This window comes from Gemmatimonas sp. (genome assembly GCF_044344655.1).
Lineage (GTDB): Bacteria > Gemmatimonadota > Gemmatimonadetes > Gemmatimonadales > Gemmatimonadaceae > Gemmatimonas.
In genome coordinates, this window is the sequence record NZ_JBIJCN010000002.1 from 1 (window position 1) to 164,162 (window position 164,162).

At 67.4% G+C, this 164,162-nt stretch carries 144 protein-coding genes, 1 pseudogene and 1 riboswitch; of the genes and pseudogenes, 70 read left to right on the forward strand and 75 right to left on the reverse strand.

Annotated elements, in window-relative coordinates; translation table 11 throughout:
- Positions 1-104: 104 nt before the first annotated feature.
- From ACIQ51_RS01095 to ACIQ51_RS01105, 3 genes are all read right to left on the reverse strand, one after another.
- Complete coding sequence (locus ACIQ51_RS01095; protein WP_396203151.1) at positions 105-398, reverse strand: hypothetical protein; 294 nt, start codon at positions 396-398, stop codon at positions 105-107.
- A gap of 140 nt (positions 399-538) precedes the next feature.
- Positions 539-1,225, reverse strand: a complete 687-nt coding sequence (locus ACIQ51_RS01100) for a DUF4412 domain-containing protein (protein WP_396203152.1) — start codon at positions 1,223-1,225, stop codon at positions 539-541.
- Positions 1,222-2,574 (reverse strand): aminotransferase class V-fold PLP-dependent enzyme, encoded by a 1,353-nt coding sequence (locus ACIQ51_RS01105; RefSeq protein WP_396203153.1) that lies wholly within the window; start codon positions 2,572-2,574, stop codon positions 1,222-1,224. The genes ACIQ51_RS01100 and ACIQ51_RS01105 overlap by 4 nt, the downstream gene beginning before the upstream one ends.
- Before the next feature lie 102 nt (positions 2,575-2,676).
- On the opposite strand from ACIQ51_RS01105, the gene ACIQ51_RS01110 reads away from it, so the two are divergent.
- Complete coding sequence (locus ACIQ51_RS01110; protein WP_396203154.1) at positions 2,677-4,608, forward strand: hypothetical protein; 1,932 nt, start codon at positions 2,677-2,679, stop codon at positions 4,606-4,608.
- Positions 4,609-4,620: 12 nt separating this feature from the next.
- Here ACIQ51_RS01110 and ACIQ51_RS01115 read toward each other — a convergent pair whose 3' ends face one another.
- Both ACIQ51_RS01115 and ACIQ51_RS01120 read right to left on the reverse strand, forming a co-directional pair.
- Positions 4,621-7,164, reverse strand: a complete 2,544-nt coding sequence (locus ACIQ51_RS01115) for a TonB-dependent receptor (protein WP_396203155.1) — start codon at positions 7,162-7,164, stop codon at positions 4,621-4,623.
- A 49-nt stretch (positions 7,165-7,213) separates the two neighbouring features.
- Complete coding sequence (locus tag ACIQ51_RS01120) at positions 7,214-8,332, reverse strand: FecR family protein (RefSeq protein WP_396203156.1); 1,119 nt, start codon at positions 8,330-8,332, stop codon at positions 7,214-7,216.
- A gap of 187 nt (positions 8,333-8,519) precedes the next feature.
- On the opposite strand from ACIQ51_RS01120, the gene ACIQ51_RS01125 reads away from it, so the two are divergent.
- A complete protein-coding gene (locus ACIQ51_RS01125; RefSeq protein WP_396203157.1) occupies positions 8,520-9,071 on the forward strand; it encodes an RNA polymerase sigma-70 factor in 552 nt (183 codons plus the stop codon).
- A gap of 105 nt (positions 9,072-9,176) precedes the next feature.
- Complete coding sequence (locus ACIQ51_RS01130; RefSeq protein ID WP_396203158.1) at positions 9,177-10,088, forward strand: hypothetical protein; 912 nt, start codon at positions 9,177-9,179, stop codon at positions 10,086-10,088.
- A 90-nt stretch (positions 10,089-10,178) separates the two neighbouring features.
- Here the strand turns inward: ACIQ51_RS01130 and ACIQ51_RS01135 are convergent, their stop codons facing one another.
- A complete protein-coding gene (locus ACIQ51_RS01135; protein WP_396203159.1) occupies positions 10,179-11,123 on the reverse strand; it encodes a hypothetical protein in 945 nt (314 codons plus the stop codon).
- Between the two features lie 182 nt (positions 11,124-11,305).
- Between ACIQ51_RS01135 and ACIQ51_RS01140 the strand changes: the two genes are divergently transcribed.
- The 3 genes from ACIQ51_RS01140 to ACIQ51_RS01150 all read left to right on the forward strand — a co-directional run bounded on the left by ACIQ51_RS01140 (position 11,306) and on the right by ACIQ51_RS01150 (position 15,618).
- A complete protein-coding gene (locus tag ACIQ51_RS01140; protein ID WP_396203160.1) occupies positions 11,306-11,965 on the forward strand; it encodes a lysophospholipid acyltransferase family protein in 660 nt (219 codons plus the stop codon).
- A 151-nt stretch (positions 11,966-12,116) separates the two neighbouring features.
- The gene (locus tag ACIQ51_RS01145) at positions 12,117-14,429 is read left to right on the forward strand and encodes a 3-hydroxyacyl-CoA dehydrogenase NAD-binding domain-containing protein (RefSeq protein WP_396203161.1); all 2,313 of its coding nucleotides are present in this window, start codon (positions 12,117-12,119) and stop codon (positions 14,427-14,429) included.
- 22 nt (positions 14,430-14,451) lie between these two features.
- A complete protein-coding gene (locus tag ACIQ51_RS01150) occupies positions 14,452-15,618 on the forward strand; it encodes a thiolase family protein (protein WP_396203162.1) in 1,167 nt (388 codons plus the stop codon).
- 90 nt (positions 15,619-15,708) lie between these two features.
- Here ACIQ51_RS01150 and ACIQ51_RS01155 read toward each other — a convergent pair whose 3' ends face one another.
- The 7 genes from ACIQ51_RS01155 to ACIQ51_RS01185 all read right to left on the reverse strand — a co-directional run bounded on the left by ACIQ51_RS01155 (position 15,709) and on the right by ACIQ51_RS01185 (position 25,573).
- On the reverse strand, positions 15,709-18,882 hold the full coding sequence (locus ACIQ51_RS01155; protein WP_396203163.1) for a WD40/YVTN/BNR-like repeat-containing protein: 3,174 nt from the start codon (positions 18,880-18,882) through the stop codon (positions 15,709-15,711).
- Between the two features lie 90 nt (positions 18,883-18,972).
- A complete protein-coding gene (locus ACIQ51_RS01160; protein WP_396203164.1) occupies positions 18,973-20,094 on the reverse strand; it encodes a phosphotransferase family protein in 1,122 nt (373 codons plus the stop codon).
- 4 nt (positions 20,095-20,098) lie between these two features.
- Positions 20,099-21,283, reverse strand: a complete 1,185-nt coding sequence (locus ACIQ51_RS01165) for an acyl-CoA dehydrogenase family protein (protein ID WP_396203291.1) — start codon at positions 21,281-21,283, stop codon at positions 20,099-20,101.
- Positions 21,284-21,324: 41 nt separating this feature from the next.
- Complete coding sequence (locus ACIQ51_RS01170) at positions 21,325-22,134, reverse strand: SDR family NAD(P)-dependent oxidoreductase (RefSeq protein WP_396203165.1); 810 nt, start codon at positions 22,132-22,134, stop codon at positions 21,325-21,327.
- Between the two features lie 48 nt (positions 22,135-22,182).
- Positions 22,183-23,781, reverse strand: coding sequence for a bifunctional metallophosphatase/5'-nucleotidase (locus ACIQ51_RS01175; protein ID WP_396203166.1), 1,599 nt, complete (start codon positions 23,779-23,781; stop codon positions 22,183-22,185).
- A 33-nt stretch (positions 23,782-23,814) separates the two neighbouring features.
- Entirely contained in the window at positions 23,815-25,071 is a 1,257-nt protein-coding gene (locus ACIQ51_RS01180; RefSeq protein ID WP_396203167.1) for a 4-hydroxy-3-methylbut-2-enyl diphosphate reductase, read from the reverse strand.
- A 49-nt stretch (positions 25,072-25,120) separates the two neighbouring features.
- Positions 25,121-25,573, reverse strand: a complete 453-nt coding sequence (locus ACIQ51_RS01185) for an acyl-CoA thioesterase (protein WP_396203168.1) — start codon at positions 25,571-25,573, stop codon at positions 25,121-25,123.
- 87 nt (positions 25,574-25,660) lie between these two features.
- On the opposite strand from ACIQ51_RS01185, the gene ACIQ51_RS01190 reads away from it, so the two are divergent.
- Positions 25,661-26,578: a universal stress protein gene (locus tag ACIQ51_RS01190; RefSeq protein ID WP_396203169.1), complete on the forward strand. Its 918-nt coding sequence runs from the start codon at positions 25,661-25,663 to the stop codon at positions 26,576-26,578.
- Between the two features lie 75 nt (positions 26,579-26,653).
- Here the strand turns inward: ACIQ51_RS01190 and ACIQ51_RS01195 are convergent, their stop codons facing one another.
- On the reverse strand, positions 26,654-27,247 hold the full coding sequence (locus ACIQ51_RS01195; RefSeq protein WP_396203170.1) for a CGNR zinc finger domain-containing protein: 594 nt from the start codon (positions 27,245-27,247) through the stop codon (positions 26,654-26,656).
- 167 nt (positions 27,248-27,414) lie between these two features.
- Between ACIQ51_RS01195 and ACIQ51_RS01200 the strand changes: the two genes are divergently transcribed.
- Positions 27,415-27,951: a DUF84 family protein gene (locus ACIQ51_RS01200; protein ID WP_396203171.1), complete on the forward strand. Its 537-nt coding sequence runs from the start codon at positions 27,415-27,417 to the stop codon at positions 27,949-27,951.
- An 86-nt stretch (positions 27,952-28,037) separates the two neighbouring features.
- Here the strand turns inward: ACIQ51_RS01200 and ACIQ51_RS01205 are convergent, their stop codons facing one another.
- From ACIQ51_RS01205 to ACIQ51_RS01225, 5 genes are all read right to left on the reverse strand, one after another.
- Positions 28,038-28,730, reverse strand: coding sequence for a sigma-70 family RNA polymerase sigma factor (locus ACIQ51_RS01205; RefSeq protein ID WP_396203172.1), 693 nt, complete (start codon positions 28,728-28,730; stop codon positions 28,038-28,040).
- A 112-nt stretch (positions 28,731-28,842) separates the two neighbouring features.
- Complete coding sequence (locus ACIQ51_RS01210) at positions 28,843-29,460, reverse strand: TetR/AcrR family transcriptional regulator (RefSeq protein WP_396203173.1); 618 nt, start codon at positions 29,458-29,460, stop codon at positions 28,843-28,845.
- Between the two features lie 235 nt (positions 29,461-29,695).
- A complete protein-coding gene (locus ACIQ51_RS01215; protein WP_396203174.1) occupies positions 29,696-32,422 on the reverse strand; it encodes a DEAD/DEAH box helicase in 2,727 nt (908 codons plus the stop codon).
- 71 nt (positions 32,423-32,493) lie between these two features.
- The gene (locus ACIQ51_RS01220; RefSeq protein WP_396203175.1) at positions 32,494-33,477 is read right to left on the reverse strand and encodes a hypothetical protein; all 984 of its coding nucleotides are present in this window, start codon (positions 33,475-33,477) and stop codon (positions 32,494-32,496) included.
- A 194-nt stretch (positions 33,478-33,671) separates the two neighbouring features.
- On the reverse strand, positions 33,672-34,751 hold the full coding sequence (locus ACIQ51_RS01225) for a 6-phosphofructokinase (RefSeq protein ID WP_396203176.1): 1,080 nt from the start codon (positions 34,749-34,751) through the stop codon (positions 33,672-33,674).
- A gap of 238 nt (positions 34,752-34,989) precedes the next feature.
- Between ACIQ51_RS01225 and ACIQ51_RS01230 the strand changes: the two genes are divergently transcribed.
- A complete protein-coding gene (locus tag ACIQ51_RS01230) occupies positions 34,990-35,391 on the forward strand; it encodes a Tfp pilus assembly protein FimT/FimU (protein ID WP_396203177.1) in 402 nt (133 codons plus the stop codon).
- A 27-nt stretch (positions 35,392-35,418) separates the two neighbouring features.
- Here ACIQ51_RS01230 and ACIQ51_RS01235 read toward each other — a convergent pair whose 3' ends face one another.
- Positions 35,419-36,579, reverse strand: coding sequence for a DEAD/DEAH box helicase (locus ACIQ51_RS01235; RefSeq protein ID WP_396203178.1), 1,161 nt, complete (start codon positions 36,577-36,579; stop codon positions 35,419-35,421).
- Between the two features lie 79 nt (positions 36,580-36,658).
- Positions 36,659-37,855 carry a hypothetical protein gene (locus ACIQ51_RS01240; protein ID WP_396203179.1) on the reverse strand — a complete coding sequence of 399 codons (1,197 nt, stop codon included), beginning with the start codon at positions 37,853-37,855 and terminating at the stop codon, positions 36,659-36,661.
- A 234-nt stretch (positions 37,856-38,089) separates the two neighbouring features.
- Between ACIQ51_RS01240 and ACIQ51_RS01245 the strand changes: the two genes are divergently transcribed.
- The 3 genes from ACIQ51_RS01245 to ACIQ51_RS01255 all read left to right on the forward strand — a co-directional run bounded on the left by ACIQ51_RS01245 (position 38,090) and on the right by ACIQ51_RS01255 (position 39,817).
- On the forward strand, positions 38,090-38,464 hold the full coding sequence (locus ACIQ51_RS01245; RefSeq protein WP_396203180.1) for a hypothetical protein: 375 nt from the start codon (positions 38,090-38,092) through the stop codon (positions 38,462-38,464).
- Between the two features lie 143 nt (positions 38,465-38,607).
- Positions 38,608-39,474: an alpha/beta fold hydrolase gene (locus ACIQ51_RS01250; protein ID WP_396203181.1), complete on the forward strand. Its 867-nt coding sequence runs from the start codon at positions 38,608-38,610 to the stop codon at positions 39,472-39,474.
- Positions 39,475-39,514: 40 nt separating this feature from the next.
- Positions 39,515-39,817 carry a hypothetical protein gene (locus ACIQ51_RS01255; protein WP_396203182.1) on the forward strand — a complete coding sequence of 101 codons (303 nt, stop codon included), beginning with the start codon at positions 39,515-39,517 and terminating at the stop codon, positions 39,815-39,817.
- Positions 39,818-39,836: 19 nt separating this feature from the next.
- Here ACIQ51_RS01255 and ACIQ51_RS01260 read toward each other — a convergent pair whose 3' ends face one another.
- Entirely contained in the window at positions 39,837-41,828 is a 1,992-nt protein-coding gene (locus ACIQ51_RS01260; protein WP_396203183.1) for a serine/threonine-protein kinase, read from the reverse strand.
- A gap of 14 nt (positions 41,829-41,842) precedes the next feature.
- Entirely contained in the window at positions 41,843-43,960 is a 2,118-nt protein-coding gene (locus tag ACIQ51_RS01265) for a protein kinase (protein WP_396203184.1), read from the reverse strand.
- Positions 43,961-44,383: 423 nt separating this feature from the next.
- On the opposite strand from ACIQ51_RS01265, the gene lon reads away from it, so the two are divergent.
- Complete coding sequence (gene lon, locus ACIQ51_RS01270) at positions 44,384-46,930, forward strand: endopeptidase La (RefSeq protein WP_396203185.1); 2,547 nt, start codon at positions 44,384-44,386, stop codon at positions 46,928-46,930.
- 155 nt (positions 46,931-47,085) lie between these two features.
- Here the strand turns inward: lon and ACIQ51_RS01275 are convergent, their stop codons facing one another.
- On the reverse strand, positions 47,086-47,997 hold the full coding sequence (locus ACIQ51_RS01275) for a prohibitin family protein (protein ID WP_396203186.1): 912 nt from the start codon (positions 47,995-47,997) through the stop codon (positions 47,086-47,088).
- A 396-nt stretch (positions 47,998-48,393) separates the two neighbouring features.
- Entirely contained in the window at positions 48,394-50,466 is a 2,073-nt protein-coding gene (locus ACIQ51_RS01280) for a penicillin-binding protein 1A (protein ID WP_396203187.1), read from the reverse strand.
- An 89-nt stretch (positions 50,467-50,555) separates the two neighbouring features.
- Here ACIQ51_RS01280 and ACIQ51_RS01285 point away from each other — a divergent pair.
- Positions 50,556-51,392 (forward strand): annotated as a pseudogene (locus ACIQ51_RS01285) (nitrilase-related carbon-nitrogen hydrolase); the annotation flags it as partial.
- Positions 51,393-51,650: 258 nt separating this feature from the next.
- Positions 51,651-52,481 (forward strand): NAD+ synthase, encoded by an 831-nt coding sequence (locus ACIQ51_RS01290; protein WP_396203292.1) that lies wholly within the window; start codon positions 51,651-51,653, stop codon positions 52,479-52,481.
- Positions 52,482-52,514: 33 nt separating this feature from the next.
- On the opposite strand, the gene ACIQ51_RS01295 is transcribed toward ACIQ51_RS01290, so the two are convergent.
- The 3 genes from ACIQ51_RS01295 to ACIQ51_RS01305 all read right to left on the reverse strand — a co-directional run bounded on the left by ACIQ51_RS01295 (position 52,515) and on the right by ACIQ51_RS01305 (position 54,800).
- On the reverse strand, positions 52,515-53,285 hold the full coding sequence (locus ACIQ51_RS01295; RefSeq protein WP_396203188.1) for a creatininase family protein: 771 nt from the start codon (positions 53,283-53,285) through the stop codon (positions 52,515-52,517).
- Between the two features lie 177 nt (positions 53,286-53,462).
- Complete coding sequence (locus ACIQ51_RS01300) at positions 53,463-53,996, reverse strand: HNH endonuclease (protein ID WP_396203189.1); 534 nt, start codon at positions 53,994-53,996, stop codon at positions 53,463-53,465.
- Positions 53,997-54,332: 336 nt separating this feature from the next.
- Complete coding sequence (locus ACIQ51_RS01305; RefSeq protein ID WP_396203190.1) at positions 54,333-54,800, reverse strand: HIT family protein; 468 nt, start codon at positions 54,798-54,800, stop codon at positions 54,333-54,335.
- Between the two features lie 196 nt (positions 54,801-54,996).
- Between ACIQ51_RS01305 and ACIQ51_RS01310 the strand changes: the two genes are divergently transcribed.
- The 3 genes from ACIQ51_RS01310 to ACIQ51_RS01320 all read left to right on the forward strand — a co-directional run bounded on the left by ACIQ51_RS01310 (position 54,997) and on the right by ACIQ51_RS01320 (position 63,243).
- Complete coding sequence (locus tag ACIQ51_RS01310) at positions 54,997-57,138, forward strand: thiamine pyrophosphate-dependent enzyme (protein ID WP_396203191.1); 2,142 nt, start codon at positions 54,997-54,999, stop codon at positions 57,136-57,138.
- 162 nt (positions 57,139-57,300) lie between these two features.
- Positions 57,301-60,237, forward strand: a complete 2,937-nt coding sequence (locus tag ACIQ51_RS01315; protein ID WP_396203192.1) for a S9 family peptidase — start codon at positions 57,301-57,303, stop codon at positions 60,235-60,237.
- A 180-nt stretch (positions 60,238-60,417) separates the two neighbouring features.
- Positions 60,418-60,619, forward strand: a riboswitch (cobalamin riboswitch).
- A 197-nt stretch (positions 60,620-60,816) separates the two neighbouring features.
- Positions 60,817-63,243, forward strand: a complete 2,427-nt coding sequence (locus tag ACIQ51_RS01320) for an ATP cone domain-containing protein (protein ID WP_396203193.1) — start codon at positions 60,817-60,819, stop codon at positions 63,241-63,243.
- A gap of 70 nt (positions 63,244-63,313) precedes the next feature.
- On the opposite strand, the gene ACIQ51_RS01325 is transcribed toward ACIQ51_RS01320, so the two are convergent.
- The gene (locus ACIQ51_RS01325; RefSeq protein WP_396203194.1) at positions 63,314-63,811 is read right to left on the reverse strand and encodes a hypothetical protein; all 498 of its coding nucleotides are present in this window, start codon (positions 63,809-63,811) and stop codon (positions 63,314-63,316) included.
- A gap of 231 nt (positions 63,812-64,042) precedes the next feature.
- Between ACIQ51_RS01325 and ACIQ51_RS01330 the strand changes: the two genes are divergently transcribed.
- From ACIQ51_RS01330 to ACIQ51_RS01350, 5 genes are all read left to right on the forward strand, one after another.
- Entirely contained in the window at positions 64,043-66,817 is a 2,775-nt protein-coding gene (locus ACIQ51_RS01330) for a M14 family zinc carboxypeptidase (RefSeq protein WP_396203195.1), read from the forward strand.
- Between the two features lie 193 nt (positions 66,818-67,010).
- The gene (locus ACIQ51_RS01335) at positions 67,011-67,760 is read left to right on the forward strand and encodes a TVP38/TMEM64 family protein (protein ID WP_396203196.1); all 750 of its coding nucleotides are present in this window, start codon (positions 67,011-67,013) and stop codon (positions 67,758-67,760) included.
- A 108-nt stretch (positions 67,761-67,868) separates the two neighbouring features.
- Positions 67,869-69,308, forward strand: a complete 1,440-nt coding sequence (locus tag ACIQ51_RS01340; protein ID WP_396203197.1) for a cyanophycinase — start codon at positions 67,869-67,871, stop codon at positions 69,306-69,308.
- 25 nt (positions 69,309-69,333) lie between these two features.
- Positions 69,334-70,323 carry a c-type cytochrome gene (locus ACIQ51_RS01345; protein WP_396203198.1) on the forward strand — a complete coding sequence of 330 codons (990 nt, stop codon included), beginning with the start codon at positions 69,334-69,336 and terminating at the stop codon, positions 70,321-70,323.
- A 9-nt stretch (positions 70,324-70,332) separates the two neighbouring features.
- Positions 70,333-71,223 carry a sulfite exporter TauE/SafE family protein gene (locus tag ACIQ51_RS01350; RefSeq protein ID WP_396203199.1) on the forward strand — a complete coding sequence of 297 codons (891 nt, stop codon included), beginning with the start codon at positions 70,333-70,335 and terminating at the stop codon, positions 71,221-71,223.
- 88 nt (positions 71,224-71,311) lie between these two features.
- Here ACIQ51_RS01350 and ACIQ51_RS01355 read toward each other — a convergent pair whose 3' ends face one another.
- Positions 71,312-71,986 (reverse strand): GNAT family N-acetyltransferase, encoded by a 675-nt coding sequence (locus tag ACIQ51_RS01355; RefSeq protein WP_396203200.1) that lies wholly within the window; start codon positions 71,984-71,986, stop codon positions 71,312-71,314.
- Between the two features lie 12 nt (positions 71,987-71,998).
- Positions 71,999-72,331, reverse strand: a complete 333-nt coding sequence (locus tag ACIQ51_RS01360) for a hypothetical protein (RefSeq protein WP_396203201.1) — start codon at positions 72,329-72,331, stop codon at positions 71,999-72,001.
- Between the two features lie 3 nt (positions 72,332-72,334).
- Between ACIQ51_RS01360 and ACIQ51_RS01365 the strand changes: the two genes are divergently transcribed.
- A complete protein-coding gene (locus tag ACIQ51_RS01365) occupies positions 72,335-72,754 on the forward strand; it encodes an HNH endonuclease (protein ID WP_396203202.1) in 420 nt (139 codons plus the stop codon).
- A 20-nt stretch (positions 72,755-72,774) separates the two neighbouring features.
- Positions 72,775-73,620: a zinc metalloprotease HtpX gene (locus ACIQ51_RS01370; RefSeq protein ID WP_396203203.1), complete on the forward strand. Its 846-nt coding sequence runs from the start codon at positions 72,775-72,777 to the stop codon at positions 73,618-73,620.
- 34 nt (positions 73,621-73,654) lie between these two features.
- On the opposite strand, the gene ACIQ51_RS01375 is transcribed toward ACIQ51_RS01370, so the two are convergent.
- Together ACIQ51_RS01375 and ACIQ51_RS01380 are read right to left on the reverse strand one after the other, a co-directional pair.
- Positions 73,655-73,999 carry a (2Fe-2S) ferredoxin domain-containing protein gene (locus ACIQ51_RS01375; RefSeq protein ID WP_396203204.1) on the reverse strand — a complete coding sequence of 115 codons (345 nt, stop codon included), beginning with the start codon at positions 73,997-73,999 and terminating at the stop codon, positions 73,655-73,657.
- A gap of 160 nt (positions 74,000-74,159) precedes the next feature.
- A complete protein-coding gene (locus tag ACIQ51_RS01380) occupies positions 74,160-75,263 on the reverse strand; it encodes a hypothetical protein (RefSeq protein WP_396203205.1) in 1,104 nt (367 codons plus the stop codon).
- Positions 75,264-75,317: 54 nt separating this feature from the next.
- Between ACIQ51_RS01380 and ACIQ51_RS01385 the strand changes: the two genes are divergently transcribed.
- Positions 75,318-76,223 (forward strand): sulfurtransferase, encoded by a 906-nt coding sequence (locus ACIQ51_RS01385; protein ID WP_396203206.1) that lies wholly within the window; start codon positions 75,318-75,320, stop codon positions 76,221-76,223.
- A 10-nt stretch (positions 76,224-76,233) separates the two neighbouring features.
- Positions 76,234-76,695: an OsmC family protein gene (locus ACIQ51_RS01390; RefSeq protein ID WP_396203207.1), complete on the forward strand. Its 462-nt coding sequence runs from the start codon at positions 76,234-76,236 to the stop codon at positions 76,693-76,695.
- 94 nt (positions 76,696-76,789) lie between these two features.
- Here the strand turns inward: ACIQ51_RS01390 and ACIQ51_RS01395 are convergent, their stop codons facing one another.
- From ACIQ51_RS01395 to ACIQ51_RS01405, 3 genes are all read right to left on the reverse strand, one after another.
- Complete coding sequence (locus ACIQ51_RS01395; protein WP_396203208.1) at positions 76,790-78,115, reverse strand: M24 family metallopeptidase; 1,326 nt, start codon at positions 78,113-78,115, stop codon at positions 76,790-76,792.
- 105 nt (positions 78,116-78,220) lie between these two features.
- Positions 78,221-78,901, reverse strand: a complete 681-nt coding sequence (locus tag ACIQ51_RS01400) for a hypothetical protein (RefSeq protein WP_396203209.1) — start codon at positions 78,899-78,901, stop codon at positions 78,221-78,223.
- Between the two features lie 130 nt (positions 78,902-79,031).
- Positions 79,032-79,433, reverse strand: a complete 402-nt coding sequence (locus tag ACIQ51_RS01405; protein ID WP_396203210.1) for a MerC domain-containing protein — start codon at positions 79,431-79,433, stop codon at positions 79,032-79,034.
- A 247-nt stretch (positions 79,434-79,680) separates the two neighbouring features.
- Between ACIQ51_RS01405 and ACIQ51_RS01410 the strand changes: the two genes are divergently transcribed.
- On the forward strand, positions 79,681-79,926 hold the full coding sequence (locus tag ACIQ51_RS01410) for a type B 50S ribosomal protein L31 (protein WP_396203211.1): 246 nt from the start codon (positions 79,681-79,683) through the stop codon (positions 79,924-79,926).
- A gap of 81 nt (positions 79,927-80,007) precedes the next feature.
- On the opposite strand, the gene ACIQ51_RS01415 is transcribed toward ACIQ51_RS01410, so the two are convergent.
- From ACIQ51_RS01415 to rpmG, 6 genes are all read right to left on the reverse strand, one after another.
- Positions 80,008-80,844, reverse strand: a complete 837-nt coding sequence (locus tag ACIQ51_RS01415; RefSeq protein WP_396203212.1) for a copper resistance D family protein — start codon at positions 80,842-80,844, stop codon at positions 80,008-80,010.
- Entirely contained in the window at positions 80,844-81,248 is a 405-nt protein-coding gene (locus tag ACIQ51_RS01420) for a copper resistance protein CopC (protein WP_396203213.1), read from the reverse strand. Before ACIQ51_RS01420 ends, ACIQ51_RS01415 begins: the two co-directional genes overlap by 1 nt.
- A 110-nt stretch (positions 81,249-81,358) precedes the next feature.
- Positions 81,359-82,300, reverse strand: a complete 942-nt coding sequence (locus ACIQ51_RS01425) for a CobW family GTP-binding protein (protein WP_396203214.1) — start codon at positions 82,298-82,300, stop codon at positions 81,359-81,361.
- Positions 82,297-84,138 (reverse strand): permease, encoded by a 1,842-nt coding sequence (locus ACIQ51_RS01430; RefSeq protein WP_396203215.1) that lies wholly within the window; start codon positions 84,136-84,138, stop codon positions 82,297-82,299. Before ACIQ51_RS01430 ends, ACIQ51_RS01425 begins: the two co-directional genes overlap by 4 nt.
- A 103-nt stretch (positions 84,139-84,241) precedes the next feature.
- On the reverse strand, positions 84,242-85,486 hold the full coding sequence (gene zigA, locus ACIQ51_RS01435) for a zinc metallochaperone GTPase ZigA (protein ID WP_396203216.1): 1,245 nt from the start codon (positions 85,484-85,486) through the stop codon (positions 84,242-84,244).
- Positions 85,483-85,641 carry a 50S ribosomal protein L33 gene (rpmG, locus tag ACIQ51_RS01440; protein ID WP_396203217.1) on the reverse strand — a complete coding sequence of 53 codons (159 nt, stop codon included), beginning with the start codon at positions 85,639-85,641 and terminating at the stop codon, positions 85,483-85,485. Before rpmG ends, zigA begins: the two co-directional genes overlap by 4 nt.
- 51 nt (positions 85,642-85,692) lie before the next feature.
- Here rpmG and ACIQ51_RS01445 point away from each other — a divergent pair, with 51 nt between their 5' ends.
- Positions 85,693-86,274: a hypothetical protein gene (locus tag ACIQ51_RS01445; protein ID WP_396203218.1), complete on the forward strand. Its 582-nt coding sequence runs from the start codon at positions 85,693-85,695 to the stop codon at positions 86,272-86,274.
- A gap of 10 nt (positions 86,275-86,284) precedes the next feature.
- Here the strand turns inward: ACIQ51_RS01445 and ACIQ51_RS01450 are convergent, their stop codons facing one another.
- Positions 86,285-86,962, reverse strand: a complete 678-nt coding sequence (locus tag ACIQ51_RS01450; RefSeq protein WP_396203219.1) for a phosphatase PAP2 family protein — start codon at positions 86,960-86,962, stop codon at positions 86,285-86,287.
- A gap of 95 nt (positions 86,963-87,057) precedes the next feature.
- On the opposite strand from ACIQ51_RS01450, the gene ACIQ51_RS01455 reads away from it, so the two are divergent.
- The 10 genes from ACIQ51_RS01455 to ACIQ51_RS01500 all read left to right on the forward strand — a co-directional run bounded on the left by ACIQ51_RS01455 (position 87,058) and on the right by ACIQ51_RS01500 (position 94,837).
- Complete coding sequence (locus tag ACIQ51_RS01455) at positions 87,058-87,429, forward strand: Fur family transcriptional regulator (protein ID WP_396203220.1); 372 nt, start codon at positions 87,058-87,060, stop codon at positions 87,427-87,429.
- On the forward strand, positions 87,417-88,034 hold the full coding sequence (locus ACIQ51_RS01460) for an SCO family protein (protein ID WP_396203221.1): 618 nt from the start codon (positions 87,417-87,419) through the stop codon (positions 88,032-88,034). The genes ACIQ51_RS01455 and ACIQ51_RS01460 overlap by 13 nt, the downstream gene beginning before the upstream one ends.
- Before the next feature lie 26 nt (positions 88,035-88,060).
- Complete coding sequence (locus ACIQ51_RS01465; RefSeq protein WP_396203222.1) at positions 88,061-88,474, forward strand: copper chaperone PCu(A)C; 414 nt, start codon at positions 88,061-88,063, stop codon at positions 88,472-88,474.
- Between the two features lie 3 nt (positions 88,475-88,477).
- Positions 88,478-88,858: a hypothetical protein gene (locus ACIQ51_RS01470; RefSeq protein WP_396203223.1), complete on the forward strand. Its 381-nt coding sequence runs from the start codon at positions 88,478-88,480 to the stop codon at positions 88,856-88,858.
- A 7-nt stretch (positions 88,859-88,865) separates the two neighbouring features.
- Entirely contained in the window at positions 88,866-90,056 is a 1,191-nt protein-coding gene (bioF, locus tag ACIQ51_RS01475; RefSeq protein WP_396203224.1) for an 8-amino-7-oxononanoate synthase, read from the forward strand.
- Between the two features lie 23 nt (positions 90,057-90,079).
- Entirely contained in the window at positions 90,080-91,369 is a 1,290-nt protein-coding gene (locus ACIQ51_RS01480; RefSeq protein ID WP_396203293.1) for an adenosylmethionine--8-amino-7-oxononanoate transaminase, read from the forward strand.
- A complete protein-coding gene (gene bioD, locus ACIQ51_RS01485; protein ID WP_396203225.1) occupies positions 91,362-92,081 on the forward strand; it encodes a dethiobiotin synthase in 720 nt (239 codons plus the stop codon). Before ACIQ51_RS01480 ends, bioD begins: the two co-directional genes overlap by 8 nt.
- 99 nt (positions 92,082-92,180) lie before the next feature.
- Entirely contained in the window at positions 92,181-93,245 is a 1,065-nt protein-coding gene (bioB, locus tag ACIQ51_RS01490) for a biotin synthase BioB (RefSeq protein WP_396203226.1), read from the forward strand.
- A gap of 172 nt (positions 93,246-93,417) precedes the next feature.
- Positions 93,418-94,053 (forward strand): pyridoxamine 5'-phosphate oxidase, encoded by a 636-nt coding sequence (gene pdxH, locus ACIQ51_RS01495; protein ID WP_396203227.1) that lies wholly within the window; start codon positions 93,418-93,420, stop codon positions 94,051-94,053.
- 46 nt (positions 94,054-94,099) lie between these two features.
- The gene (locus ACIQ51_RS01500) at positions 94,100-94,837 is read left to right on the forward strand and encodes an SDR family NAD(P)-dependent oxidoreductase (RefSeq protein ID WP_396203228.1); all 738 of its coding nucleotides are present in this window, start codon (positions 94,100-94,102) and stop codon (positions 94,835-94,837) included.
- A 61-nt stretch (positions 94,838-94,898) separates the two neighbouring features.
- On the opposite strand, the gene rsgA is transcribed toward ACIQ51_RS01500, so the two are convergent.
- From rsgA to ACIQ51_RS01555, 11 genes are all read right to left on the reverse strand, one after another.
- Positions 94,899-95,870, reverse strand: a complete 972-nt coding sequence (rsgA, locus tag ACIQ51_RS01505) for a ribosome small subunit-dependent GTPase A (RefSeq protein WP_396203229.1) — start codon at positions 95,868-95,870, stop codon at positions 94,899-94,901.
- On the reverse strand, positions 95,863-96,246 hold the full coding sequence (locus tag ACIQ51_RS01510) for a hypothetical protein (protein WP_396203230.1): 384 nt from the start codon (positions 96,244-96,246) through the stop codon (positions 95,863-95,865). The genes rsgA and ACIQ51_RS01510 overlap by 8 nt, the downstream gene beginning before the upstream one ends.
- Positions 96,236-97,165: a proline dehydrogenase family protein gene (locus ACIQ51_RS01515; protein ID WP_396203231.1), complete on the reverse strand. Its 930-nt coding sequence runs from the start codon at positions 97,163-97,165 to the stop codon at positions 96,236-96,238. Before ACIQ51_RS01515 ends, ACIQ51_RS01510 begins: the two co-directional genes overlap by 11 nt.
- Before the next feature lie 9 nt (positions 97,166-97,174).
- Positions 97,175-98,833: a M14 family zinc carboxypeptidase gene (locus ACIQ51_RS01520; RefSeq protein WP_396203232.1), complete on the reverse strand. Its 1,659-nt coding sequence runs from the start codon at positions 98,831-98,833 to the stop codon at positions 97,175-97,177.
- On the reverse strand, positions 98,830-99,522 hold the full coding sequence (locus ACIQ51_RS01525; RefSeq protein ID WP_396203233.1) for a metal-dependent hydrolase: 693 nt from the start codon (positions 99,520-99,522) through the stop codon (positions 98,830-98,832). The genes ACIQ51_RS01520 and ACIQ51_RS01525 overlap by 4 nt, the downstream gene beginning before the upstream one ends.
- A gap of 7 nt (positions 99,523-99,529) precedes the next feature.
- Positions 99,530-100,066: a DinB family protein gene (locus ACIQ51_RS01530; RefSeq protein WP_396203234.1), complete on the reverse strand. Its 537-nt coding sequence runs from the start codon at positions 100,064-100,066 to the stop codon at positions 99,530-99,532.
- Between the two features lie 11 nt (positions 100,067-100,077).
- Positions 100,078-102,228, reverse strand: a complete 2,151-nt coding sequence (fadJ, locus tag ACIQ51_RS01535; RefSeq protein ID WP_396203235.1) for a fatty acid oxidation complex subunit alpha FadJ — start codon at positions 102,226-102,228, stop codon at positions 100,078-100,080.
- On the reverse strand, positions 102,225-103,523 hold the full coding sequence (fadI, locus tag ACIQ51_RS01540; protein WP_396203236.1) for an acetyl-CoA C-acyltransferase FadI: 1,299 nt from the start codon (positions 103,521-103,523) through the stop codon (positions 102,225-102,227). Before fadI ends, fadJ begins: the two co-directional genes overlap by 4 nt.
- A 54-nt stretch (positions 103,524-103,577) precedes the next feature.
- A complete protein-coding gene (locus ACIQ51_RS01545) occupies positions 103,578-104,570 on the reverse strand; it encodes a zinc-dependent alcohol dehydrogenase family protein (protein WP_396203237.1) in 993 nt (330 codons plus the stop codon).
- 24 nt (positions 104,571-104,594) lie between these two features.
- Positions 104,595-105,080 (reverse strand): GreA/GreB family elongation factor, encoded by a 486-nt coding sequence (locus ACIQ51_RS01550; protein ID WP_396203238.1) that lies wholly within the window; start codon positions 105,078-105,080, stop codon positions 104,595-104,597.
- Positions 105,081-105,192: 112 nt separating this feature from the next.
- Complete coding sequence (locus ACIQ51_RS01555; protein WP_396203239.1) at positions 105,193-107,301, reverse strand: TonB-dependent receptor; 2,109 nt, start codon at positions 107,299-107,301, stop codon at positions 105,193-105,195.
- A 280-nt stretch (positions 107,302-107,581) separates the two neighbouring features.
- Between ACIQ51_RS01555 and ACIQ51_RS01560 the strand changes: the two genes are divergently transcribed.
- Positions 107,582-109,966 (forward strand): response regulator, encoded by a 2,385-nt coding sequence (locus tag ACIQ51_RS01560; protein ID WP_396203240.1) that lies wholly within the window; start codon positions 107,582-107,584, stop codon positions 109,964-109,966.
- A 20-nt stretch (positions 109,967-109,986) separates the two neighbouring features.
- Here ACIQ51_RS01560 and ACIQ51_RS01565 read toward each other — a convergent pair whose 3' ends face one another.
- Entirely contained in the window at positions 109,987-110,742 is a 756-nt protein-coding gene (locus ACIQ51_RS01565; protein WP_396203241.1) for a TIGR00730 family Rossman fold protein, read from the reverse strand.
- A gap of 230 nt (positions 110,743-110,972) precedes the next feature.
- Between ACIQ51_RS01565 and ACIQ51_RS01570 the strand changes: the two genes are divergently transcribed.
- The gene (locus ACIQ51_RS01570) at positions 110,973-112,412 is read left to right on the forward strand and encodes an alkaline phosphatase family protein (RefSeq protein WP_396203242.1); all 1,440 of its coding nucleotides are present in this window, start codon (positions 110,973-110,975) and stop codon (positions 112,410-112,412) included.
- 11 nt (positions 112,413-112,423) lie between these two features.
- On the opposite strand, the gene ACIQ51_RS01575 is transcribed toward ACIQ51_RS01570, so the two are convergent.
- Positions 112,424-112,750: a nucleoside triphosphate pyrophosphohydrolase family protein gene (locus ACIQ51_RS01575; RefSeq protein WP_396203243.1), complete on the reverse strand. Its 327-nt coding sequence runs from the start codon at positions 112,748-112,750 to the stop codon at positions 112,424-112,426.
- 61 nt (positions 112,751-112,811) lie between these two features.
- On the opposite strand from ACIQ51_RS01575, the gene ACIQ51_RS01580 reads away from it, so the two are divergent.
- Together ACIQ51_RS01580 and queG are read left to right on the forward strand one after the other, a co-directional pair.
- Entirely contained in the window at positions 112,812-113,060 is a 249-nt protein-coding gene (locus ACIQ51_RS01580) for a hypothetical protein (RefSeq protein ID WP_396203244.1), read from the forward strand.
- Positions 113,061-113,082: 22 nt separating this feature from the next.
- On the forward strand, positions 113,083-114,162 hold the full coding sequence (queG, locus tag ACIQ51_RS01585) for a tRNA epoxyqueuosine(34) reductase QueG (RefSeq protein ID WP_396203245.1): 1,080 nt from the start codon (positions 113,083-113,085) through the stop codon (positions 114,160-114,162).
- Between the two features lie 58 nt (positions 114,163-114,220).
- Here queG and ACIQ51_RS01590 read toward each other — a convergent pair whose 3' ends face one another.
- Positions 114,221-114,928: a hypothetical protein gene (locus ACIQ51_RS01590; RefSeq protein ID WP_396203246.1), complete on the reverse strand. Its 708-nt coding sequence runs from the start codon at positions 114,926-114,928 to the stop codon at positions 114,221-114,223.
- Between the two features lie 139 nt (positions 114,929-115,067).
- Positions 115,068-115,802: a hypothetical protein gene (locus ACIQ51_RS01595; protein WP_396203247.1), complete on the reverse strand. Its 735-nt coding sequence runs from the start codon at positions 115,800-115,802 to the stop codon at positions 115,068-115,070.
- Between the two features lie 291 nt (positions 115,803-116,093).
- On the opposite strand from ACIQ51_RS01595, the gene ACIQ51_RS01600 reads away from it, so the two are divergent.
- Together ACIQ51_RS01600 and ACIQ51_RS01605 are read left to right on the forward strand one after the other, a co-directional pair.
- Positions 116,094-116,588 carry a CBS domain-containing protein gene (locus tag ACIQ51_RS01600; protein ID WP_396203248.1) on the forward strand — a complete coding sequence of 165 codons (495 nt, stop codon included), beginning with the start codon at positions 116,094-116,096 and terminating at the stop codon, positions 116,586-116,588.
- A gap of 269 nt (positions 116,589-116,857) precedes the next feature.
- The gene (locus tag ACIQ51_RS01605) at positions 116,858-117,664 is read left to right on the forward strand and encodes a response regulator (protein WP_396203249.1); all 807 of its coding nucleotides are present in this window, start codon (positions 116,858-116,860) and stop codon (positions 117,662-117,664) included.
- 27 nt (positions 117,665-117,691) lie between these two features.
- On the opposite strand, the gene ACIQ51_RS01610 is transcribed toward ACIQ51_RS01605, so the two are convergent.
- The 4 genes from ACIQ51_RS01610 to ACIQ51_RS01625 form a co-directional block, all read right to left on the reverse strand.
- On the reverse strand, positions 117,692-118,825 hold the full coding sequence (locus ACIQ51_RS01610; protein WP_396203250.1) for a hypothetical protein: 1,134 nt from the start codon (positions 118,823-118,825) through the stop codon (positions 117,692-117,694).
- A gap of 255 nt (positions 118,826-119,080) precedes the next feature.
- Positions 119,081-120,166, reverse strand: coding sequence for an aromatic ring-hydroxylating dioxygenase subunit alpha (locus ACIQ51_RS01615; protein WP_396203251.1), 1,086 nt, complete (start codon positions 120,164-120,166; stop codon positions 119,081-119,083).
- A gap of 55 nt (positions 120,167-120,221) precedes the next feature.
- Entirely contained in the window at positions 120,222-121,466 is a 1,245-nt protein-coding gene (locus tag ACIQ51_RS01620) for a cytochrome P450 (RefSeq protein WP_396203252.1), read from the reverse strand.
- Complete coding sequence (locus ACIQ51_RS01625; RefSeq protein ID WP_396203253.1) at positions 121,463-122,908, reverse strand: NAD-dependent succinate-semialdehyde dehydrogenase; 1,446 nt, start codon at positions 122,906-122,908, stop codon at positions 121,463-121,465. Before ACIQ51_RS01625 ends, ACIQ51_RS01620 begins: the two co-directional genes overlap by 4 nt.
- Positions 122,909-123,186: 278 nt before the next feature.
- Between ACIQ51_RS01625 and ACIQ51_RS01630 the strand changes: the two genes are divergently transcribed.
- Positions 123,187-123,801, forward strand: coding sequence for an AAA family ATPase (locus ACIQ51_RS01630; RefSeq protein WP_396203254.1), 615 nt, complete (start codon positions 123,187-123,189; stop codon positions 123,799-123,801).
- 29 nt (positions 123,802-123,830) lie between these two features.
- Here the strand turns inward: ACIQ51_RS01630 and ACIQ51_RS01635 are convergent, their stop codons facing one another.
- From ACIQ51_RS01635 to ACIQ51_RS01650, 4 genes are read right to left on the reverse strand one after another with little or no spacing between them, the layout of a single operon-like run.
- On the reverse strand, positions 123,831-124,769 hold the full coding sequence (locus ACIQ51_RS01635) for a hypothetical protein (RefSeq protein WP_396203255.1): 939 nt from the start codon (positions 124,767-124,769) through the stop codon (positions 123,831-123,833).
- Complete coding sequence (locus ACIQ51_RS01640) at positions 124,766-125,134, reverse strand: metal-sensitive transcriptional regulator (RefSeq protein ID WP_396203256.1); 369 nt, start codon at positions 125,132-125,134, stop codon at positions 124,766-124,768. The genes ACIQ51_RS01635 and ACIQ51_RS01640 overlap by 4 nt, the downstream gene beginning before the upstream one ends.
- A 7-nt stretch (positions 125,135-125,141) precedes the next feature.
- Positions 125,142-127,502 (reverse strand): heavy metal translocating P-type ATPase, encoded by a 2,361-nt coding sequence (locus tag ACIQ51_RS01645; protein ID WP_396203257.1) that lies wholly within the window; start codon positions 127,500-127,502, stop codon positions 125,142-125,144.
- A 57-nt stretch (positions 127,503-127,559) separates the two neighbouring features.
- Positions 127,560-127,769 carry a heavy-metal-associated domain-containing protein gene (locus tag ACIQ51_RS01650; protein WP_396203258.1) on the reverse strand — a complete coding sequence of 70 codons (210 nt, stop codon included), beginning with the start codon at positions 127,767-127,769 and terminating at the stop codon, positions 127,560-127,562.
- 131 nt (positions 127,770-127,900) lie between these two features.
- Between ACIQ51_RS01650 and ACIQ51_RS01655 the strand changes: the two genes are divergently transcribed.
- The 15 genes from ACIQ51_RS01655 to ACIQ51_RS01725 all read left to right on the forward strand — a co-directional run bounded on the left by ACIQ51_RS01655 (position 127,901) and on the right by ACIQ51_RS01725 (position 147,791).
- Complete coding sequence (locus tag ACIQ51_RS01655; protein WP_396203259.1) at positions 127,901-128,326, forward strand: hypothetical protein; 426 nt, start codon at positions 127,901-127,903, stop codon at positions 128,324-128,326.
- Between the two features lie 123 nt (positions 128,327-128,449).
- Positions 128,450-129,277, forward strand: coding sequence for a hypothetical protein (locus ACIQ51_RS01660; RefSeq protein ID WP_396203260.1), 828 nt, complete (start codon positions 128,450-128,452; stop codon positions 129,275-129,277).
- 13 nt (positions 129,278-129,290) lie between these two features.
- A complete protein-coding gene (locus tag ACIQ51_RS01665) occupies positions 129,291-130,874 on the forward strand; it encodes a YybH family protein (RefSeq protein ID WP_396203261.1) in 1,584 nt (527 codons plus the stop codon).
- Between the two features lie 122 nt (positions 130,875-130,996).
- Positions 130,997-131,635 carry a DUF305 domain-containing protein gene (locus ACIQ51_RS01670; RefSeq protein WP_396203262.1) on the forward strand — a complete coding sequence of 213 codons (639 nt, stop codon included), beginning with the start codon at positions 130,997-130,999 and terminating at the stop codon, positions 131,633-131,635.
- Positions 131,636-131,696: 61 nt separating this feature from the next.
- Positions 131,697-133,415, forward strand: coding sequence for an LVIVD repeat-containing protein (locus ACIQ51_RS01675; protein ID WP_396203263.1), 1,719 nt, complete (start codon positions 131,697-131,699; stop codon positions 133,413-133,415).
- Positions 133,416-133,597: 182 nt separating this feature from the next.
- On the forward strand, positions 133,598-135,403 hold the full coding sequence (locus tag ACIQ51_RS01680) for a gamma-glutamyltransferase family protein (RefSeq protein WP_396203294.1): 1,806 nt from the start codon (positions 133,598-133,600) through the stop codon (positions 135,401-135,403).
- Positions 135,404-135,494: 91 nt separating this feature from the next.
- Positions 135,495-136,013: a (2Fe-2S)-binding protein gene (locus tag ACIQ51_RS01685; protein ID WP_396203264.1), complete on the forward strand. Its 519-nt coding sequence runs from the start codon at positions 135,495-135,497 to the stop codon at positions 136,011-136,013.
- Between the two features lie 2 nt (positions 136,014-136,015).
- Positions 136,016-138,292 carry a molybdopterin cofactor-binding domain-containing protein gene (locus ACIQ51_RS01690; protein ID WP_396203265.1) on the forward strand — a complete coding sequence of 759 codons (2,277 nt, stop codon included), beginning with the start codon at positions 136,016-136,018 and terminating at the stop codon, positions 138,290-138,292.
- Between the two features lie 71 nt (positions 138,293-138,363).
- Positions 138,364-139,995: an alpha-D-glucose phosphate-specific phosphoglucomutase gene (locus ACIQ51_RS01695; protein WP_396203266.1), complete on the forward strand. Its 1,632-nt coding sequence runs from the start codon at positions 138,364-138,366 to the stop codon at positions 139,993-139,995.
- Positions 139,996-140,106: 111 nt separating this feature from the next.
- Positions 140,107-141,072 carry a protochlorophyllide reductase gene (locus ACIQ51_RS01700; protein ID WP_396203267.1) on the forward strand — a complete coding sequence of 322 codons (966 nt, stop codon included), beginning with the start codon at positions 140,107-140,109 and terminating at the stop codon, positions 141,070-141,072.
- 37 nt (positions 141,073-141,109) lie between these two features.
- Entirely contained in the window at positions 141,110-142,162 is a 1,053-nt protein-coding gene (locus ACIQ51_RS01705; protein ID WP_396203268.1) for a patatin-like phospholipase family protein, read from the forward strand.
- A gap of 137 nt (positions 142,163-142,299) precedes the next feature.
- Positions 142,300-143,712, forward strand: coding sequence for a Glu/Leu/Phe/Val dehydrogenase (locus tag ACIQ51_RS01710; RefSeq protein WP_396203269.1), 1,413 nt, complete (start codon positions 142,300-142,302; stop codon positions 143,710-143,712).
- A complete protein-coding gene (locus ACIQ51_RS01715; protein WP_396203270.1) occupies positions 143,709-145,907 on the forward strand; it encodes a prolyl oligopeptidase family serine peptidase in 2,199 nt (732 codons plus the stop codon). Before ACIQ51_RS01710 ends, ACIQ51_RS01715 begins: the two co-directional genes overlap by 4 nt.
- Before the next feature lie 87 nt (positions 145,908-145,994).
- Positions 145,995-146,930, forward strand: coding sequence for an alpha/beta fold hydrolase (locus ACIQ51_RS01720; RefSeq protein ID WP_396203271.1), 936 nt, complete (start codon positions 145,995-145,997; stop codon positions 146,928-146,930).
- A 9-nt stretch (positions 146,931-146,939) separates the two neighbouring features.
- Positions 146,940-147,791, forward strand: a complete 852-nt coding sequence (locus tag ACIQ51_RS01725) for a matrixin family metalloprotease (protein WP_396203272.1) — start codon at positions 146,940-146,942, stop codon at positions 147,789-147,791.
- Here ACIQ51_RS01725 and ACIQ51_RS01730 read toward each other — a convergent pair.
- Genes ACIQ51_RS01730 through ACIQ51_RS01740 form a run of 3 tightly spaced genes read right to left on the reverse strand, consistent with a single transcriptional unit; the run spans position 147,743 to position 150,521 of the window.
- Positions 147,743-149,077 carry a PDZ domain-containing protein gene (locus ACIQ51_RS01730; RefSeq protein WP_396203273.1) on the reverse strand — a complete coding sequence of 445 codons (1,335 nt, stop codon included), beginning with the start codon at positions 149,075-149,077 and terminating at the stop codon, positions 147,743-147,745. The genes ACIQ51_RS01725 and ACIQ51_RS01730 overlap by 49 nt on opposite strands.
- A gap of 12 nt (positions 149,078-149,089) precedes the next feature.
- On the reverse strand, positions 149,090-149,902 hold the full coding sequence (locus ACIQ51_RS01735) for a hypothetical protein (protein WP_396203274.1): 813 nt from the start codon (positions 149,900-149,902) through the stop codon (positions 149,090-149,092).
- The gene (locus ACIQ51_RS01740) at positions 149,889-150,521 is read right to left on the reverse strand and encodes an RNA polymerase sigma factor (RefSeq protein ID WP_396203275.1); all 633 of its coding nucleotides are present in this window, start codon (positions 150,519-150,521) and stop codon (positions 149,889-149,891) included. The genes ACIQ51_RS01735 and ACIQ51_RS01740 overlap by 14 nt, the downstream gene beginning before the upstream one ends.
- Before the next feature lie 220 nt (positions 150,522-150,741).
- On the opposite strand from ACIQ51_RS01740, the gene ACIQ51_RS01745 reads away from it, so the two are divergent.
- Both ACIQ51_RS01745 and ACIQ51_RS01750 read left to right on the forward strand, forming a co-directional pair.
- Complete coding sequence (locus ACIQ51_RS01745; RefSeq protein WP_396203276.1) at positions 150,742-152,283, forward strand: serine hydrolase domain-containing protein; 1,542 nt, start codon at positions 150,742-150,744, stop codon at positions 152,281-152,283.
- A 70-nt stretch (positions 152,284-152,353) separates the two neighbouring features.
- On the forward strand, positions 152,354-152,746 hold the full coding sequence (locus ACIQ51_RS01750; RefSeq protein WP_396203277.1) for a metal-sulfur cluster assembly factor: 393 nt from the start codon (positions 152,354-152,356) through the stop codon (positions 152,744-152,746).
- Between the two features lie 114 nt (positions 152,747-152,860).
- On the opposite strand, the gene ACIQ51_RS01755 is transcribed toward ACIQ51_RS01750, so the two are convergent.
- Both ACIQ51_RS01755 and ACIQ51_RS01760 read right to left on the reverse strand, forming a co-directional pair.
- Entirely contained in the window at positions 152,861-153,433 is a 573-nt protein-coding gene (locus tag ACIQ51_RS01755; protein WP_396203278.1) for a signal peptidase II, read from the reverse strand.
- A 275-nt stretch (positions 153,434-153,708) separates the two neighbouring features.
- Positions 153,709-154,872, reverse strand: coding sequence for a ribonuclease D (locus ACIQ51_RS01760; protein WP_396203279.1), 1,164 nt, complete (start codon positions 154,870-154,872; stop codon positions 153,709-153,711).
- A gap of 39 nt (positions 154,873-154,911) precedes the next feature.
- Between ACIQ51_RS01760 and ACIQ51_RS01765 the strand changes: the two genes are divergently transcribed.
- From ACIQ51_RS01765 to ACIQ51_RS01775, 3 genes are read left to right on the forward strand one after another with little or no spacing between them, the layout of a single operon-like run.
- Complete coding sequence (locus tag ACIQ51_RS01765; protein WP_396203280.1) at positions 154,912-156,258, forward strand: AI-2E family transporter; 1,347 nt, start codon at positions 154,912-154,914, stop codon at positions 156,256-156,258.
- Positions 156,255-157,052, forward strand: coding sequence for an alpha/beta fold hydrolase (locus tag ACIQ51_RS01770; protein ID WP_396203281.1), 798 nt, complete (start codon positions 156,255-156,257; stop codon positions 157,050-157,052). The genes ACIQ51_RS01765 and ACIQ51_RS01770 overlap by 4 nt, the downstream gene beginning before the upstream one ends.
- Positions 157,049-157,660: a methyltransferase family protein gene (locus tag ACIQ51_RS01775; RefSeq protein WP_396203282.1), complete on the forward strand. Its 612-nt coding sequence runs from the start codon at positions 157,049-157,051 to the stop codon at positions 157,658-157,660. Before ACIQ51_RS01770 ends, ACIQ51_RS01775 begins: the two co-directional genes overlap by 4 nt.
- 109 nt (positions 157,661-157,769) lie before the next feature.
- Here ACIQ51_RS01775 and ACIQ51_RS01780 read toward each other — a convergent pair whose 3' ends face one another.
- The 4 genes from ACIQ51_RS01780 to ACIQ51_RS01795 all read right to left on the reverse strand — a co-directional run bounded on the left by ACIQ51_RS01780 (position 157,770) and on the right by ACIQ51_RS01795 (position 159,493).
- A complete protein-coding gene (locus ACIQ51_RS01780) occupies positions 157,770-158,033 on the reverse strand; it encodes an indolepyruvate ferredoxin oxidoreductase subunit alpha (RefSeq protein ID WP_396203283.1) in 264 nt (87 codons plus the stop codon).
- A gap of 99 nt (positions 158,034-158,132) precedes the next feature.
- Positions 158,133-158,438 carry a YhbY family RNA-binding protein gene (locus ACIQ51_RS01785; protein ID WP_396203284.1) on the reverse strand — a complete coding sequence of 102 codons (306 nt, stop codon included), beginning with the start codon at positions 158,436-158,438 and terminating at the stop codon, positions 158,133-158,135.
- Positions 158,435-159,076 (reverse strand): M23 family metallopeptidase, encoded by a 642-nt coding sequence (locus tag ACIQ51_RS01790; RefSeq protein ID WP_396203285.1) that lies wholly within the window; start codon positions 159,074-159,076, stop codon positions 158,435-158,437. The genes ACIQ51_RS01785 and ACIQ51_RS01790 overlap by 4 nt, the downstream gene beginning before the upstream one ends.
- The gene (locus ACIQ51_RS01795) at positions 159,077-159,493 is read right to left on the reverse strand and encodes a hypothetical protein (RefSeq protein WP_396203286.1); all 417 of its coding nucleotides are present in this window, start codon (positions 159,491-159,493) and stop codon (positions 159,077-159,079) included. It lies immediately after the preceding gene.
- A 233-nt stretch (positions 159,494-159,726) separates the two neighbouring features.
- On the opposite strand from ACIQ51_RS01795, the gene ACIQ51_RS01800 reads away from it, so the two are divergent.
- From ACIQ51_RS01800 to sufD, 4 genes are all read left to right on the forward strand, one after another.
- Positions 159,727-160,452 carry a helix-turn-helix transcriptional regulator gene (locus tag ACIQ51_RS01800; RefSeq protein WP_396203287.1) on the forward strand — a complete coding sequence of 242 codons (726 nt, stop codon included), beginning with the start codon at positions 159,727-159,729 and terminating at the stop codon, positions 160,450-160,452.
- Entirely contained in the window at positions 160,449-161,882 is a 1,434-nt protein-coding gene (gene sufB / locus ACIQ51_RS01805) for a Fe-S cluster assembly protein SufB (protein ID WP_396203288.1), read from the forward strand. The genes ACIQ51_RS01800 and sufB overlap by 4 nt, the downstream gene beginning before the upstream one ends.
- Positions 161,883-162,010: 128 nt before the next feature.
- On the forward strand, positions 162,011-162,760 hold the full coding sequence (sufC, locus tag ACIQ51_RS01810) for a Fe-S cluster assembly ATPase SufC (RefSeq protein ID WP_396203289.1): 750 nt from the start codon (positions 162,011-162,013) through the stop codon (positions 162,758-162,760).
- Positions 162,757-164,067 carry a Fe-S cluster assembly protein SufD gene (gene sufD, locus ACIQ51_RS01815; protein WP_396203290.1) on the forward strand — a complete coding sequence of 437 codons (1,311 nt, stop codon included), beginning with the start codon at positions 162,757-162,759 and terminating at the stop codon, positions 164,065-164,067. The genes sufC and sufD overlap by 4 nt, the downstream gene beginning before the upstream one ends.
- Positions 164,068-164,162 lie beyond the last annotated feature (95 nt).

The window sequence follows — 164,162 nt, forward strand, 5'->3', positions numbered from 1 at the left end:
AACCCACGGAATGGCCGACGACCGATCCGTGGGTTGCGCAGTCATTTGGGGTGCCATCATGCTCCAATTCTACAGGAAGTACCGCATTAGGTGCGCCCGAGCGCTCACGGTCCGTAGACGATCGGTGCGATGCCCTGACGGATGTCCCGGGCGCCGGCGGCCACGCCGGAACCGACGGCCAGCGCCGCCGTGAGTGCCGTGCCAACGCCCACGAGCGGGAGGATGCCTACCGCCACACTGCCCACGAGAAAGGCGGCGCCACCGGCGAGCCACGGCGCCAGCGACTTCTGCACCACCTCCACATAGCGCAGGCGGTTGCGCACGAACTTGCGCGTGGTGCCGTACAGCACGACGGCCAGTATGCTGGCGATGGCGAACGAAAGCAGCATGGCGATCATGAGTCCTCCGGTGTCGTGTATCAGAACCGCGGGCGGCTGCGGGCATGTCCCGCGGGGCTGTTCACCCTAACGACGAAGCGGCACGGAGGTTTCAGCCTCGTTCCGCCGTGTCGCAATTGCACGTGCTCGCCGGCCGCCGATCAGACGGGGGGACGCCTCTGCGGCATCGCCCTCTTGCGGTAGTGCTCGGGCACGGCGAACAGCTCGTCGGGGAGGCGCTTCCGCTCCACTCTGGTCACCTCGAGGGGCACCGTGCCGTCGGGGAGCGTGACCTTGAGCGGGAACTCGTTGGCGATCTGCTTCTGCCACGGCGCGACGCTCCCCTGCCGCAGCCCCTCCATCGGGTTGACGAAGCGCCCCAGCTCCTTCGAGAGGCACATGTCGGCAGCGCCGGACCGGGACGCCAGCTGCACATGCTCGCACGAGAAGCCCGCCACCGTTTCCATGCGGCCGGTGCGCGTGAGCTTCACGTCGTCGGGCTGGCCAACCGCACTTTTCGCTGCGGCGGCGGCCTCGGGGAGCGGCATCTCCATGTAGGTGTTCTGCGCCGCCACGAGCATGTACATCTTCTTCTCTTGGGGTACGGCGATCATGGCCATTCCCCCCATGGGCCCCGGCACATTCACGCGCAACTTGCCGTTGCGCATCAGGTACTCCATCTGCTGGCGCTGCACACCCTGCGGCGTCTTGGCCGACATGCGCAGCGTGACCGCCCCCTCGAAGGGTGGACCGCCTGCCTGCGCGCCTGCCTGCGCGCCTGCCTGCGGCGCGACACCGCTCCACACCAGCACCGCCAGCGTAGCGGCCCTGCCGCGCCGACTCGTCATGCCATGCCTTTCTGTATGGCGGTAAGGACCAACTCTGCGAACCGGTCGATTTCTTCCACGGTAGTGTACACGTTGGGTGTCACGCGGATCCCCTTGAACTCCGGATGCACGATCGGCGTCTGGACCACGCGGTACTTGCTCATGAGCCACTCACCGAGCTTGACCGGGTCGATGCCGTCCACGTTGAAGAAGCCGATCCCACCGCCCCAAGGGGAGTCGAGCGGCGTCAGCAGCTGCACGCGCCCGTTGCCTTCGGCGAGGAGCCGTTTGGCCCAACGATCCCGCAGATAGACGAGCCGCGCCTGCTTGCGGCCAGCCCCGATCGCCCGGTGAAAGGCCAGCGACACGGAGATGGCGTTGTGATTGGCAGCCGGATGCGTGCCGATCTCCTCGTATTTCCGGATGTCCTTGCCCTGCCCCTCGTTTTCGGCGTACAGCGGCCAGATCGACGGGATCTTGTCGCGGCGCACGTACAGGAACCCCGTACCGATCGGCGCCAGCAGCCACTTGTGCAGGCTGGTGCCGTAGTAGTCGCAGCCAAGGGCATCGCGCGTGAAGGGAAACTGCGCGAAGGCGTGGGCGCCGTCCACGAACACTTCGATGTTGCGCGCGCGCGCCATGTCCACGATCTGCTTCACCGGCATGATCTGGCCGGTAAGGTTGGTGATGTGCGTGATCTCGATGACCCGCGTGCGTGCGGTGATACCGGCGGCGAAGGCATCCACGATCTGCTGGGGTGCCGTGCACGGCACCGGGAAGGAGATTTCCTTGACCACGATCCCCTGCCGTCGCGCACGTTGCTTCCAGCCATTGATCATGCGCCCGTAGTTCTGGTTGCTGAGCAACACCTCGTCACCCGGCTTGAGATCGATGCCGTGAATCAGGGTGAGCAGCGCCTCGGATGCGTTGCGCGTGATCGCCATTTCTTCCGGATCGCATCCGAACTCGGTGGCGAGTTCGCGGCGCACCACTTCGATGCGCGGCTCGAGGTCGCGCCACATGTGAATGACCGGCAGTTCGTTGGAGTAGCGCAGATCGCGCTCGAGCTGCGCCATCACGTGTGAGGGCGCAGGCGAACAGCCACCGTTATTGAGGTTGATCCAGGTCCGATCGAGATCGAAGGCGCGCTGGATCGGCTCCCAGAAATCTTCGTCGCTGGCAAACGCAGCATCGGCCGCCGCATCGCCGCGCCATGCGGGTGCATCGGGCCCGAGCAGCGGCGCACCGCGGCTCTTCGCCACATCGGCGGCGTCGAGCAATCGACGGATGGCCCCGGGCGCGAAGCGGGGCGAGAAGGCCGGAAGCGCAGACGTTCCGGCGAGCGCGGCGACGAACAGGCGGCGGTCCATGCGGGAACATGGCGTGAAGGCGCCGCCTCCGCGAGGGGCCGAGTGGGCCACGGGCCGTTCCACCCGGTGGCGGCGCCTGTGCCCCGGGCATAACGTCCCCGTATGTTCCGATTCCGGTTCTTCCCTGCCCTCGCGCTCGCGGCGCTACTGCCCGCGGCCATGTCGGCCTGCGTGCAGCCGCTGACGCTCGCCCCGAGTGACGCCGCCACGGTCCTGGCGCACCGCACCATCACGGCGCCCAATCCGGGACTTCCCGGGCCATTGGCGGTGAACCGGCTCTACTACGGCAGTGGCAAGGACAAACGCCGCCCCGAGTATCGGGACTCCATCGCCTACCGCACGGCCACGGTGAACGCGGCGCCATTCGCGCGCACGGAGCCGGCGTTGGCCAAGAGCCGCAAGAAGTATTGGGGCTACGACAACACGGCGTTTCCTCTCAACGCCCGGGTGTGGTATCCGGAGGGCAACGGCCCGTTCCCCCTGGTGCTCGTGGTGCACGGCAATCACAGCATGGAGGAGTACTCCGACCCGGGGTATCAGTGGCTGGGCGAATTGCTGGCGTCGCGCGGCTTCATCCTCGCCTCGATCGACGAGAACTTCCTCAACGGTGCGCTCCGCGGCGAGAATGATGCCCGCGGCTGGATGCTACTCAAGCACCTCGAGGTGTTCCGCGCCCTCAACGACTCCGCCGGCAAGCCGCTCTTCGGCAAGGTGGACATGTCGCGCATTGCGCTCATGGGGCACTCGCGCGGCGGCGAAGCGGTGGCGATTGCCGGCGCCTTCAATCGGTTGCCGGCCTACCCCGACGACGCCACGCAGACCTTCAACTTCAATTTCGCCATCAAGTCACTCGTCGCCATCGCGCCGGTGGACGGCCAATACACTCCGGCGGACCGTCCCACACCGGTAAGCGACTACAACTACCTCGTCATACACGGCTCGCATGACGGCGATGTGTCGAGCTTCTCGGGCCTCATCCAGTACAATCGTTTCCGCTACACCCGTCCCGGCCCCGAGTTCAAGAGCGCGATCTGGATGCACCGCGCCAATCATGGCCAGTGGAACACGGTGTGGAACGAGAAGGACAACGGCCGCACCTCGGGACGTCGACTGCGACTTGATGCCCTCATCGATGGTGAGGAGCAGCGCCGCTTCGGCCGCGTGGTGATCGGCGGCTTTCTCGAGGCCACACTGAACGGCCGCGACGAATACCGCCCCCTCTTCCGCGATCATCGCACCGCCGGCGACTGGTTGCCGCCGAGCATGTACCTCACGCGTTACGCCGATGCGCAGACGCAATGGCTGGCGACGTTCGAGGAGGATGTCGACGTCACGACCGGCTCGGTGCCAGGCGTGCGCATTGGCGCGGACTCGCTGAGCACCTGGAAGGAGGGCGACGTGCCGGCGCGGTCACGTACCGCCACCTTCCGCAGTAACGCCGCAACCGTGGGGTGGAACAACACACCGGCCGGCGCCGATACCACGACGCCGCGCTGGCCAGCGCGCCTCACCGTCACGCTCTCCGATGCGGCGCGACAGACCCTTCGCTTGAGCGCGTCGAGTGCGCTGCTGTTCACCGTGGGCAGCACCGACCAGAAGCCCAGCGTGCGGCGTGTGCCGCGCGACAGCACCCAACGCGACTCGACACCCAAATCCGCGTCGACCGCGCGCCGCCCGGCTGCCAAGCCGACCGCCAAGCCGACTGCCAAGCCCACCAAAGATACCGTCCCCCCCGATTTCACCATCGAGGTCGAGGACGCGCGTGGCCGCACGGCGCGACTGCCACTGAGCGCCTTCGGTGCCGTGCGCATGCCCATCGAGAGCTACATCTACCGGCGTCGCGGCCGCGACAAGACGGCGTTCCCGACGCTCGCCGAGCCGGTGATGCAGACCTATCTCGCCCCGCTCTCGGCCTTCGCTGCCCAGACCGCCGAATTCGATCCGGCAGCCATTCGGGCCATTCGCCTGGTGTTCGACCGCAAGCGCGTCGGCGCGATCCTGCTCGACGACATCGGCGTCACCACCATGCGGTGACGACACACCGGTTCAGAACACCGTCCGCACGCCCGCGGTCATCGTCCGGCCGGCCATGACCGCCGTATTGTCCGGCGCCCCGGTCTGCACGTTCAGCAAGTTGTCGCCACTGACCAGCAGCGACAGGTCCCCGCGCAGCCGATACGTCACGCCGGCCCGCCACCGCGTTACCGCGCCGTACGACAACCAGTACCGGCGCAACGCCGGCCCATCGAGCTCGCGGGGCGCCGTCGTCGCGGCGAGCGCGTCGGCAATCGCCGCCCGGTCGTAGCCGACCCAGTCGGCCGCCCGGATGGCGGCGGTGGTGAGCGTCCAGCGCCCTGACCCATACGCCGCCGAGAGGCTCATGGTGCTGGACGGCACATCCAGCATGCGGTCGCCAACGCGCAGTTCCCCGCGATAGCCCTCCGCGAGCTGTGCGACGCGGCTCTCCACCAGCGATAGCGCCCCAGACAGCGACAGCCGCGCCAGTCGCGTGCTCGCATCGACTTCCCAGCCGCGATTCGTGATCGCGCCCACATTCTGCAACGTGTAGGCCATGCGGCGCACCGGGCGCCCGTTGCTCGCCACGGTGGTCGTCAGCGTGGAGACAGGCTGAATGAGCCCCGCGGCCCGCTGGTCGAAACGCGTCAGGTGCAGCGAGAGCCGCGAGCCCACAAGTACATCTCCGCCGAATTCGGTGCCGCTCTGCCGCTCGGCCTCCAGGTTGGCCGCCGAAGCCCACGAGGCCGCCCCCATCCAGGTGGCGTTACGAACGAGTGTGCGGGCGGGACGGATACCGGTGCCGTAGGCCCCACGCAGCTTGACCGCGGCACCACCGAGGTCGCGCACGTAGGTCGCACCGAGCATCGGCAGGACCGACTGCTGCGGAAGCGGCGTCGCCCCGGTCGTGCGTTCCACGCGTGCGCCGGCGGACAGGAACCAACGATCGTGCCACGCCATCACGCCCTGCGCCAACAGGCCGTGGTTGGCGTACGTCGTCTGCTCGCGCGAGGCGCCGAGCAGTGGCCGCGTCAGCGCCCCAGGCCCGGGGGCGCCCGTCCCGCCGCCCCTCGGCGCCGCCAGCACACTCGCCGATGCGCGACCGAGCACTTCGCCGGTGATCGCCTGCTCCGCCCCCAGCGTCAGAGTGAGCAGCGTTGCCGGAGTCAGGTCGAAACGCCCCACTGAGCGGAAGCGCAGGCTGGCCCGATCGGCAGCGCCATCGGAGTCGCCGATCTGCGCCGCGCTGGACGCCTGCAGCGGCCCCGGCAGGGCTGCCGCCGACAGTCCCCGTACGCGGTAGCCATCGACGCCCGCGATGATCGTATGCGTCCATCGCAGCGATGGCATTATCGCCACGTTCCCGCCGACGGTGTAGTGTGCGACATCCTGCCCGCTTCCGGCCACGCCGTAGTCGTCACCGCCATCGGGCACCGGCTCGGTGCTCGCATTCGCCTGCTGAAGCGAGAGGCGCGCGGTTCCGCTCAGCACGGCGTGATCACGCGTGACGCGCGCATTGGCATCGGCTAAGAGGCGACGCTCCGATGCGCCCGGCACGAACGCCCCCACGGTACCAAGGGTGAGCCCCATGCCCAGACTGCGCGACGGCGACCCTCGCCGCAACGACGCGGCGTGCTCCTGCACCAGAGGATCGCGGGGGGCGTAGGCGGTGTTCGACACGCCTGCCGTTGCACTGATCTGCCGCTGCGCGCGCCCGTCGCTGGTACCATCGGAGCGCGTGAGGATGTTCACCACGCCGCTGATGGCGTCCGCACCATACAGCGCCGCTCCCTGCGGCCCGCGAATGACTTCGACCCGGGCAATGCGGGCAGGATCGAGTTGCGTGACGAGCAGGGGATTGGCGACCTCGATGCCATCGAGATACAGCTTGGGGGCGCTCACGCCGAAAGAACTCGCTCCGCGAATACTGCCGTAGCGCGCCGTGATCGAGCCCGCGGCGTTGGCCCAGGTCCAGATGCCGGGTACTGACAGGTCCAGGGCCTCGCCGAGGGTGCCCGCGCCATGCTGCGAGAGCTGGGCGCCATCGATGACGTCGAGCGCGAACGGTGAGCCGCGCTGCGGCGCCCCATCGGGCGAACCGGTCACCACCACGCGATCGAGAACGCTGGCGTGCCGAGATCCCTGCCCCTCGCGAGTCCCCCGAGACACGCGCGATGGCGCGAGCACCACCTGCGTGCTGGCCAACACAATGGGGCGCAGCCCGGTGCCGGCCAACAGCGTTTCCAGTACGGCGCCCACCGGCACACGCGCTGCCACCAGACAGGCGCGTCGCGTAGTCGGCAGCAGCTCGGCGCTGTACGAGAGTTCCACGCGCGCTGCCGTCGCCAGCCGGTCGATGGCGTCGCGCACCGAGCCTTCCTCGAGGCGGATAGTGACGATGCGATCGAGCGGCGGCGCCCACAACGCCGCGCGATCGTCGGAGGCGGCCGGTGTCGTGCACGCCGGTTGGCGTCCTACCACAGAGCCGCCGTGCGGCATCCCCGCCCATGCCGAAGCGGGCGCCAGCAATGACGCCGCCAGCGTCATGACGGCGCCCACGGGAACTCGCGGCATTCGCCTTACGGCCACGGGGAGCATGGACACTCACGCATGCGCGCCTCGATCATGGCGTGGGTATCGGCCCGCTCCCCTGCGGCTGCAGCAGTACGGTATCCCCACGCTGCACCGCGTCGGCTCCCAGCGCGAGGGCGATCAAGCGCACCACCTGCGCCGCCGAGTCGCCCCGGAAACTGGCCGTCAGTGTGCGCGTGGCCAGTACCGGATCCGTGATTCGGAGGTCGAGGCCATACCACCGCCGCAGGTCCGCCTGCACTTCAGCAAGCGAAGCATCGCGATACGCCAGCTGACCGCGTGTCCACGCCACGTCGGCGGCCGTTACGACGCCGCGACTCACGGTGACGGTGCCCGCCGCGAGCACGCCGCGATCACCAGCGTGCAGTGCTGCCGTGCCCACGGTCGCCGCGGCTCCCGTCGTGCGCGGCGCCACCCCCATCTCCACGATGCCGTGTGTCACGTGCACGGCCACCGATCCAGGAGCGGTGGTCTTCACCGTGAACGCGGTACCGATGTCGCGGATGGTCGCTCCCGCGGCGTTCACCACGAACGGATGGGCCGCGTCGTGCCTCACGTCGAAATAGGCGGCCCCGTCGAGCACGAGCGAGCGGGCCCCCACGCCGTAGTCCGCCGCAAGGGTGAGACGACTGCCAGGCGCGAGCACCACGGTGCTGCCGTCCGGGAGGCTGATGGAATCACGCTGCCCGATGGTGGTGCGGTACTCCCGAGGCATCGCGGTCGCCGGTGCGCCATCCCGGAGTTTCGTGAAGGCGATCGCCGCAAGACCGGCGGCGACCGCAAAGCCGATCAGTCGCTGGCTCCAGCGCGGCCCGCGCGAGGCGCCTGCGGCGACCCGACCGACCGCAGGCTGGCCACCGCGCTCCACGCGCAGCGTGGGCATGCGCTCATGACGGGCCAAGCGCGCCAGGACCACCGCCAGCGCCCGCTCGGTATCGACCGAGACATCCGCCCGGGCATTCAGCCGCGCCGACCGGTCCTTAACGAGCTGCACGACGCCGGCGTCTTCCGGATGGGTGGCCAACCAGGCGGTCACGACCGCCGCCTCGGCCGCCGCGCTTTCGCCGGCGAGGAAGCGCGCGAGGGCATCCCACCCGGCGTCGGTCGGCTGGTCGGCGGAGAACAGCGGCTCGTGAGGAAGGTCGGACATGCCCTTGAGACACGGTGATGGTGCAAGACCCTACGTGCCGACCCCAAACCGCAAGGCGGCAGCGCCCCAGATTCTGGCGTGCGACCGTGTAGTATACCTGCAGGATGGGGGCTGCCAGAACCGCTCGCGGGCTGCGCGCCATGCCATGCACGCCGTCTCACCTGCCGCCACCACCCCCTCACTGGCCGTGACCGATTCCGATCTGCTGGCGCGTCTACGTCAGGGCGATCACGCGGCCTTCGACGCCATCTTCCGGCAGTGGTACGAGCCGGTGGTGCGCTCGGCGAACCGGATCCTGCACGAGCCGGGCATTGCCGAGGAGCTCGCGCAGGACGTGTTTCTGGAGCTCTGGAGACGGCGCGAGCAGTTGCCCGACGGCAGCAGCATCCCGGGCTATCTGGTCCAGTCGGCCCGCAACCGGGCACTGAACCACCTGCGGCATCTGCAGGTGCAGAAGAAGTCGCAGGTCTACGTAGAGGCCCTGAGTGAACCGGCCGAGCATGCCGACGCCGACGCGGAAGCGCGGGAGCTCGAGGTGGCCATTCGCGAGGCCATCGCGGCGCTGCCGCCCCGCACCCGCGAAGTGTTTCTCATGAGCCGCGAGCGCAATCTCAAGTACAGTGAGATCGCCGAGCTCCTGGGGGTGACGGTCAAGGCGGTGGAAGCGAACATGACGCGCGCATTGCGACAGCTGCGTGAGACATTGGCGCCGTTCACACGACACAGCCGTCAGCGGTAACGGCACGTAGGGTAAGGAACCGCTCACGTGTCTCCAGATTGAACGTCCGAGCGGTCCCCGACGACGGTCGTCGGCACCGCAGGCCGCACCTCAGGAGTCCTCCCTATGGCTCGCAACGTCTACCGCTTGCTCGTTACGTCGACGGCGCTGATCAGCGCGTCGGCGTGCACGCTCGACAGCTTCGGTGGCCCCAACGACACCATGCAGTTCGAATCGGCCTTCAGCAGTGCACCGGCCGGCATGGAGGCTGCGAGCAGCTCGTACGCGGCTGACGGCGAAGGCGCCTGGGGTGGTCCGCGCCGCGGCCGTGGTCCCGGTGGCCCCGGTATGGGGAGCTTCATGGGCGGGGGCCTCGGCGATGACTTCACCGGCAACGCCGGCTTCGGCCGCGGCGCCCATCGCGGCCCCTTTGCGGCGAAGATCGATGACGGCTGCACCGTGGCCGGCGGTGACGTGACCTGCACGCGCAACGTGAACGGGCTCACGGCCACGACGATCTACACCATCCGCGACGCCAACAACGGCACGCAGACGAGGATCGACACCGCCACCACCAACTCGGTTCGCACGCGTACCACGGTGACCGGTACCACGACCCGCGGCCGCGATGGGGCGAACGTGACGGCCACGGTGAACAACGTCAGCGATCGCACGGTCACGGGGCTGGCGCAGGGCGCCACGCAGCGCACGGTGAACGGCACGTCGGCGGGGAGCGAAAGCACCACCGGCACCAACCGCGATGGCCAACAGTTCACCGCCGTGCGCGTGTCGCACGACACCACCGCGGGGCTGATCGTTCCGGTGTCAACCACCACGCCGACCTACCCCACTGCCGGCAAGGTCGTGCGCCGCATGAAGATCACGACCACAATGACCGGGGGCACGCCCACCGTGCGTGAGCGTCGCGAAGAGATCACGTACACTGGGAGCGCCACGGCCAAGGTGTCGATCACACAGGATGGCACCACGAAAACCTGCACCATGGCGCTTCCGCGCGGCCGCCCAAACTGCGGCTGATTCTCGCGGCACTGCAACGATAAAGCGCGCCGACCGGTTCTGGTCAGCGCGCTTTTCATTTCCGTCAGCACCGGCAACCGCCCACGTGGGCTACCGGATGCGCAACCCCAGCCGGTGTGACACCGGCCGGCCTCCACGCATCGGCTCGACCGCGTAGTCGAGCGACCAGCGGTCCACGGTCACCCCGAGGCCGCCGGTCACGAGGGGTTCGTCGCGCTCACGCGGTAACCGCAGCCCCTGCCGCACGACAACGGCCACGCCCTCGATGGGTACGTATGCCAGCTCCACGCCACCGGCCGGGCGCACGAACCCGTCGCGCTCCACCGCCACCTGGGTCTGTAACCCGATGTCCCAGCTGGCGCTCAGCGGAAACAGGCCGCCACCGTAGCCAATCGTGAGGCGTGTCGGCAGCCGCCCCGGCATATTCGCAACCGTGAGACCAGGGCCGATGTTCTGTACCGCCACGGCGAGCGTAGCAAACCCCAGCGGTCGCGACACGCCCACGTCGAATGCCGCGCCACCATCGCGACCCGCTGCGATGCGATCCTCCACGTATTTCACCGCCGTCCCGACGCGGACCCCGCCCATCGTACCTGCCACGCCGATGGTGAACGCGCTGCTCGAGGCGTGTACTCCGCCCCCGTCTGCCAGCGGGGGGGCCCCATTCCGCACGGCCGCGACGTAGTCCGACGGCATGGTCGTGCGATAGTCGAGAAGCTGCGCACCGACGGCCACGGCAAACGACCCGACGCTCTGTACGCTGGCGTAGGAGCCGGTGGTCGCCTGCGATCCGTACCGTTGCACCGAGACCGTCACGCCGCGCGCCTGCTGCAGCATGCCGGGGTTGTAGAACACGACATCGGCATCCGTGGAGGCGCCCCCCACGTTGGCCATCGCCGCTACGCGGGCTCCCGCCGGTAACCGCAGCACCAGCGGTGCTTCCGGCGTGCCGGGCGTGCCGGGCGTGCGCGCCACTTGCGAAAGCACGCGCCATCCCCGGTCATCCTGCGCCTGCACCACCTGCGAGGGAACCACACCGCAGAGTACGGCGAACAGACCAGCAGTTGGCGCCCATGGCCCCAATGGACGACGACGCGGGGTGTGACGAGGCCTTCCCACTGGGGCCGTGCCCGTGGATGACGTGATGGGCGATCCCGTCGGTGATCCCGTCGGTGATCCCTTGCGCAGCGATTGGCTCATGCGTTCAAATGAACGCCATGTCCTCCCCTGTCGCCAGCGCTTCGGCACCCTCTCCCGCACCGCGCCCGACCGACTCGGCCACGGTCACCCATCCATGGCGGCTCGGCCCGGACGCGCCGCAGTCGCACAAACCGTGGTTGCGCGCACTTGGCTGGTTCCTCATGCAGCGCGCGGGATGGTCGTTTTCGGGACAGATGCCCAACCTCCCCAAGTTCGTGTGCATCGTGGCGCCCCACACCTCCAACTGGGACTTCCCGGTCGGGCTCGCAGCAAAGTGGGCGCTGGGATTCGATGCCCATTGGTGGGGTAAGGACACGCTGTTCACGCCACCCCTCGGCTGGTTCATGCGCGCCAACGGCGGCATTCCGGTGGTGCGCTCCAACAAGAACAACGCGGTAGAACGCACAGTAGAGCTCGCGAGAACCCGCCTGCACTTCGCGCTCGCGCTCGCGCCGGAGGGGACGCGCAAGAAGGTGAGTACATGGCGCAGCGGCTTCTGGCATGTGGCCAAGGGGGCGGGGATACCCATCGTGCTGGTCGCGCTCGATTGGGAGCACAAGCTGGTGCGCCTCGGCCCGACCGTTACCCCCGACGAGGATGATCCCGCAGACGGCATCGCTCGCATTCGGGCCATGTACGAGGGCATTCGCGGGTACGATCCGTCACGGCAGGGGTGAGCGCGACCGCTCTCAATCATCGGTCGTCTGGCCAGGCGACCTGAGGCATTCGGCATAACATGACGGCGGCGTCGCATTTTTTGGGCCTGGCCCCTTCCGCCACGCCGTCTCCCCACGGATGTTTTCTCCATCCCTTTCGGAGAGAGATTGCATGCGCGTGACGACTGTCGGTGTGGTAGGCGCCGGCGCCATGGGGAGCGGCATTGCCGCCCTCGCGGCGTCGGCCGGCTGCCGCGTCGTGCTGCTCGATATCCCCGGCGATAACGACCCAGCGTCCCCCAATCGCAGCGCCCCGGCGCGAATTGGCCTGCAGAAGGCCATCAAGAGCAAGCCGGCCTCGTTCATGGAAGCCGCTGCGGCGGCGCGCGTGCGGACCGGCAACACCGACGACCATCTCGCGTGGCTCGCCGAGTGCGACTGGATCTGCGAAGCGATCATCGAGCTGCCGGAACCCAAGCAGCAGCTGTTCGCGCGCATCGAAGCGCTCATGAAGCCGACCGCCATCGTGTCGTCGAACACGTCGGGCATTCCGATGGCCACGTTGCTCGACGGGCGTGGGGAGACGTTCCGGCGCCGCTTCCTCGGCACGCATTTCTTCAATCCGCCGCGCTACATGCATCTGCTCGAGATCATTCCGTCGGCGGAGACGGATCCCGTGGTGATCGGGACCATGCGTGAGTTTGCGGAGCGCACGCTCGGCAAGGGAATCGTGATCGCGAAGGACGTACCCGGCTTCATCGCCAACCGCCTCGGCGTGTACGGCATGGTGGCCACCATGCGTCGCATGGAGGAGCATGGGCTCACCGTCGACGAAGTGGACGGCCTCACCGGCTCGCTAATCGGCCGGGCCCGTTCGGCCACCTTCCGCACCGGTGATCTCTCGGGGCTCGACGTGCTCGCGCACGTGACGCGAGGTATCGGGTCCGCCACCGGCGAGGATTTTGCCCTCCCTGGCTGGGTGCACGAGGAGCTCGTGGCCAAGGGCAAGCTGGGGGACAAGACCGGCGGGGGTTTCTACAGCAAGACCAAGCAGGGTACGCTCACCTTCGACTGGAAGACGAAGCAGTACGTACCGCAGCAGCGAATCGAGGGAGGCGATATCGGTCAGGCCATCCGGCTGCCGATTCCCCAGCGCCTTCCCGCGGCGAAGAACGTGCCCGGCGCACAGGGTGCGTTCCTGCGCGATCACCTCACCGACGCCGCGCACTACACCCTCACCCTCGCCTCGCAGCTTGCCCACGACATCGTGGCGATCGATCGGGCCATGGAGTGGGGCTATGGCTGGGAGGCCGGACCCTTCCAGGTGATGGATGCCCTGGGCCTCGACTGGTTGCGCGAGCAGTTCCGTGCCGACGGCAAGGACATTCCGGTGCTGCTGGAGCGTGCACAGGGCTCGTTCTATCGCAACGGCGAGTACCTCACCTTCGAGGGTACGTACGAGCCGATCCCGGCGATCCCCGGGCGTATTTCCCTCGCGCACCTCGCTCAAAGCGGTCGCGTGCTGGAAGACAACGGGCTGTCGCGACTCATCGACCTCGGCGACGGCGTGGCGTGCTTCGAATTCCGTTCGAAGATGAACAGCCTTGGCCAGGGCGTTCTCGAGGGACTCGAGAAGTCGCTGCGCAAGATCGAGACGCTCGGCTTCAACGGCATGGTGATCGGCAACGAGGATGCGCGCGCCTTCAGTGTGGGCGCCGATCTGTCGCTCGTGTCGTTTGCCGTGGCCGCCGGTGCGTGGGATGACATCAATGCCTCGATCCGCACGTTCCAGGAGGCCGTGATATCGATCCGCCGCGCGCCCTTCCCGGTGGTCGTGGCACCGGCGGGGATGACGCTGGGTGGTGGCGCGGAATTCACGCTGCACGCCGATGCCGTCCAGGCGCATGCCGAGACCTACATGGGACTCGTCGAAGTCGGCGTGGGGCTCCTGCCCGGTGGCGGCGGCACGAAGGAACTGCTGATGCGCTTTACCGCGGAGCTGCAGAACTACGAAGAGGTCGATCTCTTCGCCGCCGTGAAGCGGGCGTTCAAGCTGATCGCCTTCGCGACCACCAGCACGTCGGCGCACGAAGCGCGCGCGCATGGCTTCCTGCGTGACCGTGACCGCATCAGCATGAACCGTGACCACCAGATCACCGACGCCAAGCAGCGTGTGCTCGATCTGGCGCCGGGCTACCTGCCGCCGCTGCCGCGCACCGTGCGGGCACTCGGCCGTGAGGGGCTTGGCAATCTCGAGTATGCGTTGTGGGCCGCGAAGGAAGCGGGTCAGGCCAGCGCACACGATGTGCGCGTGGGGCGCGCCGTGGCCTACGTGCTCTGCGGTGGCGATGGTACGCCGCGCGATGTGACCGAACAGGATCTCCTCGACCTCGAACGCGAGCAGTTCCTCTCGCTTCTCGGCACCAAGGAAACACAGGAGCGCATCGCGTACACCCTCAAGACCGGCAAGCCGCTGCGCAATTGAGCGCGCCACAGGAGATCAACAGATGACCGATGTCGTGATCGTGAGTTGTGCGCGCAGTGCGGTGGCCCGCGGCAAGGCCGATGGGTCGCTGGCCGGCGTCCACCCGGTGGACCTGTCCTCCGCCGTAATGAAAGCGGCGATCGAACGCGCCGGGGTGGATCCCGCCGTGATCGAGGACGTACAGTGGGGATGTGCGATGCCCGAGGCGTCGCAGGGGCTCAACCATGCGCGTCTCGCCTGGTTGCGTGGTGGCCTGCCGGTGGAAACGTCGGCCGCGACGATCAACCGGTTCTGCTCGTCGGGACTGCAGTCGGTGGCCTATGCCGCACAGGCGATCATCGCGGGCATGGGCGACGCGGTGATGGCGGGTGGCATCGAGATGATGTCGCAGGTACCCATGAGCGGCTACAACGCGCGACTCGCCCCGGAGCTCACCGAGAGCTACATCGGCATGGGCTTCACGGCCGAGCGCGTGGCGAAGCAGTGGGGAATTTCCCGCGAGCAGCAGGATGCCTTTGCACTGGCCAGCCAAGAGAAGGCTGCTGCGGCAATCGCACGCGGTGCGTTTGCGCAGGAGATCGTCCCTATCCACACGCAGCGGTTTTCGTGGACGGGGGCAACGAAAACGGTGACCGACGTGGTGTTTGACACGGACGAAACGCCACGCGCCACCACGGCGGATGCGCTGGCCACGTTGCGTCCCGCTTTCATGCCTGCGGGCACCGTGACGGCAGGTAATGCGAGCCCGTACTCTGATGGCGCCGCGGCCGTGCTGGTGATGCGCGCGGACAAGGCGAAGGAGCTGGGCCTCACCCCGCTCGCGCGGTTCGTGAGCTTCGCCACCGGTGGTGTGGCCCCGGACATCATGGGCGTGGGCCCGATCAAGGCGGTGCCCAAGGCGCTTGCTCGGGCCGGCCTCACGATGCACGACCTCAAGCTGATCGAGTTCAATGAAGCCTTTGCCGCGCAGGCACTCGCGGTGATCAAGGAGCTCGACATGCCCACCGATATCATCAACGTGAACGGCGGCGCGATCGCCCTCGGACACCCGCTCGGCGCCACCGGTGCCAAGCTCACCACGCAGCTGGTGCACGAACTCCGCCGCCGCGGCGGCGGCTACGGCATGGTCACCATGTGTATCGGCGGTGGCATGGGCGCCGCGGGCATCTTCGAGGTGTACGGCGGGTAAACACACCCGTGACCCGAAACACGAAACCCGAAACTCTCCGCGGTCCGCCGGGAGTTTCGGGTTTCGCGTTTCGCGTTGCGGGTTGCTGTCCTACATCGCGATCGGCTTCTTCACCGGCGGCACGAGCTTCGGCAGGTCGAGCTTTTCGAGCAGCGGGTTGAGGCGCTTCGCCGTGGCACCAACCTGCGTATCGACCATCGTGATCACGACGTCGGCGTCACGCCGGACTTCGCCGGTGTACTCCACCTGCCCCGGGATCACGGGGGTGAGGCCGGCATCCACGTTTTGCAGCAGCGCGCTGGCCCGTTGCAGCGGCCGCGGTCCCTCGGAGTAGTACGGCGCCACATCCGTGTTGGGACGGGTGAGCTGTAGGCGGATGGAGTCGAGCTTGCGCAACTCCTCTCGCGTGGCGGTCACGAGCTCACGCGCCGCGTCTGCACGCAGCGCCGTGGCCGTGTTGGCCCGCTCCTGGGCCTGCACCGCAAATGCGGCCAGGCCGCGCTCCGTCTCGATCAACGTATTGACCGTCGCCACCAGTCGGGTGGCCTGCTCGAACTGCGCCTTTACCTCGGCCTCGGCGAACTTCGCCGTGGGGTCGAGACGGACCGAGACCGGCTGCTCCATCGTCTGCCCGCCAGCGGTGATGCGCACGGTGTAGGTGCCCGGAAGCACCTGAGCACCGGGGACGCGCCCACGCGCCCCATCGGCGTCGGCGCTGTCGGCGGGCGTGTCACTCAGCGCAAGCGACGGGGCCATGCGCAGGTCCCAGGCGATGCGATTGAAGCCCGCTGTACCGGGCACCTTGCGCAGGCGGCGAATGACGGCGCCGTCCTTCAGAATCTCGACCTTCACGCCGGTGTCCGCCTTGGCCATCCAATACGTGATGAGTGCCCCGTACTGCGCATTCTGCCCACGATACTGCTTGTGGCCGAAGTTGAGCGACTGATCGCCCATGTTGTAGCGCGTCGCCGTGCGCATCGGGAAGAGGTGTACCGGCTTGGCGGCCACCTCCGCACTCATCTGCTGAATAGGCGTGGCGTCATCGAACACCCAGAGCGCGCGACCATGGGTGGCCACGATGAGATCATTCTCACGCGGATGCACGAGGACCTCGTGCACCGCTACGCCGGGGAGATTGCCGAGCGACAGCTTCGTCCACTGAGTGCCACCGCTCCACGAGGCATACAGGCCATACTCGGAGCCGTAGTAGAGCAGATTCGGATTCTTCGGATCCTCACGGATCACCTGCGCATACGCGTTGGCGGGGAGATTCCCGGTGATGTTCGTCCACGTCTTGCCGAAGTCGGTGGTCCTGAACACATACGGCTTGAAATCGTCGCTCATGTGCCGCTCGAACGTGACGTAGGCCGTGCCGGCGGCGGCACGAGAGGCTTCGAGGCCGCTCACCACGGCATCCGCGCCAACGCCCGGCACATTGGCGGCCACATTCGTCCACGTCTTGCCGTCGTCCTGTGAGACCTGCACGTTGCCGTCGTCGGTGCCCACCCACAACACCCCCTTCTTCACCGGACTCTCGGCGAAGGAATAGATCGTGCCGTAGTACTCGGCCACGGTGTTTTCCTTCAGGATCGGCCCACCGGCGTTCCCCTGCCGCGACTTGTCGTTCTTGCTGAGGTCACCCCCAAGCGGCGTCCACGTGCGCCCCCAATCGTTGCTTCGGAAGAGGACGCTGCCACCGAAGTACACCACGCGCGGATCGTGCGGCGATGCCACGATCGGTGCATTCCAATTGAAGCGCACCTTGTTGGAGTCGGCCGGGTAGCCGTCCATGCGCTTGGGCTGCGGTGAGGCCTCACGCACTTCATAGCGACCGAGGTGCGTGGCCTGAATGCCACCGGCCTGATAGTCACTCAGGAACCAGTCGGGATCATCCGGATGCGCAATGGCGTAGTAGCCGTCGCCATACTGGATGAAGCGCCAGTCCCACAGAAAAATCGCGCTCTTGCGCGTGCGCGTGGGGCCGGTCCACACGCCGTTGTCCTGGAGGCCGCCCGCCACGTGATAGAATGGCTCGCGCATGTCGTACGACAACTGATAGAACTGCCCCACGGGGAGATTGCCGAACCACTCCCAAGCGCCGGCGCCATCATACGAGACCTCAAGGCCACCGTCATCGCCCATGAGCAACCGCTTGGGGTTGAGCGGATCGATCCACAGCGCCTGATGATCGCCGTGAAAGTTGCCCGGCACGTTGGTGAACGTGCGCCCCCCATCGATGCTGTGCATGTACGACATGCCCAGCGTATACACGTGATGCTCATTTTTCGGATCGACGCGCAGGTCGGCGTAGTAGAAGCCACGCCCGATCGTGTTGGCATTACTGCTCACCTTCTGCCAGCTCTCCCCCGCGTCATCGGAGCGGAATACGAAGCCGTCCTTCGTTTCCATGACGGCATAGACGACCCGCGGATTGCTGGGCGCGACCTTCACACCGATCCGCCCCACGAGTGCGGGGATCCCCTTGGTGAGCTTCGTCCAGCTCTTGCCGCCGTCTACCGACTTGTACAGCCCGCCCTTTTCGTCCCCCGAGGTATGCGTCCACTGCTTGCGGTCGAAGTACCACATGCCGGCGTACAGCACATTGGGGTTCTGCGGATCGATATCGATATCGGACGCACCGTGGCGGTCGCTCACATACAGCGTGCGCTTCCAGGTTTCGCCGCCATCTTCCGACATGAAGACACCGCGTTCGGTGTTGGGCCCGTATTCCGAGCCAAGCGCGGCCGCGTAGATCTTCTTCGGGTCGCGCGGATTGATCACCATACGCGTGATGTGACGGGAGTCGGCAAGCCCCAGCCACTTCCAGCTCGTGCCACCGTCGGTGCTCTTGTACACGCCGTTACCGAAGGACACCGAGTTGCGCGGGTTGCCTTCGCCCGTGCCCACATACACCACATCGGGATTCCCCGGCTCCAGCACCACATCGCCGATACTGAGTGTCGTCTGCTTGTCGAAGATCGGCGTCCAGGTGGTGCCGGCATTCACGGACTTGAATACACCACCGGATGCACTGCCCACGTAGATGATCGACGGATCACCGGGCACACCCTCCACGTCGGCGATGCGCCCCGACATGTTGGCAGGTCCGATGTTGCGATACGCAAGGCCGGTGAAGGTGGAGTCGGCGATCGGGGCAACCGGAGCGGCAGCACGGCGCGGCTGCGCCGCGGCCAGTGCCGGCCAGCACGCCGCGAGCAAGGCAATGGGAGCGCCGGTTCGGCGCGCGAAGGAAGATCTGGTCATGACAAAGGGGGACGAAGTGAACTTCGATTTTCCCTCCCGGCGCGCCACGGCGCAACTCCGATCATCCGCGCCGGCCCGGCCTGCGCTGGCCTACCCTTGGGCTGCGGTCGCGGCAGCCTGCCGAGCCAGCGCCTCCACCACCTGACCGAGCGCGCTGAAGCGCGGATCGGCCGTCAGCCCCTGCACAAAGCGCGCATGGATCTGCTGGGCAATGACCGCCACCTTGAACAGCCCGAAGGTGAGGTAGAACGGCGCCGCCGCGATATCACGCCCGCTCGCGGTACCGTATGCCTCCACGAGGCCGCGGCGCGTGTAGGCGCCTGGCAGCACGGTGATGCCGAGCCCCATCGACCGGAAAATCGGGGCATCGCCCGCTTCCACCCAGTAGGCCAGCGACGTGCCGAGATCCATGAGCGGGTCGCCCACGGTGGCCATCTCCCAGTCGAGGATAGCCCGCACGGACGACAGGTCGGGGTCGAGGACGAGATTGTCGAGCTTGAAGTCGTTGTGCACGAGGCAGGCGCCGGCATCAGCAGGGCGGTTGGTGTTCAGCCAAGCTGCCACGACATCCATGTCCGGTACGTCGTGCGTGCGAGCGGCCTGCCAGCGCCGAGTCCAGCCCTGCACTTGCCGCTCCACGTATCCGTCGGGGCGTCCGAAGGCGGCGAGTGGCCCGTGGGACACGTCAACACGATGCAGCGCGACCAGCGTCTCCACAAACGTGCGCGACAACGCCGCCATGCGCCCGGGCAACGCATCGCGATCGGCCACGAGCGAGGCTGGAGGGGGACCTCGGAGGATAGGGCCCTCCACATGCTCCATGAGGTAAAACGGGGCGCCGATCACCGACGGGTCGTCGCAGGAGGCCAGCGGGCGCGGCACCGGAATGCCCAGCGGGTGAAGCGCAGCGAGAATACCGTGCTCGCGCCCCATGTCGTGCGCTACCCCTTTGGCCACACCACGCGGTGGCCGACGTAACACCAGCCGTCGCGCGCTGCGCGCGCTCCGTAGCGTGATCTCATACGTGAGATTGGAGAATCCGGCAGCATACTGCCTGATCTCCACGCGGCTGTCGGCGCTCACCAGCTCCGGCGCAGCGGCCGACAGCCAGGCACGCAGCGCGGCGCCGTTGATCTCCTCGCCAGGGCGTATGGCGATCGTACCGTCACCCATGCCGGTCCCTTCAGGCGTGCGACGCTGAGCGGGTGACACCGGTTCATCCCGCGGCGCCATCGCCCGCGCGCTCGTACCTCTTGAGCGCACGCCGGGCGATGACGGTCTTGTGCACCTCGTCGGCGCCGTCATAGATGCGCGCCGCGCGCTCGTGACGATACCACCAGGCCAGCGGCGTATCGTCGGTCATCCCCAGCGCGCCGTGCACCTGAATGGCCCGATCGAGCACGCGCTGCAGCGTGTTGGCCACGAACACCTTGATGTAGGCGATCTCGTCACGCGCGGCCTCCTGCCCGTCCCGCGCCATGCGTGTGGCCGCGTCCATCACCATGAGCCGAGCGGCATGAATGTCGATGCGCGACTCGGCGATCCAGAATTGCACCTGCTGTTTACCGGCGAGCATATCGCCGGGGCCAAGCTCACGCGTCACGGCGTAACGGCACATGAGATCGAAGGCGCGCTCGCAGATACCGATCCATCGCATGCAATGATGGATGCGCCCCGGTCCGAGGCGCTCCTGCGCGAGGGCAAAGCCATGCCCTTGACGACCGAGCAGATTCTCCGCCGGAACGCGCACATCGTCGAATCGCACTTCGGCGTGACTGGCCCAGCCCCCACCGCGCTCCCCCATCACCGGCAAGTTGCGCAACAGCGCAAAGCCCGGTGTATCGAGAGGCACGATGATCTGACTCGCGCGAAAATGCTTTCGTGATTCGGCCGGGTCGGTTACCGCCATCACCACGGCAAACGCCGCCCCATCGGCGCTGCTGGTGAACCACTTGTGGCCGTTGACGATCCAGGACGCGCCGTCGCGGACTGCGGTGGTGGAGAGATTCACCGGATTGGACCCCGCATGCTCGGGTTCCGTCATGGCGAAGCAACTGCGGATCTCGCCGCGCGTGAGTGGCTCGAGCCACGTGCGCTTCTGCTCGTCGGAGCCGAACTCCAGCAGCAGCTCCATGTTCCCCACGTCGGGCGCCTGACAGTTGCACACAAAATGGCCGAACGGGGTCCAGCCGAGGACTTCGCTGAGTCGGGCGAACGCATCGAGCGGCAGCCCCAGTCCGCCGTACGCCGTGGGCAAGAACGGCGCCCACAGCCCCAAGGCACGGGCGCGTGCACGGAGCGCCAGCAAGGTGGGCTCGATCGCGTGCCAGGCACCGTGCAGGAGCTCGGGTTCCAGCGGGACGAGCTCCTCTCGTACGAAGGCACGGGCCGTTTGTAGCATCGCCTCGAGCTCCGTGTCGCTCACGGTGGTGGCCGGTCGTCTCACGTGAGATAGCCCCCGTCGACCATGTACACCCCGCCGGTGCAGTACGCCGAGGCATCCGATGCGAGAAAGAGCGCGAGCCCCGCGACATCATCGGGCACACCGATCCGACGTAGCGGCTGCTGTCCCAGCACCTTGTCGGCGATCGCGTGGTCCTGCCAGAGGGCGGCGGAAAACTTCGTCTTGATGAGCCCGGGGCAGATCACATTGGCACGAATGCCGTCCGCCCCCCACTCCTGCGCCATAACCTTGGTAAGCGACACCAGCGCCGCCTTGCTCATGCTGTAGAGCCCGAGGCCGGCCTCGGGGGTGACCCCACCGATGCTCGAGATATTCACCACCGCACCGCCGCCGCGCTCCACCATGATGGCGTGCGCCGTCTTGCACAGCTCGAGCGGCCCCTTCACGTTGACCGCGAAGATCTTGTCGAACGCCTCATTCGTGGCGCTCTGCAGCGGCCCGAACATCGGATTGGTCGCGGCGTTGTTGACGATGATGTCGATGCCGTCGAATTGCTCCACCGTGCGCGCGGCCAGTTCGTGCGCGTCGGCCGGTGTGCCCATATTGGACGCGAGTCCCGCCACCTCATGCCCTTCGGCACGCAGCGCCTGCACCACGGCGTCCACATGATCCACCTTACGGCTGGAGACCATCACCCGGGCGCCGGCGCGGGCGAGGGTAGTGGCGATGGACAAGCCAATACCGCGCGTGGCGCCCGTGACAATCGCCACCTTGCCGTCGACACGAAAACGGGAGAGCACGTCGGCACCCGCCGGCGTGAGGGGTTCATGCAAATCGTGCGTGCTCATGGGAGTACCCCCGTCAGAATCGGTGAATGACCACGCTCGCAATGTGCACTACCGACTGGGCAACGTCACGTCGAGCCGCTGCACCCGCCCGAGCGATGGCGCGACGATCCGGCCCTGCATCCGTTCGAAGTGCTGAATGACGAGGTCAACCGTACGCGGTGCGGCGGTGGGCGTCTGCTCGAGCGCGCGACAGGTCGGTGCCGCCTCGGGAATGCGGTAACCATCGCCGCTTCGGCAGGCGGGGTACGTTACGAACGTCAGCCGCACAGTATCGGAGGGCGCGATGACGCGGCCGTCGTCCCGCCGAAGGTCACCCACCACCCGCGACCCACTCGGCAACCGGGCGTCGAAGGCAAAACGCACCCCGCTCACCTGCGGATAGGGGCCACTCCCCAGCCCACCGAGACGGACTCCCGTTTCAAGCAACGCCCGCAGGCGGGCACCGGTGATCGGGAAGGTCACGGCCCGTGTTTCGTCGGCAAAGAGGAAGATCCCCTCCACCTGATGCTTCGAAATGGGCCCTGCCGCCATCACATCGTCGAAGCGCAGCGCGCCCGAATTGATCATTGCCACGTCGGCCTTGGTGCCAACGCGCATCGCATCGGCGATCATGTTGCCGAAGCGGCTCTCGCGCTTGCTGACGGAGTCGACCGCGTTGATCGGCTCCGGCGCAACGCCCAGCACCCGATCCGGACCGATGCGACGTGTGAGCGTATCGCGCCAGCGCTGCACCGACGCCGCGGTCGCCGGGTCCTCGCGCATCCCCTGGCCGATCTCGAAGACCTGATCGCGCGCGCGCCATCGTGTGGCGGCGCCTCGGCCCTCGCGCGTGAAGGTGACGAGCACCGCCGTGCGCGCGTTGGAGACCGCCTTCACCAGCAACCGGCCCTCGTGGGCCATGCGGCGGCCGTCATGCTCATGGCCGCCAAGAATCGCATGAATGCGCGGCTCGCGGTATAGCGTGGCGGAATCCTCGAAGATGAAGCGATGGGTGAGCCCCACCACCAGTTCGGCGCCCTGCGACACGAGCGTATCAACGAGCCGCGTGGTGGCGCTGTCGGCGTCACGGCAGGTCACCCAGGCCGGATAATCACGCACCACGGTCGTCCCGAAGATCCCCACCTTCACGCCGGCCAGCCGCAGCGTGTCCCACCCCTTCACGCCAGGAAAGGGTGCGCCACCGGCCTCGCCACAGTTCGCCGAGAGCCATGGGAAGCGCGATTCGCCAAGCCGGGCCACAAGACTGGCGCGCGAATTGTCGAACTCGTGGTTCCCGAGGGTGGCGAAATCGAGCCGGGCCGCGTTGAAACCGTCGACCATCTGCGCACCCATGTACCACTTGCTCAGCACACTGGGGCTCAGCACGTCACCGGCGAGCACGAACAGCACCCGCGAGCGTGTTGCCTGTTCGATCGAATCCCGCAACGCCGCCACACGCGCCAGCCCACCCTTGCCGTCACGCAGTGTGTCGGTCACGTACACATCGTTCACGAGCAGCAGGCGCACCACGCCATCGCTGCCGGTCGGCCCCGGCGACACGGCGGACGACGTCGTCCCGCCGCACGCCCCCACGAGCGCCGCGCCCCCCACGGCGAGACTCGTCATCGCGACCTGCAGCCACTGCCGCACCTTACCCATGGTCACCATTCGACAGACCTCGCGGGGGGGACTGAGACGCGCTCAGGTCACACGGGCCGGGTCGATACCGCGAATGGCGAACACCCGCGCCACCGACTGCCCGATCTTGTTGTTGGGCGTGCTGGCGCCGGCGGTGATACCCACGCGCAACGGACGGTCCGTGGGCAGCCACGGATGCATCGTGTCCTCGAAGTGCTGCTTGTGGATGCGGCGGTACCGGATGCTGTTGCCGTCCACGTCGATGTCGTCGGGATCGGCAATGTGATACGTGGGCACCTGCTCGGCGCAGAGCGCCGCGAGCGAGATCGTATTGCTGGAGTTGTAGCCACCCACCACGACCATCAGGTCGAGCGGTTCACGCAGCAAATCCACCACGGCATCCTGGCGGTCCTGCGTGGCGCTGCAGATCGTGTCGAAGGTGCGGAAATGCTCGGCGCGGTGCGACTCGCCGTAGGCGCGCGCCATGGCGTCTCCCACCGCGGCACCGATCGCCAGCGACTCGCGCGCCAGCATGGTCGTCTGGTTGGCCACACCGATGCGGTCGAGGTGCACATCAGGATCGAAGTCGTCCGACGCCGAGACGGCGAACTTCTCGAGAAATGCGTGCCGTGAGAGCGGCGCCCGCGGTGTGGGACGCCCCGCCTTCGCCTCGATGTAGTCCATCACCAGTTCGGCTTCGGCCATGTCGCGCACCACGAGATACTGCCCGCCGGAGTACTTCTCGACCTGCGAGGCCGTGGCCCGCGTTTCCTCGTGGTAGTACTTGCCGTGAATGAGTGAGGTGAAGCCGTCGCGCGCGTACACCTCCACGCGCTTCCACACGTTGAGCACCGACCCGCAGGTGGTATCCACGATCACGCAGCCGAGGTCGCGCAGCGTCTGGAAGTCCTGGATGGTGACCCCGAAGGCGGGGAGAATCACCACATCGTCCGGGCGCACGGGCGAGTAGTCGAAACCCTTGCCGCTGGCGGAGAGAAACACCACGCCCATTTCTTTGAGCTTGGCGTTGACATGCGGGTTGTGGATGATCTCGCCCGCCAGGAAGATCCGCTTGTGGGGAAACTTGAGCCGCGTCTGGTAGGCGTAGTCCACCGCGCGCTCCACACCGTAGCAGAAGCCGAACTCGCGGGCGAGCCGGATGGTCGTGTCTCCTGCACTCAGCGTGTATTCGCGAGCGATGAGGAGATCGACCAGGTTCCCGGTGTAGTCGGCAGCCAGGGTGTCCTGCACTTCGGCCTTGAGGCCGAATCCCTTGCGGACGTAGGTCGAGGCGGAGGTGTCGGGGGTGCTGTTGGCCATGTCGGAATCTAGTCGCCGCAGGCCGCCCGGGTGACGGTTCCGGCGGGGGTCAGGCTGGGCCGGGCGCCGGCGCGTCCGTGCAGTGGTACGGCGCCAGCCGATCGCGGATGATGCGCGGCAGCGGGCGCTTGCCGAACGTGTCGGCGGTGACGCAGACGATCACCAGCGTCACTCTGGCCACCGACCGCCCGGTCTCCTGCTGCAGGTCCATGGTCAGGGTGAGGGAGCTCTCCCCCAACCGGGAGACCCAAATCACCATCGTCAGGAGATCGTCGATCCGCGCAGGGGAGAGAAAATCCACGGCGAGGTGCCGCCGTGGCATCCAGATCTCCGGCTTCTCGAAGATGAAGGCATAGGGCAGGCCGGCCGCCCGCAACAGCTCCTGCTCGGCCATCTCGAGGAATCGGGTCACGGCGCTGTAGCGCATGATGCCGACGAGGTCCACATCGGCCCAGCGGACACGATCGGTACAGCGGTACGGGGCGGGCAGCGCGTCAGGCATGTGGCGGCGGACTAGGGGACCAATTGTGACAGGCCGGTAAGGGAAAGCCCTCTGGCCGACAGGCGGATTCCCGGTGAACCTCAAGCTATGTACTCGTCCATCCTGGTGCCTTACGACGGCTCGGCGCACAGCGCGCAGGCCCTTCCGGTCGCGACCGCGCTGGCGCGGCGCACCGGCGCATCCGTGCAGCTCGTGATCGTGCACGATCCGAGCGCCTACATCCCGTTCGTACCCGGGGAAGTGGCCATCCCGGTCTACGATCAAGAGCTGGTGCACGCGCACCGTGAGCGGGACCAGCGCGTACTCGACGCCGCGGTGCACCACCTGCAGAGTCAGGGCGTCGGCGCCTCCGGTATGCTCTTGGAGGGTACGGTCGTCGAGGCGCTGGAGGAGCATGTCGAGCGGACCCACCCCGGACTCGTGGTGATGACCACGCACGGCCGCAGCGGCTTCGAGCGGCTGCGACTGGGGAGCGTAGCCACGGCATTTCTCACGCGAGCCACGGCCCCCGTGCTCCTGGTGCGCGGCGCCGGCAGCGAGCCCGCCGGCGACCACCCGGCGCTCCCGTCCGGCAAGCTGCTCTGCACCCTCGACGGCTCGCCATTCGCCGAGTCCGTCCTGCCGCACGCTCGTGCGCTGGCCGAAGCGCTGGGCATGTCGCTGCACCTGATCGCCGTGACTGTGCCGCACGCCGTATCGATGGCGCCATTCGGCACCGAGGCGCTCCTCGCAGACGACAGCGCGCTGCGGGTCGAGGAGCATGTCCGCGAGGAGTATCTCCATCGGATGGCCGCCACCTGCCCCGTCGGCACGACGGTCCATGCCCTCACCGATATGAGCGCATCCCGCGGCATCCTCGAGTGCGCCAACGACGACGCCGTGGGGGCCATCGCGATGGCGACCCACGGCCGCGGCGGCGTCAAGCGCTTCGTGCTGGGGAGCGTGGCCGACGAAGTGATTCGACACGCGCATGTGCCGATGCTGGTGTATCGGCCGCCCACCTGATCGATCGCGGGCCGCGCGAGGCACCATTGTCGGCGTTACCGCCGCCCGCCCAACGGGATTACCGCCGGAGGGTGGTCATCGACCCTCGCCGTGCCGCGCCCGATGTCGTGCCGCCTTGGCCCGGTTGCCGCAGGTCCCCATGTCGCACCAGCGACGCAGTCCGTTCTTGGTACCGTCGAGAAAGACCCGATGACAGCGTGGGTCGGCGCAGCGGCGCACGCGCGGCAGTTCGTCCTCGATGAGTGAGTCCGCCGCCGACTCGACGATCGGGATCATGAGCCCCGCGAAAGCATCGCCCGTGGGCACGAAGATGCGTACGAACCCGCCGTCGGGGCCGGGATCAAGGCGACGCGTGCCCGCACTGCGTCCCAACACCCGGTTGATCTCCACGATGGCGTCATCGCGCACCCGCTCGTTGTGATCCCCCCGTTCGGCGAGCGCCCGTAGTGCGGCGCGAACGCGTCGGGCATCGACGAGCGTGGCCGCCGCGGCCGCCGGTTGCAGCACGGCGCGACGGCGGATGCCAGAGGCGCGCTCCTCGTCTACCGCGGCCTCGTCCTGCAGCCAGGCGAGCAATGCCTCGAAATCCCGCAGCAAATCGCCCCCGGGCATTTGCGCGGCGGCGTCGGTATTGACGAAGTCGAGCCAGAGTCGTGTGCGAGGTGGCACCGGCCCCGGAGGCCGCTCGCGCGAATCGGCCCGCCGCGGATCGTGAGCGGAGACGGGCATATGGTGGTTGCTGTTCGCAGGAGGTTACTTGTCCACATCCCGGCAAGCAAGCGCTTTACCGGTTACGTCCGCACCGTACCGCTCCGTTCGCTCTTTTGCACTGCCCTATGCCTTTTCGTCAGGTCATCGTCGGGTCCACCAATCCCGTCAAGATCGCCGCCGTGCGCGCGGTGCTGCTCCGACTCGATCCGAACGTGCAGGTGGAGGGGATGGCCGTGGTGAGCGGCGTACCCGATCAGCCGATCGGTGATGAACAGACCCAGGCGGGCGCGCGGCAGCGGGCCGTCGCCGCGCTCGCCGCCCGGCCACACGCGGAGATCGCGGTGGGGTTGGAGGGCGGGGTGATCGTGTTGCCCGACGGGCGCATGCGCACCTGTGCTTGGGCAGTGGTTGTGGACCGCGAGGGGCGCGACGGGGTGGGCGGATCGTTGTCGATGCCGCTCCCCGATCGGGTAGCCGCGCGCATCCGTGCCGGCGAGGAGTTGGGGCACGCCATGGATGCGGAAGCGCGAACCGTTGGCACCAAACACGGACGTGGAGCCGTGGGGATACTCACCGCCGGCCTGGTGGACCGGCAACAGGCCTACGAACCGCTGGTGGCCTACGCGTTGGCGCCATGGTTGGCTGGCGAGTTCTACGCCTAGCCCCTGGGAGCGCGCAAAACGCAAAACCCGGAACCCATCCGTGATGGGTGCCGGGTTTCGGGTTCGGTCGGTGGTGACGTCGAGCGTCAGGCGCTCATGAGGGTGGTCACGGAGGGCGACAACACGGCATGCACGACCGACTGCTTGAGGTAGCCCATCTCCACGGCGTAGTCGGCGAGCTTCCGCTGCAACAGGCGACGACCGCGGAAGAGGCGCGACTTGACCGTACCTTCCGGTACGCCGAGCACGTTCGCGATCTCCGCGTAGCGCAACCCCTGCAGGTCGCTCAGCACGACCGCTGACCGGTATTCCTCGGGGAGCGACCGGATGGCGCGCGTGATTTCCTCGTCGAGGAAGGAGTCGTAGAACTTACCTTCTGGATCGGCTTCCCCGACGGCCTCGAACAGCGCCCATCCCTCGGTATCCTCCGGCTGCTGCACCTCGCGCGCATCGATGCGGCGCTTGCGGCTCACGAACACGTGATAGAGGATCGTGAAGAGCCACGCGCGGATGTTGGTGCCGAGGTGATACTGCTCCCAGCGCTCGAGGGCGCGGAGCAGCGTGTCGGAGACCAGATCCTCGGCGTCATCGCGTGAGCGCGCGAGTTTGAGCGCGAACGAATACAACGCATCCAAGTGAACGAGCGCCTCGCGCTCGAACTGGGCACGACGCGCCGCACGCTCCTCGAGGGAGAGCGCGGGGGCGGGCTGGGACTCACTGGTGGCGCCTGCGCGCTCCACCACTGCCTGCGTCATCACGTCGTCGTTCATGCTCACCATGGTCCGTCTCCAAAGCCGCGCCCTGCGCGACCGTCGCCGTCAGCTACCTCTGCGCAAACCGACATGCTCACGCCAGAGTCTTCGTCATGCATCTGCACCGGCCGTCTCGTGCCTACTCGAGAGCCCGGCCGTGCTGCATGGCCGCACCGTCGCGGACATGCATGGCGATGAAGCGTTTGAGATCCGCCGCGATCCCTTCGAGCACTGACAAGTCGCGTTTGACTCGGGTCATGAGCACGGCGCCCTCGAGCGCCGCGATGATGAAGCGCGACAGCCGCACGGCATCGACGTCATCGTGCAACTGCGGACGTGCTTCCCAGAGCAGGGAGCGGATCTGACTCGCCCACCGCTCGAAGACGGCCTCGATGCGCACCCGGAACCCCTCGTGCGCATCGGCCAGTTCTGCCGCAAGGTTGCCGAACGGCGACCCGCGGCGACCACCACTCTCCGACTGCAGCGCCACTACGGCATCGATGAAGAGATTCAGTCGCTCGAGCGGATCGATCATGGGCTCGCGCAGAATCGCCAAACCACGCTCGGCAAATCGCTCGAACTGGCGGTTCAGCACTTCGTAGCCCAGCTCTTCCTTGGACTTGAAGTAGTGGTAGAAGTGACTCTTCCCACTGAGTTTCGCGCCCTTGATGACGTCGTCCACCGACGTGGAGGTGAATCCACGCTCGGAGATAAGCGTTGCGGCGGCGTCGAGGATCTGCGTGCGTCTGTCTGACATCGTGCGCATACGTTAGGACCAAGTAGTCCAATGCGCAAGGGGGCGGTTTGCTGGCACGCAAACCTTTTCATTGTCGTGACTTAGGGTTTTTCGATCAATTCAGACCGGTCGACGAACAACCTCCGGAACCCACAAAGATTGGACCGATCGGTCCTATCGAGGGCCGGGAGCGGTCGGGGGCGCCTCGTGCCGCTGCCTCCGTAGAAGGACTGGGCCGTCGGCCCGACCCTGACGCTCAGCGGTGACCGCGACCCTTGCCGGGATGGCGATGCCCGCCGCCCTTGCCGCCCCCTCGCCCGCCATGGCTCCCAGGACGGCCGCCTCCAGGACGGCCGCCGCCAGAACGGCCGCCACCTGGACGGCCACCGCTGCGCTCATGGCGGCCGTGACCGCGCACCTCGCTTCGTTGGGCGCTACGATCGTGAGCGGCACGCTCCTCGTCGGTGAACGGCAGGTCCAGCTTGTCCTGCAGCGCCAGCAGGTCGTCGGCGCGGACCGCACCGCGCTGTCCGCGAGGGACGATGAAACGCAGTGCACGGTCGAGCGTGGGGAGCTCCTCATGCACCAGGGTGCGCGCCAGCTTCTCCGGCAACCGCAGCCGCGCGACGGGAATGCGCCCGCCGTCGTGCTCCTCTACGTCATAGTCGATCGACACCGTCCGATCGCGGATCTCCACGGCCCCAGGCAACGCCCGCGCCGTGGCGAGCTGCGCCTCGGTCACGAAGTCGCGACGGTCGATCAGCATGGCGAGCGCCCGGATCTCCTCCCAGCTCGCGGCCTCCCCCATGTGCGCCTCATACCAGGCAGTAAGCTCGGCCTGCCCAAGCCGCGGCGTGATGCCGCCGAGGCGACGCCACACCTCGCGGATCTCTTCCACCACCGGCTGATTGCGTCGCACGGCACTGTGCCGGAGCTCTCCCCGTGCCGCCGCCTCGGCCAGCAGGTGGCGCGCCCCCGCCGCGTATTCCGGCGGAAACACCGGGAGTGGCTCGCTCTCGCGCGACAGTTCGAAACCGACATAGGTCACGCGTCGCCGCAGCAGCACAGGCGAGTGCTTGCGGTCCGCGTCGAGCGCAAGTTCAGGCTCGTGCCGCTGCGCATACTGCCGCACGAGATCCATCGAGAGCTGCGTGCCCTCGATGCTCGCGCGCGGGATGCCGAAGCGGTCGGCGAAGTAGCGAAGCGTACCAGCCACCGCCCCCCACGAGCCGCACACGCTGGTCTTTGACACCCGGGCCTCGTGCCCGTCGACGGTCTCCTCCTCGATCACGAGATCGAAGGGCATGAAGCGCGCGAGCAGGTCGCCGAACGTGCGGTGCATCGCGTGCCCCGCGATGGGCAGTGTTTGGGGCAGCGGCATCCCCACGCTGCGATACACGCTGGCCATCGCCAGCGCCGCGTCTTCGAGCGACTTGACCAACACACCGCGGTTCTCGGCCCAGTGTGCGATGCGCTCCGCCTCGAACATGTGGCGCGGCAATCCGTACACTTCGCCGATGTACCCCGCCACGCGGAAGGCCTCGGCGTACACGTTGTACGCGGTGAGGTGATCACTGCCGCGCACCACCAGCCCCTCGAGATCGCGCCCCTCGCGCGTCATGCGGTGCAGCGACTCGATGCCGCTCATCACCGCGAGCGCGGGCAGCAGGTCATCGTCGGCGTTCACGATGAGCTCCCCCCACGCGCGCTCCACGGGGAGCTTCTCCACGGCGCGACCGTAACCGGTGAGCCGGCCGTTTTCGATCAGGCCGCGCGACTCGAGATGCGCGAGCGCTTTGCGATAAGCGGTGCGGTCGAGCGGTACCGGCAGATCGAGGGTATCGGCGCGCACGCCGAGATCGGCGCAGGTGAGGGCGACACGCTCGCTGTCACCGGCAAGCTGGAACTCGGGTTCGGTGGGACGCAGCGCCGCAAAGCGGATGTCGCGATCGCTCAGGATGTACACACGCCCGCCCTCCACGCGACCGTGCACGCGCCCCGCCATCTGCAGGATCTCGTTGGCGCCGAGATTCACGCGCGTGAGCACGTTGCGACCGCGATCGATCACGTTGGTGAAACGCGTGTCGTCGATGATGACGGTGTCGAGCCCCGGCACATTCAGCGCGCTCTGCCCCGCTGCCGTCATGGCAAGGAAGAAGGGCTTGGGCACCACCCCCTCGAGAAAGGGGCGGATCACACGAATGGGCTCACCACCGTGGTAGTGCGCCGCGGTGATGCGTGGAAAGCGCGCGCGCACCCACTCGGCCGCCTCCTCCACGCTCGCTCGCGTGGGCATGAAGATCGCTACGCCACGTTCGCTGCGCGCGAGTTTCTGCAGGAACCGGTCGTCGAGGAACTGGAGTGGCTGCTTGCGCTCCACGTCGACCTTGGCCGCCTTGGTCGCATCGAACGCGGAGACCTGCAGCACTTCTGCGCTCTCGAGATAGCGCGCGTAGAAGGTCGGATCGACCGTGGCGGAGAGCCAGATGTAGCGACATCCCACGCGCTTGCCGAGCGCGAGGCAGAGTTCGAGCTCGGCGCTGGTCTGGTGGATCTCGTCCACGACCAAGGTGTCGGTGGCCAGAATGTCGCCATCCTGGAACCAGCGACGGGCGATGCCGGTGGTGACGATGACGACGTTCCAGCTCGGAGTCTCGGGCGTAGCCTCCCGCTCGCGATTGACCACGCCCACGCGAAGGTCGGTGGTGCCGAGGATCGTCTCCGCGATGGGGCGAATGGCGAGGGTTTTTCCGGTGCCGGTGCCGGCGACGATGCCGAAGCCGTCGCCACTCGCGGCCAGCCGCCGCAGATCGACACCGCGGGTGCGCTCGAGAAAGGTGTCGAGGTGCAAGCCGACGGCGAGTTCGATGGTCTCGCACGCGGCGCGTGTGGGTGCGATGACGATGACGCGGCCGGTACTCGGCTTGGCCGCGAGGTAGGTCTCGCGGTCGGGCGGCAGAAAACGATCGGTGGTTTCTCTCACGCGCTCAATCTACCCCGGGACGCTCTGGGTCTGGGGCGGGGTCTGGGGCGGGGTCTGGGGCGCCCCGGCCCCTACCGCTGGATCAGCTTGACCCGCTGTCCGCCGCGGAACACCTCGACTCGGTCCGCCCGACCATCGCGGTTCACGTCCGTCCACACCTGCAGCAGCTCCCCCGCCCCATCGAGAAAGATGGCCCGCCACGGCACCCCGCCCCGCCCCTGATCCGGGATGCGTACGGCGAATTCGTTGGTGCCGAGCCACTGCATGACCTCGCTGCTGGGACGCCCCTCGATCACCTCGAGCGCGCTGCGCATCGGCGGGAGTACCTGCGGATAGGCGCGCGAGGCGAACTCCGGGAGATCATCGCAACGGCCGTCCGTGTCGCGGTCCGTGCACACCGGCGGCCCGTAGCGCAGGTCGTCGCACCAGCCATCACCATCACGGTCGAGACACACCGATGAGCCCGTCCCGGGCGGGTTGCGGCCTGGCACGAAGTAGCGCGGATCGTTCACCACCCCCGGTACCACCACCCCCCCGGGCGTCACATACCCCGCGCCGGGCCCGGCGTGTGACCCGATGGGCCCAGCCTGTGACGATGCCGTGCCCGGATACGACGAAGCCGGCGAGGTCATCGCCGGCCGGTCGCCGTACAACTGTTCATCGGTGATCTTCTTGGCGTCCCACGCCGCCCGCCCCCGCGGATCGACCAACGATAGATCGGGTGGAACGAGCGGCGGCCCCTTCTTCGGCTCCGTCCCGCGCAGCGTCCTGACCGGGAGGTCGTCGATCTTCTTCCCCTTCGCCTTGTCGGGGCCGTAGATCACCCGCGCATTGGCCGGCCGGTTGCGCACCGCGGCGGCGCAGTCGGTGGGTGCGGGCTGCTGCTGCGGCGGGACCCCGTCGATCCAGACGCGGCACATCCCCGCCGGCGGCTCGAACTCCTTGGGGACGCCACTCTTGTCGTCGCGATTCGTGTCCTTCGACTGCGCCATGGCGCTGCCGGCCGTCACGGAGAGACTCAGGACGATCGCTGCCGCCATCAGGCGCTTGGGCATTGTCGTGTGAAACTGCATCCGCACGTCCTCCAACAGGGACCTCGTTCGCGTCCGCCGTGAACGCCCCCTGGATCACCCGCAGATCACCGGGGCAGAGGGGGTGTCATACCCGGCCGGAGCGGCCAGCTGACCGGAAGTATCGGCACGACACTACCCTACGAACAGGGGGAGGATCCGCGTCGCACGCACCGCCCTCAATCCCCAAAGCTGATCCCGATCATCCGGGCCGTCTGGACGATGTCGTGCTTCGGGTCCACGCGCTTCGTCTCGCGCAGGACCTCGTCGATCGGAATCGTCACCAGATGCGGCGACTGCAGCGCCACCATATGTCCCCACTTCTTGTCGGCCACGGCCTGGACCGCCGCCGCACCGAAGCGCGTGGCCAGCAGACGGTCGTAGCCGGTGGGCGAACCGCCGCGCTGCAGGTGCCCCAGCACCATCGCGCGTGTCTCCTTTCCCGTGACGCGCTGGATGTCGAACCCCAGACGCTCGGCGATGCCGCCGAGCCGGCGATCTTGCCCGGGGAGCGACGCCCCGATGATCGATTCATGGCCTCCCTTGGGCTTCGCCCCCTCGGCCACCACCACGATGCTGAAGCGCTTTCCGCTCGCATCACGCGTCATGATCTTGTCGCAGACCTTTGCCAGCTCCCACTCGATCTCGGGAATCAGGATCACGTCGGCCGTACCGGCCACGCCGGCGTGCAGGGCAATGAAGCCGGCCTCGCGCCCCATCACCTCGAGCACCATGACGCGATCGTGCGACTCAGCGGTCGTGTGCAGCTTGTCGATCGCTTCCATCGCCGTGTTCACGGCCGTGTCAAAGCCGAAGGTCGTGACGGTCCCCGCCACGTCGTTGTCGATCGTCTTGGGGACACTCACCACCCGCACGCCCTTGGCCGATAGCTGCTGTGCGATCTTGAGCGACCCGTCGCCACCGATCGAGATGATCGCCTCAATGCCAAGGTTGCGGGCGTTCTCTACGAGCTCGTCCGACCGGTCGATGTGCGTCCAGCTCCCATCCGGCTGCTGGAGGGGATAGGCGAACGGGCTGCCGCGGTTGGTGGTCTTGATAATGGTGCCGCCCTGGCCGGCGATGCCGCGCACGCTGTCGACCGTGAGTGGCACAATCTCGTCCTCCCCCAGCAGCCCGGCGAAGCCACGCTTGATACCGAGGACGTCCCAGCCGCGGGTACGCGCCGAAAGGACGGCCGCCCGAATGACCGCATTGAGACCAGGGGCGTCACCGCCGCCAGTGGAGATGGCAATTCGCATGTTTCTGTAAATGACGTGACAGAGGGCGAAAGCCGTAATGTACCCTCGCGACCCGAATGGAGGGAAAGGGGCCGGGGACACCACAAGGCCCCCCTCGGCAACGTTTCGGTGACAGCAAAACCGGGCCAGTGTGCTACGGTAGCAGGCCGTTCACCCGGAGCGTCCTGTGTTGCGTCCTCGTTTCCCGCGGCCCTCGAGCCCCCGGCGCCCACCCCGTGGGAGCAGGCGTGGCACCACCGTGATTGAACAGCTGCTCATCATGGCCATCCTGGCCGTGGTGTCGACCCTTATGGTCGCCAGCGGCCTGCCCCTCCTCCAAGCGGCAGCGGTGGAAACCGCCACGCGGGAAACCGCCGACCTGCTGGCCTACGCCCGCGACCACGCGGTGGCGGCCAGCACGCGGACGGCGGTGCGCTTCGATGCGCCGCGGGGGGATGTGCTCGTGCACGTTGGGCCCGACACGATCGCTCGCGGCAGCTTCGCGCGGACGGGGGTGCAAATCTCCGCCTCCCGCGACTCCATGGCCTACGCGCCCTCTGGGTTGGGTGTGGGCGCGGCCAACCTGCGCATTATCCTGTCACTGGGGGCGCGCGCTGACACCATTACGGTGTCGAGGCTGGGGCGAGTGAGCGTGCAATGACGGCCAGCCGAGGCGCGCGCGCCGGCCTCACGTGCCGAAATCGAACCCCGGCACCGAGACGCGTGGAATCTCCTGCCCGATCACCCGCTCGATCGTGCGCACCATGCCGATCTCCTCACCCGACATGAACGTGTACGCATCGCCGGTGCTGGCGGCACGGCCGGTGCGGCCGATGCGGTGCACATAGTCTTCCGGCTGCTGCGGCACGTCGAAGTTGATCACGTGCGTGATGCCACTGATGTCGAGGCCACGCTGCGCGATGTCGGTGGCCACCAGCACACGCAACTTGCCGCTCTTGAAATCCTCGAGCGCCTGCATGCGCTCCCGTTGCGACTTGTCGGCGTGCATCGCACCCGCCTCGATACCGGCGCGGGCGAGGTCGCGCACCACGCGATCGGCACCGCTCTTGGTGCGCGTGAACACCAGCACCGTCTCGTGATCGTTGTCCTTGAGCAGGTGCACCAGCAGGTCGTTCTTGCGCGTGCGCGGCACGGGGTAGACCGCATGCTTGACCGTGGTGGCGGCCGACGAACGACGCCCCACCTGCACCACGATCGGCTTGCGCAGGTACTTACGACCGAGCGCCTCCACTTCGGGAGGCATCGTGGCCGAAAAGAGCAGCGTCTGCCGGTAGCGCGGGATCTGCTCCACGATGCGGTTGATCTGCGGCGCGAACCCCATGTCGAGCATGCGGTCCGCCTCGTCGAGCACCAGCGTCTCGAGGTAGCTGAAATCCACGTTGCGCTTCTCGAGGTGATCGAGCAGCCGGCCCGGCGTGGCCACCACCACATCGACACCACGGCGCAGCGCCTTCTCCTGCGGTTCGTACCCCACACCGCCGTAGACCGGGATGCAGTCCACCGGAGCGTGCTTGGAGTACTTCTGGACGCTCTCCTCCACCTGCAGGCAGAGTTCACGCGTGGGGGTGAGCACGAGCACGCGGGTGCGGCGCGGCCCCCCCAGCAGGCGGTGCACCACGGGCAACGTGAAGCTGGCCGTCTTGCCCGTGCCCGTCTGGGCGAGGCCGATCAGGTCGCGACCCTTGAGGGCGAGCGGAATGGCTTCGCGTTGAATGGGGGTGGGGCGTTCGTACCCGGCATCGTGCAGGGCGTCCAACAGGGGCTGCGCCAGCCCAAGGTCGGCGAAGGTCACATCGCCGACGAGCGTATCAGGATCGATGACTGTCATGTGTAGTCGGGAAAGCTAATCGCCGGACCGCCCGCCCGGGCAAATCCGTCCGATCGGCTTTCCGGACCCTCGGCCGCGCTCAGCTCCCGTAGAGCAATTCCAGCTCGCGCCCGGCCAACTTGGCCACCAAGGCCAACCGGAAAGTCACATCGGCCGACAGCCCCACCGCCGGCGTGCCGGCCGCCTCCCCATCGTGGAGCGGCAGCACTGGCCACGACCAGGCCGGGACCTGCGCCGGCATCACCACCGAACGCGGTGGGGTCCACATCCCCTTTCGGTCGCGGTCATCGAGGGTGCGGTCGAGCAGCTTGACCCACCCCTCGTGGCGGGTGAGCAGGCCCAAACGCGCCATCGTCTCCAGCCAGGCCAGCGCACTGGGCATGTCACTGTCGAGTGCACTGCGCGTGGCGAGGAAATCGCCCATCACCAGCTGTGGCTGCTCGACGATTTGTTCCCCGACCTGCTGCACGATCGCCTGCCGCGGCCACGACTGCGTGAGCCAATCGTACAGGCGATCCATGAACGGGGCATGCTCGCTACGGAACTGGGGCATGTGGGCGAGCATCACCAGCAAATGGAACGACGGCGGGGTACTCTCCGAGGGGAGCACATGCTGGTTCCCCACGCGTACCCACGGCTTGAGCGCCGCCGACGAGCGAAGGAACGCGTCTACGCGCACGACCAGCCGGCGCGCCGCCCCCCGCAGACGGGGATCCTGTTCGTGACCCGCCTGCGCGAGTGCCGCTGCTGCCGCCTCGCGCAGCATCAGCCGGCCACGCAACACCCGCTCCTCGTCGTCACCGGCGGGGCGCAGCTCCCCCATGAGGATGGGATCGCTGTCCTCCGCCAGTAGGCGGAACAACAAACGCCGAGTGGCCTGCATGCCGGGCGTCTCCGGATCCCACCCCAGCTCGAGCAGGCGGCGATACGCGGGAATGGTCCCCACCCCGTCGAGCGACGTGCCCTTGGGGGTCGTCAGCCAGCCGCCAGGCCACATCCCCTCGCAGTCCTGCAGCCCCAACAGGTGCCACCCCAGACGGCTGCCGTACGGCACCATCGCCCACCCCGATGACGGAACCGCCTGGCCCAGCACGTCGCGGAGCAGCCGATAACGGACGGCCGCTCCCCCCTGCGCGAGGAGCCGGCCGACCGGGACCGGCACGGGCGGCGGCGGCGGCGGGGCGGGGACAAACACCGGGCGAGGGACGGTCAGTTCGCCGGGAACAGTGAGTTCCGACGACTCCGGCACGGGGCGCGTTTCGGGAGGAAGGGTCACAATTCCGCTATTGTACGCGCAATTGGCAGGTTCGCCAGAGGGGGACCAGCCTCTCGTCCCACGAATCCGCGCCCGGGTGGTACCAGTACGCCGACCGCGGGAACGGCCAAAACACCGCAAGTGGTGGCGAATTAACGGTTTGGCTCCGTGGTGCGTCTAATGGGTATCGGGCGCGCGCCGACGCAAGCGCGTAGACGCCATGCGCCCATGCGCTCCCCACAACTCTCCGACGCCATGAAGCACTCCCTTCGCATCCTCGCGGCCGCGGCCGCCCTCGCCGTGGCCACGCCCGCCTTCGCTCAGGGCGGCGGCGGTGGCGGTGGCGGCATGGGCCAGATGTCTCCCGAACAGATGATCGCGCGTCAGAAGGAGCGCATGTTCGCCGGCATCACGCTCACCGCCGAGCAGTCCGCCAAGGCCGACACGGTCATCATGAACGGCATGAAGCAGATGATGGAAATGCGCCAGTCCGGCGGGATGAACCGCGAGGCCATGCAGGAGATGAACACCAAGCGCAACGAGGCCCTCAAGGCCCTCCTCACTGATGAACAGAAGAAGAAGTTTGAGGAGAACCTTGCCGCCATGCCGCAGCGGCGCGGCGGTCAGTAAGCCACAGAGCGCCGGCGTCGGCCGGCAGTCACGGTAGACGAGGGCATCGGTTCCGCTGGGGACCGGTGCCCTCGCCCCGTTTGAGGCATTAGGCTTCGCAGCGCATGCCGAGTCCGGCACTCCCCTCTCTCGACCGCTCCTGAATGCGCGGCGAATTCGTGGACCTCGACGGGGTCCGGTTGTATTGCTACGCCTTCGGGCATCGCGGCGCCGGCCATCCAATCGTGCTCGTGCATGGATCTTTCACCTCCTCGCACCTGTGGCAGCACGTGTTGCCGCGGCTGCCCAAGGGCCACCGCGTCCTCGTGTTGGACCTGCTGGGGCATGGCCGCAGCGATCCACCGCGAGCCCGCGACGGTGCGGCCGGCATGACGGTCGCTGCCCACGCCACCAGACTCGAGCAGCTCCTCGATGTGCTTGGTGTGCAGGAAGCGATGCTCGTGGGCCACGGCATGGGAGCCGCCGTGGCTGCGCGGGTGGCGCACGAGCAGCCAAGCCGCATCGCCCACCTCATGCTGGTGAATCCGACCGTGCTGGACGCCCGCGCCGACGAGGCGCTGCTCAGCCGCCCGGTGCGCCGGGTGGCGGCGTTGGTTCCGCTCTGGCGGCGACTCGCTCCCGCATGGCTGGCGTCGGCACTCCACTATGCCCTGCTCCCTGGCTTTGCCCACCGCGATATGGGCGCGCGCGCGCTCGACGTGTACCTCAAGCCATTCCGGCTACGCGAGGGGCGCGATGCCGCCTGTGCCCAGCTCACGGCGCTGGACTGCTCGCGCGGCGACACCGAGGAGGTCCTGCGGCCCGGTGCCATTCAGTGCCCCACGGCCGTGGTTCTCGGTACCGCTGATCCGTTTCTCGACCGTGCGCGTGCGGCGCGCCTCGAAGCGTCGTTGCGTACGGCCACGAACCATCCGCTGTCGATCCACCGGCTCCCGGGCGTGGCCCACATGGCCCCGGAAGAAGCCCCCGACCGCCTAGGCACCCTCGTGGGGGACCTGCTGACGCAGTGAGCCCCTGCATCCCATTCCGACACTCCACGTCTCCCGCGATATGACGAACCGACTCGACAGCATGCGTGCCATGGCGGCCCGGCAGCCCAACAACCCCCTCGTGCGCTTCGGGCTCGCCAACGAACTCCTCAAGGGCAACCTGCTCGAAGACGCCGTGGTCGAGCTCTCGGCCTACCTCGCGTCGTACGACGACGAGGGGAACGGCTGGCTGCGCTATGCCGATGCGCTTGCGGCGCTGGGCCGGCACGATGAGGCGCGCGCGGCGTGCCACAAGGGCATGGACGCGGCCGCGCGTTACGGGCACGGCTCGATGGTGCAAGAGTTCGAGGAGCGTCTGCGCTGAGCGGGCGATCCGCCGTCGCTTAGAGTCGCCGCGATTCCTCGGCGGCGTCCAGCACGTAGCCCAGTTCGCGCGACACGGCGCGCGCCTCCTCGGTGGCACTCGTCATGTCGCCGGCCGCGTCCACGCCGATCGTACGCAGCTTCACGATGTCGAAGCGCAACGAACGGAGCGCCACGCTCGCGCTGTCGAGCTGCCGCTGCATCGTGTCGCGGCGTGAGTACAGGTCGTCGAGCGAGGCCCGCTGGCGCATGAGGAGCGACAAGCGGCGCTCACGATCGGGGCTCGACTCCGGCTCCGCCTCGATGGCCGCAATGCGGCGCGCGAGGTCGGCCAGTGCACCATCCGGGAGATCGCGTTCCAACCGTTCGAGCCCGCTCGCGATGGCCCCGATGCGCTCCAGCAGCGCGTCGGCGGTCGGCTCCACATCGGGCACGAGCGCGCGATCCTGCGGCGTGAACCGGGCAATGCTCTCCTGAATCACGAGGCGGTCGTCGGCGGCGTTGCGCACCACCTCGGTGTAGCGTGAGGTACCCGCGGTGGGGCCGCCGACGCTCTCCACGAGCTCCGCCAGTCGCTCCCGACGCGAACGGTTGTCGCGCGCGGCGGGCAACGTGCGCCATCTTTCACCCCACGCGGCACGAGGCGAGATGCCCCAGCGTCGCAGGGCGAGGGCGTGCCGCCCAGCGACCGCGAGACTGCCCAATCCCGTCACGAGGCCGCCGAGCATCGGCGCGATGAAGACCTCTTCGCTCAGCGACACGCCAACAATGAGACTGCCAATACCGACAGCCGCCGAAGCGACGAGCCACTTCAGGCTACGGCGGAAGCCCATCACGCGATCGGCCACCTGTGCCGGTGAGGCAAGGGGCCCACTGCCCGTCACGCCGGCAACACGAGGCACGTCGATCGCCGCCGCGTAAGCTGCAGTGGCCTGTTGCCGCTCCAGCGGGCGAGGCGCGGGCGACGGCGCGCTCACCCGTCGGGGCGCCCAGTCCTCGGCGCGATGGCCGAACTTGTCGTTGAGGCGCTCGCCACGCGCGTACGCGGCCGACGGCGGTGGTGCCAACGAGCCATCGCGTTGAATGTGGCGCAAGGTATCGCGGAGCTGCAGCGCCGAGTCCCAACGATCCTGCGGCTTCTTGGCGAGGCAGCGCTCCAGGATCTCCACCAGCACGCGCGGTGCATCGGGGCGGAAGCCGGGCAGTGGTGGTGGCGTTTCGCTCACGTGCTTCATGAGCATTGCCGGCGTGCTGGCGGCATCGAACGGCAAGCGCCCCGCCAGCATGAGATACCCGATCACCCCGACGGCATAGATGTCGCTGCGCCCGTCCACCTCCTTCTCGCCCATGGCCTGCTCGGGGCTCATGAATGCGGGCGTCCCCACGGCAATCCCCGTCTGCGTGAGCCGTGCGCCGCTTTCAGCGGCGCGGGCAATCCCGAAATCGGTGACCATCGCGCGCCCCGACGCCTGATCGATCAGCACGTTGTCGGGCTTCATGTCACGATGCACCACACCGTACGCGTGCGCGTAGGCGAGAGCATCCGCCATCTGCTCCAGCATACTGGCCACGAAGGCGAACGACGGTCGCGGTTCGCGGAGAATGCGAGCCGCAAGACTCTCCCCTTCCACGAGCGACATCGCGAAGCAGACCATGCCCTGCGCCTCGTGCACGGCGTAAATCGGCACGATGTGCGGGTGGTTGAGTCGCGCCGCCGTTTGCGCCTCCCGTACGAACCGCTCGCGGACGTCGGGGCGGAAGGCAAGGTCGGGCGGCAGCACCTTAAGCGCCACCTTACGCTGCAGACGCACGTCTTCGGCGGCATACACGACCGCCATGCCGCCGCGCCCGACCTCATGGCCGATCAGGTAGAGATCCCCGATCGCGGCGGTCACCCGGTCACGCAGCATCGTGGCATCGATGGCATGGGCTCGCGCCGTGCCCGCGGCCGCTGGCTGCTCCGGGAACCGTTCCGGCAGCGGGTCCGCGGCCCCGTCGGGGGTGTCGAACATGCCGACGCCCGCGCTCAGGCGGCGCCGGCGCCCGAACGCGCCGACGTGAGGTCGCGCACCTCGTTTGCGGCCTGGACCGCGATGTCCACGTCACGCGCGAGCTGCATGGCCTGCTCTGCCACGAGGGTGACGCTTTGCACCGAACTGCTGCCGGTGCGGAGTCGTACCAGATCGAGCCGCACGTTCTCGAGCGCAAGGCGGCAGCTCTCGAGCTGGCCGCGCCGCGATTCCAGCTTTCCCTGCCCCTCCACGAGCGCACGCCGCTCACGGCGGAGCTGCGCGAGCCGACGCACGCGCGCCTCACTGCGGGTGGTGTCGAGCGGATTAGCCTCCCCCTCGAGGGTGGTGATCTCCTGCTCCACGCGCCCGAGCAGGTCAGGCGACGTCGACGCTTCCAGCCGCACGAGATCCCTCGCGATGGTCTCGAGCGTGTTGACGAGATCCACCGCCGTGGCGGTCACGTTGGGAATGCGCTTGCGCTCGTCCGCCGGCAGTGTGTCGATGAGACGCCCGATCTCCTCACGGTCGGCACGCGCGGCACGCACGAGCGGCACGTAGCTCCCAAGCTCCTCGTCGCGCGCTGGCGTCAGCGGCGCGACCGCTCCGCGCCGGCCGGACGCACCGGCCGTCACGTTCGCATGGCCCGTGCCAATGGTGAGCGCCCCCGACAGCCGGTTCCGCAGCTTCCCCTGCGCACGCAGCTCCTCGCGCTTCTTGGTGCTGAACGTGGCAATCACGCTGTTGGTGAGGTCCTCGATCACCTCGCCGAACAGCCGATGCTTGGGCTGCCGCAGCACGTCCTTCCAGTCGAAGCCATCGGACCAGAGCTTCGCATACTGCCACGCCATGAACACCGTCCAGATGGTGGTCACACCGGAGAAGCCGGCATCGCCGACGACCGACAGCACCACGAACGCGGCGTTCACGTACAGATACGGCACCAGCTGCTTGCGGAACTTCCGCACTGGCGGCGCTTCCCAGCGCGCGAGATCGGCGGCCGTGGGGACATACGCGTCGTCGGTGCGGTCGTTCTCGCCGGCATATCCGCCGCCGTACGCTCCACCCGTGTACGATGGCACCACCGGACCGCCCGCCGGCGCGGTGCTCATGGTGCGCGGCGAATAGGCCGGGGGCTGGTAGGCGGGCGCACCGGCCGACGGAATGACCATGCCGCCGATGGGCGCCCCGTTGAAGGTCACGGGCGCGCTCGACAACGGTGGCGTCGATGCGGTGGTCCCCGCCGGCGCCGGTGGCACCATGCCGGTCTTGAGCGCCTGCGTGAGCTCCGTGGCGGCCTGGAAGCGATGATCGGGGTTCTTCTCCAGCAGCCGCATCACGATCGCCGCGAGGTCCGGTGGAACGTCCGCGCGTCGCTGCGTGATCGGCACCGGCGCTTCGGCCAGATGCTTCACGAGCAGCGCCGGCGTGGTGGTGCCGAGGAACGGCGGCTCACCGCACAGCATCTGGTACGCGACGATGCCGAGCGAATAGAGATCGCTCCGTGCATCGAGGTCGCGATCACCTGATGCCTGCTCGGGACTCATGTACGCGGGTGTGCCGATCGCCGTGCCGGTGGCCGTCAGGCGCGACATGTCCCCACTGTCGGTGGCCGCGCGCGCAATGCCGAAGTCGGTCACCAGGGCGCGGCCATCGATGCCATCGAGCAGGATGTTGTCGGGCTTGATGTCGCGATGGACCACGCCGCGCGCGTGCGCGTAGGAAAGCGCGTCACTCACTTCCGCGAGCCAGCGACGCACCTGCTCGATAGGGAGCGGCCCGCGCAGCTGCAGCAGCTTGGCGAGGTTGTCGCCATCGATGCACGCCATCACGAAGAACACCAGATTCCCCACCTCGTCGACCGAGTAAATGGGCACGATGTTCGGGTGACTCAACTGCGCGGCGGTTTCGGCTTCCCGCAGGAACCGCGAGCGCACGTCGCGGCGGAACGAGAGCTCCGGTGGCAGCAGCTTGATCGCCACGTGCCGCTTGAGGCGGCGGTCGCGGGCACGGTAGACGATGCCCATGCCGCCGCGGCCGATCTCCTGGTCGAGCTCGTAGGCGGCGCTGAGCGCCTGCTCGACGTGAGCGCGGAGTTCGGCGTCTTCGGCGTGATGGGCGGCGTTGTCGGACACGCGTAGGGGACTTGGGGAGGTGAACCGGCCTGTCCTAGTGTAGCACCGGAGGGAAACCGGGTACAGCTTCCCGCCGGGACGGTGCGTGCCATTCCGCGCGGTACGTCCCGTGCGTCCTGCGCGTCCTGCGGGTCCTGCGCGTCCTGCGCGTCCTGCGCGTCCTGCGAGCCCCGGGGAACATGAGACCTACGGGTCCAGCCCGGCCAAAAGTTGCAAAATGACTCACCGTGGGGAACACCGATGTGCGGCGACGGCCGTGGCCGCCCAGCGCCCCCGTCCCCGTTGCTGCTAGACTGGCTGGCCGTCCGACGATTCGGCTCGTCACCGGCCGTGTCTGGTTGCAAAACCTGCCGCAATGGCGTAATCCCGACGGTGCGGATCGTGCCTCCCTTGAGGCGCCATTCCTCTCTTTCAGGATTCGACATGGGCCAGCGCCAGACACTTCCCGTTCTGCCTCTTCGCGGTACGGTCATGTTCCCCGGGATCACCGCGCCGATTGCGGCGGGGCGACCGGGGACCCTGCGGGCGATTGAGACGGCGCTCAAGGGCGACCGCCTCGTTTTCGCCGTCGCGCAGCGGGACAACACCGAGGAGCCGACCCCCGACATTCTGTTCAACACGGGGGTGATCGCCCGCATTGGCCAGGTGCAGCGCGGCCTCGGCGGCGTGCAGCTGCTCCTGCAGGGAGAGCAGCGCGCCACGGCACTGCAATTCAGCGAGCAGGATGGTCATCTCACGGCGGTCATCGTACCCGCCGAGGAGATGATGCCGCTCGACGTGAAAGACCCGGCATTCACCGCGCTGCACAAGGAAGCCCGCGAGCGCGCCGCCGAACTGGGTGAGAAGCGCGGCCTCCCGGAAGAAGTCGTGCACCAGGTGCTCGACTCCGTCGAGGACGCCGGCCGTTTCGCCGACCTCGTGGCGGGCTACATCGAACTCACTGTACCCGAGAAGCAGGGGCTCCTCGAGACGCTCAGCGTGGAGGAGCGCCTCCGTCGCGTCCTGGTGCATGTCCAGCGGCAAATCGGCCTCCTCGAAGCCCAGGAGGATATCAAGACGCAGGTGCAGGAGGAGCTCGGCGAGCGTCAACGCGAAATGTTCCTGCGCGAGCAGCTCAAGGCGATCCAGAAGGAACTCGGCGACGACGACTCCTCGAAGGAGATCACCGAGCTGCGTGAGAAGCTCCGCAAACTCGACCTCCCCAAGGAGGCGGGCGCCGAAGTCGAGCGCGAGCTGGGGCGCCTCGAGCGTGCCGGCCGTGAGAGCATGGAGGCACAGGTCATTCGCACCTACCTCGAATGGATCGCCGAACTGCCCTGGACCACGCGCAGCGACGATCAGCTGGAGTTGGCGCGCGCGGGTGAGATCCTCGACGAGGATCACTACGGGCTGAAGGACGTGAAGGATCGCGTGCTGGAGTTCCTCGCCGTCAGGCAGCTCCGCGCGCAGCACGTGGCGGCGGCTGTGGCCACAGCTGGCGAGTTCCCGGTGTCGAAGCTCAAGGGCGAGGCGAGCGACGCAACGCCCTCCCTCGGTGGCAACGGGGAGGACCGGCAGATCACTGATACCAAGGAAGCCAAGGCCCGCGCGATGGCGCGAGGGCCGATCCTGCTCTTCAACGGCCCGCCGGGGGTGGGCAAGACGAGCATTGCGAAGTCGATCGCGCGCGCGCTTGGCCGCGAGTACGTGCGCGTGGCGCTCGGTGGCGCGCGCGACGAGGCCGACATCCGTGGGCATCGCCGCACCTATGTGGGGGCCATGCCCGGACGCATCATTCAGGGGATGAAGCAGGCCGCCAGCAAGAACCCCGTGTTCTTGCTCGATGAGGTGGACAAGTTGGGGCAGTCGTATCAGGGCGATCCGTCGAGCGCGCTGCTGGAAGTGCTCGACCCGGCGCAGAACGATTCGTTTACCGATCACTATCTCGGCGTGCAGTTCGACCTGAGCGAAGTGCTCTTCATCGCCACATCGAACTTCATTCAGAACATCCCCGGGCCGCTGCTGGACCGCATGGAGGTGGTGACGTTCAGCGGCTATACCGAGCGCGAGAAGGCGGAGATCGCCAAGACGTATCTCGTGCCGCGGCAGCTCGAGGAATCAGGGCTGGCCGGACGCCATCTCACCTTCACCGACGACGCGGTGATGAAGGTGATCAGCGAGTACACCCGCGAGAGCGGCGTGCGTCAGCTGGAGCGTCAGCTCGGCGCCGTGGCGCGCAAGGTGGCACGCCGCGTGGCCATGGGGGACGCGGCCACGATCGACGACAAGGTGATCAGCGCCGAGGAAGTGCGCGAACTCCTGGGGCGCCCCAAGGTGCACCCTGAGCGTGCCGCCGAGCACGACGAGGTGGGCATCTCCACAGGGATGTACTACACGCCCATGGGCGGCGACATCATGTTCGTGGAAGCGAGCATCCGTCGCGGCGCCACGCGCACGCGTCCGACCGAGGATGAGGAAGCGGTACGCGTGGGGCCGATCTCGCTGATCCTCACCGGCCAGCTCGGCGACGTGATGAAAGAAAGTGCGCGGGCCGCGCTCACCTACGCCACGAACAACGCCGAGTCGCTGGGCATCCCCGCCGACCGGGTGGCGAGTGCGAGCGAAGCGCACATCCACGTGCCGGCCGGCGCGATCCCCAAGGACGGCCCGAGCGCCGGCATCGCCATCGCCACGGCGCTCGTCAGCGAGATGTCGAACCGCAAGGTGCGCCGCGACGTGGCGATGACGGGCGAGATCACGCTGCGCGGTCGGGTACTCCCCATCGGTGGCGTGAAAGAGAAGGTGCTGGGCGCGCACCGTGCCGGCATCACAACGGTCATCATCCCGAAGGCCAACGAGGCGGACCTGGAGGATGTGCCGGAAGAAGTGCGCAAGCAACTCACGTTCCACTGCGTGGAGACCCTGCGCGACGTGCTGAAGATCGCTGTGGTGGAAAGCCCGGTCGAGGCGGAGCCGGTGGTGGGGGGGTGACCGGCAGCAGCGACTCGTACGTGGCCACCCGAAACGCGGGACGCAATCCGAACGTGCCACCGCCGGCGCGGCCGATCAGTGGGCCGACGCCTGGCGGATGGGCAGGAAGCAGGTCAACAGGAGTGCCGCGGCGCTGATGCGCGCGCGACGGATGCTCACGGGTTACGGACCGGCGCGTTGGGGGAAACCGGCGGGCGCACGATGCGGCGAGAGGCCGACGCACCGGCGTCACCCGACGTGCCACCCGTCGAGGCCGGACGCACCTCGGCGTTCACTTCGTTGGTCAGCAGCATCGGCGCCTTGCCGTCGGTCACGATGACCTTGGCATTGGGGCTGCGCGCCAGCTCGCGGAACGCCTCGATCGACTGATAGCTGATGATGGCGGGCGAGAGCCCCTGCGCAATGATGGCCCACGAGTCGCGGATACCCTGCGCCTCGATCGTGCGGCGTTCGGCTTCCTGACGCTCACGATCGAGCACGAATTTCATCTGCTCCGAGCGCTGCTCCGCCTCGAGCTTTTCCTCGATGGCGCGCGCCAGGTCGGCCGGGAGGCGAATGCTCTTGAGGAGCACATTCTCCACGACGAAGCCACGCGGCGACAGCACTTCCATCATTTGCGTCTTGATGGCCTGCTCGATGCCCGTACGCGTTCCCGAGTGCATGTCCTTGGCCATGTAGCGCGCGGACACGTCGGCCGCCGCCGAACGGAAGACGGGGATGATCACGTCCTCCTCGTAGCTCACACCGCTGCTCTCGAGGATCTGCCGGATGTTCTCCGTCTTGGCGCGGTACAGAATCGAGACTTCGGCCGCCACGTTGAGCCCTTCCTTCGAGGGCATCTCGAGGCGCACTTCGCGGTTCACGACACGTGCAGGCACACGCAGCACGGAGTTGACGCCGGGGATGATGAACTGGGCGCCGGGCTGTAGCGGTCCGCTGGCGATTCGCCCGAACGACGTCTTCACGCCGATTTCGTCCTGGCGGATGGTGGCGCACCCGGTAAGGACGGGGAGCGCGAGGAGCGCGCCGATCGCGGGGCGCGACAGGGAGACAGACGAGATTCGCATGGCTGCATCGGGATGTGCGAAGTGCGAGCGCTCCGCGTATTCCGCGATATCCTCAGGCTATACAGCCCGTGCGGTACAGCCGACATCACGGTCGCGAAGGTCTCGCGCATCGCTCAGCGAGCGACCTGCCGGCCCGTGCGCCCTCGCACGCGCAGTGTTGACGAACCGGCAGCATCCGGCGGGCGCTCACCCGCCGGACGAGGCTACTCCCCTTCAAGTGGCAATATAGGTCACCGCGACGACTTCGAGAAATTGATTGTCGCTATGGCATGCTTCGAGGAATTCGATGGAGTTCCGCGAAACCATTCAGTCCCGGAAAATATGCAGATCGTCCCTGCGAGGCCGACACCGAAGTGGCGACGCAACGCGACGGAGAGCCGCGCCGAGCGTCGTTCATTAATGCCCGATCGGCCCCAGACGAAAAAGACTGAGGGCCCAGCCGACCGCTCCAGGCTCGGTGCCGGTGAGAAACCACTCGGTGTAGCGCCGATCCGCGGGGGTACGTCCGTCGGCGGGTGCGCCGGTCGTGCGATCCAGCTCGACGGCAACCACACCTGGGGGGGGCGTCCAGAGACCGGCGGTGCGCCCCTCGTAGGCTGACGCCAGGACGCGACCAGCAATCGGCGCGGCGAGGGTACCACCGGCGGCGCCGGGGGCGATCATCGCGGGCCTGTCGAACCCCAGCCACACGCCGGCCACGAGCTCGGGCGTCATCCCCACGAACCACACGTCGGTGTTGTCGTTGGTGGTGCCCGTCTTGCCGGCCACCGGCACACGCGCGGGCACGAGGCCACGCAGTGCCGTCGCGGTGCCGCGCTCCACCACATCCTTCATGATGTCACGCATGATGAACGCCACGCGCGGGTCCATCGCAGACCGCATGGGGGCGCCCTGGGGGACGAAGACCGTGCGCCCCGTCCGATCCTCCACACGTGTGATGAAGCGGGGATCGACCGAGACGCCGCCGTTGTCGAAGGCGGCATAGGCCGCCACGAAATCGAGCGGCTGCACGACGCTCGCCCCGAGCGCGCTCGAGGGATATGGCGCGATCGGCGCGCGCAGACCGGCGCGCCGCGCGAGGGCGATCACGCTGTCCATCCCCACTGACATCGCCAGCTGCACCGCCACCGGATTGCGCGAGCGCGTGAGCGCCTCGCGGAGGGTGAGCAGGCCCTGAAATTCGTGGTCGGCGTTGTCGGGCGCGTATATCTGGCCGTTGTCGAGCCGCACGCGTAGCGCCGTGTCGGCCACGAGTGCATTGGCGGTCACCCCCTGACTCATCGCCTGCGCGTACACGAAGGCCTTGAAGCTCGACCCCGGTTGCCGGTTGCCGTCCACGGCGCGATTGAACGACGAGCGCGCGTAGTCCCGCCCACCCACCAGCGCGCGCACCTCGCCGGTGGTCGGATCGAGCACCACGACGGTGCCTTCGAGGCAGGCGTTGGTTCGGGGCGTGCGCGCGGCGGCGGCCGATAACGGTGGCGGAACGCGCGTCGCGCACCGGAGCCCACGGAAGCCCGGCCGCTGTTCGATCTCGTCGATCCCCTCCGAGAGGGCGCGTTGCGCACTGCGCTGGAGCGCCGGATCAATGGTGGTGGTGATGCGGTACCCGCCCGTGGTCACCGTCACGCCTGCACGCTCGGCCTGCACGCGCACCACATCGGTCACCCAGGGCGCGAGCTTGTCGAGCCGGTTTACCGTCTTGAGCGGTGCACGCTGCGCCACGGCCGCTTGCGCCGGCGTGAGGTACCCCTGCTCCGCCATCAAGGCGAGCACCGTGTTGCGCCGTTCGCGATTGCGATCGGGGTTACGCGACGGATCGTAGATGGTGGGACTCTTGGGCATCGACGCGAGACTCGCCGCCTCGGCCAGTGACAGGTCGGCGGCCGCCTTGCCGAAATACTGCCGCGCCGCCATCTCGATGCCGAACGCCCCACGCCCGAAGTCGAGCTGGTTGAGGAACGCCTCGAGGATCTGCTCCTTGCTGTAGCGCTTCTCCATTTCGCGCGCCGCCTGCTGCTCGCGGAGCTTGCGCGTTGGCGAGCGGTCGCGCCGGTCGATCACGTCGGGGTGCATGTTCCCCACCAGCAGCTGCGTGATCGTACTCGCTCCGCGGATGTTGCCTCTGGTGACGGCGTCCTTGAGCGCGCCCGCCACGCCCACGAGGTCCACGCCGTCGTGCTGGTAGAAGCGCTTGTCTTCGACGGCGATGAACGCCTGCCCCACGTATTTCGGGAGCGTGCGCAGCGGCACACTGAGGCGGCGTTCGCGGCCGATCTCGCCGATCACCGAGCCGTCGCGCCCCAGCACGAGGGTGACCTGGGGCGGGGTGATGATACGCCAGGGTTCACCAGTCGGCGCCGGCGTGGACTGCGCCCCGGCGGCCAGCCACGGGGCGGCGGCCAGCAGCAGGGCGGCAGACGGCACGAACCACAGGATGGCAGGGGGCAACGACCGCGCGGTAGGCATAGTGGGAATTCTACACGGGACGACTCCGTCGGTTCGTGACGAGCCCTGGGCCCCGCCGGTCTGGCCCGGTGTTCCGTTATCTTTCCGCCATGCCCGGTGACCCGATTCGTCCCCTGACCATCGCGCTGTGCCAGTTCGCCCCCCGCAAGGGCGACACGGCCGGCAACCTTGCTCGCATCGGCCGCCTGTGCGCGCAGGCCGCCACGCTGGAGCCGCGCCCACAGATCGTCCAATTCCCGGAGACCGCCCTGTCGGGCTACTTCGTGGAAGGGGGCGTGCGCGAAGTCGCCTGCACCGCGGGGGCCCTCGCCTACGACCTCGATGATGCGTACCGCACGGCGTGCGCCTCGGCGGGGATCGAGCCAGTTCCGCTCGACGTCGTGGTGGGCTTCTACGAGCGGTGGCGCGAGACGCTGCACAACAGCGCCGCGTACCTCACGATCGGTCTCGATGATGGCCCGCCCAATGTGCGCCATGTGCACCGCAAGAACTTTCTCCCCACCTACGGGCTCTTCGACGAAGAGCGCTTCGTGGAGCGCGGCACCGACATTCGTGCGTTCGAAACACCGTGGGGCCGTGCCGCCATCCTTGTCTGCGAGGATGCCTGGCATTCGATCAGTGGCACGCTGGCCGCCCTCGACGGCGCGCAGCTCGTCTTTATCTCGTCCGCGGCGCCGGCCCGTGGGCCGTGGCCGCGCAACGACGGGATTCCCGGACCCTACAGCGCGGCGCGATGGGAGCGGCTCATTCGCGACATCGCCGAAGAGCATGGGGTGTACGCGAGTTTCGTGAACCTCGTGGGCAGCGAAGGGGGCAAGCGGTTCTTCGGCACGTCGCACCTCGTCGGTCCCGGCGGCGACGTGCGCGGTCGCGCACCCGTGTGGGACGAGAGCTTCGTCTCGCTCACCATCGACCTCGATGATCTCGTGCGCGCACGCGCGGATAGCCCGCTGCTCAGTGACCTGCGCGTGGCGCTGCCGCACGTGCTCGACAACGTGAAGCGGGTGACCGAAGGGTGGCCGGTGGCCCTGTCGTACGACGGCCCGGAACCCGCAGCCGCCGACTTGCTGCGCGGCGCACGTGGCTTCACGACCGGCGAGTTCGCGATCCCCACCGACCTGCTGGAGAAGGCCAACACCGTCGTGCGCGCCCTGCCGGAGCAATTGCCGGTGGTGCGCCACGGGATGCGCGATCACGGCGGCCCGCCGCCACTGGGTCTCGATCCGGAACTCACCGAAGACTGGCTGATTGGCTTCCTGCGCGAGGAGATGGCACGCCGCGGCTATGGCAAGGCCGTCATCGGCATCTCCGGCGGCGTGGACTCCGCCGTCACCGCCTATCTCGCGGTGGAAGCCCTCGGCCGCGACAATGTGATCGGAGTGCGCATGCCGTACCGCACGTCGAGTCTGGAGTCGCTCGAACATGCACAGCTGGTGATCGATGCGCTCGGTATCGAGTCGCGCACGGTGGATATCAGCGCAGCGGTCGACGGTTATCTCGCCCACGAGCCCGACGCCGATGGCGGCCGACGCGGCAACGTGATGGCGCGCCTGCGCATGATCACGCTCTTCGACTTGTCGGCGCGCTATCGGGCGCTCCCCCTTGGCACCGGCAACAAGACGGAGCGGCTCCTCGGCTACTTCACCTGGCATGCCGACGACTCGCCGCCGGTCAATCCGATCGGCGACTTGTACAAGACGCAGGTGTGGCAGCTCGCGCGGCATCTGGGCGTGCCCGACGTGATCGTGGACAAGGCCCCCACGGCCGACCTGATCGTGGGACAGACCGATGAGGGTGACCTCGGGATCAGCTACCCGCGCGCCGACGAGATCCTGAACGGCATGCTGCACGGTTTCTCGCACGAAGCGATGCGTGCCCGCGGCTTCGGGGAGGACGAACTCGTCACGGTGTCACGTCGCCTCAACGGAACACACTGGAAGCGTCGGCCACCCGCCACGGCGCTGGTGAGCCACAGCGGCATCGGCGAGTCGTATCTGCGGCCGGTGGATTTCTAGCCCATCCTCGTCGTCGGCGCACCGTCCCCAACCTCAGGCCGGCGGCGCCCAGAGCCGCCGAGGATCGGCGACCGCCAGTTCGCAGCAGAACGCCGCGATGCGTTCGACGGCCGCCGTCATGAACTGCTCGCCCTTCTCCGCCGTCGCCGCGCGCGGATCCCCCACCCCGGTGTCGACGGTGGCCTGTGTCCAGCGGCGCGGCATCCACGCCACGCCGCTCCGCACGCCCTCGAGCGTGCTGGGATGGCTGCGTCCCTCGCCCCACGCTGCGCGATTGGCCGCCACCAGGTGCGGCGCCACGTGCATGACCGCCGCGGTCTCGAGCTCGCCGGCGTGATCACCCGGCACGTCGAACGTGGCGGGGTCTGCGGCCTGCCACCAGTTCACGATCGCCAGCATGAGCGACGTGGAGGGCTGTAGCTCACGGACCAGCGCGCGCAGTTCGTTCCCGCCGTGCGCGTTGAGCAGCACCAGCGCTCGCACGCCGTGCGGCTCGAGGCTCCGGATCACATCGCGCAGCAGCGCGAGCTGCGTGCTGGGCATGACGTTGATCGTGAGCGGCAAGTCGAGCTGCGTGGTGTTCACCCCAAACGGTATGGCGGGCAGCGCGATCACGTTGGTGCCGCGCCCGATGCACGCCGCCGCCACCCGCGCCGCGACTTCGCTCCCCAGCAGGGTGTCGGTGCCGTAGGGCAGATGGGTGTTGTGCGGCTCGGTCGCACCGAACGGCAGCAAGGCGACGGGCCAGGAACGGCTTGCGATGTGAGGCCAGGAAGCTTCGGCGAGTAGGCCGGGACGGGACATGACGTCGGATCGTGGTTGGGGTCGTGGTCTGGGTCGAAGTCTACCTGCCACGGCGGTCGACCCAGACCACGACCCCGACCCCCTGCGATAGCTAGATCACGAGTAGCCCCACCGTCGCCGCTACCACGACCAGCACCATCGGCACCAATCCCAAGGGCCGCCCCGTCGCGCGCGTCCTCACGCCGCCAACTCCTCGTCGAGCCGGGCAAATGCGAGACTCACCGCGCGCCGCGCGCCCCGCTTGAGCGCGCGTGTCACATTGCGCGCGTAGCGCACGAAGTTGGCTCCGGCCCAGGGATGCCGCGCGAAGAACTCGAACGGCAGCCGATCGCCCTTGAGTCGATTGCACGGGCCGCAGGCCGTCACCAGGTTCCCGGGATCGTGGGCCCCGCCGTGGGCGAGCGGCACCACATGGTCGAGCGTGGCGGTGCGCTGATCGAGCGACGTGGCGCAATACACGCACTTCTGACTGCAGTCGCGCAGCGCGCCCCGTCGCAACGCGCGCTTCATCGCCACGTGCACGATCACGGGCCGCGGCGTGTTGCCCCGCCGACTACCGGGGCGACTGCCACCGGCACGGACCGGTTCCTGTGTTCGACGGCTCCCCCGGGTGCGGACCGCCTCACTTCTGGAAGGACGGGTGCCGCGGGCATTGCTGTTGCGATCGCGGGCCGAACCGCGGCTCAGTTTGAGGGCTGGGCGCTTGGCCATGCGTCACCCTCCTCGCAAAGAAGACGCCCCGACGCGGGCAGTGAGCCTCGCGGCGGGGCGGATCGCGCCGGCGGGAAAGACAGCGGGGCGCGGCCGGAACACCAGCGGCCGGCAGGGCACGGCCGCGGGGCCGCGCATCGGGGAGCTACCGCGAGTGGAGCGCATCATCCTCCTGGAACACCAAGTGGACACGCCAACCGTCGAAGAACCCGGGCGTGGCTCGGTGCGCAGCAGGACCAGCATTTGCTCGCACACCCGACCCACGATGCGCGACTATACGATCACGTTCCTGCTCCCGTCAATAGCGCCGCACGCCAAAACGGGACCAGCTGCGTATCAGTCCTGCTTCATGCCGCCGTTGCGGAGCGGATCACGGAGCATGCTCCCGATCCGCGCCGCCATCGCGTCAAGCTGCTGGCGGTTGGGCATCACCGAGCTCGGGAACGGCAGCGGCACGTCGAACCCGTCCCCGTCGCGACGCGGGATCAGGTGAATGTGATAGTGCATCACGTTCTGCCCCGCCGCCGCGCCCGAATTGACGACGATATTCATGTCTGTCGCCCCCGACGCCGACTGCACCACCGGGATCAATTTGGCGGCCACCTGGTACAGGTGCGCCCCCAACGCTTTCGGGACGTCTTGCAGCACCTCGTAGTGATCTCGAGGGACGACCAGTACGTGCCCCGGGTTGACCGGTTGGATATCGAGGAAGGCAATCGCCATGGCGTCCTCGTAACAGATCGACACCTCGGCCGCACCGCGGATGAGGTCGCAGAAGATGCAGTGGCCGGTGGACGGCTTCATGGGCGAAATGGGGGCTTGCATGACGGATGACTGGTGAGTCCAGACTCGAATCCCAACCTGTTGCCCGGACCAACGCGAGGCAAGCGCGAGGTGGTTCCGCGCCCGGGTTGTCGCAACGGTCGCGGTGGCACATCCGGCGCGTCCACCGACTAATTTGCGTGGGTTGCCCGCGATCAGTTTTCCCTCGAGTCCTCAGATGGCCACATCGACCCGTCCGAGCCGCGCCCGCAAGGGCGAGGCCAGCGAGCCCGCCAGCGCATCGGCGCTGACCCGCGACCAGCTCATCAGCGCCTATCGCGTGATGTACACGTCGCGAAAGCTCGACGATAAAGAAATCCAGCTGAAGCGTCAGAACCGGATCTACTTCCAGATCTCCGGCGCCGGTCATGAGGCGATCGGCGTGGCGGCGGCCATGGCGCTGCGTCCCGCGTACGACTGGTTCTATCTCTACTACCGCGACCGCGCGCTCTGCCTGCAGCTGGGCATGACGCCGGCCGAGATGCTGTATAGCAGTGTGGGCGCCGCCATCGACCCCAATTCGGGCGGGCGCCAGATGCCCAGCCACTGGGGGCACAAGGCGCTCAACATCACCACGGTGTCGTCGCCCACGGGCACCCAGTTCCTGCAGGCCGTCGGCAGCGCCGAAGCCACGCTGCGCGCCCGCCAGCTCGAACTCACCGACGACCGCTTCAAGGGTGACGATGTTACGCTCGTCACCACCGGCGACGGCACGACCAGCGAAGGCGAATTCTGGGAGTCGCTCAATACCGCGACCAACCTGCAGCTCCCCATCGTCTACCTCGTCGAGGACAACGGCTACGCCATCTCGGTCCCCGTCGAGGTCAACACCGCCGGCGGCTCGATCTCCAAGCTGGTGTCGTCGTTCCCCGGCCTCTACATCCAGGAAGTGGATGGCTGCGACTTCCTCGCCTCGTACGAGGTGATGCAGCGCGCCGTGCAGCACGCCCGCGAGCGGAAGGGACCGGCGTTCGTGCACGCCAAGGTCATTCGCCCGTACTCGCACTCGCTGTCGGACGACGAAGTGTTCTACCGGCCGCCCGAGGAGCGCGACGCCGACGCCGCACGCGACCCGCTCACCACCTTCCCGGCCTGGCTGATCGCCCAGGGGCATGCCACCGCCGACGACCTGCAGGCGCTGCGGGACAGCGTCGACGCCGACGTGCTCGCCGCCACCGACGACGCCCTCGAGCAGCCCATGCCCGGCGGGGAGACGGTGCCGTTTGCCGTGTACTCCCCCGACGTGGACCCCACGTCGGAGCGCTTCGACACCGAAGACGATCCCCAGTTCGAGGGCGGCGCCACCACGATGGTGGACCTCCTCAACGCCTGCATGCGCGACGAGATGGCGCGCGACGAACGCATCCTCGTCTTCGGCGAAGACGTGGCCGATGTGTCGCGCGACCAATACCTCGGCAAGGTCAAGGGCAAGGGTGGCGTGTTCAAGGTCACGCACGGCCTGCAGACCAAGTACGGCAGCGCGCGCGTGTACAACTCGCCGCTCGCCGAGGCCAACATCGTCGGCCGCGCGATCGGGCTCGCGCATCGCGGATTCAAGCCCGTGGTCGAAATCCAGTTCTTCGACTACATCTGGCCGGCGTTCATGCAGATCCGCGATGAACTGGCCACGATGCGCTGGCGCTCCAACAACGCGTTCAGTTCCCCTGTGGTCATTCGAACCACCTACGGCGGCTACATCCGCGGCGCCATCTATCACTCTCAGACCGGGGCGTCGCTGTTCACGCACAACCCCGGCCTGCGCGTGGTGTGTCCCAGCAACGCGCTCGATGCCAGCGGCTTGCTGCGCACCGCCATCCGCTGCGATGACCCGGTGATCTTCCTGGAGCACAAGCACCTGTATCGCCAGACGTACAACAAGGCGCAGTATCCCGGCCCGAACTTCATGATCCCGTTCGGCAAGGCCAGCATCCTCAAGCCGGGTACCGACGTGACGCTCGTGACCTACGGCGCCACCGTGCAGCGCGCCCTCGTGGCCGCGAAGCAGATCGAGGAAGAGGGCGGCCCGAGCGTGGAGGTGATCGACCTCCGCACGCTCTCGCCGTGGGACAAGGAAACGGTGTATGCGAGCGTGAAGAAGACCGGCCGCGTGATCATGGCCACCGAAGACTCCCTGTCGTGGGGCTACGGCGCCGAAATCGCCGCGAGCATCGCCGACGAATGCTTCGCGTGGCTCGATGCGCCGGTCAAGCGCATCGCCAGCCCGGACGTGTTCGTTGGCTACGCCCCGTCGCTCGAGGATGCCACGCTCCCGCAGGTGGAGACCTTCCGCAACGCCTATCTCGACATCGTGAAGTTCTAGGGCGAACCCCGACGACGCCGCGTTGACCCGACACGCCGAACACTCCCTGCCATCCGCAGGGGGTGTTCGGCGTTTTGGCATCCGCGCGGGCACCGGTACCATCCGAGCCGACGGCCGCGGCTGTCATCGCGTATCTTCGGTGGTCCCTCACCCGGAGCTCCGATGCACCTACCCCGCCCGCACAGCGCAGCCCTCACGCTCGGGCTGACGCTCACCGCAATCGCCGTGGTGCCCGTCGCCCTCGAGGCGCAAAGCGCCACGCAAAGCGCCACGCAAAGCGCCACGCCGAGTGCCGCGCGCCGCGCCATGACCCCCGCCGACATCTCGGCGTGGAAGTCCATTCGCGGTGCCACACTGTCGTCCGATGGGGCGTGGTTCGCCCACCTGCTCGCCCCCAACGAGGGCGACGCCGAAGTCGTGGTCCGCCAGACGACCGCCGGCGGCAAGGTGCTGCGCTTCCCGATCGGGGAGCCGCCCGCCAACGGTGGCGCGCCGGTAATGGCCGCGGACGGGCGCTGGGTGGCCATGCTGGTCTACCCCAAAGCGGCCGAACAGAAAAAGCTGCGTCAGCAGCGCCGCCCCATCGTCAGCCGGGCACTCGTGGTGAACCTCGCCACGGGAGAACAGCGCGAGTTCGACCGCATCCGCCGGATCGCCTTCGGTGGCGAGGCGCCGAAATACATCGCTATGCAGGCCTTCGGCCCCGATGCACCGGCGGGCGGCGGCGGCCCGGCGGGCGGCCCGGCGCCGGGCGCCCCCGGCATGGGCGGCAACCTGATGGGCGGCGGCCCGCGCGTGGACGGCACCGACCTGCTGCTGCACGAGCTGGGCACGAGCGCGGTGTTCAACATCGGCAACGTGAGCGACTTTGCCTTCGACGAGGCGGGACACCAGCTCGCCTACGCGATCGAGGCCCGCGAACAGGTGGGGAACGGGGTGCAGCTGCGCGAACTCACCACGGGTGTGGTGAAGAGTCTCGACGCCGGCAAGGCGTTCTATCGCCGCCTCGCCTGGAGCGATACGCTCAACGCCCTCGCCTTCCTCAAGGGGGTGGCCGACAGTGCCAACACCGACACCACGTGGACCGCCATCGGGGTGTCGCGTATCGGCACGCCCGCGCCGCAACGTGTGGTCGTCGGCGCCGGCGGCACCGTCGCGCTCCCGAACGGCATGGAGATCAGCCCTGACCGTACGCCGCGCTGGATGGACGCACTCGACGGCCTCGTGATTGGCCTGCGCGTGGCCGCGCCGCCGGTCCCCAAGAGCGAACAGCTCGACGACGACGACCGCCCCACGCTCATCCTGTGGCACCACAAGGATCCGCGCCTCCAGAGCATGCAGCTGGTGCAGGAGCAGGCCGACCGTGGCTTCTCGTTCGTGGCCACCTACCTGCCCGCCTCGCAGAAGGTGGTGCAGCTCACCGACGACGTGGTGCGCACCGGCAGCCTCGGTGGTCGGGACGCGTGGCTGCTGGGCACCGACAGCAGCCCCTACGAGCGGCAGAGCAGCGTGGACGGCATCCAGCGCCGCGACATCTATGTGGTGAACGCGCGCACGGGCGAGAAGACGCTGGTGAAGCAGGACGCGCGCAGCATGCCGCAGCTGTCGCCCGACGGCCGCACGGTCACGTACTGGGACGACGGCCACTGGCAGGCGTTCGACATCGCGACGAAGGGCACGACGAACCTCACCAAGGGCGCGCCGGTCTCGTTCATCGACACCGAGGATGATCACAACGTGGATCGCCCCGCCACGCAGTTCCTCGGCTTCAGCAAGGACGGCAAGTTCGTGCTGTTGCAGGACAATTACGACGTGTGGCGCGTATCGCTCACCGGCACGCAATTCACCAACCTCACGGTGGACGGCAAGGCGAAGCGCATCCGCTACGCCCGGCGCATCGTGACCGACGCACGCGAGCGCGGCATCGACCTCACCAAGCCGCTCTACATGGCGGCGCTGCAGGCGCGCACCAAGAAGGAAGCGATCGTCCGTATTGATCCGGCGAGGGCCGGTGCGGTGGCACTCACCGGCTGGCGCGAGGCGCGGCATCTGCCCATGAAGGCAAAGAGCGCCGACGTGTGGGTGGCAAGCATCCAGACCGCGTCGCGCTTCCCTGACTACTGGCGCATCAGCTACGGCGCCGGTGCGCTGGCCGACTCGGTGCGTCTCACCGATGCCAACCCCGGCATGAACGGCGTCGCGTGGTCGTCCGGCTCGCGCCTGGTGGACTACGTGACCGAGAAGGGCGATTCACTGCAGGGCGTGCTGGTGCTCCCCGCCAACTATGAACCGGGCAAGTCGTACCCCACGCTCACGTTCATCTACGAGCTCCAGTCCGATAACCTGCACACCTTCTGGGCCCCGAACTTCTCGAGCTCCCCCAACGCGCTGATCGGCGTGCACGCGTCGCGCGGCTACGCGGTGTTCCTGCCGGACATCGTGTACAAGATCAACGACCCCGGGATGAGCGCGGTATGGAGCGTGGTGCCGGCCGTGAAGGCGGCGATCCGCACGGGCGTGGTGGACAGCACCAATGTGGGACTGCACGGCCACTCGTGGGGCGGCTACCAGACCAGCTTCCTGGTCACGCAGACCAACATCTTCAAGAGCGCGGTGGCCGGGGCGCCGCTCACCGACATGATCAGCATGTACAGCTCGGTGTACTGGAACACCGGCAGTGCCAACCAGGGGATCTTCCAGAGCTCGCAGGGGCGCTTCAAGGGCAACTTCCTCGACCACCGCGAGGCCTACGAGCGCAACTCCCCCAACCGCTTCGCCGACAAGGTGAAGACGCCGCTGATCATCCTGCACGACGACAAGGACGGCGCGGTGGACTTCAACCAGGGCATCACGTACTACAACACGCTCCGCCAGCTCGGGAAGGACGTGATCCTGCTCGAGTACGTGGGGGAGAATCACGGCCTGGCGCAGCTGAAGAACCGGCGTGACTACTCACTGCGCCTCATGGAGTACTGGGACAGCTACCTCAAGGGGCAGCCGGCGCCCGAGTGGCTCAGGAACGGCATCCCGCGCCTCAAGATGGAAGAGCACCTGCGGGAGATGAAGAAGAAGGCCGAAGGGAAGAAAATCGCGATGTGAACGACCGGGGGCGCCCGGCGACCCCCGGAATCCGGGCGCCCAAAACCGGACTGTTACTTACCCGAGTCATTATCCGGTCCCAGTGGTCAAACTGTCTCTTGACTCCGTGGCCAGAAAGCCGGAAGTTGTTCTTCCCTTGCTCGCCCGCACGTGTGCGGCCGGGCAAGGGGAGATCGCCTGCTTTACGACATAGACACTGGTCACCGGCTTCTGCACCCAGAGGTCGGCGCTAAGAGGGAACTCCGGTGAGAACCCGGGGCGGCCCCGCCGCTGTAAGGGATGACGAGGAAGCTTCCCGCCACTGCGCCATGTCTGGCGCGGGAAGGCCGCTTCCGAGGACGAATCCCGAGCCAGAAGACCTGCCAGTGTCCGAGTCCGCGCGCCCCCTCGAGGGAGGGTTCGCCGGGGATTGCTGCGCCGCACCGTTTTCATGAGATGCGCGCGGCCCCGTCTGGGCTCCCTGCGTTGTCTGCCGGGGGCCTTCGTGCTGCTCACGATCACGTGGGGGGCACGAGCGACGGGTGAACGTCCTCGGGTGGGTGTGCACACGCAGCTTTTATCCCCCTCTGGAGACACCGAATGACCACGTCCGTCGTCCCGCGCGCCGAGGTTCGCCCGCAGTTTGGGAGCTACGACTCGACCGGAGTGCGCACCATCACCGAAGTTATCAAGCGCGACGGCCGTCGAGCCTCCTGGGACCCGGAGCGCATCACGCGCGCCATCGCCCTGGCCTTCTGGGCTGCGCGCCACGACGACGCGATCAACCCGCACGCCAGCGACGCCGGGCACCGCTTCGGCCTCGGGTTCACCGAGTTCGCCGACGTCTGCGAAATCACGCAGCTCGTGGTCAACACCGTGGAGCGCAAAGCGCAGGAGCGCACGCCCACCGTCGAGGAAATCCAGGACGTCGTCGAAATGATGATCGCCGCGCGCGGTCATTGGGACGTGGCCAAGCGCTACGTGATCTATCGCGCCCAGCGCGCCCAGGTCCGGCTCCACGCCCACGAAGAAGACGGCCTGCAGGACTACATCTTCCTGTCGCGCTACTCGCGCTACCGGGAAGACCTCGGCCGCCGCGAAACGCCGTCGGAGGCGTTCACGCGCGTGATGGACATGCACCGCGCTCACTTCGCCGACAAGCTTGACCTCCCGGTCGCCGGCTTCGGCGGGCGTACGCTGCGCGCGCTGATGGACGAGACCGAGCAGGCGCTGCAGCGCAAGGCGATCCTCCCGTCCATGCGCTCGCTCCAGTTCGGCGGCCAGGCCATCGAGGCCAACAACGCCCGCATGTTCAACTGCGCCTTCACGCACATCAACCGCGTGGACGCGTTCAAGGAGGCGTTCTTCCTCCTTATGTCGGGCACGGGCGTGGGCTTCTCGGTACAGAAGCATCACGTGGCGCAGCTGCCGGCCTTCCCGGTGCGCGGCGCCGAAAACGATCTCGAGGTCATCCACTACACAGTGGGAGACACGCTTGAGGGCTGGGCGGACGCACTCGGCGCGCTCATCCAGAGCTATCTCGACAACAAGAAGATCGAGTTCAACTACTCGGGCATCCGCCGTCGCGGCGCCCCCCTCCGCACCTCGGGCGGCCGCGCCCCCGGGCACATCCCGCTCAAGAAGGCGCTGAGCGCCGTCGAGCGCATGCTCGAGCAGGTATCGGGTCGTTCGCTCCGCCCGATCGAGGTGTACGACATCCTCATGCACGTCGCCGTCGCCGTGCTCTCGGGCGGCATCCGTCGCTCGGCCACGATCTGCCTCTTCTCGGCGGACGACGACGAAATGGCGGCCGCGAAGACCGGCAACTGGTTCGAAACCAACCCGCAGCGCGGCAAGTCCAACAACTCCGCCGTGCTCGTGCGCGACAAGCACACCGAAGGCGACTTCCAGAAGCTCTTCGAGCTGCAGAAGGAATTCGGCGAGCCGGGCTTCTACTTCGTGGACGATGTGGAGTACGGCGCCAACCCGTGCGTGGAGATCGGCCTCGCGCCGTTCGCCGTGGTGGACGACGCGGCGCAGGCCAAGCTCGCCGAATACGGCATGCCCGGCGTAGACGTGGGCAGCACCGTGAGTGGCTGGCAGATGTGCAACCTCACCACGATCAACGCCAACGCCTGCGACGACGAGGCCGGGTTCCTCGCCTGCTGCCGCGCGGCGTCGCTGCTCGGAACGCTGCAGGCGGCGTACACGACCATCCCCTACCTCGGTGCCGCCACGCGGTACATCAACGAGCGTGAGTCGCTGCTAGGCGTGAGCATCTGCGGTATCCTCGATCGCCCGTCGCTCCTGCTCAACCCGCAGGTGCTGGAGCGCGGTGCGCAGGAGTGCCTCGACACCAACGCGGCGGTCGCCAGCCATCTCGGTATCCCGGCCGCGGCGCGCATCACCTGCGTGAAGCCCGAAGGCACCGCCAGCCTCGTGCTGGGCGCGGGCTCGGGGATCCACCCGCACCACGCGCGCCACTACTTCCGTCGCGTGCAAGCTGCGCGCACGGAGCCGGTGTACCAGTGGTTCAAGATGAACAACCCGCACATGACCGAAGCGTCGGCGTGGGATCCCGATACGACCGACGTGATCACCTTCCCGGTGACGGCGCCGGCCGATGCGATCCTCCGCAAGGACGTGGGCGCGGTGCAGTTCCTCGAGTACGTGCGCCTCGTGCAGCAGCACTGGGTGGTCGCCGGCCGTCGTCACGAGACGTACAACCCCGGCCTGCACCACAACGTGTCCAACACGGTCACCGTGCGCGACGAGGAGTGGGACGCCGTGCAGCAGTTCATCTTCGAGAACCGCGGCTACTTCACCGGCATTTCGCTGCTCCGCGAAACAGGCGACAAGGTCTACGCCCAGGCGCCGCGTGAAGAGGTGACCACCGAAACCGACATGGCCAAGTGGAACGCCCTCGTGTACCGCACGGTCGACTACACGGCGCTGTGGGAAGGCACCGATATGACCACGCTCGCCGATACCGTGGCGTGCGCCGGTGGTGCCTGCGAGATCATCTGATCCGCGGACGATGTGTGAACGCAAAAGGGGAGCGACCGACCGGTCGCTCCCCTTTTGCGTGGGCACGTCGTCAATGCTTCATGCCCGTGTTGCACCCTTCCTCGAGTACCTCGAAGGCATCGTGCAGCCCCTTCATCGCCGCCTTGAGCGCCGCGTCATCGGCCTTGGCCGCCACCATCGCCTGCACCTTCTCCGTCCCTGCGGTGAGCCCCGCCTGCGCCTTGGCCAGTTCGGGCTTCTGACAGGCCGTGGGCGCCGTGGAGGCCGCCACGGCCTTCGCGGCAGTCACCATCTCGCCGATCTTTGCGCGCGTGGGCGCCAGGTCACCCTTGTCCTTGGCAGGGTGCCACGTGGCCATCATCAGCATGTGGTAGGCGTCGAGCTCCTTCCAGGCCGCAGGCTTGGCAGCGCCCATCTGCTTCATATGCTCGGCGTGCATGGCGGCGTGGTCCATGCCGGCATGCCCCTTGTCGGCGGTACCGGCTTTGGGCGGGGTCTGCTGGGCAGCGGCGACCGAGGCGGAAAGGCTCAGCGCCGAGGCCAGCGCGAAGGAAAGGCGAAAGCGCATGGGATGGTGTGGTAAGGAATGTGAGACGAGGGGGAGCAAGGCTCCCGTGGATCTTACCCAACGCGGGCCGCGCCCGCATCGTAGTCCTTCTGGTACCCCCGTGCTCCCGCTAGGTCCCGGAACCCTGTTCCGGAAGCCGCCTCAGGGAGGTCCGGTAGCCACCCGGCTGACCCTGCACTCTCCACCCGTCCCCAGATGCCCCAGATGCCCGCCCCGCATCGTCTGCGTAGCGTGACCCGATGGTCCACGGCCCTGTTGCTGGCCGCGGTCCCGTTCACCGCCGAGGCGCAGCAGCGCACCACGCCGGAGCAGTTCTTCGGCCACAAGATCGGTGCCGACTACGAGCTCCCCAATTACACGAAGCTGCATCAGTGGTTCGCCACCGTGGCCAGAGAGAGCGACCGGGTTTCGCTCGACACGATTGGCCGCACGGAAGAAGGGCGCCCGCAGATCATGGCGATCGTCACGAGCCCCGAGAATCACACGAAGCTCGCGCGGTACAAGGAGATCGCCACGAAGCTCGCCAAAGCCGATGGGGTAGACTCCGCCGCCGCGGCCGCGATGGCCAAGGAAGGCAAGGTGATCTTCTGGATCGACGGCGGCCTGCATGCCACCGAAGTCCTCGGTGCGCAGCAGCTGATGGAAACGCTCTGGCAGCTCTCCAGCCGCACCGATGACGAAACACAGCGGATCCTGAACGACGTGGTCATCCTCATGACGCACGCCAATCCGGACGGCATGGAGCTCGTTACGAACTGGTACATGAAGGAGAGCGATAAGCTCAAGCGCACCACGGCCACCATCCCGCGCCTGTATGAGAAGTACGCCGGTCACGACAACAACCGCGACTCGTACATGAACGCGCTGGCCGAAACGCGCAACATGTCGCAGCAGCTGTTCGTCGAGTGGCATCCGCAGATCATGTACAACCATCACCAGACGGGCCCCACGGGCACGGTGATGGCGGCGCCGCCGTACCGGGACCCGGCCAACTACTGGTTCCACCCGGCAATGATCACGGGCCTCGACCTCGTGGGTGCGGCGCTCAATCACCGTTTCGTGCTCGAACACAAGCCCGGCCTCACCTTCCGCGCGGGCTCCAACTACAGCACCTGGTGGAACGGCGGCCTACGCACCACGGGCTACTACCACAACCAGATCGGCATCCTCACCGAAACGATCGGCAATCCCACGCCCATGCGCATTGCGCTGGTGCCGGAGCGCCAGGTGCGGTCGGCCGGTTTGCCGCTCCCCATCGAGCCGCAGGAATGGAAGTTCCGCCAGTCGATCGATTACTCGGTCTCGGCCAACTACGCCTTCCTCGACATGGCGTCGCGCTACCGGGAGACGTTCCTGTTCAATCGCTGGGTGATGGGCCAGGACCAGATCAAGGCAGGACAGAAGGACAACTGGACGATCTCGCCCAAGCGCGTGGCAGCGATGGCCGAGCAGATCCAGAAGGATCGTGCCGGGGCCTCGGCCGAAAATCGCGCCGGCGGCCCACGCGGCAGCGGCCTGGCGGCCAACGCGATGAACACCGTCGCGAACGATCGCTACATGGCGCTGCTCAAGAAGCCGGAGAACCGTGACCCGCGCGCGTACGTGCTCAGCGCCGGGCAGAAGGACTTCCCCACGGCCACGAAGTTCATCCGCGCCTTGCAGTACTCGGGGATCGACGTGCACAAGGCCACGGCGGCGTTCAGTGCGAACGGCAAGCAGTTCCCCGCTGGCTCATGGGTGATCAAGACCGATCAGGCGTTCCGCTCGCACGTGCTCGACATGTTCGAGCCGCAGGATCATCCGAACGACTTCCGCTATCCGGGTGGCCCGCCGATCCCGCCGTACGACAACGCCGGCTGGACGCTCGCCTTCCAGATGGGCATCGAGTTCGAGCGTGTGCTCGATGGCGGCCTCACGGGTTCCTTCGAGAAGGTCAACGGCATCACGCCGATGCCCGCGGGCACCGTGGCGAAGGGCAAGGCCGGCTACTTCATCCACGCCGGTGTGAACGACGGCAGCACGGTGGCCAACCGTCTCGCCAAGGCGAAGGTGAAGGCGCAGCGCATCCCCACGGAGTTCAAGGACGGCGGCACCACGTGGCCGGCCGGTTCGTGGTTCATTCCCGCGGGTGGTGCGGCTGACAAGGTCGTGGCCGATGCCGCGAAGGATCTCGGCGTGAACTTCGCCGCCGCCAACACGAAGCCGAGCGGTGCACAGCCCGTGCAGCCGCTCCGCATCGGCCTCGTGGACCGCTACGGCGGCAACATGCCCACGGGCTGGACGCGTCTGATTCTCGAGAAGTTCGAATTCGGCTACACCACGGTGTATCCGCAGGAGATCGACGCGGGCAACCTGAAGGCCAAGTACGACGTGCTGGTGTTCACCGACGGCATGTTCAGCGAGGCGGGGGCCGGCCGTGGCTTCGGCGGATCGCCAGACACCACGCTCATCCCGGCCGAGTACCGCAAGGAGCTCGGGCGCGTGTCCGACCGCTCGGTGCCGTCGCTCAAGGCGTTCGTGGAAGCGGGTGGCCGCATCGTGGCGATCGGCTCGTCGATCGGCCTTGGCAAGGCGATGGGGCTGCCCATCGAGAACCATCTGGCCGATGCCAACGGCCGCGCGTATCCCGGCGAGAAGTACTACATCCCCGGCTCGGTGCTCGAGGTGAAGCTCGACACCAGCGCCACCATTGCGACTGGTATGGCGGCGCGTCCCGCAGTGATGTTCGACAACAGCCCGGTGATGAAGCTCGGCCCCGACGCGGCGGCGAAGGGCGTGAAGGTGCTGGGTACGTTCGACAACACCGCGCCGCTACTCTCGGGGTGGGCCTGGGGTCAGGAACTGCTGAAGGACGGCGTGGCGATGGCCGAGGCGACCATGGGCAAGGGTACGGTGTGGCTGTTCGGCCCGGAGATCCTGTTCCGTTCGCAGGCGCACGGCACGTACAAGCTGTTCCTGAACGCGCTCGACGGCGGGTTCAAGCGGCCGGCGAAGGCAGTGCAATAATGCAGGCGCTCATGTGATGCGCTGGTTGGGCTGAACAGCACAACACGGAGCCAGGGAGAGCATGAGGCCACGGAGAAGAGATTCTCCGTGGCCTCATGCGTGTGAGTCGTGCTCCGTGCCCTTACCAGCCTCCGTGCGCTTAGCACTCGGCGCTCACGCGGTTCACGGCTTCCGTCGCCGCTATATTGAGGGGATGGGACTCACACTGCGCGAGGTCGGCTCACGGGCCACGAAGCTGGCAGGCATGTTGGTGCCGATCGGGCTTGGCCTTGGCGCCAGCAAACTGGCCGCCCCCTACATGCCAGCGTTCACGGAGTGGGTCAATTCGCTGGGGCCGTGGGCGCCTGCGGCGTTCGTAGCCGGATACATCGTGGCCACCATCTGCATGATGCCGGCCTTCCTGCTCACCATTGCCGGCGGCGCGGTATTCGGACTGGCCAAGGGGTCGGCGCTGGTGTTCGTGGGCTCCACCATCGGCGCCGTGATCGCGTTCACACTCGGGCGCACGGTGTTGCGTGGCTGGGTACAGGCGCAGATCGCAAAGAACCAGACGCTGCAGATCGTGGACCGGGTGGTGGGGCAGGAAGGGCTCAAGCTCATGGTGCTGCTGCGCCTGTCGGGGATCGCGCCCTTCGTGCTCACCAACTATGCGATGGGCGTCACGAGTGTCACGTTGGGGCAGTTTCTGCTGGCGATGCTGGGGATGATTCCCACGATCGCCACGTACGCCGCTCTGGGGCAGGCCGGAGCGGAGACGCCCGGTGCCGGCACCATTCCGGCGTGGATGCTGTGGATGGGGGTGAGCGCCGCGATCGCGCTGGCGGTCACGGTCACGCGCATCGTGCAGAAGGCACTGCGCGAGGCGCAGATGCGGCATGATGTGGAGCAGCTGGCGCACAGCGCGGATAGCACCGAGGGGAAAAACGCAGATGCCCAGCGCTGACCCGCGCAGATTTAGCGCTCACTGCTGGGCTGATGACCTCTCAGATCTCACCGTTCATCGCTCAGGCTCTCCCGCGCGTATGTTTGGCGTCTCCTCTTCCCCGCCGCCATGCGCCTTGCCCTCCTTCCCGCCGCCTGCGCCTTCGCGCTCGTAGCCGCCTGCCATCAGCGCGCCGCCGTTTCGGTGCAGGGCGCGGCCAGCCCTGTGCGCGTGGGCCCCGAGCGCGGCTCCGTGCTCGTGGTGGGTGGGGGCCAGCAGGGGCCCGAGGTCTTCGCGAAGTTCATCGAACTCGCGGGCGGCCCGGAGGCACTCATCGTGGAGGTGCCCACGGCCGGCGCGGACTCGGTGGATCTCTCCACCGTGGGGCGCGGGCTGCGGGCGGCGGGGGCCCGCAACGTGGTGGTGTACCACACCACCGATCGCACCGTGGCCAACGCGGACAGCTTCGTGGCGAAGATCGCCAATGCACGCGGCGTGTGGTTCGGCGGCGGCCGGCACTATCGCCTGGTGAACTCGTACATGGGCACGAAAAGCCAGCGCGCCTTCGAGGCGGTGTTGGCGCGTGGTGGGGTGGTGGGTGGATCATCAGCGGGGGCGAGCATCCTTGGCGATTATCTCGTGCGCGGTGCGCCATCCAACGACAACCGGATCGTGAACCACCCGCAGTACCTCAAGGGCTTTGCGTATCTGCGCAACACGGCGATTGACCAGCACGTGGTGGCGCGCGAGCGGCTCCCCGACCTGTACGATTCGCTCACGGCGAAACGCCGCGACCTGCTCGCGATCAGCGAAGACGAGGGCACAGCCTGGGTGGTGCGCGGTGACACGGCCGAGGTGATCGGTCGCAACAAGGGGTTCGTGTACAATGCGCGCGAGCTCACCGATCCGGGGCGGCCGTTCCTGACGTTACTGCCCGGCGATCGCTTCGACCTCAATGCACGGCGGGTGATTTCGCGGGCGGCATCGGCATCGCGTCTCGACGGCGCATTTCTCGATGAACTGTTCGGCCCGTACCAGAACGGCGTGCGTGGTGGCGCGGCGGTACTCGTGGCGCGCGAGGGCAAGGTCCTGCTCAATCGGGCCTACGGCATTCCGGTGCAGCCACGCTTCACGCCGGAAACGGCCGTACCGGCGTTCGACCTTGGCAATCTCTCCGGCGTGCTGAACGCCTCAATCACCCCCGACAGCAGCGGTCGCATGAGCGCCGCGAGCGTTCGCCGTGTGCAGGGGATTGGCGGCATGCAGCGTGCGCGCTTCGACAGCACGTCGCGCGCATGGCGCGCCAACGTGGACGACCTGTATCGCTTCGAACTCGGGCGGTTCGTGGTGCGCCCGGGCGCACGCGACACCAACACCCCGCCAAAACCGTTCGAACTGGAACAGGTGCGCGGGCGCACCCGGTATGCCACCTACGGCACACAGGACGGCATGCGCCACGCGTGGGTGCGCTACCCGGCCGAGCGTACCGTGATTCTGCTGCTCACGAACGACAGCACGGCGGATGCGCGGGCCATGGCGGACCGCATCGCCGACCGGGTACTGCGCTGACCGGCACGCCACAGTGAACACCTCCATGCCTCGCCTCACGGTCGCGATTGCCGCGTGCACCGTTGCCATTCCGTTTGTGCTTCCGGCGCAGCGGGAACCATTCGCCGTTCCCGCGTGGGCGTTCCCCTTCGCGGCGCCGCTGTCCCCCGCGCCGCGCCCCGACAGCGTGCTGCTGCACAGTGTGCCTGGATCATCGGTCCGGTTCACGATGAAGCAAGTGCAGAACGGCTTCGACATTCCCGACTGGTTTCCACGGCAGCATGCGCCCATGCCGCCATCGGTGCAGTACGGGGTGCGCCCCGATGGCCGCGCCTGCGGCTATTGCCACCTCCCCGATGGACAGGGGCGCCCGGAGAACGGCACGCTGGCGGGGCTGCCGGTGGAGTACGCGGTGCGGCAGGTGCGCGCTTTCCGCGACGGCACGCGCGTGAGCGCCAGCCCGGTGGCCGCCACTGGCCCCATGCATACGGTGGCCAAGGGCGTGACCGATGAGCAGGTGCGTGAAGCGGCCGTCTACTACGCGCGCATCCGCCCCACGCGCCGCAACGTGATTCGCGAGGTGCGCCAGGTGCCCACCACCCGTATCGCCGGGCTCCTGTACGCCTACGACGGCAACGACACCGAGCCCATTGCCGGTCGGCTCATCGAGGTGCCGGAAACGCTCGAGCGGCACGATCTGCGCGACCCGTGGGTCCCGTACATCACGTATGTGCCGGAGGGGAGCATCCCGCGCGGCAAGCGCCTCGCCGTGCGCGGTCCGACCGGTGCGGCCACGGCTTGCACCACCTGTCACGGCCCGAGGCTGCTCGGCGTAGGTGATGTTCCACCAATCGCTGGCCGCTCCCCCAGCAACATGCTGCGGCAGCTCATCAACTTCCGCACACGGGCGCGCCGGGACAGCACCGCGCTCCCCATGTACGCGGTGAGCGACGCGATGAGCATCGACGACATGGTAGCGGTCTCCGCGTACGTGGGATCGCTTGTTCCTGCTGCCCGCCGATCGCCCACGCGGTAGCTTGCGGCCATGCGTCCCAGCACTCTGCCCATCCGCGAAGCACTGATCGGCGCGATCACCCTGCTCGCGCTCCTCTTTGTGACCGTCGCCATTCGCGGCTGGCGATCGCAGCGGAGCAGCGGCGGTTCGTCGCGCCCCACGTTTGGGCAGCTGCTGATCGGCGTGGTCGTGAACTTCTTCGACACCCTCGGGATCGGCTCGCTCGCCACCACCACGACGGCGTTCCGCACGCTGCATATGGTGCCCGATGAGCAGCTCCCGGCCACGATGATCGTGGGGCTCACGCTCCCCGTCGTGACGCAGGCGCTGATCTTCATCACCACGGTCCAGATCGATCCGGTGATGCTGCTGCTCATGATCGTTGCCGCGTTCGTTGGCGGATGGGCCGGGGCTGCCGTGGTCTCCCGTCTGCCGCGGCGCCCCATTCAGCAGGCCATGGGCACAGCGCTACTGGTCGCGGCGCTGTTCATGGCGCTCGGTCAGTTGGGGCTCATGCCGACCGGTGGCGGTGCGCTGTCCCTCCCGCCGGGTCGCCTCGCGCTCGCGCTCTCGATCAACGTGCTCTTCGGCGCCCTCGTGATGGTGGGGATCGGCAACTACGGCCCCACCTTCGTGCTGCTCAGCGCCCTCGGTATGGACCCGCGCGCGGCCTTCCCCATCATGATGGGCAGCGGGGCGTTCGCCGCGCTCGTCGGGAGCATGCGATTCGTGCGCTCCGGTCGTGTGGTGTGGCAGCCGGCCATCGGCCTCACGCTCGGCGGCGTCCCGGCGGTGCTCGTCGCAGCGTTGGTGGTAAAGTCACTCCCGCTCGACGTGATGCGCTGGATCGTGCTGGCCGTGGTGATCTACGCGGCGATCACGATGCTCAGGTCACCGACGCCATCCGGCAATCAGGCATAGCAGCAGAGCGCCAATCGCAGCGCGCGGAAACCAGCCGGGCCCGCCCCCAGACCATCACCGCCGGAAGCGCGCCGGCCCTTAAAGGGCCTCAGCCCGTCATCAGCGACTGCAGCGTCCGACGCTGTTGCCCCGCGTCATCGAAATTGGCCGGGTCGAGCCACGCGTCGTACGCCGCACGCAGCCGCGGCCAGTCCGCATCGGTCATCGCGAACCACGCCGTGTCGCGGTTGCGCCCCTTGATCACCAGGTGCTGGCGGAACACGCCTTCGGCAGTAAAGCCGAAGCGCAACGCCGCACGCTTCGAGGGCACATTGTCGTTGTCGCACTTCCACTCGAAGCGGCGATAGCCGAGGGTGTCGAACACGTAGCGCGCCGACAGAAACAGCGCGTCGGTCGTGACGCGTGTGCGTGCGATCGCCGGCCCCCAGTGGATATGGCCGATCTCGATGCAGCCATGCTCGGGCACGATGCGCATGAGTGACTGCCGGCCCTCGGCGCGGCCGGTGGCGCGATCGATCACCGCGAAGAACAGTGGGTCGTCGCTGGTCTCGGCGCGCGCGAGCCAGCCATCGAACTCCGCCCGCGAGGCGGGCGGCACGTCCCACAGATACCGGAACCGCTCGTCGGCGCCCTCGGCGATCGCCGCCTCGTACAGTGCGTCGCCATGGGCGACGGCGCTCAGTGGTTCGAGGCGGGTATAGTGCCCCTGCAGGGGCTCGGCCGCGGGTCGTTCACGCGGAGTCCACGAGGCGAGCGACGGCACGGGCCGTTCCGGTTACCGCTTTTCCATCGCGTCGCGCACGTCGAGCAGGATCTCGAAATAGAGCTGCTCGCGACGGTAGGAAAAGTCGAGCGCCGCCATCTGGGCCGGATCGCCGGTTTCCTTGGCGCGGTCGAAGGCTTCGCGGTACATCTCTTCCAGGTTGTTCAGAATCCGTTCACGGGAACGCGACATACGAAACGCCTCGAGGGCTTTGAAGGTCAGGCGGGGCGGGAGATCATCCACCGTCTCGACACTCTCTTCCGTATCGAAGAACTTGGTCAGTCGCTCCAGCACGAGGCGACGGCCGCGATCGGGAAGGTTCACAGGAGACGGGGAAAGGGCCACACGGTGAAGCGAACGGATGTCTTTGCCCGCGACGGATACCGCTGCGTGTACTGCGGTCTGGAACACGAGGCCGACAACCTGAGCGTGGACCATGTCCAGCCGCGGATGCGCGGCGGAGACGGGTCCGCGGGGAACCTAGTAACGGCCTGCAGGGGCTGCAACACGAAGAAGGGCGGGCGGTCCCTGGCCGCGTTCCTCTTCGACGACCCGGAGGCCCGACGGAACTTCTTCCATCACGCGCGGTATGTCTGGCCACGACATCTCAAAGCGGTGGCCGAGGAGCTTGCGCGCCGGGGCGTAGTGGAGGCCTCAACGGAGCTCGTGGAGGGGATCCGGGGGCTGCGCAGCTCCGAGGCCATCGCTAAGTTGTTGCTGGAGAAGCACCTGCCCCACAACGGGGAGGATCACCCGGAAGGGGCGTAGACAGGCCCGCTCGATTGGATATGAACAACGTCAAGGTTTTCGTGCTCATGGCCGGCCTCACCGGCCTGGTCGTCGCCATCGGTCAGGCCATCGGTGGCGGCAGCGGCGCCATCATGGCGCTCATCCTGTCAGCGGGCATGAACCTCTTCATGTACTGGGGTTCGTCCAGCATGGTGCTGCGCTCGTACAACGCGCAGGTGGTCACGGCGGCACAGGCCCCGCAGCTGTACGGCATGGTGGACCGCCTGCGGCAGCGGGCGGGGCTCCCCATGCCCACCGTGGCCATCGCGCCCCACGACCAGCCCAACGCCTTCGCGACCGGACGCAACCCGGAGAACTCGGTCGTGTGCGTGACCGAGGGGCTCCTGCGCATCATGTCGCAGGATGAGCTGGAGGGGGTGATTGCCCACGAACTCGCGCACATCAAGAATCGCGACATGCTGCTGCAGACGATGGCGGCCACCATGGCCGGTGCCATCAGCAACCTCGCGCAGATGGCGTTCTTCTTCGGCGGCCGCGGCGACGACGACGAAGGCGCCAATCCGGTGGTGATGATCGCGATGCTCATCATCGGCCCCATCGTGGCGATGGTACTGCAGTTCGCGATCAGCCGTCAGCGCGAGTTCAAGGCCGACGCGGTGGGGGCGGAGATCTGCGGCCGTCCGCTGTCGCTGGCCAACGCCCTGGTGCGACTCGAGAACACCGCGCGTCGCATCCCCATGACGGTCTCGGCCAACGCCGCGCCGCTGGCGATCGTGAATCCGCTCGCCGCGTTCAGCATGCGCGGGATGAGCAAGTGGTTCTCCACGCACCCGCCCACCGAGGAGCGCGTGGCGGCGCTCCAGGCCATCGCGGTCCGCGGGTAAGCCCGCAGGAGCACCGCGTCGCCACGGTAACCGGTCAGGGCGTGGCGTTCCCCTCACCCAAGCGGTGAAAGACATGGTCGTCGAGCACCTTGCCGTTCTTGAGGTGCTCGACGACGATGCGCTCCATGAGCTCGGGGGTGACCCCGGCGTACCACACCCCTTCGGGGTACACCACCACGATCGGACCACCAGCGCACACGCCGAGGCACGGCGCCTCGCTGCGCTTTACCCGCGTGGCCCCGAAGAGCAGACCATGACGCTGCAGCAGTGACGCGAGCTTCGCGTACACCGCCCGTCCGGCGCGATGCTCGGTGCAGTACCCGCCCGTGCACACCACCACGTGGCGCGAGTATGACTCCATGTGCGGAAGACCAGCCACGGCCTGCATCTCTCCGGTAACGTGGTGTGTGCGTCATGGGCAAACGCGAATGCGTACGTGGGATCAGCCCGCAGGACACCACCTCGGCCGATCGGACTTCTGGCGCAAATCTACACCGTGCGCCCAGACACCGAACGCTCGGCACACCGGGACGGGATCGTTACTTGACCAGCCCGACCACCAGCTCCACCACGATCAAGGCCACGATGGCGATTTCCAGCGTCTCATTGCGCGCGGCCTGCGCCTCGCCGTTCAGCATGGCGTAGGTGTCCCGGAGAATGGCCAGCTTCCGGTCGATCCCCGCCCGCCACGCACGTCCGCGGAAGAGTTCCAGCGCCGCCGAGTACACGCGGGCCAGATACACGTCGTCGGTCACTTTGAGCGCATTCTCCACGCGCTCAACCAGTTCGGTGGAATCGGCCACCTGCGCCTGCAGCCGTGAAAGCAAGGCGGCAAAACGTCGCCCCGGGAACACCGCATGCCGTCGGCGCGCCGCCTCGATATCGTCGTAGAGCCGCGGCAGCTCCGCATCCAGCAGCGCGTCGAAGTGGCGCAACTCGAGGAGCTGCGCATTGGCGAACTCGAGGATGTATTGCAGATCGGTATCCTGCTGACCGGGCTCCACGATCAGCGCGTTCTCCCAAGTGAGGATCGCGAGATCGTCGCCGTAGTAGCTGAAGCGGTGCGGCAAGAGCTCACGGCGCGCGTCGGCACTGAGGGGGCGCGACTCGTTAAGGAGCAATGGCACCACGTCGAGCGCGGCGAGTGCCTCAGCACCCAAGGGAGCACCGTCGTCACCCATGACACGCCAGACACGAAAGACCATGTAATCCTCGTGTACGTCGGCAATCACGGTTCGCTCCACCGCCGGCGCGAGCCGCTCGGTGAGGAGGCGCAGGTGATGCTCCACGATGGCGACAATCCCCGGATGATGTTCGAGGCGGCGGCCGAAGTCGGTAAAGTCTTGCCAAGAACAGGAGACCGGTGCCGGCACGCGCACACGCAACGACACCACCCCGAAGTCGAAGATGCGCGCGGAGACTTCCACCTCGTGCGACACGTCTGATACCACCAGCGACTCGCTCCCGAGGATCACCGTAATGGGCGGGTTCTTGATCTGCAGGGCCTGCGCCTCACCACGCACCGGACGCACCCGTTCCGGACCGCTGGTGGCCAGCAGGTCGAGCGCCTGATCGAGGTTGATGGCGTAGCCCACGTCGAAGAGACGGTACGCCATGGCGGAGCCAGTGACGACGAGTTCCATGCATGGAAGCTATCCCCCGTTTGCATTCCGGGCTGCCGGCCTTAGCGTTGATCTATGTCTTCTGTGAATCGTCTGCCTGGGCTGCCGGACTCGACCATTGTCGCTAAGGGGTATGCCCACCCCGAGCGCCTCGTGAGCACCGCGTGGCTCGATGCGCATCGTGCCAATCCCGCGCTCCGCCTCCTCGAATGCAACGAGGATGTGCTGCTGTACGACGTGGAGCATATCCCCGGCGCACAAAAGCTCGACTGGCACGTAGACCTCAACGATCAGGTCGAGCGCGACTACATCGAGCGCGCAGGGTTCGAAGCGCTGCTGCGGCGCCTCGGGATCGATGACAGCACCACCGTGGTGTTCTACGGTGACAAGAACAACTGGTGGGCCACCTATGCCTTCTGGGTGTTCCGCCTGTACGGCTTCGACAACATGGTCGTGCTCGATGGTGGCCGCGCGAAGTGGATCGCAGAGGATCGCGAGACCACCACGGAGCGGCCGCGCTATGCGGCGTCCACCTATGTAGCTCGCGCGCGTGACGATCTCAGCATCCGCGCCTTCCTCGAGGACACCACCGCCCACATGCTGGCCGCGCGGCCGCTAGTGGACGTGCGCTCTCCGCAGGAGTACACGGGGGAGACGCTGCACATGCCCGATTACCCGCAGGAGGGCACCCTGCGTGGCGGACACATTCCGGGCGCCCGCAGTATGCCGTGGGCGCGCGCGGCGGAAGGCGATGGTACGTTCAAGGGCGCCGCCGCGCTCCGCGCGTTGTACGAGGGCGAGCTGGGCTTGGCCCCCACCGACTCAGTGGTGACCTACTGCCGCATTGGTGAGCGGTCGAGCCACACCTGGTTCGTCCTCACCTATCTCCTCGGCTTCGCGAACGTGCGCAACTACGACGGATCGTGGACGGAGTGGGGCAATGTGGTACGGGCACCGATCCGCAAGGGAGAACAGCCATGAGGAACGCAGCATGAGCAGCGAATCACTGAAGGACACGACCGCCACCCCCGTCGTGGGCAAGCCGCCCAGCACCGTCACGGTCACGTGGGCCGGTGATCACCGATTCGATGGCCAGCGCAAGAGCGGCGGCCCCGCCATCCGCATGGATGCGAGCGGACAGACCGGCCCCTCGCCGGTCGACGCCCTGCTCTGCGCCCTCGCCGGCTGCACCGGCGTGGACGTGGTGGACATCCTCGCCAAGCGCCGCACCCCGGTGCAGGCCCTGTCGATTGATGTGGAAGGGGAACGCTTCAGCGGCGTGCCGGGACGCGTGACGCAGATCCACCTCGTGTATCGCATCATTGGCGCGGACGTGGAGCGCCAGCACGCCGAGCGCGCGATCGAACTCGCCGTCACGAAATACTGCTCGGTACGGGACTCGCTGGATCCGAACATGCCCATCACCTGGACGCTCAAACTCAATGAGAGTTGAGGACTCAGCGCTGAGGCCTCGCGCTGAGATCTGAATCGTCTCAGCGCTCAGCCCCACGCAACGCGGCATCTCACCGTCCGGGATCACCCATCGGTCACTTGATGAGCCAGATCCGCTGGTTCACCGGGTACAGCCACTCCACGCCCCGTTCCGTCACCATCGCATCGTCTTCCAGCGGAATGCGCACCTTCGCGCCGCCCCACTCCGGGTTGGGGGTCCACGCGAAGAGTTCGATGCTGAAGGGATTGAACGGCTTGATGTTGAACGTCATCTGGCGCGGGTTGAACCACGCGATGCTGGGGCCGCTGCCGTGTCCGCGATCACCCACGCTGTGGCAGCCGATGTTCACCTCGATGGCGCTGTCGGTCCCCACCTCGTTGAAGGCGCCCTGCATGCGGAAGCCGCCCTTGGTGATCTCCGCCTTGAGCTGCTCCACCATCGCACCGGCGGTCGGGCCGGGCTTGATGGTGCGGTGGATGATCTCGCGCACCTTGAGGGCATTGTCGAACGCCGTCTGAATGCCCTTGGGCGCTGCCGTTTCGCCCGGCTTGAGCACATAGGCCATGCGCTTCACATCGGTCCACGTGTTGAGATAACCCACGCCCCAGTCGATGATTACCAGGTCACCGCGCTGGATGATGCGCCCGTTGCTGGTGGCTTCGATCCCCTTGGGGCCGGTGATGTACACACTCGGCATGTCGAAGCTCGAGCCCAGCGCGCGCTGCTGCAACTGATCCATCATCCACCACGCCACATCTTCGAGCGTGGTCACCCCTGGCGTGATGACTTCGTTGCTGAGCGCGCGCTCGGCGATACGCCGTGAGAGTTCGCCCGCTTCACCAAGCGCCACCACCTGCGAGATGGGGAAGCCGCTGCGGAAATCGCTCACCACCTTTTCGCTGCTCACCAGCTTCGCCGCCCATTCCGGGCCGATCTCCTTCACGAGCCGGTCGTAACTCGTCTTGGAGAGCCCGTCGGCCGCGCCCACCTCTTCGGACATGTTGATCGCGATGCGCTTGGGATTGCGCTCGGCGATGAACGCCTTGAGGTTGGCCAGCGCGAGGACGCGATCGTACACCTTGCACCCTTCGAGCATACCGCCGCTGGCCCCGATGGCCACGCGTTCGATGCGGTCACCGCCACGGTCGGTGAAGATGTAGTAGCCCACGCTCCCCACGTAGCCGCGACCGAAGTCTTCGTACATGGGATCGAACTGGTTTTCCTTCTGCATCGTGATCCACATGTCCACGCCGTTGTCGCGCAGGGCAGCGGGGAGGATCTTGTCGAACTTGTCGCGACGGATCTGACAGAGACGTTCCCAGCGGACCTTGGCAGGTTCGGCCGGAGCCTGGGCGCGGGCACGCACGGGCACGACCGCCGACGCCGCGAGGAGGGATGCCAACAGGAGAGAGTGGCGCATACCGAGGGGTTGAGGACCCCCGAAGATGCGGTGCGTGCCTTCACGGCGCGAGCGGTTGCGGCGCCCGGATTACCGCTGCCGGACCCTCAGCTGTTGCTTGGTGCCTTACGGGCGGTACTCCATCCGTTCGGTAGCCCGTTCGGCGTGCGGTACAGGAATGGGTTGTGCCACCCCCGCACCGAGCTGGCGACCATTGGGGTCGCTCATGACCCGAGTGAGGAAGCGCTGCCCTTCGCCAATGCGCTCGATCTCGATCGCCATGCTCTCGACCGCCTGCCCCATCTGATCCAGCCGCTCAGTCACCTCCTTCGGCACCGGCGCAATGACCGCCGCGCCGCGCTTCCAGAGCCGCCGCGCATACGCGATGGCAATGGGACAGAGGACGAAGATGGTGAAGACGATCGGAATCGCGATCACTTCCTCGGGCGGCCCGGTGCGCGGCGGCGGTGGCGGCTCGGGAACAACGGCGCCAGGCACGGCGGCAGCCTTCGACACCGCCAGGTCAGCCTGAGCGATCTGCTGCTCCAGCGACAGGATGCGCGCGTCGGTCTCCTTGAGACGCGTAGCCAACCCTTCTCGGTCGGGTGCCGTGATGTCCTCCGCCTTGAGCGATCCGGCGATGTCGTTGCGCTGGTCCTGCACCCGCTCCAGCTGATCGCGCAGCTCGGAGCGCTGATTGCGCAACGCCTCGTAGATCGCCTGCGGACGGGCGCCGTCGGGGGTCGCGATGGTGATCGGGATCTGGTCCGGCCCCACAGCGGGCGGCGGTGACGGCGTGGGTTGCATGCGGCTCGGAAGCGACGGGTGATTCGACGGTGCGCGCATCGTGCACACGTACCACGTACGCTCAGGATCCTACGTGGTTTCGGCAACGGTGCCCGTCACCTTTCGACACAATCGCGCCTGGCGACGCGGGTCAAGCCGCCAGCAGCCGGGCGTTCCGCCAGTGGGCGCGCACGACCATGGTGGCCCCCGCGCTTACGGCCAGCACTTCACCCAGCGGGGAGGACGCCAGCGGGCGCACCAGCAGCAACAGCAGCATCCCCGCGAAAAACCACGCCATCGGCGCGTAGGACCGATGGCGGAGGAGCGCATGGCCAAGGCTCAAGACCCCCAGCAGCACGGCGGCCGCCAGAAACGCCCCTTCCACCCACGCGGCGCCGACCCCGGCGGCCCCAACTGCCGACAATGCGCCCATGAACAGGGCGGTCACGGCGCAGTGAATCGCGCAGATCGTGCTCGTGGCCATCCCCAGCCGGTCGAGCCAGGGGGACGAGCCAACGGCGCTGCGCGCTTCCGGAATGGCGGGGCTGCACATGTACTTTATGATATTGATTTATCATAACACTTCAAGTCCCTGACCAAAATGGCAGGGGACGCCTTGAACAGCGGGCCCCACGCTGCCAGCTTTTGAGGCTGGGTACCGGACTCACCGCCTTGGCGGCCCGATGCACCCATTCGCCGCAGTCGGGCGACCCGCGCCGCGCCCCATGCGCCGTATCGGGTAATTCCATTCAAGAACGCGCACACCGCCGGCAATGGTGGCGCATGCTGGAGCTACGCAGATGGCTAAGGAAGGCATTCATCCGCCGTACCACCCGGTGGTCTTCAAGGACGCGTCGACTGGCGCGCTGGTGCTCACGCGTTCCACGATGACGAGCGAGCAGAAGATCAAGCTGGACGACGGCAACGAGTACCCGCTGGTCCTGCTCGAAATCACGAGCGACTCGCACCCGTTCTACACGGGCACGCAGCGCCTCATCGACACGCAGGGTCGCGTCGACAAGTTCAAGAAGCGCTACGGCCGCTAAGCGCCGGCGCTGTACGATCGAGGGGTCAGCATCGTCGATTACGATCGACGACGCTGACCCCTTGATCCGTTTGCTCGCACCCTACTCCCCGGGCGGCTCCATGCCGGTGAACAGCGCCGTCACCAGCAGCACGCTCAGCGCCATGCCCAGCTCCACCTGCACGCTGCGCACCGCCGGCAGATCGCCCCGCGCGATCCGCGTGCGCTGACGGGCCCCGATCGCGAGGACGGTCACCACCAGCGCGGTCTTGAGCAGCAGCAACTGGCCGTAGTCGCTCGATACCGCCGCCCCCAGCGAGGCATGGCGCAGCACGCGCGCCGCGCCCAGCACACCCGTCGCGATCGACAGCGGCGCCATGACCGTGGCCACACGACTGAAGCGGCGCCAGGCCTCGTTGGCCGTGGCGAAGCCGCGAACGCGCGTTACGCTCCACGTCATCAGCAGCCCACCGATCCACGCGCCGGTCGTCAGGATATGCGTCGCGTCGAGCACACGCGCGCCAAGGGGCCACTGCTCGTCGGCCGCGGCATGTCCGAGGCCGCTCATGGCGAAGGCTACCGCAAGCGTCCCGAAGACGAGCATCAGCGACGTGCTGCCGCCCACCGGCAACACCAGCGCGATCGACGCGAGCACGCAGGCGGTCATGAGTTGCGACCAGCCCTGCCCCCATCCTGTTTCGCCGAGCAGGGTAGGCAGGTCGGCGCGCGTCATGTCGAGGGCGCCGAGCTGCAGCTGCACCATGAGCAGCGGGGCCAGCACAAGCAGCAGCGCCGCGCCTCGCGCCAACCACTGCGGCACCGCCGCACTGTGCACCGACTGCTCACCGGCACGCCAGTCGCTTCCGGTGAGTGTCAGAAGCCCACGCCCGATCGCGATCAGCGCGCCCACGTACAACAGCAGACGCGCGACCGATGCCATTACTTGCCCTTGACCTCGAAGCCGAACGTGCCGTTCACCACGTGTCCGTCCTTCGACATCGTCTTCCACGTGACCAGGTAGCGGCCGGCGGCCAGCGGCTGCGTCACCTTCGCCTCGATGGGGGCATCGGCACCGGCAGCACGCGTGGGCTTGTCCACCGTCACCGCCGCACCGCTCGCGGTCGCCAGGGTGATGCGGGTGGCCGGAAGGTCGGCCTTCTCGGTCAGCCACAGTCGGATCGCGTCGGGCGACGTAGTCAACACCGTGTCCTTCGCCGGGAATGACCGCTTGAGCTTGAGGTGCGGCAGGCGAACCACCGACAGCGCAGGCGACCGAGAGGGCGCGGTTGCAACGGTGACGGCGATGGCCACGGCGGCCATGATTGGGCGAACGAGGCGTGTCATGAGCAGCTCACGTAAGCGAAACGTCGAAACGGGAGGGGCGAACGGTTCAGACTAGTAAACCAAAGCTAATGACGGCGGTCCCGGAGGTCAGCGTCGCCCGATAGCTGCGATCAGCCGGTCAGCTGCGCGATCTGCTCACGCAGCTGCGACACCGGCATCTCCACCCCGATGAACAGCGCCGTGGGTAAGGCGTCGGCATGCGGCCACGACCGGTCGAGGCTCACCCCCTGCTTCCCCGGCACACGGTGCCACACGTACATGGGGCCGGGTTCGTCGGCAAAACGCACGAGCCCCTTGGCGCGCACCACCGCCTCCGGCAACGCCTCCACGAAGCGTTCGAACGCGGCCCGATCCACGACGGCCGGCAGCGGCAGCGACACGCTGCCGAACGGGTGCCGGTGTTCACGCTTTTCGCCGGTACGGGTGGCCCACACGACACCGGACCGGCCACCGCGGGCGCTATCCTCACGCACGGCCATCGCGAGGTCGTGCAGGTACGCCGCATAGTGCTCGACCGTCACGTGTGCCGCGCGCGCGTTCACGTCGCGCAGCGCCGACTCCACGGTGCGCAGGCGGGCCGCCTCGAGCTTGTGCGTCCAGTTGAGATGCAGCTGCGTGGCGGTACTCACCTGCGCGCGTTCGAGCCCGTTGTGCCACCATCGCTTCTGCCACCGCGCGGCGTCGACCACCGTGAGCTGCAGCGGCAGCGTGAAGTGCGCGAGGCGTGGATCGGTGGTGAGGTGCCCCAGCAATTCGTCCGTTTCGGTGGCGCCGTTGGCTTCGATCAGCATCACGCTGCCGGGATCGGGCGGCACCTCGTAGAGCGTCTGCAGCAGTTCGCGCAGCGAGCCGCAACACACGCACTCGCCGTTGAGCGGAGTGACCAGGGCATCGAGCGCCCCCAGTCGCGCCGCGTCGATGCGCGCGTTCTGGAAGTCGTTGAGGATGATGCGCACGCGCGTGCCACGGGCAGTGAGCTGCGGAATGAGCTCCGTCAGCAGCCGCGTCTTGCCGCTGCCGAGGAACCCCGCCATGAGCACGAGCGGGATCATGACGTGGCCGACGACAGCTGCAGCTCCGACAGGAAGCCGCGCACACCGAGGCGCAGCACCGATGCGGCATACAGGAGCGTCACCACGATTACACTGACGACCTGCCACCAGCTCCCCTGCTCTTCCCGTGCCAGCGCGGGCTGCGTCGCCGGTAACCCGGGCCAGAGCAGATTCACGGTGAGCCCGAGGATCACGGCGGCAGCGATCATGGACACGCTGAACAGCCAGGCGAACCGCTTGCCATGCATGCGCGTGAGAATCCCGATCGTGGCCACGTTGGTGGCGGGACCGGTGAGCAGCAGCGCCAATCCGGCTCCCGGCGAGACACCGGCCGCCACCAGCACCGCCACCAGCGGCGTGGAGGCCGACGCGCAGATGTAGAGCGGCAAGCCGACGGCGGCGAAGACCAGCACGTCGACGCCTGACGGCAGCGCCGTGATCCACGAGCCCTGCAGCACCGGCGACGCGATCGCCGCCACGATCAGCCCCACGAGAATCCACGGGGCCGTGTGATCCACCATCTCGCCGAGCCCCGACTGCGCCGCCTTTCGGAGACGCTCCGGTGTGGTGCGCGGTGGGGCTGGCGTATCGCCGAACAGCGGCAGTCCACGGCGCACCGGCTTGACGAGCCCGCCCATCACGAAGGCCACGGCCAGCGCGGCGAGGGCGGCCGCGGTCACGCGGACCGCGGCGAACTCGGTTCCCAGGAGCGGTATCGACAATAGGATCGCATCGATCCCCAGCTCCGGTGTGGCAATCAGAAACGCGACCGCGGCCGTCGTCGACGCGCCCTGCTGCACCAGCTGCTGATAGAGCGGCACCACGCCGCAGGAGCAGATGGGGAGCGGCAACCCCACCGCAACGCCGGCGAGCCCCTGCCGCAAGCGGGATCCACGACTCATCCACGCCAGTGAGCCGGTAGGCAGCCACGCGTACGCCACCCCCGCCGCCACGTAGGCCAACAGCACCGCCGGGGCGCTGTCGAGACACAACGACCAGAAGGTGTCCCAGGTGGTCTGCAACGGCAACGCGCCAGCAGCATGGCGCCGGCTCAGGTGCAGCACCGCCAGCAGGGCGGCGCCAAGCAGCGCGCCCGCCCCGTTGCTCCAGGGTTGCAACGATGCTGCCCCCGTGCTCGGCTGAGGGTGCGCATGGTCGTGATCGTGCGCGTGATCGTGCGCGTGATCGTGCGCGTGCCCGGCGATGTGCGGATGCCCGGGTTCGTGCTCGTGCGCCGGGTCGTGGTCGTGCGCGGGATGCGCGATCACATGCAGCAACGAGCCCCCCACGAGCGCCTCGAACAGGGCGGCCGCGCGTGTGGGCAACGCCGCGAAGACCGTGGGTTCGCTCACGTAGCCCACCAGCGTCGTCAGGGCCATCAGTGCCAGGACGCCCCACGGCACCCGACGATCGCGATCGCTGAGCACCCACCACACCATCAGGCTCACGGGCAGCTGATGCAACACCACGCCCACGCCAAGCAGACGGCCGTTCGTCACCGACGCCTGCGCCAGCGCACTGCCGTCGAGCAAGGCATGCGCTGCCACGCCCAGCATCGCCAGCACCATGACCACGAAGTGTGTCTGGCGCACCCCGTAGTGCAGCAGCCGCTCGGCCATGGAGGGGAGCATGAAGCCGGCGACCATGAAGCCCAGCGCCAGCAGATCGGCGCGCTCGAGCGCGTGCGGCACCACGTCCAGCAGCACAAGCCCGCCGACGCTCACCAGCACGAACCCGTCGATGAACGTGAGCATCGCCGGGCGCGCGCGCGACCAGCGGGCGATGAGCGGCCCCGATCCGAGCAGCAGCAGGCTCGCGACGAGCAGCAGATGGTTCATGGGACAGCGGGGAGCGGCATCATCGAAAGATCACGGAGCCGCTCCCGCAGTGCCACCCGTCCACGCCACAGCCTGCTGCCGCCGCGGCCGTACGGGACAGCCTTCAGGCGTCGCTCCCTTCCTCGAACTCCACTTCCGCCCACTCCGGAAACGGGTCGCCGAACGTCTGCCAGAGCGCCGGGCCGGCGTGCATCTCCTCGAGGGTCACGAGACAGGCGTCCAGCATGGAAGTCAGGGCCTCCTGCCGGAGCCCCTGCCCGATGATCGCGATCTCCTGACGGCGGTCGCCCACATCAGGGTGCCAGAGCGCCTCGATCGCCTCGCGCTGCTCGTCATCGATGTCCCAGGTCTCCGGATCGGAGGCCGCGTACCAGTACCCACCGGGATTCACTTCCAATAGCTGCCCCGCCTGCGACCAGATGCCGACCATGTCCGGACGCGTGGCCACCCAGAAGAACCCCTTGGCGCGGAGCACCCCCGGAAGCCCCGCGTCGACTGCGCGCCAGAGTCGCTCCGGGTGAAACGGGCGGCGTGCGCGGTACACGAAGCTGCTCACACCGTACTCTTCCGTCTCCGGCACATGCTCGCCGTTGAGCTCCTTCTGCCACCCCGGTGCCGCCTCGGCCTTCTCGAAGTCGAAGCGACCCGTGTCGAGAATCCGCGAGGGCTCCACGACTCCGCGCACGGTCACGAGCTGCTCCGCATCGGGATTGAGGTGGTGAAGCAGCGCCTTGAGCTCACCAAGCGCCTCGGGGGTGAGCAGATCCGACTTGTTGATGATGATCACGTCGGCGAATTCCACCTGATCGATGAGCAGATCGGGGATGGTGCGTTCGTCGTCGTCGCCGAGCGCGAGCTGCCGTGCATTGAGATCGTCGAGCGAACCGAGGTCGGCGAGAAAGCGGTACGCGTCGACGACGGTGACCATCGTGTCGAGCCGAGCCACCTGCGCGAGCGATACCCCCTCGTCGGTTTCGAACGTGAAGGTGGCAGCGACCGGCAACGGTTCACCAATCCCGGTGCTTTCGATGAGCAGGTAGTCGAAGCGCCCTTCGGCGGCGAGGCGCGCGACCTCCTGCAGCAGGTCGTCGCGCAGCGTGCAGCAGATGCACCCGTTGGTCATTTCCACCAGCGTTTCCTGCGTGCGCGAGAGCGCCGCGTCGCCGCCGCGCACGAGCTGCGCGTCGATGTTCACCTCGCTCATGTCGTTCACGATCACGGCCACGCGCAGTCCATCGCGATTGGCGAGCACGTGATTGAGCAGCGTGGTCTTGCCGGCGCCCAGGAACCCCGAGAGGACCGTGACCGGCAACCGGCGGTCGCTCGCCGGCACGGCGGGCGCGGTCACTTGGACTCCCGGTAGAGCACGTGCTTCTTCACGAACGGATCGTACTTGCGCTGCTCCAGCCGCTGCGGTGTGGTGCGCGGGTTCTTGGTGGTGACATACAGGTGATGGCTCTCGGTGGAGCGCAGCTTCACGTTCACGCGGCCGCTCTTGGGCATGGGATCCCCGGTTGGCGTTGACTTATGGTAATGCGAACGTACTATCAATAAATGTCAACGCAACCCCTCCCCGCCGTCCGTCTGGCCACACTGCTCGATCAGCAGCTGTGGTTCATCGGGCATGACATCCGGCACGCCGATGGCAATGCGTTGGTGCGCTATGGCTTCGAGCGTATCCGGAGCGACGCGGGCGGGACGACCTGTTATCGCCTCGCCGGCGCGGCTGCGGGGCGGGATCTGGTATGCTGGGGCTTCGGAGTGTTCGTGGGGCCCGGCACTGCCGCTTCAGGCACTGGCCGCCATGGTGTGCTGATGCAGCGACATGCCGCATCCCCCCGGCTGCTGGCGGCCCCGTTGCCGCTCCCGCTCCACAAACCGAGCGAACTGCCTCGCATGCGATCGCCGGTCACCGAGAGGGAGCGGGATGAGGTGAATGCCGCCCGTTCGCTCGTCGCGTCGGTCCTCGGCGATTACGAGCAGTGGGCCCGCATTGCCCTCGGGCCGTCGCACCGCGCTCGCGTGCTCACGACGCTCCCGCGCCACAAGCGGCGGCGGTTCTGGGTCGCGACCGATCTGGCCCCTCTCTGGCAGCCGCTTCGGCAGGCACGCGCCGAACAGCCAACGTGCTCCTGACGGTTTGGCCCTACCGCGCACTCCGCGGAGCTGGCTGCTCTCCCGCGGCCGCAAGCCGTCGGTGAAGCAGCGCCACCACCACCCACCCCACACAGGCGGCGGTAACGACGTCACTCAAGTAGTGCGCGGTGGCCATGACGCGGGTCAGGCCGCACCCGGCGGCCAGCAGGTAGAACACCCAGCGGGCCCGCGGGAACAGGCGGGCCAGCGCAAACGCCGCGGCGAAGGCGACCAGCGCATGCGAGCTCGGAAGCCCCATGCCCCGGTTGGAGAGCGGCCCGTCGCTGAACGCCCGGAACGCGTAGCCGAACTGCTCGGCATCGGGGCGGAGGCGCCGGAACGTCAACTTGAGCAGCTCGGCGGCCGCGCCACCGAGGGCCGGCCCCCACACCAGCAGCATCGTCCCGGCCCGACGCATCGGCTCGTCCCGCTGGTGGAGCCAGTACGCCAACGCCAGCGCCAGCCAGGTGGGAAGAAAGCCCATGGAGCGCAGCAGGCGGCCCCAGTCCTTTTCGTACACCGACGGCACACGCACGAGACGCCACGCCAGCTCATCGAGCAGGTGCGCCGCACCGATCGCGACTACGCTCACCACCAGCCACCGTGCCCAGGGGATCGTCGTGGGCGATGGGGGCGATGCGGGGGCCGCAACACGTTCGGTGGCGGATTCGGCGGTACGGAGGGCCATGCCGGCAAATCAATCAGGGCATCCGGGAGACTGCCACCCCGCGTGCCGCACCAGACGGTCTGCACCGACCGACCGTACCGTGACATATTTGAGGCATGGAACGCAATACCCGTCAGCGCGACGCCATTCGTCAGGTGTTCGAAGAAGTCCCGCGCCCGCTTGGCCCCACCGAAGTGCTCGAGTACGGCCGGAGTCACGTGGCCAAGCTCGGCATTGCCACGGTGTATCGCACCATCAACTCCCTCGTGGAGACCGGGTGGCTCGTGCCGGTCGAGTTGCCCGGGGAGGCGCCGCGGTACGAGCGCTCCGGATCGGCACATCACCACCATTTCCGCTGCCGCGCGTGCAGTCGCGTGTTCGAGATCCACGGCTGCCCGGGTGACCTGCGCGATCTCGCACCCGCCGGCTTCCGACTGGAGTCGCACGAGGTGGTGCTGTACGGGCTGTGCAGCAAATGCGCCGCGTAGCAGCTGGTGTCCGCGCGGCGCTGACGCGGGCACGATCGCTGATCATGGCAGGGCTGGTGACGGGCGCGCTGGCGAGCGCCGCCTGTGATCGCGCCCCCCGATTCGACGGGGTGGCCGTGGACCCGCCGCGTCCCATGCCCGCATTCGCATTTCGTCTTGCCGATGGGTCGGAGTTCTCCACGGCCCCGCGGGCCGGCCGACCGCTCGTGCTGTTCTTCGGCTATACGCATTGCCCGGATGTCTGTCCGACCACGCTGGCGGATTGGAAGCGTGTACGACAGAAGCTCGGCCCCCGCGCCGATTCCGTGCGCTTCGTCTTCGTGACGGTCGATCCCGACCGTGACACGCCGGTGGTCGCGCAGCGATACGCGCAGCAGTACGACCGCACCTTCGTGGGGGTGTCGGGCGATGCCCCCGTGACCGCGCGCATCATGGAAGCGTTCGGCGTGGCCGCTGCGAAGGAGGAGGGGAGCGCAGCCAGCGGCTATCTGGTCAGTCACTCGTCGCAGGCGTTCCTCATGGACGATGCGGGCCGGCTCGTGGCGCTCTACCCGTTCGGCACGCGATGGGAGGCCCTCGCCGCCGACCTGGATCGGTTACTGTGACGGCGCGCCCCGCGAGGGTCACCACCGTGGCAGTCATCACGGGGCTGCTCGCCGCGTGTGCGACGTCCGAGCCACCGCAGACGGGACGACTCGTCACGACGTCGTTCGCCCGCCCCGCGGACTCAGCGGCCACCGGCGGCGCCTACCTGACCGTCGTGAACGCCGACTCGATGGCGGTGGCACTCACCGGCGCCACGAGCCCTTGGGCCACCGCGGTGGAAGTTCACGAAACGATGAATCACGACGGCATGGCACACATGATGGCCCGCACGTCAGTGCCGATCGCCCCGCGCGACTCGCTGGTGATGAAGCCGGGCGGGGTGCACATGATGCTGATCGGGCTCACGCGAGCGCTGCGCGAGGGGGACAGCGTGCCGGTCACGCTGCGCTTCTCCACTTGTGACTCGCTGGCGCTGCGCATTCCCGTGCGCCCCAACTGAACGATGGCCGACGCGTCGCTGTCTCCTCCGGCCACGTTGCGGCCACGCCCGCTCGCGATCGTTGCGCTGCTGCTGGCCACCGCCGCCGCTGTCTGGTTCACGTGGCCGCGCCCCGACACGCTGATTCGTGTGCGGCGCGGCGGCGTGGCCGTCGTGACGGATGCGTTCGGCCGGGACCGCCCGTTGCCCGACACCGTCTTCGTGGGCGGCAGCGGCGCGAAGCGGAAGATCCGCGTGGTCAACGAAGACACCCTGCAGCACCGCCTCGCGATGTTCACCATCGCGCCGGGACAGCAAACGGATTACACCGTGCCGCCCGGTACCTTCGGCGGCGCCTGCTCGGCGCACCCCAGCAACAAGCAGCTCACCTTCGTGGTTCGCTGAGCCGGGGGTGAGTCCACTGCCTCCCTCCACGATGAATGCCGCGCTCGACGAGGAGCTGCGGGCACTCGACATGGCTGGCCTCAAGCGCTCGTTACGTCAGGTGCATCAACGGCGCGCGGGCACGGTGCGACTGAACGACGAACGCGTGGCCGACTTCGCGTCAAACGACTATCTCGGCCTCGCCGCTGATCCCCGCGTGGCGGACGCCGCGCGGGCGGTATTGCAGACCGAGGGTACCGGCGCAGCGGCGGCACGTCTCATCTCCGGTAATCATCCACTCCACGAGAGCCTCGAGTACGCACTCGCGCGGCTGAAGGGGTGCGACCGTACGCTGCTCTTCCCGTCGGGCTACATGGTCAACGTGGGCGCGATCCCGGCGCTGGCCGATCGCGGCGACGTGATCTACTCCGACGCACTCAATCACGCATCGCTGATCGACGGCTGCCGGCTCTCGCACGCGACCGTGCGGGTGTTCCCGCATAACGATCTCGCGGCCCTTGAGCAGATGCTGGAGCGCGAGCGGCATCAGTACCGTCGCGCCCTCATCGTGGTCGAGGGGGTGTTTTCGATGGACGGCGATTGCTGTCCGCTCGATCAGCTCGTGCCGATCGCCCGCCGTCATCAGGCCTGGACCTACGTGGACGATGCGCACGGCACGGGGGTCCTTGGTGCGACCGGTGCCGGAAGCCTCGAGCACTTCGGCGTGAGCGGACAGATCGACGTGGTGGTGGGCACCCTCGGCAAAGCACTGGGCACCGCGGGGGCCTATGTGGGCGGATCGCGGGAGCTCGTGGAGTTTCTCGTGACCCGCGCCCGGTCGTTCATTTTCACCACCGGGTCGCCGCCGGCGATGGCCGCCGCAACGCTCGAAGCGCTGCGCATCGCCCAGTCGGAAGGGTGGCGCCGCGAGGCCGTGCGAGAACGGGCGCGGCACGTGCGGACACGCTTGCGCGAGGCGGGCTTCACGCCGACCGGCGATGACGATGGCCATATCGTTCCCCTCGTGGTGGGCGATCCGGCCCGCACGATGGCGATGGTAACCGACCTGCACCACCGCGGGTTTCTCGTCGGCGGTGTGCGCCCGCCGACCGTACCCGCGGGTACCTCGCGACTACGATTGTCGATGTCGGCGGTCCATCCTCTGGAGCTCGTGGACGCCCTCGCGACCACCCTGATCGAAAGACTTCATGGCTCCTGACGTTCGACATGAGTGACTCCATTCTGCGGGATGATGCGCGCTTTGTGTGGCATCCCTACACGCAGCATCATCGGGCCCCGCAGCCCGTGCCGATCGCACGGGCGCGCGGCAGCTGGCTCTACGACACCGATGGGCGTGGTATCCTCGATGCCATTGCCTCGTGGTGGGTAACCACGCATGGCCATGCGCATCCCGCCATCACCGAGGCGATCGCCGAGCAGGCGCGCACGCTCGACCAGGTGATCTTCGCAGGCTTCACGCATGAGCCGGCGGCACGTCTTGCTGCCGAGCTGGTGTCACGCCTCCCCACGGGCCTCTCGCGGGTGTTCTACTCCGACGACGGCTCCACCGCCGTCGAAGTGGCGATCAAGCTGTCGCTGCAGTCGTTCTCCAATCGCGGTGAGCCACGGCGGCTCGTCGCGGCCCTCGAGAACGCCTATCACGGCGACACCTTCGGCGCGATGGCCGCTGGCGCGCGCGGCGTGTTCACGCACATGTACGAGCCGCTGCTCTTCGAGGTGGCGCGGCTCCCCGATCCGTCGGAAGGCGATACGCTCGCGGCGCTGGACCGGTTGCTCAACACGCGTGGTCACGAGTTGGCGGCGGTGATCGTGGAGCCGCTGGTGTTGGGTGCCAGCGGCATGCGAGTGTGGAGCGCCGAGGTGCTGCGCGGTATGCGCGAGCGGACCGCCGCGGCTGGTGTGCACCTCATCGCCGACGAAGTGATGACCGGGTTCGGGCGCACCGGTCCCATGTTTGCCTGTGAGCTGGCCGGTGTGCAACCGGACCTCATCTGCCTCTCCAAGGGCATCACCGGCGGCGTGCTGCCGCTCGGCGCCACGGTGGCGACCGAGGCAATCTTCGACGCCTTCCGCAGCGATGATCGGCGCAAGACGTTCTTTCACGGGCATTCCTACACCGCCAATCCCATTGCCTGCGCGGCCGCACTTGCCTCGTTGCAGCTGTTCGATGCGAGTTGTGACGCGGCACGCGAACGTATCGCCACGTTTCATGCCACGCAGCTGGCCGCGTTGCACGGTACACGCGGCGTGAAGCAGGTGCGGCACATCGGCACCGTCGCGGCGATCGAACTTGATGCGCCGGCCGGCTATCTCAGTGACATCGGGCGTGAACTCGCCGCCTACGCGTTGCACGAGGGGGTCCTGCTCCGCCCACTCGGCAACGTGGCCTACTGTCTGCCGCCGTACTGCACCACCAACGAGGAGCTCGGTCTCGTGTACGACGTCGTGCACCGCTTCCTTGACGGCGCGCGCGTGGCTCCCATCACCAGTGGAGGGCCCGTGGATGACTGACACCACCGCCTCGATTCGTCGCCTCGGGGTGACCGGCACCGACACGGGGATTGGCAAGACCGTCGTCACGTGCGCCCTCGCGGCGCGGGCGCGGCAGCTGGGACGCCGCGTGGCGGCGATGAAGCCGCTGGAGAGCGGCATCGAGGAGCGCCCGGTGTCCGACCGCGGTCTGGCCTCGGATGCCGAGCGCCTGCGGGCCGCGTGCGGCAACGTGCACGATCTGTCGCTCGTTCGTCCCTACGTGCTGGTGGAACCGCTGGCCCCCATGGTGGCCGCGCAGCGCGCCGGCATCGAGCTCTCGTTTTCCAGGCTCGAGCAGACGCGCACGCAGCTGGAATCCGGGCACGATCTGCTGCTGGTCGAAGGCGCGGGCGGGCTGCTCGTCCCCATCACGAGGGACGTGTCGTATGCCACGTTCTTTTCCCGCTGGTCGTGCGAGTTGCTCATCGTGGCGGGCAACCGGCTGGGCGTGCTCAATCACGTGCTGCTCACGGTGCAGGTGGCCGAGCAGGCGGGACTCACCGTCAGAGGCGTGGTGCTGTCGACGATCAGTGACCGTGAGCCGAGCGTGGCCGAGGCGACCAATTTCGACGTGTTGCAACAGCTGTTGCCCGGGCAGGCCCTGTATCGCTTTCCGTGGGTGGAGCGGGCGGACGACCCCGACGCGCTGGCGGCGGCAGCAGCAGCGAGTGGCATGGACGCATTGCTGTAACGGTCGTTCACATCGGCCGCGTGCCATGGCGTTCCCTTCGACGCGTCACGCTGCCTTATTTGTCACGTTGGCTATTCCGTACCCTAGGCATTCCGTACCATGACGATGCAGAGCAACTGGCAGTCTCTCGCCGACAAGTCCCTCGCCGGCGAGGTGCTTTCCCGCGACGAAGCGCATGCCGTGCTGACGGCTCCCGATGACCAGCTGCTCGATCAGCTGGCCGCTGCGTACCGCGTGCGTCGCGCGGCGTGGGGGAACCGCGTACGGCTGCACTTCCTGCTGAATGCGCAAAGTGGGCTCTGCCCGGAGGATTGCGGCTACTGCTCGCAGTCCAAGATTTCCGCCGCCGAGATCGAGAAGTATCCGATGATGGCGCAGGAGCGGATCATGGAGGCGGCCGACCGTGCGGCGCAGCTGAAGGCGGGCACGCTGTGCATGGTGATCTCCGGCCGCAGCCCGGGGGAAACCGTGTTCGGCAAGGTCCTTGATGCGGTGAAGGCGGTGCGCGCCAAGCATGATCTCAAGATCTGCGCCTGTCTCGGCCTGCTCAACGAGGAGCAGGTGCTGCGCCTCAAGGAGGCCGGCGTGGAGACGGTCAACCACAATCTCAATACGTCGGCCAATTACACGCCGGAGATCGTCAGCACGCACACGTTCGAAGATCGCGTGAATACGGTCGAAGCGGTGAAGGCGGCCGGCATGAAGACGTGCAGCGGCGGCATTCTCGGCATGGGCGAGAGCGACGACGACGTGATCGACTTGGCGTTATCGCTGCGTGAGCTCGACGTGAAGAGCGTACCGGTGAACTTCCTCATCCCGGTGCCGGGCACCGAGTTTGCCGGCCATAATCAGCTTGATCCGCGCCGTTGCCTCCGGATTCTCACGCTCTACCGGCTGCTGCTCCCCACGCAGGAGATCCGCATCAGCGGTGGGCGTGAAGTGCACCTGCGCAGCATGCAGGTCATGGGGCTCTATCCCGCCAACTCGATCTTCGTGGGCGACTATCTCACCACGCAGGGGCAGACGGCGCGCGACGATCTGCGGATGATCGAAGATGCGGGGTTCGTGCTGGAAACGCCCGACGGTGAGCCGTTCACTGGGGACCCGTTCGAAGGCGTACCAGAGAGCTATCCGCGGGCGCCGTTGCCGTTGATCGAGGTGTAAGGGCGGGCCACCCCTCCTCCGTGGCCACCCGCTCGAGCGCCTCGATCGGCGTAGAGTTCGAGGGCAACGGTGCGCATTATGTTGCTCGTGGATCGTAGGGGATGGCGTATACGTTCAATCTGGCGGAGCAGCCATCCGCTCCCGGTCTCCTGTTTCCTGCCTCCTGTTTCCCATGTCCATCGCCGACATCCGAAAGGATTACCGTCTCCACGCGCTGTCCGAAGCCGACGTGGCGGACGATCCGATCGTGCAGTTCACCGCGTGGTTCAACGAGGCCGTGAAGGCGGAGGTGGTCGAACCCAACGCCATGTGCCTCGCCACCGCCACGCCCGATGCCTATCCGTCGGCGCGCATTGTGCTGCTGAAGGGCGTGGACGCCCGCGGTTTCGTGTTCTACACCGACTATCGTAGCCGCAAGGGCTCGGAGCTCGCGGACAATCCGTGTGCCTCGCTGTGCTTCTTCTGGGCGGAGCTCGAACGTCAGGTCCGTATCAATGGTGCCGTGCAGCGAGTCAGCCGCACCGAGTCGGACGAATACTTCCAGTCGCGCCCGCTCCCCAGCCGGATCGGGGCGTGGACCTCCTCGCAGAGCAGCGTGCTGTCGTCGCGTGAGGTGCTCGAGGCCCAGCTGGCCGAGAATGCACAGCGCTTTGCGGGTGGCCCAGTGCCGCTCCCTGCCCACTGGGGCGGTTTCCGTGTGGTGCCCGACGAGATCGAGTTCTGGCAGGGACGCGCCAGCCGGCTGCATGACCGTATCCAGTTCCGGAGGGAAGCGGGGCAGTGGGTGAAGCGGCGTCTCTCACCGTGATCGGCACGCGAGGGAACCCCCTCGCGGGATAATGAGTTCCGCGTGCATGTCCCAGACATCGCACGCGGTTCTCATTTTTGGCGCCACCGGTGGCATCGGTGCGGCCCTCGCACGCCGGCTCACCGCCGCCGGCACCCCGGTGTTTCTCTGCGCGCGCCGCGAGGAACCCCTGGCCGCACTTGGCGCCGAACTGGGCGCCCAGTGGCTCACCGCCGATGCCACGGACTGGGGCGAGATTGATCGCGCAACCGATGCCGCCGTGGCGGCACACGGTGGCCTTGGCGGCATCGCCAACTGCGTGGGCTCGCTGCTCCTCAAGCCGGCACACCTCACGAAGTTCGAGGAGTTCCAGCAGACGATCGCGCAGAACCTCACCAGTGCGTTCGGCGCGGTGCGTGCCGCCGCGCGTGTAATGCCCACCGGCGGGAGCGTGGCGCTGTGCACCACCGCCGCCGCCCGCATCGGCCTGGCGAACCACGAGGCGATCGCCGCGGCCAAGGGCGGCGTGCAGGGTCTGGTGTTGTCGGCCGCTGCGACCTACGCCTCGCGCGGCCTCCGCGTAAACGCCGTGGCGCCGGGGCTGGTGGACACACCACTCACGTCGCGCATCACCGCCTCGCCCGCGGCACTCCAGGCCTCGCAGTCCATGCACGCCCTCGGCCGCGTAGGCACCCCCAACGATGTCGCTGGCGTGATGGCGTTCCTGCTTGGCACTGACGCGGCGTGGGTGACGGGGCAGGTCTATGGGGTGGATGGCGGACTGGGGACGGTCAGAAGCAAATGAGCACCGGCGACACGCGCGTCAGCGACACGCGCGTCAGCGACACGCGCATCGCCGTCGCGGCTCATCGCTGGCCTGCCAGCTCCTCACGGAGTTTGACGTAGCTGTCGAAGCGTCCCTGCATGATGGTGCCAGCCGTCACGGCCTCCCGAATGGCGCACCCGGGTTCGACGGTGTGAATGCAGTCGGCGAAGCGGCACTCGCCAAGGAACGGCCGAAACTCCGGAAAGCAGTGCGCCACATCAGCGGGATCAATGCCCCACAGGCCCACTTCCCGAAGTCCCGGGGTATCCGCAAGGAATCCGCCGCCGGGGAGTGGATGCAAGACCGCCCCGACCGTGGTGTGCCGCCCCTTGTTGACGCTTTCGCTGATGGCGGCCGTCCGGAGATTGAGCCCGGGGAAGAGCGTATTCATCAACGAAGACTTCCCGACGCCCGACGGCCCCGAGAGCGCCGAGCTGCGCCCGCCTACCTCAGCGCGCAGCTCGTCGAGCCCCTCGCCGGTCCTCACGCTCGTGTAATGCACGGGATACCCGGCAGCCGCATGCTCGGCGAACAGCGCCCGAGAGCGCTCCGCCGACACCAGGTCACACTTGTTCACCACGATGCGGGCGTCGAGGCCGTTGGCTTCCGCAATCACCAGGAAGCGGTCGGCCATGCGCGGATGCGGCTCGGGGTTCGCCGCCGCAAACACCACCAGGACCTGATCGAGATTGGCCACGACCACCCGCTCACCGCGGGCGCCACCGGGGGCGCGACGCGCCAGCTTGCTGCGCCGCTCGTGGATGGTTGTGATGAACCAGGCGCCGGGATCGCGGTTATCCCACTGGATGGTCACGCGATCACCGACCGCCAGCTTGATGGCGGTGCGCTCGTCCTGCTTGAGGCGCCCCCGCAACGACGCCTGCGCCACGGCACCACTCTCGAGGCGCACATCCCACACCCCACCCGTACCCTGCACCACCACCCCGTCCACCGACAGGTCGGGGGGCACCGGACCGTGCTGCACCTTCAGCACGCCATCCGAGTCATGCATCGCGCACGCCCCGAATGAGCCCATCGAGGGTGGCTTTCACCGTCGCCAGCGGCATCGCTCCCAGCTGATGTCGCACCACGGCCTCACTCGCACCGGTCACGAGAAAAGCCGTTTCGAGATGGCCCTGCACTTCGGGTTCACCCTGCCCCCACTTCACGAAGAAGAGGTAGGCACCCCAGTGAGCCGCACGGTCACCGGTCGTGTCGGTGAGGATGTCGGCAGAGTACGAACGCCCGTCCACGCCTTCGAAGGCCGCGGGTCGCTTGTGCACCGCCATGTAGCCGCCGAGCGTGCGCTCATCACCTGCCGCATGGTCAGGCGGATGATGATGGCCGTGGTGGACTTCTGGGCGATCGCCCGGCTGTTCAGCCGCCAAGCGACTCCTTCACGATATTGCCAGCCATGAAGGCAATGTTGGCAGGGCGTTCGGCGAGGCGGCGCATGAGATACGGATACCACTGGCTGCCGAAGGGCACGTACACGCGCATGCGGAAACCCTCCTTCACGATCTGCTCCTGGAGATCGCGCCGCACGCCGTAGAGCATCTGGAACTCGAACGTATCGGGCGAGATCCCCTGCTCCTTCGAAAAACGCTTGGCCTCGGCGATGATGTTCTCATCATGCGTCGCGAGGCCCGGGTAGCGCCCCTCCGTCATGAGCTTCTTCATCGCGGCGACGTAGTTCTTGTCCACGTCGGCCTTGTCGGGGAACGCCACATCGGCGGGCTCGAGATACGCGCCCTTGCAGATGCGTACACGCGCCGACAGGCGGTTGCACCGCTCCACATCGGTCAGCGTGCGACGCAGCGCGCTCTGCAGCACCACCCCCACGTTGTTCTCGTGCCCGGGGAAGAGCTTCTGCTCGAACGTATCGAGCGTGCGGTCCGTGTACGCGCTCGACTCCATGTCGAGACGAACGAAGCTGTCGTACTGCTTCGCTCGTGCAATCACCTCGCGGACGACTTCCACGCCGAGGTCATCCGAGATGTCCTGGCCGAGGGCCGTGAGCTTGACCGACACATTGGCGTTGAGCTTGCGCGCTTGTATCCGGTCGAGGATCTCGAGGTACTGACGCCCCGTCTCCCGCGCTTCCGCCTCACTGTGCACGCTTTCGCCGAGCAGGTCGAGCGAGGCCGAGATGCCCTTGTCGTTGAGTTGGGCGACCGCCTCGATGGCGGTGTTGATCGTTTCGCCAGCGACGAAGCGCGACGCCATCTTGCGCGCGAATCCGACGTTCTTGACGAAGTTGAAGACGCCTTGCTGGCGCGAGAGATAGAGGAGCGACGTTCGAAGCATGGCAGGAAATTAACGGAGGGGAGCGGTCAAGCGGACCACCGGGGCGGTTTTTCCGGCGGCGAGGGCCGGATCGAACACATTCCACGTCACCAGCCCATCGTCACTTTCCGGCTCCAGCAGCAGCATGGCCAGCAGATCGCGGCGCGTTCCAGGCCGGACGACCAGCGTGCCGGCGGCCACCGGTCGCGTGGCCGGGCGCCAGCGGCCCATCAGCGACACCTCCCGATGCCCCTGGAACAGCCGCCCAGAGGCGACCACCGAGTCCACCACGAACTCCTCCACCTGCGCGGTGGTGGCGGCGGCCAGTACCGTGAACGGTACCCCATGCGCTTCCAGCAACTGCCTGGCTCTGGGCCAGTCCCCTTCGACGAGATACCCGTTCGGTGCGGGCTGGCGCGAGAGGGCCGCCTCGAAGCGATCCACCACCGGCATGCGCTGCGCCGTGATCACCCCGGATCGCTGAATGCCGCGCGGCACCCCGGGCTGCGTGAGGCGAGTGCTGTCGGCGATGCGGTCGAGCCGTTCGACCAGCACGGGCTGCGTGTCGGGGCGCGTGGAGAAGCGGGCACGCACGGGGACGGCGCGCGAGGTCCCGGCACCGAAGGTGGACGCCGCCACCCCCTGCTTCACGCGTGACGCGATTTGTGAACGCGGATCGGCCACGTACGACAGGACCTCCTGCACGAACGCGCGCGTGCTGGCGACGCGGCGATCGAAGGGATCGTGCGAATACGCTTCGCTGAGAATGCTGATCCCCCCGCGCAATCCGGCGTAGTTGGTGCCGAAGCGCTGCTTGTGCTCGTAGGTCCACCACCCCGACTTGGTATCGGCCGTGATGCTCTCCCGCCCGTTGGCTCCGGTAAAGTTGCCGTACGGGAACACCTCGACGCCGTGGCGCACCTTCATCCGGCGACGAATCTCGGGGAGCATCGTATCGGCGGTGAACGGCGCGAGCGGGGCCGCCGGATGCAGCGACGGCGAATACGTGAGGGCGTAGCCGTGGTAACTGCCGTTGGTGGTATGGAGATCCATGAACACATCGGGCTCCCACGCGGCAAGCGCACGCAGCGTCCCCATGGTCTCCGGCGCCTCAGCCTTGATGTAATCGCGATTGAGGTCGAGCCCTGCCCCATTGGGGCGCTCGCCGATCATCTCGGGGCCGTTCTGGGCACCGCGATTGCGCGCCTGGGCCGCCAGCTTGTCATTGCCGTCGGTGTTGTAGATCGGCACCACCACCAGCACCAGCGAGTCGAGCACGGTGGCGCGACGGCCGAACGACCAGTCGCGGAGCAGCGCAAGGACGGCCTCCTTGCCCTCCACCTCCCCGGCATGGATGTTGGCCTGCACGTAGACCACCGGGCGGCCGAGCGCGCGCGCGGCCGCTGGTGTCGCCACCGCCGGGCGCGACACGACGAGCAACGGTACCGACTTCCCCATGGGCGACTTCGCGAGCTCACCGGTGGTGATCGGTGCGCCGAGTGCGCGCAGCGAGTCCACAAAGGCCATGACGTCGGCGTACGACGAGGTTTCGCGGTACGCGGTGAGTTCGGCACGCGTGCGCGGCAGCGAAGCCGGTGCAGGTGACACCGAACCGCTCGTGACGGAACCGCCGCAGGCAGCCAGCAGCAGCGCAGCAACCGAGGCGATGGGACGCGCGCAGCGCATCATAGGGCGAAGGTCTCCCCGATCACCGGCAGCACGAGCTCCACGCCCCGTTGCTGAAAATGGCTACGTGCCGCGTCGTGATCGATGGCGATGGGTGGGAACGTATCGAAGTGGACGCCGATGACCTTGCTGGTGCCCACGAAGGCGGCCGCACGCGCGGCGTCTGCGGGTCCCATGGTGAACGTGTCACCGATGGGGAGCACCGCGAAATCCACCGAGAACTCCGCCTCGATGAGCTTCATGTCGTAGGTGAGCGCCGTATCCCCCGCGTAGTAGAACGTGCGTGCACCGTTGGTTACCACGAACCCTCCCGGATGTCCCCCCGGTGAGCCGTCGGGCAGCGTACTGCTGTGCACCGCCACCACATACTTGGTTCGGCCGAAGGGGAGCGCAAAGGAACCGCCGAAATTCATGCCGTGCGTCCTGCTCACCCCCTGCTTGCCCAGCCACGAGGCGATCTCATAGTTGCTGATCACCATGGCACCGGTGCGCGCGGCAATCGCCACCGCGTCGGCGAGATGATCTGCGTGCCCGTGCGTGATGAGGATGTAGTCGGCCTCGATGCTGCTCACCTCGAGGCTGCCCGCCTTCGGATTGCCGGTAATGAACGGATCGAAGAGCAGGCGCACGCCATCGACAACGACAGCGAAGCAGGAATGCCCGTAGTAGGTGAACTGCAACGAGTCAGACATGGGCGAATCAGGATGCGAGAATGGTGCAGAGCTGTACGAGATGACGACGCTGGTGCTGCGCAGCAAACAGTCCCCACTGATATCCATCGAGCGGACCGAACAACGGGTGGGGGAAATGCGCGGCGCCAAGGGCCGTTCCCGACGCGGCCTCAAAAGCGGCGATGAGCCGCGCGCGCGACTCGCGCAGGCGCGCCATCGATTCGGCCAACGGCGCCCCATTCACCGGCTGCACCATGTCGGGGGCCTCCACCTTGCGCAACGACGGATCCGCCACGCGATACCGATCGAGCGTCGGCGCCACGGTTTCGTCGCTCGTTTCCGGCGTATCTGCCACCTGCTTGGCGATATTGCTCACGATGCGACCGGCGCCGCCCTCTACGATGGCCACGTGCTCCACCACCTGCGCCACCGTCCACCCGTCGCCAATCCGCCGCGACTCCTGCTCCGGTGCGATGCCGGCACAGCACGCGTCCATCTCCTGTTGTGCCTCGGTCAGCGCCGTGATGACTTCGAGGATGCGCGGATGCAGCGCAGTGGTGGACATGGCGGGAGGGATCAGGGGTGAAAACGGCGGCCGGTCGCAGCCATCTCTCGGAGCAGTTCGGCCGGCGCGAAGCGGCCGGGAAAGCGTGCATTGAGCGCATCGAGCTGCTGCACGACGGTGGTGAGACCGAGCGTATCGAGGTACCGGAACGGACCACCCTGGAACGGCGGAAAGCCGATCCCGAATACGGCGCCGATGTCGCCGTCTCGCGCGCTGCGGATGATGCCGTCCTGCAGGCAGCGCGCCGCCTCGTTGAGCATCGGCAGCACGCACCGCTGCTGCATGTCGATCTGCGGTATATCGACGCGGCTCGTGCCGGCAGGAGTGAGGGCGTAAACACTGGCATCCACGCCGTCGCGCTTCCCCGCGGCATCATAACGATAAAAGCCGTGCTTCGCCTTGCGGCCAAGCCGTCCGCTCTCCACCACACGGCGAAGCGTTTCCGAGGGCAGCATGCGGTCACCGAACGCCGCCGCCATGATGGGCCCGGACTTGCCGGCGATATCGAGCCCCACCTCGTCGAGGAGCGTGATCGGCCCCACGGGGAAGCCGAACTGCACGAGCGCCTCATCGACCGCCTCGATGCGGGCACCGTCGTCGAGCAGGCGCCCAGCCTCATTGAGATAGGGAGCCAGGATGCGGTTCACATAGAACCCTGCCCCGTCCTGCACCACGATGACCGTCTTGCCGAGTTGCCGGCCGTACTGCACCACGGTGGCGGTGGTATCGGCGCTCGTTTCCGGCGTGACGATCACCTCGAGCAGGGGCATCTTGTGCACCGGCGAGAAGAAGTGCATGCCCACCACCAGATCACGCCGGGGTGACGCCGCGGCGATGTCTCGGATGGGGATCGTGCTCGTATTCGACGCGAAGATCGCCTGCGGTGCGACCGCGTACACTTCGCTCAGCACCTGATGCTTGACCGCGAGATCCTCGAACACCGCCTCGATCACCAGATCCACGTTGGCAAAGCCGCGATAGTCGGTGGTGGTCCCCACCAGCGACATCGTGTCGTCCATCTGCAGTCGCGTGAGCTGCTTCTTCTTCAGGCGCTCTCTGAGAACGTCGCGTACCGCGCGCCAGCCGGTGGCCAGTCGATCGGCACCGGCGTCCTTGAGGCGCACCAGCGTACCCGCCTGCACCGCCACGCTGGTGATGCCGGCCCCCATGAACCCGGCGCCAAGCACGCCGATCTTCTTCACCGTCCGCGGCGCGACGGCCACCCCCTCCGGCACCCCACGGTCCTTCTTGAGCGCCGTGGTGGCAAAGAAGAGATGCGCCAGCTGCCGGCATTCGGGCGAGATCGCGAGCACGCCGAACTGCCGCGCTTCCTCGCGGAGCCCCGCCTCGAAACCCTCGCGGTAGCCGCGCTGCATCACCTCGAGCGCCGCAAGCGGGGCGGGATACCTGCCGCGGGTCTTCTTGAGCACGGTCTCGCGCGCCTTCCTGAACACCAGCCCGCGGCCAAGCGCATTCTCCTCGAGAAGCCGCGTAACCACGCTCCGTGTTCGCGGTGTGTGCGCGGGCGCCCGTCCACTGGCCAGCTCCAGCACGCGGCGGACGGCGATGTCGCGCAGAATCGCCGGATGCACCAGTTCGTGCACGAGTCCCATCTGCCACGCCTTCTTCGCGCGGATGGTCTTGCCGGTGAGGATCATGTCGAGCGCGGCCTGCAGCCCCACGGTGCGTGGCAACCGCTGCGTACCGCCGGCGCCCGGAATGAGCCCCAGCTGCACCTCGGGGAGTGCCAACACCGTCTTGGGGTGATCCGTCGCGATGCGATACCGACAGGCCAGCGCCACTTCGAGCCCGCCGCCGAGAGCGGCGCCGTGAATGGCCGCGACCACCGGCTTGCGCATCGCGGCGAGCCGGTCGAGCAACACGTGCCCCCCAAGCGACAGCGCCTCGCCATCGACGGCGCGGGTCACGCGCGCGAGTTCATCGATGTCGGCGCCGGCAATCCAGCTGTCGACTTTTCCGCTGACCATCACGGCACCGCGGATGGTCGGGTCCTGCTCGATGCGCGCGAAGAGGCGCTCGAACACCGGTCCCACGCGGGAGTTGAGCGTGTTGACGGGCGACTGCGGCTGATCGTACGTCACGATGGCCACGCCTTGCTCCACCGCCAGCGAGAGCCCTGTTGCTTCGTCGTGCAGGCTCACCGGTCCCGCTCCACGATCATGGCGTGTCCCATGCCACCGGCGGCGCACACGGTGAGCATGCCGAACTGGCCGTCGCGACGCTGCAGCTCGTTGCACAGCGTGGTGAGAATCCGCGCGCCCGTGGCACCAAATGGATGGCCGATCGACAGCGAGCCCCCCATCACATTGAGCCGCTCGGGGTCCACCTCACCCACTGGCGCGCTGAAGCCGGCCCGCTCCGCCCAGGCCGTGCTGGCGAGCCCCTGCAGATTGCTCAGCACCTGCGCGGCGAACGCCTCGTGCATCTCCACCAGATCGATATCGCCAAGCGACAGACCGGCACGCTGTAGCGCGATCGGCGCCGCCAGCACTGGCGCCTGCAGCAACTGCTCGCTGGGATCGACCGCCGCGTACGCGTACGAGCGGATGTATGCAAGCGGCGTATACCCCAAGGCACGCGCGCGCTCCTCGCTCATGAGCAGCACCGCGCTCGCGCCGTCGGTCAGCGGCGACGCGTTACCCGCCGTCACCGTGCCGTACGGCCGATCGAAGACGGGCGTGAGGGTCGACAGCGCCTCGTACGTACTGTCGCGACGCACACCGTTGTCGGTCGTGAGCATCTGCTCGTAGCGCGGTGGCACCGGGACCGGCGCGATCTCCTCGGCGAGGCGACCGTCGTCGAGCCCGGCGGCCGCCCGCTGATGCGAGCGCACCGCAAAGCGATCCTGCGCTTCACGGGTGATGCCGTTGAGCTTCGCCATCTTGTCCGCGCTCTGCCCCATCGTTTCGCCGGTACTCGGCTCGGCAATCGCGGGAGTGATCGGGACGAAGTCACGCGGACGGATGCGCGCAAGCGTGGCCACCCGCTGGGTCATGCTCTTGGCCTTGGACGCGGCCACGAGGATGTCGCTCATCCCGCGTGAGTGCAGGATGGGGACCTGGGTGAGGCTCTCACTGCCGCCGGCAATCGCCACGTGAGCGTGACCGAGCGCAATCTGGTCGGCCGCGTCGGTGATGGCCTGATTGGCCGACGCGCAGGCGCGACTCACCGTGAAGGCCTGCACTGTTTTGGGGAAGTGCGGCATCAGCGCCACTTCGCGCGCGATGTTCGGGGCGATGACGGACTGTACCACGGTGCCGTACACCATGAGGTCCACATCCGCCCCGTTGAGCGCCGTGCGCTGCACGAGCTCACCGACCGCAAAGCGGCCAAGATCGATGGCCGTGTAATCCTTGAGCGCCGTGCCGGAGCGCGCGAACGGCGTCCGCACGCCCGCGATGATGGCGACACGACGCCCGTGTCCGAAGGTGGGCATGCCCCAAGCTAGCCCGAAATGCGCGAGGCAGGGAGGCGGCGGAGGACCGCGGCCTCAGGGCACCAGCAGAATCTTCCCGTCGCGCCCACCGACGGCAGCCGCCGCGACGGCCTCGCAGACCTGCTCGAGGGGATACGTGGCATGCACGCGGGTCCGCAGTTCTCCCTGGGCGATGCGCGCGGCAAGCTCCCCGTACAGCGCCTGTTGCTCGGCGGGACTGGAACGCCGAAACCAATTGACCAGCCAGAACCCGCGGAGCGTGATGTCGCGGAAGACGAACGAACCGGGGGCGACCTTGCAGGGCTCACCACTGAGGGCGCCGTAGTTCACGAGCGTGCCACCCACGGCCACGCACTGTGCAAGACGATCGGTCGCGCTCCCGCCAACGGCGTCGAGCGCGAGCTTGATCGTGGCCTTCCCGGTAGCGGCCGCAACGCGCGCGGCAAGATCGGGCCCATCGACGAGCACCACGTCGCCGCCGAGTGCCTCGAGCGGGGCCATGGCTGACTCGCGACGCACCACGCTCACCGTACGCACACCACGCGCACGCGCGAGCTGGATCACATATTCCCCCACACCACTGTTGGCCGCGTTCTGGATGACCCAATCGCCTGCGGCGAGCGGGACGAACTCGGAGAGCAGCAGTGCGGCGGTTGGCGGATTGACCATGAGCATCGCCAGCTGCTGTACGATTTCAGGCGTCGTGCCCGCGGCGGGCAGGCGCATGACCGTTGCCGCCTGTGCCACGGCGTGCGTGCGCCAGGTGCCGCCGCTCATGGGCATCAGCACCAGATCGCCAACGGCCAGCGTGTGTACGCCGTCGCCGAGCGCCGCCACGCGCGCCACCCCTTCATTGCCGCCCACCGCTGGTAATGGCGGGAGGAGACCGTAGTGCCCCGTGAGCGAGAGCACGTCGGACGGGTTGATCGGGGCGGCGAGCATCTCCAGCAGCACCTCCCCCGCCGCCGGCGCCGGCGTGGGCTGCTCGACACACACGATCACATCCTGCGGGACTGCTCCCCGACGGTCGTAGACGGCCGCGCGCATGCTATTCCCGATGAAGGGTAAAGGTCAGACCAGCTCGTCGGCGTTGCGGTCGTGAATCGTGGAGAGCTCGACGATCTGCAGGCGACGAATCTTGGTGGGAAGCTTGAGAATGACCTGCTCCCCCACCGCCTTCCCCTGCAAGGCGCGACCGATGGGCGAACCCATCGTCACATGTCCATCGTGCAGCTCACCGGCGTCACCGAAGACCAGCTCGTACGTCTCGCGCGCGGTGGTCTGCTCGTCCTCCACCACGACACGTGACCCGAGGCCCACGCGATCGGCGGGGATCTGCGTGATGTCGATGTTGGCGAGCTTGGTCACGCGCTGCGTGAGCTGCCCGAGCCGGGCTTGCACGAACTGCTGGCGCTCCAGAGCCGCCTTGTACTCGCTGTTTTCCTTGAGATCACCGAGTTCCACAGCTTTGCGGATTTCGGCGGGCAGCGTGACGTTCAGCTCGAACTGGAGCTTCTCGACTTCGCGTGCCATCTGGGCGATGAGTTCCTGGAACATGCGCGTGCCAGCTGAGGCCGGATAAATGGCGAACGCCCGGCCATTGTGGCCGGGCGCGTGATACCTCGTAATATGGCAGGACCGGCGAGGGGTTCAAGGAGCGACGCGCCTTTCAAGGCGTGACCGCCAGCGTCAGCCGATAGGTCCGCGGTGCACCCGGCATGATGTTGTTGTTGCCATGCGACGTGCCGTAGTAGAGCCGGTTGGCCACATTCTCCACGTTGAGCTGGGCCGATACCCCGCGCGGGAGCGTCAGAAACGCCGCCGCATCGAGGCGCGTGAACGCTGGGAGCTCGACGCTGTTGTCGATCGCCGCGTAGCGCCTGGCCTGATGCACCATGCCCACCCCGAGCGAGACCCGAGACAGCATGCGCACCTTGTTCCACAGCGAGGCCGTGGTGTGCGGCACGAGGGGAGCCGTCGCCCCCAGCCGCGCCGCCGACGTGCGACTGATGATGCGCGCCTGTTGCACCGCCACGCCGCCCATGACGAGCCAGCGACTCAGCAGTGAGCCCTGCATGCCGAACTCAGCGCCTGTGGTGCGCTGGTGTCCGGTCTGAACGAGGCGGGTGGCGTCGCTGGGGTCCGGCGCTGTGGTATTGGTCCGATCGAGCGCGAAGTAGGCGGCGGTGAGTGAGAGCTCGGGACGCGCGTCCCACTTCATCCCCACCTCGTGGTTGCGGAAGCGCTCGGGGGTGAGGGTCTGCATGGTGGCTGACAGCGCCGTGAACTGATCACCGGTGCTGGGCAGAAAGGACACACTGTGACTGCCGTAGAGCGAGAGCGACGCACCGGGAGTAATCACCACGCCCACCCTCGGCGACACCAGGTGGTCGGTGCGCGAGAGCTCCGCGCCGGTGCGGCGATTGAGGACGCTGATGGTGAAGCGATCCTGACGGACGCCGCCCACCAGCTGGACATACGGGCCGAGGTGCAACTGCTCCTGCACAAACACCGCCGCCACGGTGGCGGTGGCATCGTTGCTGGGGTCCGTGGCGCCGGCGCGGAAGGTGACGGGGGTGGAGACGGTTGGCGCGGTCACGCTGACCGTGCTCGACATTGCGGTGTTGTTGAAGTACCCCGTGAGACGCCATTGGTCGGAATGCTGGCGGCTCAGCTCCGTCCCGACCAGCAGCGTGGACGTGATGCCCCCGTGCTGGGCGCGGAACTGCGCGTCGTTCTGCGTGAAGACGCTGCGGCGATCCACGGCATCGCTGTAGGCACCGAGGGAAAACTGCGTACCGGCGGGACTGACCGCGCTACTGGCGAACACGTTCTGGTAGAACTTGTCGTAGCGGAAGGCGCGGGAGTGCGAGCGCAGCGTCACCCCGTGGCCATTGTCGAATTCCACCTGCAGCTGCGCCCCATCCACCGTCATCGCAGCGCGGCTCTCGGCCGGATTCCCCACGAACGTCCTGCTGTCGAGGGTGGAGGGTCTGCCGTTCGCCGACGGTACGCCGCGGTCGACCGTACGGCGGTCGACATAGCGCTCGAGGCCGGCGCGCACGAGCGTCCGGCCGAGCATGAGGGATGCGGTGGGATTGACCCCCCACTTCTCGAAGCCCATGCCTCGACGGAAGGAATCACTCTGCTCGTACATCAGGTTGAGGCGTCCTGCCGACGTTGCCGTGAACGGCTGGTTCAGGTCGAGCACCGTGCGCCGCTGATTCCATGAGCCCGTTTCCACGCGGGCACTGCGGAGCGCCTGAAACTCGGCGCGTTTGCTCACGCGGTTGATCACTCCACCGCCGCCGCCACGCCCGAAGACGGTGGCATTGGCGCCCTTGATGGCGTCGACTTGGTCCACGTTGTAGGTGTCGCGCAGATACTGCGCATCGTCGCGCACGCCGTCGATGAAGAAGTCGGCGGTGGTGCTCTGTCCGCGGATGGTGGGGGCGTCGCGATGCCCTTCCCCCTGCCCCATGGTGATGCCGGGTACGTACTCCACCGCCTTGGCCATCGACTGGATGTTGAGGTCGGCCAGTACCGGCGCGGACAGCACCGTGACCGACTGGGGCACCTCGCGCAGCGGTGTGAGGGTCCGGGTGGCGGAGCTGGTGATCGCCGGGCGGTACGACGTCGTGCGGGCCGCCGCCGCGCGCACCTTCACGGCCGAAAGCGCCTGCAAGGAATCGCGGGGGCTGGCAGGGCGCCGGGCGATGGCGGTGGCGCTGTCCTGAGAAGCCGAGGCCAGCAGCAGCGGGAAAATGAGGGAAAGCATGGAACCGCTAGTTGAGAACGAGTACCATCTAAGACTCCCAACGCTAACGACCTAATCCCGACTGTGTCAATCGGGAATAACCCGTGCCTAGCTGCCATACGCCTGGTCGACCCGTCAGTCGGGACGGCCCGCCACGGCCCGCCACGGCTTCGCTTGTCGCGAAGGAATCGGCATTCTATATTCCCAAAAGTGGTAATCACTGGCCGATCCGGACCGTCGATACGCCGGTCGCAGAATTGCACACCGATGCGGCACCCGCTTCCGTGAGCCATCGCCCCTCGTGAGACCTGCCGCATCTGGGCCCCTTCGGCTCCTGCGCACCCTGTTGCACGCGGACCACGCCCTCGTCTTCGGCCAAGGGGCCTCGGGCGACGTGTCGCTGGTGGCGGCCGATCCACCGCAGCGGCCCGCACCGCCGTTCGCCCTCGACGATCCCACGCTGTGGCCACCGCTCGGCGCACCGCTGTTCAGCGAGTCGGCCGATGCCATTCGGACATCACCGCTGGGGTCGATGCTCGCCGGGGCACAGGGCACCATGCTGGCGGTATCGGCGCGGGCGGTGGGTCCCAACCTCTTGCCGCCGGGCACCACGGGGGTGAGCCTCTACCTGCTCTGGCAGGCGCCGCATACCCCGCCGCCCCACGTGCGCAGCGAGCTGCACGCGATCGCCGCATCCATGCAGGAACAGCTGGAGGCCCTGCAGCACCAGGCGGCGGACGCTCGCGCCGGGGCAACACTACAGGTGCTGCTGTCGGCGCTTCCCAACGGGGTGGTCCTTACCGATGAGGCGGCGGGTACGGCGGTCGTGAACGCCGCCGCGGCCGACCTGCTGGGAATGGCGCCCGGCGTGCTGCCATCCGCCGCCGTCGCCGAAGCGATCGAGGGACTGCATAAGCGCACGAGTAAGGTCCAAGAAGTTCGGCCAGACCGTCCGCTCCTCGTTGCACCTGCCGGTGGTCAGCGCCGCACCTGGGTCTGGGACGTACGGGATCCGGTGCGGCGCACCCTCCTCGTAAGCGCCCTACCGGTACACACCGCGGAGCACGATGGGCATCTCTGGTCGTTTTCCGACGCGACCGCCGTGCGTGCCGCTGAGGCCGAGCCGGCGACGCTACTGCACAAGATCGAGCGCGAGCAGCCCAAGCTAGGCGAGCTGCTCACCTCGGCACCAGCGATGATCATGCTGTTGCGTGGACCGGAGCACGTGATCGAGTTCGCCAACGCGGCAGTCCAAAAGGCTGCGGGCGGGGCGGCTCTGATTGGCAAGCGGTTGTTCATCGACTACTTGCCCGCCCTGCATGGCACGGACTTCGAGGCCGCGCACGATGCCGTGTTCCGTACGGGAGATGGGTGGACTGCGACGGGGGTGCACCTTCGCGCCAACGATCTGAATGGCCGCCCCGACGTCCATGTCAACGTGTCGATTCAGGCCTTGCGCAACGTCGACGGCAGCGTGTCGGGGCTCTTCGTGCACGCCACCGACGTCACCGCGGAGGTCATGGCGGTGGAACAGTTGCGCCAGTCGCAGAAGCTCGAGTCGATCGGTCGCCTCACCGGTGGCGTGGCCCACGACTTCAACAACCTGCTGACCGTGATCGGTGGCAACACCGATCTGTTGCTCGCGCAACTGCCCCCCACCTCGCAGGCGCATGCCGATGCCACCGAAGTCAAGCACGCGGTGCGCCGCGCGGCGGATCTCACGCATCAGCTGCTCAGTTTCAGCCGCCGGCAGGTGCTGCAGCGGCATGTGGTGGAGGTGGACCCCGTGGTGCGCGGCGTGGAGAAGCTGCTTCGCCGAGTGATCGGTGAACACATTACGCTCGACACACAGCTCGACAGCAACGGCGCCACGGTCCTGATTGCCCCCGGACAACTTGAGCAAGTGCTCGTCAACCTCGCTGTGAACGCTCGGGATGCCATGCCCCAGGGTGGGCGGCTGTCCATTCGTTCGAGTGTGCAGGGTGCGCCGTCGCCCACGGCGGATGGGCGTGCTCAGCCACCGGTGCTCCGCGGCACCCACCTGCGCCTGCTCGTGCGCGACACGGGCACGGGCATGGATGCCGATACGCTGGCGCGTGCCACCGAGGCGTTCTTCACCACAAAGCCGGTGGGTCAGGGCACGGGCCTTGGCCTCGCCACCGTCGGAGACATCATGGCGCAGAACGGTGGCGCCATGTGGATCGAGAGTACGCCCGGCACCGGCACCGGCGTGTGGCTCGCACTCCCGCTGGCTGGCGGCACCTCCCCCGTACCCGAGGCGACACCACCGGTGCCGCGCCCGGTGCAGAGCGGCACGCTCCTGCTGGTGGAGGATGAACGGGGGGTCCGACACATCACGAAGCGGATTCTCGAGCAGGCGGGGTACACCGTACGGATTGCCACCAACGGCACCGAAGGGCTTCGCCGGTGGCATGAACAGGCGTCACAGCCCGCGCAGCGCTTCGGCGGGGTGATCACCGATGTCGTGATGCCCGACATGAGCGGACGCGCCATGGTGCGGGCGATGCGCGCCGAGGACCCCCAGCTGCGCGTATTGTTTGTATCGGGATACGCGGAAGGTGGCCTGAGCGACGAGGAGCTCGCCGGGCATACGGCCTTTCTCGCCAAGCCCTTCACTGCCGACGCACTCCTCCAGGAAGTGGCGGGACTGCTCGGGCACGACTGAGCGCGCCCGGCAGCGATCCGTCATCCTTCCGCGTCGAGCGCGCGTCCGGCCGCCGTCTGCGCATCGTGCGCGTCAATCACCGCCTGCGCGGCTTCCATCGGATCATCGGTCAGGAGCAGCAGATCCAGGTCGCCCGGCGAGATCTTCCCCTCACCGGCCATGCGCGAGGTGATCCAGCGCACCAGCCCGGCCCAGTATCGCGCACCGAAGAGGATCACCGGGAACTGATAGATCTTGCCGGTCTGGATGAGCGTGAGCGCCTCGAACAGTTCGTCGAGCGTACCGAAGCCACCGGGGAAGATGATGAACGCATTCGAGTACTTGATGAACATCGTCTTGCGGACGAAGAAGTACCGGAAGTTCACCAGCGTATCCACGTACGGGTTGGCCCCCTGCTCGAAGGGGAGTTCGATGTTGCACCCCACCGAGTGCCCGCCACCGTCCTTCGCGCCGCGATTGGCCGCTTCCATGATCCCCGGGCCGGCCCCCGTGAGTATGGAGAAACCCTGCTCCGCGAGGATACGCGCCGTCTCACGCGCCGCCTGATACATGGGATCGTCTGGCCCGGTGCGCGCCGAGCCGAAGATCGTCACACCCTTCTGCACATCCGAGAGCGCATCGAACCCTTCCACGAACTCGGACGTAATGCGCATGACACGCCACGGATCGGAGCGGGTGAAGGCGGTTGCTTCGTCTTTCGGACTCTGCAGCAACTTTTCGTCTTCCGTGAGCATTGGCCGATCACGAAGCGCCTGATCCACCAAGCGCGGATCCATGCGACGGCGAACGACCCGTGCCCCACTGGAGACGAGGGATTGGGTCGAAGCGGGCTCGCGCCCCGCGGCGCGATGGCCCTCTTCGGTACGCTCGCGGTATGCATCGAGCGAGTTTTGCTCGGCCTTGCTCCGGTTGCCGGGAGAGGCCTGTTTACCGGTTGCCGTACGAGGAGCGTTACGTCGGGATTTCGCCATGAGGATGCGGGTGCTGAGACGAAGCAGAGAGCGGCATGAGCCATGATACCACCATCGATCGCCGGTTGCTCCTGGTGATCGCCGATGGGGTGCGCCCCGACGTGCTCGAAGACGCGATGAACGCCGGTCGCGCACCCACGCTGGCGGCGCTCCGTGAACGCGGCAGCTACGGCCCCGTCACTTCCTCGTTTCCCTCGGTCACCGGCCCCGCGTACGTCCCGTTCCTCATGGGACAACACCCCGCCCGTATGGGACTACCCGGGCTCCGCTGGTACGATCGCGCTCGGTCGTTGCGATGGTCGCCGGCGCAGGCGCGCAGCTATGCCGGCATCGACATCTGGCACGTGGACCACGACGTCTCGCGCGAGGTCCCTACGCTGCTCGAATATGCCCAGCCGTCACTCTCGGCGATGAGCATGCTGGCGCGCGGCGCCACCCACGGTCGTATCGGCCGCAGCATTGGTTGGATGCTCCGGGCCGCCCCGTCGCACTTCCGGGGGAACCTGCTCGGCTGGCGCGACGTGGAGCGCAAGGCGACCGCCGCATTTCTCCGTCAGTTCGGCCGGGTGCGCCCGCGGGCCTCCATCCTCGCGATCACGAGCCCCGACAAATTCGCGCACAAGTTCGGCCCGTACTCCGAGCCCGTGCGCGCCGCCATCGCGGACGTGGATGCCGCCGTCGCGCAGGCGCGCGCGATCGCCGCCCGCGGCGGATGGCTCGAGTCGCTGCACGTGTGGGTGACGGGCGACCATGGGCACGCCCCCGTCACTCAGCATGACGACCTGCATCGGTGGCTCGAATCGGAGGGGCTCAAGGTTCTGGCGCACCCCCGGCTCAATGTAAAGAATCCAGACGTCGCCCTCATGGTCGGCGGCAATGCCATGGCGCATCTGTACTTCCAGCCGGCCGAGCGTACGCGGCGCTGGTGGACCACGCACTCGGCGCAGTGGGAACGACTGCTCACCCGGCTGCTCGAGCGCCCGTCGATCGATCTGCTCGCCGTGGGGCAGTCGCTGCGCGTGGTGGAAGTCCGTCACCAGCAGCGCGGGGTGGCGGAAGTCGAGCGGCACGACACGGCGCGCGGGGTGCGATGGTCCTACCGTCCGCTCGAAGGCGACCCGCTCGGGCTCGGCGGCCCGCTGCACCACCTTGATGCCTGTACAGCGTGGGAGGTGACGAGCGACAGCGCGTACCCGGATTCGCTGGTCCAGCTGTCATGGTTGGCCAGTGCGCCGCGATCAGGCGACGTCCTGGTGTCGGCGACGGATGGCTGGGACCTTCGCGCGCGATTCGAGCCGGTGCCGCACGTTTCGACCCACGGCGCGTTGCTGCGTGACCAGATGCTCGTGCCGCTGCTGATCGACGTACCGGCCGTGCGGACGCCACAGCGCACGGCCGACATCGTCCCATCGGCGCTGGATCTCCTCAGCATCACCGCCGAGACGCAGTTCGACGGCCGTTCGTTCCTGCGCTAGCTGGCGGCGGATTACTCCGTGCGGTTGCGGCTTCGCTCGGGATCGAAGCCCTCGGGATAACGCTTGCGCAGCTTGTCGATGTTGCGCTGTGCGATCTCGTCGAGCGAGAGTCCGAGCACCGTGGCGAAGGCGCCGATGTACCACAGACAGTCCCCGAGCTCCTTGACCAGGGCGTCGTGATCGAGCGGCGTGGCATGGAACAGATGCTTCTTGATGAGCTCCGCGGTCTCGCCGGCTTCACCGGTAAGACCGAGAGCAGCGTTGGCGAGCTGCTGCTCGTGAGTGCGGTCGCGGCCGAGTGTACGGGCCGCCAGCTGTTGATAGTCGTCGAGATGCATGGGTCAAAAGCTAATCCACGACACCCGCACGACGCAGGCACGAATCGTGTAGATTTCGGGCATGGCTTGGTTGTCTCTCTCCCTGTCGCTGACCGCGCGTGCGCTCCTGAACCCTGCGCTGGCCGTAGACCTGCTGCGGGTCGCGTGGCGGTTCCGCCACCGGCACTGGTACAAGCGCTTCCCGTTCCTGCCGCTTCCGGCAACCAGCTATGTACGGTGGCGCATGTACACCGCCTACGGCCGCGAAGATGCCGTGCCGCCGGCCGACGATGTGATTGCGTTCGCGCGGTGGGTGGGGCGCCAGCCCTGACCCAACTCACGGTGCACATGCCATGAGCACCCACGGGAGCACGCTCGACGTTCCTGAGCTCACACAGCGATTGCTGGCCCAAGCCTACGGTCTCGGCTTTGATGCGGCTGGCATCGCGTCACTGGGGGAGCCAGCCACCGTGTCGGCGTTCGAGGCCTGGCGCGCCGCGGGGATGCACGGTTCGATGGCGTGGCTCGACGGTACCGGTGCGACCTTACGCGGCGACACCCGACGCCCGCATCCGGGCGCTACCCATGCCATCGTCGTTGCGGCCTCGTACGGCGGACGCGCGCCGAGCGGCCCGGTGGCGCGCTATGCGCGTGGCGACGACTACCACGTTGTGCTGCGCGAGCGTGTGCGTGAGCTGCATCACTGGCTGGAGCGCACGCTGGGGCGCCCAGTCAACGCCCGGCCCTATGTGGACAGCGGTCCGCTTCTGGAGCGGGATCTGGCACAACGGGCCGGGCTTGGCTGGTTCGGCAAGAACACGATGCTCATCACGCCACAGGCCGGTGCCTTTCTCTTTCTGGCATCGCTTCTGGTGGAACTGGATCTCGAGCCGAGTGCTCCCTTCGAGGCGGACCGGTGCGGCCGATGCACGCGGTGCCTCGACGCGTGTCCGACCGGCGCGCTCGTTGAACCGCGCGTGCTCGACGCGCGGCGATGCATCAGCTATCTCACGATCGAACACCGTGACGCGATCCCGGAGCCGCTGCGGGCATCGTTTGGCGGCTTGATCTACGGCTGCGACATCTGCAACGATGTGTGTCCCTGGAATGAGCGGTTCACGCGCGAGCCATCGCTGCCGTCCTTGGCACCGCGCATGGGGTTTCCCGCGAGCGACGATGTCGCCGAGATTCGGGCATTTGCGCGTACCCTGTGCGTGATGAGCGCCGCGGAGTACGCCGACACATTTCGCGGAAGTGCCATCAAGCGCGCGAAGCTGTGGATGCTGCAGCGGAATGCCTGCATCGCCCTGGGTAACGTGGGCACCGCCGCGGATCTTCCGGTGCTCGAGGCCCTGTGCACGCATGAACATCCGCTCGTACGTGAGCATGCGAAGTGGGCCTGTGAGCGCGTGGGAGCGATGGACCGTCAGTAGTCGCACCAGTCTCGAAGAGGTGGCGGCACCGACGCCGCTGTGAGGACAGCCGTTCGCGCTAACGCTCGTCGAGCCGTTCCCGGAGGGTGTGGAGCGCCTGGGTCATGTCTTCGTGCACTCGAGCCATCGTGGCCCCGTTCGCGGGGGGGACCTGCCGCAGCAGATCGTTGCTAAGGCGACGGGCATCGGCGACCGTCCGCGTTCCAGCTCGCCCCAGCGATGAGCCGGCATCCTTTGCCGCGCGCTCGAGGTGATCAACCGCGATCAGGAGTTCTCCGGCAGCCTCCGAGGTATCCGAACGCGTCCATGCCTCATGGGATCGTGCGAGGTGTCGCTCGGACTCCACATAATTCGCGCGCGCGAAGGCGCGGTCAAGCTCTCGAACCGATACCTCGGTCCTCGCCTCCAACTTCGATGCCAGGCTATCCAAACCCCGCTGTGTCTGCCCGACTCGCGTCCTGATGGCGCCGCTCGTGCTGTCCGCGAGCCGCACAAAGTACGCCGAGGCCTGACGAAGCTCGGCCGCCGCGTTTCTGGTCTGCTTCTGAACCAAGGCGGCGCGGGCGGACTCGAATAGCTGTTGCGCCTCGCGTCGATTGGCGAGCGCACCAGCGGCCGAGTCGACCGTCCGCGTTGAGAGTGCCATGGTATCGGTACCGGCCCCGGCACTCGAGGCCGTCTGATCCGGACGTGAGGATTCTTTGGTGCAGGCGGCCAGAACGATGCCGCCAAGCACGATGCAAGTCAGGTGATAGGCCGTGCGCATGGTTACTCCTCTGTGGGCTACGAAATACTGCGGTGGGGCCAGCAATGCCACGCGAGAGCATGCGTTCGCCGGGAGGCGCGGACCATCAGAGCCGATCTTACACAACGTCAGACGATCGACGGCACGCGTCTGCGTGCCGTTACCGTCGTTTGCCGACCAGAAACGGGATGGCCGCTTCGCCGAGGACGGCCCCGCCGAGCGCCTGGACCCCGTCGTGCACGGACACAATCCGTGCTCGGAATGTCACAGCCCCCGCGTCGGTATCGACCGGCCTGAAGTACAGGAATCCAGAGACCCGCCCGTCAGGTTCGATCACCCCTTCGGGGAGTGCCAGGGCCAGGACCTCCACCGATGGGCGGACGGCCCGCCGGAAGTCGCTGTACCAGAACGCGTAGTAGGTGGGATCGTAGAACACGTACGAGCGTCGGTAGACGGGGACCCCCGGATAGAGCGAGGAGAAGTAGGGCGCCACGTAGAAGCGCCGATACGAAAAGCCCGGGGAGGCGAAGACGGCAAAGCCTGGAGCGAGTGCTGGGGAGAGCAACTCGCCCTCGACGCGAAACGGCGGCAGCGCCGGCGATCGGCGTCCCGTGGTACTCACGAGGGCAAAGTCTCCGTATTGCACCCGGATGGCGACGTCACTCCGGTTGTCGATCGTCACGCGCAGCGCCTGCACGTGCCCGAGGACGGAGGGATCGCCCTGCCACGCGTCGGCGTGCACGAGAATCCGGACCTTCGCCACCGAGTCGTAGGCCGTGCCAGGCTCGCCCGGGACGACGCGCGCCGCTGGCGCCGGCGAGAGCACGGCCGACGAGCAGCCAACAAGCAGCGTCGCCGAGGTCACCAGGCGCTGGGCGATGCGAGGGATGGACACAGGCGCCTCCTCGTTTGGCTATGCGAGCTGATGCGCGTCGCCTCACGGCGGCGCGGGACGGGCTCTCCGCTCACGCGCGTTCGGTTGGGCATGCGGCGACAGCATACCGGCGCGTCGCGCACCGCCGCATCGGTCCGCGTCCGACGCCCTGTCGGACGCGGACCGGCCTCCTCTGGTCGCCAGCCGACTGTCCGGTGGTATCCGGCCGGCCGTCCGACCCGTACCGACGCCCTCCGCCGCGCCGCGTCGCAGCTTCGTTCGCATCGATCAATCCACCACGCGGAGTGTCCCGTGCAGGCCAGTGACGTGATGTCGACGAGCGTAAAGACCGTCACCCCGCTCATGACCGTAAGTGACGCGGCCACCATCATGTGCGACTTCGATATCGGCTTCCTCCCGGTCGTCGACGACAGTGATCGGACCAAACTCCTCGGCGTGGTGACGGATCGTGATCTGGTAACCCGTGCCCTCGCGGCGCGTTTGGGTCAGGACACGACCATTCGCTTCGTGATGAGCGGCCCCCCGCTGACGATTGCCCGCGAGAGCACGGACGTGCACGAGCTGCTGCGGCTGATGGAGCGTCGTCAGGTTCGTCGCGTGCCGATCGTCTCGCAGGATGGCCGCTTGCGCGGCGTCGTGAGCCAGGGCGATCTCGCCCTGCGCATCGGTCCCAGCGAACCCGCAGCGATCGAGGGGTTGCTCGAGCGGGTGTCAGCGCCCGCGTGGCTGCTGCCGTTCCTCGATGATGGGCCGGTGCGGTTGCCGCGTCATCGCGCCGACGGGTAAAGCACTGGAACTCAGCGGCACGCGCGTGTCAGCGCCTCATCCATAGCGGCGCGGCGAAGATCAGGTGACAGGTGACAAGCTTGAGCTCCCCTGACTGCACAGTGGGCGTCAGGGAACTGCCACTTGTCCTTTGGTTTATTGCTCACGATCTTCTGCTCCCGTGGTACTGGCCACGTGAATGATCATTGAATGCCTTTGCCGCGTGTTGCGGGCGGTCCTGCCGTCTCCGGTCCAGAGAGGAATCGCAAGCGACATCACGGCCGAAGGCGATGGAAGCGCCCACTATGCCCATGAAGACGCCGGCCAACGGATTCGCGCCGAAGGCACCCTCGTCGCAACGCAGTGAAGATGCGCTGGCCGTGCTCGGTGCGTCCCTCGCCATGCAGCCGTATGCAAAGCGTGGCGTGCCGGTCGCCGACGTACCAATCCGTGTGGTCCTTGCGGATGATCACACCCTGTTTCGCGCTGGCCTGCGTGTGCTGCTGCGCCAGGCGGCCGATATCGAGATCATCGGCGAAGCCAGTTCCGGCAGCGATGCTGTCGCCGTCACGGAACGGCTTGCCCCCGATGTCCTCGTGATGGATCTCGACATGAGCGAACCGGATGGCTCGGCGGCCACCCGATTGCTCACCGAGCGTCGATCCGCCACCCGGATCCTGATCCTCAGCATGTTCAGCGAGGACGAGTTCTTGCTGCCGCTCCTCGAAGCCGGCGCCTCCGGATATCTCACCAAGGATGCGGCCGAACAGGAGCTGGTAGAGGCGATCCGTGCCGTATCGCGCGGCGACGTCTACGTGCGCCCGCGCGTAGCGCGTCTGCTCGCGGCGCATCAGCGAACGCGCGGCAAGTCGCCGCATGATCGCCTGACGGACCAATACGAGCAGCTCAGCCGCCGCGAACGTGACGTGCTGGAGCTCATGGCCAAAGGGTTCGGCGGAGTCGAGATCGGCCAGAAGCTCGGGATCAGCAACAAGACCGTGGAAACGTACAAGGAGCGGATCGAGGAGAAACTCGGACTCCGCCACCGCTCGGAGTACGTGAATTTCGCCTTGGAGATCGGCCTCCTGCACCGCTAGCGGCGTGACTGGTGGCGTGCCCGCTACTCACACCCGGATGGTCGCCTGTTCGCGGTCGATCGTCGATGCGGGGTGTGAGAAGCGCAGCCGCGCGGCCACGCCGCCACCAGTACGGGTCAGCGTTTCTGCCGCACTCCCCTTCACGCAGGCAATGCGCGCCCGGTGGGCCACGGCCAGCTGCAGGACTGATTCGGTGGCATCGAGGTGTTGCAGCAGGAACGCTTCGCTCACATAGAGCTGCTCCACCGCCCCGCGCTGGAGCGCCATGAGCGTCTGCTGCTCACCAAGGCTCGCGCGTCCTCGTCCGAGATAATGATCCGCCAGACGCTGGACCTCCTCGTGGTCCGTGCCCTCCTGCCACTCCTCGAGTGCCTGGTCGACATGCCGCGCGATGACGGCTGGCGATGCATGGATGTCGAGACCGCGCAGCAGCATCGCCTGCGAACGCCGCGAAGAGGGCAGACTCAACAGGATGTCGGTCGCCGCGCGGGCAATACCACCAATAAGGATGAGGCCATTGCTGGGCGTCAGCTGCAGGAGCCGGGTCACGGTCCGCCGAGCGAGCTGTCGCCTGCCCACCTCCCGCAGGCGCTGCGCGGCATCGGTGGCTGTTGTGCCACGGGTCCCCGGATGGAACCCCAAACGCGCCGGTGTACCCATGTGCCGTGGGACGTCGTGGTGGGCATCGACGCGCAGGACCTCCACGTCTACAAGGCGTCCGGCCTCCCGTGTGTAGAGGTGAACCGCCGAGGAGTCGACAACCGCGACCGCCACGACCGGGAGACGGTCGATGATGGGGAGCGCAGGCGCGATGCTGATCCCGCTCCCCCAGACCGCGACGGTAGGCATTGGGCCATGCACCAGTTCGGCATGCTGCACCCCGTCGGCCGTAATGAACGCCATCAGGCCGCTGAAACGGATGCGCGAGGACTCCGTCTCGATCAGCCGCTGCAGATGCTCCAGCGCGTCATTGACCGCCTCCCGCTCCGCATGCGAAGCGGGGGCCACCGACTCCCGCAGCTCCTCGAGCGCGTGCGCCAGCGTTCGGACACCCACCAGCTGCCCCGTCGATTCATCCAGTTCATCGGAAACGTAGACGCTCAGCGTCTTGGTGGCGCCAACGCGGTGCTTGAGCGCCAGCAGGTCTGGCAATGAGGGCATGGCAATTCCCGGAAGGACATTCGCGCAACGGATTCCATGCCAACCTCGAACCGTGACCGCATTCACGCTGTCGGATGGAATTCCCGTAACGCGCGTGCACGGTCCGACACGCGTGTCAGTACGCGGCTGACAGCCCCGGTTGAAGTCGCGGTCGCGGTCGCGGTCGCGGTCGCCTGCATCGAGGGACCGCAACCGCCATCGCCGCACCTCGATTACCGGCGGCCCGACGGCTCACCACCAACGTCGACTGGCCCCTCAGGTCAGGAACTCATGCAGCAGGGAATGAAAATGGTGCACACCGTTTTCGTGCCGTGCCGAGTAGCGCCCCCGGTCGTAGATGCGGGAGCGCAGGTTGCGCTGCACCGCTTCACAGATGGCGATGTCCTCGTCTTGCACCTCCGCACTGAACGCCATGAGCTTCACCCATTCGGGGTCATGCGCCGCATCGGACGGCGGATCCACGGCATACCAGTCGAAGACCACACGGCATCGGTCGTGGCCGAGAGGAATCACCACGTTCGTTTGCATCTGGTCGAGGTACACGTTCAGCATGACGTTGGGGAACATCCACACATAGACCGCCTCGGGGGTATCGGTCTTCGCCGGATCGTACCGCCGATTGTCGGTGCCGCCGTGAACCGGGCGGAGTGGCGCATGCTGTACGGAGAAGAAGCGCCGTGGCTCCACCCGATAGGCATCCATGTCGAGCTCCTTGTGCAGCCCCGGATGCACGACCGGCACGTGATACCCTTCGAGGTAGTTGTCCACGTACACCTTCCAGTTGCAGGCGATGTCCCAGCTCCGGCTGGTGACGTATCGCATGCGTTCACACCCGAACGCCGCCACGCGTTGCGGGATGTCTTCCATCACCTGCGCCAGCGGCGGCGCCTTGCCATCCAGGTTCACGAACACCAGCGGTCCCCACGTGGAGACGGCGATGGGAACGAGGTGCATCTCGTCGGGGCGGAACTGCGCGACACCGTCCATACCCGGCGTGGCGCGCAGTGACCCGTCGAGATGGTAGGTCCACCCGTGATACCGGCACTGCAGCGTGGCCCGCTTACCGCACCCCGTCGCCACCGGGCCGGCGCGATGCAGGCACACGTTATAGAACGCGCGCAGCTGCGCACCGTCGCGCAGCACCACGATGCTGTTCGGACCAATCTCGGCGGTGAAATACTGGCCGTGATCGGCCACCTGCTCTAGGCGACCGGCGAGCTGCCAGGTGCGCGAAAAGACCCGCTCCACCTCCAGTTCGAGATATACCGGGTCGTTGTAGAGGCGCGCGGGAATGGTTTCGGCGCGCGCGATGTTGGGGTCGAACGGAAAGACGATGGCCATCTTCAAAGCTTCTGCCCATGCCGGTTCGCGGCAAGGGACGGCGCGACAAGCCGGTTCATGGACCGGCGTACACCGTGAGTGAGGACCGCCCGTGGAAGTGCCAGCTGTCGCGAGGCGCGGCCGCGTCCGTCAGCCGGAGTGATGGGCATCTGGTGAAGAGGACCCGCAGGGCGCACTGCAGCTCGAGCCTGGCCAGCGGAGCACCGAGGCAAAAGTGAATGCCGGCACCGAAGCTCGTATGGGCCACCGATGCGCGCGTTGGGTCGAACGATGCCGGACACCGCGTGGTGCGAGGATCGTGACCCGTCGCGCCCAGGATCAGTGCGATCTGTTCGCCCTTGCGTAGCGCAATCCCGTGCTCGTTCAAGTCGCAGAGTGCGTAGCGCTTGAACAGATGCAGCGGCGGCGCCGCACGCAGCGCCTCCTCCACGAGCGCGGCCATGGCGGTGTCGCTGGCGAGCATGGCGCGCATGTTGATGCCGTGGGTCAGCACGAGATGCACGGCGTTGCCAAGGGCATGAACGGTCGCCTCGTGACCGGCGTTGAGCAGCAGGATCGCAGTGCTGACCAGCTCATCTTCGCTGAGTCGTTCGCCGGTCTGCTCCGCCTCGATCAGGACAGAGAGCAGATCGTCACCCGGCGCCAGCCGGCGCGCCGCCACGGTCTCGCCAATAAAAGCGGCGAAGTCGGCCGCCGCACGATTCGCCCGCACCTCCACCGCATAGTCGCGCCCGACGCCATACATCTGCACCATCGCGTGCGACCAGTCGAGGAGCTGGGGCGCCATCTGCTCCGGCACGCCGAGCAGGCGCGCGATCATGCGGACCGGAATGGGGGTGGCGTAGTGCCCAATGAGATCGAATGGCGCCGCAGGGAACTGGTCGATCAGCGCGTGCGCCAGCTGCTCGATCGCAGGACGTAATGCCTCGACCCGGCGTGGCACGAAGGCACGGTTGATCAGCGCGCGGAGCCGAGTGTGCACGGGTGGCTCACGTTCGAGCAACGAGTGGGCATCGATGCGATCGAAGTCTGCCGTATGGGCGGTCGGCGCCGGGACCCCAAGCTCCTCGCGCGTCGCCACATGCAGCACTTCACGGCCGAACCGACGATCACGCAGCAGCCGATTCACCTCGTCGTAACCGAAGAAGCACCACAGTCCGAGCTGTTCCCAGAACCACACGGGCCCCGCCGCATGAATGCGTGCGTAGGCGGCGAAGGGATTGGCATAGAACGCCGGATCCCTCGGATCGAGCGAAAGACGACGTGTGCGTTCGTCGAGTGTCAGCCCCGCGGTGCTCACGGGTCGATACCGCCAAAACACAGGTATTTCAGCTCGAGATAGGCGTCGAGGCCGTGCCGCGAGCCCTCGCGCCCCATCCCCGATGCCTTGACGCCACCAAACGGCGCCACTTCGGTGGAAATGAGCCCCTCGTTGATGCCGACCATGCCGCATTCGAGTGCCTCAGCCACGCGCCAGCAGCGACCGATGTCGCGGCTGTAGAAGTACGCCGCCAGGCCGTAGTCGGTATCGTTGGCCAGTCGGATCGCCTCTGCCTCATCACGAAAGCGGAAGACGGGGGCTACGGGGCCGAACACTTCCTCGCGGGCGAGGCGCATGGCCGGCGTAGCATCGGCGAGCACCGTGGGCGCGAAGAAGAGGCCACCGCGGCACTCGCCGCCCTGTGTGACGCGAGCCCCGTTGGCCACGGCATCGCGCACGAAGCGTTGGACTTTCTCCAACCCCTTGGCATTGACCAGAGGACCCACCTGCACGGTCGGATCGAGCGGATCGCCGCTGCGAAGGGCAGCCACCGCCGTGCTGAAGCGACTGACGAATTCGTCATACACGCTGTCCTGGACGAGCAAGCGATTCACGCACACACAGGTCTGCCCATTGTGCCGGTACTTGGCCTGCACGGCACCGTGCACGGCGGCATCGATGTCGGCATCGTCGAAGACGATGAAGGGCGCATTCCCCCCGAGCTCGAGAGAGAGCTTCTTGAGCGTTGAGGCACACTGTGCCATGAGCTGCTTGCCCACGGCCGTGGAGCCGGTAAACGACAGCTTTCGCACCAGTGGGTTGGTGGATAGCTCGTAACCAATGTCATGGCTCTGCGTGGTCGGGACCACGTTCAGCACGCCGGCGGGCAGGCCAGCCTGCTCCGCAAGCACCGCCAGGGCGAGCGCGGTGAGCGGCGTTTCGGCGGGTGGCTTGATCACCACCGGACACCCGGCCGCAAGCGCGGGCGCCACTTTTCGCGTGATCATCGCCAGTGGGAAGTTCCACGGCGTGATGGCCGCGACCACACCGATCCCTTGGCGGATCACCACGATCCGGCGATCACGTGCGGGAGGCGGCACTACTTCGCCATAGGCCCGCTTGCCCTCCTCGGCGAACCACTCCACGAAGCTCGCCCCGTACAGCACCTCGCCGCGGCTTTCGGTAATGACCTTGCCGCTCTCACGCGACATCAGTGTGGCGAGTGCCTCGCGATGCTGCAGGATCAGCGCGTGCCACGCCTGCAGGACCACAGCACGCTCTTTGGCCGTGCGGTTACGCCACGCCGGCCACGCCGCAGCGGCTGCCGCAATCGCCACGCGGGTGTCGTCCACAGACAGGTCGGGCACGATCCCGACCAACTCGCCGGACGACGGACTCCGCACCTCGAACGTGGCACCGGACGCCGCAGCACTCCACTGTCCGTTCACATAGGCGAGGTCGCGAACGAGCAGGTCCGTCATCGGGCCGCCTCTTTGGCGCATGGCATGGGAGCGGAGTGTGGTCTTGTGCGCGCGATGGCCCGGTGCACGGCAGCGGTCACGGTGAACGAGGATGACGGGGGTGGCGTACGGCGCGCGGCTCGCCCGCTGTCGGGACCAGCGCGGGACGTACTGCCGCACGTCCCGTGAAGTATGCCGCCGGATACGACCGGCGGGAATCTGACGGCATCGGACCATATCGGTCAGCCGTGCTTCTCCAGGGGATACAGGGTACCGCGCGGAGGGGTTACCATTGCTCCATGTCTGCCTCCTCCGTCCTGTTGCCACTAGATGCACTTGGTCGCCACCGACTCAAGGTGGCATTCGTGGGAACGCATGGCGTGGGCAAGACCACGCTGTGCTTCGACCTGGCCGCCCAACTCAAGCGCCTCGACCTGGGCGTGGATATCGTGAAGGAAGTGGCGCGGCGCTGCCCACTCCCCATCAACGAGGACACCACGCTGGATGCGCAAGCGTGGATTCTTCACACGCAGATTGCCGAGGAGATCGAGGCCTGTGGTGCCTACGAGGCCGTCGTGTGCGATCGGTCGGTATTGGACAATTATGCGTATCTGGTGGCGCGGGCTGGCCGTCAGGCCGAGCTGGAGCCCCTTGTAGGTCACTGGGTGCGCGGCTATCACGCGTTGTTCAAGGTGCCCGTGACCGGGGCCCCGTTGTTCGACGGCAAGCGGGCCGTGAGTCTCACCTTCCAGCAGGACATCGACCGCATTATCGACGACCTCGTGCAGGAGTTCGACGTGCCGGTCACGTATCTCGATCCGGCTGACCGCGACGGCTGGACAGCAGCCGCGCTCACGGCGCTTGGGCTCCCCACACAACCACCGCAGATCGACCTGTTCTCAACGCGCGAGTAGGCGCCGGGCGGGCGCCACGCCCGGCGGGGTCACGGCACCATGAGGGCGTGCAACGCGCGCGAGACCGTCGGCGCGAGACGCTCCAGCGCATACGCCGTCATCCAGGTGCGGGCCGCCAGCTCGGCACGAAAACGGGGCGAGATGGCAGGATCAGCCTTGAGGCGATCGATCCGCGTCTGCCCGAGGTACAAGTAGGCGAGACCTCGCGCGTCGTTGGCATCCACGCGAGCGGTTACTGCGGTTGGATCGAGCGATGCCAAATAGAAGGCATCCATACTGAGCTGATTCCACTCGGTGCGTAGTGGATCGAGCAACCGGAGGCTGCGAAGCTCCCTGGCCACCCGGCTGTTCGGGGCGCCTGCGGCTTCCCGGGCATGGATAATCGCGCGGACGAGATCATCGGCGAGCACGATCTCCTCTCCCGTTGGCGCCTCCGTGAGGACGGTGGCCGCGATCTGCTGCACGAGGGCTGCTGCTCGCTCCGCCTGCCCATCCGCGGCCTCATCATGCCACGTCCGGCTGCTCCATCGAATCCACTCGCGGCCATCGATCGTTGCCAGTGACTCGGCCACGGCATTCAGCGCGTCCACGAGGGTTGGCTCGTGCAGCGCCACGGCGGCCGCCCGTGGGCGCACGTCCTCGGAGACCACCGTGAGCGAGGCATACAGGCGTTGATCGTCGTACGAGACCCACTGCAAGTCCACGTCGGCCACAATCACATTCACCCGGAGCACGCCGCCGAGCCACGTTTCGATCAGCGTTTTTGCCTTGAGTGTGCCGTCGCGCTCGATCAGTGCTGCTACGGCGTCGTGCTCGGCGGCTGGCCATGCATGGTCAGCCACGGGCTCCCCTGCGACGGCCGCACGCTGGAAGTCATCGAAGAGCCGGCGGCGGTCTATGTGCACCGGCGGTCCGAGGACCACGGTGAGCGCCGTCAGGGGATAGGGGCGCAACGCGGCGCCGCTCATCGGGAGTTCCTGTGCATCATGTCCACGAGTTCGTCGTACATCGCTTCTGCGTCCGCGGGACTTTTCTGTATGGCCGCTGCAGCGCAGTGCCTGAGGTGATTGCGCATCAGCTCCCGCCCCACACCACGCAGTGCCTCGTGGACGCTGGCGATTTGCGTGAGGATGTCGGCACAGTAGCGATCGTCCTCCACCATTTTCTGCAACCCGCGGACCTGCCCCTCGATCCGGCGCAGCCGCCGCTGATTGCGCGCTTTGGCGTCGGCGTCCACCGCGACCGCTTTGCGTTCCCCGCCATTGGGTGCCTCCTGGGTACCGCAGCCGCAACCCACCAGGGTTCCGGTTTGGCGCTCGTGCGCGTTCGTCATGATGCGGTCAGGCGAAAGTGGCGCGACGCAGTCGCAGGGAGTTGGCCACCACGCTCACGGAGCTGAATGCCATGGCGGCGCTTGCGAGAATGGGGCTGAGCTGAAGACCGAACGCCGGGTACAGCGCGCCGGCAGCAATCGGGATGCCGATCACATTGTAGAGGAACGCCCAGAAGAGATTCTGTTTCATGGTGCGCATGGTGCGCCGTGACAGCTCGATCGCGCGCACGACACCCAGGAGGTCGCCGCGCATGAGCACCACATCGCCGGCTTCTACCGCCACATCCGTCCCGCTGCCGATCGCCATGCCCACGTCGGCCTGCGCGAGTGCGGGCGCGTCGTTGACCCCATCGCCGACCATGGCCACCACCGCGCCAGCGGCCTGCAGCCGCCGGACCTCGGCCACCTTCCCCTCGGGCAGCACACCGGCCACTACACGATCCACCCCCGCCGCCGCGCCAACGGCGTTGGCCGTGCGCTCGTTGTCGCCGGTGAGCATCACCACGGTCAGCCCCAAACCGTGCAGGCGCTCGATCGCCTGCCGCGAGCTGGCTCGGATGGGATCGGACACGGCCACCAGACCGGCGAGCATCCCATCGACGGCCACGTACACGGGCGTCTTACCTTGTGCCGAGAGCTCCGCCGCCTGCGGCACCAGCGGTGCCACCGAGATGCCGCCGTCCTGCAGGAAGGCGGCGTTGCCCACCGCCAGCGTCTTCGACGCCACCACGCCCTGCGCCCCGCGACCGGTGACGGAGTGGAAGCGCTCGGGGGTGGTCAGCACAAGACCACGCGCCGTGGCAGCGCGCACGATCGCGTCGGCGAGCGGGTGCTCACTCGAGCGTTCGAGTGATGCGGTCCACTGCAGAAGATCGTGTTCGTCCACCGGGGACGTCGGTGCCATCACGAGGTCGGTCACGTCGGGTTTCCCCTCGGTCACCGTGCCCGTCTTGTCGAGCACCACGGTCGTGAGATCACCGGCCCGCTGCAGCGCCTCACCGCCCTTGATCAGCACACCCAGTTCGGCGCCTTTGCCGCTTGCAACCATTACGGCGGTGGGTACCGCAAGACCCATGGCACAGGGGCAAGCGATGATCAGTACGGCAACCGCGGCGGCGAAGGCACGTACGAGCGGCGCCTCGGTCGCGGCCACGTACCACACACCGAAGGTCAGGATGGCGATGAGCATGACGACCGGCACGAACACGGCGCTGATCCGATCGGCCAGACGCTGAATGGGGGCACGAGTGCCCTGCGCGTCGCGCATGAGCTGCACGATCTGCGCAAGGACGCTGTTTGCGCCGAGCGTGGTGGCACGATAGCGAAAAGCGCCCGTGCGGTTGATGGTCCCACCGATCACGTGATCGCCCACCTGCTTGCTCACGGGCAGTGATTCACCCGTGAGCATGCTTTCGTCGACCGCAGTCTCACCGTGCACCAGCACCCCGTCAGTAGGCACACGCTCTCCGGGGCGCACGATGATGATTTCGTCGGGCTCCACGGTGTCCATGGGCGCGTCGACCTCCTCGCCGAAGCGGATGACGCGTGCGGTGCGTGGCTGGAGATCCGCGAGCGCGCGCATGGCGGCCGAGGTTCGCATTTTTGCGCGTGCCTCGAACATGTTGCCGGTAAGAATGAGCGCGATGATGAAAATCACCGCTTCGTAGTACACGTCGGGCATCACGCCGCGCGCGGTGAAGAACGCAGGTGCGAACGTGGCGACGAGAGAGTACGCGAAGGCGGCGAGGGTCCCGACCGATACCAGCGTGTTCATATCGGCTGCGCCGTGGCGTAGGGCGGCCCAGGCCCGCGTGTAGAAGTGGCGGCCCGCCCAGACCATCACCACGAGGGTCGCGAGGAGCAGTCCCATGGTGAGCACGCGTGGCGGCATGGCATAGAGCCAGGGCACGAGCGGATGCACCAGCGGATCGAGCGCCGTCATGCTCCAGCGCATGAACGGGTCGGCCGCCACGCCGCCGCCGTGCCCGTGCGCCGTGACACCCGCACCGCTCATGGTGCTCATGAGCGGCATGCTCACCACCATGGCCACGGCACCGATGGCTCCACTCACGAAGGCCTTGGTACGCAGCTCGGTGTAGTCGGCGGCCTGCGCGCGATCACGCGCCGCCTGTTCCTCGAAGGCCGTCTGACCGGCATCCGCGAGCGCTGCACCGTAGCCGGCGTCCTGGATCACACGCAGCAGCTGCGGAATGGACACCGCCGCCGGGTCGAAGGTGACCGTGGCGGTCTTCATCATGAGGTTGACGGAGGCGTCGGCCACCCCCGTCTGTGTCTGCAATACGCGTTGCACACGCGACGAGCAGGCAGCGCACGTCATGCCGGTGACCGGAATTCGGAGCGTTTCCATGCGCGTCGGCGAGAGTGATGGCGGGGGAAGTAAGGCCAATCGGCCGGCCGTTTGGCCTCAGCGCGTGGCGGTGACCGGGTAGCCCGCGTCGTCGATGACCTGCGCGATCGTTGCGATGTCGATGCGGGCCGCATCGAAGTCCACGGTCGCGCTACCGATGGCGACCTGCCGGTCGATGACGCCCTCGGCCTGCGAGAGGGCCTTGTCGACGGCCTTCACGCAGTGGCCGCAGGACATCCCGGAGATTTCGAAGGTAGCCTGACTCATGTCGGCGCCTCCATGATAGGGGGTGGGGGTATATGATCTATAGGAAGTATGCCAATCTCCGACCCGTATGGCAACCGGCTCACGGCCATGACGGCGTGACATGCCGTGGACGCGGCGCTTAGTTTCCGCCCATGCCCCGCTGGTCGTCCCGTGTCCGCCGCGCCACCTCTCTTGTCTTGGGGGTGCACCTGCTGCAGGTCCTCCTGCTGGCAGCGAGTGCTGTGTGCGAACGGGGCGCTACCGCCAACGCCTTGCCGGCGACCACGCAGATGGCAGCGGGGGGACCGGTGGGGCACCACGCCACGTCGCACCAGCACAACGGGCACGGGACGGCGGTGACCACGCCGGCGCCCGAGTCCCCGCCAGCACCGCATCACGCCCCCACGTCGGACGGCGCGTGCCCCATGGCGATGGCGTGCACGGTGACCGCCATGGCCGCGACACTCCCCACGATCGAATCACCGGTGGTGCGTGTGGCGGCCGAGATTGTGCCGCACGTGGCCGAGGCCCCGGCCTCGCTGCACCACGCGCCCGAGCCGCCCCCTCCGCGAGCCTGATCGGGTTCTGCGCGCACGCGCGCACCTGAATCCAACGCACCCCTTTTGCCCCACCCGTGGAACGCCGGACCTCCGGCCCGCGGCATCGTGGCGGCATCTCTGCTTCACACAGGCTCCCATTCCATGTTCACGCCTATGCTTCGCGTGGCCGCGCTCCTTGTGCTTGGCCATGCGACCGCGTCCGTGCTGCCCGCGCAGACGGACTATTTCAATACCGACGCCGGACGCCCCATCCGCACGGAAGACGCGTACGCCATCGAACGGCGTGCCATCGAATTGCAGGTCGCTCCGCTCCGACTGGAGCGCGCGCGTGGCGGCACCTATCAGTGGGGGATCGAACCCGAGATCGCCGTGGGGCTGCTCCCGCGCACCCAGTTCGAGATCGGCTTCCCCATGATCCACGCCGAGGGAGCGCGTGGCACGCGCACCACGGCGCTCGCCGGCGTGGAGATGTCGGCGCTGTACAACCTCAACGCCGAGACGCGAATCCCCGCACTCGCCATCGTGGGGGATGTGGTACTCCCGGCCGGCCCGCTAGGCCCCGATGGCGCCATCCCCTCACTCAAGGCGATCGCCACCAAGACGCTGCCGTGGGCGCGCTTTCATGTGAACGCGCAGTACACGTTCAAGGACAACGCATCGACCGGTGGTGTGAACGGCGAGGCGCCGCCGGCCAATACCGAACTGTCGCGCTGGGTGGCGGGGCTCGCCATCGACAAGACGTTGCCGCTGCGCTCGATGCTGTTCACCGCCGAGATCGTGACGAGTGAACCGCTGGTGGCGGGCCTGCAGCGTCGCCTCGACGTGGCCGGCGGTACGCGCATGCAGTTCAGCCCGCGCGTCGCGTTCGATGCGGGCAGTGGCTACCGCCTGCGCGGCGACGAGCAGGGCTGGTTCGTGACCACCGGCGCCGCCGTGGCGATCGGTTTTCCGTGGGCGCCCCGCCGCTGAGGAGATGACGACCATGATTACCTCGATCATTTCGCGGCGCGTAGTACTCGCCGCTTCAGCGTTCCTGTTTGCGCTCTCCGCACCCGAGACGGCGCGGGCGCAGTGGAGCACCACCTACGAGCAGTTCTACCTGCAGGCCTCGCACAACTGGACCTTCCGCACGCACTACCAGCACGCGGATCGCATGTTCAACGCGTTCGATTTCGGACACGCGATCCTCTATGAAACGCTGTGGCGCTTTCCCGATGCCCCGGCAGCAGAGCTTGAGGTGCGCCGCTACGATCAGCTCACGAAGCACGTGCTGATCAAGCCGCCCCGCATCCCGCTCGAGGAGGGAGCTATCGAGCCGATGTATGCGCGGCTCGCCCCCGAAGCGAAGGTGATGTTCGACTGGGCGCACCTGCTGCACCGCCAGCTGTACGACGTACTGGCCGATGAACGCCTCTCGTGGGCGCAGCGCGATACTGAAGTGGCACGCCTCATTCGGTACTACCGCTCACGCCCCGACCTGGCCTTCAGCAGCAAGCCCAAGACGATGGCGCTGATGCAGGAGCAGCCGTTTTCGCTCGCCTTCCGCAAGAAGTATCCGAAGTTCACTGGGCTGATCTGGGGCTACCACTGGTTGCAGATGGGGCTGTATGAGCCGCTCATGGTGGGCAACACCCCAACCGAACGCCAGGCCATGGTACGCGCCACGGTCGTGCGCTTCTTCCAGATGCTCGACGACGTGCCGCGCTCACTGCCCCACCAGATGCCCATGACGGTCGCGGTGGCGCCGAAGTTCGCCGAGCGCTATCCCGAAGCGGCAATCATCTTCGACAACCTGCACTCGATGCACGATGTGGTGTCGGACATTCTCACCAACGCGAGCGTGCCGCGGAATCGCAAGCGCGCCGAGATCATGCTGGCGGCACGCCGGTACCGCGACGACACCACCGAGGTGATGAGCGTGCCCGCGTGGCGCGTGATGTCGGAGCACATGGGGATCGAGAACATGGGTGGCCCGGCGGTGGGCTTTTTGCCCACCTTGCCCACGCCGTCGGTCAGCTACGGGGCGGTCATGCGCCACGATGCGCAGTCCGGGGCGATGATCGGGTTCGGTTACGGCAACGCCGTGACGGATGCACACGCCGGCCACCACATGGCGCCTGACCGCTCGGCCAAGACGGCAGACGAGCACGCCGGCCATGCGATGCCTGCCGCACCGAGCGACCCGGCACCGAGCGACGCTGCCCAGGTGGCCACGCTCGTGGGTGACTTCCACGCCGCCCTCGAACGGGGGGACAGCACGAAGGCTCTCGCGCTGCTCGCCGCCGATGTGATGATCCTCGAAAGCGGATCGATGGAGACGCTCGCCGACTACCGTGCGCATCACCTCCCCGCGGACATTGCCTTCGCGCGGGCCGTGAAGGCCAAGCGGGCGCCGCGCACGGTAACGGTGAGCGGAGACGTGGCATACAGCACAGCGACCTCGGCAACCGTCGGCACCTACAAGGACAAGCCGGTGGACGCCCTGGGCGCCGAGTTGATCGTGGCCCGCAAGGTCAATGGCTCCTGGAAGATCGCGGCGATCCACTGGAGCTCACGGAAGCGGTAGTCCGTCCACAGCCCCCGCGGTCTTCCGGCCTCTGCCGTCATCGTGGGCGTTGGCCGGACCGGCTGCCCCCTGAACCCACGCCCGGGGAACGGGTATCTTGTGGTCTCATTCTGGAGACACGCATGGCAGGATTCACATCCAAGGAACGCGTGATGACGGCGGCGATGCTCGGGGCATGCCTCGGCATGGCCACGACGCCCCGCCGCGTTGACGCGCAGTCACCACCAGCCGCCACTATTCCCGCTGACGCCCGCTACACCGCTGCCGACGTGACCTTCATGCAGGGCATGATCGGCCATCATGCGCAGGCCCTCGAGATGTCGGCGCTGGTAGCCGATCGGTCTACGCGCCCTGAACTCGCGCTGCTCGCTGAACGGATCATGGTGTCGCAGCGCGACGAGATCGCGATCATGCAAACGTGGCTCAGCGAACGAAAGCAGCCCGTACCCACCACGGGAGGCCACGACCTGCATGCCCGGCATGTGGCGCACGACGCCGGCGGCGCCACACACCAAATGCCGGGGATGCTGACGCCCGCGCAGATGGATTCGCTTACCAAGGCCACTGGCCCTGCCTTCGATCGCTTGTTCCTGCAGTACATGATCCAGCACCACGAAGGCGCGCTGACCATGGTCGCGGAATTACTGCGCACGCCCAACGCCGCCCGTGAGCCCATGGTCTTCCAGTTCGTCTCTGACGTGGACACCGACCAGCGTTCCGAGATCCGCCGTATGCAGCGGCTGCTCAGAGTGCTGCTGTAATCGACGGCTGCACCACTTCGTCTCTCTCCCCCACCAGATCATGATGACTTCGGTTCCATTCATGCGCCGCACTGCAGCGGCCCTGTGCACGCTGGCCATCGCGGCCGGTGTGCTCCACGCGCAGCAGGATCCGCGCGTGGGCCTCAAGACCGGCTTCCGCGACGCCGGCGAGGCGATCAAGCACCTGCAGATGGTGTCACACACCCCCAAGCAGGACGGCTGGTTCGACCCGAAGAACCTCGGCAATTTCGACTACGCCAACTCCGACCTCGCCTTCCAGAAGAACCTCGTCTTTCAGGGCGGCTGGCACGGCTGGCAGGCGTGGGACATCAGCAACCCGAGCGCCCCAAAGCTGCGCAAGGCGTTCGTCTGTCAGGGTGGACAGGGTGACCTCTCGATCCACGGCAATCTGCTCTTCATGTCGGTCGAAGACTTTGCCGGCCGAATCGACTGCGGCACACAGGCGCCGCGTGATACGGTCAGTGCCGAGCGATTCCGCGGCGTGCGCATCTTCGACATCAGCGACATCGATCATCCGAAGCAAGTCGCCACGGTACAGACCTGCCGCGGCTCGCATACGCATACGCTGGTAACCGACAAGAACGACAAGGCCAACGTGTACGTGTACGTACAAGGTACGGGCCCGGTGCGCTCTCCCAGCGAGCTCACCGGCTGCGTGCGATCGGCCGCTGACACCGCCTCGGCGCTCTTCCGCATCGAGGTGATCAAGGTGCCCCTCGCCGCGCCACAGAATGCGGCGATCGTGAGCATGCCGCGCATCTTCGCCGATGCGCTGGGCAACATCGCCGGCTTGTGGAAGGGTGGCAGCCACGGTGAGGGTACACAGACGACCGGCACGACCGATCAGTGCCATGATATCACCGCGTATCCGGAGATCGGCCTCGCAGCGGGCGCCTGCTCGGGCAACGGCATCCTGCTCGATATCAGCAACCCGGCCAACCCGAAGCGCCTCGATGAAGTGATCGATCCCAACTTCGCCTATTGGCACTCGGCCACGTTCAACAACGCCGGCACGTCGGTCCTGTTCACGGACGAATGGGGGGGCGGCGTCGCGCCACGGTGCCGCGCCAGCGACAAGCCCACCTGGGGCGCGAATGCGCTCTTTACCCTCGGGAAGGATCGCCAGCTGACGCCTGCCGGGTATTTCAAGATCCCGGCGGCCCAGGGCGCCAATGAGAATTGTGTGGCGCACAACGGTTCGCTCATTCCGGTGCCCGGTCGCGACATTATGGCGCAGGCCTGGTATCAGGGCGGTCTCTCGGTCTTCGATTTCACCAACCCGGCCAAGCCGGTGGAGATCGCCTTCTTCGACCGCGGCCCAATCGCCGAATCGCTCACCCTCGCCGGCTATTGGAGCACCTACTGGTACAATGGCCACATCATCGGATCGGAGATCGGCCGCGGCCTCGACATCTTCACGCTGCAGCCAAGCGCGTTCCTCACGCAGAACGAGATCGACGCGGCAAAGTTGGTGAAGTACGACGAGGTGAACCCGCAGCTGCAGACGAAGATCACGTGGCCGGCCGCGTTCCCGGTAGCGCGTGCCTACGTGGATCAGCTGCAGCGAAGCGGTGGATTGTCGGCGGCGCGGATCGCGGCGGTGAACCGCGCCCTCAATGCGGCCGAGAAGGCAGCACCCGCGGCGCGTCGGCAGGCACTCACCCTGCAGACCTCCCAGCTCGCCAGCGACGCCTCTCGCTCGAGCGACAAGGCCAAGGTGTCCTTGCTCATCGACGTGCTTCACCAATTGGCCAAGTAACGGGCCGGCCGACAATCATGACGCTTCCCTCGCTTCGTCCTTTCCTCGCGGCGCTCCTCACGGCCTCGGCCCTCGCCCCCTCGGCTGCCGTGGCACAGCGAGCGGCCGCCGGTCAACCCATCGGCGCGGTGGACCCGCGCCGCTCACCTACCCAGAAGCCGGCACTGCACGGCCGCCACTGGATGGCGATCACGGGCAAGCCGCTTGGCGCAACAGCCGGCGCCATGATGTTCCAGAAGGGCGGCAACGCTGTGGATGCAGCCGCGGCCATGCTGGCCGCCACCTGCACCATGTGGGACACGCTTCACTGCGGCGGTGAAACACAGGCGCTGATCTATCACCCGAAGCTCAAGAAGGTGATCGGCATCAACGCCCTCGGTGTGGCCCCAACGGGCGCCACGGCCGAGTTCTATCGCAGCAAGGGCTACGATCACCCGCCGGAATTCGGCCCGCTTGCGGCGATTACTCCCGGTACGCCCGGTGGCCTGATGGTCATGCTGGCGGAGTACGGTACGCTCTCGCTCAAGGAGGTGCTCGCACCAGCCATTCAGATGGCGGACGGCTTCGCGATCGAGGCGCAGCTGGCCAACACCATCGAACGTCAGAAGGCATGGATCAAGAAGTGGACGTCTTCGCCGGCGGTCATGCTGCCGCACGCGGGTAGTCCGATCAATGGACGCGAGGCGCCGGAGCCCGGTGAGATCTTCGTGCAGAAGGATCTCGCCGCCACCTTCCGCAAGCTCGTAGACGCCGAGCAGCGCGCCCTGCGGGCAGGCAAGACGCGCAGGCAGGCGATCATGGCCGCCTACGACCGCTTCTACAAGGGGGACATCGCGCAGGAACTCGTGCGCGGCATGCGCGAGGACGGCGGCCTGTTCACCCTGGCCGACTTGGCCAACTGGAAGGTGAAGATCGAGGAGCCCACGTGCACCAGTTACAAGGGCATCGACGTGTGCAAGCTACAGCAGTGGCAGCAGGGGCCAGCGATGCTGCAGGCGCTCAACATCCTTGAGCACGCCGACCTCAAGGCGATGGAGTACAACTCGCCGAAGTATGTGCACACGCTATATCAGGCGATGAGCATGGCCTTTGCTGACCGTGACTTCTACTACGGCGACCCGGCCTTCGCACCGGAAGAGCCGATGAAGGGACTCCTCAGCAAGGAGTACGCGAAGGCGCGCTACAACAGCATCGACTGGACGAAAAACGATCCGGCGATCAAGCCGGGCGATCCGTATCCCTATCAGGGTGGTGCGAATCCGTTCGCCAATCTGCTGGCGCTGTGGGACAACAGGACCTTCCTGCCGAAGGACACGTCGAAGCAGAGCGGCCAGCAGGATCGCGTGGTGCGCCCGGACACGACACTCGACAATCCGTTCACCGCGCAGCTGCGTGAGAGCTTCCACGGGGGCACCACCAGTATCGAAGCGGCCGACAGCGCCGGCTGGGTGGTGTCGATCACGCCGAGCGGCGGGTGGGTGCCGGCCGTCATCGCCGGCCGCACCGGTATCGGGCTCAGCCAGCGTGGGCAGAGCTTCGTCACACGGCCCGAGGACGGCCCGTTCAACGTGATCGAGCCCGGCAAGCGTCCGCGCGTAACGCTCACCCCCACGCTTGCCCTCAAGGACGGCGCCCCGTTTCTGGCGTTTGCCGTGCAGGGTGGCGACACGCAGGACCAGAACCTCCTCCAGTTCTTCCTGAACGTGGTGGAGTTCGGCATGACGGTGCAGCAGGCGGTCGAGGCGCCCAATATCAACTCATATCAGCTGCGCAATTCGTTCGGGTTTCACGAGATACAGCCAGGGCTGATGGAGATCGCCACCAGCATGCCAGAGGCCTACCGCTCGGCACTGCGCGGCATGGGCTACACCCTTCGCCCCCTCGAGCGCACCTCCGGCCCCATCAACGCAATCTGGTTCGACCGAAAGCACCGCACGATGTGGGGCGGATCGTCGAATCACGGGGAAGACCACGGCATCGCCTGGTAGGCGACCGTCAAACGTCCCCGGTGCTGGACTCCCCCATCGCCGAGAGCGAAATTTCCCCGCTTCTCCCTCCTTCCTCCGACCTCCCGGTCCCATGCCGATCACGCTCAAGGTCAACGGCGCTACGCGCTCGGTCGACGTACCGCCCGATATGCCCCTGCTCTGGGTGCTGCGCGATGAACTCGATCTCAAGGGCACCAAGTTCGGCTGCGGCGCCAATCGCTGCGGCGCGTGCACGGTGCACGTGAACGGGGTGGCGCAGCGTACCTGCACCCTGCCCGTCTCGCGTGCCGCCGGCGCCGAGATCACCACCATCGAGGGGCTCAACCCTGCTGGTGCGCATGCGGTGCAGCAGGCATGGGAGGAGCTCGACGTGCCGCAGTGTGGCTACTGTCAGGCGGGTCAGATGATGGCCGCGGCCTCGCTGCTGGCCAAGACGCCCAAGCCCACCGACGCCGATATCGACACGGCGCTCAATACGAATCTCTGCCGCTGCGCGACCTACATCCGCATCCGTGCGGCCGTACACCGCGCGGCCGAGATCAAGGCGGGGGGCGCGGCGATGGGTGCGAGCGGCGCGGCCAAGTCCACAAAGCGCAACGAGGAGGACTGACCATGAGCGCCTCCCTCAAGCCCGACAACAACGGCGTGTCCACTAGCCGTCGTGATTTCCTCAAGGTCACGGCACTCGCCGGCGGTGGCATCCTGCTCGCCAGCTACGCGGAGCCGCTGGCCGCGCTCGAGCACCTGGGCGCTGCGGCGCCGCTGGCCGACCCGGCGCTCAGCGCCTTCATTCGCATCACGGCCGACAACATCGTCACCATCACCGCGAAGAACCCTGAGATCGGTCAGGGCATCAAGACGATGCTCCCCATGCTGATCGCTGAGGAGCTCGACGTGGATTGGGCGAACGTGCGCGTGGAGCAGGCCGACTTCGATCCCACGAAGTATCCGGCGCAGGTGGCCGGCGGTTCCACCGCCACGCCCACCAACTGGATTCCGCAGCGCCGCGTGGGTGCCGCGGGGCGCCAGATGATCCTCGCGGCCGCGGCGAAGGAGTGGAACGTCCCCGTCGCCGAGCTGACCACCGCCAAGGGTGTGGTGAGCCACGCCGCGAGCGGCAGGTCGGCCACCTACGGCAAGCTGGCGGCAACGGCGGCCACGATTGCGCCGCCGGCGCTCGACGCCGTGCCACTCAAGGACCCCAAGCAGTTCACGATCATCGGCAAGCGCACAAAGACCGTGAACGTGAAGGAGATCCTCACCGGCAAGCCGATCTTCGGCCTCGATGTGACGGTGCCGGGCATGCACTACGCCACGTTCGCGAAGGCGCCGGTGTACGCGGCGAAGGTGAAGAGCGCCAACCTCGATGCGATCCGCAAGGAGCCCGGCGTCACGCACGCCTTCGTGGTGGAGGGCACCGACAACCTCGCCGGTCTCAAGGCCGGTGTGGCGATCGTGGGCACGAACTGGTGGATGGTGCAGCAGGCGCGCAAGAAGCTCGTCGTGGAGTGGGCCGATCATCCCACGTCACAGCAGTCGAGCGCCGGGTTCGCGGCCAAGGCCAAGGAGTTCTTCGCAGCGGCGCCGCATCGCACCATTCGCACCGACGGTGATTTCGACAACGCCGTCAAGAAGGCCGTGAAGGTGGTCGAGGCGGAGTACAGCTATCCGTTCATCAACCACGCCACGCTGGAGCCGCAAAACTGCACGGCGCGCATGAACGCCGATGGCACCTGCGAAATGTGGACCACGTCCCAGACACCGCAGGGCGGACGAACCCTTGTGGCGAGCACACTCGGTCTCAAGGACGAGCAGGTGGTGATGCACATGATGCGCGCGGGCGGTGGCTTTGGTCGCCGTCTGTACAACGAACCGCTCGCCGAAGTGGCGTGGATCGCGCGCGAAGCGAAGGTGCCGGTGAAGCTGATCTGGACGCGCGAAGACGACATGCAGCACGATCAGTATCGTCCGGGGGGCTTCCACAAGTTCACCGGCGGCGTAGACGCCAACGGCAAGCTCGTGGCCTTCCGCAATCACTTCGCCACCTTCGGTCAGGGCGAGCGCTTCGCGTCGAGCGCGGACATCGGTCCCGGCGAGTACCCGGCGCGTTTCGTGCCGAATCTGCGCATGGACGTCTCGGTGATGCCGCTGGGCGTTCCGACCGGCGCCTTGCGCGCCCCGCGCTCCAATGCGCTGTCGTTCGCCTTCCAGGGCTTCATCGACGAGTGCGCCGAAGCCGCTGGCAAGGATCCGATCCAGTTCCGCATCGACATGCTCAAGCAGGAGATCCCGCCGGCCCAGCCGCTCACGCCGCAGCAGCAGGCGGGGCAGATGGACGCCCAACGGGTGATCGGGATCCTCGAAATGGTGCGCGACGTGTCGGGGTGGGGGAAGACGAAACTCCCCAAGGGGACCGGCATGGGTGTGGCGTTCTACTTCAGCCACCGCGGCTACTTCGCCGAGGTCGTCCAGGCCACGGTGAGCAAGGCGGGTGAGGTGAAGGTGGACAAGGTGTGGGCGGTGGGTGACGTGGGCAGCGAGATCATCAACCCGAACCATGCCGAGCAGCAGGTGCAGGGCGCGGTCCTCGATGCGATGGCGCAGGCATACGGGCAGGAAATCACCTTCACCGCGGGCAAGGCGGATCAGGGGAACTTCTCGCCAGCCACCACGGCCGCCGGCTCGGCGGCCAACTTCCCGCTGCTGCGCATCAAGCAGGCGCCGCCGGTCGTGGAGGTGCACTGGAAGAAGACCACCTTCGCCCCTACGGGCATTGGCGAGCCGGCCATGCCGCCGCTCATCCCGGCCCTGATGGGTGCGATCCACCAGGCCATGGGCAAGCGGGTGCGGCAGTTGCCGCTCAGCAAAGTCGACCTCAAGTGGACCTGACCTGATCTGATGATAGACTGAAGGGGAGCGAGCGATCGCTCCCCTCTGTCTTTTCCTCCGCCGTCTTCGCCGTGTTCCCCACGCACGTCATCGCGACCCGACCGTTCTCCGACCAGACACCGGGCACGTCGGGGCTCCGCAAGCGCACGTCGGTGTTCCAGCAACCGCACTACCTCGAAAACTTCGTGCAGGCGCTGCTCGATGAGGCAGCGCTGCCGGCGGGGAGCACGTTGGTGGTGGGAGGCGACGGGCGCTTCTTCAATCGCGAGGCGACCCACACGATCGTGCGCATGGCCGCTGCCAACGGCATCACGCACGTGGTGGTGGGACGGGGCGGCCTGCTCTCCACCCCTGCGGCCTCGCACCTCATCCGGCGGGGCGCAGCGGGCGGCATCATTCTGTCGGCGAGCCACAACCCCGGCGGGCCAGAGGGTGACTTCGGCGTCAAGTACAACGCCGCCAACGGGGGACCCGCGCCGGAGTCGTTCACGAATGCCGTGGCGGCGCGCGCGGCAGCGCTCGCGTCGTACCGCATCACCGATCTGCCGCCGTACACGCTCGACCTGATCGGGCGTCAGCAAGTCGGACACCTCACACTCGATGTGGTGGATCCGGTATCGGCGTATGCCGATCTCATGGCCTCGCTCTTCGACTTCGACGCGATCCGCGCGCTGTTCGCGAACGGCTTCCGCCTGCGCATGGACAGCATGCATGCCATCACGGGCCCGTACGCCGTGGAAATCCTCGAGCGTCGACTTGGCGCAGCATCTGGCACGGTGATCAATGCTGTGCCACTCCCGGACTTTGGCGGCGGACACCCGGATCCCAACCTCACCTACGCGCAGGAGTTGGTGGAGGAGATGTTCGGCCCCGATGCGCTCGATTTCGGCGCGGCGAGCGATGGTGACGGGGACCGTAACATGATCCTCGGCCGCCGTTTCTTCGTGACGCCGAGTGACAGCCTCGCGGTGCTGGCGGCGAATGCCACGCTGGTGCCGGGATACCGTAACGGCCTCGTGGGCGTGGCGCGCAGCATGCCCACCAGCGCTGCGGTCGATGCGGTGGCCTCGACGCTCGGCATCCCCTGCTTCGAAACGCCGACGGGTTGGAAGTTCTTCGGTAACCTGCTCGATGCAGGCCGCATCACGCTGTGTGGTGAAGAAAGCTTCGGCACGGGGAGCAACCACGTGCGAGAGAAGGACGGCCTCTGGGCGGTGCTCTTCTGGCTCAACGTGATCGCGGTGCGCAGGCAAAGCGTGGAGGAGATCGTGCGCGCGCACTGGGGGCGCTTCGGGCGCAACTACTACACGCGCTACGACTACGACGCGGTGCCTACCGAGGTGGCGAACGGGGTCATGGCGCATCTGCGCGCGCAGCTCGATGCGCTGCCGCAGCGGGCACTCGGCGGGCGCACGGTGCGCGCGGCCGACGACTTCGTGTACACGGATCCGATCGATGGCAGCACGAGCACGCGGCAGGGGATCCGCATTCTCTTCGAGGACGGCGCGCGCATCGTGTACCGGCTGTCGGGGACAGGGACAGAGGGCGCGACAATCCGCCTGTACATCGAGCGTCGTGAGACAGCGCCCGAGCGGCTCGATATGGAGACGGCCGATGCCTTGCGTGACCTGGTGGCAACGGCACTCTCGGTCGCGGAGATCGTCGAGCGGACGGGGCGCACGGCACCAACGGTCATGACCTGACGCGGGCCGCTCTGGCGGGTCCAACCGGCCTCACCGATATTCCGGTCGCGATTGACGAGCGCGTCAGTCCCCTTTGTTCGGCCGTTCCACGTCAGCCCGTTCAGGCACCGTATGTCCGTTACGCCTACCTGCATCATCACCGGCGCCTCGTCGGGCGTCGGCCTGTACGGCGCGCTCGCGCTGGCGAATCGGGGCTGGCACGTGATCATGGCGTGCCGTGATATGGCGAAGGCGCAGGCCGCCGCTGAGCGCCTTGGCATCGCGCCGGACCGGCGAACGATCTTGCATATCGATCTGGGCTCCCAGGCGAGCGTACATGCCTTCGTGGAGGCGTTCCGCGCCAGTGGCCGATCGCTGGACGCGCTGGTGTGCAACGCGGCCGTGTACCTGCCCCGCCTCACCGAACCCATGCGCTCGCCCGAGGGGTACGAGATCAGCGTGGCGACCAACCACTTCGGTCACTTCCTGCTCGCCAACCTGCTCCTCCCCGACCTCGAGCGCAGCACACACGCGTCGCGCCGGCTCATCATCCTCGGTACCGTCACGGCCAACTACGAGGAGTTCGGCGGAAAAATCCCCATTCCTGCCCCGGCTGATCTGGGCAACCTCGAGGGGCTCGAGGCGGGCTTCAAGGCACCGATCGGGATGCTCAACGGCAAGGCGTTCAAGCCCGGTAAGGCGTACAAGGACAGCAAGCTGTGCAACATGATCACGGGCCGTGAACTGCATCGTCGCTTTCACGAGCAGACGGGGATTGTGTTCAACACCCTGTACCCGGGATGCGTGGCCGACACGCCCCTCTTCCGCCACACGCCGCGCGCCTTCCAGGTGATCTTCCCCTGGTTCCAGAAGCACATCACCAAGGGGTATGTCACCCAGGCACTCGCCGGCGATCGCCTCGCGCAGGTCGTCGCCGATTCCCAGTTCGGTGAGCGCAGCGGAGTGCACTGGAGTTGGGGCAACCGCCAGAAGGCAGGGCGCGAGGCCTTCGCGCAGCAGCTGACCGCGAAGGCGCAGAGTCAGCAGCTGGGCGAGCGGCTGTGGGGCATGACGGCTCGGTGTGTGGGGCTGGGCTGAACCCGTAGCCCGCTTGCCCCCCGCCGTAGTTTGCGGCATGCGCTCCCTGACCCTGCGCGCCGGCCCCCACGCCCTCGCCATCCTGCGCGAACGTGGCCTGCGGGCCGACGACGTGGACATCATCCCCGGCGCCTCGGGCGGCGCCAAGTGGCTCGGCATTGCCGGGCTCGACCGCTACCTCTTCGGCACCTTCTTGCAGCCGACGCGACCGCTGCACGTCATTGGCAGCTCGATCGGTAGCTGGCGCATGGCCTGCCTCGCGCAGCGCGATCCCCTTGCCGCGCTGGCGCGCGGGCACGAGGCGTATATCCGGCACCAGGTGTACAGCAGGCACCCGGGCCCCAGCGAAGTGACGGCGGTACTCTCACGCTGCCTCGACCACCTCTTGGGGCCCACTGGGGCACAGGAGATCGTGCAGCATCCTACCGTCCGCGTGCACATCATTACCGCCGAAGCACGCGGTCCAGCGGCGAGCGACCAGCGATTCGTCCTGGCCACGGCCATGGCCTTCGCCGCCGCGGCCAATCTCGTCTCCCGCCGCACGCTCGCCCTGCAGCTCCGTCGCACGCTCTTCCACGCCTGCGGGAACGATTCGCCCTTTCTGCACCTCCGCGATCTCCCCACCGTACATCGCCCCCTCACCGCTCACAACGTGCGCGCCGCCCTGCTCGCGAGCGGCTCCATCCCGCTGCTGCTCGAAGGGGTCCGCATTCCCGACACGCCGGGGGTGCATTGGGATGGTGGCGTGACCGACTATCACCTCGATCTCGACTATGGCGAAGGCGACGGCCTGGTGCTCTTTCCGCACTTCTTCGATCAGATCGTCCCTGGATGGTTCGACAAGTCCCTCCCGTGGCGGCGTGCCGGCGCCCGCAACTTCTCGCGGACGCTGCTGATAGCCCCCAGCGCAGACTTCATCGCTCGCCTGCCCGGTGGAAAGATCCCCGACCGTCGGGACTTCTACACCCTTTCCGACCGCGAACGCTTTGCCCGCTGGGACCGCGTCAATCACCTCTCCAACGTGCTGGGCGAGGAGTTGCACGAATTGATCGAAACCGGCCGACTCGCGGACCACGTACGCCCGTGGTAGCGCAGGGTACGGCGACACGGCTCCCCGTTGCGCGGTTCCCCTGTCTAGCTTTCTCCTCAACGTAGCACGGATCCACCGGCTCCCTCCTGCCAGGCAGGCCATCAGGCGAGCCACCTCCAACCTCCTGCTCCCTCCCCGTGTCCACGAGCTTCCTGGCCCAGGTGAACGCCGCGTTCGATCGCGCCGCCGCTCACACGAAACACGACCGTACGCTCCTCGAGCAGATCCGCGCCTGCAACGCGGTCTACATGGTGAGCTTCCCCATTCGTCGCGACAACGGCTCCATCGAAGTCATTCAGGGATGGCGCGCCGAGCACTCGCAGCACAAGTCGCCCACCAAGGGCGGCATCCGGTACGCGCCCAATGTGAGTGCCGATGAAGTACAGGCGCTCGCCGCACTCATGACGTACAAGTGCGCCATCGTGGACGTCCCCTTCGGTGGTGCCAAAGGCGGCGTGAAGATCGATCGCCGTCAGTACTCCGAAGCGGAACTCGAGCGCATCACGCGCCGCTACACCTTCGAGCTGGTACGCAAGCGCTTCATCGGCCCCGGCATCGACGTGCCCGCCCCCGACTACGGCACCTCCTCCAAGGAGATGGCGTGGATCGCCGATACGTACGCGTCGCTCGCCAACGGGGAGCTCGATGCGATCGCCTGCGTGACCGCCAAGCCGCTCGCCCAGGGTGGCATTCGCGGCCGGACCGAGGCCACCGGGCGCGGCGTGTTCTACGGGCTGCGCGAAGCGTGCGACGACGGCGAGGCCATGAAGCAGCTCGGTCTGACGCGCGGTCTCGAGGGCAAGCGCGTGATCGTGCAGGGCCTTGGCAACGTGGGCTATTGGGCCGCGCGCTTCCTGCACGAAGCTGGCGCAGTCATTGTGGCCATCGCCGAGTACAATGGCGCCGTGGCCAGCGACAAGGGGCTCGACATCGTAGCCCTCGACGCATGGCGGAAGGAGCGCGGCACGCTGCTGGGTTTTCCCGGCGCGACCGACATCCCCGACGCGATCTCGGCGCTCGAACTGCCCTGCGATATCCTCGTCCCCGCCGCCCTCGAGCATCAGCTCACCGCCGCCAACGCGCCGCGCATTCAGGCGAAGATCATCGCCGAGGCTGCCAATGGTCCCACCACGCCCGAGGCGGAAGCGATCTTCGCCGAGCGCGGCGTGCTCGTGCTGCCCGACGTCTGGCTCAATGCCGGCGGCGTGATTGTCTCGTACTTCGAGTGGCTGAAGAATCTCTCGCACGTGCGTTTCGGTCGTATGCAGAAGCGCCACGAGGAGGAGACGCTGCGCAAGCTACTGCGTGCGATCGAAAGCAAGACGGGGCAGTCGTTCACCGACGCCGAAGCGCTGTCGCTGACCGAGGGCGCCGATGAAGAAGATCTGGTGGCGTCGGGGCTCGCCGAGTCGATGATCGTGGCGTACCGCCAGCTGGCCGAGGTGCATCGGGGCATCGGGGACAAGACGGTCACGTTGCGCACGGCCTCCATGGTCAACGCGATCAACAAGGTGGCACAGTCGTACGTGGACATGGGGATCTTCCCGTGAGGCATTCGGGGCTGGTGCTGGTGGGGCTGGTTGCCGCGACGTCGGTGGCAGCCCCGGTGGCCACGGCCCAGTCGGCGTCACCGGCGCTCACCCTCGACGCGGTGGCGCAGAATGGGGCCATCACCGGAAGCACGCCCTCCGCGCTGACCTGGTCGCCCGACAGTCGCACCCTGGCCTTCGCGTGGGACAGCACCGGGGGTGGCGGCTCACGGGACCTGTGGCTGGTGAGCGCCGACACGCGCACGCGTCGAGCATGGTCGCTTGGCGGGGCGCGCACGCAGGCGGTGCGGGAGATCGCGTGGCGTTCCGATAGCCGTGCACTGTACCTGCTCCGCGGGGATGCGCTGGTGCAGGTTGGCCTCCCCACCACGGCGTCCGCGGTGCCCGTGATCGACACGATTGCCGTCGTGGGTGCCGACGCGCAGGAACTCGCGCTGGCTCCCACCGGAGATCGCGCAGCCTATCTGCGCAACGGCGACGTGTGGATCGTGTCGCTCGCCGGTAGCGCGACAGTGCCGCGGCAACTCACGATGGTGAGCGTACCGTCCATCGCGTCGGTGCCGCTTGGCACCTATGCGCGTCTCGATCGGGAGATCGGGTCGGGCACATGGGGCACCGCGGCGCCGTCGTTCGCCTGGTCGCCGGACGGTCGCTCCCTCGCGGTTCATCTCGTCGATCGCCGCGCCGTGCGCACCGTGGCGTTTCCGTACTACCTCGGCAAGGACACGCAGCTCAACATGCTGCGGCGCTCGTACCCGGGCGATCCCAACGAGTCACGACAGGTTGCGCTGGTCGACGCGGAGAGCGGCGCGCTCACCGCGCTGCCCTTCGACGATCCGACGGCGGTGCAGATCCTCAACTTCGCGTGGTCGCCGCAGGGTGTCCTGATGGTGGATCGCGAAGCCGACGATGCCACGCGCCGTTGGGTGCACGTGGTGGAGCGGGGCGGGACACCGCGACTGGTCTATCAGGACCGCCGCGACACGCGCATCTACACGGAGCATGGCTCCGCGTGGTCGCACGATGGTCGCTCGCTGCTGCTCACCACCGACCGCGACGATCGCTATCGCGTGTATGCGGTGTCACTCACCGACACCACGCCGGTCGCGCTGACGCCAGCAACAAGCGACGTGCAGGGGGAGGCGATCGCACTGCCCAACGGTGGCGTGGCGTGGCTGTCGTCGGCACCGGTGGTGGCCGAGCGGCAACTCTGGCGCATGGGGCGCGATGGACGCGCGCAGCAGGTCACGCGGACGGCCGGCACGCACCGGGTGTTCGTATCGCCCGACGCACGAACTGTGGCCAGTCTCGTGAGCGACGACGTGACGCCGCCGCATCTGGTCATGGTGCCGATGCAGGGGGGCGCCGAGCAGGTCGTCACCACCCCGGGCGGACCGTCGCTGCGCAGTGCGGCGCTCATGCGCCCGCAGTACGTACGCCTCGCGGGCGCGGGGGGTGTGGCGGGTGCCGACTCACTGCACGCGAAGGTGTGGCTCCCCGAGGCCGCGACGCGTGGCGCGCGGGTACCGGTAATCTTCGGTCCCGTGTACTCCAACACGGTCCGCAACCGCTGGGGTGGTACCTACGCGCTGCTGCAGCAACTGCTCGTTCGGCGTGGCTATGCCGTGGTGCAGGTGGACGTGCGCGGCAGCACCGGCTACGGCCGTGCCTTCCGCGAAGCGTTTCTCTTTGAGTGGGGCGGGCGGGACCTCGACGACCTCGAGGCCACCAAGCGGTGGCTTGGCGGTCAGTCCTGGGCCGATACGTCGCGCACCGGAATCTTCGGGTCGTCCTACGGTGGACTCATCACGGTGTATGCGTTGCTAAAGCGTCCCGGTCTGTTCAAGGCCGGCGTGGCGGGCGCCTCGGCGACCGACCCGCGCTTCTACGGCAGCGACGACGTCGCCATCACGCGCCGTCCGCAGTCGCACCCGGAGGCATTCACGCGTGGGGCGCTGCAGTACGCGGGCGGGCTGCGTGATCACCTCATGCTGATTCACGGGCTGATGGACGACGTGGTGCCCTTCAAGACCACCGCCGACCTCGCCGAAGCACTCATGCGCGAGGGGAAGGATTTCGATCTCGTGATCGCACCCTCGGCAACGCACGGTTGGACCTCACGGCCGCAGCACGCCCGATACCTCTTGGGTAAGCTGGTGCAGCACTTCGAGCGCCATCTGCGCGGCGGACCCTGACCACCTGCTCGCGCATCGCCGTTTCCGTGAGCGGACCAGCGAGCGTGGTCATGTTGTCGGGTCGTCATCGTTATCTTCTGCAGCCTGATGCCCGTCTCTCCCGCGCTCGCCCGCTATCTCGCCTTTCGGCGCACCCTCCCGCCGCACCCACCGCTCGTGCACCGGACCGTGCGCGCCCGCGGCCTCGACTTCGCCGTCTATACGACGCCGGCCAAGCCCTCGACCCCGCCGCTGCTCTGCATCAACGGCGGTCTGCTCTTCGACCACAAACTGCTCTGGCCCGCGCTCGCTCCGCTCGCGCAGCAGCGTCAGCTGATCTTCTACGATCAGCGCGGCCGCGGACTGAGCGCCGCCCCTCCCGGTATAGCCGCCAGCCGCATCGAGTTCGACGCCGGTGATGTGCCCGCCCTCCGCGAGGCCCTCGGGGTACAGCAATGGGATGTGCTTGGCCACTCCTGGGGCGGTGGTATCGCGATGCTTTCGACGGCGCTCGACACCGCGCAGTCACCGCACGCCGTCCGGCGCCTCGTGCTGGTCAATGCCGTCGGCGTCACGAGCGACTGGCTACCGCTGCTGCATGACGCGGGCCTCGCTCGCCTCGCCGGCGACGCCCGCGCGCGACTAGCCGCGCACACCGTGGAGCGCCTCGCCACCCCCGATCTCGCCGTACACGCCGCATACGCGCAGGCGTACTTCCCCGCGTGGTTTGCCGACCGGGCCTTTGCGGACAGCGTAAATCCACTCCGTGGCGATAGCGTGACCGGTGCGCACGTGGTGGCCCGGCTGCGGCGGGACGGCTACGACTGGATCGATCAGCTGCGTGACTTGCCGGTGCCCACGCTCGTCGTGCATGGAGCGGCAGATGTCCTGCCGCTGTCGGAGGCTGAGCGCACCGCGCAGTTACTGGCGCGCGCGCGGCTTGTCCCCATTCCCGAGGCCGGGCACAACCCCTTCTGGGAAGCCCCCGACGCGTTCTTTGCCGCGGTGCACGCCTTCCTCGCGGAGGAGGCACCGACTTTCTGAGTCGTGCCCGTGACGCTCGCCGAAACACTGCTCGCAAGTTGTGTGGTGGGACTCGCCTGCTTCATCGGTGGGCACACGGCGAGCGCTGCCACCAAAAGCGCGGCTGACCGCGCCGCCGACCGTGCCGCCGACCGTGCCGCCGACCGCGCGCACGACGGCCATGGGGAAGCGCGCCGCGTGCCGGGCAGCAACCGGTCCGAGAGCCGTGGCCATGATGTCGAGGATGTGCGCCGCCGCCTCGCGCGTGGGGCCAGTGGCACCTACCTGGCCGAGTTGCTCGCCGCACACGACTCGGCCATCGCCCGGTGGCCCGACCGCATCACACGACCGCTGCGCATCTTCGTGGGCGACGCCATTGCACTGGACGGGTGGAACCCAGAGTACGCCACGGCCGTGCGCGATGCCTTCGAGACCTGGACGCAGGCGGGCATTCCCGTCCACTTCACCGTCGTGCACGACCCGGCGACCGCCGACATTTTCGTGCACTTCGTCGAGCACCTTGCGAACGGCATCAGCGGCAAGACGGTGTGGAGCCGCGATGGCAATCACTGGCTGCTCTCCGGTGACATCCAGCTGGCCGTGGCTCACCCGAGCGGCGGCACCCTGACCGCGCCGCAGATGCGAGCGATTGCCTTGCACGAAGTAGGACACCTGCTGGGACTCGATCACACGGCGAACGCGGACAACATCATGTCGGCACGCGTGCGGGTACGTGACCTGAGCGACGTCGACAAGGCGACGGTGCGTCTCGTGTACGCCGTGCCGGCAGGGTCGGTGAAACGCGAGCCGGCAGGAGACCGCCGGCTGTGGCGCTACCGGAGCTCGAGCACCAGCACCCGGCTCGCCGACCCGCGCCCCTGAACCGTCAATCGGGCCGTCTCACGCGAGGTGGCGAGTGCGCGCCGCAGCGCCGACACGTCGCGCACCGCCCCCCCATTCACGGCCCGCACCACATCACCGGCTTTGAGGCCGGCGCCGGCAGCGGGCGTGCCCGCTGGCACACGCAGCACCAGGACCCCGGGCTCGAGACCCAGACTTTGCGCGAACTCCATGTCCATGGTGGCGAACTGCGCCCCTGCGAGCACGGCCACGCCATTGGGACTCAGCATCTGCAGCGACAGCGGCAGCGGCGCCGATCGCTCGGGGGTCCCGCGCAGCATGAGGGGCACGGGGGCGGCGCTTCGCTCGTCGCGGCGCGCCTCCACCTGCACCGGCACCTCGCGCGGCTTGCCGGCGCGGCGCACGCGCACCTTCACTGTGCTGCCGGCGGTGACAAGCTCCGCGTAATTCACCGCCACCTGCATGACGTCGCGCCCGTTGTATGCCACCAGCGTATCCCCGGCCGACAGTCCGGCCCGCGCCGCCGGGGAGCCCACGTCGACCGTTTCGACGAGCGGGTACTCGCAATGGTTCGTCATCACGCCATCGGGGGTGACGATGCGAATCTGCGCGCCACTCAGCGACAGTCCCATATAGCCCGACGGGGCCACCAGAGCACCGGGGAGTGCGGCCTCCGCCTCACCGGCGAACGCCGCCACCTGCGGCTGCAGCGCACGGATGATGCGATTCACCTGGGGCGCCATGACCACGAACGTGCTATCGAGCGCCCGGCGCACCACGGGCGCGCCGCCGCGCATCATCGCCTCCAGGTCGATCGTCTCCGGACCGTTCCCGCTATCCACGGTAACGAACATGCGTCGACCGGTCACCGGCGGGGCATAGGCGGGGGCGCGCTCCATCCGCTCGGCGCTCTCGTCGCGCGCGAAGCGCAGCACCACCTGCATGAGTGAATCCATACCGCGCTGCACCTGGGCAATACGCTGCAGCTGGTCGCGCTCGAGCTGTTGGCGCTGCTCGAGCGTGAGTGCCGCGCTCTCCAACTGACGCTTGAGTCGCAGCAGCGCCAGCCCCTCGGGAGCGTGCACCAGCGGCGACGGTGACGATTCGAGTTCAGTACAGACGTTGCCCGTCGCTCCCGCACCAGGCGCGACCCGCTTGATCGCGATGCGCGAGCGGCTGTTCACCGGTGTCTGCGCCTCGAGTGCGCCGGCCAGAAGCCCTGTGACCGCCAGCCCGGTCCGCACCGCCAGCGACGCCCGCAGCACCATTGTGTGCGGCTGGCACGCCGTGCCTCCGGTATTCCTCATGCCAAGCATCGGTCAGTACCGTTCGATGACCTTGTCCACCGGCAGGGCGCTGCTGAGCGCCTGCAACGTGGCCTCGCGCGCGCTGTACGCGGCGAGATAGTAGTGGTTGAGCAGCGGATCCTGGGGCGCGTCACGCAGCGCCACTCGCGACGCTTCCATCATCTGATCGAGCGCCGCAAGGCGTGCGCGGAACACCTCCGGATCGCGCTGCGTGGTGTCGTTCGACGCCAACCAGAGGGCAGCGCGCTCGTATTCCCGCTGCGCGCCGTTGAGCGCGACCGTGGCCTGCTCCACACTGGCGTACGCGTTATCGGCAAAGGGTCGTGCCTCGATTGCCCCCGGCGCCATCGGCGCGCGCCGCGCACCGACGCCCGTCACGGCGATTGCGGTTCCGGGGGCGGCGTTGCCTGTGCCCCGCCCCAGCACCGCCCCGCCGCAGACCAGCAGCAGCGCGGCCGCCGCCTGACGCCACCGCGCGGTCACCATGCGGCGCGGGGCCACCGAGACAGGCGCGAGTCCGCCGGACCGCGCACCAGGCGGCGCCGGGGCCACCGGTCCAGGCATCGCGACGGACGCAGGGGTGAGCGCTGCCTCGCGCTGGCGCACACCAGCGAGAATGACGTCGAACTCGACCAACCGCGGCGTTTCCGGCCGTGGCGGCTGCCCCCCAAGCGCACCAGCCATGGCGACGAGCGCGGTCACGGCCTCGTACTCCGCCCGGCAGGCGGCGCAGGCCGCCAGATGCGCGAGCTCACCAACGGACAAGGGACGGTCGTCGAACGCCGCCAGCCGTTCGGCGGAGAGATGCGGGCTACTGGGCTGCATAGGTTCCACCATAGGACTCACCGTATCCGTCTGCGTAATGCTGTGCCGCGCCGTCGTTGCCACGCCGCTGGTCCACCAGCGGCGCCAAGAGCCGGCGCAGCTTCGCCCGCGCCTTGAACAGCTGCGACTTGGAGCCGCCCGAGGTGATCCCCAACTCGGCGGCAATTTCCTCGTGCGTGTACCCCTCGACGTCATGCAACAGGAAGACCGTGCGGGCGCCGGGGCTGAGCTGCTGTACCGCCTCATCGATGCTCTGCGCCAGCATACGGCGCTCGGCGTCCTGCTCCACCAAGGCGGTGTCGTCCTCGATCACCGTCTCTGCCGCCGTCCGCCGCTTCACGCCGCGCAGCGTGTTGAGGGTGCGGTTGATCGCCACCCGGTGGATCCACGTGCTGAACTTCGCGTCCCCCCGCCACGACGGGAGAGCGCGAAAAATCTGGATCCAGACCTCCTGCGCAATGTCCTGTGCGAGGTCGGGATCGCCGGCGAGGCGGCGGACGACCGCATCCACGTGCGGCGCGTGCTGATTCCACAGCAGCCGCATGGCGCGCTCGTCCCCCTCAATCGCCCGTCGAACGATGGCAGCGTCGGTTTCCATGGGGTTCGTGAAATCTGACACGGACGGACGGGAGATGGTTGCCTAGGGGTGTACCCGCCAGCTGTTCGTCGTGTCGCCATGTCACACGTCCCCGTTGCCTCGGACCGATTCACCCGTCGGGGTATTGACGAGCATTGCCTTGCGCCTTAGATGCCCTTGAGGCACACGGGGTTCGTCACAATGCTGGCATCGCGCGCCGCCTTGCGACTCCCCTGGGAAACCCTACGCCCGGATCGTTCTGGTGCTCCTGCTCACCGCGCTCGCCATTGCCGTTGCCGACGTGACACGCGTCGCGCTCCCAGCCGGCGGCGGCCTCCCAGAACGGGAGCCCGCGGCGGTGGGTATGTCGGCCGAGCGCCTAGCCACGATCGATCGAGTCGTCCAGCGCGGCGTGGAGGCTGGGGGGTACCCCGGCGGGTCCGTCGTCGTGGGCCGCAAGGGCTACGCGGTCTGGTCGCGCGGCTTCGGCACGCTCGACTGGACCCGCAAGGCGCGAGTGAGCGCCCAGGAGAGCATTTACGACCTGGCGTCGCTCACCAAGGTGGTGGCCACGACCACCGCCATCATGGTGTTGTACGATCAGGGGAAGTTGGAGCTCGAGGCCCCGGTGTCGCGCTACCTGCCGGCGTTCAGCGGTGGGCTGCGTGACCGGGTCACGGTGCACCACCTGCTCACCCACCGCGCCGGCCTCTCCGCCGGGCGCGAGCTGTGGCGCGTGACCGATTCCCCCGACGAAGCGCGCGCCGCCGTGCTGGCCTCACCCATCAACTGCACGCCGGGCGTCTGCTACGAATACTCCGATCTTGGCGCCGACCTGCTTGGTTTCATCGCCGAGGCGATAAGCGGGCAGTCGCTCGAGACGCTCCTGCAGAAGACGGTCTTCCAGAAGCTCGGCATGACCGACACACGGTTCCGCGTGACCGATCACGACGTGGTACGTACCGCCCCCACCGAGATCGCGCCGCCGCGCGGCTATCCGCTGCGGGGCGAAGTGCACGACGAGAATGCGTTTGCGCTGGGCGGCATTGCGGGTCACGCAGGGCTGTTCAGCACCGCCGCCGACCTCTCGGTGTTCGCACAGATGCTCCTCGATGGCGGCGTGTACAAGGGGGTGCGCGTGATCTCCGACAGCACCGTGCAGCTCTTCACTCGCCGGGCAGCCGGACACCGCGCTCTTGGCTGGGACACCTGCGCTGGCGGCGCCGGCTGCGGGCAGTTCATGTCGGAACGCGCCTTCGGACACACCGGGTTCACTGGGACGTCGCTGTGGATCGACCCCGACCGGCAGATGTTCGTCGTGCTGCTCACCAATCGCGTGCACGCCGCCCGCGCGCGTCGGCCCAGCAAGGTCATCGCCGACGTGCGCAACGATCTGGCCGACGCGGCGGTGCTGGCCGTGATGGACGACCCAGACGGGGTGCGCGCGATGCCGGTCAGCTTCCGCGCCGACCTGGCCCAGGACTGGAACCGGCCACTGCGCTCCCGCCGCGCCACCAGCGCCGCCGCCCGCCGCAAGGCCGCTGCGGCCAAGCGTGCCGCCGCCAAACGCGCCGCCGCCAAACGCTCGGCCGCCGCGCGGGCTGGGGCGAAGAAGGGCCCGTCGAGCAAGGCGAAGGCGTCGAAGTCGTCCAAGGCCAGCAAGGCGTCAAGGAGCTCGACCAAGCGCACGGCCAAAAGCACGACCAAGAAGACGTCCGCGCCCAAGGCATCGTCCAAGAACGCCACCGCGAAGAAGCCCGCAGCCAAGAAGCCGGCAACCAAGAAGAAGGCCGCCAGCAAATAGCACGTCCGACATGACCGCGCAGCAATCCCGAACCGGAACCAAGGGATTGCGCGGGGCGCTATAGTACGACATGGACCCCTTCATGGACGAAGTCATGAGCGATCAGCCTGAATCGCTGACCGACGCGGCCGCCGAGCAGAGCCCGGAAGGCCCGTCGGCGGACGGTGCCATCTCGGCGGATCAGGCCAAGTTGGCCCTACGCCGCGTAAAGGATCCCGAGCTGAACCTCAACATCGTGGACCTCGGCCTTGTCTACGACATCGTCGTGGACGGCTCGTCGGTTCGGGTGGACATGAGCTTGACCTCCCCCGGATGCCCATCCGGCCCAGAGATCATGGGGGAGGCAGAGCAGCAGTTGCGGACGGTACCTGGCGTGACCGACGTGGTCATGAACCTCGTCTGGTCGCCACCCTGGACCCCCGAGCGGATTGAGCCGCGGGTGCGGGCATATATGGGCTTCTGAACGGCAACCGCGTCGGGTGACGCGAGGCCGAGAGCCGGTAGGAACGGGAACGACCCGGAGCGCAGAGCGCCCCGGGTCGTTTGTTGTGCGTTCCCTGCTGCTCCGCTACCCCGCTTACGCCATGGTCGTATCGCGCGTAAAGACCGCCGCGCGACGATCGGCGCGCTCCGCACGCGCGAGGCGAAGGAGCGTGGCGCCCACCGGCACCAACAGCAACGCGCCCCCCCAGAGGAACAGGTCGGCACCATTGGCGACCATGGTGGTCTCCTCGGTGAGACGGATGGCGATGAAGTCGGCCACGCCGCGAGGGCCGGCGACGATGCTCAACAGGTTGCCGCAGGCGCCGCCGCTCACGAGACCAAGGGCCGTGGTGGCGCGCGAGTCGATCGCCGCGATGGAGCGCACCACGCCCAGCACCAGAAGAAGCGCCACCACCGTGACCACAACGCTGATGAGCCACGTGTAGGGACCGTTCGACACGCCGCCGGCTGCGCCGGTGTTCCACACAAGTGTGAACCAGAAACGGTCGCTGAGCGGGTACAGTCCCCACTCTCCCAATGAACGAACCGCCACCCACTTCGTGGCGAGGTCCACGAGACACACGGCGAGCGTGATGCCCAGATACCGACTGATCACGGGGGCGTTCCGCATCTGCGCGCTCAGGACGGCCGGGAGGGAGAGTCTCATCGCGTGGCGACCGGAGAAAGACTGACGTCGGGTCACCACGGCCTGTGGCACCTCATGTGCCGTCCGTTCATCTGGGGGCAAAACACCGACCGCGACCGATCCGCTCCACGCAAGTCTCTGCCATGACGGCACTTAGTAGGACCCAATTACATGAAGATTTTTTCATGTTCACGGGGAGCCGTCGAGCGTTCACGCCAGCGCGGGTTATGCCTCGACAGCGTCGTGGTGCGCACGCCACAACCGCACTCGGGGGCGGCCATGGGCGGTCACACCTCTCATCCCGGCTTGTACGGCGAGTCGTCCTTGAAGCGCGCCAGCGCCTTCACGAAATCGACGCCCAGTACTTCGACCTGCCACTGACGCAGTTCGGGGATGCCGCTGAAATCATCCACATGCCGTGGCTTCCGGCGCGCCACCGCTTCCATGCGATCACGTGAGCAGAGGACGCCCGGGTCGAGATCGAGCTTCGTCGCCACCACATCACGCACGCCTTTGAGCTTGGCGACGCGATCGTCGAAGTCGGGATCCTTATCCCAGCGCGCGCTCTTGGGGAATCGCGGCAACTCCGAATCGGGAACGGCATTGCCCCGCAACACTGCGGCGAGCGCCTCGGCGGCGCGCGCGTCATTCATGCCGCGCGGGAAGCCCTTCACGGCGAACAGCGCCTCGCGTGATGTGGGCGCCACACGCGCGAGATCGAGCAGCACTTCGTTGCCCGCCACACGGAAGGTAGCACGATCGAGCTCCGCCGCGATGGTGTCGCGCCATCGCACCAGTTCGCGCAGCCGCGCGAGTTCGCGACGCGTCAGATCGCGCGCGCCCTTCAGTCGGAGAAAGGCCTGATCCTCACCGTCGTTCTCCCACCGCGTGCCCTCGGCGCGAGTGAACTCCTCCTTGGCCCAGTGCCAACGCCCCATCTGCTCGAGCTCACGATGCAGACGATCACGCAGCCCAAGCAGGTGGCGTGTGTCTTGCGCCGCGTAATCGAGCATGTCGGCAGTGAGCGGGCGCATGCTCCAGTCGGCGCGCTGATGCTTCTTGTCGAGCTTCAGACCGAAGTACCGTTCCAGCAGGGCCGCGAGACCGAATGCCCGAATGCCGAGCAGCTGCGCGGCCACGCGCGTGTCGAATAGGTGTGTGACGCGCCAGCCATAGTCCTGATGCAGCAGGCGCAGATCGTAGTCCGCGTCGTGCAACACCACTTCGATGTCTGGGTGTTCGAGGAGCGCGCCGAGTTTCTCGGGCGTACCAATCGGAAGCGGGTCGATGACCGCTTCGTGATGCAGCGTGGACATCTGCAGCAGATAGATGCGGTCCACGAAGCGATGAAAGCTCGCGCCTTCGGTGTCGAGCGCGATAGCGCGCACGCCGGTCAGACCGGACAGAAAGCGATCAACGGCATCTGCCGTGTCGAGATAGAGTGGAGCTGGCGATGGCATGGCTCCCTGTAAGCTATACTGAACGGTAGTTTCGAGACCATGACCACCGACAATGAGACTTTGCCGCCTGCCCCCTTGCCCCCGGAGCGTCGCGGGTGGCGGACCGCCGACCTGGCCCGGGCGGCCGTTGCCGTCCTCGCGGTCTGGTTCGGCCTCCAGCTGCTCTGGTCGGTCCGCTCGTTGGTTATCCTGGTCTTTCTGGCCACCCTTTTCGGACTGGCCGTGGCACGCGGGGTCGACTACCTCGCGCGCTACCGGATCCGTCGGGGAATCGCTTCGGCACTGATCGTCCTGAGCACGCTCGGGGGGATCGGCGGGGTACTGGCCTGGACCGCCCCCACCCTCATCGAGCAGGGGCGACAGCTGCAGCGGGAATTCCCCGCCGCCATTGCCAAGGTACAGAGCTGGATCGACAGCAAGCGCGGCGGGCTGATCGAGTCGCTCATCTCGTCGGCAACCGGTACCACCGCCACCGCTGACTCGGCGCTCGCCCCCGCCCCCGCCCCCGCCCCCGGGCAACCGGCGACCGACGTGACGGGCGCCGCGGCCGGCCGCCGCCCCTCTGCGGCCGACTCGGGACTCCCCCCCCGCGCCCCGCGCCAGGAATCGGCGACTGAGGCGCTCAAGCGCAGGCTGAGCGAGGGGATCGGTAGCGCCTCCACGTACCTCTTTTCCTTCGTGTCCAACACACTGGCGGCCATCACCGCCCTTGTGCTGCTGATCTTCCTCGCCATGTACATTGCCGCGGAACCCGATGTGTATCGCGGGTGGATTCTGGCGATGGTCCCCGCCGCCTCGCGCGCGCAGGCGCGCATCGTGCTCGCCGAGATCGCCAAAGTGCTCCGCAAGTGGCTGGTCACGCAGCTCATCGCGATGCTCGTGATCGGCAGTGTGTCATTCACCGTGCTCATGCTGCTCGGTGTGAAGGCCGCCTTCGCCCTCGGCTTCATTGCGGGATTGCTGGAATTCATTCCCACGGTGGGGCCGCTGCTGAGCGCCATCCCCGCCGTGCTCATGGGCTTCGTGGATTCGCCCGAGAAGGCGCTCGCCGTGGCGATCGCCTACTGGGGTATTCAGTTCCTCGAAAACAACCTGCTGATCCCGTATCTGATGCGGGGCGAGATGGATCTCCCGCCGGCGATCACGCTGGTGGCGCAAACGCTCATGACGCTCGTTTTCGGCTTCCTCGGTCTGATGATCGCGGTGCCGTTCACGGCCGCACTGCTGGTGCCGCTGCGCATGATGGCCGAGCGGGAAAATGCCCGGGAGCGGACGATGGCGAAGAACCACCCGGCACGGAGGGATCTCATGCGAGCCGACGTGCGTCCCGAGCTGGTGATGAGTGAGGCGGGCCGCGGGCCCGACGCGGACACGGGGGCGGCGTGATCGCGCAGGGGGCGGGCTTCCAGATCGGCTACGACGATCAGGGAGACGGGCAGCCGATCGTGTTGCTGCACGGCTTCCCGCACGACCGTACCCTGTGGGCGGCGCAGCGGGTGGCGCTCGCCCCGCAGGCGCGCTGCATCGTGCCCGACCTCCGCGGCTTCGGCCAGTCATCGAGTCACGGGCCGTACAGCATGGACCAGTATGCCGATGACGTGGTGGCGTTGTTGGACTGGCTGCAGATCGCGCGCGCGGTGGTATGCGGGCTCTCGATGGGCGGCTACATCGCCATGGCACTCTGGCGGCGCCACCCTGATCGGGTCCGGGCGTTCGTGTTCTGCGACACGCGGGCTGGCGCGGACAGCGAGGAGACGAAGCAGCGTCGCGACGAGTTGATCGCGTTGGTGAAGCGCGACGGCACCCGCGCCATCGCCGACGCGCAGATCATTGGCATGGTGGGGTCGGCCACGCGCGAGCATCGCCCGGAGGTGGTCGCCGCACTGCGAGCCATGATGGGGCGTCAGTCGGCGGCCGGCATCAGTGGTGCGTTGCACGCCCTGCGGGACCGGCCGGACTCACGCGGAACGCTGCAAACGATTAGCGTTCCCACACTCGTATTGGTGGGAGAGGACGACGTGCTGACGCCCATCAAGGAGGCGCGCGTGATCGCCGAGGCGTTGCCTCCGGCGGCGCGCGCGCGCCTCGAGATCATCGCGGGAGCGGGGCACGTGCCCTGTCTCGAGCGCCCCGCCGCGACGACTCACGCCCTTTCCGACTTTCTCGCCACGCTGGGATGACCACGAACGCCGCCGAGCCCACCCTGTCCGAAGCTGAACGCAGCACCGCCGCCCGCATCGGGCAGGTGCTCTTCAAGAACCGCGGGTGGCTCCCGGTCCCCTTTCTCGCGGTGCCGCTGCTGTCTGCTGGGACGCAGACGCAGACCACGTGGATCGTGGGGCTGCTGATCGTGGCGATCGGCGAGATGATCCGCACGGCCGGCGTGGCCGCTGCAGGAACGGTCACGCGTCGCCGTTCGCGCGACGTGCAGCGCCTGGTCACCTACGGCGCCTTTGCGTGGTGCCGCAACCCGCTGTACGTGGGCAACTTCCTCGCGTGGATCGGCTTCACGGTGGTGAGCGGCGTGTTCTGGTTCATTCCCGTGGCGATCCTGGTCTTCGCGATCGAGTACACGCTGATCGTGCGCTACGAGGAGGGCGTACTCGAATCGATCTTCGGCCAGGAGTACTTGGACTACAAGACTCGCACGCCTCGCTGGTTCGGCCGTCCGCCTGCGGGATCCACCGAAGGGCCGCACGACTGGAAGGAAGCCCTGTGGAGTGAGCGCTCGACGATCCTGCAGTACGTGGCGCTGATCGGGGCGTTCTGGTACAAGGGTACCCTGTGAACTGATCGGGGGCGTGAGATCGGATGCCCCTCGGGGGTCGGTGCGCCGACGGCTGACCCCTCAACGAAAAGGCCGGAGCGCGTGCGCTCCGGCCTTTTGCACCCCCCGGTTAGCGGGTGGGGCGTCCCGGCGGATTCGGTCCGCCGAAGACTTCGCGGTTCTTGCCGATGAAGCTCTTGAGCTGCACGGGCACGTCTTCCTCGGGGAAGATCGCGGTCACCGGGCACTCCGGCTCGCACGCGCCGCAGTCGATGCACTCGTCGGGCTGGATGTACAGCTGGTCCGCGCCCTCGTAGATGCAATCAACGGGGCAGACGTCCACGCACGACTTGTCCTTGACGGAAATACAGGCTTCAGTGATGACGTAGGGCATGTGACGAAGCTCGGGTCTGACCGACCGGAATGGGTGTGGCAGTTGAAACGGGAAGATACACCAGAGCGAACGGCGGACAAGGCGGAATCGTGCCGAATGCTACTTGCGCCACGGGGGCACGTCGCCGCGCTTGAGGTCAGGGTTTTCACGGAAGATGGTGCAGGTCCGCCCGATCACCTGCACCACCTCTGCCCCCATCTGCTCCGCCACGGCATTGGCGGCCTCCTTGGCGGAGAGCTCGCCGGCCTTCGCGACCTGGATTTTCACCAGCTCTTTGGTGCGCAGGACATCGTCGAGCGACTGCAACAGGGAGGGCGTGAGCCCGGCATGTCCGATGTGAACCTGTACGTCGAGATGGTGTGCCTCGGAGCGCAGCGCTGCGCGCTCCTTGCCGGTCATGCTCATGGACGAACCCCGTCGGTGGCGAAGAACGAATACGGATTGATAGGGGGACCGTCCCACCACGCGCGGCCGCGCCCCCGCTTCATCACCTGAAAGTGCAGGTGCGGGGTATCGGGTGGTGCATTCCCCGTCGTTCCAACGTAGCCGATCACGGAGCCCTTGGCGACTCGGTCCCCCACCGCGAGTCCGCGTCGATAGCGCTCGAGGTGCGCGTAGTAGTACACGAACCGTTCCTCGGCGTCGTAGGCGTAGATGACGATGCCGCCCACCGGCCCCTCGAGCAGGCGGCCAATCACGTGATCGGTGGTGGCCAGGACCGGCGTGGAGCGCGGCGCGACGATATCGAGCGCGCCGTGGATTCTCCCACCCTCCCGTCGGGCGGTGTAGTTGTCGCGCAACGCACGGCGCGGGTACCCGTCGACGGGGACCATGAGCTGACGCTGCCAGAGCAGGGCCAGATCATCGTCGGTTACGGCGTCGCTGCGCGGGCCGGCATGTTCGGGAACCGGACCGAGGTCGCGGCGGAGGTCGCTCGGCGCCCGCTCGGGAAGCGCCGCGATGGTCGACGCACCACGGGAGCAGGCTGACACGAGGAGCGCCATGCCAACCGCCGCCAGCAGGCGGGGCGCGCTAGTGCGCACTCACTCCCTGACCACGTCCGGGCGGACGTACGGCTCGAGGAAGCGCAGCAGATCCTCCACGCTGCGCACCCCCGTCTTGAGCGCGTCGAGCTCCTTGGCGCGCGGCAGACGCGCACCGACCCGGTCGGCGATCACCAGCACGGCATCTTCGAGGTCGAGATCGACCAGGCCGTACACCCGCCGCAGATCGTCGGAGGGGCTGACGTGAACGTGTGGCTGCTGGGTGCCATGCCGTTCGGCCAGATAGCCGTACACGTGCGCCAGCAGCAGCTCCGGATAGCGACCGCGTAGCGCGTCGCGGAACCGCGACAGCCCATCGCGCTCGATGGACCGTCGGTTCATCCGCGACGCCCGCACAAGGGCGACGACCCCCAGCAACAGCACGATGCCTGCGACGGCGACGGACAGACGCACCACCTGGACCCCCCGTGCGGGAAAGACCTGCGAGCGGGTGACCGGGCCCCACCCTCTGCCAAGGACTGTCAGCCCGGCCCAAGGTACACGACGAGGGCCGACCGCGAAACAGGGGGCGATTCCGTCGTGTCCGGTTTGCCCACGGCACCGCTCAGCTCGCCACCAGCCACCAGGGACGGCATCAATTCGTCAACGCTTTCGTTGACGAACGTGAAAGCCGAACTATATTCTCGGTCATGGAGGATGTCGTTGGCGCACTGGGAGGGTTTCGTGGGGTTCGGGCCGATTTGCTGGTGGCGCTCAAGAAGGCGCAACCGCTCACCGCGTCCGAGCTCGGCGAGCAGTTCGGCCTCACCGCCAATGCCCTTCGTCGCCATTTGAAGGCGCTCGAGGAGGACGGACTGGTTCGCTTCCAGCGCACCGTGCGCGGGGTGGGTGCCCCAGTCTATGCCTTCTCGCTCACCCCGGCGGGCGAAGCGCTGTTCCCGCGCTCCTACGTCCAAGTCCTGGCCACCGCGCTCGAAGCATTGCGGGCCCAGACGGGCGATCAGGCGGTGGAAGCGGTGCTCGAGGCAGAATGGCGGCGGCTCGGTGACGAGGCGGCCCCGGTGCTGGAGGCCTTGCCGCTCGAGGAGCGGGTGCCACTGGTGGCGGAGCTGCTGAGTGCCAAGGGCTACATGGCGGAAACGGTGCGCCTCGAGCGTCCGGTTGGGCAGGACGCGGGACGACCCGCGGAGCAGGCGGGGGCGGAGGCAACTCCCCTCCTTACCCTGCGCATTCACAACTGTGCCGTCCGCGAAATCGCCGAACGATTTCCGCAGGCCTGCGCAGTCGAGGAAAAGTTCGTGGAACGGCTGCTGGGTGTTCCGCTCGTGCGCCATGCGCATCGGCTGGACGGCTGCGGCCACTGTGAATACGGCGTTTCAGGTCACCTTTCGACGGTGAAACAGGAGCAGGCATGAGTTCGACCATCGAGCAGCTGGTCAATCGCGAGTACCAGTACGGCTTCACCACCGACGTGGAGACGGAAACGCTGCCCCCCGGGCTGACCGAGGAGACGGTCCGTTTCATCTCGGCCAAGAAGCAGGAGCCCGAGTGGCTCCTCGCGTGGCGCCTCAAGGCGTTCCGCCGCTGGCAGACGATGACGGAGCCGCACTGGCCCAACGTGACCTACGCGCCCATCGACTATCAGGCGGCGAGCTACTGGAGCGCGCCGAAGTCGGTGAAGCCGCTCGGCTCACTCGACGAAGTCGATCCGGCGCTGCTCGAGACGTACAACAAGCTCGGGATCTCGCTCACGGAACAGAAGCGACTCGCCGGCGTGGCCGTCGACGCCGTGTTCGACTCCGTCTCGGTCGGCACGACGTACAAGGAAGAACTCGCGAAGCACGGCGTAATCTTCATGTCCTTCGGAGAAGCCGTGCGCGAGTATCCCGAGCTGATCCAGAAGTATCTCGGCTCGGTGGTCCCGTATAGCGACAACTTCTTCGCCGCGCTCAACAGCGCCGTCTTCTCCGACGGCTCGTTCTGCTACATCCCCAAAGGCGTGCGCTGCCCCATGGAACTCTCCACGTACTTCCGTATCAATGCAGCGGAAACGGGGCAATTCGAGCGCACGCTGATCGTGGCCGACGAGGGATCGTACGTGAGCTACCTGGAAGGGTGCACCGCGCCGAAGCGCGACACCAACCAGCTGCACGCGGCCGTGGTGGAGATCGTGGCGCTCGACAACGCCACGGTGAAGTACAGCACCGTGCAGAACTGGTACGCCGGCGATGAACACGGCGTGGGCGGCATCTACAACTTCGTCACCAAGCGCGGCAAGGCGATGACGAACGCGAAGATCTCGTGGACGCAGGTCGAGACCGGGTCGGCGATCACCTGGAAGTACCCCAGCGTGATCCTGCAGGGCGACAACAGCGTGGGCGAGTTCTACTCGGTGGCCGTGGCCAGCAAGAAGCAGCAGGCCGACACCGGCACCAAGATGATCCACATCGGCCGCAATACGAAGAGCACGATCGTCTCGAAGGGCATCAGCGCCATGCAGGGGCAGAACAGCTACCGCGGCAAGGTGCAGATCCTCCCCAAGGCCGAGGGCGCGCGCAACTACACGCAGTGCGACTCGATGCTGGTGGGCAACGCCTGCGGCGCGCACACCTTCCCGTACGTGGAGGTGGGCAACAACAGCGCCACGCTCGAGCACGAGGCCTCGACGAGCAAGATCGGTGAAGACCAGATCTTCTATCTCAAGGCGCGTGGCCTCGACGCCGAGCAGGCGGTGTCGATGATCGTGAGCGGCTTCTGCAAGGAAGTGTTCAAGGAGCTGCCCATGGAGTTCGCGCTGGAAGCGCAGCAGTTGCTTGGCATTACGCTCGAGGGGTCGGTGGGGTAGGCATCCCTCGGACCGCACGGAGTTTTCAGTCTTCAGTAAAGGGTTTCAGTCGCCAGTGCACTGAACACTGAAACCTTCTACTGAGAACTCACCACTTGTTGGCCATACACCTCTCTTCGTTTACCCATATGCTGCAGATCAAGGACCTCCACGCCGCCATCGACGGCAAGCCGATTCTCAAGGGGATTTCGCTCACCGTCAACGCCGGTGAAGTGCACGCCGTCATGGGCCCCAACGGCTCGGGCAAGAGCACGCTGGCGCAGGTGCTCGCCGGCCACCCGGCGTACGAGATCACCGGTGGTGAGGTGATCTACAACGGCGAAAACCTGCTCGAAATGGACGCCGAGGTCCGCGCGCAGCATGGCGTGTTCCTCGCCTTCCAGTATCCCGTGGAAATCCCGGGCGTGACCAACGCGTACTTCCTGCGTGCCGCCTACAACGAGATCCGCAAGGCGAAGGGGCTCGAGGAAGTCGATCCCATGGAGTTCCTCGATCTTGTCGAAGAGAAGCTCAAGCTGGTCGACATGGATGCCTCCATGATGCATCGCTCGGTCAACGCCGGCTTCTCGGGCGGCGAGAAGAAGCGCAATGAGATCCTCCAGATGGCGGTACTGCAGCCGATGCTGTCGATCCTTGACGAGACGGATTCCGGCCTCGACATCGACGCGCTCCGCATCGTGGCCGAGGGCGTGAATGCGCTCAAGCGCCCCGACAACGCAGCGATCGTGGTGACGCACTACCAGCGCCTCCTCAACTACATCGTGCCCGACTACGTGCACGTGCTGGCCGGCGGCCGCATCATCAAGAGCGGCGACAAGTCGCTGGCGCTCGAGCTCGAGAATCGCGGCTACGACTGGGTGCTGGAGACGGTGGCGTGACCACGGGACTGCGTTTCGCCGAGCAGGCGGTGGAGGCCGCGGTGGCCGACGCTCCCGGCTCCCTCAAGGCACTGCGTGCCGCGGGCAGCACGGCGTTCCAGACGCTGGGCTTCCCCACCACGCGCAACGAAGACTGGCATTACACCAGCGTGTCGGCCATCGCGTCGGCGCAGTACGCGCCCGCGATCGCCAAGCCGGTGAGCACCCTCGACCCGGCGGCGCTCGAGCCGTACACCTTCGGTGGCACCTGGCCGCTGATGGTGTTCCTCAATGGCCGCTTTGCCCCGGCGCTGTCCACGATCGAGACGCTCCCGGCGGGGATCCGCGTATTCGACATGGCCACGGCCGTGGCGCAGGCGCCGGACCTGCTTGGCAAGTACGTGGGCACCGCGGCGCCGGCCGACCGTGACGGCTTCACCGCGCTCAACGCCGCGTTTGCCGGCGAGGGCACGCTCATTCACGTGGCCAAGGAGATGGTGATCGAGCATCCCATCCACCTGCTGCACGTGACGGACGCCAACGGCGCGGGGCTCATGAGCCATCCGCGTCACGTGATGGTGGTGGAGCGTCATGCCAAGGCCAGTGTGGTGGAGAGCTACGTGAGCCTCGCCGACGTGCCCTACTTCACGAATGCCGTCGTGGAGGCATTCGTGGAAGATGGCGCCACGTTGCAGGTCATCCGCATCCAGCGCGAGGCACGCTCGGCGCACCACATCGGGACCGTGGAAGCCCGCCAGGGGCGCGACAGCCACTTCCTCACCTTCACCTTCCAGACCGGCGGCGCCCTCTCGCGCAGCAATGTGTACACGGTGCTGGACGGCGAGGGGTGCGGCTGCACGATCAACGGGCTGTACATGCTGGACGGTGAACAGCACGCCGATCACCAGACGCGCGTGGAGCACGTAAAGGAGAACTGCTTCAGCCGTGAGGCCTACAAGGGGCTCATCGACGACAGCGCGCACGGGGTGTTCAACGGCAAGGTGTACGTCCACCCCGAGGCGCAGAAGACCGACGGCAAGCAGACCAACCACACGCTGCTGCTGTCCGACAAGGCGCAGATCGACACCAAACCCCAGCTCGAAATCTTCGCCGACGACGTGAAGTGCACGCACGGCGCGACGGTGGGGCGGATCGATGAGACGAGCCTGTTCTATCTCAAGAGCCGCGGCGTGGGCAAGGTGCTCGCCAAGCAGCTGCTCATGTACGCCTTTGCGGCCGATGTGCTGGAAACCCTCGACAACCCCGTCATCGTGGAGGCGCTCGAGAAGCTGACCGTCGAGCGCTTCACGGGCAGCTCGGCACACTGAGACACGCTCAACCCGCAACCCGCCACCCGAAACTCCCCGCGGTTCACGAGGAGTTTCGGGTATCGGGTACCGGGTTTCGAGTCATACGCACGGAC

Excerpts from the sequence above, each read along its gene's own strand:
- ACIQ51_RS01095 (WP_396203151.1), bottom strand. The coding sequence starts at position 398 with ATGATCGCCATGCTGCTTTCGTTCGCCATCGCCAGCATACTGGCCGTC.
- ACIQ51_RS01100 (WP_396203152.1), bottom strand. The coding sequence starts at position 1,225 with ATGACGAGTCGGCGCGGCAGGGCCGCTACGCTGGCGGTGCTGGTGTGG.
- ACIQ51_RS01105 (WP_396203153.1), bottom strand. The coding sequence starts at position 2,574 with ATGGACCGCCGCCTGTTCGTCGCCGCGCTCGCCGGAACGTCTGCGCTT.
- ACIQ51_RS01110 (WP_396203154.1), top strand. The coding sequence starts at position 2,677 with ATGTTCCGATTCCGGTTCTTCCCTGCCCTCGCGCTCGCGGCGCTACTG.
- ACIQ51_RS01115 (WP_396203155.1), bottom strand. The coding sequence starts at position 7,164 with ATGCCGCGAGTTCCCGTGGGCGCCGTCATGACGCTGGCGGCGTCATTG.
- ACIQ51_RS01120 (WP_396203156.1), bottom strand. The coding sequence starts at position 8,332 with ATGTCCGACCTTCCTCACGAGCCGCTGTTCTCCGCCGACCAGCCGACC.
- ACIQ51_RS01130 (WP_396203158.1), top strand. The coding sequence starts at position 9,177 with ATGGCTCGCAACGTCTACCGCTTGCTCGTTACGTCGACGGCGCTGATC.
- ACIQ51_RS01140 (WP_396203160.1), top strand. The coding sequence starts at position 11,306 with ATGTCCTCCCCTGTCGCCAGCGCTTCGGCACCCTCTCCCGCACCGCGC.
- ACIQ51_RS01145 (WP_396203161.1), top strand. The coding sequence starts at position 12,117 with ATGCGCGTGACGACTGTCGGTGTGGTAGGCGCCGGCGCCATGGGGAGC.
- ACIQ51_RS01150 (WP_396203162.1), top strand. The coding sequence starts at position 14,452 with ATGACCGATGTCGTGATCGTGAGTTGTGCGCGCAGTGCGGTGGCCCGC.
- ACIQ51_RS01155 (WP_396203163.1), bottom strand. The coding sequence starts at position 18,882 with ATGACCAGATCTTCCTTCGCGCGCCGAACCGGCGCTCCCATTGCCTTG.
- ACIQ51_RS01165 (WP_396203291.1), bottom strand. The coding sequence starts at position 21,283 with ATGCTACAAACGGCCCGTGCCTTCGTACGAGAGGAGCTCGTCCCGCTG.
- ACIQ51_RS01170 (WP_396203165.1), bottom strand. The coding sequence starts at position 22,134 with ATGAGCACGCACGATTTGCATGAACCCCTCACGCCGGCGGGTGCCGAC.
- ACIQ51_RS01175 (WP_396203166.1), bottom strand. The coding sequence starts at position 23,781 with ATGGTGACCATGGGTAAGGTGCGGCAGTGGCTGCAGGTCGCGATGACG.
- ACIQ51_RS01180 (WP_396203167.1), bottom strand. The coding sequence starts at position 25,071 with ATGGCCAACAGCACCCCCGACACCTCCGCCTCGACCTACGTCCGCAAG.
- ACIQ51_RS01185 (WP_396203168.1), bottom strand. The coding sequence starts at position 25,573 with ATGCCTGACGCGCTGCCCGCCCCGTACCGCTGTACCGATCGTGTCCGC.
- ACIQ51_RS01190 (WP_396203169.1), top strand. The coding sequence starts at position 25,661 with ATGTACTCGTCCATCCTGGTGCCTTACGACGGCTCGGCGCACAGCGCG.
- ACIQ51_RS01200 (WP_396203171.1), top strand. The coding sequence starts at position 27,415 with ATGCCTTTTCGTCAGGTCATCGTCGGGTCCACCAATCCCGTCAAGATC.
- ACIQ51_RS01205 (WP_396203172.1), bottom strand. The coding sequence starts at position 28,730 with ATGGTGAGCATGAACGACGACGTGATGACGCAGGCAGTGGTGGAGCGC.
- ACIQ51_RS01210 (WP_396203173.1), bottom strand. The coding sequence starts at position 29,460 with ATGTCAGACAGACGCACGCAGATCCTCGACGCCGCCGCAACGCTTATC.
- ACIQ51_RS01220 (WP_396203175.1), bottom strand. The coding sequence starts at position 33,477 with ATGCCCAAGCGCCTGATGGCGGCAGCGATCGTCCTGAGTCTCTCCGTG.
- ACIQ51_RS01225 (WP_396203176.1), bottom strand. The coding sequence starts at position 34,751 with ATGCGAATTGCCATCTCCACTGGCGGCGGTGACGCCCCTGGTCTCAAT.
- ACIQ51_RS01235 (WP_396203178.1), bottom strand. The coding sequence starts at position 36,579 with ATGACAGTCATCGATCCTGATACGCTCGTCGGCGATGTGACCTTCGCC.
- ACIQ51_RS01245 (WP_396203180.1), top strand. The coding sequence starts at position 38,090 with ATGAAGCACTCCCTTCGCATCCTCGCGGCCGCGGCCGCCCTCGCCGTG.
- ACIQ51_RS01250 (WP_396203181.1), top strand. The coding sequence starts at position 38,608 with ATGCGCGGCGAATTCGTGGACCTCGACGGGGTCCGGTTGTATTGCTAC.
- ACIQ51_RS01255 (WP_396203182.1), top strand. The coding sequence starts at position 39,515 with ATGACGAACCGACTCGACAGCATGCGTGCCATGGCGGCCCGGCAGCCC.
- ACIQ51_RS01260 (WP_396203183.1), bottom strand. The coding sequence starts at position 41,828 with ATGTTCGACACCCCCGACGGGGCCGCGGACCCGCTGCCGGAACGGTTC.
- lon (WP_396203185.1), top strand. The coding sequence starts at position 44,384 with ATGGGCCAGCGCCAGACACTTCCCGTTCTGCCTCTTCGCGGTACGGTC.
- ACIQ51_RS01275 (WP_396203186.1), bottom strand. The coding sequence starts at position 47,997 with ATGCGAATCTCGTCTGTCTCCCTGTCGCGCCCCGCGATCGGCGCGCTC.
- ACIQ51_RS01280 (WP_396203187.1), bottom strand. The coding sequence starts at position 50,466 with ATGCCTACCGCGCGGTCGTTGCCCCCTGCCATCCTGTGGTTCGTGCCG.
- ACIQ51_RS01290 (WP_396203292.1), top strand. The coding sequence starts at position 51,651 with ATGCGCGATCACGGCGGCCCGCCGCCACTGGGTCTCGATCCGGAACTC.
- ACIQ51_RS01295 (WP_396203188.1), bottom strand. The coding sequence starts at position 53,285 with ATGTCCCGTCCCGGCCTACTCGCCGAAGCTTCCTGGCCTCACATCGCA.
- ACIQ51_RS01300 (WP_396203189.1), bottom strand. The coding sequence starts at position 53,996 with ATGGCCAAGCGCCCAGCCCTCAAACTGAGCCGCGGTTCGGCCCGCGAT.
- ACIQ51_RS01305 (WP_396203190.1), bottom strand. The coding sequence starts at position 54,800 with ATGAAGCCGTCCACCGGCCACTGCATCTTCTGCGACCTCATCCGCGGT.
- ACIQ51_RS01310 (WP_396203191.1), top strand. The coding sequence starts at position 54,997 with ATGGCCACATCGACCCGTCCGAGCCGCGCCCGCAAGGGCGAGGCCAGC.
- ACIQ51_RS01315 (WP_396203192.1), top strand. The coding sequence starts at position 57,301 with ATGCACCTACCCCGCCCGCACAGCGCAGCCCTCACGCTCGGGCTGACG.
- ACIQ51_RS01320 (WP_396203193.1), top strand. The coding sequence starts at position 60,817 with ATGACCACGTCCGTCGTCCCGCGCGCCGAGGTTCGCCCGCAGTTTGGG.
- ACIQ51_RS01325 (WP_396203194.1), bottom strand. The coding sequence starts at position 63,811 with ATGCGCTTTCGCCTTTCCTTCGCGCTGGCCTCGGCGCTGAGCCTTTCC.
- ACIQ51_RS01335 (WP_396203196.1), top strand. The coding sequence starts at position 67,011 with ATGGGACTCACACTGCGCGAGGTCGGCTCACGGGCCACGAAGCTGGCA.
- ACIQ51_RS01340 (WP_396203197.1), top strand. The coding sequence starts at position 67,869 with ATGCGCCTTGCCCTCCTTCCCGCCGCCTGCGCCTTCGCGCTCGTAGCC.
- ACIQ51_RS01345 (WP_396203198.1), top strand. The coding sequence starts at position 69,334 with ATGCCTCGCCTCACGGTCGCGATTGCCGCGTGCACCGTTGCCATTCCG.
- ACIQ51_RS01350 (WP_396203199.1), top strand. The coding sequence starts at position 70,333 with ATGCGTCCCAGCACTCTGCCCATCCGCGAAGCACTGATCGGCGCGATC.
- ACIQ51_RS01370 (WP_396203203.1), top strand. The coding sequence starts at position 72,775 with ATGAACAACGTCAAGGTTTTCGTGCTCATGGCCGGCCTCACCGGCCTG.
- ACIQ51_RS01380 (WP_396203205.1), bottom strand. The coding sequence starts at position 75,263 with ATGGAACTCGTCGTCACTGGCTCCGCCATGGCGTACCGTCTCTTCGAC.
- ACIQ51_RS01385 (WP_396203206.1), top strand. The coding sequence starts at position 75,318 with ATGTCTTCTGTGAATCGTCTGCCTGGGCTGCCGGACTCGACCATTGTC.
- ACIQ51_RS01390 (WP_396203207.1), top strand. The coding sequence starts at position 76,234 with ATGAGCAGCGAATCACTGAAGGACACGACCGCCACCCCCGTCGTGGGC.
- ACIQ51_RS01395 (WP_396203208.1), bottom strand. The coding sequence starts at position 78,115 with ATGCGCCACTCTCTCCTGTTGGCATCCCTCCTCGCGGCGTCGGCGGTC.
- ACIQ51_RS01400 (WP_396203209.1), bottom strand. The coding sequence starts at position 78,901 with ATGCAACCCACGCCGTCACCGCCGCCCGCTGTGGGGCCGGACCAGATC.
- ACIQ51_RS01405 (WP_396203210.1), bottom strand. The coding sequence starts at position 79,433 with ATGTGCAGCCCCGCCATTCCGGAAGCGCGCAGCGCCGTTGGCTCGTCC.
- ACIQ51_RS01410 (WP_396203211.1), top strand. The coding sequence starts at position 79,681 with ATGGCTAAGGAAGGCATTCATCCGCCGTACCACCCGGTGGTCTTCAAG.
- ACIQ51_RS01415 (WP_396203212.1), bottom strand. The coding sequence starts at position 80,844 with ATGGCATCGGTCGCGCGTCTGCTGTTGTACGTGGGCGCGCTGATCGCG.
- ACIQ51_RS01420 (WP_396203213.1), bottom strand. The coding sequence starts at position 81,248 with ATGACACGCCTCGTTCGCCCAATCATGGCCGCCGTGGCCATCGCCGTC.
- ACIQ51_RS01425 (WP_396203214.1), bottom strand. The coding sequence starts at position 82,300 with ATGATCCCGCTCGTGCTCATGGCGGGGTTCCTCGGCAGCGGCAAGACG.
- ACIQ51_RS01430 (WP_396203215.1), bottom strand. The coding sequence starts at position 84,138 with ATGAACCATCTGCTGCTCGTCGCGAGCCTGCTGCTGCTCGGATCGGGG.
- rpmG (WP_396203217.1), bottom strand. The coding sequence starts at position 85,641 with ATGCCCAAGAGCGGCCGCGTGAACGTGAAGCTGCGCTCCACCGAGAGC.
- ACIQ51_RS01445 (WP_396203218.1), top strand. The coding sequence starts at position 85,693 with ATGTCAACGCAACCCCTCCCCGCCGTCCGTCTGGCCACACTGCTCGAT.
- ACIQ51_RS01450 (WP_396203219.1), bottom strand. The coding sequence starts at position 86,962 with ATGGCCCTCCGTACCGCCGAATCCGCCACCGAACGTGTTGCGGCCCCC.
- ACIQ51_RS01455 (WP_396203220.1), top strand. The coding sequence starts at position 87,058 with ATGGAACGCAATACCCGTCAGCGCGACGCCATTCGTCAGGTGTTCGAA.
- ACIQ51_RS01460 (WP_396203221.1), top strand. The coding sequence starts at position 87,417 with ATGCGCCGCGTAGCAGCTGGTGTCCGCGCGGCGCTGACGCGGGCACGA.
- ACIQ51_RS01470 (WP_396203223.1), top strand. The coding sequence starts at position 88,478 with ATGGCCGACGCGTCGCTGTCTCCTCCGGCCACGTTGCGGCCACGCCCG.
- bioD (WP_396203225.1), top strand. The coding sequence starts at position 91,362 with ATGACTGACACCACCGCCTCGATTCGTCGCCTCGGGGTGACCGGCACC.
- bioB (WP_396203226.1), top strand. The coding sequence starts at position 92,181 with ATGACGATGCAGAGCAACTGGCAGTCTCTCGCCGACAAGTCCCTCGCC.
- pdxH (WP_396203227.1), top strand. The coding sequence starts at position 93,418 with ATGTCCATCGCCGACATCCGAAAGGATTACCGTCTCCACGCGCTGTCC.
- ACIQ51_RS01500 (WP_396203228.1), top strand. The coding sequence starts at position 94,100 with ATGTCCCAGACATCGCACGCGGTTCTCATTTTTGGCGCCACCGGTGGC.
- rsgA (WP_396203229.1), bottom strand. The coding sequence starts at position 95,870 with ATGCATGACTCGGATGGCGTGCTGAAGGTGCAGCACGGTCCGGTGCCC.
- ACIQ51_RS01515 (WP_396203231.1), bottom strand. The coding sequence starts at position 97,165 with ATGCTTCGAACGTCGCTCCTCTATCTCTCGCGCCAGCAAGGCGTCTTC.
- ACIQ51_RS01520 (WP_396203232.1), bottom strand. The coding sequence starts at position 98,833 with ATGATGCGCTGCGCGCGTCCCATCGCCTCGGTTGCTGCGCTGCTGCTG.
- ACIQ51_RS01525 (WP_396203233.1), bottom strand. The coding sequence starts at position 99,522 with ATGTCTGACTCGTTGCAGTTCACCTACTACGGGCATTCCTGCTTCGCT.
- ACIQ51_RS01530 (WP_396203234.1), bottom strand. The coding sequence starts at position 100,066 with ATGTCCACCACTGCGCTGCATCCGCGCATCCTCGAAGTCATCACGGCG.
- fadI (WP_396203236.1), bottom strand. The coding sequence starts at position 103,523 with ATGCCCACCTTCGGACACGGGCGTCGTGTCGCCATCATCGCGGGCGTG.
- ACIQ51_RS01545 (WP_396203237.1), bottom strand. The coding sequence starts at position 104,570 with ATGCGCGCGGCCGTCTACGACCGTCGGGGAGCAGTCCCGCAGGATGTG.
- ACIQ51_RS01550 (WP_396203238.1), bottom strand. The coding sequence starts at position 105,080 with ATGTTCCAGGAACTCATCGCCCAGATGGCACGCGAAGTCGAGAAGCTC.
- ACIQ51_RS01555 (WP_396203239.1), bottom strand. The coding sequence starts at position 107,301 with ATGCTTTCCCTCATTTTCCCGCTGCTGCTGGCCTCGGCTTCTCAGGAC.
- ACIQ51_RS01565 (WP_396203241.1), bottom strand. The coding sequence starts at position 110,742 with ATGGATCCGCGCTTGGTGGATCAGGCGCTTCGTGATCGGCCAATGCTC.
- ACIQ51_RS01570 (WP_396203242.1), top strand. The coding sequence starts at position 110,973 with ATGAGCCATGATACCACCATCGATCGCCGGTTGCTCCTGGTGATCGCC.
- ACIQ51_RS01575 (WP_396203243.1), bottom strand. The coding sequence starts at position 112,750 with ATGCATCTCGACGACTATCAACAGCTGGCGGCCCGTACACTCGGCCGC.
- ACIQ51_RS01580 (WP_396203244.1), top strand. The coding sequence starts at position 112,812 with ATGGCTTGGTTGTCTCTCTCCCTGTCGCTGACCGCGCGTGCGCTCCTG.
- queG (WP_396203245.1), top strand. The coding sequence starts at position 113,083 with ATGAGCACCCACGGGAGCACGCTCGACGTTCCTGAGCTCACACAGCGA.
- ACIQ51_RS01590 (WP_396203246.1), bottom strand. The coding sequence starts at position 114,928 with ATGCGCACGGCCTATCACCTGACTTGCATCGTGCTTGGCGGCATCGTT.
- ACIQ51_RS01605 (WP_396203249.1), top strand. The coding sequence starts at position 116,858 with ATGGAAGCGCCCACTATGCCCATGAAGACGCCGGCCAACGGATTCGCG.
- ACIQ51_RS01610 (WP_396203250.1), bottom strand. The coding sequence starts at position 118,825 with ATGCCCTCATTGCCAGACCTGCTGGCGCTCAAGCACCGCGTTGGCGCC.
- ACIQ51_RS01615 (WP_396203251.1), bottom strand. The coding sequence starts at position 120,166 with ATGGCCATCGTCTTTCCGTTCGACCCCAACATCGCGCGCGCCGAAACC.
- ACIQ51_RS01625 (WP_396203253.1), bottom strand. The coding sequence starts at position 122,908 with ATGACGGACCTGCTCGTTCGCGACCTCGCCTATGTGAACGGACAGTGG.
- ACIQ51_RS01630 (WP_396203254.1), top strand. The coding sequence starts at position 123,187 with ATGTCTGCCTCCTCCGTCCTGTTGCCACTAGATGCACTTGGTCGCCAC.
- ACIQ51_RS01635 (WP_396203255.1), bottom strand. The coding sequence starts at position 124,769 with ATGAGCGGCGCCGCGTTGCGCCCCTATCCCCTGACGGCGCTCACCGTG.
- ACIQ51_RS01640 (WP_396203256.1), bottom strand. The coding sequence starts at position 125,134 with ATGACGAACGCGCACGAGCGCCAAACCGGAACCCTGGTGGGTTGCGGC.
- ACIQ51_RS01645 (WP_396203257.1), bottom strand. The coding sequence starts at position 127,502 with ATGGAAACGCTCCGAATTCCGGTCACCGGCATGACGTGCGCTGCCTGC.
- ACIQ51_RS01650 (WP_396203258.1), bottom strand. The coding sequence starts at position 127,769 with ATGAGTCAGGCTACCTTCGAAATCTCCGGGATGTCCTGCGGCCACTGC.
- ACIQ51_RS01655 (WP_396203259.1), top strand. The coding sequence starts at position 127,901 with ATGCCCCGCTGGTCGTCCCGTGTCCGCCGCGCCACCTCTCTTGTCTTG.
- ACIQ51_RS01660 (WP_396203260.1), top strand. The coding sequence starts at position 128,450 with ATGTTCACGCCTATGCTTCGCGTGGCCGCGCTCCTTGTGCTTGGCCAT.
- ACIQ51_RS01665 (WP_396203261.1), top strand. The coding sequence starts at position 129,291 with ATGATTACCTCGATCATTTCGCGGCGCGTAGTACTCGCCGCTTCAGCG.
- ACIQ51_RS01670 (WP_396203262.1), top strand. The coding sequence starts at position 130,997 with ATGGCAGGATTCACATCCAAGGAACGCGTGATGACGGCGGCGATGCTC.
- ACIQ51_RS01675 (WP_396203263.1), top strand. The coding sequence starts at position 131,697 with ATGCGCCGCACTGCAGCGGCCCTGTGCACGCTGGCCATCGCGGCCGGT.
- ACIQ51_RS01680 (WP_396203294.1), top strand. The coding sequence starts at position 133,598 with ATGGCGATCACGGGCAAGCCGCTTGGCGCAACAGCCGGCGCCATGATG.
- ACIQ51_RS01685 (WP_396203264.1), top strand. The coding sequence starts at position 135,495 with ATGCCGATCACGCTCAAGGTCAACGGCGCTACGCGCTCGGTCGACGTA.
- ACIQ51_RS01690 (WP_396203265.1), top strand. The coding sequence starts at position 136,016 with ATGAGCGCCTCCCTCAAGCCCGACAACAACGGCGTGTCCACTAGCCGT.
- ACIQ51_RS01700 (WP_396203267.1), top strand. The coding sequence starts at position 140,107 with ATGTCCGTTACGCCTACCTGCATCATCACCGGCGCCTCGTCGGGCGTC.
- ACIQ51_RS01705 (WP_396203268.1), top strand. The coding sequence starts at position 141,110 with ATGCGCTCCCTGACCCTGCGCGCCGGCCCCCACGCCCTCGCCATCCTG.
- ACIQ51_RS01720 (WP_396203271.1), top strand. The coding sequence starts at position 145,995 with ATGCCCGTCTCTCCCGCGCTCGCCCGCTATCTCGCCTTTCGGCGCACC.
- ACIQ51_RS01730 (WP_396203273.1), bottom strand. The coding sequence starts at position 149,077 with ATGAGGAATACCGGAGGCACGGCGTGCCAGCCGCACACAATGGTGCTG.
- ACIQ51_RS01735 (WP_396203274.1), bottom strand. The coding sequence starts at position 149,902 with ATGCAGCCCAGTAGCCCGCATCTCTCCGCCGAACGGCTGGCGGCGTTC.
- ACIQ51_RS01750 (WP_396203277.1), top strand. The coding sequence starts at position 152,354 with ATGGACCCCTTCATGGACGAAGTCATGAGCGATCAGCCTGAATCGCTG.
- ACIQ51_RS01755 (WP_396203278.1), bottom strand. The coding sequence starts at position 153,433 with ATGAGACTCTCCCTCCCGGCCGTCCTGAGCGCGCAGATGCGGAACGCC.
- ACIQ51_RS01760 (WP_396203279.1), bottom strand. The coding sequence starts at position 154,872 with ATGCCATCGCCAGCTCCACTCTATCTCGACACGGCAGATGCCGTTGAT.
- ACIQ51_RS01765 (WP_396203280.1), top strand. The coding sequence starts at position 154,912 with ATGACCACCGACAATGAGACTTTGCCGCCTGCCCCCTTGCCCCCGGAG.
- ACIQ51_RS01775 (WP_396203282.1), top strand. The coding sequence starts at position 157,049 with ATGACCACGAACGCCGCCGAGCCCACCCTGTCCGAAGCTGAACGCAGC.
- ACIQ51_RS01780 (WP_396203283.1), bottom strand. The coding sequence starts at position 158,033 with ATGCCCTACGTCATCACTGAAGCCTGTATTTCCGTCAAGGACAAGTCG.
- ACIQ51_RS01785 (WP_396203284.1), bottom strand. The coding sequence starts at position 158,438 with ATGAGCATGACCGGCAAGGAGCGCGCAGCGCTGCGCTCCGAGGCACAC.
- ACIQ51_RS01800 (WP_396203287.1), top strand. The coding sequence starts at position 159,727 with ATGGAGGATGTCGTTGGCGCACTGGGAGGGTTTCGTGGGGTTCGGGCC.
- sufB (WP_396203288.1), top strand. The coding sequence starts at position 160,449 with ATGAGTTCGACCATCGAGCAGCTGGTCAATCGCGAGTACCAGTACGGC.
- sufC (WP_396203289.1), top strand. The coding sequence starts at position 162,011 with ATGCTGCAGATCAAGGACCTCCACGCCGCCATCGACGGCAAGCCGATT.